Genomic DNA, 222,366 nt, shown 5'->3' on the forward strand with positions numbered 1-222,366 from the left:
GCGCGGCGGGGCGCGAGCGCGCCGGGTACGGCGATCGACGACATGGGAGCGGTCTCCAGCGGTCACGGGCGGGCGTGGAGACGTCGACGGCTGCCACGGGGACGATCACCGTACCGGCGGGGGTGCGTGGGGACTACACCGATTCGTCACGCGGATGCCGGGTGGCGGCGGAGGCGACACCGCCTGGTAGCTCCCGTATGCGGACGGCCGTTGCGCTCGTACGTGGGATGGCGCCGCCGGAGCCCGACTGCCGCCGGCGTGCCGGAGGCGTGCGTCAGCCCGCGTGCGTCGAGAACAGGCCGCCCGTCGGCCCCTGCTTGTCCCCGCCCTGGGCCTTCTTCAGGGCGTTGGCGAGGCCCTCGATGGTCAGCGACTGGAGGATCACCCGGCCGCTGCCCTCCAAGGTGGCCAGGGACAGGCCCTCGCCGCCGAACACGGCGTTCATCAGCCCCTGCCGGTTCAGGCCCCCGACGCGCTGGACGCCGTACCGGATGCCCTCCTCGAAGGCGACGACACAGCCCGTGTCGACCTCGATGCGCCCGCCGAAGTCGGCCGGGTCGAGGTCGATGAAGTTGCCCGCGCCCGCGATGATCACCGTGCCCTGTCCGGTGAACTTCTCCAGCACGAATCCCTCGCCGCCGCTGCGGCCGGTCCGGCCGCCCTGGAAGGCGATGCCGAACTCGACGCTCGACTCCGCGGCCACGAAGGCGTCCTTCTCCGCGAACCACGCGCGCGTGCCGTCGAGTTCCAGGGCGCGCATCTCACCGGGGAGCACGCCCGCGAAGCCGACGGTGCCCTCGCCGCCCGTGCAGGTGAAGTACTGGAAGGCCAGCGACTCGCCGGCGAGTGCGCGCTGGCCGACCTGCATGGCCGTGCCCATGGCCTGGCGGAGCATGCCGCCCATGCCCGAGCCGCCGTTGCCGGCCGGCGGGGCGCCCCCGCCTCCGGAGGGCCCGGAGAGGCGGGTCTCCATGGTCACGTTCGCCGTCTTGAAGAGGAATTTTCCAGCCTCGCAGTACACGGTCTGGCCGGGGCGCAGGTTGACGACCGCCATCTGCATGGCGTTGCCGACGATCTTTTGCTGAAGAGTCACGAGGGGAGAACGCAAAAAGCGGAGGAAAGAGTTCCGCTTCGAGCACGGTGTCCGTTCGCCGCCAGCACCCGGGCGCCGGGCCCGCTGGGATGGACGCATGACCACACGGGAAACGACTGATCTGGCAATGAACGGCAAGGTGGCCCTGGTGACCGGCGGCAGCCGTGGCATCGGCGCGGCGACGGCGGTACGGCTCGCCCGGGAGGGCGCGGACGTGGCCCTCACGTACGTCCAGGGCAAGGAAGCGGCGGCTGATGTCGTCCGGGTCGTCGAGGCGCTGGGGCGGCGCGGGATCGCCCTGCGGGCGGACTCGGCGGACCCCGCGGAGGCGGCCGGAGCGGTGGGCCGCGCCGCGGAGGCGCTCGGCGGTCTCGACGTCCTGGTGAACAACGTGGGCGTGGGGGTCCTCGGCCCGCTCGACTCGCTGTCCCCCGCGGACGTGGAACGCGTACTCGCCGTCAACGTCCGCGGAGTCTTCCTGGCCTCCCAGGCCGCGGCAGCGCGGATGGGCCGTGGCGGCCGGATCGTGACCGTCGGCACCTGCATGACCCAGCGAGTGCCGGGACCCGGCGGGACGCTCTACGCGACCGGCAAGTCGGCCCTGATCGGGCTCACCAAGGCACTGGCCCGGGAGCTGGGTGACCGCGGGATCACCGCGAACATCGTGCATCCCGGACCGATCGACACGGACATGAACCCCGCCGACGGCCCCTACGCGGCGGGCCAGGCCGCGATGACCGCGCTGGGCCGCTTCGGCACGGCCGACGAGGTGGCCTCGGCGATCGCTTATCTGGCCGGGCCGGAGGCGGCCTACGTCACGGGGGCCGAGTTCTCGGTGGACGGGGGCCACGCGGCGTAGCGGCTGCCGTCTTCCCCGCGCCGCGCATGCCGGCGGTCGAGTCCTGCGCCCACTTGCGCGGTGCGGGGGTCCGGGCCGGTGCCCGGCGACGAAGGAGCGCCCTGCCCGCAACAGGGCGGCCACCCCGCCGGCGCACGGGGACCGGAAGAGACGGAGGAGGGGCCGGAGTCAGCCGCCCAGCTCCTGGTGACGGGCGGCCAGCCGCGCCGCGCCCTCCGGCGTCAGTGACCCGAACAGCCGCAGCCGCGAGATCCCGCCGTCGGGGAAGATGTCCACGCGCGCGTGGGTGGCGACGGCGGGGGCGTCCAGGACGAACCGGTGGTTCGTGTCGGGCTGGAGGCGGGTCCGCGGCAGCACCTCCACCCACTTACCCTCGGCCCCGTCCCGTACGGACACCGACGCCCAGCCGGCGCTGTTGCCCTTCAGGTACGCCGTGTCGATCTCGATCGCCCGGATCTCGGACTGCCCGGTGAGCCGGTAGCTGATCCAGTCGTTCCCGTCGTCCCGGCGGCGCCGCGTCTCCCAGCCGTCGTCCATCTTGCGGGAGCGCCCCGGCTGGATGGTGTTGGTGGCGGGCGAGTAGAAGAGGTTCGAGGCGTCCTCGACCTGGCCGCCGTTCTCCAGCGCCACCACGTCGAAGGTGCCGAGGACCGACAGCCAGCGCGGATCGGGCACGACCTCGCCGTACACCCGCAGCCGGGCGATGCCGCCGTCGGGGTGCTGGTTGACCCGCAGGTGCGTGAAGCACTGCTCGGCCGAGACGGCGAAGCCGTTCGCCGCGTGACCGCCGACGGGGGTGCGTGTGACGAGGGCCGTCCACTTCACGTCGTCGGCGAGGAGCTCCGCCGGCGACGGGGAACCGGGCACGCACGCGCCCTCGACCGACACCGCCTGCGGGTAGTTGCCGCGGAAGTGGGCGGTGTCCACGACGATGCCGCGGACGACGCCGGGCGCGCCGAGTCGCACGAGCGCCCAGTCGTGGTCCTGCGCCGTCGGCCACGGGTGCTCGGCCGAGACGCCGCGGCGGCGCCGCGTCTCCCAGCCGTCCATGATCTTGCCCTTGTGGCCGAAGTGCTCGGGGTCGAACTCGGCGGCTGTGGGCACCAGAAGGTTCTCGCGCTGGGCGAAGAACTCGTCGTTGGCGGCGACCACACCCGCGCCGAGCTGCCGGTCGGCGAGGTTGGCGTACTGGGTGAAGGGGAAGTCGGCGGTGCGGTAGTCCGCGTACGGGTCGCCGCCTCCGTAGGGGTTCGCGTCGCCGGTGAAGTGAGGAATCGCCGTCACGATGATCAGGTCTGCCTTTCGGGATCGGCCGCTCGGGGTGCGGGGCTGGTGCGGGTCACGGCCGGCGGGAGAGCAGCCGGCCGGCCGGTGCGGTGAACTCGCCCCGGTCCACGATCCGCCGCCCGCGCAGCCAGGTGGACTTGACGACGCCGCTCAGGGTCCGGCCCGCGTAGGCGGTGACGCGGTTGCGGTGCTGGAGCGCGGCGGGGTCCACGGTGAAGGTCTCGTCGGGGGCGAGGACCGCGAAGTCGGCGTCGAGGCCGGGGGCGATGGCGCCCTTGCGGTCGTCGAGGCCGACCAGCCGGGCGGTGCTCGTGGACATCCAGCGGACCACGTCCTCCAGGGTGTGGCCGCGCCTTCGGGCCTCGGTCCACACCGCGGACAGGCTGAGCTGAAGACCGGAGATGCCGCCCCAGGCCGTCGCGAAGTCGTCGGTCTTCAGGTCGGCCGTGGAGGGCGAGTGGTCGGTGACGACGCAGTCGACGGTGCCGTCGGCGAGGGCCTGCCACAGCAGGTCCCGGTTGGCCGCCTCGCGGATGGGCGGACAGCACTTGAACTCGCTGGCGCCGTCCGGGACCTCCTCGGCGGTCAGCGTGAGGTAGTGCGGGCAGGTCTCGACGGTGAGCCGTACGCCGTCCGCCTTCGCGGCGGCGATCAGCGGCAGCGCGTCGCCGGACGACAGATGGAGCACGTGCACGCGCGCGTCCAGCCGCCGGGCCTGGGCGATGAGGTGCTCGATCGCGGTGTCCTCGGCGTCACGAGGGCGCGAGGCGAGGAAGTCGGTGTACTTGCGGCCGCCCTTCTGCGGGGCCGCGGCGAGGTGGTGCGGGTCCTCGGCGTGCACGATCAGGAGGCCGCCGAAACCGGCGATCTCGGCGAGCGACTGCGCGAGTTGTTCCTGGTCGAGCTCGGGGAACTCGTCGACGCCGGAGGGCGACAGGAACGCCTTGAAGCCGAAGACTCCCGCGTCGTGCAGGGGCCGCAGGTCCTTCACGTTGTCGGGCAGCGCCCCGCCCCAGAAGCCGACGTCGATGTGCGCCTTGGGGCGGGCGACGTCCTTCTTGGTGCGCAGGTTGTCCACCGTGGTGGTGGGCGGCAGGGAGTTGAGCGGCATGTCGACGAGAGTGGTGATGCCGCCCGCGGCCGCGGCGCGGGTCGCGGTCCAGAAGCCCTCCCACTCGGTGCGGCCGGGGTCGTTCACATGGACGTGGGTGTCGACGAGGCCGGGCAGCAGGACGTCGTCGCCGAAGTCCTCCAGCCGGGCGCCGTCCGGTACTTCCGCGTCGTGCGCGAGCACGGCCGTGATCGTGCCTCCGGCTACCGCGACCGTGGCGGCGCGCGTCCCTTCGGGAGTGATGACGCGCGTCGAGCGCAGCATCAGTTCGACCCCTCCGACACCAGACACCCGGACCCCTCTCTCTGCCGCTGCCGAACCGCCGCCGTCGTGGTGGCGCGGGTTTACTTCCACGTAACGGAATTCAACGATCTGTTGAAGGAGTCTTCCCCGCGGCCCATGTGCCGTCAAGAGCGCACACCTCCACTGTGCTCCCGGGGGCCCCACTCTGGATGTTTCCACAAAGCGGAAGTAGAATTCCAAAGAGCAGAACGTAGCTCTGCACGACGCGGGAGTCAATCAACCGCCGGGTAGGCTGCATCACTACCCTCCCGGCGCGCGCCGCCACCCTGCGAGAGGCCCGCCGCCGGGCCGACCCTGACGTTCCTGAGCCGTGAAAGGACCGCCGCCGTGCCGCCGTCCAGCGCCCGCACCACCGACGCCGCCAAATCGCCCGCTCCCAGTGGTGGCGTCCAGTCCCTCGAGCGCGCCTTCGACCTGCTGGAGCGCATGGCGGACGCCGGGGGCGAGGTCGGCCTGAGCGAGCTCTCCGCGAGCAGCGGACTGCCGCTGCCCACCATCCACCGGCTCATGCGCACGCTGGTGGTCTGCGGTTACGTGCGTCAGCAGCCGAACCGCCGGTACGCGCTCGGACCGCGCCTGATCCGCCTCGGCGAGTCCGCGTCCCGGCTCCTCGGCACCTGGGCCCGCCCCTACCTGGCGCGACTGGTCGAGGAGACCGGCGAGACCGCCAACATGGCCCTGCTCGACGGGGACGAGATCGTCTACGTCGCCCAGGTGCCGTCCAAGCACTCGATGCGCATGTTCACCGAGGTGGGGCGCCGCGTGCTGCCGCACTCCACGGGCGTGGGCAAGGCGCTGCTCGCGCACACCCCGGCCGGCGAGGTGCGCGCCCTGCTCGCCCGGACGGGCATGCCCGCCGCGACGGAGAAGACGATCACGACTCCGGACGGCTTCCTCGCCGCCCTGGAAGAGGTCCGGAGTCTCGGCTACGCGGTCGACGACAACGAGCAGGAGATCGGCGTCCGCTGCCTCGCGGTCTCCGTGCCCGACTCCCCGACCGCCGCCGCGATCTCCATCTCCGGGCCCGCGGGCCGTGTCACCGAGTCGGCCACCGAGAAGATCGTGCCCGTGCTCCAGCAGGTGGCGCAGGAGCTGTCGGAGGCCCTGGCCAGCTCGGGCCCGGCCGCCTGAGCCCCGGATCACGCTGCGGGGCACCCGCCCCGCGGCTCAGCGACGCGGCGGTTCCCCGAACAGTTCCACCGCGCTGCGCACGTCGGCCAGGCGGGTCGACAGGGCGCTGACCGAGCCGATCGCACCCGCGACCAGAAGCAGCGAGCGGCGCAGTCGAGGGGTCTCGGGGATGCCGCCGGCGGCCATCGCGGCGAGGGCCGCGAGCTCGTCCTCGGCGATGCCGCGGTCGGGGAACTCGGCCGGATGCGCGGCCAGTTCACGGCGCAGCCGGGAGACGGCGATGCGCAGTTCCGCCACCCTCGGGTCCTCGTCGCTGCCGGTCACTGCCCTCTGCCCCAAGCTCCGCAACACAGCTCTCCCCCTCACACGCCGTTGCGCGTCGATCGTCCTCACCAGGCCCCAGTTCCCCGTGGCGGTGGTCGGGCGCCGGGGGGACGCGGGTCAGTAAACGCCACCGCGTGCGCCGGGCGCCACTGCGCGGACCGAAATTCAGCCCTTGGGTATCGAACGGCCCGGCGGGGTTCCGGCGCGCGCTCCCGCCCCGCTCGGGTATGCAGGGAGCATGACGGACAACACGGACCAGGTCGTCGGACTGCTGCTCGCGGCCGGCGGCGGGCGCCGCCTCGGGGGGCGCCCCAAGGCGCTCCTGCGACACCGGGGACGGCCACTCGTCGAACACGCGGTCGAGGTCCTGCGGGCCGGCGGCTGCGCACGCGTCCATGTGGTGCTGGGCGCGCGGGCCGATGCCGTGCGGGCGCGGGCCGCGCTGCCCGGATGCGTCCTGGTGGACAACCCGGAGTGGGAGGAGGGCATGGGCTCCTCGCTGCGCGCGGGCCTCGGTTCGCTGGCGGACACGGGGGCGGGCGGCGCACTGGTGCTCCTGGTCGACCAGCCGGGGATCGGTTCGCAAGCGGTGGCCCGGGTCCTCGGCGCCTACACCTCCCCCCTCTCGCTCGCCGCCGCGTCCTACGACGGCGAACGCGGCCACCCCGTCCTCTTCGGAGCCGGGCACTGGGACGCCGTCGCGCGCAGCGCCACAGGCGACCGGGGCGCGCGCGCCTATCTCAAGGCCCATGAAGAGGCGATCACGCTGGTCGAGTGCGGGGACGTGGCCCAGGCGTACGACATCGACACCGCGGCCGACCTGGTCCACCTCGAGTGAACGGCGTGGCACCGAGCGCCACCTTGTGTCGACCCGGAGAATCTCGACATCAACAAACCATTGAACTTCCACCATGAGGAAACTAGTATCCACTGTTCAGAAGCGCCTGACCGCTCCGCGGGCACTCTTTGCCCCCTTCGCGCCGGTCGGCACCCAGTGCCACGGCCCGGTGGCGATGCACGTGGTTCGCTGAAACAGCTCCCCCGAAGGAAGTGACAGCTCATGTCCGCACCAGCGCCGTCCCCGCTGGCCATCGTCGACGCCGAGCCCCTGCCCCGGCAGGAGGAGGTCCTCACCGACGCGGCCCTCGCCTTCGTGGCCGAGCTGCACCGGCAGTTCACGCCCCGGCGTGACGAACTCCTCGCCCGCCGTGCGGAGCGCCGCGCCGAGATCGCCCGCACCTCCACCCTCGACTTCCTCCCGGAGACCGCCGCGATCCGCGCGGACGACTCCTGGCAGGTGGCCCCCGCCCCGGCGGCCCTGAACGACCGCCGCGTCGAGATCACCGGCCCCACCGACCGCAAGATGACGATCAACGCGCTCAACTCCGGTGCGCGCGTCTGGCTTGCGGACTTCGAGGACGCCTCCGCGCCGACCTGGGAGAACGTGGTCGTCGGCCAGCTCAATCTGATCGCCGCCTACACCCGCACCATCGACTTCACCGACCCGGCGTCGGGCAAGTCGTACGCCCTCAAGGCGAACGAGGACCTCGCCACCGTCGTCATGCGCCCGCGCGGCTGGCACCTGAGCGAACGCCACCTCGTGGACGCCGACGGCACACCCGTCCCGGGCGCCCTCGTCGACTTCGGCCTGTACTTCTTCCACAACGCCCAGCGCCTGCTGGACCTCGGCAAGGGTCCGTACTTCTACCTCCCGAAGACGGAGTCGCACCTGGAGGCCCGCCTCTGGAACGACGTGTTCGTCTTCGCGCAGGACTACCTCGGCATCCCGCAGGGGACCGTGCGCGCGACCGTCCTGATCGAGACGATCACCGCCGCGTACGAGATGGAGGAGATCCTCTACGAACTCCGCGACCACGCCTCGGGACTGAACGCGGGCCGCTGGGACTACCTCTTCTCCATCGTCAAGAACTTCCGTGACGGCGGCGCCAAGTTCGTCCTGCCGGACCGCAACGCGGTGACGATGACCGCCCCGTTCATGCGCGCGTACACCGAACTCCTCGTCCGTACCTGCCACAAGCGCGGCGCGCACGCGATCGGCGGCATGGCCGCGTTCATCCCCTCGCGCCGCGACGAGGAGGTCAACAAGGTCGCCTTCGAGAAGGTCAAGGCCGACAAGGACCGCGAGGCGGGCGACGGCTTCGACGGCTCCTGGGTCGCGCACCCCGACCTGGTCCCCATCGCGATGGCGTCGTTCGACGCGGTCCTCGGGGAGCGGCCCAACCAGAAGGACCGGCTGCGCGAGGACGTGTCCGTCGCCGCCGGTGACCTGATCGCCATCGACTCCCTCGACGCCAGGCCGACGTACGAGGGCCTGGTCAACGCGGTGCAGGTCGGCATCCGCTACATCGAGGCCTGGCTGCGCGGCCTCGGCGCGGTCGCCATCTTCAACCTCATGGAGGACGCGGCCACCGCCGAGATCTCCCGCTCCCAGATCTGGCAGTGGATCAACGCGGGCGTCGTCTTCGAGCACGACGGGAAGACCGTGGCGGCCACCCCGGAGCTGGCACGCCGGGTCGCCGCCGAGGAGCTCGCCCGCATCCGCGCCGAGATCGGCGAGGAGGCGTTCGCGGCGGGCAACTGGCAGCAGGCCCACGACCTGCTGCTCCAGGTGTCGCTGGACGAGGACTACGCGGACTTCCTGACGCTGCCGGCGTACGAGCAGCTCAGGGGCTGACGCTCACGCGGATCTGTCCGAGTGGCCCAGGGACCTTCCCGGGGCCACTCGGTCGCGTACGGCCTGCTTCACCGCGGTCGGCTCCGGGAAGCCCTGCTCGCGGCGGTCCCAGACCACCTCGCCGTTCACCCGGACCATGAAGACCCCGCCCGTGCCGGGCTTGAGGGCCAGCTCCGTCAGCTCGGTCTCGAAGGTCGTGAGGAGTTCCTGCGCCAGCCAGGCAGCCCGCGGCAGCCAGCGGCACTGGGTGCAGTACTCGATCTCCACGCGCTGGACACCGCTCATCCCAGGTGCACCGACCAATCCTGTTCCGCCGCCGGTTTGCCGTGCAGGTCGGGGACCCGCTTGAGCCAGTTGGGGCGGCCCTGCTGTGTCCTCGCCGCGCGCTGCGCCTCCTCGGCGGCGAGTTCCTCCCGGGTCGGGAAGTCGGTGGGCAGCCAGGCCGCGGACGCGGCCGCGCGCGCGTGGAGGTAGTCCACGTACGCCGTCCTGACCTCGTCGGGCGTCGCGAACCCCTCCTCGAGGGTCAGCCAGGCGTCCGGCACGGCCGCCGTGACGTCGCGGAGCAGCTCGCGCGTCACCCGTGGCGCCAGCTCGGCGTCGGCGGCCCGGGTGTCCGGCATGGAGTGGCCGAGGGCGTGGTGCCGGAAGTCGTAGGCCTTGGCGGGGTCGGAGGCGTCCCAGCGGTGGTGGAAGACGAGGGCCGCTCCGTGGTCGATCAGCCACAGCCGCGGGGGCGCGGTGCCGAACGTGGGCCAGACCATCAGGTTGGAGCTGTGGACCGTACGGTCCACGTTCACGGTCAGCGCGTCGAGCCAGACGATCCTGCCCGCCTCCAGGGCGTCGACCGGGAACCTCTTCGCGACCTCCGGCGTGAAGTCCTTCGCGCCCGGCAGGAAGTCCATGCCGAGGTTGAGGCCCGCGCTGGCGCCGTGCAGGTCCCGCACTTCCTGGTGCGGTTCGGAGTCGGCGATCGCGGGGTCGAAGTGGACGAGGACCAGTTCCGGGAAGCGCAGCCCGAGCGCACGGGCCAGCTCGCCGACGATCACCTCGGCGACCAGCGCCTTGCGGCCCTGCGCGGAGCCGGTGAACTTCACGACGTACGTCCCCAGGTCGTCGGCCTCGACGACCCCGGGCACGGAGCCGCCCGCCCTCAGCGGGGTCACGTATCGAACAGCGGTCACGTCGCGCAGCACACCCGCCAGGGTAAGTCAGCGCTCATCCGGCGAGCGGGTTGGGCAGCGGCACGTACCGGGCGTCCGCGCCGTCCGCGCCGGTCCACCGCAGGAGCAGGTTCGTCTTGCCGGGGACGGTGGGCGCCGCGAGCAGGCCGGCGATCTCGGGCAGGCCGTGCTCCGTGTCGTAGCGGATCAGCTCCTCCCGGACCGCGGGCCACGGGTCCAGGCCGGGGTGCCGCTCGGCGAGCAGCGCGGCCAGCTCGGCGAGGTGGTTGACGAGCAGGCAGTACACGAGCCTTTCCCAGCCCGCCTCGCGCGTCACGGCGGGCAGCAGCTTCACGCCCTCCGCGTCCCGGAAAAGCGCCTGCACGGGGGTCCCCGCCGCGTCCACGGCCACCAGCACGTTCTGCAGGTGGGCCTCGACGACGACGCCGTGGCGCGCGAACGCGTGCAGCACGGGCGGCACGACATGGCGCAGATACGCGGCCCACCAGGCAGACGGATCGGCGAGCCCGTCCAGGGGGCTGCCGCCGAAGCCCTCCACCAGGGCGGCGGCGAGCAGCGGGGTCGCGCCGGGCACGAGCCGGCCGCGCAGTCCGTCCCGGACGAGGACGGCGAGTTCCTCGAAGGCGAAGTCGGCGGTGCGGTAGCCGCGGTCGCTCAGCCAGGCGGCGGGGCCGGGTCCCGCGAACGCAGCGGCGGTGGCCGCGTCGGTGCCGCGCATCTTCAGCAGGTCGTGCCGCCACAGCCGGCGGATGTCGTTGGTGATGCGCACGTCGAGGCTGAACTTCACGAACAGGTCGTCCTCGGGCGCGTACAGCGTGCGGATCGCCGCCGTCGGCCGGAGCGGGCGCGGGGTGCGTCCGACGCGCAGCAGCCGGCCGTCCCGGAACGCGGCCCGGATCTCCGGGCGGGCGCCGACCAGGCCGAGCTGCCAGGGATGGGCGGGCAGCAGCCGGTAGCCGGGCGGGGCCTGGCCGAAGCCGTCGAGTGCCGTCGTGTCGCCGTCCTCGACGACGGCGTCCTCGCGCACGGCGAGGAGTTCGAGCGGGAAGCGGGCGTACGCCTCGGGCGCGTACGGCAGCCAGTCGGCGGCCGGACCGCCGCCGCGCGCCTTCGGTGCCGGATGGTGGGGATGCCCGGTGATCAGGGACTGCTCGGAGCGCAGGTACGGATCGCCGGGCGGTGTCGCGCGCCGCCGCGCGGTGAGCAGCGCGGCGACGGTGTCGCGGCTGTCGGCCATCTCCGCGGGCAGTTCCGAGTTGGACAGGCCGGTGGCGCGGCGCAGTTCCTCGGCGGTCAGTCTGACCAGTTCGGCATGGGTGAGCCGGTGCCAGGCACCGGCGGCGCGCACCTCCGGCCGCGCGGGCCGCCGCGCGCCGCGTACCCGCAGCAGCCTGCCGCCCGCCTTCAGGCGGTACACACCGGGGTCCTCCGCGGGCTCCGCCACCTCCCGCAGGAGACAATTCAGCAGGGGCGCCACGGCGTACGCGTCGGCGGCCTCCCCGACATCACTGCCGCCAGGTTCCTCCCCGGCGAGTGACGGGAGCGGGGGCGGCAGGGAGTCCACTCGGTCCATTCGCTTCATTCGTTCCATACGGTGCACTGGTGATCAGTATGTCTGCTGCCCTGGACGACCGCGACGCGGTCCCCGTACCCGAGGAGCCCGCCCGTGCACCGTCCCCTCACGCCCGAGGCCTCGCCCGCCGGCGGGCCGAGCGCCGTGCGCCCCGAGCTGTCGGCGCCGTACGCGCGGGCGCTCCCCGGCGCCAGGGCGGCGGTGCTGACCCGTCTGTGGCGTGCGCTGGCGTACGAGCCGCTGCCGTGGATCGCGGGCCGCGAGCCGGGGCGTGACGGTCTCACGGTCCGGCTGGCCGACGGCCGGCGGCTGCACGGCCCGCACCCGGACCCGTACGCCGTCACCGGGTACGTCGGCGAAGTGCGGCTCGACGGGCGGCCGTACGACCGGCCGGACCGGCTCGTCGAGGCGCTCCGCGTGCCGCACGGCCCCGCCTTCGCCGCCGAACTCGCCGACAGTGTCGCGTCCTTGGCGCTGTCCCGGGCAGGACAGACGGCGTTCGGCACGGCCGACGGGCCGGCGCCCGGTGACGCCGCCGGCCCGGGCCCCGCGGACGGCGGCGCGTGCGGACCCGCCGAGCACCCGGCGGCGGGCTGGAAGTGGGAGCAGCGGGTCGTCGACGGGCACCCGTACCACCCCAACTGCCGTTCCCGGCCCGGCTTCTCCGTGGCCGAGCAGCTCGCGTACGCGCCGGAGCACCGGCCGGTCGTGGAACTGGGTCTGATGGCCGCCGACGGCTGTCTGGTCACCGGCGAGTGGCCGAAGTGGCTGCGGGACGGCGAGCGCGTCCTGATCCCCGTCCACCCCTGGCAGGTGGCGCACGTGCTGGACGGGCCGGTCCAGGAGGGTTTCGCCGCACACCCGTTGATGTCCCTGCGTACGCTCGCCCTGCCGGACGGCCCGCACGTCAAGACCGCGCTGAGCGCCCGGCTGACGTCCTCGGTGCGCGACATCTCCGTGTACTCGGTGGAGACCGCCGCGACGGTCTCGGCGTTCATGGAGTCGGTGGCCCGCCGTCTGGACGCTCCGCTGCACATCACCCGGACGCTGGGCGCGGCCGGCGCGCACAGCCCCGATCTGGCGGCGGTGCTGCGGGAGTCGCCCGACCGGTACGCGTCCCCGGGCGAGCAGATCGTCCCGGTGGCCGCCCTCCCGCTGACGGGCCTGCCCGAACGGTCCTCCTGGCTGGCCGATTTCACCCGCCTCGTGCTCACGACCGGGCTGCGGCTGCTCGATCTGGGCGTGGCCCTGGAGGCGCACGGCCAGAACCTGCTCGTCGTCCTCGACGGCGCGGGCGCCCCGGTCCGGCTGGTCTACCGTGACCTCGCCGACATCCGGATCAGCCCGGCGCGCCTGGCCCGGCACGGCATCCCGGCGCCCGCGCTCTCCGGCCGCGTCGTCACGGACGACGAGACCGCCCTGCGACGCAAGCTGTTCGGCTCCCTCGTGGGTGGCGCGCTGGGCGCCACGGCGGGCTCGACGGACGCGCTGCGCGGAGCGCTGGAGGCGGTCGCCGGTGATCTGCCGCGCACCGCGGACCGCGCCGCCCTGCTGGGCGAACCGCTGCCCACCAAGGCGCTGACCCTGATGCGGCTCTCCCCGCGTACCTCCGGCGACCTGTGGACACAACTGCCCAATCCGCTCACCGGATCCGGCCCCGGCACCCCCTCGTTTTGAAGCGCGACACCTTTGATCAATAGGATCCGCCGATGATCACAAGACAACGGCTGGCGGCGGGCCTGTGCGCCCTGCTCGCCACCCTGACGGCGGGGGTCGCCTTCCCGGCCGGAGCGGTCGCCGACGAAACGGCCCAGGCCGCCCCCAAGGTCGAACTGGTGCTGGACGTCAGCGGTTCGATGCGGGCCCGGGACATCGACGGCGGCTCGCGGATGGCCGCGGCGAAGCAGGCGTTCAACGAGGTGCTCGACGCGACGCCACAGGAGGTGCAGCTCGGCATCCGTACGCTCGGCGCCAACTACCGCGGCGACGACCGGAAGACGGGCTGCAAGGACACGGCGCAGCTGTACCCGGTGGGCACACTGGACCGCACCGAGGCGAAGACGGCTGTCGCGACCCTCACGCCCACCGGCTGGACGCCGATCGGCCCCGCCCTGCTGAAGGCGGCCGACGACCTCGACGGCGGTGACGGCACCCGCCGTATCGTGCTGATCAGCGACGGCGAGGACACCTGCCAGCCGCTCGACCCGTGCGAGGTGGCGCGCGAGATCTCGTCCAAGGGCATAGGCCTGACCATCGACACCCTGGGACTGGTGCCCGACGCGAAGACGCGCGACCAGCTCAGCTGCATCGCCGACGCCACCGGCGGCACCTACACCTCCGTCCAGCACAAGGAGGAACTGGCCGACCGGGTCGGGCAGTTGGTGGACCGGGCCGCCGATCCGGTGGTGACGCCGGTCGCCGTGGAGGGTGCCGCCGAGTGCGCGCAGGCCCCGGCTCTCAAGTCGGGTCTCTACACCGACCGCGAGGAGTTCACCAAGCACCGCTGGTACCGCGTCGAGGTCGAGCCGGGCCAGGAGCTGCGGGCCTCGGTCAGCGTCGCCGCCGACCGCGCGGTCGCCCCTGACTACGGGGTGCTGCTGCGGGCCGTCACGGTGCACGGGCGGGAGATCGTCCGCGGCGAGGCCGCGGGCAACGGCCGTACCGACGCCATCTCGACCGGGCTGCGCTACCCGAAGGCCGAGAGCGACGACGAGGACGCCACCGCCGAGGTCGTGTGCCTCCAGGTGTCGAACTCCTTCTCGGCCGCAGCGGGTGTGAAGACCACTCCCGGACTGCCGCTGGAACTGACCGTCGACGTCGTCGACGGGCCCGACCAGGCGGGCGACGTCGCCTCGTTCGGTCTCGGGCGCGGCTGGTGGCTGCTCGGCGCCCTGGTGCTCACCGGCTTCCTCGCGGGTGTGCTGTGGGGCTGGATCTCGCGCTGGCGTGTCGCGGTCTGGAGGACCAACTGATGCGTATTCGACGTGTGCTGACCACGGCACTGTTCCTGCTCGGGGCCGCCGCTCCCGCCGCGCTCGCGGTGGCGGCACCCGCCGTCGCCGACTCCTCGCCCTCGCCGAGCGCGTCGGGCGACGACGGCGCGCCCACCGAGGCCGGTACGTCCTTCCGTACGGCGACGGAGATCGAGCAGGGGCAGCGGGCCACCGCCGGCGCCTCCACGGGCGACTACCTGTACTGGTCCTTCCCGGCGGACGCCGGACAGCGGCCCACCGTGAAGGCGACGGTGAAGCTGCCCGGGTCCGCCGCGCGCAGCGCCGCCGAGACGTGGCAGATCGACGTGTACGACGGGCTGCGGCGCCGGCAGGCCTGCCAGTACGGGGCGCAGACGCGGACGGCGGCGGCCGGCGCGGCCTCCGTGGAGCTGTCCTGCACGCTGCGTACGGTGCGTGCCTGGTCGGAGACCTGGGCCAACGACCCGCTGCCGGGCACGTACTACATCCGGCTCACCGCCACGGGTCTGCCGGCGTCCGGTCTCGGCCTGCCGGTGAACGCCGAGGTCGAGGTGGGCTCCAAGGACATCGGCGGCGCGGCGGCGGTCGACGGTTCGCTCGCCGAGCCGCTGGTGCCGGGCATCGCGGCCACGGGCGGGAAGTCCGACGAGGACTCCGACTCGCCGACGGCCGTGCTGTCCTCGATCGAGCCCGACGACGGCTGGGCCTCGGGCTGGTGGTCGGACCGCTGGGTGTGGACCGCGCTCGGCGGTGTTCTCGCGGCGCTCGCCGGCATCGGCGGTTACGCGCTGACCCGGGGCGCGGGGCGGCCGTCGCGGGTGCCGCCGGGCGCCTGACGCACCGTCGGAACCACCTGAGGGGCCCGCCGTACCTCACCGGTACGGCGGGCCCCGTTCGGTCTCGGGCGCCGGCCCGGCCTCCGGCTGTGCCCGGGACCGCGGGTGGTGACCGCCTCCGAACTCCCGCGACCGGGCCTCACGACCGCCGCCGAGGCCCCGCACCGCCCCGGCCCGCCCGGGTACGGACCGGCACCGCGGGCAGCCTCCCGCGGTGCCGGTCTCCGGCGGCGGTGGTGCGGCAGCGGCCCCGCCCGGAGGCCCGCGCGGCACGGGAGGCCCGTCAGTCCTCGCGGAGCGCCTTGGCCGTTGCGCCGTCTCCCGTCACCTCGATGCGCCCCCGCCGGACGGCTTCCCGCAGACCCAGCGCGCCACGGCTCACGGCCTCGCAGGTCTCACTGTCGAGTGTCAGGCGCGCGTCCGGCTCGCCGTGGGCGGGGCCCTCCCCGTAGACCGGCCCCTCGGCGGTGCCCAGCCACATGTGGAACACGCCTTCGTCCAGGCGCACTTCGACCAGGCCGTCCCCTTCCAGGGCGCGCAGCAGCGGCAGCGCGAACCAGTGCGCCCGCACCGCGTCGGTGGGTCGCCGCTCGTCCAGCACGGGCGCGCCCCACTCCCCCAGTGCCTGGAGCACGGGGAGCAGGTCACGGCCCCGGCGGGTGAGTTCGTAGACGTACGCCGCGCCCGGCGGGGGCAGGCGCCGTCGTGTGGTCAGCCCGTCGCGCTCCATGTCCTTGAGCCGGGAGGCGAGGACGTCCGTGCTCACGCCGGGCAGATCGGCGTGCAGGTCGGTGTAGCGGCGCGGTCCGCCGAGCAGCTCACGGACGATCAGGAGGGTCCACCGGTCACCGACGGCGTCGAGCGCACGGGCGGCGGAACAGTACTGGTCGTAGCTTCGACGAGGTGACATGCGGCGCAGTCTAGCCATCTTGTTGGACTTTCCAAGCGCACACTTGGTAAAACCAAGCAACACCACGAACCGGAGGGCGCACGCATGGAGTTCCGGCAGTCGAGCAAGCTCAGCGAAGTCTGTTACGAGATCCGCGGCCCGGTGATCGAGCACGCCGACGCACTGGAGGCGGCGGGCCACAGCGTGCTGCGCCTGAACACCGGCAACCCGGCGCTCTTCGGCTTCGAGGCGCCGGAGGAGATCCTCCAGGACATGATCCGGATGCTGCCCCGGGCGCACGGCTACACCGACTCGCGCGGCGTCCTGTCCGCGCGCCGCGCCGTCGCCCAGCGCTACCAGGACCGCGGTCTCGACGTCGGCGTGGACGACGTCTTCCTCGGCAACGGCGTCTCCGAACTGGTCTCCATGGCCGTGCAGGCGCTCGTCGAGGACGGCGACGAAGTCCTCATCCCCGCTCCGGACTTCCCGCTCTGGACCGCCGTCACCACACTCGCGGGCGGCAAGGCGGTGCACTACCTCTGCGACGAGCAGTCCGACTGGTACCCGGACCTGGCGGACATGGAGGCGAAGATCACCGACCGTACCCGGGCCGTCGTGATCATCAATCCCAACAATCCCACCGGCGCCGTGTACCCGAAGGAGATCGTCGAGGGCATCCTCGACCTGGCCCGCCGTCACGGGCTGATGGTGTTCGCCGACGAGATCTACGACCAGATCCTGTACGACGACGCCGTGCACCACTCGGCCGCCGCACTCGCCCCCGACCTGGTGGTCCTCACCTTCTGCGGGCTGTCCAAGACCTACCGGGTCGCCGGCTTCCGCTCCGGCTGGCTCGTCGTCACCGGCCCCAAACAGCACGCCCGCGACTATCTGGAGGGCCTGACCATGCTGGCCTCCATGCGGCTGTGCGCGAACGCCCCCGCCCAGTACGCCATCCAGGCCGCGCTCGGCGGCAGGCAGTCCATCCACGAGCTCACGGCGCCGGGCGGACGGCTGCGCGAACAGCGCGACCGGGCCTGGGAGAAGCTCAACGAGATCCCGGGCGTCTCGTGCGTCAAGCCGAAGGGCGCTCTCTACGCGTTCCCGCGGATCGACCCAGAGGTGCACAGGATCCACGACGACGAGAAGTTCGTCCTCGACCTGCTGCTGCGCGAGAAGATCCAGGTCGTGCAGGGCACCGGATTCAATTGGCCGCGCCCGGACCACTTCCGCATCCTGACCCTGCCGCACGCCGACGACCTGGAGGCGGCGATCAGCCGGATCGGACGCTTCCTGAGCGGGTACCGCCAGTAGGGCCGACCGGCGCAGCCGGTGCTGCGCCCGCCGCCGGCCGGTGACACCGTACGGAGGGACGGCGGGACAGAAAGGGTTCGGCGATGGGTGACCTCCTTCTCGTACGGCACGGTGAGACCGAGTGGTCCTTGTCCGGGCGGCACACCGGGTCCACCGACATCCCGCTGACCGACCGGGGCCGGGAGCAGGCGCGCAAGCTGGCCCCGCTGGTCGCCCGGCACCACATCGCCGCGGCCTTCGTCAGCCCGATGCAGCGGGCCCGCGAGACGGCCTCGCTGGCCGGGGTCGACGGCGCCGTGGTGGACGCCGACCTCTCCGAGTGGGACTACGGCGGCTACGAGGGGATCACCACCGTCGAGATCCACCGCAGCAGGCCCGACTGGTTCCTGTTCACGGACGGCGTCGCGGCCGGCCCGCCCGAGCACCCCGGGGAGAGCCCGGACGAGGTCGGGACGCGCGCCGAGCGCATGCTCGCCAGGATCGACGCGGCGCTCGCGGAGTCGGAGGGCAGCGTGGTCGTGTTCTCGCACGGGCACTTCCTGCGGGTGCTGACGGCGCGGCGGCTGGGGCTGCCCGCCCAGGCGGGGGCGCTGTTCCAGCTCGGCACCGGCACGATGAGCCGGCTCAGCACGGAGCACCGCCGCCATGTGGTGGCCGGCTGGAATGTCAGACCCGACGCGTACTGTTCCCATGGGCCTCTCTCCCCTGCCGGACAGGGGCCCACGGAGCACTGACCGGCGGTGGAGCACCGCCGACGACGCCGGAGGGAGCGCGCCGTGACCCGACCCCCCACCGCCGCGCAGCGGCGCGTGATCGACGCCGCCGATCCGGTGACCGGCCGGCTGAAGGGCACCCCGGCGCAGCTCGCCGCGCTGGTGCGGCGCGGGCTCGCCTTCCGGCATCCCCGGCCACCGCACGACCACTTCCTGACCCCCGCCGGCCATCGCATACGCGAGGCCCCGGAGCCTGCCGGGGCGCCGCCGCCGCAGACGTCCGCCCCGGCGGACGCCGGTGTGTTCGCCGCGCGGACCGGCGGCGAAGGGCCGTTCGACGCCGGGCCCGCGCGCGGGCGCGAGGTGCGCAGCGCCTGGCAGGGACTCCTGGAGCTGCGCCGCATGACCAATCCGGGCGGCGACACGGACCGCCCGTGCGGGTGGGAGCGCACACATCTGGTGCAGGCCGCCGCGCTCGCGCTGGAGGCGGCAGGGCACCGCCCCGCGGGCCCGGAGGGCGGCGGCTACCGGGTGCGGGCGACGCCGCAGCCGGAGGCCGTCGCCGTGCACCAGCCGGACCCCGAGGCGCTGCGTGCCTGCGCGGCGACCCTGGAGAAGGCGGGCTGGCAGGTCGGCGAGCACAGCGAACCTCGCACGGGCGCCCGGTACGTGCTGGCCTCGCCGCGCCGCGTGTGAGCGTCCGCCCCGCGCGGCGCGCCGGGCCACGGCCTTCCGGAATCCGCAAGTACCGCACGGGACGCCCGAAATGCCGTGCGGGGCAGGGGAACACGCCACCCGGCTGCGCGCGGCCGACGAGGCCGGGTGTCCCGCGCTTTCGTCCGGGGCGAGGAAGCGGGCTCGCACGGGCGGGGCTAGGGGGTTTCGTTTGGATCGGGTCGGATCAGGCCGCGGCGCCCGGTGCGGTGCGTCACAAGGCGGAGGATCACCCGCGTACCGGGCGTACTCGGGTGGTCCGACAACGCGGCGAGGTGCCGTGCCGGGCGTCGCGGACCCGGTCTGATCCAAACGAAGCCCCCTAGGCGGCCGGCAACTCCGGGCGGTGCTCGGCGTCGTAGGTCGCACGCGACTCGGCGATGGTCACACGGTGCCGCTCCGCCCAGTCGGTCAGGGACAGCAAGGTCGCATGCAACTCCCTTGCCACCGGTGTGAGTTCGTACTCGACCTTGGGCGGGACCGTCGGATGGACCGTGCGGATGACGAGTCCGTCGCGCTCCAGATTGCGCAGGGTCAGGGTCAGCATGCGGCGGCTGATCCCCTCCACGCTGCGCTCCAGTTCGGTGAAGCGGATCGGGCCGTGGGCCGCCGCCACGATGATCAGCACGCTCCATTTCCCGGCGACCCTGTCAAGAACTTCGCGGACCGGGCACGCCTGCGCGAGCACTGCCTGCGAGGTAACACCGGTGTTCCCCTGGGACATCGAAGTGCCTCCTTATGCCGGCCTCCATGGTCTTCCACGATGTACCCCGTTACAAGTCGTGCACCTTTGAAGAAGGCCGAGGTCATCGCCATGTCGTCGACGAGTGGGTCACCGACACCACGAACGTACTCCCGTTGGGCCGCGCTCGTCGTGCTGTGCGCGGGCACGCTGATGACGATCCTGGACGGGAACATCGTCACGGTCGCGATGCCCGCGATCCAGAGCGATCTGGGATTCTCCGGCCCGGGACTGGCCTGGGTCGTGAACGCGTACCTGATCCCCTTCGGCGGACTGCTGCTCCTCGCGGGGAGGCTCGGGGACCTGGTGGGCCGCAGACGGATGTTCGCCGCGGGGCTCGTGGTGTTCACCGTCGCGTCCGCGCTGTGCGGGATCGCGACGGACCGGGGCGTGCTCGTCGCGGCCCGCGCGCTCCAGGGCGTCGGCGGGGCGATGACCTCGGCCGTCGTGCTCGGCATGCTGGTCGCACTGTTCCCGGAACCCCGCGAACGGGCCCGTGCCATCGCCGTGTTCAGCGCGGTCGGCGCGGCGGGCGGCGCGCTCGGCACGTTCCTCGGAGGGGCCCTCACCCAGGGCCTCGGCTGGCACTGGATCTTCCTGATCAACCTGCCGATCGGAGTGGCGGCGTGGGTCGCCGCGCTGCGGATCCTCGCCCCGGACGACGGGCTGGGGCTGGGCAAGGGGGCCGACTACCCCGGGGCGGCCCTGGTCACGGGTGCGCTGATGCTGAGCGTGTACACGATCGTGAGCGCCGGGGACCACGGGCCCGGCACCACCCTGGCCCTCGCCGCGCTCTCGCCGGCTCTCCTCGCCGCCTTCGCCGTGCGGCAGGCGCGTGCCGCCCGCCCGCTGCTGAGGCTGAGGCTCTTCCGCTCCCGGGTCCTGGTGAGCGCCAACGGCGTGCAGATCCTGATGATCGCCGGCATGTACGGCTTCCAGTACATCGGGGCGCTGTATCTCCAACGGGTTCTCGGGTACGACGAGTTGCTCACCGGCACCGCCTTCCTGCCCGCGCCGGTGCTGATCGGGGTGCTGATGCTGAGCCTGTCGGCGCGCACCGTCGCCCGCTTCGGCACCCATCGAGTCCTGTGCGCCGGACTCGTCCTCATCACGGCTGGCATGGCGCTGCTGAGCCGGGTCCCGGCGGACGGCGGGTACGTCACCGACGTGCTGCCCGCGATGCTCCTGCTCGCCGCCGGTTTCGCGGCCGCGATGCCCGCGATGACGGGACTCGCGATGTCGGGTGCCCGCGAGGAGGACGCGGGCCTCGCCTCCGGACTCTTCAACACCACGCAGGTGGTGGGTGGTTCGCTGGGGCTCGCGGCCCTGACCACGCTGGCGGCGGCCCGCACGGAGCGCCTGAGCGCACGGGGCGAACAGGTCGTGGCGGCGACGGCGGACGGCTATCGGCTCGCCTTCACGGTGGCCACGGGGATCGCGGCACTGGCCCTGGTGCTGGCGGCGGTGTTCCTGCGTCCTAGGAGTGCCTCCTCGGACCGCGTGCCGGAGGAGGCTCCGGTGCCCGCCGGGGCCCCTTCGGTGTAGTCCTCGGACGGGCCGGCCCCGGTGAACCGGGCGCGGAGGGTCTCCGGTTCACCGGGGCCGGCTACTGCGACCAGTCGCGAAGGGCGGCCGACTTCCGCACGCCGGTGGGCGTCCCGCCGGCGCACTGCTTCACCGGGCGTCTCCCGGCAGCACGGCCCTGTCCGTCTCCCGGGTCGGTACGGGTACCTGGTTGAACCCGTAGTAGACCGCGAGCAGGCCGTGCGCGGCCAGGGTCAGCGGGGCGGAGACGTAGGCGAGGCCGACCGTGGCCGGGTAGGCGAGCGATCCGAGGGCGAAGCGGACCCGGGTGCGGCGGGCGGCGGCCACGTCGACCCGGCCGTCGAGAAGATGGCCGGTGCGGGTCAGGTGCCACCACAGGGCCTGGAAGGCGAGGGCCATCGCGACCATGACCATGCTGTAGACCGCGGCCGCGACATGGGAGGCCTCGTCCTCGCGGAGGTACTCCGCGAGCATCGCGGTCGGCCAGGGCACGGCGGCCACCACCATCAGCACGAGCAGGTTCAGGAACATCAGCGTGCGGTCGACCCTGACGACGTAGCCGAAGAGCTGGTGGTGGTTGATCCACATGATGCCGATGACCAGGAAACTGACCACATAGGCGGCGTACGAGGGCCATTGCGCGCCCAGCGCGTGCCACAGGCCGCCGTGCTCCCCCGCCTCTGGGACCTTGATCTCCAGGATCAGCAGTGTGATGGCGATGGCGAAGACGCCGTCGCTGAAGGCCTCCACACGGCCCGACTCGTTCATGACACGCACTCCCCCTCGTGACCCCGACCCCGGTGCGCGGTCCGACCGCGCGCTCCGACCGTAACGGAGCGACCGGCGCCCGTCTCGCCCCAACTCGCTCTGTCCGTACGGGTGTACGGCCCTCCCAATCTCTGGTAGGAAACTTTCCTAACAGTACGCGGAACCACACACCCCACTCCGGAGGTACCGTGCACACCCCCCACATACGTACGTCGCGCCGCACCCTGCTCGCCCTGATCGGAGCCTCGCTGGTGGCAGGTCCCCTCGTCGCCACACAGTCCGCGACCGCCGCGCCGGCCGGTCTGGACGACCCCGCGAAGAAGGAGATCGCGATGAAGCTGGTCTCCAGCGCGGAGAACTCCTCGCTGGACTGGAAGGCCCAGTACGAATACATCGAGGACATCGGCGACGGGCGCGGCTACACCGCCGGGATCATCGGCTTCTGCTCGGGCACCGGCGACATGCTCGACCTGGTGGAGCTCTACACCCGGCGCAAGCCCGGCAACGTACTGGCCAAGTACCTGCCCGCGCTGCGCGAGGTGAACGGCGGCGACTCGCACGACGGCCTCGACCCCGGTTTCCCGGGCGACTGGCGCAGGGCGGCGCAGGACACGGCCTTCCAGCAGGCGCAGAACGACGAGCGCGACCGCGTGTACTTCGACCCGGCCGTCCGGCAGGGCAAGGCCGACGGCATCGGCGCGCTCGGCCAGTTCACCTACTACGACGCCATCGTGATGCACGGTGACGGCGGCGACAGCACCAGTTTCAGCAGCATCAGGCGGCGCGCGCTGGCCGAGGCGAAGCCGCCGTCGCAGGGCGGCGACGAGGTGACCTGGCTCAACGCCTTCCTCGACGCGCGCGTGTGGGCCATGAAGCAGGAGGAGGCCCACTCCGACACCAGCCGGGTCGACACCGAGCAGCGGGTCTTCGTGCGCAAGCGGAATCTGAACCTCGATCCGCCGCTGGACTGGCAGGTCTACGGCGACAGTTACCACATCGGCTGACGGCTCCGGGAAGGCCGAGGGCGCGGCACGGTTCTCGTGCCGCGTCCTCGGCGGGCCCGCCGGGCGGATGCGCCCCGGTCAGTGCGCCGGGACCGCCTTGAGGTCCTCGCCCGCCTCCATCGGGTGCGTCACCTCGCCCGCGTCGTGGCATTCCCCCTTGCCGAGGCGGTTGAAGACCAGGTTGAGGACCACGGCCGTGACACAGCCCGTCGAGATCCCCGAGTCCAGCACGATCCGCGCGGTCTCGGGGAACGCGTGGTAGAACTCCGGGGCGGTGATCGGGATGATGCCGACGGCCAGTGAAACGGCCACGATCAGCACGTTGTTGTCCTTCTCCAGGCCGGCCCGGACCAGGGTCTGGATGCCGCTCGCGGCGACCGAGCCGAACAGCACGACGCCTGCTCCGCCGAGCACCGGGCGGGGCACCACGGCGATGAGCGACGCGGCCATCGGGCACAGGCCCATCAGCACCAGGAAGCCGCCGCCGGTGGCGACGACGAACCGGCTGCGGATCCTCGTCATCGCGACCAGACCGATGTTCTGCGCGAAGGCGCTGCACATGAAGCCGTTGAAGAGGGGGCTCAGCGCCGAGCCGAGGGTGTCGGCGCGCAGGCCGGCCGCGATGGTCTTCTCGTCGGCGGGCCGCTCGACGATCTCGCCCAGCGCCAGCATGTCCGCGGTCGACTCGGTCATGGACACCACCATCACCACGCACAGCGAGAGGATCGCGGCGAGCTGGAACTGCGGGGCGCCGAAGTGGAAGGGCGTCGGGAAGCCGACCACGTCCGCGTCGGCCACGGGGCCGAAGTCCGTGACGCCGAAGGGGATCGCGACGAGCGTGCCGAGCACCAGGCCGAGCAGCACCGCGATCTGTTTCACGAAGCCGCGGGTGAAGCGGCGCAGCAGCAGGACGACGACGAGCGTGGACGCGGCGAGGCCGAGGTAGGTCGTAGAGCCGTAGTCGTGGGCCGCGGGGGCGGGGCCCTGCGCCCAGCCGAAGGCGACCGGCAGGAGCGAGACACCTATCAGGGTGATCACGCTGCCGGTGACGACGGGCGGGAAGAAGCGGACGGCCTTGCTGAAGAAGGGGGCCGCGACGAACCCCAGGACTCCCGCGACGATGACCGCGCCGAAGATGATCGGCAGCGCGTCGCTCTTGTCCTCGGCGGACGCGACGACGGCGGTCATGGGGGCGACGCCGGCGAAGGTGACGCCGTTCACGAACGGCAACCGGGCGCCGATCTTCCAGAGACCGAGGGTCTGCAGGAAGGTGGCGAGGCCCGCGGTGAACAGGCAGGCGCCGGTGAGGAAGGTCAGTTCGGTGGCGGACAGACCGACGGCGGCGCCGACGATCAGCGGTGGGGCGACGACTCCCGCGTACATCGCGGCCACGTGCTGAAGGCCGCTGGTCGCCATCTTGAGGGCGGGCAGTTTCTCGTCGACTGGGTGCTTGGGCTGGCCAGTCGGTCGTGCATCGGTGCGGGGCGCGGGCTGAGCGGCCACAGCGGCTCCTCCGGTCGGGTACACGTCGCGTCGACGCGGGTTTCAGGGAGGTGATGCGCGGTCGTGCGGGACCGGGACGGATCCGTTCGGGGCGAACGGCACTCGTTCGTCGGGGACGGGGACCGTTCCGGGGCGTGCACGTCCATGCCCGCCCCGGCCACGGCCGCCATGGACCCCGCTCGGGTCCACGGCTACCGGCAGAGGGCCGTCCCCCACTGCCGGAGATCTCCGGTTGCCGGGCCCGCGCGCCGGTCGGCGTGCGGGCCGGCGCGTCAGTTCCGCCCGGCGATGCCCGCCAGGCGCTGCGCCTCTTCCCGCGTGGAGCGGGCGATGGCGTCCTCGTCGACGTGCAGCAGACGGCCGTCCTCGACCACCGGCCTGCCGTTCACGAGCGAGAGCGTGACCGGTGCGGCCGCGCCGAAGACCAGCGCGGTCACCGGGTCGGCGATCGAGGCGTGGGCCAGGGTGTCCAGCTTCCACAGGACCAGGTCGGCGAGCTTGCCCGGTTCCAGGGAGCCGATCTGGGAGGCGCGGCCGAGGACCTGGGCGCCGCCGTAGGTGCCCAGGCGCAGCGCCTGACGTGCGTTCAGGGCGGCCTCGCGGTGGGCGCCGAGCCGGTTGATGAGCAGGGCGTTGCGCAGTTCGGTGTGCAGTTCGCCGGACTCGTTGGAGGCGGTGCCGTCGACGCCGAGGCCGACCGGGACGCCGGCCGCGAGCATGTCGGGGACGCGGGCGATGCCGGCCGCCAGGCGGGCGTTGGAGGACGGGCAGTGGGCGACGCCCGTCCTCGTGCGGGCGAAGGCGGCGATGTCGGAGTCGTTCATGTGGACGCAGTGCGCCATCCACACGTCCTCGCCGAGCCAGCCGGTGGACTCGAAGTAGTCGGTCGGGCCCATGCCGAACAGGTCCTTGCAGAACTGCTCCTCCTCGACGGTCTCCGATCCGTGCGTGTGCAGCCGTACGCCCTTGCGCCGGGCGAGTTCGGCGCCCTGCCTGAGGAGTTCGGTGGAGACGGAGAACGGCGAACAGGGCGCGACCGCGATCTGCGTCATCGCGTCGAAGGAGGCGTCGTGGTGCTCGTCGATGGTCGCCTCGGTCGCGGCGAGCGCGCCGTCGAGGGTCTCGACGGCGAAGTCCGGGGGAAGGCCGCCGTCCGACTTGCCGCGGTCCATGGAGCCGCGGGCGAGGGTGAAGCGGACGCCCGTCTCGCGGGCGGCCCGGATGATGGCGCCGGACAGGTCGCCGGAGCCCCTCGGGTACACGTAGTGGTGGTCCATGGCGGTCGTCACACCGCCGCGGACCATCATGGCGAGGGAGCCCTGCGCGGCGGAGTACGCCATCTTCTCGTCGATGCGCGCCCAGGTCGGGTACAGCGCGACGAGCCAGTTGAAGAGGTTGTGGTCCGTGGCGAGGCCGCGGGTGATCCACTGGTAGAAGTGGTGGTGGGTGTTGACCAGGCCGGGCGTGGCCAGGTGCCCGGTGCCGTCGACGCGGCGTACCACGTTCTCCAGGTCGTCGGGAGCCCTGCCCGCGCCGACCGACTCGATCCTGTTGCCGGCGACGACGACGTGGCCCGAGGCGTACTCGGTGTCGCCTCCGTCCACGGTCGCGACGGCGCAGTTCTCGATGACGATGCGCTCGACTGCCACGGCGTTCCTCGTTCTTCCCATCGGTGGACGGATCCGGGGGTCGAGCGGGGTGACGACCGGATCCGTGGTGCTGTTGTTGCGCAGATGCCCCCGCTCTCCCCTGGGACTCGACGCCGGCGCACGCGTCGGGGAATCGGGCACGCGGTCCCGCGGAGCGGGCCTACAGGTTGGTGAGGTCCACCGGGATGCGCGGCTCGCAGCCGTCACGCAGGATGGTCGCCTCGATGAGGCCGTACGGGCGATCGGCCGCGAAGTAGACCTCGTTGTCGTTCTCCAGCCCGAACGGCTCCAGGTCGACGAGGAAGTGATGCTTGTTCGGGAGGGAGAAGCGCACCTCGTCGATCTCACTGCGGTTGTTGATGATGCGCGCGCCCATCTGGTACAGGGTCTGCTGCAGCGAGAGGGAGTACGTCTCGGCGAAGGCCTGGAGCATGTGCTTCTTCACCTGGTCGTAGGACTTCTCCCAGTTGGGCATCTTCTGCTCGTCGCCGCTCCAGTTGAAGCGCCAGCGGCCGGACACCTGGGTGGCCAGGATGCGGTCGTAGGCCTCCTCGAGCGTCGTGTACTTGTCCTTGACGTAGCCCCAGAACTCGGAGTTCGTGGAGTTCATCACGACGAGGTCCTTCAGGCCGGAGATGACCTCCCAGTTCTCACCGTCGAAGGTGATCTGGGTGACGCGGGTCTCCTGGCCCTTGCGGACGAAGGAGTGCTTGACCGCGTCCGCGCCGATGAACTTGGAGTTCGCGTCCGAGGCCTCGATGCGCTCCCAGGCGTACTCCTCGATGCGGATGCGCGCCTGCTTGATCGGCTCCTGGCTGGTGACGAAGTGCCGGGCGAGGTGGATGCCGAACTGCTCGGCGGACTCGATGCCGTACTCCTTGGCGAAGGCGTACACCGTGTTCTTGGTGGTGTCCGTCGGCAGGACGTTCGCGTTGGAGCCCGAGTAGTGGACCTCCTCCATGTCGCCGCTCAGCGCGACCGACACGTTCAGGTCCTTGATGTGGTGCGTGGCGCCGTCGCGGGTGATCCTGACGACTCGGTTCTCGGCCTTGCCGTACTGGTTCTGTCCCAGAATCGTGGGCATGTCTGCTAGCTCCCTCGGTAAACGGAGTAGCCGAACGGGTTGAGCAGCAGCGGTACGTGGTAGTGCTCGCCCGGCCGGACGGCGAAGGTGATGGCCACCTCCGGGAAGAACACTCCGGGCGCGCCGCTGTCCCGATTCGCGGGGGCGTCCTGCTGCGCATCGGCTTGCTTCTTTTCGAAGTACTGCTCGACGGCGAAGTCGAGCCGTACGTGGGTCGTCCCCTCCGGCAGTGCGGGAAGGTCCCTGCACCGGCCGTCCGCGTCGGTCGCGGAGCCGCCGAGCGCCACCCAGTCCGCCGCGCCGCCGGCGCGGGCGGCGAGTCGGACGGCGACGCCCTCGGCGGGGCGCCCCGCGCTGGTGTCGAGGATGTGGGTGGACACGGAGGCGGTGGTGTCGGTGCTCATGCCTCATCTCCCTCTACGAGACCGGCCAGACGGATGCGATTGATCTTGCCCAGTTCAAAGCGGACGATCTCCCGCTCCTGCTCGGGCGAGTTGCCGATCCGTTCCTTGACCGCGTCGCGCATCTGCTCCCCGGTCCGGCCGGTGGCGCAGATCAGGAAGACGTGGCCGAACTTCTCCTGGTAGTCCAGGTTCAGTTCGAGCATCTCCTCCTTGAGTTCCGCGGAGGCGCCGGCCATGCCGCGCTGCTCACGGGAGGAGGTGGGGTCCCCCGGCTTCGGGCGCCCGATCGGCGGGTGTCCCGCCATCGCCTCCGCCAGGTCCGCGGCGGTCAGCCCGGCCATGGCGGCGTCGCTCGCCAGGTGCAGATCGTCGGTGGTGGCGTACGGGCGCCGGGCGAGCAGGATGCGGGCCCACGCGGTGGAGGCGCACACCTCGTGGAGTGCGGCGAGGGCCGCGTGCTCCTCCAGGGCGTTGAACCGGGCGAGGCCGCCAGGTGTCGTACTCGAAGTCACGGGAAGCCTCCGTGGCCTTGTGCTGGACGGGCTGCGGATAGCTAACGCCCTCGGAAACACCGCGTCAACACTTTGTTGAAAACTTCGGGTAACAAAAACCGCCGCCCGGCAGTCCGGACGGCGGTGCCTCGCGCGCGAGCCGACCCTCGCCGCGTCGTGCCTGGTCAGGCCCCTTTTTCGCGGTTCAGATAGTTGTAGACGGTGAACCGGCTCACGCCGAGCGCGCTCGCCACGGTCTCCACGCCGTGCCGTACGGAGAATGCCCCGCGCGCTTCCAGTATGCGCACGACCTCCTGCTTCGCCTTGCGGTCGAGATCGGCCAGCGGCCGGCCCTGCTTGCGCTCCAGGGCGGCCAGGATGTGGTCCAGCGAGTCGGCGAGCTGGGGCAGGCGCACGGCGACGACGTCCGCGCCTTCCCAGGACAGCACGACGTCGTCGGCCCCGGCCTCGCCGGGCGGCAGCATCTCGCCCCCCATGGCGTCGACCAGCGGCTTGACCGCCGTGACGAAGGGGTCGTCCCCGATGCCGGTCACTTGTCGCCCTCCCCGACGACGTTCACCTGGAGCGAGACCCGGGTGGCGCCCGCCCCCAGGGCCTTGCGCAGCAGCGCGTCGACCGCGGTGAGCACCGCGTCCGCACCGCCCTCCGCGGTGTTGCCGAACGGGCCGACGTCCACGGCGTCCAGCTCGGCCGCCTCGATGACCTCGCGGGCGACCAGCGCGTGCGGGGGCGCCTCGTCGAGGTCGAAGGGCTCGGTCGTGAACTCCACTCTCAATCGCACGGGCTCAACCTACTGCGCGCCGCGCATCCCCCGGCAACCCCCTGCGCGGCGGGCCCCCGTACGAGCCGCATTCCCGCGGCACCCCCTTGACAAGCCGCGACGCCCGACGGCAATCTTCCATTAAGCAGAAACGAACTTCCGTAATACGGAATCTCGACAACGGAAGGGAGCGCCGACCCCCATGGGATTCGCAGACCAGCGCTTCAACGTCAACCTGTCGATCCTCTTCACGGAACTCCCGCTCCTGGAGCGCCCCGCGGCCGCCGCCGCGGCGGGCTTCACCGCGGTCGAGCTGTGGTGGCCCTGGGTCGACTCCCCCACCCCCGAGCAGTCCGAGCTCGGCGCGCTGAAGAAGGCGATCGAGGACGCGGGCGTCCAGCTGACGGGCCTGAACTTCTACGCCGGGCAGTTGCCGGGCCCCGACCGGGGCGCACTGTCGATCCCCGGGGCCGAGTCGGACAAGTTCCGCGCCAACATCGACGTGGCCGCGGCGTTCGCCCTGTCGCTCGGCTGCAAGGCGCTCAACGCGCTGTACGGCAACCGCGTCGAGGGCGTGGACCCCGCCGAGCAGGACGCCCTCGCGCTGGAGAACCTGGTCCTCGCGGCGCGCGCCGCGAGCCGGATCGGCGCGATCCTCCTCGTCGAGACGCTCAACCAGCCGGAGTCCCCGGACTACCCACTCGTCAGCGCACCGGCCGGCGTCGGCGTGGTCGACAAGGTCAACGAGGCGACGGGCCTCGGCAACGCCAAGTTCCTCATGGACCTGTACCACCTGTCCATGAACGGCGAGGACCTGCCGCAGGTGATCGCCGAGTACACCGGCCGGACCGGGCACGTGCAGATGGCTGACAACCCCGGCCGCGGCGCCCCGGGCACCGGCACCCTCCCGCTGGAGGACCTCCTCGACCAGCTGCGGAAGGCCGGTTACGAGGGCTGGGTCGGCCTGGAGTACAAGCCCGGCGACCGCCCGAGCGCGGAGGCCTTCGACTGGCTGCCCGCACAGGCCCGCGCCGCCCGCTGACAGACCCCGGCCCCACCGCACGGCACATACGGACACGGCCACCCGCCGCGCGGACCCCGCGGCGGCAGCCGCGCGGCACCCGTGACCGGCGCAGCCGCCCGCCCTGCGGAACCCCAGACGCAGCACAGACGCCAGAGAGGCACCCTCATGAGCAACAACCCCGCAGACTCCGCCCGCCCGACGGTGGCCTGGATCGGCCTCGGCATCATGGGCTCGCCCATGTCGGAGAACCTGATCAAGGCCGGCTACGAGGTCACGGGCTACACACTGGAGCGGGACAAACTGGAGCGCCTGGCCGCCGCCGGAGGCACCGCGGCCGGCTCGATCGCCGAGGCCGTGCGCGAGGCCGACGTCGTGATCACGATGGTGCCCGCCTCCCCGCAGGTCGAGGCCATCGCCTACGGCCCTGACGGCATCCTGGAGAACGCCAGGGCCGGCGCCCTGCTGATCGACATGTCGTCGATCACCCCGCAGACCTCCGTGGACCTCGCCGAGGCGGCCAAGGACAAGGGCATCCGCGTGCTGGACGCCCCGGTGTCCGGCGGCGAGGCCGGCGCGATCGAGGCCGTGCTCTCGATCATGGTCGGAGGTGAGCAGGCCGACTTCGACGAGGCCGAGCCGATCTTCGAGGCGCTGGGCAGGACCATCGTGCTGTGCGGTCCGCACGGCTCGGGCCAGACCGTGAAGGCGGCCAACCAGCTGATCGTCGCCGTGAACATCCAGGCGTGCGCCGAGGCCGTGGTCTTCCTGGAGAAGTCGGGCGTGGACCTGAGGGCCGCGCTCGACGTCCTCAACGGCGGTCTCGCCGGCTCCACCGTGCTGACGCGCAAGAAGGACAACTTCCTGAACCGCGACTTCAAGCCGGGCTTCCGCATCGACCTGCACCACAAGGACATGGGCATCGTCACGGACGCCGCCCGCAACGTCGGCGCCGCCCTGCCGGTCGGCGGCGTGGTCGCGCAGCTCGTCGCCAGCCTGCGCGCGCAGGGCGACGGCGGCCTGGACCACTCCGCGCTGCTGCGCTCGGTCGAGCGCCTCTCCGGCGCCCAGGTCTGAGCGTCCCGTACGTCCGGGCCGCGGCGGCGCCGACATCTGTCCTGTCGCGCCCAGGCGCCGCCGCGGCCCGGATCCCTCTTCAACAAACTGTTGACGCCCAGTTCACCCCGAACCTAGGCTCCGCCAAGCGGAAGGTCCATGAAGCGGAATCAGTTTTCCGCCGGCCCCGCTGCCCCCCTCGTACGGAAGGTCACGATGTCGAAGCGCGTGCTCACGACCGAGTCCGGCGCCCCGGTCGCCGACAACCAGAACTCCGCCACCGCCGGCGTCGGTGGCCCGCTCCTGCTCCAGGACCAGCACCTCCTGGAGAAGCTCGCCCGGTTCAACCGCGAGCGCATCCCGGAGCGCGTGGTGCACGCCCGCGGTTCCGGCGCCTACGGTCACTTCGAGGTCACCGACGACGTCACGGGCTTCACCCACGCCGACTTCCTGGACACCGTCGGCAAGCGCACCGAGGTCTTCCTGCGCTTCTCCACCGTGGCCGACAGCCTCGGCGGGGCGGACGCGGTCCGCGACCCGCGCGGCTTCGCGCTCAAGTTCTACACCGAAGAGGGCAACTACGACCTCGTCGGCAACAACACCCCGGTCTTCTTCATCAAGGACCCCATCAAGTTCCCCGACTTCATCCACTCCCAGAAGCGCGACCCGTTCACGGGCAAGCAGGAACCGGACAACGTCTGGGACTTCTGGGCGCACGCCCCCGAGGCGACGCACCAGATCACCTGGCTGATGGGCGACCGCGGCATCCCGGCCTCGTACCGCCACATGAACGGCTACGGCTCGCACACCTACCAGTGGACGAACGCCGAGGGCGAGGCCTTCTTCGTCAAGTACCACTTCAAGACGAACCAGGGCGTCCGCTCGCTGTCCACCGAACAGGCCCAGGAGATCGCGGGCAAGGACCCGAACTCGCACCAGACGGACCTGCTCCAGGCCATCGAGCGCGGCGTGAACCCGTCCTGGACGCTGTACGTCCAGATCATGCCCGCGGCCGAGGCGGCGGACTACCGCTTCAACCCGTTCGACCTCACCAAGGTGTGGCCGCACCACGACCACCCGCTCCAGCGCGTGGGCCGCCTGGTCCTGGACCGCAACCCGGACAACGTCTTCGCCGAGGTCGAGCAGGCCGCCTTCTCCCCGAACAACTTCGTTCCGGGCATCGGCCCCTCCCCCGACAAGATGCTCCAGGGCCGTCTGTTCGCCTACGCGGACGCGCACCGTTACCGCCTGGGCGTCAACCACACCCAGCTCGCGGTCAACGCCCCGAAGGCCGCGGCCGCCGCCAACTACGGCCGCGACGGTCTGATGGCCGCCAACGGCCAGGGCCGCCACGCCAAGAACTACGAGCCCAACTCGTACGACGGTCCGGCCGAGACCGGCCGCCCGCTGTCCGCACCGTTCGCGGTGTCGGGCCACACGGGCACCCACGAGGCCCCGCCGCACACCAAGGACGACCACTTCTTCCAGGCGGGTGAGCTGTACCGCCTGATGTCGGCCGAGGAGCGGTCCCGGCTGATCGCGAACATCGCCGGCGGCCTCTCCCAGGTCTCCCGCGACGACGTGATCGAGAAGAACCTCGCCCACTTCCACGCCGCCGACCCGGAGTACGGCCGGCGTGTGGAGGAGGCCGTCCGCGCCCTGCGCGAGGACTGAGCCTCGACACGAGCCGCCCGTGGCGGCGTCGGACCCGGATGAGGGGTGGTCCAGCGCCGTGCGGGCAGGACCGGGACCGCGGCGGCGTGCGAGCCAGTGCGGTGGTGACGGTTCACCGGCCCCCTTCTCGACCTGAGGGAAGGGGAACCGGGTTCCATCGCATCCGCCGCGGTCCTCTCCGTACCCCCGGTACGGCTCTCTCCGCACTCCGGTGCGGTCCTCCCCACACTCCCGTGTGGCTCCTCTCCGTACTCACGTGCGGACCCTGATGCCCCGTCCGGCGGCGCGAATGTCCTGTCGCGCCCGGCCTCGCGCCGTCGGACGGCGACAACCACACGGCTCACCGGCCCGAGGCGCCGGGTACGGACGGTCCCGTACCCGGCGCCTCGCCCTGTGCTCCGGGTGCGGATAGGGCCGCCGCGCAGCAGCCTGAGGACATGGACTTTCCCAGCATCGTTGTGCACGCTCCGGCACTGGACGGGTCGCGGCGGGTCACCGCCGGGGACGAGACGCTCGGTATCGCCTACCACCTCGACGACGTCGTCGAGATCCTGCGGCACGCCGACATCGACCTCGACGAGGTCGAGATCGAGGCGACCGACATCATCGACTGGCAGGGGGGCGGGCCTGACGACTGGCCCGGGCTCTCGGAGCACCCCGGGCACCCCACGCAGCCGTCCCACTGAGGGCGCGCAAGGGCCTCCGGCGTACGCAACCGGGCGTACCCGCCCTACGGAACCCTCAAATCAACCTCTGAACACCGTCCCGGGGGCTTCAACTCCCCCCGGATGAGGCACATGCTCGGCACACGGGGCCCGCCGGCACGGGGGCGGCGGGCTCCGGACGGGGGTACGGAAGTACGGGGTACGGGGGCCGGAAATACGGGGGTACGGGGGAAGCACCGAGAACAGCGGCGCGGCGGTCCGGGGGTGAGCCCCGGACCGCCGCGCCGCTGTGTGACGTTCGGCCACGGGACCGGCCCGTGCCTGCCGCCCTCGGGTTCTCCGCCCATCACCTCGCGGCAGAACCAGGTGAGGGCACGGGAAGCGGCCCGGTCCGCCGGGCGACCGCGGGCACGGGAAGCGGCCCGGTCCGCCGGGCGACCGCGGGCACGGGAAGCGGCCCGGGTCACTGTCCCGGGGCCGAGGGCACGGGAAGCAGCCCGGGCCGCCGGGACGACCGCGGGCACGGGAAGCAGCCCGCTCCGCCGGGACGTACCGCGGGCACGGTGTGTGGCGGGCCGCGCACGGTGCGCAGCCCGCCGCGCGCGAACGGGGCGGCCCACCCTCCGGTGAGCCTCCCCGTCCAGGAATCGGCGGTACCGCACCCTGCGGCGCTGCCCGTGTCGGCGCTGTGTCAGACCTTCAGGGGCTTGATCGAGGTGGGCGCGTGGCCCGGCTCGGTGGCGAGTTCCTCGAACTCGACGACGTTGCCGATGTCGTTCGTCGTGGACATCGCGATGTTGGTGACCCGCTCCAGGATCGCCTCGACGACCACGGGGACCTGATGTTCGGCGGCGAGCTTCTTGGCCTGCTCGAAGGCGGCGCCCAGCTCGGCCGGGTCGGTCACGCGGATCGCCTTGCAGCCCAGGCCCTCGGCGACCTTGACGTGGTCGACGCCGTAGACGCCCAGTTCGGGCGAGTTGATGTTCTCGAACTCCAGCTTGACCTGGAAGTCGATGTCGAACGCCCGCTGCGCCTGGCGGATCAGGCCGAGGTAGGAGTTGTTCACCAGCACGTGCACGTAGGGGATCCGGTGCTGTGCGCCGACGGCGAGCTCCTCGATCATGAACTGGAAGTCGTAGTCGCCGGAGAGCGCCACGACCTGCGCGTCGGGATCGGCCTTGGCCACGCCGAGCGCGGCCGGGATCGTCCAGCCGAGCGGACCCGCCTGGCCGCAGTTGATCCAGTGCCGCGGCCGGTAGACGTGCAGCATCTGCGCGCCGGCGATCTGTGAGAGGCCGATGGTGGAGACGTAACGCGTCTCCGGGCCGAAGGCCTTGTTCATCTCCTCGTAGACGCGCTGCGGCTTGATCGGAATGTCGTCGAAGTGCGTACGGCGCTGGAGCGTGGCCTTCTTCTCCTGCGCGGACGCGGCCCACGCGGAACGGTCGGGCAGCCTGCCCGCCGCCTTCAACTCCCGTGCCGCCTCGACGAACAGCTCCAGCGCGGCCTTGGCGTCGGAGGCGATGCCGTAGTGCGGGGCGAAGATCCTGCCGATCTGGGTGGGCTCGATGTCGACATGCACGAAGGTGCGGCCGGCCGTGTAGACGTCCAGCCTGCCGGTGTGGCGGTTGGCCCAGCGGTTGCCGATGCCGAGGACGAAGTCGGACTCCAGGAAGGTCGCGTTGCCGTAGCGGTGCGAGGTCTGCAGACCGACCATGCCGGCGTTGAGCTCGTGGTCGTCGGGGAGGATGCCCCAGCCCATCAGGGTCGGGACGACCGGAGTGCCCGTCAGTTCGGCGAACTCGACGAGGAGTTCGCAGGCGTCGGCGTTGATGACACCGCCGCCCGCGACGATCAGCGGCCGCTCGGACGCGTTCAGCAGCCCGATCGCCTTCTCGATCTGGGCGCGGGCGGCGGCCGGCTTGTACGCCTGGAGCGGCTCGTACGTCTCAGGGTCGAACTCGATCTCGGTCAGCTGGACGTCGATGGGCAGGTCGATCAGGACGGGGCCGGGGCGACCGGACCTCATCAGGTGGAAGGCCTGCTGGAAGACGCCGGGGACCTGCGCCGCCTCCAGGACGGTGACCGCCATCTTCGTCACCGGTTTGGCGATGGAGGCGATGTCGACGGCCTGGAAGTCCTCCTTGTGGATCACGGCGGTCGGGGCCTGGCCGGTGATGCACAGGATCGGGACGGAGTCGCCGATGGCGGAGTAGAGACCGGTGATCATGTCGGTTCCGGCGGGGCCGGAGGTGCCGATGCAGACGCCGATGTTGCCCGGGTGGGTCCGGGTGTAGCCCTCGGCCATGTGCGAGGCGCCCTCGACGTGCCGAGCGAGGGTGTGGTTGATCCCGCCGGAGGCCTGGAGAGCCGCGTAGAAGGGGTTGATCGCCGCACCCGGCACGCCGAAAGCGTTGCTGACGCCCTCGCGCTTGAGGATCTCGACTGCCGCGCGGGCAGCGGTCATACGAGCCATGGAGTACTCCTGCTTCGGCTGTCGGATTCGCGCTCCCGTCGCGCCCCGCGGAGAGCTGTTGATTCCTTTGCGGTTCCGCGGCGGACCCTCGGACCCCTCAGCCCTCAATTCCACATCGCGGAAAATAACTTCTACTATCTGGAAGTAATGTAGGCGGCGCGATGAGGGGCGTCAAGAGCGGGCCCGGGCAGGGACCTAGGCGGCGGACGTCGAACCGTTTCGCCCCCTTCGAACCTCCGTCAGGAGGACGATGGGAACCCTGTCCCGACGTGACGACCTGGAGTGGGCCATGGCCGAGAGCGTGCCGGTGAGGTGCCCGGCCTGCCGACGCGAGCACCTCTACGCGGCACCGCCCTATCCCTGTGTGTGCGGCGCGCCCGTCACGCCCGAGCTGGACCGCCTCGCGAACCCGACACCCATCACGCACCGCGTCTGGGACGAGGAGTGGGCCACGGTCCGGTGCCGCGCCTGCAACCACGTCGCCCAGTGGCCGCACCCTGAGCTGGGCTGCCCCTGCGGCACGGCACTCCGCATCCCGGTGGTCGCGCCGACCCGGCCGGACCCGGCGCCGGAGGGCAAGACACGAGAAGGCACCGCACCGCGGGACGACAGCGGCTCCGGCGACGGCAAGGGCGGGAGGGGCCGCCGCGGGGCGGACACGGCGCCCGCCCCCGACGTACCCGCGGCGGGAGGCCCGGACGCCGACGCGGCAGGGGGCCCGGACATCGGCGCGACGGGGAACCGGGGGTCGGGCGCGGTCGGGGCCCCGGACATCGGCGCGGTCGAGGGCCCGGGTTCCGACCCGGCGGGGGGCTCGGGTTCCGACCCGGCAGAGGGCCCGGGTTCCGGAGCGGTGGGGCGACCGGGTTCCGGGGGTGAACAGGGACCAGGCCCGGCGCGGGTCGCGAAGGGCGCGGGATGCCGGCCGGGCGGTTCCGCGGGGGCGCCCCGGCCGGGGTTCCAGCCGGTCACCATCCGGACCGCGCGGGACGCGGTCACGGCCGCGGCGCTGTACCTGCGCTGGCTCGGCTACCGCGACATCCGGCGCGCGGACCAGCGTCCGCCGTCCGGGATCGGGCTGGCCGCCCGCGGCATCCTGGCCCAGGTGGACCCCACCGTGCGCCCGGCCTCACTGCGCGACGTCGAGTGCCTGTGGCTGACGGCCATGACCGAGTCGGCGGGCTGCGTCTACTTCTCCCTGGCGGGCTACGACGACGAGGCCCGCGCCCGCGCTGACAGCCTCGGGATCCCCCTCTTCGTCCTCGACCTCACGGGCACCCCTCAACCCGCGAACACCCTCGCGGACGAACTCGCCGTCTCCGGCGCGTGACACACACCTGCCGCACCGGCCGGTCCGCCCCCGACGGTCGGCGGCCGGCACGGCACACGCCCGCGCCGCGTCACCGCTCCCGAGCGGCCTCCTCCCGCAGTTCGATCTTGCGGACCTTTCCGGAGACCGTCATCGGGAAGGCGTCCAGGACGCGCAGCCGGCTGGGGATCTTGTAGTGCGCGAGCTGTCCCTCGCAGAAGCCGCGCAGTTCGTCCAGGGTGAGCGGGTCGTCCGGGTCGCGGGGGATGACGCAGGCGAGCACCTCCTCGCCGTAGCGTTCGTGGGGTACCCCGACCACCTGGACGTCGGCGATCTTCGGGTGGGCGTACAGGAATTCCTCGATCTCGCGGGGATAGATGTTCTCACCGCCGCGGATGATCATGTCCTTGATGCGGCCGACGATCTCCACATAGCCGTCCTCGCGCATCACCGCGAGGTCGCCGGTGTGCATCCAGCGTCCGGGGTCGACGGCTTCGGCGGTCTTCTCGGGCTCGTCCCAGTAGCCGAGCATGACGCTGTAGCCGCGGGTGCACAGTTCGCCCGGTTCGCCGCGCGGCAGCGTGACGCCGCCGACCGGGTCGACCACCTTCACCTCGATGTGCGGCAGGACCCGTCCGACGGTGCCGGTGCGGTGTTCGAGGTCGTCGTCCATCCGGGTCTGCAGGGACACCGGGGAGGTCTCGGTCATGCCGTAGCAGATGGACACCTCCCGCATGTGCATCTCGGCGACGACCCGCTTCATCACCTCGACCGGGCAGGGCGAGCCCGCCATGATGCCGGTGCGCAGGGAGGACAGGTCGTACGCCGCGAAGCCGGGCAGGCTCAGCTCCGCGATGAACATGGTGGGGACGCCGTACAGGGACGTGCACCGCTCCTGCTGCACGGCCTCCAGCGTGGCCGCCGGGTCGAACGACGGGGCCGGGATGACGATGCACGCGCCGTGCGAGGTGGCCCCCAGATTCCCCATGACCATGCCGAAGCAGTGGTAGAAGGGCACGGGCAGACAGACCCGGTCCTGCTCGGTGTAACCGACGGTGCGGCCCACCCAGTAACCGTTGTTGAGGATGTTGTGGTGGGAGAGCGTCGCGCCCTTGGGGAAGCCGGTGGTGCCCGAGGTGTACTGGATGTTGACCGGGTCGTCGCAGCTCAACTCGGCTGCGGCGGCGGCCAGTCGCTCCGCGGGCACGGCGGCGGCACCCGCCGTCAGGGCGTCCCACGACGGGTCGCCGATGTACACCGTCTCCCGCAGTTCCGGGCACTTCTCGCGGACCTGGTTGACCAGCGCGCGGTAGTCGCTGCCCTTGTGCTCCTGCGAGGCGACGAGCACCGAGATCCCCGCCTGCTTCAGCACGTACTCCAACTCGTGCGCGCGATAGGCGGGGTTGATGTTCACCATGATCGCGCCGATCCGGGCGGTCGCGTACTGGACGAGCACCCACTCGGGGCAGTTGATCGCCCAGATGCCGACGCGGTCGCCCTTGAGCACGCCCTTGGCGAGGAGTCCGCGCGCCACCTCGTCGACCGCGGCGCCGAACTCGGCGTACGTCCAGCGGCGTGCGGAGGGCACGTCCACGAGGGCCTCGCGCTCCGGGTACGCGGCGATCGCCCGGTCCAGGTCGGCGCCGATCGTGTCGCCCAGCAGGGGTGTGGTGCTCGTGCCGTGGGCGTAGGACAGTTCTGTCACCGGAAGTCCTCCTCGCGGTACTCGGCGGCGGATCCCGCGGCCGTGGCCTCACGCAGTTCGATCCGGCGGATCTTGCCGGAGACGGTCTTGGGGAGCTCGCCGAACTCCAGGCGGCGGACGCGCTTGTACGGGGCGAGGACGGTACGGGAATGCTCGAAGAGCACCTTGGCCATGTCAGGACCGGGCTCGTACCCCGCCGCGAGGACGATGTACGCCTTCGGGACGGCCAGCCGCAGCTCGTCGGGGGCGGGGACCACGGCGGCCTCCGCGACCGCCTCGTGCTCCAGCAGGGCGCTCTCCAGCTCGAACGGCGAGATCTTGTAGTCGCTGGCCTTGAACACGTCGTCGGCGCGGCCCACGTACGTGATGTAGCCGTCCTCGTCCCGGGAGCCGATGTCCCCGGTGCGGTAGTAGCCGCCGGCCATCGCCTCCGCCGTGCGGTCGCCGTCCCCGTGGTAGCCGGTCATCAGGCCGACCGGACGGTCCGACAGATCGAGCGAGATCTCGCCCTCCGCCGCTCCCGGCGCACCGGTCACCGGGTCGAGCAGTTCGACGCGGAAGCCGGGGCAGGGCCGCCCCATGGAGCCCGTCTTGAGCTTCTGCCCGGGGCTGTTGGAGACCTGGACGGCCGTCTCGGTCTGCCCGAAGCCGTCCCGGACGGTGACACCCCAGGAGCGCCGGACCTGCTCGATGACCTCGGGGTTCAACGGTTCCCCCGCGGCGACGGCCTCGCGGGGCGGCGTCCGCAGCTGGGTCAGGTCGGCCTGGATGAGCATCCGCCACACCGTGGGCGGGGCGCAGAAGGTGGTGACGCCCGCCCGGTCCATCTCCGCCATCAGCCGGCCCGCGTCGAAGCGGGTGTAGTTGTGGATGAAGACGGTCGCCTCCGCGTTCCACGGCGCGAAGAGGTTCGACCAGGCGTGCTTGGCCCAGCCGGGCGAGGAGATGTTGAGGTGCACGTCGCCGGGCTTGAGCCCGATCCAGTACATGGTCGCGAGGTGTCCGACCGGGTAGGAGACGTGGGTGTGCTCGACCAGCTTGGGGCGTGCGGTGGTGCCCGAGGTGAAGTAGAGCATCAGCGGGTCGTCCGCGAGAGTGGGGCCGTCGGGTTCGAAGGCCGCGTCCGCCGTGTACGCCTCCTCGTACGCGAGCCAGCCGGGGCGGGCACCGCCGACCGCGATCGGGGTGTAGTGGCCCGGCACGTCGGCGAACTTCTCCGCGTCGCCGGAGCGGACGACGACGTGCCGCACCCGTCCCCGCTCGACCCGGTCGCGCAGGTCGGCGGCGCCGAGCAGCGGGGTGGCCGGGATGACCACGGCCCTCAGCTTCATCGCGGCGAGCGCCGTCTCCCACAGTTCGACCTGGTTGCCGAGCATGACGAGGACACGGTCATCGGCGCCCACGCCCTGCGCGCGCAGCCAGTTGGCGACCCGGTTCGAACGCTCGGACATCGCGGCGAAGGAGACCTCGGTGCGGTCGCCGTCCTCCTCCACGATGTGCAGGGCGGTCCGGTCGTTGCCTCGTGCGACGACGTCGAACCAGTCGAGCGCCCAGTTGAAGTACTCCGGGCGGGGCCAGCAAAAACCCTCGTAGGCCGTGAGGTAGTCCTCGCGGTGCTCCAGCAGGAAGTCCCGCGCGGCGCGGAACTCGTCCGTCGCGCCGGTCGTCGCCGTCATGTGTCCTCCTCGTTGCCGGACCGCCGCCTAACATCGTGTATTCCGTGATGCAGGTCTCACCACCCCCGAACGGGGGTGCGCCGCGAAGAGGGGGCGAACAGGTGGCAGCAGACGCAGCCGAGGCAGGGGAGATGCGTGGTGCGCTGGTGCGGCTGCGCCGCGCGACGGGGCTGCCCGTCGCCTTCGGCGGCCTGGTCGATCCCGGGCGCCGGCACGTGCGCATCAGCGAACTCAGCGGCACCGCGACGGCCGCGCTCAGCGCGCTCGCCGTCTCCTCGGGGAACGGTCTGGGCGGCAAGGCGGTGGCCCTGGCCCGGCCCTGCGCGGTGACCGACTACTCGACCTCGCGGCAGATCAGCCACGAGTACGACGTGGCGGTCGCCACCGAGGGGCTGTGCTCCGTCCTCGCGGTGCCCGTCGTCGTACGCCGGCGGGTGCGCGCTGTGCTGTACGGCGCCCTGCGGACGGCGCAGCCCCTGGGCGACCGCACGCTCGGCGCGGCGGTCGCGGCGGCCCGGGACGTGGAGCAGGCGCTGGTCGTGCGGGACGAGGCGCGGGACCTGCTCGCCGTCGCGCGCAAGCAGGAGCCGTCGGTGACGGACGGTGCGTGGGAAGAGGTGCGGGAGGCCCACGGGGCGCTGCGCGCGATGGCTCCGCGGATCGCCGACCCGGCACTGCGCGACGAACTTCTCGCCGTCTGCGGGCGGCTGGCCGACGCGGCGGCGCCGTCCGCTCCGGAGCGCGAGGCCGGCCTCGCGGCGCGCAAGGTGGGTCTCGCGCCCCGCGAGCTGGACGTCCTCGCCTGTGTCGCGACGGGGGCCACCAACGCGGTCGCCGCACAGCGCCTCGGGCTGCGTCCGGAGACGGTGAAGGGGTATCTGCGCGCGGTGATGCGGAAGCTGGGCGCGCACACCCGTCTGGAGGCCGTGGTCGCGGCGCGGCGGGCGGGGTTGCTGCCCTAAGGGCTGTCCTGCGGGGTCCTCCCTGACGGGGCGGCCGGGGGCATCTTCCCTGCGCGGCGGGCGGAAGGCCTCGCTCGGGTGGTGCTCCTGTGCGCGAGGGGCACTTCTGCGGCGCACGATGCGCGGCGCTCCGTCCAGGCCCGACGGACGGGACTCTCCCCCACGCCGTACCGCCGCCGGCGAGGGGCAACTGTCGCGCGAGCCGCGGGGCTCCGCCCCTGCGCGCCAGGATGGTGCCCCTGTGCGCGAACGGACTTCGTGCCGTGTGCACCCCGCGGTGCCCCGCCCGTGGACGTGCGGACGGGCGTCTCCTCGCCCCTCGCTCACGGGGGTACCGCGTGCGACCGCCGCGCGTGAGCCGCGGTGCTCCGCACGTACGGAGGAGGTGCGGAGCTCCTGTGCGCGAGTCGCGGGCGCGAGTCGCGGGCAACCCACGGAGCTGCGCCCGTGCGCGAGGTTCGGTGGTCCTCCAGTGCGCGATCCTGGTGCGCGCGGCGGGGTTTCGTGCGCGGGCGCAAGAGGGCGGACGTCCGCCCGTGCGGGGACGGGTGCGGCCGCCCCGCAGCGTGGGACCGCTCCCGTGACGCAGACGGGGCCCGTCCGGGCCCGGGAGAGCCTCCGGCGGCACCGGACGGAAGGGGCCCGCGAGGCGGAAACGGTCCCGGACGGCGCGCGGGAGCGCTCCCCTTCTGCGGCTGTCCATTCAATCCGCGCGGCACTGAAATCACTTATGCGGCGGGCTTGTTATTTCCCTCACCATGTCGGCAGTCCGAAATTCAAAGAGTCGTTGCCTAATATTGGCCCGGACACGACACACGAGGGGAGCGGTGACCGTGCGAGGGGACATCAACGAACCTGCCAGACCCCGCCCCGACCTGGTCATCGGCCGGGAGGAACTCTTCACCGAGGCGCGTGCGCAACTCTCCGGCGGTGGCAGTGTGCTGGTACACGGCCCCGCGGGAATAGGAAAGTCGACCGTCCTGCGGTCATTGGCCGCGGAATGCGCCGAAACGGCACGGACCGTGTTGAGGTGCTCCGCCACCGAGTCCGAATCCCATCTCCCGTTCCTCGCGCTCGCCGACCTCTTCGGTCTGGTCGTCGACGAGGTCTCGGACGGGCTCCCCGCCCCGCAGCGCACGGCTCTGGAGTCCGCCCTCACCGGCCGCGGCGAGTCCACCCTCCAGCGCGACGGTCTGGCGCTGCGGCTCGCCGTGCTGTCCGTGCTCCGTGCCCTGGCCGCCCTGGGCCCCGTACTGATCGTCGCCGACGACCTCCAGTGGCTCGACCCGGCCAGTGCCGAACTGCTCGGCTTCGCCGCCCGCCGCCTCGGCGGTGTGCCCGTACGGATGCTGTGCGCCGTACGCACCGAGAGCGAGTCGCAGGAACTGCGGACGGACCGCTATCTACGCGCGTCTCCTCCGGACACCCTCGCCCTGCGGATCGACCCGCTCACCCGGGCCCACGTGGCCCGGCTCCTCGACCGGCGCGGCCACACCGGCCTGTCCCGCTCGACCGTGCGGGACATCCACCGCACCAGTGGCGGAAATCCCCTCTTCGCGCTCGAACTGGGCCGCGCCCTCGCCGAGTCCCGTACCCCGCCGAGTCCGGGCGAGCCCCTCCCCGTGCCGACGTCCCTGCGGGCCCTCGTCCTCAGCCGGCTGGACATGCTGTCCGCGGAGGCCCGTCGCACCCTGCTCGTGGCGAGCGCGGGGGCCCGGCCGACCCTGGCGCTGCTGCACGCGGCGGGCCGCGCGAACGCCGAGGCGGACACCGCGTCGGCGGCGGCGCTCGGACTGCTCGCCACGGAACGCGAGACACCTGGCATCCGGTTCGCGCACCCTCTGGTGTCCGCCGCGCTGTACGCGGAGGCGAGCGCCCAGGAGCGGCGGGCCGCGCACGCCGCCCTGTCCACGGCCGCCTCCGACCCCATCGAACGCGCCCGGCACCTCGCCCTGGCGACCACCGGGACGGACCCGGGCGTCGCCGCCCGGCTCGGTGACGCCGCGGCCGCCGCCCGGGACCGGGGCGCGCCCTCCGTCGCCGCGGGCCTCGGACTGCTGGCCGCCCGGCACACCCCGCCCGACGCCGCGCCCGGCCCCGACCAGCGCCGCCTCCAGGCCGCGGAGGACGCGCTGACGGCCGGAGAGACGGACCTCGCGCGGGACATCGCGCGTCAGGTGCTGTCCCACGCCACCGGCCCCGCGGACCGGGTACGGGCCTGGATCGTCGTCATCGACGCGGCCGGGCAGGCCATGGCGGAGGTCGACGCGGTCTTCCCGCAGGCGCTCGCGGACGCGGGCGAGGACCCCGGACTGCTCGCCCTGGTCCGCTACCAACTGGCCTGGCGGGCCCTGCTCGTGGAGGGCGAGATGGCCAAGGGCCGCGAGGAGGCGGCGAGTGCGGCGCGGCTCGCGGCGCGCGCCGGTGACCGGCGCACCGAGCTCCTGGCACTGGGCTTCCAGGCGCAGATGGAGACCCTGATGGGCCACCCCGGCGCCCCGGGAACCATCCAGCTGGCGATGCGCGAGCCGCAGGACCCGCGCGTGGCCTGCGACCACAACGGCGCGGGTGCCGCCCGCTTCCGCTGGCTGATCATGGGCGACCGGCTGGCCGAGGCCCGTACGACGATCACCGCGCTGCTGCGCGAGGCGCAGCGCCGCGGAATGGTCGAGAGCGAGGTGCATTTCCTGCGCGGGCTCGCGGAGACCGAACTGCGCGCCGGGCACTGCGGCCGGGCGCTGGACCTGGCCAGGGAGAGTCTGCGGCTCGCCCGTGACACCGGGATCGGGGAGGCGGCCACCGCCATGTTCACCTCGCTCGCCGAGGCGGCCGGCGGCGACGTGGACCGGGCGCTCGCACTCGCCCGGGAGGCCGTGGACCGCGCCGAGGAGGACGGCGACCTGGTGTACCTCTCGCGCGCCCTGGGTGCCCTCGGGCACGCCCGGCTGGTCGCCGGTGACGCGGCCGGGGCCGTGCAGTCCCTGCGCCGCGTAAGGGAGCTGGAGGGCAATCTCGGCGTCGTCGATCCCGCGCGCGGACGCTGGCACGGCGACCTCGCCGAGGCACTCGTGCGCGTCGGGGAGGCCGTGGAGGCACAGGACGTCATCGACGTGACCCGCGAGCGGGCACTGCGGCTGGAACGCGAGAGCGTGCTGGCGGTCCTGGACCGCGCCGAAGCCCTCGTCCGCGCCGCTCGTGGCGAACAGGAGTCCGCCGAACGACAGTTGGCCTCCGCGCAGGACCGTCTCGCCAAACTGGGCTACGGCCTGGAGGAGGCCCGCGCCGCCTACGCCCTCGCCGCCCTGCGTACGTTCCCCCAAGCCCTCGGCTTCGCTCGGGCAGGAGGGACCACTGCGCCCGGCCCCACCTCGTACGACGAGGCGGCCCGGCTCTTCCGTCGCTGCCGGGCCCTCCCCTGGCTCCGCCAGGTCGAGGCGGCGACCGCCGCGAGTGCTCCCGCGCCGCCGCTCGCGCCCGTGGCCCTGGACGCCCTCGCGGCGACCGAGCGGCAGGTCGCCGCGCTCGTCATGGAGGGCGCCACCAACCGCGAGATCGCCGGGAGGCTCTTCATCAGCGTCAAGACGGTCGAGGCGACCCTCACCCGGGTGTACCGCAAGCTGGGGATCCGTTCCCGGGTGGACATCGTGCGTCTGGCGGCGGAGCGCAGGCCGGGCTGACGCGCCGCCCGACCGAACGGGACCCGGCCGGCCGCCCGGCACACCAGGCGCGCCCGGCCGGAAAGACTCGGGCAACGCCCGGCCGGGCGGACACCCCGCTCGACGAGCACCCCACCAGACGGACACCCGGCACGGCGGGGCCCGGCACAACGGGCGACCCTCACGACGGACACCCGGCACGGCGGGGCCCAGCACAACGGGCGACCCTCACGACGGACACCCGGCACAGAGGAGTACCGGCGAGCGGTGCGCCAGTTGACCGTAGGCCCCTGCCGCACAGAGCGCCTGGCGAGTGGGCGCCAGGCCGGACGACCGGTCTCGACGAGCCCCGGACCCACGACGCCGCCCAGCTCCGGACGGCCGGGCCGCGTCGAGCCCCGGGCGGGCGGCCGAGCCGACACCCCGCCGGCCGGACGGCCGGTCGGGCGGCTCACCCGCCGGACGCAGGACCCGGACGGACGGAGCGCCCGGGGTCGGGTCGGGAACCCTCGGAAGCGGAGGGCCGGCCGGCTCGGGAGCGGGTGGCGGTACACGGCGGCCGGTCCCGCACGCACCCGTCCGGCCGAACCCAGCCCCGCGCACGACCCGTTCGGCCGAGCGGGGCCGAGGAGCCGGTCCGTTCGGCCGAACGGACGTACCGGGAGCAGCCCTTGCATCCGAACGGAGCAGCGCGGGCGCCCCGTTCGGCGCAACGGCGCGGGCCGGCGGGGCGTTCGGCCGAACGGCCGAACGGCGGCCGAGCCCCGTTACAGGACCAAACGGGCGGCGCAGCACACCAAACCCCGCCCCGCCCACCCAAGGGTTTTCCCTCCCCCGATCCCCCTAGGGGGTTCCCTCATTGGGCAGCGGCGGCAACCGCTTCTAGCGTGATCCACGTGCCGCTCGCTCGGGCACACGGCTCCCCAGCCAGGGGCGTCGTGCACCACCCCCCACCCGCGCGTCCCCCCACCGGCAAACCTCCGAGGAGACCCATGTTCGGGCTCAACCGCGCCAAGAAGACAGCCGCCGTCTGCGCGGCGACCGCTGCCGCCGCCACGACCGCCCTGCTCGGCGCCCCCTCCGCCGTGGCCCTCCCGCAGCCGATCGTCGGCGGCACGACGACCACGACGACCGCGTACCCGTTCATGATGCAGATCACGGACGCCTCCCAGAGCCAGTTCTGCGGGGGCACCCTGGTCGCTGCCGACAAGGTCGTCACCGCCGCCCACTGCATGGTCGGCGCGACCACGGACAACGTCCGCGTCGTCGGCGGCAGAACCTATCTGAACGGCACGAACGGCACCGTCAGCAAGGTCAGCAAGATCTGGATCAACCCCGGCTACACCGACGCCTCCAACGGCGACGACGTGGCCGTACTGACCCTGTCCACGTCGATGCCGTACGCCACCGCGAAGTACGTCTCCTCCTCGGACAGCGGCATGTACGCGACCGGCGCCACCGCCCGCATCATCGGCTGGGGCACCACCTCCGAGAACGGCACCTCCTCCAACCAGCTGCGCACGGCGACCGTCCCGATCGTGTCCGACTCCAGCTGCGCGAGCTCGTACGGCTCGGACTTCGTGGCCTCGGACATGGTCTGCGCCGGGTACGCCTCGGGCGGTGTCGACACCTGCCAGGGCGACAGCGGCGGCCCGCTGCTCATCGACGGCGTCCTGGCGGGCATCACCTCGTGGGGCCAGGGATGCGCGGAGGCCGGCTACCCGGGCGTCTACACCCGTCTGACCACGTTCTCCGGCCTGGTGAGCGCACAGGTCAACTCCTAGCCGGCGCCCGCCCCGGCCGTCGGGCGGGCCATGAATTCCTGAGGTACTCCTCAGGTGAGAGCCAGGGGGCGCTGCGAGCCTCCACGAGCGGTCCGCAGCGCCCCCTGTCCAACCCCTCTGCTTGTCGGCGGTCAGCTTCCCCGCGGTACCCCAACTGTCCGCCGGCACCTCGTGGATCCACACCTGCGCCGACTCGGCCGGGATCCTGTACGCGTCGACGAAGGCGAGCGCGTCCAGACGCCCGTCCGCGACCTGCGCGAGCCGCTCCCGCGCGTGTGCGGAGACCAGTTCGAACGGCACTCCGGGGGCGAACCGGGCGAACTCGGCCGGTACCAGGTCCAGATGCTCACCGAGGCCGGTGCTCGTCCCGATCCGCAGGCCGTGGCGCGGGGTGACGGCCGCACGGGCCCGGTCGGCCGCGGCGCTGCCGCGGTTCCATGCCCGGGACTGCATGCCTCGCCGAGCACCGGCTGTTTGAATGGGGCCCGTTGGGGGTGATGGGCATGGTGTCCACGGACCGTTTCCTGGCCTTCGCCGCGATGTCGCTGCTGGTGATCGTGATTCCCGGGCCCAGTGTGCTGTTCGTCATCGGGCGGGCGCTCGCGCACGGCCGGCGCACCGCGGTGGCGACGGCGCTCGGCAACGTGCTCGGCTCGTACCTGCTGGTCGTGGCCGTAGCCTTCGGCATCGGCTCGCTGGTGGAGCGTTCGGTGACGGTGTACCTCGCCGTGAAGCTGGCCGGCGCGGCCTACCTCGTGTTCCTGGGGGTGCAGGCGTTCCGGCACCGCAAGGAGATGAAGGCCTCCACGATCCGGACGGACGTCGCGGCTGCGCCCCGTGGCGACCTCCGCACCCTGCTGGACGGCGCGCTCGTGGGGCTCACCAATCCCAAGGGCATCGTCTTCTTCGCCGCGGTGCTCCCCCAGTTCGTCGACCACGCGGCGGGGCACGTGCCGTTGCAGATGCTGCTGCTCGGCCTGGTCCCCATCTCGATCGGCCTGGTCACGGACACGCTGTGGGGTCTGACCGCGTCGGCGGCCCGCGCCTGGTTCGCCCGCTCCGACCGCCGTCTCTCCCTCATCGGCGGCGCGGGCGGCTTCACGATGATCGGGCTCGGCGTGACGGTGGCGGTGACGGGCCGGGCGGACTGACTCCCGAGAGGGCCCGAGGACTTCAGGATCGTACGACGGTCCCGAACCGGATGTCGTACGTCTTCCCCGGCTCCCCCTGGTGCAGGACGCCGAGCATCCGCTGCCCCTCCTCGGTCACCTCGGCGCTCTGCGACCTCGTCAGGGTGCCGAACGGCTCGATGACGAGGGCGTCCTCCGTCAGCTTCCACACCCCTGCCAGGAAGCCGTCGACGAGCAGGGTGCAGTACGCCTGGTTGCCCTGCCAGGAGCGCCCCTTGAGGTCGGCGGGCACCACCCGGGAGCGGTCGGCGTGCGACAGCAGCAGATTGTCGAACTCGGGCAGGAACCGCGGCCGGGCCGGGGTGTCCGCGTCGGGTCGGGGCGCGTCGGGGAGGTCGAAGAGTTCGACGCCGTGTTCGTCGCGGAAGACGAGCAGCCGGGGCCGGAGCCGTTCGAAGGCCTCGCGCAGGCGGGTCAGGCCCGCCCAGGTCTGCATGTCCTTGACGGAGGCGGGGCCGAAGGCGCGGAGATAGCGCAGGACTGTCTCGTCGGGAGCCGGGGCCGGTTCGGCGGGGCGGCCCAGCCAGTGTTCGGCCGTGGTGAGCGCGACCTGCCCGCTCTGCCCCCACAGGCCGCGCGGGGTGACCTGGACGAGCGGCAGCCGGCAGCGGGCGGCGACCGAGAGCGCGAAGGGATCGGCGTCCGGCCAGTCGGTCAGCAGCGCCTCACGCAGCTGCTTCATGGTGCGCGGCTCCGCCTCCACCAGTTCACGGGCGACCGCGGCGAGCCGGTCCAGGTCGACGCCGGTCAGCCCCTTGCGGAAGGTGACGAGCTCGCGGTCGCGGGCGGCCTGCACGAGGGGGCGCAGGGTGAGGGCGTCGTCGGCGGTGTGGGTGTGGATGGTGGAGCGCAGGGTGACGATGCGGACGACCTCCCGGTCGGCCATGAGCCGGGACAGCGCCTGCGGTGCGAATCCGTCGAGGCGGGCGGCGAGCGCGTAGTACGGCGGCTTCACGTTCTGCGCCTGGAGACCGAGCAGGTGCTCGACGGCGGCCTTCGCGGACAGCGGGGACCGGCGCAGCAGCAGTTGGCGGTCGAGGGTGGCGCGGTTGAGCGCGCGGGTGCCGAGCACGGGGGCCGTCGTGGTCGTCTTCGTCATGCTCCGCACGCTAGCCTCACTTGCGGACAGCCTCTGTCCTCGATTCTCACCGGATCCCCGAGGGAGCGGGCACCCCAGGCCCTTTGCCCCCTATATCCTGCTCCGTGATCACACAGACACGCGTTCGACGGAGGAGGCAGCCGCGATGTCCGACCGACGCGCCCGCCCGACCTCGAAGAACGGCCGCGACGCGGGCGAAGCCGCGGACGCCCGGGGCGGGAAGGACACTCGGATGTCCGCCTGGCGACGCGCTCTGAACCCGCCCGCCGCCGCGCCCCCGTCGTCCTCCGCGCCCCGCTCCGAACCGCCCGCGCCGGAACCCACCGACATGGGCAGCGTCGTGCAGGCGGCGCTGTACCGCGACGGCGTCCGCGTCTCGGCGCCCGCGTCGCTGGCCGACACCTTCCGTGAGCTGCGCGAGCAGCCGGCCGGGATGGCGTGGATCGGCCTGGCCCGTCCCACCGAGTCGGAACTCCTGTCGCTGGCGGCGGAGTTCGACCTGCATCCGCTCGCCGTCGAGGACGCGATGGAGGCCCATCAGCGTCCGAAGCTGGAGCGCTACGGCGAGACCCTCTTCGTCGTGCTGCGCGCGGCGCGGTATCTGGACGCACCGGAGGAGGTCGACTTCGGCGAGCTGCACGTGTTCGTGGGCCCCGACTTCGTGATCACGGTCCGGCACGAGGCGGCGCCGGACCTCTCCGCGGTGCGCCGCCGCATGGAGGACTCCCCGGAGCTGCTGAAACTCGGCCCGGAGGCCGTGCTGTACGCGATCCTCGACTCCGTCGTGGACGGGTACGTGCCGGTCGTCGCCGGCGTCCAGAACGACATCGACGAGATCGAGACCGAGGTCTTCCGCGGCGACCCGGAGGTCTCCCGCCGCATCTACGAACTCTCCCGTGAAATGGTGGAGTTCCAGCGCGCCACCCGCCCGCTGGTCGGCATGCTGCACGGCCTGATGGCGGGCTTCGCCAAGTACGGCACCGACGAGGAGCTCCAGCGCTACCTCCGTGACGTCGCCGACCACGTCACCCACACCAGCGAGCGGGTCGACGGCTTCCGCCAGGCCCTGACCGACATCCTCACCGTCAACGCCACCCTGGTGACGCAGCAGCAGAACGCCGAGATGCGCGCGCTGGCGGAGGCGGGCTTCGAGCAGAACGAGGAGATCAAGAAGATCTCGGCCTGGGCGGCCATCCTCTTCGCGCCGACCCTCGTGGGCACGATCTACGGCATGAACTTCCAGAGCATGCCGGAACTGCACTGGGGTTTCGGATACCCGTTCGCGATCGGCCTGATGGGCGTGGTGTGCGTGAGCCTGTACGTCATCTTCAAGCGGCGCGACTGGCTCTAGGCCGGCCCGGGACCGGCCCCGCGGGAGAGCCGGGGCGTCCGTACGGTGCCCGGAACCGGGTGCGTAAGCTCGCCGCCGTGTCCGCACGACCAGGAGGAGCACGGTGTTCGAGTACGAGAAGGACGGCGCGGCGATCTACCGCGAGTCCTTTGCCACCATCCGCGCCGAGGCGGACCTCGCGGGACTGCCCGCCGACGTCTCCCAGGTCGCGGTGCGGATGATCCACGCCTGCGGGATGGTCGACCTCGTCGGTGACATCGCGTACTCGGCCGGTGTGGTGGCCCGCGCCCGTGAGGCCCTGCGCTCGGGCGCGCCCGTGCTCTGCGATGTGTCCATGGTCGCCAGCGGTGTGACCCGCAAGCGGCTGCCCGCCGGCAACGACGTGATCTGCACCCTCTCCGACCCTGCCGTGCCGGGCCTGGCCGCGAAACTGGGCACCACGCGCAGCGCCGCGGCACTGGAGCTGTGGCGGGACCGGCTGGAGGGTGCCGTCGTCGCGGTCGGCAACGCGCCCACCGCGCTGTTCCGGCTGCTGGAGATGATCGAGGAGGGCGCGCCCCGTCCGGCCGCCGTCATCGGCGTGCCGGTGGGCTTCGTCGGCGCCGCCGAGTCGAAGGACGCGCTCGCCGCGCACCCGTCCGCCCTGGAGCACCTGGTCGTCCGGGGCCGCCGCGGCGGCAGCGCCATCGCGGCCGCCGCCCTCAACGCGATCGCGAGCGAGCAGGAGTAGCGGGCCGACCGGCACCGTACGACTTCGGTCGGTGCCGCGTGCGCGGAGCTCCTCGGCACAGGTCGGTGCCCGCGTACGAGCAGCCCCTCGGGCCGAGTCGGCACGGCGTACGAGCAGCCCGTCGACCCGAGTCGGCGCCCGTGCGCGCGGAGCCGGCGCGGGTCAGCGTCCGTGCGTGAGGAGCCACTGGGCGGCCTCGTCCGGGCCCGCGGCGCAGCGGACGCCCTCCGGCAGCGGCGGGCGCCGCACGACGACCACCGGCAGGCCCGCCTCGCGTGCCGCGCGCAGCTTCGCGGCCGTGGCCGCGCCACCGCTGTCCTTGGTGACCAGGACGTCGATCCGGTGTCGGCGCAGCAGCTCGCGCTCCCCGTCGAGCGTGAACGGGCCGCGGTCCAGGACGACTTCCATGTGCCGGGGGTGTGGGGCCTCGGGCGCGTCCACCGAGCGGACGAGGAACCGGATCGCGTCGAGGTGGGCGAAGGCGGCCAGCCCCGTCCGGCCCGTGGTGAGGAACACCCGCCGCCCCAGCGCGGGCAGCAGCGCCGCCGCGTCGGCGAGCGATCCCGCCTCGTGCCAGTCGTCGCCCTCTCCGGGGACCCAGCCGGGCCGGCGCACGGCGAGCAGCGGAACGCCGGTGCCGGCCGCGGCCTCGGCCGCGTGAGCGCTGATCGTCCGGGCGAAGGGGTGGGTGGCGTCGACGAGCGCGTCCACCCGGTGCGCGCGCAGCCACACGGCCAGTCCCCCGGCCCCGCCGAAACCGCCCACGCGCACCTCGCCCGGTGGCAGCCGGGGCGCGGTCACCCGCCCGGCCAGAGAGGTGGTCACCCGCAGCGCCGAAGCCCGGCCCTTCAGGGTCTCGGCCAGGCGACGGGCCTCGGTCGTCCCACCGAGAATCAGTACGTGCACGGTGCTCCAGTTCCCTTTCCCCTCTGCCCGATTCTCCGCGTCCCGCCCGGCCACGGTCCGCGGACGGGCCCCGAGGCGGCGGCTCCGGCTCCCACCCCGCCCACGAGCGGCACGAGCAGCAGGAGTCCCAGGACACCGACCGTCGGCGGGGCGGGTGTTCGGCCGGGATGTCGGCGCACGGTCGGCGGTCCTTCGCCTCGGGCCGCCGGGCACCGAGCAGGAGTCGGCCCGGACGGCACAGGCCGCCGCGCGGTCCCCTCGCGCAGTCCACGGCGAGCAGTCAACGGGTCGCGCCACCCTCGGGCGATCGGGCTCGCGCGGCGGACAGTCCGGTCCGCGCGCACACCGTTGCGGGTCAGCGCCGGATTCTCACCGGACTTCCCCCGCGGGAGGCCGGGGGAGCCTAACAGAGGACATCGGCGGGCCTGGTGCGTTCCCGTCCGGGCCACCCCGGCCGCGCGGGACCGGGCCGGGGTGTCAGAGCCGTACGACGACCAGGGCGATGTCGTCGCGGGCGCCGCCGATGACGCCGAGGCGGCCGAGCAGTGCGTCGGCGAGCCGCTCCGGGCCGAGCTGGCTGCAGGCCGCGAGGGAGTCGGTCAGCCGGCCGAGGCCGACGTCGATGTCCTCGCCGCGGCGCTCGATGAGCCCGTCGGTGTACAGGACCAGGGTGTCGCCCGGGGCGTACAGGAGGCCGACCTGGGCGCGGGCCACGTGTACGGGGCGGGCCCCCAGGGGTGGGTCGGTGGCGCCGTCCAGCAATTGGAAGGTGCCGTCGCTGTGCAGCAGGACGGGCGGTGGGTGGCCGGCGCTGCTGTACAGGATCCGCCGTCTGCGGGTGTCGATGAGCACCGACACCGCAGTGGTGACCAGCGCCCCCTCGACGGAGCGCGAGTACAGGCCCAGCACCTCCAGGGCCTTCGCGGGGCCGTCCACGGTGCGAGTGGCGGCACTCAGGGCGCTGCGGAGCATGCCCATGACGGTCGCGGCCTCGAGGCCGTGGCCGACGACGTCGCCGACCGCGACGGAGAAGCGCCCGCCGGGCAGGTCCACGACGTCGTACCAGTCGCCGCACACGTTCAGGGAGCCCACGGCGGGCAGGTACCGCACGGCGATGTCGGTGTGCCGTTCGAGGTCCGGGGAGTGCAGCATGGCCTCCTGGAGGGTGACGGCCACCTGGCGTTCGCGGGCGTGGGCCTGGCGCAGTTCCTCGTTGAGGTGCTGGAGCTCCCGGGCGCGGGCGTACAGCTCCGCCTCGATCTGCTCGCCGGGCGAGCCCACGCTCTCCTCCTCTCCGCGCCGGTCCGCGTCCTGGCCCCGTTGCCGTTCGTGTGAACGGCGTTCCTGGACGAAGGCGGTGACGTCCTCCACCCGGTGGATGATCCAGGCCACCTTGCCGTCCGGGCCCAGGACGGGGGTGTTGATCGGGGACCACCAGCGTTCCTCGAACTGGCCGGGCCGGAGAATGATCGGGATGTCGTACTTCTGCAGCGCCATGGTGTCCGGCTTGCCGGATTCCAGGACCCGGCGCAGGGAGGCGCCCAGATTGCGCACGCCGTCCGCGTCCGGGTCGGACGGATTGTCGGGGAAGGCGTCGAAGATGTACTGGCCGAGCAGGTTCTCCCGGGTGCGGGAGGTCGCCTCCAGGTAAGCCCCGTTCACGTCGACGATCACCAAGTCGGGTCCCAGTACGAGATAGGGACTCGGCGTGGCCGCGAAAAGTGCCGCGTAGTCGATCTCAGGTGACGTCACGTGATTCCCACCGGTCCTAGTGACCCGCCTCCTCCTAATCTAGGAGCCCTCCGCCGGTCGCGCCCGGTCACGGCGGCGGGGCCGCGCCGGGGGGCCGGTGCTTTCCCGCGGGGCGGGCCCCAGCCGCCCGGACCGGCGGGCGGCCCCTCCGTGTCCCCCCGCGCCTCTCGGTGAACCCTGTGGGGGCCCGCGCCTCCCGGCGGCCCGCGCCCCTGCCCGGCAGCCCGCCAGGCTTGCCTCCCGGAGTCCCGCATCGCTCGCCCCACGGCGTCCCGGAGTCCACGCCTCACGGCACACCCGGGCACCCACGGCTCCCCGGCGCACCAGGGCACCCCTCCCCGCGTCCCGGGGCCCGTACCCCACCGCCTGCCGCCGCCCGCACCTCATTCCGCCGCCCTCGCCTCGCGGCCCTCCGGGGTCCGCGCCCCCGATGCCCGGCGCGGGTCGCGGCGGCCGAGGTCGAAACCTGTCGAAAGCGTTGACGTGCCCTTGCCGTAAATCGATCTCTGGTCGACATTTCGCACGGCATACGGTATTTCGAACTTCAGGTGGTGGGCACGGCGCGGAACGCCTCTTACGCGCGGGAAGCCTGACCAGGGCTCCGCGCACGCCCTCCGGGTCCGCCGAGACTCCGCGTGGGCCCTCCCCACGCCGCCGGGCCGTTGTGAACGTCCCGCCTCGCGCGCCGGGGCGCCGCCGGAGCCCCGCGGGCTACCAGGCCCGCAGGGGTTCGCCCGCAACCAGCCGGGAGGTGAAGCCGTCCGGGCCCACCGCGGGTTCGCCGAGGAGCGTGACGCGGTGCATCACGCGGTCCGCGCCCAGCCGCGCGAGGTCGGTGGGCGCGAGGTGGCAGGTGGTGCGGTTGTCCCAGAAGGCGATGCTGCCGGGCTCCCAGCGGAAGCGGACCGTGTACTCGGCGCTGGTCAGGTGCTCGAAGAGCAGGTCGAGCAGGCGGCGGCTCTCCAGTTCGGAGAAGCCGACGACGCGAGTGGTGGAGCCGGGGCTCACGAACAGCGCCCGCTCCCCCGTCTCGGGGTGGACGCGGACGACGGGATGGACGGCGACCTGCGGGTCGTCGCAGTACAGCTTGAGGATCTCGCGGTCGCGCGCGTCGGAGTGGCGCAGGTGCACGCCGGTGAAGAAGGCGTGCTCGGCCTGGAGCGAGTCGACGAGGTCCCGCAGCGGCCGGGACAGACCCTCGTAGGCCGCCACCGTGTTGGTCCACTGCGTGTCACCGCCGAATCGGGGTGTCCGCTCGGCGCGCAGGATGGAGGCGGCCGGCGGATTGACGGCCTGGGTGAGGTCGCTGTGCCAGCCGGCCAGCGGGGAGACCCACTTGCGGCGGTAGTGCTCCTCGAAGTCGCTGCCGTAGCGCTCGGTGTCCGCCTTCGGGTCCACGGTGAGGATCTCCGGGAAGCCGTCGGGGGCGACGCCGTGCTTCTTCCCGGGCCGTCGTGTCGGTTCGCCGAAGAGCCGTCCGAAGGAGACGTGCCGGGCGTGCCCGATGTCGGGGCCGCGGAAGAAGACGACGCGGTGGGTGAGCACGGCCTGCCGGATCTCGGCGACCGTCGCGTGGTCCAGGTCGTCGCGCAGGTCGATCCCCGAGATCTCGGCGCCGATGTGGCCGGCGACCCGGCGCACGTCGATGCGGGTGGCGGGCGCGCCCGCCGTCGTGGACACGGTCATGATGCTGCCTTCCGTACGAGGGGTGGAGGACCGCTCAGCCGACGTGGACCGCCCACTGCATCCACAGCGGGAGCAGGAACAGGGCCGCGACCGAGCTCTTGATCACGAGGGCGGCCGACATGTCGACGCCGATGTCGTAGCGCTGGGCGAAGAGGAACAGGTTCTGCGGGGCGGGCATCGCGGCGATCAGCACCAGGTAGCGCAGCCAGTCGCCGCCGACCCCGAAGACGGCGCCGCAGACCGCCCACGCCATCAGGGGGAAGACGACGCACTTGAAGCCGATCAGCGCGATCTCCTCCCGGGTGGTGCCCCGGATGCCGATGCCGATGCCGCCCAGGTGCAGTCCGAGGGCGAACAGCGCCACCGGGGAGGCGCTGGCGCCGACGAACGAGAAGGCGTCCAGCGCCGCCTTCGGGACGTGCACCGCGAGCAGGTTGAGCAGGATCCCGGCGTTGCAGGCGAGGACGACGGGCGTGACGAGGGAGGCCCCGACGGCCCGCAGCGGCGTCCGCCCTCCCGGTCCCGCGGCCCGGCCGCCCGCCGGCCCGCCGAGTTCCATGACGCAGACGACGACGAGGGTCAGGACGCACACCTGGAACAGCAGGACCGGGAAGACGGGCGCCGCGTCGCCGAAGAGCGTGATGAACACGGGTACGGCGAAATAGGCGGTGTTCACCTGCACCCCGGCCATGATCCGCAGCGCCACGCCCCGCGGGTCGCGGACACCGCGCAGGCCCGCGAGGGCACCGACGGCGAGGACCGCGAGGGCGGCCGTGGTCGCGTAGGCGAGGATGGCCCGCCAGTCGAACAGGGCGCCCAGATCGCTGCTGTAGATGTTGCCGAAGAGGTAGCAGGGGACCGCGAAGAGGAACGCGTAGTCGGCGAAGGCCCGCGAACTGTCCGCGGACACGGTCTTGCGGCGCGCGAGCAGCGCTCCGCAGCCGAAGGCCAGCACCACCGGTACGAGTTTCTCCAGCGCCGTCAGCGACCCCATGCGCGGGCGGCCTCCCCCGCGGTCGTGAGGGCGCGGTAGCCGGTGACCATCCGCCGGACCAGGTCGTTGCGCCGCGGTTCGTAGGTGTGGTCGTCGATCCGTGACACGGGCAGCACCTCGCAGGCCGTGCCGCAGACGAAGGCGCCGTCCGCCTCACGTACGAAGTCGGGACTCAGGTCCTCCACCGTGCAGGGGATGTTGGCGCGGCGCGCCAGCTCCAGGATCTGGGCGCGGGTGATGCCGTCGATCGTGCACCGGGTGGTCGGGGTGTGCAGGACGCCCGCGCGGGTGAAGAAGAGGTGCGCGCCGGTGGCCTCGGCGATCAGTCCGGCGTCGTCCAGCAGCAGCGCGTCGTCGTAGCCGGCGCGCAGCGCCTGGTTCTTGCTGACCGTACCGATCATGTAGTTCCCGGCGGCCTTGCTCTTGACCGGCGCGAACTGCGGAGAGGGTCTGCGGTACTCGGCGGTCCGCAGGGCGATGCCCTGGTCCAGGGCGTCGGCCGCCGCGTAGTAGCCGGCCGGGATCTCCCATGCGGCGACCGATGTGTGCACGGACGTGTGCAGTGCCGCGGTCTGGATGACCTCCGAGCCGCGCCAGGCGTTCATCCTGACGTACCCGTCGCGGACGCCCGCGCGGGCGACGACGTCGAGGGTCGCCGCGTGCAGGACGTCGTCGTCGTGCTCCAGGTCGAAGTCGAGCAGCCGTGCCGAGGCGCGCAGCCGCGCGACGTGCTCGCGCAGCATGAACGGGGCGCCGCCGTACACGCGCACGCCCTCGAACACGCTGCTGGCGTAGTGGAGTCCGTGGCTGAGCACGTGCAGGCGGGCCTGCGCCCAGGGGACGTGCGTACCGTCGAGCCAGATCTCGCCGGTGCGCCGGTCGAAGGGAATCAACGGGTCTCCTCAGAGCGCCAGGTCGAAGAGCGGGTGCTGGAGGTCGCCGACGAGGGCGACGAAGCGGCGCTCGTGCGGGGTGACGCTGCGCACCGAGACCCCGTGCAGGGCGAGCGGGTTGACCGGATACATCACCAGGACATTGCTGTCGTAGGTGATGGTGCCGACCTCCTCGACGTACTGCGGGTCGATGTCGAAGCGGTTGTCGCCGTACTCGGACGGGCTCGTGGTGAACCGGTGGGAGCCGTCGCGGTACTTGTAGAGCTCCAGGTGGCCGCCGGTGGCGTCGTCGTCGGGCCGCTTCATGTAGAAGAGGCCGCCGAAGAGCTTGTACGGCTTGTCGACGTGCGGGCCGCGGTAGGAGGAGGGGCGTCCGGTGACCGCCGAGTTGATGACGGCGGTGCAGTCCATGAGGATGTCGTGGGTGTCGAACGTGTCGTGGTTGCGGCGGCCGACGCGCAGCGAGCGCAGCGGGCCGCACCGGTTCTCGGTGTCGGGCAGTGCGGCGATCAGGTCGTCGCGGAACAGGTCGAGGAACTCCCGGTAGAACGCGGGCGAGGCGTGGTACGTCACGAAGTCCTTCCACACCTGCGGCATGTCGTCGTCGCGCAGGATGTGCTCGGACATGTAGTTGTAGCGCTCGTTCGAGGTGATCGGCTTGCCGATGCGGGTGCCGATGTACTCGGCGGTCGGCATGCTCGTGGCGAGGGCCTCGTAGAGGGCGGGGCTCAGCGGGTCGCGCAGGACGACGTGCGGGAACGGGTCGCGGCGGATGTCGGCCTTCGTCGCCTTGCCGAGGAGTGACTCGACGGCGAGCGTGGTCGTCGGGGTGTGTGGCATCTGCGGTGCTCCTTCGGGTCAGGGGTGGAGGTTTCTGGTGGCGAACCAGGTTTCGAGGACGAGCAGCGACCACAGGACCCCGGCCGTGTGCGCGTCGGGCCGCTCGGTCTGCATCCGGAACAGTTCGCGCACGGTGTCGCGGCGGACGTAGGCCGCGCAGCGCGTGCGGGGGCCGAGCAGGGTGTCGCCCACGAGGTCGTACAGCGCCTCGCCGGGCTTGATCATCGCCGTGACGGGCAGGGTGAAGGGCTGTTTGGGCCGGTCGAGGACGCTGCGGGGGATCCAGCGGCGTGCGGCCTCGGCGACCGGTGCCTTGACGGTCTCGCCGACGACCTTGTGCGCGGTCGGCACGGCGTGCGCGAGCCGTGTCACGGACGGCTGGAGGAACGGGATCCGCGCCTCGACGGCGTGGGCCATGCTGAGATGGTCGACGCGCCGCAGGATGTAGGAGGGGAAGCGCCGCTCCTGGTCGTGGCGGAGCAGGGTCTCCAGTTTCCCGTGCGGGCCGGTGCGCACCCGGCGGTCGAGGGCGTCGCCGTTGCGGTCCGCGAAGTGGCCGCCTCCGGCGCGGATCCGGTGCAGGTAGTCGGGGGTGAAGAGGCGGGCCAGGGTGGCGGTGCCGGCCGCGGCCATCGTGTCCTGGTAGGCGCGCTGCCAGTTGGCACCGTCGTCGCGGGCCGCCTTCACGAAGCGGGCGTAGCCGCAGAACAGTTCGTCGGCTCCGTCGCCGGTGAGGGCGACCTTGAATCCGGCGTCGTGCACCGCTTCGAACAGGGCGAAGGTGCTCAGGCCGTGGGGGGCGTTGTTGGGCTGGTCGAGGTGGCGGACGAACCGGTCGACCAGGTCGGGGAAGTTTGCGGGGTCGAGTTCGACCTCGTGGTGGCGGGTGCCACAGTGCGCGGCGACCTCGCGGGCGAAGTGCCGTTCGTCGCCGGGCCAGTCACCGCGGTAGGCGATGGTGAAGGAGTGCGTCTCGGGTACGGCGTCGGCGGCCAGCGCGGTGAGATAGCTGGAGTCGAGTCCGCCGCTGGTGATGACGCAGACGGGCACGTCGGCCCGGATCATCCGGCCGAGTTCATGGCGCAGGGTGACGTCGAGGAGTTCGGCGGCGGAGCCGTCGCGGTCGGCGGGTGTCGGCGGCTCCGGCTGCCACTGTGTGACCTCCGGCGGCCGGGTGCCGTCGAAGCGCAGGACGCCGCCCGGCGGCAGGGTGCGGACGCCGGTGTACACGGTGTCCGGGCCCCAGATGGCCCTGCCGCCGAAGTAGCGGTCGACGGTCAGCGGGTCGACCGTGCCGGGGAAGTCGGGGAAACGGGACAGGGCCCCGAGTTCGGAGGCGAAGCTGAGCCGGCGGCCGTCGGCGGACAGGTGGTAGTAGAGGGACTTCATCCCGGCGTGGTCGGTGAAGAGCTTGAGGCAGGGTTCGGCCCTGCGGTCCACGACGGCGACGGCGAACATGCCCTCCAGCCGCCGTACGAAGGCGTCGCCGTGCCGCTCGTACAGCGGAAGGAGTACGTCGCCGTCGCAGTCTCCGCGGAACTCGTGTCCCAGGGCGGCGAGTTCGGTGCGCAGTTCGCGGTGGTTGTAGATCTCGCCGTTGAAGACGCAGGTGAGGTCGCCGAGTTCGTAGGGCTGCCGGCCGTCGGCGACACCCTGGACGGCGAGACGGTTGTTGCCGAGCGCCCAGCCGTCGCCGGAGTGCAGGGTGGTCGCGTCGGGGCCGCCGTGGCGCTGGGCGCGGGCGACCGCGTGCAGGATCTCGGGGGCGAGGGGCTCGCCCCCGAAGCAGCCGTGGATGCGGCACATGTGTGGTTCCCCCGGTCACCCGGCGACGGGTGCGTGACGGCGCCCGGCCGGTGTCTGGCGGGCCGTCGGCAGATGACGGTCCAGGAACTCGGTGACGATCTCGATCTGCCGCAGGATGTCCTCCAGCTGGCAGGGCGTGGGGGTGACGCCGTGGCCCTCCAGCGCGCTGTTGCCGGTCTTGAGGTGGACGGGCGCGGCGGCGCGTACGAACTCGGGTGCCTCGTAGGTGCGGACGAAGCCGCCGGACAGGCGCGGATTGTCGACGTGGCAGTCCAGCGGGATCGACACGGCCGCGCGGATCGCGGCGATCATCGGCAGCGGAAGGTCGCGCACCGGGTTGAAGCTGTTGGCGCCGAGCATCTCCAGCATCTGCGCGGAGCTGGGGTTGCCGTGTCCGCAGTGCGCGGAGACCTTCAGATGGATCCCGGCCGGCAGTTCGCCCGCGGTGCGCAGCCGGTGCAGCACCCACAGCAGGCCCTCGTCGTAGACGACGAAGCCACGGATCCCGGCCTCGATGCCCCGTTTCACGTCCTCGACGGCACGCACGACCTGCTCCTGGCCGCGCAGCCGGTATCCGATGCGGGCGCCCTCGGGCGTCTGGACGCCCGCTCCGATGTCGTACGGGGCCCGGGGGCCGACCGACATCAGGATCTGGGCGCCGTACTCCTCCCCCAGCTGTGCGTAGGCGCGCAGTTCGCCGGCGGTGTGCCGGTACATGCCGCGGGTCTCGGTGACGCGGTTGACGGTCAGTCCCCGGCGGCGGCTCTCCGCGAGGAGGGTCTCGGCCGCCTGCGCGGAGTTGACGGTGGGGACCTCGATCCGGAAGTGGCACCCGTCCTCGAAGGTGCGGGCGGACTCCTCGGCGGGCGCGGCGTCGCGGTCGGGCAGGCCGAGCCGGTCGAGCTGGGCGCGGGTCTGGGCGAACAGGACGTTCGTGGCGTTCATCGCGTCACCTCGATGCCGAGCTGGGCCGCTGCCCTGGCGACGATCTCCTCGGCGACCCCGATGGAGGTCGCGTGGTCGGGGTGCACGACCTGCACCTCGCCGAAGTTGCCGAGGTTGCCCCGGCAGGGGGCGAGGACCTCGGTGTCCGGGAGGTTCACGGTCAGCGCGTGCAGGGCGTCGCCGTACTCGGCGGCCCAGTCGAGGGCCGGCGGGCCGGCGGGCCTGGGCACGGTGTCGGCGGCGCCGAACCAGCGGACCGTCGCGTAGCGGTCGAAGGCGATGTCGCCGGTCTCCACCTCCTCGTCGAGGTGGACGCGCACCAGGAGCTCGAACGGGTCGCCGCCGCCCGCCAGCTGGAACAGGTTCGGCAGGCAGGAGCCCATCAGGCGGGGGTTGAGTTCGATGAGCCGCGGCCGCCCGTCGTCCGCCAGCATGATCTCCACGTGGAAGATGCCGAGGCGCAGCCCCACGGCCAGGACCACGGACTCCGCGAAGGCCATGACCCGCTCGTACGTGTCGGCGTCGATGGCGGCGGGGATCGTGGTGCCGACCTCCAGCGCCTCGTGCCGGTGCCAGGTCTTGCGCTCGCTGACGGCGAGCCGCAGGAAACGTCCGTGGGACAGGCCGAGTTCGGCGGACAGGAACCGTCCGGTGAGGTACTGCTCGACGAGCACGCCGTCCTGGTAGGGCGCCCGGCCGGGCCGTACGGTCCGCCACAGCTCCCGCATGCGGTCCGCGTCGGGGACGATGTGCGCGCCTTCGCTGGCCGAGCCCCTCGCCGGTTTGAGGACGACGGGATAGCCGGTCCCGGCGGCGAACGCGGCGGCCGCGGCGTGGTCGGTGACGACGGCGTGCCGGGTGTCGTCGACGCCGGCCGCGGCGAGGACCTCGCGGCAGCGGTGCTTGAGTTTGGCCGTGGCGGCGCCGTCCGCGCTGGTGAACGGGACGCCCAGCTCCTCGGCGATGCGGGCCACCGGCACGACGAGGGCGTCGACCGTGGCCACGAAGGCGTCGATCGGCCGCTCACGGTGGATGCCGTGGAGGCAGGCCCGCAGCGACGCCTCGTCGGTCGCGTCGTCGAGGACGTGCACCGTGTCGACGTCCTGCCGGTAGGGCGAGGTGGTGAAGTCGATGTGCTGGGCGCGTTCCATGCGCAGCGACCGGACGAGCGTGACCTCGTGGCCGAGCCGCCCGGCCGCCCGGAAGGCGGGGGCGTTGCCGGTCTTCCAGGTCACGAACACCACGTGTCGGGCTCCGCGCGCGGTGCGCGCACCGGTGGGGTGCGCGACGGCCGGGTGCCCACTGGCTGGGTCTGTCATCTGACCTTCCTTGTGAATCGCTGGCCTATGCGTACGTAGCCCGGGGTGTCCGTTCCGGGCGTGGGGACGAAGGAGATGGAGCCGGCGAGGATGTTCCGCTCGGACATGGAGGTGAAGCCGCCGGCTCCGGAGGACACGAGGTCGCCCTCGTCGAGGAGTTGCCAGTCGCCGTCGCGCCGGCGCTCGGAGTAGGCGTAGCGGAGGCGTTCGGGGCCGGGCAGGACGTCGAGCCGGTAGCCGTCGGAGGCGTAGACGCCGACGCAGTCGTCGAGGGGCGTTGCGAAGGTGCGTCCGGTGCGGACGAGCCCCTCGCCGGTGAAAGCGCGCAGGAGGTCCTCGTAGAGCCCGAAGGCGGGGTAGGCGTTGGTGAGGAGCAGGAGGAAGGACTGGTCCTCGGGGAAGATCTGGATGAAGTTGTGGTGGCCGCTGCCGTTGGAGTTGAAGCCGAAGGCGCTGGGCCCGAACATCAGCCAGCCGAGGCCCCATGCGTGCATGAAGTGGTGGCCGGGCACGTCGATCTGCGGGGTGCGCATCTGGGTGGCGAGTTCGGCGGACAGCAGGCGCTCGCCGCTCTCGGTGACGCCGTCGCGCAGCGCGAGCAGGGCGATGCGTGCGAGTTCGGGCAGGGTGAGGCAGATCGAGAAGGATCCGGCGGCGTCGTCGGCGATGGTCTGCGGCCCCGGTTCGTGTCGTACGTAGCGCCGGTCCGTCTCGTTCCACAGGTATCCGGTCGCCACGGCGCCGTAGTGGGATTCGGCCGTCCCGCTCTCCGGGACCGGTGTGATGCCGAGGGGGGTGAGCAGGAGGTCGTTGAGGGCGCGTCGCCAGGGGATGTCGAGAAGGTTCTCGACGAGACCGGCGACGATGGAGGTGCCGCATGCGGAGTACGCGAAGACGCTGCCGGGTTCGAAGAGCTGCCCGTAGGAGCGGAAGCCGGCCAGGTAGGTGTCGAGGTCCGGCAGCCGGGTGTCGTGCCAGACCTCGTAGGAGTCGTCGATCCCGCTGGTGTGGGACAGCAGATGACGGAGTGTCAGTGGCATGGTGCGGCCGTCGCGGCGGGCACATGCGCGGGGCAGCCGCCCGTCGAGCGGTTCGTCGAGGCCGACGAGTCCCCGGTCGACGAGGCGGAGTGCGACGAAGGCGAGGAGTGCCTTGGTGACGCAGGTGACGCGCTGCCGGGAGGCCGCCGTGCGGGCGGGTCCGCTCTCGGTGTCGTCCGTGCCGTGGTAGGTGAACTGAAGTGCCCCGTCCGCGTAGACGGCCGCCGCGGCGGCGGGGATGCCGTGTCCCCGGGCGGATTCGTGCAGGGTGTGGGCGACGGCGCGCAGGCGCTCGGCGGTGCCGGTGGCGGTATGCGCCTCGGGGGTGCGTACCCGGGCCCGGCGCAGCAGTTCGGCCTGGGCCCCGAGGGTGCGGTTCTCGTGGATGTCGGCGACCCGGATCACGGCCGTGCTCTCGTCGCTCAGGCGGGCGGCGAGGAGCGTGGCGAGCAGGGAGTGCCCGCCGACGGTGAAGAAGTCGAGGTCCGGGGAGAGCGTGGAGAGGCCGAGCAGGTCGCCCCACACCCGGGCGACGGCGGCCTCCTCGGGATCGCGGGCCGTGCCGCCGTCGTCCGTGTGCGCGGTGTCGCGTGCGGGACCCCAGTCGACGGTGCGGGCGGCGAGGGCCTTGCGGTCGACCTTGCCGTTGGGCAGCCGGGGCAGCCGGTCCTCGACCACGATCTTCGCGGGCTGCATGTAGTGCGGCAGCTTCCGGCGCAGCAGGGCGGACATGTCGTCGGCGGTGACGGGATCGCCCTCGAGGCCGGCGTAGCAGACGAGGAGGGTGTCGTCGCCGCGGCGGACCGCGAGGGCGGCCACGTCGCGCAGGCCGACGGCCTCGCGCAGTACGGCTTCGATCTCGCCGAGCTCGATGCGGAAGCCGCGCACCTTGACCTGGGTGTCCGCGCGGCCCATGAAGCGCAGTTCGCCGGTCTCGGTCCAGCGGACCAGGTCGCCGGTGCGGTACAGGGTGCGGACGGGCGCTCCGGCCAGGTGGGCGGGGGTGGGCACGAAGGCCGCCGCGGTGCGTTCCGGGTCGTCGAGGTACCCGGAGGACAACCCGGCTCCGCCCAGGTGGAGTTCGCCGATGGCGCCGCGGGGAACGAGGCGGCCCTGCGGGTCGAGCACGTACGCGACGGTGTTGGGCAGCGGCACACCGATGGTGGGCTGTTCGCGGACCGGGCCGGTGAAGGACTTCCACGTCGAGTACGTGGTGTCCTCGGAGGGTCCGTACAGGTTGAGCAGCCGTCGCACGGTGGTGTTTTCGAAGGCCGCGTCGACGAGTTCCCTGGAGAGCGGTTCGCCCGCGACGTTGAGGACGGCGGTGCACGGCGGGACGGCGGCCCGCTGGAGCAGCACGTTGAGGGCGCTGGGCACGGTGTTGACGAGGGTGGGCCGCAGGGTGTCGTCCTCGGTCAGCGCGAGCACGTTGTCGGCGACCACGACACAGCCGCCCATGGTGAGCGGGCACCACAGTTCGAACACCGACAGGTCGAAGTTGAGCGAGGTCGCGAAGAGCACGCGGTCGACGTCCTGCCGTGTGTACGTGTCCCACGCCCAGGCCAGCAGGGCCATCACGTTGCGGTGGCTGATGACCACGCCCTTGGGCCGGCCGGTGGATCCGGAGGTGTGGATCAGGTGGGTCGCGGCCGCGGCGCTCACGGCGACGTCCGGGGGGTCGGGGCGCTCGCCCCTGGACTTCTCCCACAGCTCGTCCCACGGCAGGGCGGTGGCGACGACCGCGCCGATCCGCTCCCCGGCCTCGGGGTCGTCGTGGACCACGGCGGCCATCCCGGCGGTGGCGGCGATGGCGGCGAGCCGGTCCGCGGGATACGCGGGGTCGAGCGGCACGTACGCGCAGCCCGCCTTGTGCAGGGCCAGCAGCAGACACACGGTGTGGTGGGAACGGGCGGTCGAGACGCCGACGCGCGCGCCGGGGGCGACGCCGTGGGCGAGCAGGGCGCGGGCGATCCGGTTGGCCGTGGTGTCGAGTTCGCGGTACGTGAGGACGGCGCCGCGCCACTCCACGGCGGGCGCGTCGGGAGTGCGCGCCGCCTGCGCCTCGACGTGGGTGTGCAGCGGGCTGTCGTCCGGGAAGGGGCGTGCGGTGGCGTTGACCTCGTCCAGCAGGAAGCGGGTCTCCCGCTCGCACAGGCGCAGTGCGTGGACCGGTGTACGGGGGCGGCGGACGCCGTCCAGCAGCAGGGCCTCGTGGTTGGCGGCGATGCGCGCCGCGACCTCGGGCGTGAAGAGTGCGGTGTCGTAGTGCAGGGTGCGGCGGCCGTCCGCGCCGAGTTCGAGCAGCAGGTCGAAGTCGGCCTCGGGCACCCCGTGTTGTCGACGGTCACCCGTGTCGTCCGCCGTGCCGTCGAGGATTCCGGCGCGCAGCCCGCCGCCGAGGCTGTCGGCGCGGTGCGGAGCCGGTCGCCCCGCGGCGGGCCTGGGCGGACCGGCGTCGGGTTCGCGAGCGCCGTGCGCCGTCGGGGGCGTCGTGTGGCACTGCTTCACGAGCGACGCCGCCAGGTCCGCGAGGCCGGTGTCCGCCCCGGCCCTCGACCGCAGCGCCACGACACGGCCGGGTGCCCCCGCCAGGCCGAGTGCGAGGTCGCCCTGCCCGCTGTAGCGGTGCAGCAGGGCCGCGAACGCGGCCAGGGGCAGTGCGGCGGCGCCCGTGCCGGCGTCCGAGGGCGTACGGGCGTCCGAGGACCAGGTGTGCGCGGCTCGGGGGGCGCCGGTGCCCCGGTCGCCGCGGGCGACGGGCAGCCGGAGGGCGGGCGGTGCGGCGGCGGACTCCGGCCGCCGAGCCGGGCGCCCGGTTGCGGCGGGCATGTCATCCACGGGCTGAACTCCTCGTTTTGTCAGGGGACTTGTGAGGTGGAGGCGACTTCCGTGAGCGGTCGGCACGCACGCCTACGACGCCGGGGCCGCGTATCGCACCGCCCCGCTGCGCTCGCGCGTACCGCCGCCGGGGCAGGACTCTGCGCGCCCCGGCACGGGATCACGTACCGGCACGGAGCGGGCGGTGACCGGCTCGGACGGGCTTCCAGGGAGGGGACTTCAGTGAAGGGGAGCCCGGCGTGGTGCGCCGCACGGCCCAGGGCTCCGGGCGCCCGTCGGGGCGTACGACGGGGAGTCGTTCACACCATGGCCGGGGTGGAGCGCTCCTTGCTGCGCCGTCGGGCCAGCGCCACCACCGCCGGCATGACGGAGCCGAGCGCGGCGAAGCCGGCCGCCATCACCACCCAGCCCACCGTGCCGTGCTCGACGGCGAGCCAGGTCAGCAGGGCGGGCGCGGCCATCTTGCCGATGTCGGCGCCCATCGCGTAGGTGCCCTGGTACTGCCCCTGGGCGTCGTCCGGCGCGAGCCCGAAGGAGATGCCCCAGCTGCCCGCCGACTGCCTGACCTCGCCGAGGACATGGACGAGCGCGCCGAGGACCAGCAGGGCCGAGGCGAGGAGTGCGGGTGCGCCCTCGGTCAGCGCGAAGACCAGGCAGGCGGCGCCCAGGCACCAGGACCCGGCGCGCGAGGCACGTGCGGCACCCACCGGGTCGTCGGTGCCGCGGGCGGCTCTGACCTGGAGCAGCACCACGGAGACCGTGTTGGTGAGCAGGATGACCGCGATCATCCAGCGCGGCGCGTGGGTGTGGCGCAGGACCCAGAGCGGGAGGACAACGTCCAGGAGGAGGTTGTGCATGGAGAGCAGCCCGTCGAGGACGACGAACGCCAGGTAGGGGCGGTCGCGCAGGACGACGAGTGCGGGTCCCGGCCGCGCGGGCTGCGGCGGCACGGCCGGCAGGAGCAGGGTGAGCAGGCCGGTGCCGAGGTACGTGAGGGCGTTGAGGACGACCGCTCCGCGGTACGCCGTCGGGGTGCCGACGGCGAGCAGGGCACCCGCGATTCCCGCGCCGACGGAGACGCTGACATTGGCGGCGGCGCGCAGTCGGGCGCGAAGGGTGACCCGCTCCGCGGCCGGCACCAGTCCGGCGATCATGGCCATGCGGGCGCTCCGGCTGGCGCTGTAGGCCACCGCCTGCACGGACATCACGATCACATAGGCGCCGAACCCGTCGACGAACAGAAGGACTGCGGTCAGCGGCCCGAGGGCCAGGAAGGACCAGATCTGCACGGGACGCGGTCCGACCCGGTCGGCGAGATGTCCGGTGGGAGTGCTCAGCGCCAGGGCCACCGCGGCGGCGGCCCCGGCACCGAGCCCGAACTGGCCCGGGGACAGCCCGAGTACGGCTGTCGCGTAGACGGCGTTGAGCGCCATCCACAGACCCTGGCCCATGGTGTGCACCAGGGTGATTCCGGTGAGGGTGCGGGCGGGGCCGCGCGGCGGGAGGATCCGGCCCGTCACGGTCGCACCGTCCCGCGCCGTCCACGCCACGTCAGGATCTCCGACATCACCGCGCACCTCTCGTTCAGCGCCATTGCCAACGATGGGTTCCGGAACGGGTTCCCTGTGGGGCACACCAATTCCGTACGCATTGAATTCTACACACGTTGACTTAGACGGCAAACCCTCGTGTCCCCAACGAACCTTGACGACACGTCAGCAGCAGTGCGGCAGTCAGAACAGCTTGCTCCCCTTCAGCCTCGCCTTGACGGCCTCGCGGCCGTTCTCCATGACCAGGCGGCGGACGACGGGGTCGGCGTCGGTGGCCGCCCAGCGCAGCATCTTCAGCAGGGTCTTGGGCCGCGGGTTCAGGAAGCGCACCTCGCGCTCGGCGTACCCGAAGTGCTTGGGCACGAAGTCGGCGGCAAGCAGCCGCTCGTACAGGAGGTCGGCGGCGTCCCCTGCGGTCACGGAACCGGCCTCGACGGCCTCGCACTGCTTCACCATCGTCTCGTACAACTCGGCGAAGCCGTCGTGGTCGGGCCAGTACAGACCGGGGTACGGGACGTCCTCGAGGTCCACGAAGTGCCGGTCCCGGCCGTCCTTGCGGAACTTGGTGAGTGCGCTCTGCATCCGGTACACGCCCGCGTTGGCTCCCCACGCCCAGATCCTGAAGACCGCGCTCCACAGGTCGTAGTCGCACCAGGAGATGAAGGCCGAGTTGACGAGCGAGTCGTTGTAGTCGAACAGCGACTGCTGGAGCCGGTCGACCGGGGCGAACCGCTCGCCGGAGAGGTCGTCGTCCTGGACGGCCTGCAGCAGCCGCCAGGCCAGCACGTTCAGGGCCTCGGTCGTGTTGGACAGACCGCGCGAGAAGAGCGGGTCGAGGAAACCGGCGGCGTGCGAGAGCAGGAACCAGCGGTCGCCCGCGGTCTGCTTCGAGGAGTACTGCAGGCGCCCCGTGGAGGTCCATTCCCGCACCGCCTTCATGCCCTCGAACTGCCGGACGATGTCCGGGAAGGGCGCGGCGAGCCGGGCGAAGTCCTCCTCGGGGCTCACCCCGTCGGGCTTGGGGAAGCGCCGCGGGTCGACGGTCATGCCGACGCTGCACAGCGGGTTCTTGGACCACTTGTTGTTGTTGAAACCGATCACCCAGGCCCAGCCGCGGTCGAACATGTGGTGCACGGTGCCCTCGTACCAGGGCACCGGCGGCCGCTGGCCGTCCGGGAGGTGGTCGAAGAGCCGGTCGGTGGGGGTCAGGTCGACGACGTGGTTCCAGATCGAGCGGGAGTGGTGCTGGAACCGGCAGGGGTCCTCGCGCAGCCCGAACTTGTCGGCGACCGGGGAACGGAAGCCGCTCGCGTCCACCAGGTAGCGCGCCCGGTACTCGCCGTCGCGCCCGGCCAGCGTGACGCCCGAGCCGTCGAAGTCGATGTCGGTGACGAAGAAGTTCTGGCGCGCCTTGCACCCGTACTTGACCGCCACCTGGAAGAGGTAGGAGTCGGTGTCCTGGCGGAACAAGTGGGCCGCCTCGTGCAGCAGTTGGGGCGGAGTGTTGAACTCGTTGACCTCGCGCGGGTTCTGCGGCGCGCCTTCGTGGTGCAGCAGGAACCCGAAGTGCCGTTTGACGCCGAAACGCGGCCCGATCGTGCGGGTGGTGTCGGTGAACGAGGCGAGCGCGGCGATCTCCGGCACGTCGTAGCGCTCCGCGAGGGTGCGCAGCGACACCAGGGTGAACGGGATCGTCGACTCGCCGATGGCGAACCGGGGGTGCGAACCGGCGTCCAGCAGAAGGACCTTGGTCCCGTGCCGGGCCAGGATCGCGCCGAGGAGGGAGCCGGCGACGCCCGATCCGAGGATCGCCACGTCGTACGTCTCCCTCTCCAGCTCAGATGTGCCCGTTGCGTTCACGTACGGTCTCCTTGTCGTCGGGTGGGACAGGACAGCGGCCGGTCCGCGTCGACGGCGCGGCTCCGGCCCGGTCCGCCGGAGCGGCCCGGGAGGTGCCTTCCGGTCGTGACCCGGAAGGCACCCGCCGGGTCACCCGGGACGGCGCACGCCGCGCAGCCGCTCCCGGATCAGCCCTCCCATGGCGCCCTTGAGCAACGCGCCGACCTCGTCGGGCGCATCCGTGCACACCCAGCGGGCGGCACGCGCGATACGCGCCGGGGTGTTGTGGAAGAACCGGTCGGCCGGGTCCGCCAGGCCGAGGGACGGCGGGAGGTAGTCGGCCCGCCCGATGGCGTCGAAGATCCCGTCCGCCGCCGCCTTCGGCGTGCGTGTGCCGGCCTCGACCTCCTCGCACAGGGTGCGGGTCAAGGAACCGAGGGAGTTGTAGTGCGCGCTGCCGGGAAGCGGGGATCCGGGGTGCCGGGTCTGCTCCAGGTCGCGGAAGACGGCGTCGTCGCCGCTCCTGCCGTACGCGGCGCAGGCGTTCTCCACGGCGAGCGCGCCGAGCACGGTGCTCACCGTCCAGGTCCGGACGACGGCGTTGAAGAGCTCGAAGTCGCGGAAGGAGACGAACGACGCGTACACCAGGTCGTCGTGCGCGTCGAACAGGGCCTGCTGGAGGTCCTCGACGTACTGGAACCGCCCGGTGGACCAGTCGCCCTCGTGCGCCGCGTCGATCAGGCGACGGCCCAGGGCGTTGACGACCTCCAGACTGTGGGCGAGACCGCGCGAGTAGAGGGGGTCGACGAAACCCGCGGTGTGGGACGCCAGGCAGTAGCGGTCGCCGACGACGCGCTTCGAGGAGTACTGCAGCCGGCCCGTCGCGGTCCACGGCCGGACGGGGGCGGCGTGCCGGAACTGCTCGGCCAGGTCGGGGAACCGGGCCAGCAGCCGGTCGAACTCCTCCTGCGGCGCGAGGCCGCGGGCCGGGTGCCTGCGGGCGTCGAGGGTGAGCCCGACGCTGCACACGCTGTTCGTGGAGCGCGGCTGGTTGTCGAAGGGGATCACCCACAACCAGCCTCCGTCGAAGACGTGATGCAGGGTGCCCTGGTGCCAGGGGCTCGGCTGGTCGTGCAGCCGCCCGGCGTCGGTCGCGTCGTACGGGGTCACGCCCGTCATATGGGTGAAGAGCGTGCGGGAGTGATGACGTGCCCGGGCCGGCTCCTCCCGCAACCCCAGTTCCCGCGCCACGGGTCCGTGCCGGCCTCCCGCGTCGACCACGTACTCCGCGGTGAACTCCTCGCCGGCCGCGGTCCGCAGGCTCACCCCCGTGTCCGCGTCGATCCGGAGCCCCTCGACGCGTGCGCCGGGGCCGGTGCGCACGTCCGCGCCGCGACGCCGCGCGACGGCCAGCAGATGGGCGTCGACGTCCTCGCGGAAGAGATGCGGCACGGGCGGTACGACGGAGGGGTTCACCACCTGGTAGATCTCGCCCGGATGCTGGCGCAGGTGCGGGCGGTGGTGGACGAACCCCATGTTGCGCAGCACCCCGCAGCGGGACGAGACCTCGCGCCGCACGCCGTCGAGGCTGGTGAGGTGTTCGACCTCGGGCACGCCGTAGCGCCGGGCCACCACGCGGGCGAGTGCCGCCGTGTACGGGACCATCGACTCCCCCACCGCGAAGCGCGGGGATTCCTCGCCCTCGACGAGGAGCGTCCGCACCCCGTTGCGCGCCAGGACCGCGGCGAGCAGGGGCCCCGCGAAGCCGCCGCCGATCACGGCGACCTCGTACCTCGTGCGCGCACTGTCCTTGCCGGTCACGTTCACGTGCCTCACCGCCGCTCGGCGTGCAGGAATTCTCGGTGGGAAGAATTCTACAGAGAATGACTTATTCGTAAAGAGCGCGTCGGACGGAGCCGCCCACCAGCGCCGAGCGGCACGCGCACGAGGCATGAGGGACGACACGCGAAGGGGCGAGGGTTCGCGTCCGAGCGGGAACGGCCGGGCGCACGACGACGGCGGCGAACGGCACGGCGCCGCGCGGCGAGCGCACCCTCACCGACGCCCCGCCGCACCCCTGCGGCAGCACTCTCACGGCGCCGCACAACGGCGGCCCGGAGCCCGCATCGGCGCAGCGCGCAGGGCTATACATCGAGTGTATACACCACATGTATAGTCGCGGGCATGCCTTCTCTGCCCAGGAAGATGAAAAGACCGGGGACCAGGTTCCGTACGGCCGCGGCGATCTCCGCCGCCGTCGCGCTGGCCCTTCCGCTGACGGGGTGCACGACCGTGCGCACCACCGCGCCGAGCACCGCCCGCGCGGGAGCCGCGACCGACGTGCAGGCACGCTTCGGAACCGTCGACTGCCGCGAGGCCAAGTGCATCGCACTGACCTTCGACGCCGGACCGAGCGAGCACTCGGCGCGGCTGCTCGACATCCTCAAGGAGAAGCAGGTCCCGGCGACCTTCTTCCTGCTCGGCAAGCGGCACATCGAGAAGTACCCCGAGCTGGTGAAACGCATGGCTGACGAGGGCCACGAGGTGGCCAGCCACACCTGGGACCACAAGATCCTTACGCGCATCTCGTCGCAGCAGATACGCGAGGAGCTGGAACGGCCCAACGACGCGATAGAGCGGCTCACCGGCCGCAAGCCGACGCTGATGCGTCCGCCGCAGGGACGGACGAACGACACGGTGCACCGGATCAGCCGCGAACTCGGGCTCGCCGAAGTCCTGTGGAGCGTGACCGCCAAGGACTACCAGACGAGCGATTCGGCGCTGATAGAGAAGCGCGTCCTCCAGCAGTCGTCCCGGGACGGGATCATCCTGCTGCACGACCTCTACCCGGGCACCGTGCCCGCGGTGCCCGGCATCATCGACGCGCTCAAGAAGCGGGGGTACGTCTTCGTGACGGTGCCGCAACTACTGGCCCCGGGGAAGGCCGAGCCCGGCACCGTGTACCGGCCCTGAGGAACGCGCACGGGCCGATCAGCGGGTACGCGGCGCGGGGCTGGCACGCGCCGATGAGCTCGCACCGCGCCGCGGAGCTCGTACGTGCCGTTGGGCTCACACGCGCCGATGGGCTCGCACCCGCAAGGCGCAGGTACGAGTGCTGACGAACACGTGCGGGCTCCGGCGGACGCCCGCGTACTCGCCCGCCCCCGACAGTCAGCCGAGGCGCACCGGCAGCACCCGGTGGCCGTGATGACCTCGCTCCAGGAGATCTCCGCGGCGAGCACGCGGGCGAGCCGGTCGGGGTGGGAGAACAGTGCGTGCGGCAGGGGTGATGGCGCCCCATTTCGGGTGGTTGCGCGAGGATTCATCTCCCGTTCGGGGCCTACGATCACACCGTGGTTCTCTTCGTGTTCGAACGCTCGGCCCCGCACTCCGTCGAGGAGAGCTGGCGCCGTCTGACCGACTGGACGCGGCACGCGGCCGTCGTGCCGCTGACCCGCGTCACCGTGCGCACGCCGCCGCCGACCCGGGCGGGCACGGTGTTCGTGGCACGGTCGGGCATGGGGCCCTTGGCATTCGACGATCCGATGGAGGTCGTCACCTGGCAGCCGCCCGCGGAGGGGCGGCCGGGACGGTGCCGGCTCGTGAAGCTCGGCACCTTCGTGACCGGATGGGCGGAGATCGAGGTGCATCCAGCCTCCCCGGAGCGGCCAGGGGCGCCCGGCCCGGTGGGGGCACCGGACCACCCCGCCGCCGGCTCCTGGGTGGTGTGGCGGGAGGACCTGAGCGTGCGATGGCTGCCCGGGGCGGCCGACCGCCCGCTGCGCGGGGCGGCTCGCTGGATGTTCGGGCGGGCCGTCGACGGGCTGCTGCGGACCGATTGAGGCGCCCGGGCCCCTGGGGACGGACTGACCGGACGGAGGACCGGACGGCCTGAGCCGTACGCCCTGGGCGGCCAGGACGAGGGTCCACGCCCGTGGCTCAACTCCGCGGCAGGACCGGTGGGTTGGCGAACCGCACCAGTTCCAGGGCCTGTTCGGGGAACCAGTCGCCCGCCTCGGGGTCGACCGTCCCGCGCTCCGGATCCTCCGGCCCCGGCGTACCGCGCAGGCACAGCCCGTCCGACTCGCCCGGCGTCTTGATCCACAGCCGGGCGTCCTGCAACGGGTCTCCGGTGCGCAGGGTGGGCCGGGCGCCCAGGCCGCGGTCCGGCGGATTGCACCAGTCCTGCGGGTCGGGATAGGTGCCGGCCGGGGGTGTCCAGGGGCCCTGCCCGTTGCGGCTGGAGTCGGTGACGAAGTGCGTCATCCTGGACGGGGGCGTGTGCACGTTCGCGTCGAGCCAGGACTGCGCGTCCGCCCGCGGCCACCACTGGTTCGGACAGGCGGCGACGTCGCCGCCCGCGCCCACGTAGGCGATGCACGAGGAGATCAGCTTGCCGTACCAGGAGTTGGCGTCGTCGGTGTTGTAGTTCGAGGCGTTCGTGTAGAAGCCGGACGCGTGCCCGACACCGCCCTTGATCAGGCGCGGCACGATGGAGTCGACGGTGTGCCAGCCGGGATGTCCGGTGTCGAGGTAGACGCGGGTTCCGCGCAGCGGCTCCAGGTGGTCCACCGCGTACTCGACCTCCAGGTACCGCGCGGCGGTCTTCGTGCCCTGCGCGTCGTCCTGACCGCAGTCCGACGGCAGCAGCGCGAGGGCGTCGGGCTCCAGGATGACCATGGCCTCGCGGCTGCCGATCCCCCGTGCCACGGCGTCGATCCATTCCTTGTACTCGGCGGTGTCGGCGGCCCCGCCCGCGGAGTAGTTGGAGCAGTCGCGGCCGGGGATGTCGTAGAGCGCGAGCACGGGGACGGCGTCGTCCTCGTCGGCGTCCCGGACGACCTGGCGGACCATGCGCTCCACCTGGGCGGGCGTCTGGTCGCCGAACCAGACGGCCTGGGGCGTGTCGACCATGGCCAGAATGCCCGCCGCGTCCAGGAACTTGCCCTCGCGGGCGAGTTCGTAGGCCTGCCGGTACGCCTGCGGGTTGGCGTCGGGGACGTACAGGGAGGGGCCGCGGCCGGCCGGCCCGGCGGTGTCGGCGGCCTGCGCGGACGGGGCGGCCAGCAGGGCCGTCAGTCCGAGCGAGAGGGCGGCGAGCCAGATGGGGGCACGTCTCATAAGGGGTTCACTCCTGATGCGCAACGGTCACGAGGGACTTGCGGGAGCGCTCCCACGAGCGTCATCGAAGGCCATGCTCGCGTCAATACGCCTGCACGAGAAAGGCCCGTCGCACCGGGCCGGGGCCACCTGCCCGTGACGCCCGGCAGGTACGACTCACGCACCGTGCGAGTGGGGTTCGCCGTCTTGCGCCACGGCCAGTTTGTCCCGACGATCACGGTCACCGTCGCTGGTCGTGCTCAGGACCGTGTCGCAGATCTCCCGGAGCTTGTCCGTCGCCTGCTTGGAGAACAGACCGCACAGTCCCGCGATGCCGGAGAAGCCGTACGGATTGGTCGCCCCCGCCCCCGAACTCCCGGCGAAGAGACCGCCGCGCAGCAGGAAGTAGACCAGCAGGGCCAGTGCCACCCCGATGCCGGCCCTGAGCAGGTACCACCACAACCAGCTCGCATACAGCCGTCTGTTGCCCACGTAGGTCGCGAAGGACGTGGCCGCATGGACGAAGCTGCCCAGGGCACTGCAGAGAATCACCGCGACCAGCATCGCCGTGTCAGGGGTGAGCGACCACTGTGCCAGGCCGAAGGGCGACCACGGCTGCCCGGCGCCGACATCGGCGCCGGGCTGGACGAGTCCGAGCACCACCGGCCACAGACTCACCAGGGTTCCGCACACGAACACGACGTCGGCCAGGAGGAAGACTCCCAGTACCGCGGTCGCGGCCGGCGACAGGCGGCGGCCTTCCTGCGCCTGTCGCCCTCCGATACGGCCCTGTCCGGTTGCCGACCCACTCACCTTGCGCTCCCCCGCTGTGCCGTTGACCCGACGGCGCCCCGCACCCCCGGGGCCCGATGCCACCGGCCACCGTACAAGTTCGGTCGTCGACCGCGGGCGCATGAGCCGCCTTGGAATCGTGGGATTCGGGGACTATGTGCGGGAGTTGATTCTGTGGCAACCGACGGGGTGATGACCGGCGATCAGGACGACCTGATCACCCGTCTGCTCTGACCCGAGGGAACAGGGTCAGGCCCCCGACCCGATCCGCCCCGCGGGCACCGACGCCGCATCGTGGTGGATCGGCGTGTGCGCGCCGGTCAGCGAAATGCCGCTGCCGCCACGCCGGTTGGCGACGATCTCCGAGGCGATGGACAGGGCCGTCTCCTCCGGCGTGCGGGCGCCGAGATCCAGGCCGATCGGCGACCTGAGCCGCGCCAGCTCCAGTTCGGTGACGCCGACTTCGCGCAGCCTGTCGTTGCGCTCCAGATGAGTGCGGCGCGACCCCATCGCGCCGACGTACGCCACCGGGAGCCGCAGGGCGAGCCGGAGCAGCGGTACGTCGAACTTGGCGTCGTGGGTCAGCACGCACAGCACCGTCCTGGAGTCGGTCTCGGTGCCCTCCAGGTACGTGTGGGGCCATTCGACGACGATCTCGTCCGCCTCGGGGAAGCGGGTGGCCGTCGCGAAGACCGGGCGGGCGTCGCACACCGTCACCCGGTAGCCCAGGAACTTGCCGATGCGGACGAGGGCCGAGGCGAAGTCGATCGCCCCGAAGACGATCATGCGGGGCGGGGGCACCGAGGACTCGACGAGCACGGTGAGCGGTGCTCCGCAGCGGGAGCCCTGCTCTCCGATCTCCAGGGTGCCGGTGCGCCCCGCGTCCAGGAGGGCGGCGGCCTCCCCCACCACGGTGCGGTCGAGTTCGGGGTGGGCCCCGAGGCCGCCCTCGTAGGAACCGTCGGGGTGTACGAGGAGGGCGCGGCCCATCAGTTCCGCGGGCCCGGAGACGACGCGTGCCACCGCCGCCGCCCGTCCTCCCGCGGCGGCGGCCAGCGCGTCCGCCAGCACCGGCCGGGCGGCGTCGCCGGCGCGGACCGGGGTGACCAGGATGTCGATGATGCCGCCGCAGGTCAGGCCGACCGCGAAGGCGTCTTCGTCGCTGTAGCCGAAGCGTTCGAGGACGGTCCCGCCGTCCTCCAGGGCCTGTCGGCACAGTTCGTAGACCGCGCCCTCCACGCAACCGCCGGAGACCGAGCCGATCGCCGTGCCGTCGGAGTCGACCGCGAGTGCGGCGCCGGGCCGGCGGGGTGCGCTGCCGCCGACGGCCACGACGGTGGCGACGGCGAAATCGCGTCCCTGCTCGACCCACCGGTGCAGCTCTTCGGCGATGTCCAGCATCTCTCGGTCTCCTTGACAGCGGTTGCGTGGTGGGTGGCCGGGCGTCAGTGGACGCCCATCCAGCTTTCGATCGGGTCGAGGGCGAAGTAGACGAAGAAGATCACCGTCAGGCCCCACATGAACGCCCCGATCTCCCGGGCCTTGCCCTGGGCGATCCTGATGGCGACGTACGAGATCACGCCGGCCGCGACTCCCGCGGTGATCGAGTACGTGAAGGGCATGATCACGACGGTCAGGAAGACCGGGATCGCGGTGGCGCGGTCGGCCCAGTCCACGTGGCGGGCGTTCATCATCATCATGGCGCCGATGACGACCAGGGCCGCCGCGGCGACCTCGCCCGGGACGATCGCCGTGAGCGGGGTGAAGAACAGGCAGGCCGCGAAGAACAGGCCGGTGACGACCGAGGAGAGTCCCGTGCGGGCGCCCTCGCCCACGCCGGTCGCCGATTCGACGAAGACCGTCTGGCCGGAGGCGCCGGCGACACCGCCGACCGCGCCGCCCGCGCCGTCGATGAACAGGGCCTTGGACAGGCCCGGCATCCGGCCCTGCGCGTCGGTGAGCTCGGCCTCGGTGCCGACCCCGATGATGGTGGCCATCGCGTCGAAGAACCCGGCGAGCACGAGCGTGAAGACGATCATGCCGACCGTCATCGCGCCCACTTCGCCCCAGCCGCCGAACTCGACCTTGCCGAAGAGCGAGAAGTCCGGCATCGAGACGGCGCTTCCGTGCAGTTCTGGGGCGCCGCCGGCCCACTGCTCGGGGTCGATGACACCGGCCGCGTTGAGGACGACGGCGACCACGGTGCCGCCGACGATGCCGATCAGGATCGCGCCGGGGATGCCGCGCGCCTGGAGCATGAAGATCGCGAGCAGGGTCGCCGCGAAGAGCAGGACCGGCCAGCCGGCGAGTTCACCGGTCGGGCCGAGGGTCACCGGGGTCGACTTGCCCTGGTGCACGAAGCCCGCCTTCACCAGGCCGATGAGGGCGACGAAGAGGCCGATGCCCATGGTGATCGCGTGCTTCAGCGCCAACGGGATGGCGTTCATGATCATCTCGCGCAGGCCGGTGACGACCAGGAGCATGATCACGACGCCGTACATCACACACATGCCCATGGCCTGCGGCCAGGTCATCTGCGGGGCGACCTGCGAGGAGAGCACACCGGAGACGGACAGTCCGGCGGCGAGGGCGAGCGGCACCTTGCCGACGAACCCCATCAGGAGCGTGGTGAAGGCCGCCGCGAACGCGGTCGCGGTGATCAGGGCCTTCTGGCCGAGCGTGTCCCCCGCCGCGTCCTTGCCGGACAGGACGAGGGGGTTGAGCAACAGGATGTACGCCATCGCCATGAAGGTGGTGACGCCGCCGCGCACCTCACGCGCGATCGAGCTCTCCCGCTGGGATATGTGGAAGTACCGGTCGAGCCAGGACCGTCCGGCCGGGACGCGGCTACCCGCGCCCGCGTCCTCCGCGACGGTCTTCGGCTCCAGAGACTGCTGGGTCATGTGGGCCTACTCCCAAGGTTCAAAGGGGCACCCGAGACAGCCGCCCTGACGGCTGATCAACCGCATGGCGGCTGTGGGATTTGGGATGGTGCTTCGGCCGCACGACCCGGGGGACGGCCCGAGACGAACGATCAGGATCTGCTGCTGGTACTGACGGTGATCACTTTTCGACGGTTCAAGTTCCGTGAGCGGTGCGGCGCTTGAGTACTCCGGGCGGCGCGACGAAGTGTGACGTTCCCTGCGCCGCCCGGAGAGTCTGCCCGGTGCCTACGCGGTGCCCGTGAGGTGCTCGGGCCGTACCGGTGTCCGGTTGAGCTCCAGACCCGTCGCGTTCCGGATCGCCGCGAGAACGGCCGGGGTGGACGACAGGGTCGGGGCCTCGCCGATGCCACGGAGCCCGTACGGAGCGTGGTCGTCGGCGAGTTCGAGCACGTCGACGGGGATGGTCGGCGTGTCGAGGATCGTGGGGATCAGGTAGTCCGTGAAGGAGGGGTTGCGCACCTTCGCGGTCTTCGGGTCGACGATGATCTCCTCCATGACCGCCACGCCGAGGCCCTGGGTGGTGCCACCCTGGATCTGGCCGACGACGGACAGCGGGTTGAGGGCCTTGCCGACGTCCTGGGCGCAGGCCAGTTCGACGACCTTGACCAGGCCGAGCTCGGTGTCCACCTCGACGACGGCGCGGTGCGCGGCGAACGAGTACTGGACGTGCCCGAATCCCTGACCGGTGCGCAGGTCGAACGCCTCCGTCGGACGGTGCCGCCACTCGGCCTCGACCTCGACGGCCTCGCCTTCGAGCACGTCGGCGAGATCGGCGAGGACCTCGCCGCCGTCGGTGACGACCTTGCCGCCCTCCAGGAGGAGTTCGGCCGTCGCCCACGCGGGGTGGTAGGTGCCGAACTTGCGCCGGCCGAGCTCCAGGACCTTCTCGCGCACCAGCTCGCAGGAGTTCTTGACGGCGCCGCCGGTGACGTACGTCTGGCGCGACGCGGAGGTCGAACCGGCGCTGCCCACCTGTGTGTCGGCGGGGTGGATGGTCACCTGGGTGACGCCCAGCTCGGTGCGGGCGATCTGCGCGTGGACCGTGACGCCGCCCTGGCCGACCTCGGCCATCGCGGTGTGGACCGTGGCGACGGGCTCGCCGCCCACGACCTCCATGCGGACCTTCGCGGTCGAGTAGTCGTCGAAGCCCTCGGAGAAGCCGACGTTCTTGATGCCGACCGCGTAGCCGATGCCGCGGACGACGCCCTCGCCGTGCGTGGTGTTGGACAGGCCGCCGGGCAGCTGCCGTACGTCGGCGCCCTCGGAGCTCTCCCACTGGCGCTCGGGCGGCAGCGGCATCGCCTTGACGCGGCGCAGCAGTTCGGCGACGGGGGCCGGGGAGTCGACCGGCTGCCCGGTCGGCATGACCGTGCCCTGTTCCATGGCGTTGAGCTGCCGGAACTCGACGCGGTCCATGCCCACCGCGTCGGCGAGCTTGTCCATCTGGGCCTCGTAGGCGAAGCACGCCTGCACCGCGCCGAAGCCGCGCATGGCGCCGCAGGGCGGGTTGTTGGTGTAGAGCGCGATGGCCTCGATGTCGACGTCGTCGATCACGTACGGGCCGACGCTCAGCGAGGACGCGTTGCCGACGACCGCCGGGGAGGCCGACGCGTAGGCACCGCCGTCCAGGACGATCCTGCACTTCATGTGCGTGAGCTTGCCGTCCTTGGTGGCGCCGTGCTCGTAGTACAGCTTCGCCGGGTGCCGGTGGACGTGTCCGAAGAAGGACTCGAACCGGTTGTAGACGATCTTGACGGGCTTGCCGGTCCGCAGCGCCAGCAGGCAGGCGTGGATCTGCATCGACAGGTCCTCGCGGCCGCCGAAGGCGCCGCCGACGCCGGAGAGCGTCATCCGGACCTTGTCCTCCGGCAGGCCGAGGACCGGGGCGATCTGGCGCAGGTCGGAGTGGAGCCACTGGGTGGCGATGTAGAGGTCGACGCCGCCGTCCTCGCCCGGCACCGCGAGGCCGGACTCCGGGCCGAGGAAGGCCTGGTCCTGCATGCCGAAGGTGTACTCGCCCTTGACGACGAAGTCGGCCTTCTCGGCGGCCTTCCCGACGTCGCCGCGGACGATCGGCTGACGGTGCACGATGTTCGGGTGCGGCACGTGGCCGATGTGGTGGTCGTCGCGGTTCTCGTGGATGAGGATCGCGTCGGGCGCGGTCGCGGACGCCTCGTCCGTGATGACGGGCAGTTCGCGGTACTCGACCTTGATCTTCGCGGCGGCGCGGCGCGCGGTCTCCGGGTGGTCGGCGGCGACGATCGCGACGGGCTCGCCGTGGTGACGGACCCTGCCGTGCGCGAGGACCGGGGTGTCCTGGATCTCCAGGCCGTAGTTCTTCACGGCGGTCGGCAGGTCGTCGTACGTCATGACGGCGTGGACGCCGGGCTGTGCGAGGGCCTCGGAGGTGTCGATCGACACGATCTCGGCGTGGGCGACCGTGGAGCGCAGGATCTGCCCCCACAGCATGTCCTCGTGCCACATGTCGGACGAGTAGGCGAACTCGCCGGTGACCTTGAGGGTGCCGTCCGGGCGGAGGGTGGACTCCCCAATGCCGCCCTTCGTCTTCGACCCCTGGGTCACCTTGGACGGGATGCCGGTGGTGCGTGTGTCGGCCATGGCGTCAGACCCCCTCGGGCTCGGACTGGCGCGCGGCGGCGAGCCGGACGGCGTCCATGATCTTCTCGTAGCCCGTGCAGCGGCACAGGTTGCCCGACAGCGCCTCGCGGATGTCCGCGTCGCTCGGGTTCGGGTTGCGCTCCAGCATCTCGTCGGCGGCGACCAGCAGGCCCGGGGTGCAGAAACCGCACTGGACGGCACCGGCGTCGATGAACGCCTGCTGGACGGGCGAGAGTTCGACGCCCTCACCGGTCTGCGAGTCGTGGCCCTTGGCCGCCCACTGCTTGGCGGCGTCGAGCGACGTCCCGGCCTTCTCGGCGGATCCGCAGGCGCCGCTCGCGCAACCACCGTGTTCCGCACGCTGCTTGGCGAAGTCGGCGAGCCCCTCGACCGTGACGACCTCGCGGCCCTCGACCTGGCCGGCGGCGACCAGACACGAACACACCGGCACACCGTCGAGGCGGACCGTGCAGGAACCGCACTCGCCCTGCTCACAGGCGTTCTTCGAGCCGGGCAGTCCCAGGCGCTCGCGCAGGACGTAGAGGAGCGACTCGCCCTCCCAGACGTCGTCGGCCTCCTGTGGACGGCCGTTGACCGTGAAATTGACGCGCATTACGCGACTCCCTCCGTGGTGGCGGCGGTGCCGCGGTACGACTCCCAGGTCCAGGTCAGGGTGCGGCGGGCCATGATGCCGACCGCGTGGCGGCGGTAGCTCGCCGTGCCCCGGACGTCGTCGATCGGGTTGCAGGCGGCGGAGCACAGGTCCGCGAACTGCTTGGCGACCGACGGGGTGATGATCTTTCCGTTGTCCCAGAAGCCCCCCTCTTCGAGCGCCGCGTTCAGGAACTCCTCGGCGGTCTTCGCGCGGACCGGCGTCGGTGCCGCGGAGCCGATGCCGGTGCGGACCGTGCGGGTCTGCGGGTGCAGGGCGAGGCCGAAGGCGCACACCGCGATGACCATGGCGTTGCGGGTGCCGACCTTCGAGTACTGCTGGGGGCCGTCGGCCTTTTTGACGTGGACGGCGCGGATCAGTTCGTCGGCGGCGAGCGCGTTGCGCTTCACGCCGGTGTAGAACTCGTCGATCGGGATGAGGCGGGAGCCGCGTACCGACTCGACCTCGACCTCGGCGCCAGCCGCGAGGAGGGCGGGGTGGGCGTCGCCGGCCGGGGAGGCGGTGCCGAGGTTTCCGCCGACGCCGCCGCGGTTGCGGATCTGCGGGGAGGCCACCGTGTGGGAGGCCAGCGCCAGGCCGGGAAGCTCGCCGCGCAGGTTCTCCATGATCTGGGTGTACGGAACGGAGGCGCCAAGGCGCACGCTGTCCTCGCCGACCTCCCACTCGCTCAGCTCGCCGATGCGGTTGAGATCCAGGAGGTACTCGGGCCGGCGGTGGTCGAAGTTGATCTCGACCATCACATCGGTGCCACCCGCAATCGGCACAGCGGTGGGGTGCTCAGCCTTGGCGGCGAGCGCCTCCTCCCAGCTGGCGGGGCGAAGGAAGTCCATGAGTGGCTCTCTTCTTCGTATCGTGGGTCGTTCTGTTCAAGCCAGATCGTGTGCGGCGGGCCCGGCTCGTTCATGAGTTGTTGACGCGGAGTGGGGCCAGTACACAGCTCCGTCGCACACCGGGGTCAGTCACCGAAACCATGAAGGAGTTGGCTGGCCAGGGAGCTCATCTTGTAGATTCGTATGAACGGAGGTCATCAGTAACCTCTTCGCTTTCCTCTGGAAACATCCGGCACGGACTGGGAATCAAGGAGCACCGCTCACGAAAGCCCAGGACACGGCCACACGGGGGCCACGGCCACCGTTCTGAGGACCCGTGCCCCGCTCCCGACGGGGGACGACCCACCAGGGGTCCTCGCCACAGAACCATCGTAGATTTCGAGACACAGAACGGCGGCGACGAGAATGCGGCTGCGCGCACTGCTGGACACCGACGCGCTGGGCCTGCGGCTGCTCGGCGGCGAGGACGAGCTGGACCGCGCGGTGCGCGGCGTGATGACCACGGACCTCAAGGACCCCAGCCGATACCTCTCGGGCGGCGAGCTGGTCCTCACCGGCCTCGCCTGGCGGCACGGTGCCGCCGACTCCGAGTCCTTCGTACGCATCCTCGCCGGTGCCGGAGTCGCCGCCCTCGCCGCCGGTGAGGCGGAGCTGGGCGACGTGCCGGACGACCTGATCCTGGCCTGCGCCCGGCACCGGCTGCCGCTGTTCGCGGTGAACGAGTCGGTGGCCTTCGCGACGATCACCGAGCACGTCGTACGCCAGGTCTCGGGCGAGCGGGCCGGGGACCTGGCGGCCGTGGTGGACCGGCATCGGCGGATGATGACGTCCGGGCCGGCCGGCGGCGGCCCCGACGTGGTCCTCGACCTGCTCGGCAGCGACCTGGATCTGCGGGCCTGGGTCCTGTCGCCCACCGGGCGGCCCATCGCCGGATCGAAGGTCGCGGGGGCGGCCCTGGCGGCCGACGTGTGCGCCGAGCTGGCCGCCGAGCACCTGGCCGCGGCCCGCACCGGCCGCCCCGGCCCGCACCGGGTGACGATCGGCACGGCCACGTACTCGCTGTTCCCGATCCGCGCGTCCCAACGGTCCTCCGGTGCGTCGCGGGACGTCCGCGAGACCGTGCTCTCCGACTGGCTGCTCGCCGTCGAGGCGGACGCCGGGGACTGGCCCGAGGAGCGGCTCGACCTGCTCCAGGGCGTCACCCAGCTGATCGCGGTGGAGCGGGACCGGCGCGACGCGGCACGCACGGTACGGCGGCGGCTCGCGCAGGAGGTGCTGGAGCTGGTGCAGACGGGGGCGGCGCCGGCCGAGATCGCGGCGCGGCTGCGGGTCGCGGCACCGGTCCTGCTGCCCGGCCTCGGCGCCGCCCCGCACTGGCAGGTGGTCGTGGCGCGCGTCGAGTGGGAGGGCGGCGAGATCGAAGGCGGCCCGGTCGCCCAGTCGCTGCTGGAGGAGATCCTCGTCGACCCGCTGTCCGCCGGTCCCGAGCACTCCGACCGGATAGCCGTCGCCCATACGGGCGATGAGGCGATCGCGCTCGTCCCGCTCCCGGCGGTGTCCGCGGAGCACGACGGCTCCGAGGAGGGGCTGCTCGCCGACTCGCTCCTGGAGGCGGTACGGGACCCGCTGTCCGCCGGACTCGACGACGACGGGCGGCTCACCCTCGGCGTCAGCGCCGCCGTGCACTCGGCGGAGGGTCTGCGCGGGGCGCTGGAGGAGGCCCGGCACGCCCGCAGGGTCGCCGCCGCGCGCCCCGGCCGGGTCTGCGCAGCCGGACACCAGGAGCTGGCCTCGCACGTGCTCCTGCTGCCCTTCGTGCCGGACGACGTGCGCCGCGCCTTCACGGCCCGGCTCCTGGACCCGCTGCGGGACTACGACCTCAGGCACCGCGCCGAGCTGATCCCCACCCTGGAGGCGTTCCTGGACTGCGACGGTTCCTGGACGCGTTGCGCCACCCGTCTGCACCTGCACGTCAACACGCTGCGCTACCGCGTCGGCCGGATCGAACAGTTGACGAGTCGTGATCTGTCACGCCTGGAGGACAAGTTGGACTTCTTCCTGGCACTGCGCATGAGCTGACGCGCGACGCCCGCGAGCGGCGGCCGAACACCTATGACTTTGTGAAATCCTTCACCCACCCTCTTGGCCGGGCGCCGCGATCCGTGCTGAGATGCCACCACTCAACAGCTCAATGGTGTGCTCGGGGAGGGCAACGTGGCGCATACCGCCATGTCTGGTCACGGAACGACTGCAGGGGACGATCCACTCCAGACCGCGGTATGGCGGCTGCGCTCGCGAGCCTGCTGGGCCGACGCGGCCGCGCTGCTGCGGCCGCACACAGCGGAGGCGGCGCTCCAGCGGGCGTCGCTGCTCGTCGAGCGGTGCCTGTACACCGAACAGGGCTGGGCCGAGGCGGAGGACGCGCTGCGGACCGCGGAGGCTGTCGCGCAGAGCGACGACGAGCGCGGTGCGGCGGCCTGCGAACGGGGGCAGCTCGCGTACGCGGCGACTCTGCTCGGCGTGCGCGACCGGGCGGACGAGGCGCGGGCCGCGCTCGGCCGGGCCGCCGCGCTGCTCGCGCCCGGCGCCCGGGGGCGGGCCCTGTTGGACTTCCGGCGCGGACTGCTCGCCGAGAACCTCGCGCGCTCCCCGCAGGCCGCCCGCGCCGCCTACCGGCGCGCGCACGCGGGCGCGGTGGCGCACGACGATCCGCTGCTGCTCTCCTTCACCTGGCGGCATCTGGCCGGACTCGCCCTGCGGGAGGGCGAGTTGGCCGAGGCGCGACACGGGTTCGCCGAATCACTGCGGATCCGCGAGGAGTTGGGCTACCTCGTGGGCACGGCTCCCGCGCTGGCGTCACTTGCGGACGCCGAGGCCGAACCGGAGGCGTCCCGCCTGCGCGCGGAGGCGGGCCGCCTGTTCCGTCTGCTCGGCGGCGTCCCGACCTGGCTGGCCCGCCAACTGGCCCCACCGGCTGCCACGGCCTGAGCACCGGCGTCCTGGGCAGCGGGTTCGCCCGCTCCGGGCGGCCGGGACGAGAGACGGCCGCCCCGCCCACCGGCGAGCTCGCCCGATTCGGGGCGGCCCGGCGCACAGGGTCACCGGGTGCGCACGTCCGCGGGCCGGCCCGCTCCGGACGCGGACCGGCCAACAGGCGGTCGGACGCGCCCGACGGTGAACTCGCTCCGCCCGGGGCGCGGACCCGGCGAGAAGGCAGCCGTACGCGTCCGCCCCTGGGTCAGCCGCTCTGGGCGCGGGCCAGCAGGGTGCGGGCGAACTCCTGGACCGTGGTGCGCAGTTCGGGGTCGCGGGCCACGTAGACGATCACGCCCACGATCACCAGGAGGGCGAGGAGGCCGCGCAGTCCTCCGCTCCGGCCGCCGCCGTACGGCGCCGGACGGTGCAGATGGGGCGAGCCGGAGTGGCGGGCGTGGCCGCGGGCCATGTCGTGCATCTCGCGGTGGCCGCGTACGTGGTTCTGGTGGATCTGCTGCGCCTGCTGCGCGGCCTGCTGGGCTTGCTGCTGGGCCGTCCAGGACGGGTCGGGCATCGGAATCTCCCCCGGTGTCGGTCCGGCTCTCGCCGTGTACCGGGGGCCACGCCCCCGCCGCGCGCCGGGTTCCCGGCGTCACGGTGTGTTGCGCGGCGGATACCGCTCCGTGACGCGCAGGAGGGGAAGGGCGCCTGCCGACGGGGTCAGGACGCCCCGGCGAAGTGCTCGCGCACCAGCGACTGCACGACCGGCAGATCCTCGGCGATCAACGCGTCGAGGAGCGCGGTGTGTTCGGCCGCGTCGGCGACCAGGTCGGCCCGGCCCCGGGAGACGGGACCGCCGACGAGCGGCCACTGGGCGCGCCGGTGCAGGTCGTCCGCGATCTGCACCAGCTGGCTGTTCCCGGACAGCGCCAGCACCGCACGGTGGAAGGCCCGGTCGGACTCGGCGTAGGTGGCGCGGCACCCGGAGGACGCGGCGCGCGCGGTGGCCTCGGCGAGGGGGCGCAGCTCAGCCCAGCGCCCGGCGGGCACGGTGCGCGCCAGGCGCAGCATCACCGGCACCTCGATCAGGGCGCGGACCTCGGCGAGTTCACCCAGTTCCCGGGTGCCGCGTTCGACGACCCGGAAGCCGCGGTTGGGGACGACCTCGACCGCGCCCTCCAGCGCGAGCTGCTGCATCGCCTCCCGTACGGGCGTCGCGGACACCCCGAACCGTTCGCCGAGCAGGGGCGCCGAGTACACCTCTCCCGGGGCGAGCTCGCCCGCGACGAGCGCGGTGCGCAGGGCGTCCAGGATCTGCCCGCGTACGGAGGAACGCTGCACGACGGGGCGGACGCCCTCGACCCGGGGGCGCGGGAGGGGCGGCTCGCTGTGCGTGTGCTCGCCGCGGGCGCGGGCCAGGCCCCCGGCCTCGGGTCCGGTCGCACCGCGAGCGGCCCCGGCGCCGACACCGGGCACGGCACCGTCGGGGACACCGCCCCGCGTCCGCTCCCTGCCGGTGCCCCGGTCCATGTCCGCGGCCCGCGGCTGTGCGGGCACCCGGACGGCCCCCGTACGGATGTCCGGGGTCCCCGCGCCTGCGGAGCCGTGCGCACTGCGCGGACCGGACTGCTCCACGGGCCCTCCTCCGGGCTTGGTCGTACTTGGGGGTCATTGCGGCGGTTGTTACCCGTCCGTCAAGCACCATAGGCGTACATGGGCTCAGTTCAAACACCCGAAGTGACGGGTAAGGTAAGGCTTACCTGCTAACGATCGTGAAGCGGATGGTCCCGCATGCCCTCTACCGCCCTGTCCGACGGACCGGCCACGGACACCCCGGCCGCCGACGGGCGGCAGTCGCCCGTCGGCGACGCCTACGCCCGGCTGACCGAGGTCTTCTCCGGGCTGAGCGTCCGCGAGCTGAGCGCCGGCGAGGCCGCGCCGTCGGGCGAGGGGTGGGTCTGCGCAGCGGGGTTGGCGGCCGGCGGGACCGACCTCGACGCCTTCCTCGCACGGGACGAGGAGCAGGTGATCCGGGACTACGGACAGCGGGCGCGCCCCGACGTCGTGGCCGGATTCGGTCTGCACCGGTACGCCTGGCCGGCCTGCCTGCTGATCACCGTGCCGTGGTTCCTGCGACGCCGCGTCCCCCGCTTCGCTGTGGAGGACGTCACATACGAGCGCACGCTCGGCAGCATGGCCGTCCGCGTCTCGACGTTCGCCTGCCTGCCCGGCGACCCCGCGGCCGGACTGCCGGGCGCCCGGGTCGTCCCCGACGAGGCGGCGCTGCGCACGGAGGTGCGGGCCGCGGTGGCCGAGCACCTGGAGCCGGTCCTCGGCGGCTTCGGCCCCCGCATGCGGCGGCGCGGCCGGGCGCTGTGGGGCATGGCGACCGACGAGGTCGTCGAGGGACTCTGGTACATCGCCCACCTGCTCGGCGAGGAGCGGCGGGCGATGCGTGAGCTGGAGCTGCTGCTGCCGGGGTCGACGCAGCCGTACGCCGGCTCCGCCGCGTTCCGCGAGCTGACCGGTCCGAACGGCGAGTCCCTGCCCACCCGCGACCGGGTGACCTGCTGCTTCTTCTACACGCTGCGCCCGGAGGACACCTGCACCACCTGCCCGCGCACCTGCGACGCCGACCGGGTGGCCAAGTTGGCGGCGGCCGCGGCCGGTTGAACCGTCCCGGACGAGGGCGGCCCACGAGTGCCCTAAGATCAACTCCGGCGACCCCCCCGCACGGTGAGGCTCCGCGGATCGCAGTCGATTCACGACTTCCTCACTTGCCGCAGGAACTTTCCGTCGAACCATCCGTACGGGTAATCTTATTCGCACTCAACTCCCGTCCCTCGCGCGGCAGTTCGAGCAGAACGCCGCCCTGCGCATCCCCTTGCACTCCCTTGGCGGCCTCTTGCCCCGAAACCCCCTGAGGGCTGACGGGATTGGGCCACTATGGCGGGCGTTACGCCCTATCCCAATGCAAGGGACCCCAGATGAGACTGACCGACATATCGCTGAACTGGCTGCTTCCGGGCGGCGTCTTGCTCCTGGGACTGCTGGCGGCGGTGGCGGTGCTCGCGCGCGGAAAACGGTCCGGGGAGAGCGCGAGCAGCGACGACTCGTGGGAGCGCAGCGAGGAGCGTCGCAGGCGCAAGGAGGCCATCTACGGCACGGCCTCCTACGTGCTGTTGTTCTGCTGCGCCGCGGTCGCCGCGGCGCTGTCCTTCCACGGCCTGGTCGGCTTCGGCGAGCAGAACCTCGGCCTCTCCGACGGCTGGGAGTACCTCGTCCCGTTCGGCCTGGACGGCGCGGCCATGTTCTGCTCCGTGCTCGCGGTGCGCGAGGCCAGCCACGGTGACGCGGCGCTCGGATCCCGGATACTCGTGTGGACGTTCGCGGGTGCCGCGGCCTGGTTCAACTGGGTGCACGCTCCCCGGGGCATCGACCACGCGGGCGCCCCGCAGTTCTTCGCGGGCATGTCCCTGTCGGCCGCGGTGCTGTTCGACCGCGCGCTGAAGCAGACCCGGCGTGCCGCGCTGCGCGAGCAGGGCCTGGTCCCGCGTCCGCTGCCGCAGATCCGTATCGTCCGCTGGCTGCGCGCGCCCCGGGAGACGTACGGTGCCTGGTCGCTGATGCTCCTGGAGAACGTCCGCAGCCTGGACGAGGCCGTCGAGGAGGTCCGCGAGGACCGGCGCCAGAAGGAGCAGAACCGGCTGCGCCGCCGGGAGCAGGAGCGAGTCGAGCGTGCTCACCTCAAGGCGCTCAGCCGGGGCCACCGAGGGCTGGCCGGCCGCGGCGGCGGCCGGGAGCTGGAGACCGCGACGGTGGAGCGGGCCTCGGGCCAGGCATCCGCGGAGCCTGCCATATCCACCGCGGAGCAGCTGCCCGTGCGCTCACGGCCGTCCCTCACTCCCGTCCGCAAGAGCACTGAGCCGATCACCGTCGACCTCACCGCGGAGGACGACACGATGGCCCTGCCGCGACTCGACTCGCTGGAGCGCAAGCTGAAGGACCTCGAGCAGCAGTTCGGCTGAGGCACCTGGTCCGCACGAGCCGGACGGCCCGGCCGGATCCCGGCCGGGCCCGGACATCACCACGGCGGCGCGGTGTCTACGACACCGCGCCGCCGTCCAGTTCGAACCACACCGCCTTGCCCACACCGTGCGCCCGGACCCCCCAGGCGTCGGCCAGGGACTGGACGAGGACCAGGCCTCTGCCGTGCGTACCGTCGCCGGCGTCCGGTAACCGCAGCCTGGGCCTGCGTCCCACGAAGTCCCGGACCTCTACGCGGAGTCCGTGGGGACCGACGGTGGCCGTCAGGACCGCGTCGCGGTCGGTGTGGATGAGGGCGTTGGTGACGAGCTCGCTCGTCAGCAGCTCGGCTGTCTCGGAGCATCCCGGCCCGCCCCAGTGCCGTAACAGCTCCCGCAGAGCCCTGCGCACCTCGGGCACCGCCCGCAGGTCCGCCCTGCCCAGCCGGCGCCTGAGCTGTGCGCCGTCCTCCCCGTCGCCCGCCCCGTCGGCCGCTTCCTCCACTGCCTTGGCGGAGGAGGCCCCCATGGCCATGGGACCACCTCCTCGTGCCTGCCTCTTCATGACCCCCGCCTGCGTGCCGATGTCGGTTCCCCTCCAGCTCGAACACGTTCACGGGGATCCATGCCCAGGCGGGAACGCGGCAGTCATGTCGAATCGTCAACCACCCGCCGGGGCGACGCGGGTGCGCGGTGTTCACGCGGGGAAGGGACACTCGGGACAGAGCCGTCCGAGCGCAGAGGAGCCGCCGTGCACGACGACCGTTCGCTGGTGGAGGCGCGCCTGGAGCGCGCGCTGCGGCAGTTCCTGCGCCCCGCGCAGTACACCGACCGGGTCCCGCTCGCCCTGTCCGTGTGGCACGTGCCCGGCGAGCCGGTCCCCGTCGACCAGGCGCTCCAGGCCGCCTACGTGCCCTTCACCACCGGCACGCTCTGGGGAAAGCCCTGGTCGACGAGCTGGTTCCGCATCGAGGGCCGGGTGCCCGAGGAGTGGGCGGGCCGGCACGTCGAGGTGGTCGTCGACCCCGGGTTCACGGGTGACGGCCCCGGCTTCCAGGCGGAGGGGCTCCTGCACGACGCCGCCGGCATCCCCCTGAAGGGGATCCACCCCCGCAACCGGCACCTGACGGTCGGTGCGCCCGCAAGGGGAGGCGAGGCCGTGCACCTGTTGCTGGAGGCGGCGGCCAACCCGGCGGTCCTGCACGGCTTCGAGCCTACGCACCTCGGGGACGTGCTGACCGCAGGCGATGGGCCCGTCTACCGATTCGCGGCTGCCGATCTCGCCGTACTCGACCCCGACGTGTGGCGGCTCGTCCTCGACATCGAGGTGCTCTCGGAACTGATGCACGAACTGGACACGGGCCGGCCGCGACGGCACGAGATCCTGCGGGCGCTGGAGGACATGCTGGACGCTCTGGACCTGCACGACGTGCCCGGCACGGCGCCCGCGGCCCGCGCCGCGCTCACGGAGGTGCTGTCCCGGCCCGCGTCGGCGAGCGCGCACCGGATCTCGGCGACCGGGCACGCCCACATCGACTCGGCGTGGCTGTGGCCGTTGCGCGAGACGGTCCGCAAGGCGTCCCGCACCTTCGCCAACGTCACCGCACTGGCCGGTGACTACCCCGAGCTGGTGTTCGCGTGCTCGCAGGCCCAGCAGTACGCCTGGGTGAAGGAGCACCAGCCGCACATCTGGGAACGCGTCAAGAAGGCCGTCACGGAGGGGAACTGGGCCCCGGTCGGCTCCATGTGGGTGGAGTCGGACGCCAACATGCCCGGCGGAGAGGCCCTGGCCCGGCAGATCGTGCACGGCAAGCGGTTCTTCCTGGAGGAGCTCGGAGTCGAGACCGAGGAGATCTGGTTGCCGGACTCCTTCGGCTACACGGCCGCCTTCCCGCAGCTGGCGAAGCTCGCGGGCGTCCGCTGGTTCCTCACCCAGAAGCTGAGCTGGAACCAGTCCAACCGGATGCCCCACCACACGTTCTGGTGGGAGGGCATCGACGGGACCCGTGTCTTCACCCACTTCCCGCCCGTCGACACCTACAACTCGCAGTTCCACGGCCGTGAACTCGCCCACGCCGAACGCAACTTCGCGGAGAAGGGCCGGGCCACCCGGTCGCTCGTGCCGTTCGGGTGGGGCGACGGCGGCGGCGGTCCGACCCGCGAGATGCTGGAGAAGGCGCGGCGGCTGCGCTCCCTGGAGGGCTCGCCGCGCGTCGAGATCGAAAAGCCCTCGGCGTTCTTCTCGGCGGCCGAGGAGGAGTACGGGACTCACGCGCCCGTGTGGTCGGGCGAGCTGTACCTGGAACTCCACCGGGCCACCTACACCACGCAGGCGAAGACCAAGCAGGGCAACCGGCGCTCCGAACACGCCCTGCGCGAGGCCGAGTTGTGGTGCGCGGCCGCGGCGGTGCGCGAACCGTCGTACGCGTATCCGTACGACGCGCTGGACCGGCTGTGGAAGACCGTGCTGCTGCACCAGTTCCACGACATCCTGCCCGGGTCGTCGATCGCCTGGGTGCACCGCGAGGCTCGGGAGACGTACGCACGGGTGCTGGCCGAGGTGGACGAGCTGACCGCCCGCGCCGTGCGGGCGCTGGGCCCCGGCGCACCCGCCGTGCTGAACGCCTCGCCCTATGAGCGGACGGAAGTGGTCGGGGACGCGCTGGTGACCGTGCCCGGACTGGGGAGCGCCGCGGCGCCGGACACGGCGGACCCGGTGGGCGCCCGGGTCCGGGCCGAGCGGTCGGACGACACGATCCTGCTGGAGAACGAGTGGCTGCGGGTGCGGATCGACCGCGACGGGCTGCTCACCTCCGTACGGGACCTCGCGCGCGGCCGGGAGGTCCTGTGCGGCCCCGGCAATCTGCTGCAGCTGCACCCCGATCACCCCAACGCCTGGGACGCCTGGGACATCGACCGGCACTACCGGCGCACCCGCACGGACCTGACCGACGCCGAGTCGGTGGAACTCGTGGAGAGCGGACCGCTGCGGGCCGTCGTGCGGGTCACCCGCGCCTTCGGCAGCTCCCGGATCGTCCAGGACATCCGGCTGACGGCGGCGGCCCGCAGGCTGGACGTGGTGACCGAGGTCGACTGGCGGGAGTCGGAGAAGGTCCTCAAGGCCGCCTTCCCCCTCGATGTGCACGCCGAACGCTCCGCCGCCGAGATCCAGTTCGGCCATGTCCACCGTCCCACCCACGCCAACACGGGGTGGGACGCGGCCCGGTTCGAGATCTGCGCCCACCGGTGGCTGCGGGTCGCGGAGGACGGGTACGGCGTGGCGGTCCTCAACGACTCGACGTACGGCCATGACGTGACCCGCTGCGCGCACGAGGGCGGTCTCGGCACGACCGTGCGGCTGACGCTGCTGCGTGCCCCGCACAGCCCGGACCCCGAGACCGATCTCGGCACCCACCGGTTCACGTACGCGCTGCTGCCCGGTGCGGAGGTGGGTGACGCCGTCGCGGAGGGACTCGCGCTCAACCTGCCGTTGCGCGTGGCCGGGGCGCCGGTACTCGCTCCCCTGTGAGCGTCGACAACCCGGCCGTCACCGTCGAGTCGGTCAAGCTCGCCGAGGACCGCAGCGGCGATGTGGTGGTGCGGCTGTACGAGTCCCGGGGTGGCCGGGCCCGCTGCGAGCTGACCGCCGGCTTCCCCGTGACCCGTACCGAGGTGACGGACCTGCTGGAACGGCCGCTCCACGAGACGGCGGGACCCTTCACGCTGCGGCCGTTCCAGATCCTGACGCTGCGGCTGCGCCCGGCGTAGCCGCGCCGGCACTCGTTCCGTGCCGTCGCTGCCCTGCTCGTCGGCGGTCCCCTCAGTCGTCGAGGGACCCGCCGGCGCGGGCAACCGCGGCGGAGCCTACGGCCGTCGCACGTTGCGCAGGTTCGAGCGGGCCATCTGCACCATCCGTCCGACGCCTCCGTCGAGCACCATCTTCGACGCCGACAGCGCGAAGCCCGTCACCATCTCCGCGCTGATCTTCGGCGGGATGGAGAGGGCGTTGGGGTCGGTGACGATGTCGACCAGAGCCGGACCCTTGTGGCTGAAGGCGTCCTTCAGGGCACCGGCGAGCTGCTTCGGCTTCTCGACGCGGACGCCGTACGCCCCGCAGGCGCGGGCCACCGCGGCGAAGTCGGGGTTCTTGTTCGAGGTGCCGTACGAGGGCAGCCCGGCGACCAGCATCTCCAGCTCGACCATGCTCAGCGAGGAGTTGTTGAAGACGACGACCTTCACCGGCAGGTCGTACTGGACGAGGGTGAGGAAGTCTCCCATCAGCATGGTGAATCCGCCGTCGCCTGACATCGACACGACCTGCCGCTTGCGGTCGGTGAACTGCGCGCCGATCGCCATCGGCAGCGCGTTGGCCATCGAGCCGTGCGAGAACGAACCGATGACACGGCGGCTGCCGTTGGGCGAGATGTAGCGGGCGGCCCAGACGTTGCACATGCCGGTGTCGACGGTGAACACGGCGTCCTCGTCGGCGAGTTCGTCGAGGACCGAGGCGACGTACTCGGGGTGGATCGGCACGTGCTTCTCGACCTTGCGGGTGTACGCCTTGACGACTCCTTCGAGAGCGTCCGCGTGCTTCTTCAGCATCTTGTCCAGGAAGCGCCGGTTCCCCTTGGGCTTCACGCGCGGGATCAGGCAGCGCAGGGTCTCCTTCACGTCGCCCCAGACCGCGAGGTCCAGCCTGGAGCGACGGCCCAGGTGCTCGGGCCGCACGTCGACCTGGGCGATCCTGACGTCGTCGGGCAGGAAGGCGTTGTACGGGAAATCGGTGCCGAGCAGGATCAGCAGATCGCACTCGTGGGTCGCCTCGTAGGCGGCGCCGTAGCCGAGCAGTCCGCTCATGCCGACGTCGTACGGGTTGTCGTACTGGATCCATTCCTTGCCGCGCAGGGCGTGCCCGACCGGGGACTTGATCCTCCCGGCGAACTCCATGACCTCGGCGTGCGCGCCGGCCGTGCCGCTGCCGCAGAACAGGGTGACCTTCTCCGCCTCGTCGATCATCGCGACGAGCTTGTCGATCTCCGTGTCGCCGGGACGGACGCTGGGCCGAGAGGTGACGAGCGCGGTCTCGACGGGCTTGTCCGGGGCCGGTTCGTCGGCGATGTCACCGGGCAGCGTGACGACGCTGACGCCGGACCGGCCGACGGCGTGCTGGATGGCGGTCTGCAGGACCCGGGGCATCTGCTTCGGGCTGGAGATCAGCTCGCTGTAGTGGCTGCACTCCTGGAAGAGCCGGTCGGGGTGGGTCTCCTGGAAGTAGCCGAGACCGATCTCGCCGGAGGGGATGTGCGAGGCGAGGGCCAGGACGGGGGCCATGGAGCGGTGCGCGTCGTACAGGCCGTTGATGAGGTGCAGGTTGCCGGGGCCGCAGGAGCCGGCGCAGGCCGTGAGCTTCCCGGTGATCTGGGCCTCGGCGCCCGCGGCGAACGCCGCCGTCTCCTCGTGCCGGACGTGGATCCAGTCGATGGCGGAGTTGCGCCTGATCGCGTCGACGACCGGGTTCAGGCTGTCGCCGACCACCCCGTACAGACGCTCGACGCCCGCGCGGACGAGGATGTCGACGAACTGTTCGGCGACGTTCTGCTTGGCCATGCTTCACGCACCCCTTTGTGATCCTCGGATCCCCCCTGGGTCCATGAATTCACACGGCGCACTGTTACGCCTCCCAAACGGCCGCTGCCGTACGGTCATCGGCGTAGCCCTTGACCCGTACCAGTGTGTCGGCGAGGAACGCGGCGAGACCGGGCGGCCGTGCTGCCGACCACCGCGACGTCAGGTGCTCGGCGAGTCCGGGTTCGCCGCGCAGCGGGTCCGCGAGGCCCGCGCTGCACAGCAGCAGGGTGTCACCCGGGCGGGCGACCGAAGCACGGAAGCGGAACGGGGCGCGCGACGGCTCGGGGGCCGGTTCGTAGGGGCTCGGGGGTGTGGTGATGCCCAGGTCCATGGTGAGCCGGTCGCCCTCGGGCGTCTCGTGGGGCAGCGATCCGAAGCCGACGACGGGCTCGCCGGTGGCCTCCGCGACGCGCGGCTCGATGTCCTGCCACTCGCCGTCCCGCAGCCGGAACAGTCCGCCCGCGCCGACGCCGAAGAACACCCGGGTGCGGCACTGCGGGTCGGCGGGCAGCAGCAGACAGCGCAGACCGGCGGTGTACTCCTCCGGTTCGATGCCCTGCTCGGCCGCGCTCGCCCGGAGCTTGCCGAGGCTGCGGTCGGTGAGCCGGTGCAGTCCGGACTTCAGGTCGCCGCGCCGGGCGGCCCGGATGTCCTCGGACAGCCGGGCGTGGCTGCGGCCCACGGCCTGTCCGATCCACTGGCACACCTCGGCGGCCGCCCGGTGGGCGCCGGGGGTGGCGCGTGCCCCGGTCGCCATCGCCACCAGGACCAGCGCCTGTTCGCCCGTCCCGAAGCGGGCCGTGAGGAGGGAGTCCCGGCGTGGCTCGCCGCGGTAGCGGGCGGAGTCGCCGCGCGCGGACATGGCCCGCAGGGTGCTGGTCCCGTAGCGGGCGCCGTCCAGGACCGTGTCGGCGACGAGGTCGCCGAGGTCGTCCGGATCGGCGGGCGGGAGCGCGGTGGGTTCGGCGGCGTAGGTGGGCGGGCCGGAGCCGACGTGCCCGACGGAGGGCGGCGCGGGGGGTGGGTCGAGGGCGGTCTCCCGGGCGGGAGCCTCCTCCGCCGCGGCGGACGGCGCCGGGGCGGGGGGCGAGGCGCCCTCCGGGACCGCGGCCGGTGCGGGCGGCGGGGACGAGGGCGGGGGCGGTGGGGACGACGGCGGGGGCGGTGGGTCGGCGGGCGTTCTCGACGCGGATACCTGCGCGAGCGGCGCGGGGCCGGGCCCGAGGTCGCCCGCCTCCGGTCGGGCGTCGCTCGGGGGCTCCTGCGGGCGAAACCCCGGCGGTGTGGGCCCGGGCGGGAAGGCGGCAGGTGCGGGCGGTCCGGTCGGCGGGGGCTCCCAGGGGGCGGGCTCCCGGGTGAGGCCGCCGCGCCGGAGCGGGGGCTCGGCCTCCGGGGGTGCCGCGGGCGGGTCGTGGCGCTCCCACCGGCCGGGGTGGGAGCGGCCGTCCACGCGCTGCCCGGGCACCGCGGGGGGCCGCTCCGGCGGGGACGGGACATCGGCCACGGGCGCGTCCTGTCCCGCGCCGGAACGCAGCTCGACCGTCCCGGCGGCCGAGGCGAACCGGTCGTCCAGGGAATCGGCCGCGGTGGCGGGTCCCGTGTCCTCGGTGGAGTCGTCGTACAACTGCCTCCACCAGTCGTCCTCATGACCGGTGGGCTTCTCCCCCTGCTGGCTCATGCTCCTGATTGTCCACCGCGGGGGCCGGATGAAAACGGGGCATCCGGAAAAACCGGCCAAGGGACTGGCTGTCGAACGGCATGTCGGACGACACCTCGAACGACGTTGCGACCGGGGCGCGGTCGTGCGCACAGCGGGCCGCCGGACGGCCCCACCCCCCACGGGAGGACCGCCCGGCGGCGTACTTGGCGACCGGGGCCTAGCGCACGTCGTAGGCCCGGGTCACGGTCTGGACGACCGAGTTGCCGTTGCTGTCGGTCAGTTCGGTCCTGAGGGTGACCTGCTCGCCCTGGGCTCCGCCGTGATCGACGGTCGCGGTCCACTTGCCGCCGTCACGGGTGGTGGCGGCCTGCTTCCAGGTCTCTCCGCCGTCGTACGAGTACGACAGCTTCACCGAGGTGAGCGTGCCCGGCCGGTAGCCCGCGTGACCGGTGGCGGTGAGCGTGATGCGCTGACCGTCCTCGGCCGGCAGGGTCTTCAGGCCGTCCTCCGGCAGGCCGTAGCGCGGGAAGAGCAGCGGGATGCCCTGCGAGTAGGCGTTCTCGTCGAGGTGCGAGCGGAACGACCAGGTGGTGACGGTCTGCGGGGAGCGGTGCCAGACGCGCGAGCCGATCTTCATCGTGTGGAGGGTGAGGGCGTACGCGGAGTCGTCGGCCGGGACCTCGAACACCCCGTAGGGGACGGAGCTTTCGCCGATCGTCTCGCCGTCGCGCTGCAGCCGCATGGAGCCGATGTCACCGAACCCGCCCTGGATTCCCAGGTGCTGGGTGTCGCCCCAGAATCCGGGAGCGACACCGATCAGGTTGCCCTGCCGTTCGGCGGCGAGCGCCTGCTCTCCGGACGAGTCCAGGGGGGCCGCCGGCGAGAGGACTCCGCCGTACCACTCCTCGGTCCGCCGTTCGCCCTTCGTGTGGCTGCGCACCGGGTCGATCATGAACTCGCCCCAGGGGAAGCTGCTGGAGACCTGGTGTCCCCAGCCGGTGGTGCCCGCCGAGTAGTACTCGGTACGGCTGAAGGGCGCGGGCACCGTCTCCAGGTCGCCGAAGAAGCCGCTGAGTCCGTTCGGGCGGGTGACGGAGGGCAGGTCGATGTAGTCGGCGACGGTGCCCACCGCGCGGTAGGTGGCGCTGGTGGCGGCCAGTTCGCGGTCGTGGACCCGGTAGGTGCGGGCGTCGCGGATCTGACCCGTCTCCGGGAAGGCCAGGTTGTAGACGTACGGGCTCTTCGCGGTGGCCTTCCAGCGCAGGGTCACGTCACCGGCGGCGAGCAGCGCCTCGGCCTCCTCGGCGGGTACGGCGAGGACGGGCAGCGGACCGCCGGTGAAGCCGGTGTCGGGGTACCAGCGGCCGGGCGCCTCACGGTAGGCGAGGACCGCGAGCGCGCCCGCCGCCTTCGCCGCCGACGCGACGGCCGTGGCGCTCCCGCCGTCCGGCAGCTCGACGAGGGCGATCTTCCCCTTGGCGCCGGCGAGGTCCTGTGGCGTACCGGACTTGGCGTCCACGAGGGGGGCCTGTCCGGTGCCGTCGAGGTTGACGGAGTTGGTGGAACCGGTCACGGGGTGCAGCGTCGGGCCGCCCACGACGGCGAGTTCGGAGATCTGCGGGGCCGCGGCGCGCCAGAAGCTGTCGAACTCGAAGGTGCCGTCGCTCGCCCGGCCCTCGACAAAGGCGTAGTAGCCGCGCACCGAGCGTCCGCCCGCGGCCGTCCCGGCATGCAGCCAGGTGTCGTCCCAGGAGCGGGCGAACCCGAGGGTGGCGCCGCGGAGTTCGGACTTCTTGTCCGTGCGGATGCTCAGCCGGTGGGCGGTGCGGGCGTCGAGGACGACGGTGGTGTCCTTGCGTATCTCCAGCTGCGGGCGGGCCAGGTAGGACAGGGAGTCGATCAGGGTTCCCTCGGTCGCCGGGGTGGCGATGAAGCTGGAGAGGAAGTAGCTGCCGGGGCGTACGCGGTACGTCTGGTCGTTCGCGCCCTCGTTGAAGCGCCGTTCGCCGCTCGCGTCGTCGGTGCCGATGAGGTCGACGGACGAGCCGGACGTGGCGGGACGGCCGAGCCGGTCGACGAGCTCGACCCGCAGGGTGACGGTCTCCGGTTCGACGTAGAGGGAGAAGGGGGTGGAGACCGAGACGCCGTCGGCGGTGGCGAGGACACGGCCCGTGACATCGCCGTACTGGGCGCGGCTCAGGGACGCGTTCGGGTCGAGCTCGAGCGGTACCTCGACGGTGGCGCCGGCGGGGACGGTCACCGAGCGGCTGCCGAGCCGGGCGAGCGACGTGCGGACGGGGGAACCGTCGTTGCCGGTGACCCGGCCGACGGAGAGCTTCAGCTCGACCGGTTCGTGGCCGGTGTTGGTGTAGGGAACCGTGACGGTCCTGCGGTCGCCGGCGTGCTGCGGCCAGGCGAAGCTGCCGCCCTGCACGGCGGGCGCGCCCAGCACGGTCTGGTCGATCGCGGCCTTGACGTCGAGCCGGCCGCCGCCGGTCTCGCGGACGTCGCCGGGGATACCGGTGTCCGCGGAGGAGACGAGGGCGGCCTTGATCTGCTGCGCGTCCCAGTCGGGGTGGCGCTGCTTGACGATCGCGGCGGCGCCCGCCACGTGCGGGGTGGCCATCGACGTGCCGCTCATGGACCGGTAGGCGTAGACGCCGCGGCCGCCCGCGTTGGCGGCGGAGATGCCCACACCGGGTGCGGTGATCTCCGGCTTCAGCGTGTGCGAGCCGTAGGCCGGGCCACGGCTGGAGAAGGACGCCGTGGAGTCGTCGCGGTCGACGGCGCCGACGGTGAGGACGCCGGGCGCGCAGCCGGGCGAGGAGACCGAGTCGAGGGACGGTCCGGTGTTGCCGGCCGCGATGACGAAGAGCGTGTCGCGGCTGGACTCGGCGAGTTGCTGCGTGGCCGCGCTCATCGGGTCGGTGCAGTCGGTGCGAGCCGGGTTGCCGAGGCTCATCGAGACGACGTCGGCACCCTGGTCGACAGCCCACTGCATGCCGGCGATGATCCACGACTCCGCGCCGGAGCCCGAGTCGTTGAGGACCTTGCCGTTCAGCAGGTCGGCGCCGGGGGCGACCCCCCTTTTCTTGCCGTCGCTCGCCGCGCCCGTGCCGCCGACGGTGGACGTGGTGTGCGTGCCGTGCCCCTGGCGATCGCTCGTGTCCGGCGAGTCCGTGAAGTTCTCCGAGGCGGTGATCCGGCCCTTGAGATCGGGGTGTTCGGCATCGACACCGGTGTCCAGGACGGCGACCTTGGTGCCCTTGCCGTCGTAGCCCGCGGCCCACGCCTCGGGGGCGTGCACCTGCCGGGTCGAGCGGTCCAGGGTGGCCCGGACCTTCGCGTCGAGCCACAGCTTCTTCAGCCCGCCCGCCGCGCGGGAGCGGGAGTTCGTCATGTCCGCCCAGAAGTCCGCGGCCTTCTTCTTGTCGGCCTTGAGCGCGACGCCGTCGATCGGTTCGAGGGCGACACCGCGTTCGGCGCCGCGCGGCGTGGCCGGGACCGCGCGGGCGGCCGACGCCCGGTACGTGGCGATCAGCGGCAGGGTCGCGCTGTGGGCGTCGTCGTAGCCCTGCCGGACCAGGCCGGTGACGTTGAAGAGTTCCTCGTCCACGCGGCCGGCGGCGATGGCGGCGACCGCTCCCGCGGGATAGACGTACAGGTCCTCGCCGGACCGGCGGGTCTGCGTGAAGGGAGCGGTGCCGTCGTCGCCGGGAAGGGCGGTCGCCCCGTCCTTCGTCACCAGGACGCGGTCTCCGGTGACGAGCGTGACGACGGCACCCGAGGCCGCGGCCCCCCTTCCGGTCAGCGGGCTCTTTGTGTCGTGTGCGGCCCCTGCGGGCACGGCTGCCGTGACGGCGAGGACGGCGGCGGTCGCCACGCCCAGTGCCCTGCGGACGGTCGTCTTCCCCAAAATCCCACTCCCCAAGATCGCTCCACCCGTGTCTGCCGGCGCCCGGACGGACCGGTGAGGCCGTGTCCGCGCAGGCCAAGGAGGCCCAAGGAGGGCATTACGGGCGGTGGTTGATGCTGCGGTGGCGTGAGCTTGGCAGAGAGGCGGGTGGTGCGGCGATGATGTGCCCAGGCGGGTTTGCGCCGTGGCTGTTTCCCGCCATGGACGCCGCCGACCGGCCGGAACGCATCCTCGGGGAGGGACTTCGCCGCATGCTGGGAGCGATAGGTCTGGACGAGACGCACGAGTCGGCCTACCGGGCGCTCGTGTCCGTGGGCGCCGCCGACGTGCCCGATCTCGCGCGACGGCTCACACTCGGCGAGTACGACACGGAGCGCGCCCTGCGCCGGCTGGAGCGGCACGGTCTGGCGGCGCAGTCGTCGGCCCGGCCCGGTCGCTGGGTCGCCGCGCCGCCGGGTGTCGCGCTCGGCGCCCTGCTCACCCAGCGGCGGCACGAACTGGAGAAGGCGGAGCTGGCGGCCGCGCTGCTCGCCGAGGAGTACCGCGCGCAGGCCGCGGAGCCTGCCGTGCACGACCTGGTCGAAGTGGTGATCGGCGCGGCAGCCGTCTCCCAGCGCTTCCTCCAGCTCCAGCTGGGGGCGAGCGAGGAGGTGTGCGCGCTGGTCACCGGGAACCCCGTGGCCGTCTCCGGCATGGACAACGACGCCGAGGAGCAGGCCGCCGGGCGGGGCGTCGGTTACCGGGTGGTCGTCGAGCGCGCGGTCCTCGACGAACCGACCGGGATCACCGAGCTGTCCGCCGCGCTCGGCCGGGACGAACAGGTACGGGTCGTGGACCAGGTCCCCACCAAGCTCGTCATCGCCGACCGGGCGCTGGCGATGGTCCCCCTCACCTCGAACACGGCGGAGCCCTCCGCGCTGGTCGTGCACGCCAGCGGCTTGCTGGAGCTGCTGTCCGGGCTCTTCGACTCGGTGTGGCGGGACGCGCTGCCCCTGCGGATCGGCAGCCGGGGCGTGCTGGAGCAGGAACCCGACGGGCCGGACGGCACGGACCTGGAGATCCTGTCGCTGCTGCTCGCCGGGCTCACCGACGCGAGCGTCGCCAAGCAGCTGGATCTGGGGCTGAGGACCGTGCAGCGCCGGGTGAAGCGGCTGATGGAGCTGACGGGGGTGACGACGCGGCTCCAGCTCGGCTGGCACGCGTACGAGCGGGGCTGGGTGGCGCGGGACTGACCTGCGGCTTCCCGTTCGCTCCGGCACCCTGGGCAGATGGGAGCGTGGGAACTCCTGCCGGTCGGTGTGGTGATGCTGCTCGGTCTGGCCGGAGTACTGGTGCCCGGCGTGCCGGGCTCGTGGCTGGTCTGGGCCGCGGTCGCGTGGTGGGCGCTGGAGGACCCGCGTGCCCTGTCGTGGGGGGTGCTGGTCGGTGCGACCGGGGTCCTGCTGCTGTCCCGGGCGATCCGCTGGGCACTCCCGCCGCGGCGGCTGCGTGCGAGCGGAGCCACCACCCGGACGGCGGTGTACGCCGGTCTCGGGGCGTTGCTCGGCTTCTTCCTGGTTCCGGTGGTCGGCGCGATACCCGGTTACCTCGGTGGCCTCTACCTGTGCGAACGGCGTCGGCTGGGCGGGCACGGACAGGCGGGCACGGCGGTACGGACCTTGATGCGGGCGGGCGGCTGGAGCGTCCTGACGGAGCTCTTCGCCTGCCTGCTGATCCTGGGGGCGTGGCTGGGGGCGGTGATCTGCGGCTGAGCCCGGCGCCGCGCCGGCGGACCGCCGGGAGGGCCCGGTCCCACGCAGGCGGACCACCGGGACGTAGGGGGCCGGCGTCGGGCCCGGGGCGCCGAGCCCCTGACGGGGCCGTGGACGCCCCTCACAGGCGACGGGACCGGGACGGCGGAGCCGGGGCCGGGCCAAGAGGGGCCGTCGGGGCCAGACGACGGGAGCGGGGCGGCGGAGCCGGGCCTGGGGCCAGGAGCGGGCCGCCGGAGCGCGGGGTCGGCGTCGACGCAGGCGTCGGCCGAGACCGAGGCCCTGACGGGGGTGTCGACGGCCCCCATGGAGGCGGGAACCGGGGAGTCGGAGACCTGGCGGCAGGGCCGGGAAGCCGAGGCCGAATCCAAGAGGCGGGACCGGGGCCGGGAAGGTGACGCCGAGGTCGACAAGCGGGGGCGCCGAGAAGCCGAGGCCGCGTCGAGGAGCCAGGACCGGAGGCGGCAGGCGGCAGACGGCAGACGGCAGACGGCAGACGGCAGACGGCAGACGGCAGACGGCAGACGGCAGGCGGCAGGCGGCAGGCGGCAGGCCAGGATCACCGCCGACGCGGGGGACGGCGCGATACGCGTCGCCCTGCGCAAGGGCGAGTCGGCGCTGATCACCGCGCGGGGCGACCGACCGGGCTCACCGTCGCACCTGTTGGGCCTGCCGATGCCGCACCTCGATGGGGCAGCCCGCGTAGCGAGCGGTTCAGGGCGCGAGCGCCGTGAGGTCGACGGTGCGGGCCAGCGCCTTCATGCCCGCGTCGTTGAAGTGGAGATGGTCACCGGGGTCGTAGGCGGGGCGGATGCGGCTCGGGTGGGCCGGGTCGCGGACGGTGGCGTCGAAGTCCGCGACCGCGTCGAAGAGGCCGCGTGTGCGGATGGCGGCGTTGACCGCCTGCCGCGCGGCCTCACGGGCCCGCGTGTACGCGCCGTGACCGCCGTACGGGGTGATCGTCCCGCCGACGACGCGGATGCCGTGGGCGTGGGCACGGCGCACGATCAGACGGTAGGCGTCCTCGATGACGCGCGGATCCGTCTGCTCCGGTGGGCCCTTGATGTCGTTGATGCCCTGCAGCACGATCAGCGAGCGGACGCCGGTGCGGGAGAAGACGTCGGCGTCGAGCCGGGACAGGGCCCTCGGGCCACGGCCGTCGAGCAGGATCCGGTTCCCGGCGATGCCCGCGTTGAGGACGCCGAGCCGGCGGTGCGCGGGCAGGGTGCTCAGCCGGTCGGCGAGCCGGTCGGGCCAGCGGTGGTTGGCACCGGAAGTCGAGCCGGTGCCGTCGGTGAGGGAGTCGCCGAGCGCGACCACACTGCCCGCGGCGGAGGAACCCAGCACGTCGACACCGGTGACGTAGTACCAGTTGCTGAGGGTGGTGGTGTACGCGGCGCCGCTCTCGTCGGCCGTGCGGTCGCCCCGGACCGCCACGAAGTTGGGCTGGAGCGCGGAGCGGTGGTACGTCGCGGGGCCGGAGTCGACGGGCGTGTGCACCGAGATCAGCAGGTCGGCGTCGGCGGGGACCGTGAGGTCGACACGGTCGCTGACCACGTCCCTGCCCGCGGGGATCGTCACCGATCCGGCACCGGAGAAGGTGACCTTGCGCATCGAACCCGCGACGGCCCACGGGCCGGCCTTCGCGCCGGGGCGCTGCAACGCGAGGGTCACGGAGCCGAGTTGCAGGGGTGCCGTGCCGAACCGGTTGGACAGGCGGACGCGGGCCGCACGTCCGCCGACACTGGTGTGCACGACGTTGCGGATCGAGGCACCGGGCAGCGCGCCGGCGGTGCCGGAGGCGGCCGCCTCCCACGTGCCGGTCCACGCCGGCCCGCGCGCCCCGGCGCCCGCCCGCTCCGGGGACCGCCCCGTGTCCGCGTTCGCGTGCGGCGGCGCGAGAACCACGGTGGTCACCAGAGCGGCCAGGAGATGCCGAACCTTGATCGCGCGGGTCATGAGGGCATCGCTTCCCTGGCCGTCGGCCAGCTCAACACGCTGTCACACCATTGGGCGCACCACGCGGGAACCGGCGGGCCGGTTCGGGAGGTCGGACGGGCGGGCTTTGCCGAGGCCGGGTGGCACGGCACGCAGAGGTCGTCGCGAGGGCAGCGAACGGTCCGGAGGGCAGGTGCCGCGCGGGCGGTCCTCCGGCGCAGGACCTGGGCCGAAGGTCCGATGCGCCGCGGGGACGCGCATGTTTGGCTGCCGCCATGACCGGATTCAGCGCGGCCGAGCGCGCATACCTGACGTCACAGCGACTGGGACGACTGGCCACCGTCGACCCGCACGGGCAGCCGCAGGCGAATCCCGTCGGCTTCTTCCCGCAGGAGGACGGGACGATCCTGGTCGGCGGATACGCGATGGGCACGACGAAGAAGTGGCGCAATCTGCAGAAGAACCCGAAGGTCGCTTTGGTCGTCGACGACATCGTGAGCCTCCGGCCGTGGAAGGTGCGCGGCGTCGATATTCGCGGGGAGGCCGAACTGCTCTCCGGGCCACACGAGTTGGGCCCTCACTTCAGTGAGGAACTGATCCGCATCCACCCGAAGCGGATCCACAGCTGGGGACTTGAGGACTGACCGGTCCGGCCGGTCCTCCCGTCGAAGATCGCCCGGCGGCACGCCCTTGGTAGGGTCGCGAGTCATGACCGCTTCGGAGCCCATCATTCTGGCCACTTCGGGTGGTCATCGTCCCGGAGACCGCACACGGGTGACCTTCGACGCCCTCGTCCACCACGCCGTGGAACTGGCGGAGGTGCGGGGGCGCCGCCCCCGTGTCATGTACGTCGGGACGGCGATCGGCGACGCCGAGCACTTCACCACCCGGATGACCGAGGCGGCCCGTGTGGCGGGCTTCGACCTGACTCCCCTCCATCTCTTCCCCATGCCGAACCTCAAGGACATCGAGGCGTCGGTGCTCGAACAGGACGTCGTGTGGGTCATGGGCGGTTCGGCGGCGAACCTGCTCGCCGTGTGGCGCGTCCACGGCCTCGACGCGATCTTCCGGCGCGCCTGGCAGGCCGGGGTCGTGCTCAGCGGTGTGAGCGCCGGTTCCCTCTGCTGGTTCCAGGGCGGCACGACGGACTCCTTCGGCCCCGAACTGCGCCCGCTCACCGACGGGCTCGGCTACCTGCCGTACGGCAACGGCGTGCACTACGACAGCGACGCGGGCCGCCGCCCGCTGGTGCACCGGCTCGTCGCCGACGGGACGCTCCCCGACACCCACTGCACCGACGACGGGGTGGGCCTGGTCTACCGCGGCACCGAACTCACCGAGGCGGTCACCGAGATACCGGGCAAGGGCGCGTACCTGGTCAGACGCGAGGGCGACGCGGCGGTGGAGGAACGCATCGAACCGCGTCTGCTGCCGTCGCCGGTGGACTGAGCCGTCGCGAGGGCCTCGCGACGGCTCCTCGGCTTCGTCCAGTCGGCTTCGTCCTGTCAGCTGTGTCCTGCCGGCTCCCTCGCGCCGTCACGACGGTTCGTCCCGACGGATTCACCACGCCGTCCCGACGGTTTCGTCCTGCCGCCCCGACGGTTTCACCACGCCGTCCCGACGGGCTTCCCGATCAGACCGTGCGGTCCCGGCCCGGCTCCTCCTCCGGCTGCCGCGCCACGCACAGGTGCCGCGCGGCGTAGGACCGCCAGGGCCGCCAGCCGTCCGGCACGTCCTGCCCGGGCGGGGCCACGTCCGGATCGCCGAGCGCGCGAGTGCGGATGACGGCCGCGGTGCCCTCGTCCATGCCCGCGAGCGCGAGCAGCGCCTCGTGGGCGTCGTCACGGTCGGCGCCCGGGTCGAGCCTCAGTGCGCCGTCGGCGAGGGCGGCGGCCAGGGCGCCCAGGGCACCGTCCGGCTCGGCCTGCGCCAGCACGGCCGGTTCCGGGAAGAGATGCGTGAGCGTGCCGCACGGTGCGTCCAGCGCCTTCCCGTACCGCCGCACCAGCTCCTCGGCCGCGGTCCGCCCCACCAGCGCGCGCACCGCGACCTCGTCCGGGTCGGCGGCGCCCGGTGACCGCAGGCCCGGCCGCGAGACGACCAGCGGGCCCAGCAGCGGATCGGCGCCCAGCCGCTCGTCGACGGCGTACGGGTCGGCGTCCAGGTCGAACAGCCTGCGCAGCCGCTGCACGGCGGTGGTCAGATCGCGCAGGTCGGTGAGGTGGAGCCGGGCGTCGAGCCAGCCGCCGGGGTGCGCCGCGTCCGCGGGACCGGGGCGTCGCCGGGCACCGCTCGGGCGTTCGTCGACCGCGGCGATGCCACTGCCGTAGGGCAGCCGGAGCGTGCGCCGGTAGGTCCGCCTGCCGTGCGGGCCGCCGACGTCCTCGATGCCCGGGACCGCCTCCGCGGCGAGCAGGTCGAAGACGTCGGTGGACTGATAGGGCCCCCGGAAGGCGAGCCGGAGCGGGACCCCGGCGGTGGGGGTGGCCCCGCGCGGGACGTCGGAACCGGTGCGCGGCGCCGCGGCCCGCAGCTCGCTCGGCGTCGACGCGTACACCGCACGGATCGTGTCGTTGAACTGCCGCACGCTGGCGAACCCGGCCGCGAACGCGATGTGTGTGACCGGGAGCCCGGTCGTCTGGAGCAGCACGCGCGCGGTGTGGGCGCGCTGCGCACGGGCCAGTGCGACGGGGCCGGCGCCGACCTCCGCGGTGAGCTGCCGCTGCACCTGCCGTGAGCTGTAGCCGAGGCGTACGGCGAGGCCGCCGACCCCCTCGCGGTCGACGACGCCGTCGCCGATCAGGCGCATGGCCCGGCCGACGACGTCGGCCCGTATGTTCCACTCCGCGGAGCCGGGCACGGCGTCCGGGCGGCACCTTCGGCACGCTCGGAAGCCGGAGCCCTGCGCCGCGGCGGCAGTCGGGTAGAACCGCACGTTCTGTCGCTTCGGCGTCACGGCGGGGCAGCTCGGCCGGCAGTAGATCCCGGTCGTCTCCACCGCGAAGAAGAACTCCCCGTCGAACCGGGCGTCCCTGCTCCGTACGGCCTCGTACCTGGTGTCTTCGTCGATCACCCTCCCAGTGTGCGCCGTCGCCCGGCACGGGTCCGGCGGATTTCGGACATGACCCTGGGTGCGGGCCTATGGGCGAAGGGGGGCGGTGGGGCTCGGCGCGGCGTGGGGAACCCTCGCCGCGCCGAGCCGGACCCGCCTCGGCCCCGAACGGACCGCCACGCCCCCGGCGCCACGCGGGGCCTTGCCGGTCCCTGTCGGTCCCCGCTGGCCCCCGCTCGGTCCCGGCCCCGGTCCCTGCCGGAGCAGGCGGCGCGGGCCGGCCGGGGTGGCCGGGGTGGAGCGCGATGGGCCGGCCGGGCTAGAAGCGTCCTCGCTTCGCCTCCATGGCGGCCCGGCCCTCCGCCCCCTTGCGCTTCCAGTCGCGGCGGATCTCGGCGCGCAGCCGTGCGTCCGTCTTGGCCACGATCCGCTGGTTCTCGCGCAGCAGCTTCCGGTAGCTGTCGAGGCGGCGTTCGTGGAGCGCACCCGAGTCGAGGGCCGCGAGCACCGCGCAACCGGGTTCGGAGACGTGGGCGCAGTCCGTGAAACGGCAGTCCTCCGCGAACTCCTCGATCTCGGCGAAGACCTGTCCGACGCCGGTCTCGGCGTCCCAGAGGCCGACGCCACGCAGCCCCGGGGTGTCGATGAGGACGCCGCCGCCGGGCAGGGCGAGGAGGTTGCGGGTCGTGGTGGTGTGCCGGCCCTTGCCGTCGACGTCCCGCGTGGCCTGGACGTCCATGACGTCCTCGCCGAGCAGGGCGTTCGCGAGCGTGGACTTGCCCGCCCCGGACTGGCCGAGGAGGACCGACGTGCCGCCGGCGAGGACGGCCGCGAGGACGTCGACGCCCTCGCCGGTCGCGGAGCTGACCGTCAGCACCGGGACGCCCGGTGCGGTCGTCTCCACGTCCTGCACGAGGTGTCCGAGCGTCGCCGGCTCCGGCACCAGGTCGGTCTTGGTGAGCACGACCACCGGCTGCGCCCCGGACTCCCAGGCCAGGGCCAGGAAGCGTTCGATGCGGCCGAGGTCGAGTTCCACGGCGAGGGACACCGCCACCACGGCGTGGTCGACGTTGGCGGCGAGGATCTGTCCCTCGGAACGCTTGGAGGAGGTGGAGCGCACGAAGGCGGTACGGCGCGGCAGACAGGTGCGTACGTAGCGCGGGCTGCCGGAGCGTTCGACGGCGACCCAGTCGCCGGTGCACACGACCCGCATCGGGTCGTGCGGCGTCACGAACGCGGTGTCCGCGCGCATGAGCCCGTCGGCGGTGACCACGTCGCACTGACCGCGGTCGACCCTGACCACCCGCCCGGCGACGAGCCCTTCGGCGGCGTACGGGGCGAATTCGTCCGCCCATGCGTCGTCCCAGCCGTAGGGAGCGAGGGCGGCGGAGGGGGTGGAGGAGGCAGGAGAAGCGGAGAAGGCGGAGCTGGAAGTCAAGGGAGACCCTTCACAAGGGCGGCCCCGGCACGCGCACTCGGGCGCGAAGGAAAGAGGAAGGTCAGCCGGCGGCCACGGAGGTGGACTTGATGAACTTCTGGATGCGGGCAGCGCCCATCGCAACGACAGCCATCGGTCACACCTCCTCGAGAACACTCGCCGGGAGCGAAGGCGAACGGCCTTCGCTCGAACACGCACACCGTAGCCGGACCCCCCTGAGGTCCGTCAACCGATTAAATCTGCAGTCCGCGGCTCAGGTCGTGGCGGCGCAACGTCCGCCGTTCAGCGTGAAGTTGTCCGGGACCGCGTTGCTGTCGCCCCAGGAGCCGATGAAGCCGACGGCGAAGGTGCCACCGGCCGAGACGGACTTGTTGTAGGAGGCGGCGGAGGCGGTGACGCGGGAGCCGTGCTGGGTGAAGGTGCCGTCCCACATCTGGGTGACGCGCTGGCCTTCGGGGAAGGTCCAGGCGATCTGCCAGTCGTCGAGGGCCTGCGCGGAGGTGACGGCGACGGTGGCCTGGAAGCCGTCCGGCCACTCGGTGACGATCTCGTACTTCACCTTGCAGGACGCGCTCCGGATGGGGTGCGCGGACGGGGTGGCGGAACCGGCCGGGGAGGACGACGTGCCCTGGGGTTCCGGGTCCGGTCTCGTGCGCGTGGCGGTGGCCGACGCCCGCTTCTTCGGCTCCGGCGGCACCGGCGGGTCGGCCGGGCGGGTGGTGGCGGACGGGGAGGGGATGTTCCGGTCCGCGACGGGCTGCCGGTCGGTGGAGTCGCCGCGCGCGGAGGCGTCGCGGCCGCTCCCGTCGCCGAACGGCATCAGGGAGACCGTGAGGGCGAGGCCCGACACCAGGACGGCCGCGGCGAGGAGCCCGGTCCGTCCGAGTCGCGGCCGGGCCACCGTGCCCACGGCGATGCCCGTGTCCGAGGCCGCGTCGGCGCGTCCGCCGGCCAGGCCCGCCTCCGCGGCCCGGCGCCGGCGCTCCAGATAGGCGAGGCCGCCCCAGCCGATGACTCCGCCGGCGAGCGCCGCGGGCAGCCCGCCGCCGTGCAGCCGCAGACAGGTGGCGGCCTCCGCGCACTCGACACATCGGGCGAGGTGGCGGGAGAGGTCCTCGGGTGTCTCGGCTCCGGGCGATCGGGTGACGGCGTCGAGGAGCCGGGCGTAGCTGCGGCAGCCGGCGTCCATGGGGGTGTCGAGGTGGTTGCGGTGGCAGCGGTCTCTGAACAGCGCCCGCACATGGCCGAGTTCCTCGGCCGCGGCTGTCGGGTCGAGGCCGAGCCGCCGGGCCACGGCGGGCAGCGGTAGCGCTTCGGCCTCGGCGAGCCACAGGAGTGCCGCGTCGGCCTCCTGCATGTCCTTGAGGCCGCGCAGCGCGAGCGGGCGGTGCAGCGGAGGTCCCGTGTACCGGGCGGCCTTCTCGGAGTTGAGCCACAGCCTGAGATCGGGGTCGAGACGGTGGCCCTGTCCATGGGCCTCCCAGGCGGCGGCGGTGGTGCGGACGGAGGTGAGCAGCAGGGGGATGCGGGGCAGGCGGGGCGTCCTGCGGCCGTTGCCCTTCGTCGCGTCGGTGAGCGTGCGCGCCTCGCGGATGCCGTGGGTGAACGCCTCGGTGGCCAGCTGGGTGGCCGCCGCGGAGCCGGACGCGCACAGGTCGGCGTACGACAGGACGGCGTCCCAGCACTCCGAGAACAGGGCGGCCTCGGCGGCGTTCTGAGGGGTCGGCAGGTCGGGCATGGGGGCTCCTGCATCCGCTGCTTCCGTGTGCCAGGTCATGCAATGCCCAACTCAACTTCTCTCAAGGGGGAGTTGGGGCCTGTCTCTCGCGACGGGGCCCGAGCTTTTCACGGTTCCCGCACAACTGACAAGCGGCGTATTCAAATGCCGTATTCAAACTCCGTACGCACATGTGTGGCACGCGGTGGCAGCGGTCCGGTCCGTCGAACCGGCCGGGCACGGCGTCCCCCGCGTGATACGCAAGGAACGCCGGAACGTATCAATCCGCGTCCGACGCGATGGGCCTGTCCCCGTTCGACGGGTGTTCGGCCGCGCGTCGTCGGCACTCCTGAAGCGCGCGCTCGACCTCGTGCCTTTCCTCGCCGCCGGTCTGGAGCAGCAGGTCACCGGCGGCGGACAGGGCCGCCCAGTACTCCGCGGGTCTGGCCCGCTCGCGCCGGGGGGACGTCCGTGCCAGCGACAGGAACATCCCGGTCAGCTCGCCCCTGACGCGTCTGCGGGAAAGGGTGAGCGCGTGACCGCTGGGCATGCCGCCCAGTGCCCCGGCGGCGGTCGCCAGCAGACGTGCGATCTCGGTGCCCCGCTCGTCGAACGGCCGGGGGACGTCGAACAGACCGGCGGTCTCCAAAACCTCACCGCACAGTTCCTCTTCGCCCGGGTGGAATTCCGTGGCGATGTCTCCCATGCCGCGGGCGAATCGCCCCGCCACGTCCGCGGCCGGGATTCCCAGTGCCAGGCAGACGGCCCATGCCGACAGGTGCGGGTCGCCGGTCCGTGCCGCGAGTTCCGAGAACACGGCGACCGGTGCGCATCCGGCCCCCAGCCTGTCGTGCGCGAGCGTCAGCGAAGCGCTGTCGACGCCGGCCGCACCGTCCCACACGTCCATGGCCCCCACCCTCACGGCTCGGACAGATCCACTCCCCCGCACGGCCGCGACCGCCACCGGTCACGGCCGCCGGTCTGCACGACTCCGCCGGACGACCGCTCCCGGCCGCCCACACCCCTTGATTCCCGGAAGCCGTCACCTGGGCCCGGCGGGCCGACGGGTCACACCTGGGTCGGTTCCTGCGCTTCCTCCCGGGCCGGGAGGCTGTCCATGAAGGAGCTGACGGAGAAGACGGCGCGGCCCGGTCCGGGCGGGCCGTATCCGGGCGGCGAGGAGAGCCCGAAGTCCTCCATCGTCGAGCGGTAGGCGTCCAGGAGACGAATGTGGTACTCGAGCGGCGCGCCCTGCGGGTTGGCCTTGCCGAGCGGGGTCGTCGGCTCCGGGCACCAGGTGGTGAAGCGCGGGGTGATGCCGTGCGACATGAAGAAGCGCAGACCCTCGGTCGTCGACGCGATGGCCTCGTCGACGGTGGTGAAGCCGAAGGGCTCGGCCATCTCCACGCCCGCCACGAAGTTGGGGATGACATTGCGCGCGCCGAAGATCTCCGCCGAGTCCAGGATGCGCTTGTGCCATTCGTCGCGACCGACGTACCGCTCCTTGCCGGGGCAGTACAGCTCGAACAGGCGGCGGTCCCACACCTCGTAGTTGGGGTGGTAGATCTGCACGCCGTAGTCCTTGAAGCGCTGCACGTCGTCGCGCGGCAGCGCCTGCGCCACGACCTTGCCGATCCACCGTCCGGGGAAGCGCTCCTCGATGGCCTTGGCGTAGTGGCCGTAGAAGTCGGCCTCGTCCCGTCCGGCGACCGTCTTGGTGATCGCACCGCCGGTGAGGGTGTACGCGGTGGACGCCTTCGCCGTGTCGTACCGGTCGATGATCTCCAGCGCTTCGAGGACCTCCTCGACGTCCTTCACGCCGGTGTAGGGGCGGCCGGCCGCCTTGTGCTGGCGCCAGTTGTGGTTGATGTCGCAGTACTGGCACTCCTCCTTGGCGCCGAAGTACTGGCAGACGCGGAAGACCGTGAGGTAGATCAGGTACCCCCACTGGATGGTGGGCGCCACCTCCATCACGGACTTCCCGTTGGAGAGCTTGTGCCGGTAGTACTCGGGCATGGGCGGCACCCCGACGTCGGAGACCCGCTTCCCGTCCAGGTACAGCCCGAGCATGCCGTCCGCGTCGGCGGCGACACGGTACGGCGAGGACGGGTTGACCCGCACGGACACCACGGTGCGCCGCAGGTCGTACGGCCCTCCGGTGAGGATGATCTCCTCCGGCGGGCGCCGCAGGGCGGCCTCGCCCAGTTCGGGCAGGGTGCCGTGGTCGAAGGAGAAGATGAAGTAGGACTTCGGCTTGACCTCGCCGCTCTCGTTGTCGCTGAGGGCCGACGCGTCGAAGGCGACGCCCCCGCGGAGCAGGTCCTCCTTGAAGACGGCCTCCCGTGGCACGTGCGGGAACCGCTCCATCAGATCCTCGACCAGCGCGGTGCGGCTGCCCATCCCGTTCTCCTCGCTCCCGACCAGTTCAGTCTGCGTTGCTCGACTCCTCACGGTATGCCCCTGCCCGCACTTCAGCCGTGCCGGGTCCCCCCGCGTCGCGCGATGTGCGCCGGAGGGGCCAGATCCGCGGGCAGCAGCGGGTCGGGCTCGGGCGCGCCCCAGGTGGGAACGAGCGGCAGGGTGCCCGCCCACAGACCGAGCGCCGCGTCGGGGCCGTCGCCGTCGTCCGGGGCTCCGGTACGGATCTTCACGGAAGCCTCCTCCAGGGAGAGCGCGAGCAGGGTCGTCGCGGCCAGTTCCTTGCGGCTGGGCCGGCGGGCGTAGTCCCACTGGCCGGGCGCCGCGTGCTCGGTGAGCAGCCGCAGCCCCTCGGTCTTCTCCCGCGGGTCGGTGACCCTGCGGGGTGTCCCGTGGATCATCGCGCTGCGGTAGTTGACGCCGTGCTCGAACACCGATCGGGCGAGGACGAGTCCGTCGACGTGCGTGACGGTCACGCACACGGGGTCCTCGGCGGCGAGGCTCCGGCTCGCCACGGAACCGTGCACGTACAGGTGCCGCTCGTCGCGCCCGTACACGGTCGGCACCACGAGCGGCCGCCCTTCGACGATCACGCCGAGATGGCAGACGAACCCCGCGTCGAGGATCGCGTCCAGGTGGGCCCGATCGAGGCTGCCCCGCTCACGGAGCCTGCGGTGGCGGGTGAGGGCGGTTTCGGGGAGAGGGCCGTAGGTCATGGCCAGCACGCTACCGATATCGCACCGCAACCACCATGCGTTGACGGAATCAGTTCCCCGAGCCACCCTCAGCGACGAATTCCGCAAATCTCTCGGTCTGCCGTGTCCTGCCCATCGGAACCCACCCGTACACGGGACCCCCGGAGGCGGGACGGAATCGGGTTGCTCCGTTCGGACCGCCGCTGGCACAGTCGCGGGCCGCGCCCACCTTCTTCCCGCCCGACGGGACCGCGCCGGCCCCCGCCCGGGCAGCGCACGAGTCGGCCGCGCTCCACGGCGGCGGGGGAGCCTACGACCCGGCGGCCACCCGTGCCGCGCCCGCCCCTCACCGCCCCCGTGCTCGTGCCGGCCGGAGAGGCCGACCTGAACCCCCGTCGCCCGCGCCGGCCCGGCCCCGGGGCGCGCGGGACTCCTCAGGCCGCGTGCTCCAGCCCGGCCGCGTCGACCCGGCACGCCAACTCCTGCCCCGACAGCAGCCGTTCGAGTTCCTCCAGCACCGTGCGGCCCAGCCGGGCGACCTCGTTGCCCTGCGACCCCGCGAGATGGGGGGTGATGAAGGCGTTCGGCAGGTCGTACAGCGGGGAGTCGGCCGGCAGCGGCTCGGGGTCGGTGACGTCGAGGATCGCGCCGATCCGGTCGGCGCGCAGCTCGGCGGCCAGGGCGTCGTGCTCGACGAGGGAGCCGCGGGCGGTGTTGATCAGGACGGATCCGGTGGGCATCAGGGCGAGTTCGCGACGGCCGATCATGTGCCGGGTCTCGGGCGTCTGCGGGGCGTGGACGGTCACGATGTCGCTGCCGGTGAGCAGGTCGTCCAGCGGCAGCAGCCGGACGCCGAGCGCCGCCGCCCCCGCCTCGTCGAGGTACGGGTCGGCGAGGCTCACCTCCAGGTCGAAGGGGCGCAGCAGTTCGACGAGACGGCGGCCGACCCGCGAGGCTCCGACGATGCCGACACGGCGCCCGAAGTTGCCGGTGCCGGGGAGGATCCGCCCGTGAGGGAAGGCGCGTTCGGTACGCAGGCGGTACCTTTGGGCGAACACATCTTTGCCCGCGAGCAGGATCATCGCGAGCGTGTACTCGGCGACGGGCAGCGCGTTGGCGTCGGCCGCCGACGACACGAGGAGCCCGCGCTCCCAGACGGCGGGCGTGGTGAAGCCCTTGACGGAGCCGGCGCAGTGCAGCACGGCACACAGTTTCGGAGCCGCGTCCAGGGTGGCCGTGTCGAGCACGGGGCAGCCCCAGCCGGTGACGAGGATCTCGGTCTCCGCGAGGACGGCGCGGACGCGGGGATCGGTGAAGTCGTGCGCCACCAGGGCGGGGTCCACGTCGACCAGCCCGCGCAGCCGGGCCATCGGCCCGGGCGGGAAGATCAGCGGCACGTTCTGGGCTGTCATGGCGAACATCGCCAGGGGACGCTCGGGCAACGAGGTGACCTTCCGGCTCGGCGGCTTCGTGATCGGTGTCGCACTCGACGCCGCGATCGGCTTCCACGACAGCAAGCGGTCTCTACGGTAGGTGTGGCTTCGTGAGAGGGTCAACGAAGGGGCCGATCACCGCGCCGGACCGGCGGGACAGGTTCCACACGTGGCCGTCCCACCCGGCCGCGGACGGCGACTTTCCGTGGAGGACGACAGGGATGACAGGCACGACAGGCACCCTGACCAACTGGGCCGGCAACATCACGTACACGGCCGGGGAGCTCCACCTGCCCCGCTCGCTCGACGCGCTGCGCACGCTCGTCGCCGACAGCGGGCGGGTGCGGGTGCTGGGCAGCGGTCACTCCTTCAACGAGATCGCGGAGCCGGGCGACGGCGGCGTACTGCTGTCGCTGACCGGGCTGCCGCCCGCGGTGGACGTCGACACGACGGCCCGCACGGTACGGGTCTCGGGCGGCGTGCGGTACGCCGAACTCGCCCGCAGGGTGCACGAGCACGGGCTGGCGCTGCACAACATGGCGTCCCTCCCGCACATCTCGGTGGCGGGGTCGGTGGCGACCGGCACCCACGGCTCGGGTGTCACCAACGGTTCGCTCGCCTCCGCCGTGCGCGAGGTGGAACTGGTCACCGCCGACGGTGCGACCGTGACGATCGGCCGGGACGACACCCGCTTCGACGGCGCCGTGACGGCGCTCGGCGCGCTCGGCGTGGTCACCGCGCTCACCCTCGACCTGGAGCCGGCCTTCGAGGTGAGCCAGCACGTCTTCACCGGACTTCCGCTGGCGGGCCTGGACTTCGAGGCGGTCGCTTCGGCGGCGTACAGCGTCAGCCTGTTCACCGACTGGCGGCAGCCGGGCTTCGGGCAGGTGTGGCTGAAGCGGCGCACCGACCGTCCGGCGGTGGACTTCCCGTGGGCGGCGCCCGCCACCGAGGCGATGCACCCGGTGCCCGGCATGCCCGCGCGGAACTGCACCGAGCAGCTCGGCGTCCCCGGCCCCTGGCACGACCGGCTCCCCCACTTCCGGGCCGAGTTCACCCCGAGCAGCGGCGCCGAGCTCCAGTCGGAGTACCTGCTGCCGCGCTCGGACGCCCTGGCCGCGCTGGACGCTCTCGACGCGATCCGCCAGGTGATCGCGCCGCTGCTGCAGATCTGCGAGGTGCGGACGGTGGCCGCCGACCGCCAGTGGCTGAGCCCGGCGTACGGCCGGGACTCGGTGGCGCTGCACTTCACCTGGGTGGCGGACACGCAGGCGGTGCTGCCGGTGGTGGCCCGGGTCGAGGAGGCGCTGGCGCCGTTCGACGCGCGGCCGCACTGGGGCAAGGTGTTCACGGTGCCCTCCGAGGTGGTGCGTGCGCGGAGTCCGCGGCTCACCGACTTCGGGGCGCTGGCCGGTGCGCTCGACCCGGCGGGAACCTTCGCCAACGCGTTTGTGCGGGACTTCCTCCAGCCCCTTTCCTAACCCCTTGTCGAAAGCCCTTCCCGAGCCATAGCCTTGCGGCGCGCCGGGGCCGCTGGGCCCGGCCGTGACGGGGAGGGACCGGGGGATCGAGGTGGCAGGTCCGGTGAAGCGCACATCACGCGACATCCGTACGGCGAACCGCTATGAGGTGCTGCGTCAGATCATCGCCGAATCACCCACCTCCCGGCAGGAACTGGCGGCGGCGACCGGACTGAGTCTGGCCACGGTGGCCACGCTCGTCGGCGAGCTGCTCGACCTGCGCATGCTGACCGAGGTCGGTTTCGAGGACTCCGCGGGTGGCCGCCCGCGGGGCCTCGTGGCCGTCAACGCCTCGGGGGGAGCGCTGATCGGCGTCGACATCGCGGAGACGTATGTGCGGGTCGAGCTCTTCGACCTGGCGCTGAACGTGCTGGCGCGCGCCGACGAGGACATGCGCCCCGGCGAGAGCCGTCCGGAGCAGGTCGTCGGACACGTCGCCACGGCCGTCGGCTCGGTGGTCGCGCAGGCCGGCGTGGAGGCGGCCCGGGTCCTGGGCGTCGGGGTGAGCGTGCCCGGCCAGGTCGACCGGGAGGGCGGCGTCTGCGAGTACGCACCCAACTGGGACTGGCACGACGTGCCGTTGCTCGACCTGCTCGCCGAGCACATCGCCTACCCGCTGCATCTCGACAATCCGCTGCGCGCCTGCGCGGTCGCGGAGCTCTGGTTCGGCGCGGCCCGGGGGCGCGGCGACGCAGTGGTCGTCAATCTGGGCACGGGCGTCGGCGCGGGGCTCGCCCTGGGCGGCGGCCTGCACCGGGGGGTCAGCAACAGCGCGGGCGAATGGGGCCACACGACGCTGGTCCTGGACGGCCGGCTGTGCCACTGCGGCAATCACGGCTGCGTGGAGACCTATGTCGGGGCGCCGGGCATCATGCTGAATCTGCGGGAGCTGAGCCCTGGGAGCGCGCTGCTGCACCCGGAGGACCAGACCGCCACCATCGACGCGCTCGCGCGGGGTGTCGCCGCACAGGACCCCGTGGCGCTCAAGGTCGTGCGGGACACCGCCCGTTATCTCGGCGCCGGAATCTCCGACCTGGTGAATCTGCTGAACCCCGAAGTGGTCGTGCTCAGCAGCTGGGTCGCGGCCACGCTCGGGGAGCCGCTGCTGCACGAGGTGCGCGACGCGGTGGCCCGGCACGCGTTGAAGCGGCCGCTGGCCGCCACCGAGATCGTCCTCTCCCCCATTCCGACCGACCCTGTCTGCCTGGGCGCCGCGACGTTCGCCCTGGAAGGGGCCCTTCAGCCGGTCGGGCAGCGGGGCACGGCCACGACACGGGTGCGGGCGCGCGGCGGCTCGAAGGGCTGACCACGGCCGGGGATCCGACGCCGACGCCCCTCGAAGCGGAGGCGCTCGGCCACGGCTCCCGGCGGCGACGGCGCCGTCCACCGTCCCCGTGACGACGGATCGCACCCCGGCCTGCCCATGCCGCGCTGATCGCACGGGACCGACGGCGCCCGCGCGGCCGTCCTGACCGTCCGCCGACTCGTCCTGTCCGGTGCTCCGAACCCGCCACAACTCGTCGAACGGGCTTCGTCCAACCCCTTGCCGAAGTATTAGCCGAAGGTTAACGTCCCGCACCGCAACGTTCTTTGAGCCTTGGCGCGTGAGCGACCGAGCCGCAGCCGTATTCGAGACAAGGACGTCAAGCATGTCGGCAATGAGCAGCAGCAACTGGGACCGCCGATCCGTACTGCGTGCCGCCGCGGGCCTCGCCGCACTCGGCCCGCTGGCCGCGTGCGGGGGCAACAACGGCCGTGGAGGGGGCAGCGGTTCGGGCAAGAACCTCGTCCAGTACTTCCACGCGTACGGCGAAGCCGGCACCGAACAGGCCGTCAAGCGGTACGCGAAGGACTACGACAAGGCGAACGTGACCACGCAGTGGATCACCGGCTCCGACTTCGAGAGCAAGCTCTTCGCCTCCCTGCTCACCAAGAACGCGCCCGACCTGTTCGAGTTCCATCCACAGATCCAGCTCGTCAGGAGCGGCCAGGTCGCCGACCTGAGCGACATCGTCGAGCCGGTCAAGGACGACTTCAATCCGGCCGACATCGCCTCGCACACGGTCGACGGGAAGATCTACGGCGTCCGGATGATCGACGACCCGCAGTTCTTCTTCTACCGCCCGTCGCTGCTGGAGAAGGCGGGTGTCGAGGTGCCGGCCACGCTCGACGAGCTGATCGAGGCCGCCGCCAGGCTCACCACCGACAAGGTCAAGGGCCTCTTCCTCGGCAACGACCTGCACGCGGTCATCAACCCGATGATCTGGTCCGCCGGCGCCGACACCCTCGACGACCAGAACCGCATCGCATACCACACGGAGGGGGTCAGGGAAGGCCTCAAGAAGATGCGCAAGCTCTTCACCGGCGGACACCTCCTCCTCGACGCCCCGGCCGACTACTGGGACCCCTCCGCGATCGACCAGGGCCTGTGCGCGATCCAGTTCTGCGGCATGTGGGCCATGCCGCAGATGCAGAAGGCACTCGGCGACGACATCGGCGTCTTCCCCTTCCCCAAGGTCACCGACGGCGGCCGACCCTCCGTCTACAACGGCGGCTGGTCCATGTTCGTCAACGCCAAGGGCGAGAACGTCGACCTGGCCAAGGAGTACGTGAAGTGGCTGTGGATCGACCAGAAGAAGTACCAGGAGGACTGGTCGCTCTCCTACGGCTTCCACATACCGCCCCGCTCCTCGCTCGCCGCGGGCGCCACCAAGCTCAAGTCCGGCCTGCCCGCCGAGGGCGTCAACCTCTTCAACGAGTACGGGCACTTCGACAACATCGGCTGGACCCAGAGCATGATCACCGCGCTGGAGGACGTCTTCGCCGACTGCGTCCGCAAGGACGGCGACCCGGAGGCCGCTCTCGACAAGGCCGACAAGACCGTGAACCGCGAGCTCAAGAAGCTCTTCGGATAGGCCGGCGGGCGGGTTACGACATGCCGACCACCACGACGCGCGGTGCCGCGCGCCCCGCCCGGGCCGCGGTCTCCCCGGCCCGGCCGAGGCGTGGGCCGCGGGGCAGCAGCACCCTCGCCTTCTGGGTCTTCACCGGCCCGTTCCTCGTCGGCCTGCTGGTCTTCGTCTACATCCCGATCGGCTGGAGTCTCTGGCTGAGCTTCTTCGAGGCACGCTTCACGGTCACCCCCGACAAGTTCGTCGGTCTCGACAACTACCGGCAGATGCTGGAGAACAGCGACTTCACCGGCGCCCTCGTCACCTTCACCGTCTTCGCCGCACTCATCGTGCCCCTGACCTGGGCCGTCTCGCTGGGGCTCGCGCTGATGGTCAACCGGCTGCGGTTCATGCGGGCGTTCTTCCGCTCCGTGTTCTTCCTGCCCACCGCGTGCAGCTACGTCGCCGCCTCGCTGATCTGGAAGATGTCCCTCTTCAGCGGGGTCCGCTTCGGCCTGATGAACACGGTCCTCGGCTGGTTCGGCATCGACAACATCGCCTGGCTGGCGAACCCCGACCCGCCCTGGTACTGGCTCGTCATCGTCACCGCGCGCCTGTGGCTCCAGTCCGGCTTCTACATGATCCTGTTCCTGGCAGCGCTCCAGAACATCCCGCCGGAACTCTACGAGGCCGCCGCCATCGACGGTGCCAGGCCCGGCTGGCAGACCTTCCGCCACATCACCCTGCCGCAGCTGCGCGCGACGTCGACCGCTGTGATCCTGTTGCTGCTCGTGGCCGCCTACCAGGCCTTCGACGAGTTCTTCAACCTGCTGTCGAAGACCACGTGGGGCCGTCCGCCCCTCGTCGAGCTGTACTACACGGCACTCGGCCAGGCCCAGGACTACGGCGCGGGCAGCGCGGGCGCCGTCGTCCTCACCCTGCTGATCTGCCTCGTCACCCTGCTCCAGGGCAGGTTCATGGGATTCGGAAGGAGGGACGAGGCCAAGTGAGCACCGTCATCAAGAACCACGCGGCCCCCGTCGCCCCGCCGAACGGGCGCGGACGCCGACGCGACCGGCGCGGTGTCCTCGGCAACACCGGCCTGTACGTCGCCACCGGCATCGCGACCCTGCTCTTCCTGGTTCCCTTCTACGTGCTCGTCCGCAACGCCCTGTCCACGGACGTCGAGATCACCGGCGAGAACTGGACGTTCTTCCCCACCCATCTCCAATGGGGCAACATCGGCGAACTGTTCGACGACACCACGGTCCCCTTCGCCCGGTCCCTGTGGAACTCCGCGGTCGTCGGCGTCCTGCACACCCTGGGCACCCTGCTGGTCTGCTCCCTCGCCGGTTACGGCCTCGCCCGCATCCCCTACCGGCACGCCGACAAGATCTTCTACGCCGTCCTGGTGACCCTGATGGTGCCCGCCGCCGTCACCTTCGTGCCGAGCTTCGTGCTCGTCTCCTCGCTCGGCTGGGTGGACAGCCTGCGCGGGCTCGTCGTCCCGGGGCTGTTCAGCGGTTTCACCTGCTTCCTGTTCCGGCAGTACTTCCTGGGGTTCCCCAGGGAGCTGGAGGAGGCGGCGCGGGTGGACGGGCTCGGGTACTGGGGCGCGTACTGGCGCGTCGTCGTGCCCAACTCGCTGAACTTCTTCGCCGCGATCGCGACCATCACCTTCATCAGCGGCTGGAACGCCTTCCTGTGGCCGCTGGTCATCGGCCAGGACCCGCAGGCGTGGACGGTCCAGGTCGCGCTCTCGTCGTACATGACCAACCAGACCGTCAACTTCCATCTGATCTTCATGGCCACGGCCGTTTCCATCCTGCCCCTGGTGTTCGTCTTCCTCTTCCTCCAGCGCTGGCTGGTGCAGGGGATCGCACAGACCGGCATCAAGGGCTGACACGTCCCTTCCACGACCTGGAGACCGATGTCTTTGCGAACCACCGCCACCGACTACGTCGAGGACGTCTCGCCGGGCGGCGGCACCCTCCCGCCACGCGCCCGCCACCCTTCCTCGAACGCCAGGACCCTGTCACTGAACGGCAGTTGGCGTTTCCGCCTGTCGCCCACCGCCGACGCGCACGACGACTCCTTCGCGGCGGCGGGCCACGACGCCGGGGACTGGGCCGAGATCACCGTCCCCGGCCACTGGGTGCTCCAGGGTCACGGCAAGCCGATCTACACCAATCACCTCTACCCGTTCCCGGTCGATCCGCCGAGGGTGCCGACCGAGAACCCGACCGGCGACCATCTGCGTCACTTCGACCTGCCCGGCGACTGGCCCGCCGAGGGCGGCTCCGTGCTGCGCTTCGACGGTGTGGAGTCCTGCGCCCGGGTGTGGCTCAACGGCACGGACATCGGCGAGTTCAAGGGGTCCCGGCTGCCGCACGAGTTCGCCGTCGGGCACCTGCTGAAGCCGACCGGCAACGTGCTGGCGGTGCGCGTCCACCAGTGGTCGTCGGGCTCCTATCTGGAGGACCAGGACCAGTGGTGGCTGCCGGGCATCTTCCGGGACGTCACGCTCCTGCACCGTCCGCCGGGCAGCGTCCTCGACTACTTCGTGCACGCCTCCTACGACCACGTCGAGGGCCTCGGGACGCTGCGGGTCGACTCCGACGTCGACGGGCGGGTCGTCGTCCCCGGCCTGGACATCGACGTCGCGACCGGTGAGCCGGTGACCGTGCCGGTGCGGCCGTGGACCGCGGAGACGCCACGGCTGTACGACGGCACCCTGGTCACCGAGGGCGAACGTGTCCCGCTGTGCATCGGCTTCCGCACGGTCGCGCTCGACGACGGCCTGATCAAGGTCAACGGCCGGGCGATCCTCTTCAAGGGTGTCAACCGGCACGAGTGGCACCCGGAGCGGGGCCGCGCACTCGATCTGGAGACCATGCGCGAGGACGTGCTGCTGATGAAGCGGCACAACATCAACGCCGTGCGCACCTCGCACTACCCGCCGCACCCCGCCTTCCTCGACCTGTGCGACGAGTACGGGCTGTGGGTGATCGACGAGTGCGACCTGGAGACCCACGGCTTCACCGAGCAGGCATGGCGCGACAATCCCGTCGACGACGAGCGCTGGACCCCGGCGCTGCTCGACCGAGCGGCCCGGATGGTCGAGCGCGACAAGAACCACCCGTCCGTCGTCGTCTGGTCGCTCGGCAACGAGGCCGGCACGGGCCGCGGCCTCACCGCGATGGCCGAGTGGATCCGCGGCCGGGACGGTTCACGGCTGATCCACTACGAGGGAGACCCCGACTGCCGGGACACGGACATGTACGCGCGGATGTACACCGGGCACGCGGAGGTCGAACGGATCGGCAGGGGCCTGGACGGCGGCACCCACAAGCGGCGCGGACTCCCCTTCATCCTGTGCGAGTACGCGCACGCCATGGGCAACGGCCCCGGCGGGATCGCCGACTACCAGCGTCTGTTCGAGTCCTACGACCGCGTCCAGGGCGGCTTCGTCTGGGAGTGGATCGACCACGGGATCAAGGACGGACGGTACGGGTTCGCGTACGGCGGCGACTTCGGCGAGGAGCTGCACGACGGGAACTTCGTGTGCGACGGGCTGCTCTTCCCCGACCGCACGCCGTCGCCGGGACTGGTCGAGTACAAGAAGGTGATCGAACCGGTCCGCATCGAAGGCGACGGTCCGGCCGGGACGGTGCGCGTCACCAACGCCTACGACTTCGCGGACCTGTCCGGGCTGGCCTTCGAGTGGTCGTTCCAGGTCGACGGGGTGAGTGTCGAGTCGGGTGTGCTGCCGGTGCCCGCGCTCGGCCCGGGCGATTCGGCGGACGTCAAGCTGCCACCGCCGTCCGCGGACGGGCGCGGGGCCGAGACGCGGTGGACGGTGCGGGCCGTGCTGGCCGACGGGACCGCCTGGGGCCCGCGGGGTCATGTCGTGGCGTGGACCCAACTGCCGGTCACCGCACGCCCGTTGCCCCGAGTCGAGCAGACCGGCGGTCCGGTGCTCGGCCTGCGGGACATCACTCTGGGGCCGGCCGCCTTCGACGCCCGCACGGGTGCGCTGCGGACGATCGGCGGAATCGAAGTCACCGGTCTGCGCCTGGACGTGTGGCGTGCGCCGACCGACAACGACAACGGCGCGCACTGGCAGCCGGACGCGCGCCTCGGCCCGCTCTGGCGCAAGCTGGGCCTGCACCGGATGCGTCACCGGCTGGACGCCGTGGAGCTGGGCGACGACGCGCTGACCGTACGCACCCGGGTGGCGCCCGCCGGCCGGGAGACCGGCCTGCGCACGGTGTACCGGTGGACGTCCGACGGGACGCGGCTGCGGCTCACCGTGTCCGTGGCACCCGAGGGCGCGTGGACGCTTCCCCTGCCCCGCCTGGGGATCCGGCTGGGGCTCACGGGTCCGGCGGACCGTGCGGTCTGGTTCGGCGGTGGCCCGGGTGAGGCCTATCCGGACACCGGGTCGGCCTCGATGCTGGGGCGCTGGGAGTCCTCGGTGGAGGACCTCCAGACGCCGTACGTACGTCCGCAGGAGAACGGCGCCCGGGCCGACGTGCGCCGGGCGGAGATCGGCGGCCTGCGCGTCGAGGGCGAGCCGGCCTTCTGGTTCACCGCGCGCCGCTGGACGACGGAACAGCTCGACGCCGCCGACCACCTGACGGACCTGGTGCCCGGCGGCACGGTCTGGGTCAACCTCGATCACGGGCAGCAGGGCATCGGTTCGCAGTCGTGCGGGCCGGGGGCCCTGCCCCAGTACCAACTGCACGCCGGCCCGGCCGAGTTCTCGTTCGTCTTCTCAAAGATCCATGACTGACACCCTCACGCCCGTCGCGGCCGGCCGGCTCTTCAGCCGTCCGGCCGCGGTCGCGTCCCGCGTCGCGTTCGTCCTCATCGGCATGCTCCAGGCGCTCTACGGCCCCGCCGTGCCGGGGCTGCGCGAGCAGTGCGGGCTGTCCCCGTCCGGCGCGGGTCTCGGTCCGAGCCCGCACTTCGCCGGCGGCGTGGCCGGCGTCCTCGCCTTCAACGCGGTCGCGGCGTCCTGCCCGGCTCACGTCTCCCCGGCCCACCCCTACCGTGGCTTCGTGGACTAGGATGTTTCCTAGAAGGAATAGGAAACGCGCCGGGACAATACGCCGGTGGCACGGAGGGGCGGTCAGTCATGGTGCGCGCAGGGCTCACCACCGAGCGGGTCGTGGAAGCCGCGGCCGACCTCGCGGACGAGGTCGGGTTCGAGAACGTCACCGTGTCCGCGCTCGCCCGCAGCTTCGGGGTGAAGGACGCGAGCATGTACTCGCACGTCAAGAGCGTGCAGGACCTGCGGTCCCGGATCGCGCTGCTCGCGGCCGGGGAGATGATCGACCGGATCGCCACCGCCGTGGCGGGACGGGCCGGCAAGGACGCGCTGGTCGCGTTCGCCGACGCCTATCGCGCCTACGCGCTGGAACGCCCGGGGCGCTACCGGGCCACGCACATGCAGCTGGATCCTGGTCTGGTACCGGAGTCCACCGCCCGGCGCACCGCCGAGGTGACCTACGGGATGCTCCGGTGGTACGGACTGTCCGAGCCCGATCTGACCGACGCCGTACGCCTGCTGCGCAGCACCTTCCACGGCTACTGCCACCTCGAAGCCATCGGCGGCTTCGGTGCGCCCCGTGACGTCCAGGCGTCCTGGGAGCGCGCGCTGGACGCCCTGCACATCGCCCTGGAGCACTGGCCGCGCGCAGAGGAGGACGACCGTGCCTGAGTTCCACCACTCCGTGTGCGGCAGTGGTCCGGTGCTGCTGCTCGTCCCCGGCGGGGCCGGGCATCCGATGGGCCTGGAGGGCGTCACGGCGCGCCTCGCGGAGCGGTTCACCGTGGTGACGTACGACCCGCTCGGGCTGTCGCGTGGGCCCGTCGACGGGCCGGTCGGGGACCAGCGGGCCGGGGCGTGGAGCGAGAACGCCCGCCGGCTCCTCGACACGGTCCTGCCGGCCGGCGACTCCGCTCATGTCTTCGGCACCAGTTCCGGCGGCATCGTCGCCCTGGACCTGCTGGCCCGTTTCCCCGAGCGCGTCAGGCGGGTGGTGGCGCACGAGCCGCCGACGGTCGAGGTGCTCCCCGACCGGGAGGCGCAGCGCGCGATGGTCCACGAGGTGGACGCGATCTGCCGTACCGAGGGCGTGGCGCGGGCCGTCGAGCGCCTGGGCGCCGGGCTGGAAGGACGCCCCTGGCCGCCCGGGTCCCGGCAGGTGGTGACGGCGGACGGCACCGGCGCCTCGCCGTCGCAGCACTCCGGCGAGGGAGGAGGCGCCCCCGGCCCGGACTCCCCGCTGGGCCTGTTCCTCGCCCATGTCCTGCGCCCGTTCGCCACGCACACGCCGGACCTGGACGCCCTGAAGCGGCTCTCCTCGCGTCTCTCATTCGGCGTGGGGCGGGACTCGCGGGGTCGACTGCCGCGCCGCACGGCGGAGTCGCTCGCCGGGCTCACCGGCGCGGAACTCGTGGAGTTCCCCGGCGGTCACCTGGGCTGCCTGGAGCACCCCGTGGAGTTCGCGGACCTGCTGGCCCGCACGCTCATCGGCCCGCGGGACCGCTCCGGGGGCTGAGCGCCTGCACCTCGTCGTAGGTCGGCGCGTCCCCCCTGGGCCTGCGTCCGGCCCGGATGTCCCCCACCATGTCCAGGACGGCGCCCAGCGCCCGCCGGTACAGGAGAGATCCGAGACTGACCCGGCTGACGCCCAGCTCGCCGAGGTGCGCGACGGTCGGCCCGGCGGGCGAGAAGAGGACGTTGAGCGGGACGTCCAGCATCCTCAGCAGGCCGCGGATGCGCACCGGGTCGGTCAGGCCGGGCACGAACACGCCGTCGGCGCCCGCCTGTCGGTAGGCGTCGAGGCGGCGTTCCGTCTCCCGCGGGTCGCCGTCGGCGAGCCAGTGCGTGTCGGTGCGGGCGTTCACGAAGAGGTCCGGCACGGCGGCCTTCACCGCGGCGATCTTCTCGGCGTGCAGTCCGACGGGACCCAGACCGTCCTCCAGGTTGATCCCGGCCGCCCCGGCGGCGGCGAGTTCCCGCGCCAGCTCCGCCACCTCGCCGGGATCCCGGCTGAACCCGTCCTCGGCGTCGACCGACAGGAGGCAGGGGACCGTGCCGAGACTCCGCGCCAGGGCCGCCGTCAGGTCCCTGGTGGCCGCCGCGCCGTCAGGCAGCCCCGCGGCGGCCGCCACGCCGAGGCTCGTGGTGCCGATCGCCGCGAATCCCTGGCCCGCGAGGAGCGCCGCGGAGGCGTGGTCCCAGGCGTTGGGCAGGAGCAGGGGCGCGTCGGCGTGGTGCAGCGCCGCGAACGGGGTGCCGAGGGAGGTCATACGGGCCACGCTAGCCGCGGAACACTTCGGCGGCCGCCGAACCTTACCCTGCGCCACGGGCCCGGCAGCGGCGCGGTCTCACACGGGCGTCACCGTCCACGCCGACGGCTCGGACCGCTCGTCCGGCGTCCCGAACCGGAACCGCGCCGACGGGCCCCCGGCCCAGCCGACGGACAGCTCGCGGTCCTGCGACACCTCCACGGACACCAGGTCCCCGAGGGGCCGGGGGTGCGCGTCGCCGGTGAGCCGGGCCACGGCGACGAACAGAGTGGGCCCGTCACCCGTGACGCCCGTGACGCCTTCCGAGGCGGACTTGCCCGACAGGCCGTGGGCGGGCAGGAGTTCGGCCCGCAGCCCCTCCGCCGCCGTCCAGCCCGTGACCCGTACGCCGCTGCCGGGAGCCGCACCGATCACCAGATGGGCGCGCACCTCCACCGCCCCGTGCGCGACCACGAGACTGACGACGCGGGTGTCCGCGGCGACCGCGTGCCGGGAGGCGGCCCAGCCCTCCCCGACGCCCAGCGGCTCGATGTCCGTGCGACCAGGGTCGCCGTCGACGACGACGCTGTTGTCGTACGAGGGCGCAGGCGCGGGCCGTGTCGCCGTCGAGTAGGCGAGCCGCGTGTAGAACGGGTCGTAACGGGCGTCCTCGCTGCCGTGGTTGTGCAGGCGGACGACCCCGTCCGAACCAGTGCTCTGGAGCAGCCAGTTGGGCGGCCCGACCGGGGTGACGGCGTCGGCCCGCTCCGCCGGGCCCGGCTCCTCGCGCGCCGTCCAGGCCTCGTGATCGGGGGGCAGCAGCAGCCCGACGAAGGCCTTGCTCGCCCAGTACGGGGACGCCGGGCCCGAATAGCCCTGCAGGAACGCCTCGTCGGGGCCGTGCCAGCCGAGCGTGAGCAGACCGCGGTCGTCGACGGCGCCGTGGTCGAGGAAGTGACGCAGGGCGCCGGAGGCCAGCCGCCGGGTCTCGCCCGGGGACAGGGGGGTGCGGCCGGTGAGCGCGCCGAGCCACAGGGGGGCCACGGCCGCGAAGCGGTAGGTCAGGGAGCGGCCCTGCAGCATGGGGGCGCCGTCGCCGCCAAACAGGCGGGCGTAGTCGGCGAGATGGGCCTTGAGTCTTGTGCCGTACAGGTCGAGGAGGCGGCTGTCGTCGGCCAGCCAGGCGTGCAGCACCGGATACAGGTGCATGGCCCAGCCGTTGTAGTAGTCGAAGGCGCGGCCGGGGCCGTCGCTGTACCAGCCGTCGCCGAGGTACCACTGCTCGATGCGTGCGAGTCCGCGGTCGACGGCGGTGCGCGCCGCCTCGGGTTCGTGGCCGACCTCCTGGAGGAAGCCGCCGACGGTCACCGGGAACAACTCCCAGTTGTTGGGCCAGGGTTCGGCGGTCAGCGCGTCACCGAGCCAGTGGGCCGCCCGCTGCCGGACACCGTCGTCCAGCCGGTCCCACAGCAGCGGCCGGGTCAGGCGCAGCGCGAGGGCGATCGACGCGGCCTCCACCAGGGGCTGGCTGCAATCCTCGATACGCGGCCAGACGCCCGCGGTTCCGGCCGCGAGACCGTCCGCGTACCTTTCGAGGGTCTTCTCGTCCTGGCGGAAGGCGGCGATCAACAGGGTGCGGGCGTAGCCCTCCAGGCCGTCGGAGAGCCGGCCCGACCAGCTCTCGTGATCACCGGGGAGGTGGTACAGGGCGCGGTCCTCGGTGGCGTACGGCCCCACCGCGGCCAGCAGCGCGTCCGCGGCGGCCTCCCAGTGGGCGCGGGTGTATCCGGTGCGGGGGCTGAGTGCGGTGTCGGGCGGCGGCAGGTGCATCAGTGGTTCCAGTCCTTCCTGCGGGCCTGGGGCGCTCCGGTTCCGGTCGGGGCGCCCCCAGGAGTCCATCCCTCCCGCGCCAGGCCCTCGGACACCGGCCGGTGGGTGACGAGTCCGGCGCGGACGAACGTCGCCGGCACGGTGCCGCCGCGCACGGAGCCGCGGGTGGCGAGCACGGGCCGCCCGCCGTGATCACAAAAGACCTGGCCGCTGGACCGTATCGCCTGGAACAAGCGCTTTCTAGTGGTCGGCCGCTTCTTGCGGGGCCGTCGCCACGACAGGTCGTCCCTTCGACGGCGACGGGTCATCCGGTGCGGTGACCGCGAGTCACTCGGTACGGCGGCCACGAGCCGCCCGGCAGGGCGCCACGGATCCTCCGGTGCGGTGACCCGACGCCGTGCGGGTCGCCTCGGCGTATGCCCGCACCAGCGGCCGCCGGTCCCCGACTCCCCTGCGGCTGCCGCTCGGCGGCGACGGTGTCGACGCCGTGGTCGCCCATCTCGACGCGCGGCGCACGGAGATCGCCACCTGGGAGAAGGTGGCGCGGGACACCGCGTTCGACGCGTGACAGCGCCCGCGTGACATCGCGGCGGCCGCCCCGGCCCGGATCGGCGCCGGGGCGACCGCGTCTCCGCCCCGACCGGGGAGCCCCCGCTCGCGGCAGGACGCCCGTACTCCGGTGCCCCCGGCCGCGGGAACCGAGTGCTCCGGGCCACGGCTCCGGAATGCTCCACGCCACAGGTCCGGACCCAGCCGGCCACAGACACCGAGCCCTCACACCACAGCCCCGGACCCACCCGGCCACAGGCCCGGCGTCGCGGGCTGGTCGCCGCGTCCCGCATCGTGGGCCGGGCGTTCAGCAGATGGACGGGACCGGATGCCGCCCACCGCATCGACTAGCGTCGTGGCATGACCAGCGACACCCCCCGCACCCTCGCCGAGGCGCTCTCCCGTGGCAGCGTCGTCCTCGACGGCGGCATGTCCAACCAGCTCGAATCGGCCGGGCACGACCTGAGCGACGAGCTGTGGTCGGCACGGCTGCTCGCGGAGCGGCCCGAGGCCGTCGTGGAGGCGCACCTCGCCTACTTCGAGGCGGGCGCGGACGTGGCGATCACCGCCGGCTACCAGGCGACCTTCGAAGGGTTCGCCCAGCGCGGCATCCCGCGGGACGAGGCTGCCGAGCTCATCGGCCTGAGCGTCGCGCTCGCCCGGGAGGCGGCCGGACGCACCCGGGCGAAGGGGGTCGCACGGCCGCTGTGGGTGGCCGCTTCGGTCGGGCCGTACGGAGCGATGCTCGCGGACGGTTCGGAGTACCGGGGGCGGTACGGCTTGAGCGTCGAGGAGCTGGAACGGTTCCACCGGCCGCGTCTGGAGGTGCTGGCCGCCGCCGGACCCGACGTACTGGCCCTGGAGACCGTGCCCGACACGGACGAGGCGCGGGCACTGCTCAGGGGGGTGCGCGGTCTCGGCGTGCCCGCGTGGCTGTCGTACAGCGTCTCCGGGGACCGGACGCGCGCCGGACAGCCTCTGGAGGAGGCGTTCGCCCTGGCCGCCGACGCGGACGAGGTGATCGCCGTCGGCGTGAACTGCTGCGCGCCCGAGGACGTGGACGGCGCCGTGGCCACCGCCGCGCGCGTGACCGGGAAGCCGGTCGTGGTCTACCCGAACAGCGGTGAGGCGTGGGACGCCCGGGCACGGTCGTGGACCGGCCGCTCCACGTTCACCGCCGAGCAGGTGACGGGGTGGCAGCGGGCCGGGGCCCGCCTCATCGGCGGCTGCTGCCGTGTGGGCCCCGAGGCGATCGCCCGGATCACCCGGACGCTGAAGCCCGCCTGACCCACCGGCCCGCGCTCGGCTCAGGGAGCCGGTCCGGGCTCCGGCCGGGCCGGGCGCACCGACGCCCGGCCGGTAGTCCGGCTCCCCTGCACCACGGGCAGCTTCCTCGCCGGCGGACACGCCGGGCGGGGCCGGCGGCGGACGCGGCCTCAGGACCGCCGGGCGCGGCCCGAGTTCCGCAGTCGCCGTACCGCCGACAGTGGTGCCGCTCCCCACATGGGCAGTCCGCCGGACGCGCGCGGCATCGGGGCGGACTCCGCGGCGCCGGTCAGGCCGGCGGGCGGCGCGGGCCGGCCCGACTCGGCGTCCCACAGGGCGAGTTCGCGGTCGCGCGGCCCGTGGACGGTGTGCGGTTCGCCGCTGCCGAACACCCGCACGGGATGCGTGTCGTCCCAGGTCTGCCACCCGGGTTCACCGTCGACGGCGAACCGCACCCACGCGGAGTGCATCGCGTCGGCGAGTTCCTGCGGGGCGCCCTCGCCCGCGAGTCTCTCCGACTCGGGCACGTCGGAGGTGTCGAAGACGAAGCCGAGTTCCAGGGCGTGACAGGCACCGAGGTCCGGCACGTTCGAGGGCCACGCGAACTCGTAGACGTACGTACGGGACGAGCCGCTGCGGGCGTCCGCGAGCCGGTGCAGCGGGACGCGCAGCAGGTGGTCGGTGACCATCTGGCCCACCAGATCCGCGGTGCTCACGGCCGGGTGGAGGGCGCGATAGCCGCGGGGCACCTCGTGGCCGCAGCGGCAGCGGGCCATGGCTCCGGCCAGCGCGACGGGCCCGAGCCGGTCGACGCTCTCCAGGAGCCCGCCGGGCACCAGCCACAGCCGGTACTCCTCGCTGGTCCAGCCCATCAGGAGGTCCACGTCGGGTGAGGCACCGCCGACGAGGGCCTCCAGCGGGTCGTGCGGGACCAGGTCGCCGTCGACGACGATGCCGAACGCGGGCCCGCCGAGGACGGGGCTGCTGAGTCTGCCCACCTCGGCCTGGGTGCGCAGCAGCAGTTCGCGGTCGACGGCGGCGAACGCCTCCGCGGTGGCCGGGACCTTCAGCCGGGCGGCCATCCTGCGGACCATCCGGCGCACCTTGTCGCGATCGCCCGCCTCGGGCGGCCCGCTCTGCAGGACGGCCCGGTGGAACAGGCCCCGGGCCCGTGGGGCGGCGAGCAGCGCGCCGATGCTGATGGCTCCGGCCGACTCGCCGAAGACGGTGACGCGGTCCGGGTCGCCGCCGAACTCGGCGACGGATGCCCGCACCCACTCCAGCGCGGCCAGCTGGTCGCGCAGGCCGGGGTTGGCGGGCGCGTCGGGAAAGAGGCCGTAACCCTCCACTCCGAGACGGTAGTTGAGGGAGACGAGGACCACGCCGTCGCGGGCGAAGGAGTGGCCGTCGTAGACGGGTACGGCCGAGGAACCGCGGGTCAGGGCCCCGCCGTGGATCCACACCATGACGGGCAGCCGGGCGCCGCGCCCCGGTTCCGGGGTCCACACGTTGAGGTTGAGGCAGTCGTCGCCGGGCACGACGGGGTCGGCGAGCAGGCGTGCGAAGGCCTCGGAGTACGGCGGCTTGGGCGGGGTGGGCCCGAAGGCACCCGCGTCGCGGACGCCGGCCCAGGCCTCGGGCGGAACCGGTGGCAGGAACCGGCGGGGGCCGAACGGCGGGGCCGCGTAGGGGATGCCACGGAAGACCGCGACGCCCTTCTCGTACCGGCCGCGCACCGCTCCGTACGGGGTGGCGACGACCGGGTCGTGCGCCGGGAGATCCGCGTCCGCCGCCATCCGACCACCAACTCCTCACGCTCCGAACCGTTCACCTCAGAGCACCACATCGCCCCCCGGTATTCCTGCCGACCTCTCCATTCGGCGGACAGGCCGCGAGGTCGGGCGCGAGGTGTCCGCAGTGGCTCGGGCAGGTGTCGCGGCCGCTCGGGCCGGGTCGCGTCCGGGATGCCGAGAGTTTCGGCGGGACCTCATTCCATGAACTGTGGACCGAACGCCTGCCGCTTCACGCCGTGTCCGGCCGGGCTGGGCGCGGCGAATGATGGCGGGCGATCGTCCGGAGGGCACGCGTACGGAGCTGTCGACCCGTCCGGTGGAGCGGTCGAGCACGGGCCCGGTGCCGGCTGCCTCCCCGTCGCCCAGGTGATGCCGCCGAGCAGGTGGGCCCGGAAGTCCGGGTCCTCGTACGCCTGCGGAGCGTGCCCGAAGGCGGTGTAGAACACCCGCCCGGCGCCTCGCTCGTGGCACCACGCCAGCGGGTGGTCCGCGCCCATGCCGCCGCCCTCGTACGAGGACTCGTCGGCGGAGACGAGCACCCGCACCGCACCGCGCGGACTGGTCCGGAAGTCGTACCACTCGTCGGTGAACTCCCAGACGGGCGGCAGGTGCCGGGTCGCCGGGTGCGTCCGGTCCTCCACCACCGCCCGGCCGGGCTGGTGGTCCGGGTGCCGGGCGAAGCGGGCCCCGAGCAGATCGCCGTAGTAGGGCCAGTCGTACTCGGTGCAGGCGGCGGCGTGCACGCCGACGAAGCCGGCGCCCGCGTCGAGGCGGGCGGCGAGGCGGGCGCGGCCCGCGGGCGTCAGCACCTCCCCGCTGGTGGAGAGGAAGACGACGGCGTCGTAGGCGTCAAGGGGGGCCTCGAACACGGCGGGATCCTCGGTCGCGTCGACGCCGAAGGCGTGGGCGTCGCCGAGGGACCGCACGGCGGCGACGGCGGCAGGAATCGACTCGTGCCGGTAGTCGGTGGTGCGGGAGTACACGAGGACACGCGGGGTCATGGCCCCGACCCTATGCCCGGCCGGGCAGGTCCTCAGGGGGGCGGCGAAACCGAAAATTGCGGAGCGCGGACACCGGCCGGGGCCGGCCTCCGACCAGTCCTGGGGCGCCGGGACGGACGCGCTGTGGAGGTGCCGCGCGGCGTGTCCGATTCGTTCAAGACCCGGTGGACGGGCCCCGCCTACGGTGGGCGCATGACTCCACGATTCGATGTGATCGGCCTCGTCGTCTCCGACATGGCCGCCTCCCTCGCCTTCTACCGGCGCCTCGGGCTCGTCTTCCCGGAGGGGTCCGAGACCGAGCCGCACGTCGAGGCGGAACTGCCCGGCGGGCTGCGGCTGGCGCTCGACACGGAGGAGACGATCCGCTCTTTCCACGCCGGCTGGCGCCCACCGAGCGGCGGCGGCCGGACGTCCCTGGCCTTCCTCTGCGACAACCCGGCGGAGGTGGACTCCGTGTACGAGGGGCTGGTCGGCGCGGGTCACCACGGCGAGCTGAAGCCGTGGGACGCCTTCTGGGGCATGCGGTACGCCGTCGTGCACGACCCGGACGGCAACGGCGTCGACCTGTTCGCCCGGCTGCCCGGGCAGTAGCTCCGCCCGCTACGGCCGGCCGACCAGTTCACCGAGGGTCGTGTCCGCCAACTGCCTCACGTCGCGGGCCAGATGGGCCTGGTCCGCGTACCCGGCCCGCGCGGCGGTCTGCGCGAAGGGAACCCCGTCGCGAGCCAGGGCGAGCGCCCGCTGGAGCCGCAGCACGCGGGCCAGCGTCTTGGGCCCGTAGCCGAACGCGGCGAGCGAGCGGCGATGCAACTGCCGTGCGCCCAGGCCCAGCCCGTCGGCGGTCTCGGCGACCGGGCGCCCCGCTTCGAGGGCCGTCACGAGCCGGGCGAGCAGTGGGTCGGGCGGTGCCACCTCCTCCGCCCGGCGCAGCGCGAGCTCTTCGAGCGCGCCGAGCGGGTCGGCCGCGGCGTCGACGCGCCGCGCGAGGCGGCGCACCTGCGCGGCGGGCCACAGATCCGCCAAGTCGACGCGCAGGTCGCGTAGTTCGTGTGCGGGTACGCCGAGGAGCGCGGGAGCCGTGCCGGGGAAGAACCGGATGCCGGCCCAGCGGCCCGGTGCGCCCTGTGGGCGGTACGCGCGTGTGTCGGGCCCGGCGACCATGAGCCGTCCCTCGTGCCACAGCAGGTCCATGCACCCATCGGGCAGGACGGACCGCACCGGCCCGCCCGCGGGCGCGCGCGTCCACACCACGGCGCCCGCCAGCCGGGAGGGGCGCTCGGCGTACCCGGACGCGCCGGCGAGGGGTTCGGCGGCCACGTGGGACACGCTACGCCGCCCGGGTCCGGTGCTCCTGCGGGCTGACGCCGTACACCCGCTTGAAGGCGCCGGACAGTGCGAACGCGCTGCCGTAACCGACCTGGCGGGCGATGGACTCGAGGGTGTCGTCCGAGTCCCGCAGGCGGTCGGCGGCCAGCGCCAGCCGCCAGCCGGTCAGATAGGTCATCGGGGGTTCACCCACGAGTTCGCTGAAGCGACGGGCCAGCGCGGCCCGGGACACCCCGGCCTCGGCGGCGAGGACGGCCACCGTCCAGGGGTGGGCCGGGTCGTCCTGCACGAGCCGCAGCACCCGGCCCACGACGGGGTCGGCGAGAGCCCGGTACCAGGCCGGCGCCTCGGCCTCGGGGCGCGAGAACCAGGCCCGCAGCGCGGCGATCATCAGCAGGTCGAGCAGCCGGTCCAGGACGATCTCCTGGCCCGGCTCGTCGCGCACCATCTCCTCGGCGAGGATCGGCGTCAGCGGGCACTCCCACACCTCGGAGGTGAGCGAGAGCAGCGGCGGCAGGGCGTCGAGCAGTCTGCCGCCGATCTCGCCCCGCATCATGTACGTCCCGATCAGCAGCACCGTGGAGCCGTCGAGCCGGTCGCCCCAGCTGCGCACCCCGAGGTCCCAGCGGCCCTTCAGCGAACGTCCGTCGGGGTAGCTGCACTCGCCGCCCGGGAGGATCACCGCCTGCGGGGCGGTCCCGGGATCGTCGGCGCACAGGTACGGGTCGGGCCCGCGGGCGATGGCGAGGTCGCCGGCTCGCAGCCGCACCGCCTCTCCCCCGTCCGGCACGACGCAGGCGTCGCCGCGGACCACCAGCATGATCGTCAGGGGCGCCCGGTCCTCGACGCGCAGGGACCAGGGCGGGTCGAAACACGCACGGATCATGAAGGCCCCACGCGCGCGTGGGCCCTCCAGCAGGCCTGCGAGTGCGTCCATGGCGTCAGCGTAGAGCAGGCCGCAACGCGCACTGGACGTCCGCTTATGGGAATGAGGCGTTCAGTGACGGCCGCCCGGGGCGGGCGCCCGTTGACTGAGGGACATGGCGGAGAACACGCGGAACACGACGGTATGGGTGAGCGGGGCCACCGGGCGGTACCTGGAAGGTGTGATCACTCCGCGGGAGGGTGCTGTTCGCCGTTCTTGTGGCTGGGGTGGGTGCTCTTCGCGTGGGTCCGCAGACGGGAGGTCACGTCCTCCGGGGGCAGGAAGCGGGACCAGCGCTCCGGGAACTCGGAGGGCATGTCCGGGTCGTCGGGATCGGCGTCGTACGACCGGTGGGCGGCGACGCGGGCGACGTACTCGGCGGCCTGCACCTCGCGCAGCCGTTCGTTGGCGGCGCGGGCCGCGGCGGTGGCGGCGGCCGGCCAGATCCGGTCGATGGCGGCGTTGACGGCGGCGCCGACCAGGACCGCGAAGGCGGACACACCGATCCACAGCAGGACGGCCACGGGGGCGGCGAGCGAACCGTAGATGGTGGGGCCCTCGACGGTGTTGGTCAGGTAGATGCGGAGCAGGAAGCTGCCCAGCACCCACATGGCGAGGGCCACCAACGCGCCCGGCACGTCCTCGACCCAGGGTGAGCGCACGGGCACGGAGACGTGGTAGAGCGTCGTGAGGAAGACGACCGAGAGGACGATGACGACGGGCCAGTACAGGACCTGCACGACGGTCGTCGACCAGGGCACGACGTTCACCACCGCGTCCGGGCCCGCCACCATCAGCGGCAGCGCGATCGAACCGATCAGCAGCGCGACGATGAACAGCAGGAACGACATCACCCGGGTCTTCACGATCCCGCGGGTGCCGTCGAGGCCGTACATCACGGTGATGGTGTCGATGAAGACGTTCACCGCGCGCGAGCCGGACCACAGTGCGAACAGGAAACCGAGGGAGATGATGTCCGGGCGCCCGCCCTTCATCACGTCGTGCAGGATCGGCTCGGCGATCTGGTGGACGCCCTTCTCGGTCAGGACCGTGCGGGACGCCTCCAGGAGGTTGGACTCCAGGCTGGCGATCGTGTCGGCGCCGGTCCAGTCGTCCACGTAGCCGAGCATGCCGATCAAGCTCAGCAGCAGCGGCGGCACGGACAGGAGCGTGAAGAAGGCGGCCTCGGCCGCCAGACCCAGGATCCGGTACTCCATGCACGAGTTGACGGTGTCCTTGAGCAGCAGCCAGGCGGTCCGTCGCTTCGACACGTTCCGGTACAGCGCGCGAGCGCGGTGGAAGCGGCCCGCGGGAGGCCCTTCGGGTGTTTCTTTTGCCTGGTGCACCTCCTTACCGTATCCGTATGGCAGCCAGCACCCACACCGTGACCAACCAGGCTCCGCCCCTGGTCGGATATGACGTGTTCGCGGCCGACCGGGCCCTCGTGGAGGCGGTCGGCCGGCACCTCGCTCCGGAGCTCCTCGACGAGGTCCGTGAGGAGCTGTCGGCCCTCGGCCGCACGGCGGGCTCGGCGCAGGCCCAGAAATGGGGGGTGCTGGCCGACGAGAACCCGCCCGAGCTGCGCACCCATGACCGGTACGGCAATCGGATCGACGAGGTCGAGTTCCATCCGTCCTGGCACCGGCTGCTCGGCAAGGGCGTGTCCGCGGGGCTGACCGCGGCCTGGAACCGGCCCGGCGGACACCTGCGGCGCGCGGCCGGTTTCGTGGTGTGGTCGCAGGTCGAGGCGGGCCACGGCTGCCCGCTGTCGATGACCCACGCTGCGGTGCCCGCGCTGCGCACGGACCCGGCGCTCGCCGCCGAGTGGGAGCCGCGGCTGACGTCCACCATGTACGACCCGGAGCTGCGGCCGGCCGCCCAAAAGCCCGGGGTGCTCTTCGGGATGGGCATGACGGAGAAGCAGGGCGGCAGCGACGTACGCGCCAACACGACGGTGGCGCGACCGCTCGCCGAGGACGGGACGTACGAACTGACCGGGCACAAGTGGTTCTGTTCGGCGCCCATGTCCGACGGGTTCCTGGTGCTGGCGCAGGCGCCGGACGGGCTGACCTGCTTCCTGCTCCCGCGTGTCCTGGAGGACGGCGCCCGCAACGTCTTCCGCATCCAGCGGCTCAAGAACAAGCTCGGCAACCGGTCGAACGCGTCCGCCGAGGTCGAGTTCGACGGGACCTGGGCGCGCCGGGTGGGGTACGAGGGGCGCGGGGTGCGCACCATCATCGAGATGGTCGCGGCGACCCGTCTGGACTGTGTGCTCGGCGCCACGGCGCTGATGCGGCAGGCGGTCGCGCAGGCCGTCCACCACTGCACCCACCGTGAGGCGTTCGGGAGCAAGCTGATCGACAAGCCGCTGATGCGCAATGTGCTGGCGGACCTGGCGCTGGAGTCCGAGGCCGCGACGGCCCTCGCGATGCGGCTCGCCGCCGCCTGCGACGACGGTGGCGAGCAGGAGCGGGCCTTTCTGCGGCTCGCGGTGCCGGCCGCGAAGTACTGGGTGACCAAGCGGTGCACCCCGGTGGTGACGGAGGCACTGGAGTGCCTCGGCGGGAACGGCTACGTCGAGGAATCGGGCATGCCCCGGCTGCTGCGCGAGTCACCGCTCAACTCCATCTGGGAGGGCGCGGGGAACGTCCAGGCCCTGGACATGCTGCGCGCGCTGCAACGGGAGCCGGCCGCTCTCGACGCGTACCTGCGAGAAGTGGGGCAGGCCCGCGGCGCCGACCACCGGCTCGACGCGGCGATCAAGAACCTGCTGACCGAACTCGCCGACCTGGACGGCATCGAGGGCCGGGCCCGCCGGCTCGTCGAGCGGTTCGCGCTGGTGCTCCAGGGGGCGCTGCTCGTGCGGTACGCGCCGGCGGAGGTCGCCGACGCGTTCTGCGCCTCACGTCTGGGCGGCGACTGGGGAACGGCGTTCGGCACGCTGCCGCACAGTCTGGATCTGGCCACCGTCGTGGAGCGGGCACGACCGGTGGTGTGAGGAGCTGATGCGGGGGTGGTGCTGCGCCGACACGGCACCACCCCCGCCTCTGGCCCCGTTCAAGGAGCTCGGACGCCGCCTGAGCGGCCTCGCTGTCAGTTTCAAGGAACCTTGTGACCGTTGGCGAGAGTTGCAGACCGTTGCATTCCTTGGTGCTCCTTGTGCGAAGTCCCGGCGTCCCCCACCCAGAGCAGGCACGATGTGCAGTGACGTCGGCGTCACTGCCCGTGCGCGGTCCTGGTTCCGGGAGTGCCTTGTGAAGACCACATCGATCAACCCCGCCCGTTTCGCTCCGCCGGATGCGTCGGAAACGGTTCGGCACCTCCAGGCGACGTGGGCCGCGGCACTCCGGGGCGAACCCTCCCCGATCGCTCCTCGCCCGGTCATCGGGCAGTCATGGCAAAGAGTGAAACGATTCGGAGTGGATCCCGAACAGAGCACGGACAGTGTGCTGTTGCAGACGGACGAACTCGAACACCGCCGGACCTCCACGGCTCTGGCCGACGTGATGCCCGTCCTCAGCGGCGGACTGGCCGCCGTCGCCGACGCGTCGCTGCAGATCATGGTGGTCACCGATCCGGAGGGACGGGTCCTGTGGCGTGCGGGCAACACGGGCGTGCTGCGCCGGGCCGACACCATTTGCCTTGAGGAAGGCGCGGCCTGGAGCGAGGACACGACGGGCACCAACGCGATCGGTACGGCGCTCAACGCGGGCGCGCCCGTCCAGGTGCACTCGGCCGAGCACTTCGTCCGTACGTTGCACGACTGGACCTGCGCCGCGGCTCCCGTGCACGACCCGCGCGACGGGCGTCTGCTCGGCATCGTCGATGTCAGCGGGCCCGATCACACGTTTCACCCGGCCACACTCGCGCTGGTCGACTCGGTGTCGCGGCTGGCCGAAAGTGAACTGCGCGGCAGGCATCTCGCGGCCGTCGAGCGGCTGCGCGCGGTGGCCGCGCCGCTGCTGTCCCGGCTGGGCGGCAAGGCGCTGGTGGTGGACACCAACGGCTGGCTCGCCGCCGTCACGGGGATGCCGCCCGTCGACCGGGTCCCGCTGCCGAGTTCCTTCGGCACGGGCCGGGTCTGGCTGCCCTCCCTCGGGGCGTGCTTCGTGGAGCCGATGCCCGGTGGCTGGCTGCTGCGGGTCACCGAGACCGACGTACCGGACTGCGCGAGCCGGGTGGTGCTCGACCTCGCCGAGCCCCGGCGGCCCCGGATCACCGTCTCGGGCGCGGCGGGCAGTTGGGCGCAGGACCTGAGCCCCCGCCACGCCGAACTGCTGTACGTGCTCGCCGTGCACCGCGAGGGGCGCAGCGCGGCCCAGCTCGCGGTCGACATCTTCGGCGACCCGACCCGCACGGTGACGGTCCGCGCCGAACTGTCACGGGTTCGGCGCCGCCTCACGGGCCTGCTCGACCACCGGCCGTACCGCTTCCGCGACGAAGTCGTGGTCGAGGTCCTGTTCCCGGACACCCCGCTGGACCTGCTGCCGCACTCGGCGGCACCGGCGGTGCTGGACACGCGGGTGCGGCCACCTCTGTGAGAGCGCCGGGGCCGGCCTCACCGGGCGCCCGGCGCACGCGCCGCTCCGCCTGCGGGCGGAGGCCTGGATGAATGAGTCCGATGTCTGCGCTGGTCGCAACCATGGCGAAGGGCGCCCGTCGGCTTGGCCGTGACTCCTGGCCTGGACGCCCTTCTGGCGGCACTGTGCGTGCTCATCGACGACCACGTGGCCCCTCGTCGCCGGATCGGGCGGCCTCCGAACCTGACGAACGCCGAACTCCTGCGCCTGGCCATGGCCCAGGTCCTGCTGGCGTTCTGCGCCTTGCCGCGCGCCGAGTTCACCGGCATGTCGATCCTTCTCACCGAGTTCGAAGACCGCTACCCGCCCGGTGTGGTCACGGTCGACATCAACTCTCCCGGCATGCTCGGTTTCCACTAGCTTCGGCCGGCTACTCGCTGTGGCGAGACCGCCACCGTCTACCTCGATGCACCGCGCCGCACGGACTGTGCAACTGGTGCGAGCCCTGGCGCCCCTGGGCTCTGCAGGTTCCGCAGCGCCGCCTGGTAGGTGGACGTGATCGCGCGCCGGCACGCCTCTCGAACCCACCCCGGCGGAGATCCCTGGGCGGACATCCCTCGACGAACACACCCCGGCAGGCGCGCCCCCGGTGCCGGCCCGCTGCGGACACATGTCGTCGTCAGCGTATTTCGTGCGCGTATTTCGTGGGGGTCTTCCGGGGTCTTCGACCTGGCCCGCAGGTATCTGCCGTAGCATCCCCTCACAGGCCACCCCACCCGTCTCTCCGTCAACGGCCGAGATGCGAGAGGCAGTTGGCCTTCCTCGGGAGGACGCATGAAGCACCGCGGCAGGCACCGTCGTCGCAGGAGAGGACAGGCGCTGCGCGCCACCCTGGCCGGAACCGCCCTCGCCCTCACCGCGGCCGCCACCCTGATCAGCACCTCCCAGGCCACGGGCAGCGGCAGTCCCGGCGGCCTCACCGCGCTCGGCACCGCGTCCCGGACCGCACCGCTGCGCCTTCACGAGAAGCCGGTGGACCTGGACACGCTGGACCGGCTCACCAAGAACATGGGCGGGAACGTGGGCGTCGACGGCGTCCTCGGGAGCGCCGACCGCACGATGCGCGACGAGGCCGGCTGCTCCAGCGCCGAGCGGGCCGCGCTGCCGGTCGAGCCGACGGCCACGCGCGCGTACTGCTGGGACGAGGGCGACGAACGGACCCGGCAGTGGCAGCCCCGGTCCGTGACCACCTCAGGTGACGCCGACGACGACGGCCACTGGGGCGAGCACCGGGTGATCCTGGCCGGCTGGACGCACCGGGATCGCCAGGCCGCCGCACCGACACGGGACCGGGGACTGGCACGGGTCGCCTTCGTCGACGCGACCGACCCGCGCGCGCTCAGGTACAGCTGGGTCCTGCTGGTCGCCCCGCGCGACGGCGGCCGGGACTTCGAGCCGGTCCGCTCCGCACTGGACGGCATGGTCTGGTACCAGGACAAGCTGATCGTCACCGGGGCGCACGGATCGGGCCTGCTCGTCTTCGACATGCACCGCATCCTGCGGGCGGGTGTCGACAGCGGCGCGGTCGGCCGGGTGAGCGGCGGCTACTCCGCGGGCGGCTACCGGTACGTACTCCCGGCCGTCGACGCGTACGAGCCGGCCGGCGGCACGTGCACCCGCCGCGGCGGCCGCACCCCCTGCTTCGCCTCGCTGTCCCTGGACCGCAGCTCGGCACCCGACAGCCTGGTCGCCGCCGAGCGCCCCGCGGCCGGCTCCGAACGGACCCGGGTGTGGCGCTACGCCTACAGCACCGCCGCCTACCGCACCGGTCTGCTCGCCGATTCCCGCGGCCGGGTCGACGCCGTCGAAGCCTACGAGAGCAAGGCCGCAGGGGTGTCCGGCGTCCTCGCGCACACGCCGCGTGGCGCGCGCGGGGCGCAGTGGTACCTCGGGCAGGCGCCGGAGGTCCCCACCCGGCACGGCAGCATCTGGCGGCAGACCGAGGACGGCGCCGAGGCGGCCACCTGCACCGCGGACCGGTCGCACGCCTGCTGGGGCCTGCGCACCGGGTCCCTGTCCTACTGGCAGGAGACCGGCGAGGTGTGGACGCTGACCCGCGCGGCCGGACGGCGGGCGCTCTACGCGGTGCCGCTGTCCGCTGTGGCCGGCTCGCTGGAGTAGCGGCTGCCCGCCCGCGCCGGTGTCCGCTCCGGACGGATGTCCGTTGATCGGCCGCTTTTGGATGCGCCCCCGCCCCCGTGGTTCCCTGACTCGCATGAGCAACGTCACTGTGACCACCTGGTCCCTGGAGCAGACGGCCCCGGCCGACCTGCTCCCCGCGATCGCGCCCGACGGCGACGTCAGGATCGTGCGTGCCGAGGTTCCCTCGCCCGAGTTCAGCCGCTTCCTGTACGCGTCGGTCGGCGGCGACATCCGCTGGACGGACCGGCTCGGCTGGACGTACGCACAGTGGCAGGAGGCCCTGGACCGGCCCGGTGTCGAGACCTGGGTCGCATACGACAGGGGGACGCCCGCGGGCTACGTCGAGCTGGACGCGCAGGACGACGGCGTCGTCGAGATCATGTACTTCGGACTGATCCCCGCGTTCCGTGGCCGCCGCATCGGCGGACACCTCCTCTCCTACGGCGCCGCCCGCGCCTGGGACCTGGCCGACCGCTGGCCGGGCCGCGCCGAGACCAAGCGCGTCTGGCTGCACACCTGCAGCAAGGACGGCGAACACGCGATGGACAACTACCTCCGGCGCGGCTTCAAGCTCTTCGACACGAAGGTCGAGGAGGAGCAGGAGGCCGCCACGCCGGGACCGTGGCCAGGAGCGCGAGCCGTCTGAGCCGTTCCGGCCCAGTTCAGGGCCCTGTGTGACCGACGACACCCTTGTCCCAGCATCCGGGACAAGGGTGTCCACATGACGGACGATGGTGGACTGTGCGGAGATCCCCGTGACAGGCTTCCGTCATGTCTGGAACTGGAATTGCCTTGGTGAGTCGGCGGCACGTCGACCTCGGCCGCATGTCCAGCGCCATCTGTCCGGCGAGCTGACGAACCCTTCAGTGGCCTTCGGCCACGGGCTCAGCACCGCCGACCTCTTCTCTTCCGCACCCCTGCGCAAGGACGCGCCCATACTTCCGTATGCGCCCGTATGCGCAGGTCAGAGTCGCTGACATACCTGTCCCGCAGTCTCGAAGGACGTAGCAACCATGGCCGCCACCCCGCAGGACCCCGCCACGCCCCGCCGCAAGGTGAGCCGTCACCGTGGCGAGGGGCAGTGGGCCGTGGGTCACTTCACCCCGCTCAACGGCAACGAGCAGTTCAAGAAGGACGACGACGGTCTCAATGTGCGGACACGCATTGAGACGATCTACTCCAAGCGGGGTTTCGACTCGATCGACCCCAACGACCTGCGCGGCCGGATGCGCTGGTGGGGGCTGTACACCCAGCGCAAGCCCGGGATCGACGGCGGCAAGACCGCCATCCTGGAACCGGAAGAGCTGGACGACAAGTACTTCATGCTGCGGGTCCGCATCGACGGCGGCCGGCTGACCACCGCGCAGCTGCGGGTCATCGGCGAGATCTCGCAGGAGTTCGCGCGCGGCACCGCCGACCTCACCGACCGGCAGAACGTCCAGTACCACTGGATCCGCATCGAGGACGTACCGGAGATCTGGAACCGGCTGGAGGCCGTCGGCCTGTCCACGACCGAGGCCTGCGGTGACACGCCCCGCGTCATCCTCGGTTCGCCCGTCGCCGGCATCGCCGAGGACGAGATCATCGACGGCACGCCCGCGATCGACGAGATCCACCGTCGCGTCATCGGCAACAAGGCGTTCTCGAACCTGCCCCGCAAGTTCAAGACCGCGATCTCCGGCTCACCCCTGCTCGACGTCGCCCACGAGATCAACGACGTCGCCTTCGTCGGCGTGAACCACCCGGAGCACGGGCCCGGCTTCGACCTCTGGGTCGGCGGCGGCCTGTCCACCAACCCGAAGATCGGTCAGCGCCTGGGCGCCTGGGTCCCCCTCGACGAGGTCCCGGACGTCTTCGAGGGCGTCATCTCGATCTTCCGCGACTACGGCTACCGGCGGCTGCGCACCCGCGCCCGCCTGAAGTTCCTGGTCGCCGACTGGGGTGTCGAGAAGTTCCGCCAGGTCCTGGAGGACGAGTACCTGAAGCGGAAGCTCGTCGACGGTCCGGCCCCCGACCAGCCGGTCGCCCGCTGGCGCGACCACGTCGGCGTGCACCGGCAGAAGGACGGCCGGTACTACGTCGGTTTCGCACCGCGTGTGGGACGCGTCGACGGCGCCACCCTCACCAAGATCGCCGAACTGGCCGAGGCGCACGGCTCCGGCAGGCTGAGCACCACCGTCGAGCAGAAGATGATCGTGCTCGACGTGGACGAGTCGCGGATCGACTCCCTCGTCGAGGGCCTGGAGGCGCTCGACCTGACGGTCGACCCCTCGCCCTTCCGGCGCGGCACGATGGCCTGCACCGGCATCGAGTACTGCAAGCTCGCCATCGTCGAGACCAAGGCGCGCGGCGCTTCGCTCATCGACGAACTCGAACGCCGCATCCCGGAGTTCGACGAGCCGATCACCATCAACATCAACGGCTGCCCGAACGCCTGCGCCCGTATCCAGGTGGCGGACATCGGTCTCAAGGGCCAGCTGGTCCTCGACGACCGCGGCGAGCAGGTCGAGGGCTTCCAGGTGCACCTCGGCGGAGCGCTCGGCCTGGAGGCCGGCTTCGGCCGCAAGGTCCGTGGCCTGAAGGTCACTTCGGAGGAGCTGCCCGACTACATCGAGCGGGTCCTCAAGCGCTTCCAGGAGGAGCGCGAGGACGGCGAGCGCTTCGCCGCCTGGGCTGCGCGGGCTTCAGAGGAGGCCCTGTCGTGAGCCGGGCGAGTGAGCCGAAGGGGCGCGCCTGCGTCGTAAGGCCGAGCACGCGCAGGCCGCGCAGCGGTCGAGCACGGTCGGCCGTCGACGGAGGCTGGAGCGCCCCGGAGGCGAACCGAGCCACAAGAGAAGGGGAGTCGCTGTCATGAGCGAGCGGGCCGCCCCCTTCTATTGCCCCTACTGCGGTGACGAAGACCTTCGTCCGAGCGAGCAGGGTCACGGCGCATGGGAATGCGCGGCGTGCAATCGAGCCTTCCAGCTGAAGTTCCTCGGGCTGCTCGCCCGGGGGCTCCAGCAGGGTGACGACGGAGGGGGACTGACATGACGACCATTCAGGAAGAGCGTACGGGCGAGGACTTGAAGCGCCTCGCCGAGCAGGCCGGGCGCGACCTGGAGGACGCCTCCGCCCTGGAGATCCTCCAGTGGGCCGCCGACACCTTCGGCAAGAAGTTCTGCGTGACCTCCTCCATGGAGGACGCCGTGGTCGCCCACCTCGCGTCCCGCGCCTTCCCCGGTGTCGACGTGGTGTTCCTCGACACCGGCTACCACTTCCCGGAGACCATCGGCACCCGCGACGCGGTGGAGGCCGTGATGGACGTCAACGTCATCACGCTGACCCCGCGCCGGACGGTCGCCGAGCAGGACGCCGAGTACGGCCCCGAACTGCACGATCGCGACCCGGACCTGTGCTGCGCGCTGCGCAAGGTGAAGCCCCTGGAGGAGGGGCTGACCAAGTACGACGCGTGGGCGACCGGGCTGCGCCGCGACGAGTCCCCGACCCGGGCGAACACCGCGGTCGTCGGCTGGGACGAGAAGCGGCAGAAGGTCAAGATCTCGCCGATCGCCCGCTGGACGCAGGACGACGTGGACGCGTACGTCGCGGAGCACGGCGTCCTCACCAACCCGCTGCTGATGGACGGTTACGCCTCCGTCGGATGCGCGCCCTGCACCCGCCGGGTCCTGGAGGGCGAGGACGCGCGCGCCGGCCGCTGGGCGGGCCGCGCCAAGACCGAGTGCGGGCTGCACGGATGACCACGACCACTCAGATTTCTCAGGAGCAGCAAGTGACGACCGGAGCCACCGTCTGGCTCACGGGTCTGCCGAGTGCCGGCAAGACCACCATCGCGTACGAGCTGGCCGGCCGGCTGCACGAGGAGGGACATCGCGTCGAGGTGCTCGACGGCGACGAGATCCGCGAGTTCCTCTCGTCGGGTCTCGGCTTCTCGCGGGCGGACCGTTTCACGAACGTGCAGCGCATCGGTTTCCTCGCCGAACTGCTCGCGCGCAACGGCGTCAAGGCACTCGTCCCGGTGATCGCGCCGTACGCGGACAGCCGTGCGGCGGTGCGCGAGCGCCACAGCACGGGAGGGACGCCGTACGTGGAGGTCCATGTGGCCACGCCGGTCGAGGTGTGCTCCGTGCGCGACGTGAAGGGCCTGTACGCCAAGCAGGCGGCGGGCGAGATCTCGGGGCTGACCGGTGTCGACGACCCGTACGAGGAGCCCGAGTCACCCGATCTGCGCATCGAGTCGCACACCCAGACCGTGCAGGAGTCCGCCGCCGCGCTGCATGCGCTGCTCACCGAGAGGGGTCTCGCATGACGACCGCAGCCACTGTCTCCGAGGCAGCCGGTGATTCCGAGGAGTCCAGCCCGTACGCGCTGTCGCATCTGGACGCGTTGGAGTCCGAGGCCGTCCACATCTTCCGCGAGGTCGCGGGCGAGTTCGAGCGGCCGGTGATCCTCTTCTCCGGCGGCAAGGACTCCATCGTCATGCTGCACCTGGCGCTGAAGGCGTTCGCCCCCGCCGCGGTCCCCTTCTCCCTCCTGCACGTGGACACCGGACACAACTTCCCCGAGGTCCTGGAATACCGCGACCGCACCGTCCACAAGCACGGTCTGCGCCTGCACGTCGCCTCCGTCCAGGACTACATCGACCGCGGTGTCCTGCGTGAACGTCCCGACGGCACCCGCAACCCCCTGCAGACCGTACCGCTCACCGAGAAGATCCAGTCCGAGCGTTTCGACGCCGTCTTCGGCGGCGGCCGCCGCGACGAGGAGAAGGCCCGCGCCAAGGAACGCGTCTTCTCCCTGCGCGACGAGTTCTCCCAGTGGGACCCCCGCCGCCAGCGCCCCGAACTCTGGCAGCTCTACAACGGCCGCCACGCCCCCGGCGAACACGTCCGCGTCTTCCCCCTGTCCAACTGGACCGAACTCGACGTCTGGCAGTACATCGCCCGCGAACACATCGAACTCCCCGAGATCTACTTCGCGCACGACCGTGAGGTCTTCAAGCGCTCCGGCATGTGGCTGACCGCCGGCGAGTGGGGCGGCCCGAAGGACGGCGAGAGTGTCGAGAAGCGGCTCGTCCGCTACCGGACCGTCGGGGACATGTCCTGCACCGGCGCCGTCGACTCCGACGCGACCACCCTGGACGCGGTCATCGCCGAGATCGCCGCCTCCCGGCTCACCGAACGCGGCGCCACCCGCGCCGACGACAAGATGTCCGAGGCCGCGATGGAAGACCGCAAGCGCGAGGGGTACTTCTAGACATGACCAGCACCACCGAACCCACCGAGCCCTTGTCGGTCGAGCAGTTGTCGGCGACCACCCTGCTGCGCTTCGCGACCGCCGGTTCCGTCGACGACGGCAAGTCCACCCTCGTCGGCCGACTCCTGCACGACTCCAAGTCCGTCCTCACCGACCAGCTCGAAGCCGTCGAGCGCGTGTCCGCCAGCCGTGGCCAGGACACACCCGACCTCGCTCTCCTCACCGACGGCCTGCGCGCCGAACGCGAACAGGGCATCACGATCGACGTCGCGTACCGCTACTTCGCCACCGCGCGCCGCCGCTTCATCCTCGCCGACACCCCCGGTCACGTGCAGTACACCCGCAACATGGTCACCGGCGCCTCCACCGCCGACCTCGCCGTCGTCCTCGTCGACGCCCGCAACGGCGTCATCGAACAGACCCGACGCCACGCCGCCGTCGCCGCCCTCCTCCGCGTCCCCCACGTCGTCCTCGCCGTCAACAAGATGGACCTCGTCGACTACCAGGAGTCGGTCTTCGCGGCGATCGCCGAGGAGTTCACGGCGTACGCGTCCGAGCTCGGCGTCCCCGAGATCACCGCGATCCCGATCTCCGCGCTCGCCGGTGACAACGTGGTGGAGGCGTCCGCCACCATGGACTGGTACGGCGGGCCGACGGTCCTGGAGCACCTGGAGACCGTGCCGGTCAGCCACGACCTGGGGCACTGCCACGCCCGGCTCCCCGTGCAGTACGTGATCCGCCCGCAGACCGCCGAGCACCCCGACTACCGGGGCTACGCCGGCCAGATCGCGGCCGGTGCCTTCCGTGTCGGCGAGAGCGTGACGGTGCTGCCCTCCGGGCGCACCTCCAAGGTCACCGGGATCGACGTGCTGGGCGAGCCTGCCGAGGTCGCGTGGACGCCGCAGTCGGTGACTCTCCTGCTGGAGGACGACATCGACATCTCGCGCGGCGACCTGATCGTGCCGAGCAAGGACGCGCCCCCGACCACGCAGGACATCGAGGCGACCGTGTGCCACGTCGCCGACCAGCCGCTCACCGTGGGACACCGGGTGCTGCTCAAGCACGGCACCCGCACGGTCAAGGCGATCGTCAAGGACATCCCGTCCCGGCTGACCCTCGACGACCTGTCGCTGCACCCGCACCCCGGTCAGCTCGCCGCCAACGACATCGGCCGCGTCAAGATCCGTACCGCGGAGCCGCTGCCCGTCGACTCGTACGCCGACTCCCGGCGCACCGGCGCGTTCATCCTGATCGACCCCGCCGACGGCACCACCCTGACCGCGGGCATGGTCGGCGAGTCCTTCGCCGCTCCGCAGCCGGTCAAGGACGACGCCGACGACGACGGTTGGGACTTCTGACATGACGTCCACCGACTTCTACTCCACGTTCGCGAAGGAGGGCGGCCGCGTCGGCAGCGGCGCCCTCGGCAGCGGGCAGGGCGGGGTGGCGCGATGTGCGCGATGACGTACGCGCACTGCCTGCGCGCCCGCACCCTCCACCGCCTGCACCGACGAAGACCTGCCGACCTCCCGGCCACGACCTGAGACACCGTGACCGCCGGGCCAACGAGAGGAACACCTCCCGTGCCTGCCAACCGCTACGCCTTGCTCCGCCGCGGCGTCGCCGTCGCCGCCGCACTCCCCCTTCTCGCTCTCGCCGCATGCGGCTACGGCTCCGAGGCCAAGGACGACACCTCCGAGAAGGAGAAGGTCGCCGCCGGGTCCGAGAAGATCGACGGTCTCGACTCCGTGAAGATCGGGTACTTCGGCAACCTCACCCACGCGACCGCGCTCGTCGGCCGCCACGAGGGCCTCTTCCAGAAGGAACTCGGCGCCACCAAGGCCGAGTACACCACCTTCAACGCCGGCCCCTCCGAGATCGAGGCGCTGAACTCGGGCTCGATCGACATCGGCTGGATCGGCCCCTCACCGGCCATCAACGGCTACACCAAGTCGAACGGCAAGAGCCTGCGCATCATCGGCGGTTCGGCGTCCGGCGGCGTGAAGCTCGTGGTCGACCCGAAGAAGATCAAGTCCCTGAAGGACGTCAAGGGCAAGAAGATCGCGACCCCGCAGCTCGGCAACACGCAGGACGTCGCGTTCCTCAACTGGATCGCGGAGCAGGGCTGGAAGGTCGACGCGGACAGCGGCAAGGGCGACGTCTCGGTCATCCGCACGGACAACAAGATCACCCCGGACGCCTACAAGTCGGGCTCCATCGACGGTGCCTGGGTGCCGGAGCCGACCGCGTCCAAGCTGGTCGCCGAGGGCGGCCAGGTGCTCCTCGACGAGTCGACGCTGTGGCCCGACAAGAAGTTCGTGATCACGAACATCATCGTGTCGCAGAGCTTCCTCGAGGAGCACCCGAAGGTCGTCGAGGCAGTCCTCAAGGGCTCCGTGGCGACCAACAAGTGGATCGGCGCCAACCCGGACGAGGCGAAGACCGCGGCGAACGCGCAGCTCAAGGTCGACTCCGGCAAGGAGCTCCCGGCCGAGGTCCTGGACCCCGCCTGGAAGTCGATCCAGACCACCGACGACCCGCTGGCCGCCACCCTCGGCACCGAGGCGGCGCACGCGGTGAAGGCCGGTCTGCTGGAGAAGCCGAACCTGAACGGCATCTACGACCTGACGCTGCTCAACAAGGTCCTGTCGGCTGCGGGCGAGAGCTCGGTCGACGACGCCGGTCTCGGCGCCAAGTAAGCCCGGACACCGATGAGTTCCCAGGAGGTGACGACCATGGCAACTGCTCTCGCCAAGGCCGCCGACGTCACGACGTCGGTGGAGCACGCCGCGCGGATCGAGAACGTCTCGAAGTCGTTCGCCGGACCCGCCGGGCAGCAGCTCGCCCTCGACGACATCACGCTGGATGTCGCGCCGGGTGAGTTCGTCACCCTCCTGGGGGCCTCGGGGTGCGGCAAGTCGACGCTGCTCAACCTGGTCGCGGGGCTCGACGAGCCGACCGCGGGCAGCATCACGACCAACGGGCGCCCGGCCCTGATGTTCCAGGAGCACGCCCTGTTCCCGTGGCTGACCGCGGGCAAGAACATCGAACTCGCGCTGAAGCTGCGGGGGGTGGCCAAGGCCGACCGCCGCGACAAGGCCGAGGAACTGCTCGAACTCGTACGGCTGAAGGGTGCGTACGGGAAGCGGGTGCACGAGCTGTCCGGCGGTATGCGCCAGCGGGTGGCGATGGCGCGGGCGCTCGCCCAGGACAGCCAGCTGCTGCTGATGGACGAGCCGTTCGCGGCGCTGGACGCCATCACCCGGGACGTCCTGCACGACGAGCTGACCCGGATCTGGCGCGAGACCCGGCTGTCCGTCCTGTTCGTCACGCACAACGTGCGCGAGGCGGTGCGGCTCGCCCAGCGCGTCGTGCTGCTGTCCTCGCGCCCTGGGCGGGTCGCGCACCAGTGGACCGTGGACATACCGCAGCCGCGCCGCATCGAGGACACCGCCGTGGCGGAGCTGTCCGTCGAGATCACCGAACAACTGCGTGGGGAGATCCGCCGACATGGCCAGCACTGAGACCAAGTCCGCCGCGGCCGTCGACGACAGCCACGACCTGGCGGGTCTGGAGGCGGGCCTGGACGCCCTGGAGACGGTCCACACGGGCCGGCCCCCGTTGCGGCAGACCCTCGTCCAGAAGGTCCTGCCGCCCGTCGTCGCCGTCGTGCTCGTCCTCGTCGTGTGGCAGGCGCTGATCACGTTCAAGGTCGTCGACGACCCGACCAAGCTGCCCTCCCCCGGCGACGTGTGGGGCGAGGTCGAGGACGCCTGGCTCCAGGGCAAGCTCTTCGGCTACATCTGGACGAGCGTCTCGCGCGGCCTGCTCGGCTTCCTTCTGGCGCTGGTCATCGGCACACCGCTGGGGCTGCTGGTGGCACGGGTGAAGTTCGTGCGCGCCGCCATCGGCCCGGTCCTGTCCGGCCTCCAGTCGCTGCCGTCGGTGGCCTGGGTGCCGCCGGCCGTGATCTGGCTGGGTCTGAACAGCTCGATGATGTACGCCGTGATCCTGCTCGGCGCGGTCCCCTCCATCGCCAACGGCCTGGTGTCCGGCGTGGACCAGGTGCCGCCGCTGTTCCTGCGGGCCGGCCGCACGATGGGCGCCACCGGGCTGCGCGGCACCTGGCACATCGTCATGCCGGCGGCACTGCCCGGCTACCTGGCGGGCCTGAAGCAGGGCTGGGCCTTCTCCTGGCGCTCCCTGATGGCCGCGGAGATCATCGCCTCCTCCCCCGACCTGGGTGTGGGCCTCGGCCAGCTGCTGGAGAACGGCCGCACCGCCAGCTCCATGTCCATGGTCTTCCTCGCCATCCTGCTCATCCTGATCGTCGGTATCGCCATCGACCTGCTGATCTTCAGCCCGCTGGAGCGGTGGGTGCTGCGCAGCCGCGGTCTGCTGGTCAAGAGCTGAGTCCGACATGCGCCGATCCGTCAGCCCCGTCCTCGTCGTCATCGCCCACGGCAGCCGCGACCCGCGCCATGCCGCGACGGTGCACGCCCTCGTACGACAGGTGCGGGCCCGGCGTCCGGGGCTGCGCGTGGAGACCGGCTTCCTGGACTTCAACGTCCCGTCCGTACAGGGCGTGCTGGAGTCCCTCGCCGCCGAGGGCGTGCGGGACGTGGTGGCGCTGCCGCTGCTGCTGACGCGGGCCTTCCACGCCAAGGCGGACATCCCGGCGGTGCTGCGGGAGGCCCCCTCCCGGCTGCGCATCCGCCAGGCCGACGTGCTCGGTCCGTCCCCGCTGCTGACTGCGGCGCTGGAGCGACGCTTGTACGAGGCGGGGCTGAGCCCCGCCGACAAGTCCTCGACCGGGGTCGTGCTGGCCTCGGCGGGGTCCACGGACCCGGAGGCGATCGCAGTGATCGCTGAAATCGCGCGGGAGTGGCGGCACACCGGTTGGTGCGCCGTGCGGCCTGCGTTCGCCTCCGCATCTCTTCCGCGCACCGAGGACGCGGTGCGCGAGCTGCGCGCCGCCGGCTGCGCCCGGGTGGCGATCGCCCCGTACGTGCTGGCGCCGGGCTTCCTGCCGGACCGCATCGCCCGGGGCGCCGCCGACGCGGACGTCCTGGCCGACGTCCTCGGTCCCGCCCCCGAGGTGGCCCAGGTCCTGCTGGAGCGCTACGACGCGGTCCGCACGCCGGTCCTGACGGCGCTCGGCGCGTAGGTGGGCGAAGCGCCGGGGCGGGGGGTCAGTCGAAGCTGAGTCCGCCGGTCCTGGTCCTCTTGAGTTCGAAGAAGTCCGGGTGCGTGGCGAGGACCCGGAAGCTGTCGAAGAGTTCGGCCGCCTTCTCGCCCCTCGGGACGGCACGCAGCACCGGGCCGAACCACACGGTCCCGTCGACATGGATCGTGGGCGTGCCCACATAGGTGCCGGAGTCCGGCTCCCTGCCCGCGTCATGGCTGCGGGTCACCGCCTCGTCGTACGCGGGATCGTGCGCCGCGTGCGCCAGTTCGGCCGGGAGTCCGAGCTCGGCGAGGGACTCGGTGACAACCGCGTCGAAGTCCTCGATGCGGCGTTCGTGGATACGGGTGCCGAAGGCGGTGTAGAGGTCGCGCAGCACCTTGTCGCCGTGCTGCTCGGCGGCGGCCACCGCGACCCTGACCGGGCCGATCGACCTGTCGACCAGTTCCCGGTACCAGTCCGGGAGTTCATTGCCGAGATTGTGCAGGTAGAGGCTCATCACGCGGAAGCGGAGGTCGAGCGGGCGCTCGCGCTCGACCTCCAGCATCCATCGGGAGGAGATCCAGGCGAAGGGGCAGGCCGGGTCGAACCAGAAGTCGACGCGAGTGGGCGCGGTGGTCGTCATGGCGCCGAGGCTAGTCCGCGGATGGCCCAGGATCACGGTCCAATTCGGCGCGGATTCCCTGGTCCAATCGGGCTGGTCCCATCAGACCCGGCCCCGCAGACCTGCCCCTCCTGGCCTCCCTCGGGCCTGACCCCATCAGACCTGGCCCCCTTCAGGCCTGGGACAGCCGCGGGTCCCGGCCGCTGTGGGCGAGGGCGCGGTCGAAGACGGAGACGTCGTCGGGCACGTCCACCGGGTCGGCGAAGCCGTCGTACTGCCGGTAGAGGTCGCCGTGCGTGTCGACCACGTCCAGGACCAGCCGGGCCGCGCCGTCCGAGATCCGGAACCGCTGTCCGGTGACTGTCGCGACGTCCCAGCCGTGCACCGCCATCTCCTTGACGATCATCGGGGCGAGTTCGGCGGCCGCCATCTTCGCCATGCCGAGATCGACCTCGCCCTCCCAGACGGCGGGGTCGTCCCAGGCGGCCACGGCTCGGTCGAGCTGGTCGGCGTACGCCTGCGCCCAGTCGGAGTCGGCCGTGAAGTCCCGAGCGGTCAGCTCCTCGGGGAGCTGCCTGCGCAGTGCCCGGTGCTCCAGGCCGTGCGAGGTGTAGAGGACCCAGTGGTTCACCAGGGCGCGGACGTCCCACGGCGGGCAGTGGGTGGGCCCGGACAGCTGCGCCGCCGTGACACCGCGGGCGACGCGGGCGGCCTCGGTGGCGCACTCGACCATGTACGGATGCACGTTCTTGTACGGCTCGTTCATGCGTCCCACGCTAGGGACTCCGCGTCGGGCCCTCTTGAAGAAACGCGACAGGTTCCCGGGCAAGGCCCCGCGCCGAAAGCCTCACACGGATGGGTGCACTCCCCACCGATCCGTGCCACGCTGTCCGCCGTGCGCAAATGGGTGCCCCTCCTCCTGGGCCTGTCCTTCCTGGCCCTCACCGCCTTCACGGTGTACTCCGCGACCGTCCAGTGGCAGCAGGGCAGGCTCATCGACGCCACCGGGGTGCAGGTCACCGGTACCGTCACCCGGCTCCTCCACGTGGGCAAGGGCTACACGAGGGAGATCGCCTACACGGTCGGCGGGCGGCACCACACCCTCCAGAAGGGCTACGACCCCACTCTTTACCATCCGCGGCGCGGGGACCGGGTGTGTCTGGAGGCGGCCCGCGAGCACCCCGAGATCGTCCGCATGTGCGAGGACCACTACCCGGAGGGCGACGACGCCTTTCCGGTCTACATACTGGGGGCGGTCTTCGGCACGTCAGGACTGCTGTTCGTCATCGGCCACCAGGTCACCGGCGCACGGCGCACACGCGAGATCGGAACGACAGCATGAGCACATCCACCGGCGACGCCGAGACCGAACGCAGCCCTGAGCACGGCACGAGCACCTTCCTCGTCGGCGGCGAACTGCCCGTGCGCCGCCTCGGGTACGGCACCGCGCAGCTCACCGGTCCCGGGTACTGGGGTCCGCGCGGCGACGCCCGGGACGCGGTGGCCGTGCTGCGGCGGGCCGTCGAGCGCGGCGTCACCCTCGTCGACACCGCCGACAACTACGGTCCGTCGGTCGCCGAGGAGCTGGTCGCCGAAGCCCTGCACCCGTACGCCGAGGAACTGCTGATCGCCACCAAGGGCGGCGTCGTGCGCACCGGCGACAGCGTCTGGCACATCGCCGGACGGCCCGAGCAGTTGCGCGCGATGTGCGAGGCGAGTCTGCGCCGACTGCGTCTCGACACCATCGGCCTGTACCAGCTGCACCGCCTCGACCCGGACGTGCCGATGGCCGAACAGCTGGGCACGCTGGACGAGTTGCGTACCGAGGGCAAGATCAGGCACATCGGGCTCGACACCGTCACGGACGGACAGCTGGCGGCCGCACTGGAGCTGACCGACATCGCCTCCGTCCAGAACCGCTACAACCTGCTCGACCGTGCCTCCCAGCCGCTGCTGGAGCTGTTCGAGGCCCGCGGGATCGCGTTCCTCCCATGGTTCCCACTGGGCAACGGCTCGCTGACCTCCGACCCGGTGTGTGCGGGGATCGCCGCCGCGCACGGGGCGACGCCGGGGCAGGTCGCGCTGGCCTGGCTGCTGCGCCGCTCCCCCGTGCTCTGCCCGACGCCGGGCACCGGAAGCCTCGTCCACCTGGAGGAGAACCTGGACGCGGGCGCGGTCCGGCTCACCGACGAGGACATGGACCGCCTCGACGCCCTCGCGGACACCCCGCCCGGCTCTCCCGGTTGACCTTGCCCCTGGGGCAGACCTCACAGTCCGGCGCATGGACATCCACCGCAGACAGAGTGTGTTCAGCGACCCCGGCGACCTGGACGTCGCCGGGCTCCCCCGGGACCCCGGCAGCCTCGCCCGCATCGTCAGGGACGTGATCATCCACCGGGGCGAGGGAGAACGCTTCGGCGTGACCCTCCCCGAGGCGCGGCTGCACGAGGACGCAGAGTCGCGCTACGTGACGGAGATCCTGCGCCTGCTCGGCGAGCGCTCGGACCGTCCGCTGACCGAGCGGCGAGAGCCGGCCGAGCGGTTCGTCGGGACCTGCCGGGACTTCTCCCTGCTGTTGTGCTCGCTGCTCCGCGCGACGGGCACGCCTGCCCGGCTGCGCTGCGGGTTCGCCACGTACTTCGTCGAGGGCTTCCACGAAGACCACTGGGTCACCGAGTACCGCCTCCCCGACGGCGACCGGCGGCTCGTGGACGCGCAGATCGCCCACGGGCCCTACGACGTGGACTTCGATCCGCTGGACGTCCCCCGGGACCGCTTCGTGGTGGCGGGGCAGGCCTGGCGGGAGTGCCGGGCCGGGCGCGCGGACCCGGCCGGATTCGGCGTCAGCTGGCTGAAGGAGCTCAGGGGCCTGTGGTACGTCCGCGGCAACGTCCTGCACGATCTCGCCGCGCTCAACGGCGTCGAGGTGCTGCCCTGGGACGGCTGGGGCCCCGAGATCCTCGACGACGCGTCGCTGACCGCCGAGGATCTCGCGTTGACCGACGCGGTCGCCGCCGCCGGATCGGAGGAGGAACTGCGCCGGCTGTACCGGGACCCCCGGCTCGGTGTGCCGGACGAGATCGTCTCGTACACCGCCTACCAGGGCGTACGGAAGGTCACTCTGCGCCCACGCTGAACGGGGTGCCCTGGTGGAAGTACAGCAGCCAGCCTTCCACCGACTGCCGCCAGAGCGAACTGCGGTGCGCGCGGAGGCCGTTGTGCCCCTCCGTGTCGAAGGTGAGGTGGACCAGGTCCGGTGCGAGCTGTACGCCCCGCATGCGCGACGCGGTGATCGGGCGGGTCCCCGCCCCGGGCACCGAGGTCAGCTCGGCGATGATCGAGGCGCGGTCCCACAGCCGTCCGGAGGAGCCGAACTCGTGGAACTCGGGGTGCAGCAGCGCCCCCAGCCGCTCGGGCGACCGACGGATCGCGGGGTCCAGCAGACGCAGCTCGCCCTCGATGGCCGCCTCGACGGCGGCGTTGCGCTCAAGCACCGGTCAGCTCCTCCAGTTTGACGACGGTGTTCCAGTTGCGGGTGGTGGCGAGGATCCCCTTGAGGAGCTTCGGCCGGGCCAGTGCCTCGGCCAGCTTGGAGCGGCCGAGCCCGTCGGGGGCGTACAGGTACAGGACGCGGTCGCCGAGGCGGTACTCCTCGGGGAGGAACGCGTCCGGGGCGACGCCGTCGAAACGCAGCGCGTCGACGGGGCCGGAGAAGTAGGTGGCGTGCAGTTGCTTCGCCTCCAGCTCGGCCGCCGGGAAGGGGCACGCCTCGCGTACGGCCTTCAGGTAGGCGTGATCGCGCACCAGCACGCCGACGGTGAAGCCGAAGTGCTTCTCGACGGCTTCGGCGAGCTGTGCCGCGAGAGACTCCTCGTCGCCGCCGTCGCTGCTGAACACGGCGTTGCCGCTCTGCAGATACGTGCGCACGTCGCCGTGCCCGAGCCCTTCCATCAGGGTGCGCAGTTCGGCCATCGGCACCTTCTTGGCGCCGCCCACGTTGATCCCGCGCAGGAGTGCCGCGTACCTCGTCGTCATCCGCACACCATACGGCGCCGCGGTGCGCCGGCCGGACGTGACGGCGAGCGGGCCCGAAGCGGCCCGCCCCTGATCCACATCCCCGAGAAGTCGGTTTACATGTAGGGGGCTTCCATCCTCCCCAGTGCGGAGATGCCGGGGTCCGCGGGTAGGACTCGCGGACACCGGGGTTCACCGGGCAGCACGACGAGACGCGCTTATCCGGCCCATACCTTCGTATCGAAAGGTGACGGCAGGGGGCCGTCGCCGCACACGAGGGGGCTTGCCCGTCATGGGGAACGGAGACACACGGGTGCGGGGCTTCGCCGCCCGGGCCGGCGGCTGGAGCGCCCGGCACCGATGGGCGGCCGTCGGGATATGGGTGCTGTTCGTCGTCCTGGCGATGGGGCTGGGCTCGGCCGCCGGCCGCGTCGACGTCAGCGAGAGCGATCAGCTCAAGGGCGAGACGCACACCGCCGCCAAGATCATCGAGGATGCGGGGATCGAGGAACCGGCGAGCGAGACGGTCCTGGTCCAGTCGAAGGACGGCGGCCCGAAGGCCACGGACGCCGCGTTCAGGGCCGCCGTCGGCGCGGTCGTCGACGCCGTGGACGCGACCGGCAAGGTCACCGACGTGCAGTCGCCGTACGACACGCAGACGATCTCCGAGGACGGGCGCAGCGCGCTGGTCCAGTTCGACATGCGCGGCGACTCGGACACCGCGGGCGACCGCGTCGAGCCCGTCCTGAACGCTGTCGAGCGCGTGCAGAAGGACCACTCGGAGCTGCGGATCGAGGAGATCGGCGGCGCCAGCATGATGAAGACGTTCGACGACGCGTTCGGGGACGACTTCCAGAAGGCCGAGTACTCCGCCGTTCCGGTGGCCCTCGGCATTCTGCTCATCGCCTTCGGCGCGCTGGTGGCCGCGCTGTTGCCGGTGGCGCTGGCCGTCACCGCGATCATGGCGACGATGGGCCTGATGGGCATCGTCAGCCACCTCCAGCCGATGAGCGACACCGCCAACTCCGTGATGCTGCTGGTCGGTCTGGCCGTCGGTGTCGACTACTGCCTCTTCTACCTGCGCCGGGAACGCGAGGAGCGCGCGGCGGGCCGCGACGCCGGTGCCGCCCTGCGGATCGCCGCCGCCACCAGTGGCCGCGCGATCGTCGTCTCCGGTGTCACGGTGTGCGTGGCGATGGCGGGCATGCTGTTCACCGGGCTCGCCGAGTTCGAGGCGATGGGCCTGGCCTCGCTGATGGTCGTGGCGGTCGCCATGGTCGGGTCGGTGACGGTGCTGCCGGCGCTGCTCTCGCTGCTGGGCGAGCGGGTCGAGAAGGGCCGCATCCCCTTCCTGCACAAGGCCATGCAGCGCCGCTCGGCGCGCACCGGCGGCGAGAGCCGCTTCTGGACCGCCGTCCTGCGCGGCGTGCTCGCCAAGCCGGTGGTCTCCGTGGTGGTGGCGGCCGGCACGCTGCTGGCGATCGCGGCTCCCGCGGTCGGCATGAAGACGCAGAACCTCACGCTGGACCAGGAGTTCGGCGACTCGCTGCCGATCGTGCAGACGTACAACCGGGTCAACGACGCCTTCCCGGGCGGCTCCGAGCCGGCCGAGGTCGTCGTCAAGGCCGCCGACATCAACGCCCCCGAGGTGAAGGGCGCTCTCGCCGACTTCAAGGACCGGGCGATCAGTTCGGGCGCCTCGCGCGGCCCGGTCGAGATCAAGCTGCACGAGGCGCAGAACATCGCCTACGTGTACGTCCCGCTGGTCGGCGGCTCCGACCTCGACAAGGCGGGCGCCAGCCTGGAGAAGCTGCGCGACGAGGTACGGCCCGCCACGCTCGGCAAGGTGGACGGCGTCCAGGCACCGATCACCGGACAGGTCGCGGGCTCGCACGACTTCAACGACCAGCTCGGCGGCGCGGTCCTCCCGGTCTTCGCGTTCGTGGTGGTCTTCGCCTTCCTGCTGATGCTGCTGTCGTTCCGCTCGCTGACGATCGCGGTCACCTCGATCCTGCTCAACCTGCTGTCGGTGGGTGCCGCCTACGGCATCCTCGTCGCCGTCTTCCAGCACGGCTGGGGGGCGGCCCTGGCGGGGGCGGAAGGTGTCGGCGCCATCGTCACCTGGCTGCCGCTGTTCCTCTTCGTGATCCTGTTCGGGCTGTCGATGGACTACCACGTCTTCGTGGTCTCGCGGATCCGCGAGGCACGGCTGCGAGGCCGCACCACCAGGGACGCGATCCGGCACGGCGTGGTCACCACGGCGGGTGTGGTCACCAGCGCCGCGGTCATCATGGTCGCCGTCTTCGCGATCTTCGGCACGCTGTCCATGCAGTCCATGAAGCAGATGGGTGTGGGCCTGGCCGCGGCGGTGCTCATCGACGCGACGGTCATCCGCGGTGTGCTGCTGCCCGCCGTGATGGCCCTGCTCGGCGAGCGCAACTGGTACCTGCCGAAGTGGATGCACCGGCTGCCGGACCTCACGCACGACGAGGCGCCGGAGGCCGTGTTGCCGCCTCCGCCGGCGGTGGAAGGAGAGAAGGTCGGCGTCTGACCGCTCGCCGAAGGACGTGTACGTGGCCGGGGCGTCCGCCCCGGTCACTTCGCTGTCCGCCAGGGACTCACGCCGCCTTGGCGACCGCGTCGTGTTCGAAGGAGGCGATGGTGCGGGTGAAATCGCGCGTCGACAGCAACAGCTTGTAGATGATGGCGAGTTCGAAGACCAGGAGCAGCACGCCGGAGACGAGCGTCGCCTCGATCACCGAGTCGAGGAGCGGGCCGACGATGAACACACCCATCTGGAACTCGATGCCGCTGATCAGGTGGGGGCGGATACGGTGGCGCAGCAAGAAGGACCGTACGCGCAGATAGAGGGGGAAGCGGCGGCGGAACTCCTGCTGGAGATCGACGACCTGGGGCTGCGGCAGCCCCGCCGTGCCCTCGGGGGCCGCGGCGCGTAGGTCCTGGTCGATGTCCGCCTCGGGGTTGGTGCGCAGCAGGTCCTCCATGAAGGCGACGCCGGCCTCGTTCTCGGCGCGGCGGGCCTCCCGCAGGCGGGCCTTGATCTGCTTGCGCATGGTGTGGCGGGTCTTGAAGATCTCGAGAGAGTTGAGATAGCGCAGGCTGTCGAGGAAGACGACCGCGGCGGCCAGCCAGATGTAACGGGTGTCGTCGGTGCGGTGGTACTGCCCGGCCATCAGCGCGACCGCACAGAACATCACCCGCACCCGGTCGAAGATGTAGTCCAGCCAGGCGCCGAACACCGAGCCCTGCCCGGTGAGCCGGGCGACCTTGCCGTCCATGCAGTCCAACGTGAAGCTCAGGTGGTACACCAACGCCCCGGCGATCAGCCAGCGCCAGTCGCCCATCGCGAAGCAAGCCGCGGAGACCAGCCCCAGCAGCAGCGCCCCCCAGGTGATCTGGTTCGGTGTGATCCTGGTCCGTCGTGCGACCAGCCGCACCAGGGGTGTCGCGACCGGGTCGACGAGCAGCACGGTCCACCACGCGTCGCGTTTCTTCTGCGTGATGCGGCGCACCTCGGAGAGGGGCGGAATGTCTCGGCGTATGGATCGCATAGGTCAGCTTCCTGGCGTTCGACTGAAGTTCACCCAACGCTAGGAATTCACTTACCAAAAGAACAAGATCCAGCCCGTGCAACCTTCCTGAGGGGGTAAGGGTCCAACCCATCAGCCCAGTCGATGGATTTTCCCGGTGGTCTGCGCGTTATCCGAGCGTTATGCAATGACCCGACCGTTACCCAAGGTGCGCCATGGCTTCACCGTTCCCGTGCAACCGTGACGCATGGGGAACCGGAGGCTCGCGGACGGTCACGGAATGGCGTCTTTTGATGAGGTCCGCCGCTGTCCGTGTGCCGCCCTCCCGGGCCATCTCGTGCTGAATCTCTTTGAGTCCCCGCGCCACTTCGGGGTCGTCCACGGGTGTGACCACCACCTCCCGCAGGGTCTCGGCCGTCGCCTCCTTCATGAGCCTGCCGGGGTGCCCTGCGCGGCACGGTCGCCCTGGCAGGCGCCGACGAAGGTGTACACCGTCTCGTCAACCGCTCCGCGTGCGGCTGGAGCGCCCGGGGGATCAGTGCGAGCGAACGGGCCGGGCGCCCGGCGAACCGATCCGGGGGCTCACTGATCCCGTTCGCCGCCAGCCAGGCCTCGAAGCGCGCGTAGTACGCCTGGCCGCGGGCGGTCCTCGCGGCTCCGCCCAAAAGGGCTCGGCGACCTCCTCCTGTATCCCTCCCAGGCGACGAGGTTCGGCGAGAGCGAGACGGCCGGAACGCCCCAGCGGTGGGCGAGGATGCGGGCCGGGTAGGAGGCGATGTCGTGCAACGTAATGAGCGACCGCCGCCCTGCGGAAGCGCGTTCCGGCCGGCGCCCTGGGCACCGGGCATCGGGCGGGACCACGCCCGCGCGCTGCGCGCCGCTCAGCGCTGATAGCGCGCCAGCACCAGGTTTCCGTCCCGCTCCAGCCGCCGGCGCAGCTCCGCGAGGCCTATCGCCCCGCTGTAATACTCCTGGAAAGCCGGGGTGGCCACCTTGTCCTTCCACTCGGGGTACCCGCGGACCGACTGGGCGGGGGCCGAGCGGAGGTGAGCCGCCAGGGCCGAACCGGTCGACCAGTCGTCCTTGGCGGTGTGCAGGGCGGGGTCCTTCAGGGCCTGTGTCCCAGTCGGCAGCATCCAGTCACCGAGGGCCAGCCGAGCCATGTTCTTCGGCTGAAGCAGGAAGTCGATGAACTCGGCGGCCTCCTTCTTGTGCGGGCTGCTCTCGGCTATGGACAGAGTCTGGGGACTGACACCCTGGCTCAATCCGTCCGCGCCGGCCGGGGCGGGCAGCACCTGCCACTCGAACCCCTTCGGCGCCTGCTGCGCGATCTGCTGGCGATAGGAGAAGCCGAGCGGAACCATCGCGTACTTGCCGCCGAAGAACCCGGGCAGCGTGTCGGAGCCGCCCATGCCGAGCGTCGCGCTCGACGCGCTCCTGTCCGTGTTCACCTCGTCGTGCACGGTCCGCGGAACCACCGCGTCTGCCGCGTCGAAACGGACGGTCACCTTGCCGTCCGCGTCCCGGTGGAACATCTGTCCGCCCGTGGAGAGGGAGAAGTTGAGCGTCGCCGAGACCGGTTCCTTGAGCGGCCAGGCGACGCCGTACTTACCCTTGCCGCTCAGCTGCTTCGCGATCGCGCGGAACTCGTCCCAGCTCCAGGGCTTCTCGGGAGTCGGGACGCGGACGCCCGACTCCTTCAGCCACTTGGCGTTGGCGATCAGAACCCGCGGCTCCTGGAGGAACGGCACACCATAGACGCCTCCCCCAAAGCTCGCTGTCTCCCAACTGTGCTGCGGAATGTCGCTCTTGAGCCGCTCGGGCAGCAGCTCGCGCAGCTCCGCGAGATAGCCGCCGTAGGCGAAGTCCGCGAGGTCGTCCGAGGCGTCATGGATGATGTCGGGTGCTTCACCGCCCTCGAAGGAGGTGAGCAGCTGGTCGTGGACGCTGTCCCAACTGCCCTGGACATACTCGACCTTGACGTCCGGATGCGCCGCGTTCCACTCCTGCACCAGCTCCTTGTTGGCGGCCACGGACTCCTGCTGCCAAGCGAGGGACTGGAAGTGGAGGGTGATCACCCCACCCGATCCACCGCCGCTGTCCGTGCACGCGGTGAGCAACAGGCCGAGGACGGCCAGGACCGCCGGCAGTCTCGTCCGCATCAGCTCTTCACCGCCCCGGCGAGCATGCCGCCCGTGATCCGCTTCTGGATGATCGCGAAGATGACCAGCGACGGCAGGGTCGCCACAAACGCCGCCGCGGCCAGCGGCCCGAGGTCCGCTACGCCCTCCGCCCCGATGAAATGCGTGAGCACGACCGGCAGCGTCTGTTTCTCCGGGGTCTTGAGCAGCACGAGCGCGAAGAAGAACTCGTTCCACGCGCTGATGAAGGCGAACAGCGCCGTCGCCACGATGCCCGGCGCGAGCAGCGGCGCCGTGATGGAGACCAGTGTCCGGACCCGGCCCGCGCCGTCCACCGCGGCGGCCTCCTCCAACTCGGTGGGCACCGCCCGCACATAGCCCACCAGCATCCACAGTGCGAACGGCAGCGCCCACACCACGTACACCATGGTCAGTCCGGGCAGTGAGTTGATCAGCCGGAGGTTCTTGAGGACCAGGAACAGCGGAATGATCACCAGCACGAAGGGGAACGCCTGGCTGACCACGACCCACCCGCTGGCGGCCCTGGCCAGTAGCGTCCGGTGGCGCGCCATGACGAACGCCATCGGGGTCGCAATCAGTGCGGCGATGAGCGCCGCGCAGAGCGCCGCCAGCAGGGAGTTGAGTGCGGCGCGCAGCAGCGGCTGCTCGTCGAAGGCCTGCCGGAAGTTGGCGAGGGTGGGGTCCCTGGGGATCCAGGTGGGATGCAGGCTCGCGAGCTCACGCGCCGGTTTGAAGGCGGTGGAGATCAGCCAGAGGAAGGGAAAGGCAAGGAAGACGAGATAGGCGAGGAGTGCGAGGTACTGGCCCGTGCGGGTCCCTTTGCCGGTCTTCACGCGTTCTCATCTCCCCTCAGACGGCCCACGAGATACACCGCGAGGATCACCGAGATCACCGCGACCATCACACAGCCCATCGCGGCCGCGTAACCGAACTGCCCGTAGCGGAAGGCCTCTTCGTACGCGAAGAGCATGGGGAGCCGGGTACGGCCGCCCGGTCCTCCGTTGGTCAGCACGTAGACCAATGCGAAGGAGTTGAAGTTCCAGATGAAGCTGAGCGCCGTGATGGCGAGCGCGACCGGTCTCAGGGCCGGCCAGGTGACGGTCAGGAAGCGGCGCCACGCGCCCGCTCCGTCCATCGCGGCCGCCTCGTGCAGTTCGCGCGGGGTGTTCTGCAGACCGGCGAGCAGCGCGACCGTGGTCTGCGGCATGCCCGCCCAGACGCCGACCACGATCACGGCGGGCAGCGCGGTGCCGAGGCCGCTCAGCCAGTCGCGGCCATCGCCGAGGCCGAGGTCGCGCAGGGTCTCATTGAGGATGCCCGCGTCCGGGTTGTAGACGAGCCGCCACATGATGCCGACAACGACCTCGGGCATGGCCCAGGGAATGATCGCGAGAGCCCGCGCCAGCCAGCGGAACCGGAGCTCCTGGTCGAGCAGCAGGGCGAGCCCGAGCGCGAGCAGGAACTGCGGCACGGTCACCCCGGCGGCCCACAGCAGACCGATCCGGAAGGAGTCCCAGAACAGCGTGTCGTGCAGCAGGTCCTGGAAGTTGAGGACCCCGGTCCACTGCGTAGCCGTGGTCCGCCCCGACTGCGAGTCCGTGAACGCCAGCGCGATCCCGTACAGCAGGGGTCCGACGCTGAGCACCAGGATCGGGATGAGCGCGGGCAGCACCAGGAACCAGGTCCCGTGGTCGGCGGGGCGCCGGTCCCTGCCGCTGCCGCTGCCGGGCACCTGCTTCACCGACCGCCTCGTCGCGGTCGCCAATGTCATGGAATCGGCTCCTTTGGGCGGCTCGTGACGGTCTGGCCGCCCGAGCGGCCCCCGTCATGGTCGTGAAGGTGGTCTACGGCGTCAAGGCACTGCACATGCCCTCCGACCTGTGAGAATGCGACACTGGCCGACGGATGGCGTGAACACGACGCTGCCGGCGAGGACGGCACGGGCACCGCACGAGAACACGGAGGCGAAGGATGGACGAGGCACGGGCGCGGGACGTACTGGCCGCGGCGGGTGTGCTGTCGGGGCCGGTGCGGGACGCCACGCTCCTCGCCCTCGGCGAGAACGCGGTGTTCGCCGCCGGTGACCTGGTGGTCAAGGTGGGACGCGACGCCGAACTCCTGGACCGCGCGCGGCGGGAACTGGACATCGCCGTCTGGCTCGCCGAGGCGGACGTCCCCGCGGTGCGGGCAGCCGACGCAGAGGCACTGCTGGTGGAGGGGCACCCGGTGACGGTGTGGCACCGGCTGCCCGATCCCGTACGCCCCGCGGAACCGCAAGATTTGGCCGAACTCCTACGGGTGGTGCACGCACTCCCCTCCCCTTCCTTCCCCTTGCCGCCCCGCGAGCTGCTGGGCGGTGTGGAGCGCTGGCTGCGGCTGGCCGGCGACGCGATCGACCCCGCGGACGCGGCGTATCTGCGGGCACGGCGCGACGGTTTCGCGCATGCCGCGGCCACGCTCACCCCGCATCTGCCGCCGGGCCCCATCCATGGCGACGCGCTGCCCCGCAACGTCCACATCGGCCCCGGCGGCCCGGTCCTGGTCGACCTGGAGACCTTCTCCGCCGACCTGCGCGAGCACGACCTGGTGGTCATGGCGCTCTCCCGTGACCGCTACGGGCTCCCGGTCGAGGCGTACGACTCGTTCACCGAGGCATACGGCTGGGACGTCCGCCAGTGGGAGGGCTGCTCCGTCCTGCGCGGAGCGCGCGAGACCGCCAGCTGCGCCTGGGTCGCCCAGCATGCGCCGACGAACCCCAAGGCCCTGGCCGAGTTCGAGCGCCGTGTGGCGTCACTGCGGGACGGGGACGAGACGGTGCGCTGGTACCCCTTCTGACCGTGCGCCGGCCTCTTCCGGCCCTGCGCCCGGCCCCGTTCCTCTGAACCGGAGGCCCGGTCAGACCTTCTCGTCCGCCAGGTCCCGCAGCGGCCACGTCCCGTCCACCACCGCGTCCGCCTCCCCCTTGCGACGCAGGAAGCTCTGGAAGTCGGCCGCCCACTGCGCGTACCACTCGATCTGGCGACGGTGCAGCTCCGCGGGGCCGAGGGCCGCGACCTTCGGATGGCGGCCGGCTATCGCACAGGCGAGCCGGGCCGCGGCGAGCGCGTCGGCCGAGGCGTCATGGGCCGAGTCCAGCGCCACCCCGTACTCCGTGCACACCGCTTCGAGGTTGCGCTTGCCGCGGCGGTAGCGGTCCACGGAGCGGTCGATCGTGTACGGATCGATGACCGGAGCGGGGTCGATGCCGCCGAGGCGCTCGCGCAGCGACGACAGTCCGTACCTGCGCAGTTCGGCGGAGAGCAAGGTCAGGTCGAAGGCCGCGTTGTACGCGACGACGGGGATGCCCGTCTTCCAGTACGCGACGAGGACGCCGGCGATCGCGTCGGCGACCTGGTCGGCGGGGTGGCCCTCGGCCGCCGCCCGTTCGTTGCTGATCCCGTGCACCGCCACGGCGTCCGCCGGGATCTCCACGCCCGGGTCGGCCATCCACTCGCGGCGCCCTATCGGCTCTCCGTCCCTGACCTCGATCACCGCGCCCGTGACGATGCGCGCCTCGCGCGGGTCGGTCCCGGTCGTCTCCAGGTCGAAGCCGATCAGCAGCTCCCGGTGCCAGCCCATGGGCGGCCCCCCTTCTTCATGGTGCTTTCCCCCAGTGGTCTCCACGATCCCATGAGCCACTGACAATCAGAGGACCGCGTTCCGCTTCCCGGGAGGGGCGGCATTTCAGGACACCGGCCGCGAATCCGCCCAGGCCACCTCGAACTCCTCGCGATAGGTCGGGAAAAGCCCTTCCTCGCCGGTGTCGCCCGGTTTGACCACCCGTCCCCCGCCGCGCAGGACGAGGACCGGCGCCTCCATGCCCCGGGTGCGGCGCAGATACGACTGGACGACGGCGACGCCGTCCGAGCCGTCGCCGTCCACCAGATAGGCGGTGAAGCGGGGCGTCTCGTCGAAGACCTGGATCTCGAAGGCGCCCGGATCGCGCAGCTTGGAGCGCACTCGGCGCATGTGCAGGATGTTCATCTCCACACTGCGGCTCAGCTCCCCCCGCTTGATGCCCAGTTCGCGCTCGCGTCGCTTGACCGCGCTGGACGCGGGGTTGAGGAACAGCAGCCGCACCCGGCAGCCGGACTCGGCCAGCCGCACCAGGCGCCGGCCGGAGAAGTTCTGCACCAGCAGGTTGAGGCCGATGCCGATGGCGTCGAGGCGCCGGGCGCCGCCGAAGAGGTCCTCGGCGGGAAACTGGCGCAGCAGCCGCACCCGGTCCGGGTGCACCCCGACCACGTCCGCGTACCGGTCGCCGACCAGGTCCTCCACGGCGTCCACGGGGAGCCGGCGCGCCGAGGGCACGTCACCGCCGGCGCCGAGCATCTCCAGTAGCCTGGCCGCGGCCCGCTCGGCCTGGTTGAGGACGGCCTCCGACAGGGCACGGTTGCGGGAGACGACGTTCCGGGTCACTTCCAGCTCGTCCAGGGCGAGTTCGACGTCCCGGCGCTCGTCGAAGTAGGGCTCGAAGCACGGCCAGTGCTGCACCATCAGCTCGCGCAGTTGCGGCAGCGTCAGGAAACTGAGCACATTGTCGTCCGCGGGGTCGAGCAGGTACCCCTTGCGGCGGCTGACCTCGCGTACGGCGACCGCGCGCTGCACCCATTCCTGCCCCGCGGGACCGGCGGCGGCGACGACCCAGTCGTCCCCGTGGACGGGTTCGTAGATGGGACGCAGAACAGCGGCCACGACCGCGCGCAGCCGCTGTTCCACGAGGTTCAGCCAGATGTAGGCGCGTCCGGCGCGCTGGGCACGCGTCCGCACCTCGCGCCAGGCGTCGGCCCCCCAGTCCAGTTCCGGACCGATGGATCCCATCTCCATCGGCCGTGCCAGGGACACCGCGCCGGGTGGGACATCTGTGGAGTTTCCCTCGTGACCCTCGTCACCAGGAGGCAACTCCAGCCCTCCCGAGCCCACCCGCGCACCGCCTTCCGCTCCCCCGAGCTCTCCCTAGTCAACGATCAAGGAAGGGTACTCCGGGAGCGGTGGGCGGTGCAGCCCGATGCGCAGGTCGTTTCTCAACGACCTTGTTCCACATGGCCGTTCTGGTCCGCGAGCTCCGGCGGAGTGAGCGGATTCATAGCGGTGACGTCGCGCGGCGCTATGGAGAAGCCCTGCCAGTGGACCGGCATGGGCTGCTGGTCCTCGTCCCGCGCGATGTGGTGGAATCCCACGTTGACCCAGACGACGGGGTGGGTGAGGGTCTGCCCGTCCACCCACTTGTCGACGGACTTGCCGTGCCCGGCACCGCAGTTGCGCAGGTTGTCGCTGGCGAACTGCTCGCACTTGTTGTACTCGGTGAAGTAGACGTCGTGCTTGGTGAAGTTACGCCCGAGGTACTTGGTGGTCGGGCCCGGCACGAGTTCGTACGACCGCGCGTGGTTGTCCTTGTTCTTGCCGCTGTTGCTGACGATGCGCCACCAGCGCGAGTTCTTCGCGTCGCCCGCGAGTTCCTTGGTGACCTTCGTGAGCGTGGTCTTCTTGCTCGGGGCCTCGGCGCCCTGCGCGGGCGCGCTGACCGCGGAGTCGTACTGCTCGACCCTGGTCTTGGAGGAGCCGTCGAGGCCGAAGTTCAGCCGCCAGAAGACGTTGTGGCTGTGACTGGTGGCGTAGTCCTTGGCGTTCTTGCCCAGCGGCCAGCCACGGCCGTCGCCCGCGTCGTAGTCACCGGGCGAGAGGCTGCCGGTGGCGCCGACGTTCATGTTGAGGGTGCCGTCGTCCTGGAAGCGCCACTCGGTGATGTACTCGTACCAGCCGACCTTGTTGACCGTGTAGACCAGCAGGTCCTTGCCCTGCTTCTGGAAGACCTTGTTCCCCGTGTCGGCCTGCATGCGGTAGGCGTGGCCGCGCGAGCGGGTCGTGGTGCACAGGCCCTTGACGTTGGCGTGCTGCGGATCCCAGGCCTCGGGAACCTTGACCGTCTTGATGGTGCCGCCGGGGCACTCGGCGGGCGCCATGTCGACCAGGCCCTGCCCGAACCCGGCACCGGTGAGGTCGCTGTACTCGACCGAGCCGTCGTCGTACGGGACGTCGATCTGGGCGAGCTTCGCCGTGTTGAGGACCTTGATCGGCTGGGCCTCGCCGGGGGGCTGGTACGAGATGTTCTCCAGGACGAGCCCGGCCTCGCTCTCGTAGTGCCAGCACATCCGCCACGTGGTGCCGGTGGAGAGCTTCTGTTCGATCCGGTAGGCCGCGCTGCAGTCGGCGGCCGCCGCGGCGGCCCTCCCGGGCTGGGCCACGGCCGGACCCGCCGCCGTCGTCGCGCCGGCGGCCAGGGCCAGTGCCGTCAGGCCCACCGCCGTCCGGCTGCGAGCACGGCTGTTTCTGTTGACGCGCATGAAGAAGTGACTCCTTGCGGAAAGCAGTAAGAGTGGGAAGTCTGAGAAGGCCGCGGTCAGCCGAGCTTGCCGACCTTGCGGGCGCTCAGGTCGATCACCAGGTCACGGCTGTCGATCCAGGGCCCGTTCTTGACCTTCGGGAAGAGCCGCACGCACCGGTGCTCGCCACAGGTGCCCAGGACGGCCGGCTGGGCGCCGGGCGTCGCGCGGTAGACCATACTGTTCAGCACCAGCTGACCGGGCGAGGTCAGTTCCTTGCCGGTGGCGTCCTTGAAGTCGGCCTTCAGGCCGGCGCCGAGCGGGTCGGCGATCAGCAGTTCGGCGGCCTCGGTCATCTCGTCGCGGCTGATCGGCGGCTGGACGTCGTGCTGGGAGCCCGTCTTCTCGACCTTCCCCGTGTCCAGGTTGACCGTCCGGGTGACGAGCGTGTCGTTCTTGTAGTCGTAGAACGAGACATCGGCGCGCCGGGGCGCGTTCGGGTCGTCCAGTTCGTCCGCCTCGGGCTCGGCCAGGTTCACGCCGAGCCGCTGCGGGCCCCGCTTCCCCTCGACGTTCTCCCCGGCGGTGAGCATCTGGCGGCTGAGCGCGATCCGCGTCACCCGCTCGGTCTCGTCGTCGGTCAGCGGGTCGCGGCCCTTGCCCTTCTCGCCCTCGTCCGGGGCCTGCTCGACCACGCCCGGCTGCACCGCTCCCTGTCCCTGCTGAGCCGCCTGCCGCGAGGTCCCGCCGCTTCCCTCGGCGCCTCCCGATTCCTCGGCCCCCGCCGAGCCCGGAAGGGTGATTCCGACCATCACGGCCGTCCCCGCCACCGCGATGGCCGCACCCGCCACCACCTTGCCCAGATGGCGGTGCACTATCTTGCGCACATTTCCCCCTACTCCCCCCATGTCATCAGGAGTCGCTTGAGCCCCACTGGTTCGGCATACGCCGTATGCCTGGTCACTGGGTAAGAGGGACGTAAGTCACAGGAGGTTCCATCACTTTCAGGGAGACTCGGCCCGGACTCGCCCCCAGGGGCTCGGCACTACTGGAAGAGTCGTATCCATGCAGGTCTGGCCTGGAGAGGCATATCCACTCGGCGCCACGTACGACGGCGCCGGCACCAACTTCGCGGTCTTCTCGGAGGCCGCCGACCGGATCGAGCTGTGTCTGCTGCACGACGACGGCTCGGAGACAGCGGTGGAGCTGCGCGAGACCGACGCCTTCGTCCGGCACGCGTACCTGCCGGGGATCATGCCCGGGCAGCGGTACGGCTTCCGGGTGCACGGGCGGTACGCGCCCGAACGGGGGCGGCGGACCAACTCGGCGAAGCTGCTCCTCGATCCGTACGCGCGCGCCATCAGCGGTTCGATCAAGTGGGGCGAGGAGGTGTACGGCTACCCCTTCGGCTCGCCCGACAAGCGCAACGACCTGGACTCCGCGCCCCACACGATGTCCTCGGTCGTGGTCAATCCCTACTTCGACTGGGGCGACGACCGGCGACCACGCACGGAGTACCACCACACGGTGATCTACGAGGCCCATGTGAAGGGCCTGACCATGCAGCACCCCGAGCTGCCCGACGAACTGCGCGGGACCTACGCGGCGCTGGCCCACCCCGCCATCATCGAACATCTGACCGAACTCGGCGTCACCGCACTGGAACTGATGCCCGTTCACCAGTTCGTGAACGACCACCGGCTGGTGGAGATGGGCCTCAACAACTACTGGGGCTACAACACCATCGGCTTCTTCGCCCCGCACAACGCGTACGCCTCCTGGGGCGACCGGGGCCAGCAGGTCCTGGAGTTCAAGTCGGCGGTCCGGGCCCTGCACGAGGCCGGGATCGAGGTCATCCTCGACGTGGTCTACAACCACACGGCCGAGGGCAACCACCTGGGCCCGACGCTGTCCTTCCGGGGCCTGGACAACGCGTCCTACTACCGCCTGACGGACGACCCCCGCTACTACATGGACACCACGGGGACCGGCAACTCGCTCCTCATGCGCTCCCCGCACGTGCTCCAGCTGATCATGGACTCGCTGCGCTACTGGGTCACGGACATGCACGTCGACGGGTTTCGCTTCGACCTGGCGGCCACGCTGGCCCGCCAGTTCCACGAGGTGGACCGGCTGTCGTCGTTCTTCGACCTGGTCCAGCAGGACCCCGTGGTCTCCCAGGTGAAGCTGATCGCCGAACCGTGGGACGTCGGCGAGGGCGGCTACCAGGTGGGTAACTTCCCGCCCCTGTGGACCGAGTGGAACGGCAAGTACCGCGACACCGTGCGCGACCTGTGGCGCGGCGAGCCACGCACCCTGGCGGAGTTCGCGTCCCGCCTGACGGGCTCCTCGGACCTCTACCAGGACGACGGCCGCCGTCCGCTCGCCTCCATCAACTTCGTGACCTGCCACGACGGCTTCACGATGCACGACCTGGTCTCGTACAACAACAAACGCAACCAGGCCAACGGAGAGGACAACCGCGACGGCGAGAGCCACAACCGGTCCTGGAACTGCGGAGCCGAGGGCGACACCGACGACGAGGACGTGCTGGCACTCCGAGGACGTCAGATCCGCAATTTCATCGCCACGCTCATGCTCTCCCAGGGCGTGCCCATGATCAGTCACGGCGACGAGTTCGCCCGCACCCAGGGCGGCAACAACAACGCCTACTGCCAGGACAACGAACTGTCCTGGGTGCGGTGGCCGGAGGACGGCAGCGAGCTGCTGGACTTCACCCGGGCGATGGTGTGGCTGCGGCGGGACCACCCCGTCTTCCGGCGGCGCCGGTTCTTCCACGGCCGGCCCGTCCAGGGCACGCACGACGAGCTCTCCGACATCGCCTGGTTCACTCCGGAGGGCAAGGAGATGACACAGCGCGACTGGGATTCCGCCCAGGCCCAGGCCCTGTCGGTGTTCCTCAACGGCAACGCGATCTCGGAGCCCGGCCCGCGCGGGGAGCGCATCTGCGACGACTCCTTCCTGCTGATGTTCAACGCCTCGCCGCGGCCACTGGAGTTCGTGGTGCCCCTCGACCACGGACGGCAGTGGCAGGTCGTCGTCGACACGGCCGCCCCCGAGGGGGTGGCTCCGGGCACGGGCACCAAGGTGGAGGCCGGTGACCGGCTGACGCTGGTCGACCGGAGCATGACGGTGCTCCAGCGGCCCGCCTAGTGCCGCGGCAGGCAACGTTCGCCCGTCAAGGAGCGGCGTCCGGTGCGTGCTCTCGTCGTGCCGGACGGAAGTCCTCGTACTGGCCGTACTTGGGCTTTCGGCCGGTGCGGCGAGTGGGGGTGCCTCCCACGCCCTTGAGGCAGTGGGGGAGCGCGCCGGGCGTCGCGACAGGGCGAACGCCGCCTGTTGCGGTACTAGCCGCCCCCGGGCCGCCGAGGCACGGCACACGCGCGTGCGCACCGTTCCCGGAGCGCACGCGCGTGATGGACCCGGGTACGGGTGCCCGGAGTCCGGATGCGCGCGCCGATGACACGAAAGGCGACAAGAAGGGTACGTAGGTTCGCATGACACCTGAGCGTCCCGACCCGGAGATTTCGGACCCGACGGCCCCCGGCCCGGTGATTCCGGCCGTGCCGACGGCCACGTACCGGCTCCAGCTGCAGCCGGAGTTCCCGTTCGCCGGCGCCGAGGCGGCCGTGCCCTACCTGGCCTCGCTCGGCGTCTCGCATCTGCACCTGTCGCCCGTCCTGGAGGCCGTTCCCGGCTCGACGCACGGATACGACGTGGTGGACCACTCACGCGTGCGGGCCGAACTGGGCGGCGAGGAGGGACTGCGCGCTCTCTCCCGCACCGCGCGGGAGCACGGCCTGGGCCTCGTCGTGGACATCGTGCCGAACCACATGGCCATGGACCCGCGCCACAACCGCGCCCTGTGGGACGTGCTGCGCGAGGGGCCCGAGTCGCCGTACGCGCGCTGGTTCGACATCGACTGGGAGGCGGGGGGTCAGCTGCTGCTGCCGGTACTGGCCCGCAGGCTCGGGGCCGAGATCGACCACCTGAAGGTCGACGGCGACGTCCTGCGCTACTACGACCACGCCTTTCCGTTGCGCGCCGGCACCGAAGGACTGCCCCTGCTCCAGCTCCTCGACTCCCAGTGGTACCGCCCCGCCTGGTGGCGGCAGGCCCGCACCGAGCTCAACTACCGTCGGTTCTTCAGCATTTCGGAACTCATCGGCGTACGCGTCGAGGATCCGGACGTCTTCGACGCCACCCACGCGAAGATCCTGGAGCTGCTCCACGAGGGCGTCGTGCACGGCCTGCGGGTCGACCACCCGGACGGCCTGGCCGACCCGGACGCCTATCTGCGCCGGCTGCACGAGGCGTCCGGGGGCCGCTGGACGGTGGTCGAGAAGATCCTCGCGGACGGCGAGCCCCTCCCGGCCGCGTGGCCCGTGGCGGGCACGACCGGCTACGACGCGCTGCGCCACGTGGACGGCCTCTTCACCGACCCGGCGGGCACGGGCGAACTCCTCGGCCAGTACCGGAGGTTCGCGGCACCGCCCGCCGACCGCGGCGGCCACTGGGAGGCGACCGTGCGCCGGGCCGCGTACAAGGTGGTCACGCACGAACTGGCCACCGAGGTCGACCGCCTCACCCGGGTGGTGAGCGGTCTGTGCGCCGCGTCCCCCGATCCGGCGCTGCGCGACCACGCACCCTGGGCCCTGGGCACCGCGCTGCGAGAGCTCCTCGTACGCCTCGACGTGTACCGCCCCTACCCGTCCACGGACGCCTCCCTGGTGGTGACCGAGCAGGCCGCCGACGAGGCGCGGGCCGCGTTCACGGTGCCCGACGAGGCACACGCCGTCGACGTCGTGCGCGACCTGGTGCTCGGGCGGGCCGGGGACGGGCCCGTGCACCGGGAGTTCCGCGTCCGCTTCGCGCAGACCGCGTCGGCGCTGCGCGCCAAGTCCGTCGAGGACACCGCGTTCTACCGCTATGTGCCCCTCCTGTCGGCCAACGAGGTGGGCGGCAGTCCGGGCAGCCCGGCCCTGTCGCCGGAGGCGTTCCACGCCTACTGCGCGCGCGTGCAGCGCGACTGGCCCGCGACCGGCACGGTCCTGTCGACGCACGACACCAAGCGCAGCGCCGACGTGCGCGCGGCCCTCGCCGTGCTCAGCGAGTGCCCGGACCGCTGGGCGGGACTGCTCGCGGAGGTGACCCGCGACGGCACGGGCGTACCCGACCCGCAGCTGGCGTGGGCCGCGTGGCAGACCGCGCTCGGGCTGGGGCCCGACGCCGAGGCACGGCTGCGCGACGCGCTGCTCAAGCACGTCCGCGAGGCCGGGCTGCACACCGCCTGGACGGAGCGGAACCCCGCCTACGAGGACAGGGTGGCGGCGTTCGTCGCCGAGGGACCGTGCGGAGCCCCGGGGCGGCACGTGGCCGCCTTCCGGGCGTCCCTGGCCCCCCATGTGCGGGCCAACGTCCTGGGCGCCGCTCTGGTCCATCTGACGATGCCGGGGGTGCCCGATCTCTACCAGGGCACCGAGGACGAGTACCTGGCTCTGGTGGACCCGGACAACCGGCGGCCCTTCGCGCCGCCGAAGAGCCCGTCGGAGAAGACGGAACTGACCCGGGCCGCGCTGGGGCTGCGCGCACGGCGCCCCGCCGCCTTCGGCGAGTCGGCGACGTACGAGCGGCTGCCGGCGGAGGGTTCCGGGGCCGCGCACTGCGTGGCGTTCGTGCGCTCCGGCGAAGTGGTCACGGCCGTCACCCGGCTCTCGCTGAGGCTGGCCGAGTCCGGGGGCTGGGGCGACACCCTGCTGGCTCTCCCCGAGGGGCGGTGGGCCGACGTGCTGTCCCCGGGGCGGGAGTTCAGCGGGCACGCGCGCGTGGCGGACCTGTTCGAGCACTCGCCTGCCGCCCTCCTCGAACGGCTCGGCACGCCTCAGTGAAGCAGCACCCGCAGGGCCAGCGGCGAGGGGCTGACGGGCCCCTCCGGGACGGGACGGAAACCGGGCACCCAGCGCAGGCCCGGAGCCACGCTCAGCAGGGCGTGCAGACCGTGTTCCGCCGTGAGCGCGGCCAGCAGGGGGCCGGGACAGAAGTACCGCCCGGAGCCGTACGCGAGGTCCCCCGGATCGGCACGGAACGCGTCGTAGCGATCCGGGTCGGCGAACCGCGCCGGGTCACGGCCCGCGGAGCCCAGCAGACAGGCCACGGTGGCGCCCTCGGGGATCACACCGACCGGTGCGACGGCCCGCCGCTCCACGACGTGCAGCGGCGGGTCCCGGCGCAGCGTCTCGGCCCAGGCGCCCTGGGTCAGCGTCGGGCGGGTCCGGATCACCGCCAGCTGGCCGGGGTGGTCGAGGAGGTTGGCGAGGAACGAGCCGAGTGCCCGCGCGGTGGTCTCGCCGCCCGCGCCGAGCAGCGTGCCGGCCAGGCCCGCCACGGCCTCGTCCGACAGCCGGCGCCCGTCGCTCCTGGCCGTGCACAGGGCGGACAGCAGATCGGCCCCGGGCTGGGCGCGGCGGCGCGCGATGTACGGGCGCAGGAACGCTTCGAGTTCGGGGTGGTGACCGCCGAGGTGGTCCAGGCCCGAGCGGCACCAGGCGTGCACACGGGCGGTCTCCTCGTACGGCAGCCCGAGCGCGCCGACGACGGCCGCGGTGGGCAGCCAGTGGCAGAACTCGGCGACGAGGTCGGCCTCTTCTCGGGCGGCGAGGCGCCGTGCCAGCACGTAGGCCGTGCGTTCGACGCCGGCCGTCAGCGCGGCCAGTGCGGCACCGCGGAAGGCCGGTGAGACGAGGGCGCGGTGCGCACTGTGCGTGCCGCCCTCCCTGTGGACCAGAGTGCGTCCGGACGGCGGCACGGCCAGTCGAGGGTCCGCGAGCGCGGCGCGCACGTCGGCGTACCTGCTGATCAGCCACGCGCCGAACGGCTCGTCGTACACGAGCGGGAAGCGGGTCCGCAGGGTGCGGTAGAGCGCGTGGGGATCGTGCTCGGTCCCGGCGCCGAGCAGACTCGGCGGCCGGCCCTGACCCCCGCCGCCCCGCCCGGGCGCGACGGGGTCCTCCGCCCGCGGTCCGGAGGACACCATCGAGACGGTCCACCCGACCAGCGGGCCGGAGGACGCGGCCGGGGCGGGAGGCATCACCGCGCCGGGCGACACCACCGGGCCGGCAGATGCCGACGGGACGGGCCACGCCACCGGACCGGAGGACGACACCGGGGCGGAAGGCGTCACCGCCGCGGGCGACACCACCGGACCGGAGGACATCGCCGGACCCGAGGGCGCCGAAGGGGCGGCCGACGCCGACGGGCCGTCAACCGCCGCTGGACACGCCGACGGACCTGAAGGAGCCGAAGGGGCGGGCGACACCACCGGACCGGAGGACATCGCCGGACCAGAGGGCGCCGAAGGGGCGGTCGGCGCCGACGGGCCGTGAGCTCCCACCGGACCGGGCGACACCGACAGGCCGAGCGGTGCCGACGGGGCGGCAGCGGACGCGGATCGGCCGGGCGACACCGCGGAGCCGTGAGACGGCGACGCGATCGTGCGCGAGGGGGTGGCCGGGCCGGGCGGCCCTCCGTGGCCGGGCCGTGCTCCGCCCTCGGGCAGGTCCTCGTAGGACGGGTGTTCGCCGGGCTGGACCGGTGCCGTGGCCGGGCTGTCGTGGCGCACGGCCGGCCGTGCGGACCGCGGTCCCGCGTGCAGGGGCGTGGGCGCGCCTTCGCCGGGAAGGCCGTGAGAACACAGCACCGGGGCCTCCCGCCTCGGGTCTGCGCGCCGGACCCGCGCGCGGTTGGTATCAGCCGACCACCGCCGCCGCCGGACCGCAGTCCCCGTGCGCCCGTACGGGTGAATCGGCCGCCTCGCGGCGGGGCGCCGGAGCCTGCGGCCAGGACGCGCGCAGGAGGTTCACGAAGGCCTCCGCGGCGCCCGTCGGCGGCACACGCGTGAAGACGGTCAGAGGACGCTTCCAGGGCGGGTCGGCGGAGAGCACCACGCAGTCCTCGCCGACGGCGCCGCGCACGATGTGCGAGGGCGCGACGGCGACGCCGACCCCCGCCGCGGCCATCCGTACCGCCGTCGACGTGTGCTCGGTGAACACGGCCGTACGCGGCCGGAATCCCGCCTGCCCGCACACCCGGTCGAGGAAGCGCTCCCCGTCGATCACGGGCTCCATGGCGCAGCGGATCCAGGGACGGTCGGACAGCTCCGCCGGTGTCACCGTCGTACGGCCCGCCAGCCGGTCGTCGAAGGGCACCACGAGGACGGCCTCCTCCTCGCCGACCGGCAGGACGCTGCCGGGCCAGTCGACGGGCGCGGGCCCGACGGCGAGGTCGGCGACGCCTCGCTCGACCTGCTCCTCCAGCGCCTGCGAGGTGGCGTACTCGTGAAGGTGCAGCAGGACGCCGGGGTGGGCCGCCCGCCAGCGCGCGAAGACGTCGGGCAGGACGCCGACGGCCACCGAGTGCACGGCGGCGACGTGCAGTTCGCCGCCCTCCGCGCCGGCGGCGGCGCGAGCGGCCCGGCGGGCCTGGGCCGCGCTGCGGACGGCGAGCTCGGCGTGCGGGCGGAAGGCCCGGCCCATGGGCGTCAGCCGCACACCGCGCGGCATGCGCTCCAGGAGCGGTCCGCCGACTGTCTTCTCCAGGGCCTTGATCTGGTGGGACAGCGCGGGCTGGGTGACGTGGAGGGTCTCGGCGGCGCGGGTGAACGACGCCTCTTCGACGACGGTCAGGAAGTACTCCATCTGACGCAGGCTCATCCCCGGCACGTCCGTCCGACGAAGGACCCATAAGCGTTCTGCATGAGTTCCACACAAACATTGCCTTGGACTCATGACAAGGAGCGGACGGAGGCTGAGGACATGGACACCTCCAGCGCATCCGGCACCACCAGCGCATCCGCCGCCTCCGGCACATCCGGCCCCTCCGGCGCCGCAGCCGACGTCGTCGTCATCGGTGGCGGCACCGGCGGGTACAGCACGGCGCTGCGCGCCGCGGCCCTCGGCCTCGACGTCGTGCTCGCCGAGCGCGACAAGGTCGGCGGCACCTGCCTGCACCGCGGCTGCATCCCGAGCAAGGCGATGCTGCACGCCGCCGAACTCGTCGACGGCATCGCCGAGGCGCGCGAGCGCTGGGGCGTCAAGGCCACGCTGGACGAGGTCGACTGGGCCGCGCTGGTCGCCACCCGCGACGACATCGTGCGGCGCAACCACCGTGGCGTGGAGGGACACCTCGCCGAGGCGGGCGTGCGGGTGGTGCGGGGCAGCGCCCGGCTGACGGGCGTGCGCGACGTGCAGGTCGAGGGCGTGGGCGCCTTCACCGCGCGCCGTGGCATCGTCCTCGCGACCGGATCACGCCCGCGCATGCTCCCCGGGCTCGTGGCGGACGGGCGGCGCGTGGTGACGAGCGACGACGCCCTGTTCGCCCCCGGCCTCCCCCGGTCCGTCCTGGTCCTCGGAGGCGGCGCCATCGGCCTCGAGTACGCCTCGTTCCACCGTTCCATGGGCGCCGAGGTGACGGTCGTCGAGGCCGCCGAACGACTGGTTCCGCTGGAGGACGCCGACGTGAGCCGGCACTTGACACGCGGTCTGAAGAAGCGCGGCATCGACGTGCTGACGGGGGCGCGGCTGCTCGACGCGGAGGTCGTGGACGACGGCGTACGGGCCCGGGTGCGCACCGAGCGGGGCGGGACCCGCACGGTCGCGGCCGAACGGCTCCTGGTGGCCGTGGGACGGGCTCCGGTGACCGAGGGACTGGACCTGGCCGCGGCAGGTCTCGCGGCGGACGGGCGCGGCTTCCTCGAACCCGCGGACTGGGACCGGCTGGAGACCGCCGTACCGCGCATCCACGTGGTCGGGGATCTGCTGCCGCCGCCGTCGCCCGGACTCGCGCACGCCTCGTTCGCGGAGGGGTTGCTGGTGGCCGAGACGCTGGCAGGCGTGGAGTCCGCGCCGGTCGACTACGCGGCCGTACCACGGGTCACCTACTCGTCTCCGCAGACGGCGGCCGTGGGGCTGAGCGAGGCCGAGGCACGCGCGCGTGGGCACCGGGTCGACGTCGGCACGATGCCGCTCACCGCCGTCGCGAAGGGCATGGTGCACGGCCGGGGCGGCATGGTGAAGGTGGTGGCCGAGGCGGACGGCGGACGGGTGCTCGGCGTCCATCTGGTGGGCCCGAACGTGTCCGAGATGATCGCGGAGAGCCAGTTGATCGTGGGCTGGGACGCCGAACCCTCGGACGTGGCACGGCACATCCACGCGCACCCCACGCTCTCCGAGGCGGTCGGGGAGGCGTTCCTGACGCTCGCGGGGCGCGCTCTGCACCAGCGGTGACCGGCCGAGCGCTCCCCCTTGCCGGCGGAACGTGCCACCTGGCGCCCCCTGGAGCCGCCCGGCCCGATCCTTGACAGTTCATCCAGACCGTGGACTACTGCCAAAAGCGACGCAGGGCGGACAAGTCGGGGGTGAGTCTCCTGCCGGAGTTGCGCTACCCCAGTGTGACCGAGATCGTCTCCTCCGCACAGGCATTGGCCGCTCATCGCCCCGGCCTGTGCACCCTGAGGCAAGTGGGTTCCTCACGCGCGGGACGGCCCCTGCACCTGCTCTCCGTGGGTCACGCCCCGCGCGCGGTTCTCGTCGTGGCGGGGGCCCACGCGAACGAGCCGACGGGCGGTTCGACCCTGCTGGCCCTGGCCGGACGGGCCCTCCAGGAGCGGGAGCTGCGGGCGGGCACCTCCTGGCACTTCCTGCTGTGCGCGGACCCGGACGGCGCGAACCTCCATGTCACGCCCGCGCCGCGCACCCTGTTCGACTACCACCGGGGCTTCTTCCGTCCGGCGGGTCCCGAGCAGCCGGAGTGGTCCCCCTCCGTGCTGCCTCCCGACCGGCTGCCGCCGGAGACCCGCGCCCTGACCGGGGTCATCGACGAGCTGCGGCCCTACCTCCAGGTGACGTTGCACGGGACCGATCTGGGCGGCAGCTGGGTACAGCTGACGAAGGACATCCCCGGACTCGCCGAGCCGTTCGCCAAGTCGGCGGCGGAGCTGCACATCCCGGTGGAGACGGCCGCGTCGGACGCCGCGGGCTGGCCCGCCTCGGGGCCCGGGGTGCACGTGATGCCGGCGCCGGGCTCGGACACGGCGTACCCGAGCATGCCGGACGACGCACGGCACAGCACCTGGTACCACGCCCACCGGTACGGCGGGCTCACCGCTGTCGTGGAGGTGCCGATGTGGGCCAGCGACCTGGTGGACGATCCGGCGCCGCACCCGGCGCCGGTGGCGGCGATGCGCCGGCTGGCGCGTCGGCTGCTGCGCGACGCGCTCCAGGTGGAGGTGGTGCTCGCGGAGGCGCTGCCGCGGCTGCCCGGGCCCGACGGGCCGCTCCTGCGCGCCGCGAAGTGGGCGCTGGAGCTGGTGCCGGGCCTTGCCGACGACTGGGCCCGCACGCCGCCCCCGGACACGACGATGGCGTACGTCGGCAGTGTCGACGCGTTCGGCCGCCGGCTCCCGCTGCGGGCCGCCTCGATGCTGCTGCGGGTGCTCCGGGAGGCCGACGACCGTGCGGCGCCGCACCTCGAACGTCTGGTCGCCTCCTGGAGCGACGCCTTCGCCGCCCGCTTCCGCGCCCGCTGGGTTCCGCTGGAGAACCAGGTCGAGCACCAGGCCCGCACGGTGGTCGCGGCGGCCCGGCACGCGCGCGACGGGGCTGCCTGACGCCGGCCGCGACGTCCGCGCGCGTGCGGTCGCTCGGGTCCGCGGCCGGCCGGGACGACGGCGCCGGGCGCTCGCGCGGTGTTGTCGTCCGGCTCAGTCCGTCAGGGCGAACACCGCTCCGGTCCCGGCCTCCATCACGCAGGAGTTGGAGAAGGTGTGCGTGTAGTCGATCCGGCGGCCGTCCCACACGCCCCGCGCCGAGGCGGTCACCGGGGCGTAGATCAGTGAGCACACGGCGTCGGGGGCGGGCGGGATGCGGGAGATGTCGCCGTGGGCGGCGTCGAGTTCCTCGCAGGCCCGGACCGCGTGCGGGTGTCCTCCCCGCAGGCCGCAGAGCAGCAGGGCGCCGCGGGTGCCGCCGGTGGCCACGTCCCCGTGGGTGACGGTGAGGTGGAGCCAGTCGCCGGCGTGGGACGTCCGGGGCACCGCGTCGGCCGGAACGGTGCCCGCGGTCAGGAGAGCGGCCCCGGCCAGCACCAGGGCCCGGATCGCTCGCGTGCTTGTCGTCATTCCAGGTGCATCGGCACGGCGGTGGGCGAACCCCACCCGGAGTCACTCGAACGGGAGCGCGCGGGGGCCCGCCGCGTGGCGAGGTGGAACGCGGAGAGCACGACACGCGCCTGGTACTCGACCTGGCGGGCGACCGGGATCCAGCGCGCTCCGCAGCCGTCGCGGTAGTCGGCGCACCACGCGTCGATGAGCCGGTCGAGTTCCGGCAGCGCCCCGGCGGGGTCGTGGCCGGACGCGGTCACGAGCTGGTGCAGCAGCCCCGCCGTCCGTAGCGCGACACGCCGGCCCGCGAGGCGCAGGGCCGTCAGGCGGGCGGTGTCGAGCGGTGGCAGCGAGCGTGCGGCGGGCTGATCCAGGTCGGGGTCCCAGGAGTCGGCGAGTCCGGGTCCGACCAGTAAATAGTCGTCGACGGGCGCGAGCAGGCGGGCCGTGTCCGGGGAGGTGCCGAGGCCCGGTCTGACGCGCGCGAGGATGCCTTCCAGGAGCCGTGTGTCATCGCGCAGTTTGCGGCTGACGGAGCGCAGTGCGGCCTCGGCGTCGGCGGGCCGGCCGGCGTCCTCCACGGCGGCGACGCCCCACATGGGGGCCTCGACGACCGCGGTCACCGTGCCGTACGGGTGCGGGTGGAACCAGGTCGACTCGACCGCGGCCTCCGTGATGGCGGCGGCCAGGTCACCCCGGCGCGGCGGTGGGATGCGGTAGACGGCGGGCCCGAGGGCCGGCCAGTACAGGGTGTCGTACGGGCCGAGTTCCCGCGGGATGCCGAGGCGCGCGGCGGTGTGCGCCACGCGTTGGGCGAGGCCGGGCAGATCGTGGGTGAGCTCGACGAAGGCGCCGCCCACGTCGACGCCGTGCAGGGAGCACTGGAGGAAGGGCCGCAGTTCGTCCTGGAGGTCGAGGAGGGTCCGGGTCTCCGGCAGTACGGCGCTGTCCGCGCCGTCCGGCAGCCATTCGGGCTGTTCCAGGAAGCCGGGCCGGAAGAAGTGCCGGAAGTAGCGGCCGAGGGTGTACGGGCCGGACAGCCAGGCCTCGTTGCGGCGGGAACCGTCGGGGTCGAGGCACAGCAGCAGGTTCCAGGTGGCGTCCGCTCCCTCGCACAACCGGGGGTCGGCGAGGGCTCGTTCGGCGAGGCGCAGGACGGTCGCGCCGCCGACGGGTTCGTTGGCGTGCGGTCCGGCGACGACGAGGGCCTGGCGGCTGCCGTGTCCGACGGACAGGAGCCAGAGCGGCGCGCCGGCCCGCGAGGTGCCCACGCGGCGCAGTCGGGCGTCCCGGGGGCGGCGGGCGGCGAGCGCGGCCGCCCGGGTGCCGAGCTCGTCCACGGTCGGGTAGCGGAGGAGTGGCGGCAGGACACACCTCCACTCATGTGGTGCCGTCGGTTCACCTGATGTGCATGGTGTACGCACAGTCAGTCACGACGGTAAGGGTTCGTCAACACCACGGAACACCGGGGATGTTGGGGAAATCGGTTACTTCCGAAGCGGACCCGGTCAGTCCGAGGCGAGCCGGAACGCCATCCGCCCGAAGGCGACCTGGTCGCCGTCCTTGACGACGGTGGAGCCGACGACACGCCGGCCGTTGACGGTCGTCCCGTTGGTCGAGCCGAGGTCGCGCAGCACCCACAGCCCGCCCTGCCGGCTCAGTTCGGCGTGTACCCGGGACACCGTCTCGTGGTTGAGCCGCAGCCCGCTGGCGGGGTCGCGGCCGATACGCAGCGGGTACGGGTTCCCGGGGTGGGGCAGCTGGAGCTTGGGGAGCCGCTCGGCCTGCCAGGCCCTGCGCACGCGTACGGTGAAGCCGGAGATCGCTTCCACGGTGCCGAACACGAGCTTCGCCCAGCGGCCCTCGGTGGGCAGGTCGGCGGTGAGCACGGCGAGTTCGTCGGACCTGCGGGCGGCGAGCGCAAGCTCCATGCGGCGGATGAAGGTGTCGTGGGAGAGGCGACCGAGGGCGACGCCGTCGCGGAGCGCCTTCAGCGCCCGGTCGCGCTCCGCGTCGGACAGCCGCGCGGGGTACGTGTGGAACTCGAAAGACGACGTCACGCTGGTGATTGTCGGACAGGGCGGGCGGGGTGTCCAGAAAACGGGGAAAGGGACGCCTCGGCCGACCGGAACGATTCGGCGGCCCGGCTGTGACACAAGCGCGGCGGACACGCGGCAAAAGGGTGGATTCGAAAGCGAATTGATCTCAGGTGAAGCACCATGGACGGATTACGTCACGGTGAGCTGACAAGGGGGAACCGTCTGTGCGGTTCGAGGTGTGGGCACCACAGGCCGACCGGGTGACACTGCGTTGCGCGGACACCACGAGCGCGTTGGAGCGCGACCCGGAACGGGCCGGCTGGTGGACGGGCGAGGCGGACGCGCAGCACGGGACGCGTTACGGCTTCGCGGTGGACGACGGCCCCGTGCTGCCCGATCCCCGCTCGCGGCGCCAGCCCGACGGCCCGGACGGGCTGAGCGCGGTGGTCGAGCACGACCGGTACGCATGGCGTGCGCCGTGGGCGGGGCGCCCGCTGCCCGGTGCGGTGCTGTACGAGCTCCACGTGGGGACGTACACGCCGCAGGGCACCCTGGACGCGGCCGCCGAGCGGCTGGGTCATCTGGTGGAACTGGGCGTGACACACGTCGAGTTGATGCCCCTGTGCCCGTTCCCCGGCCGGCACGGCTGGGGGTACGAGGGGGTCTCGCTGTGGGCCGTGCACGAGCCGTACGGCGGCCCGGAGGCGCTCAAGCGCTTTGTCGACACGGCGCACGGGCTGGGACTGGGCGTGGTCCTCGACGTCGTGCACAACCATCTCGGGCCGTCCGGCAACTACCTGCCCGCGTTCGGGCCGTACTTCACGGACACCCATCACACGCCCTGGGGCTCCGCGGTGAACCTGGACGCGCCCGGTTCGGACGAGGTGCGCGCGTTCCTCGTCGGCAGCGCACTCGCCTGGCTGCGCGACTACCGGTTCGACGGGCTGCGACTGGACGCGGTGCACGCGCTGCGGGACACGCGCGCGCTGCACTTCCTGGAGGAGCTGTCGACGGCGGTGGACGCGCTCTCCGGGGACCTCGGCAGGCCGCTCTTCCTGATCGGGGAATCGGACCTCAACGACCCGCGGCTCGTCACCTCCCGCGAGGAGGGCGGTCTCGGGCTGCACGCCCAGTGGAACGACGACTTCCACCACGCGCTGCACACCGCGCTGACCGGTGAGGCGCAGGGCTATTACGCGGACTTCGCACGGGACCCGTTCGCGGCGCTCGCGAAGACGCTGACCTCCGGCTTCTTCCACGACGGCACGTACTCCAGCTTCCGCGAACGGCACCACGGCCGTCTGCTGGACCGCACCCGCGTCTCGGCGCACCGACTGCTCGGCTACTCCCAGACCCACGACCAGATCGGCAACCGCGCCCAGGGGGACCGGCTGTCGGCGTCCCTCTCCCCCGGGCTGCTGGCCTGCGCGGCCGCGCTGACGCTCACCGCGCCCTTCACCCCGATGCTCTTCATGGGCGAGGAGTGGGCCGCCGGCACACCCTGGCAGTTCTTCACCGACCACACCGACCCGGAACTGGCGGAGGCCGTGCGCAGGGGCAGGCGCCGCGAGTTCGCCGCGCACGGCTGGGCCGAGGAGGAGGTTCCGGACCCGCAGGACCCGGCGACCCGGGACCGCTCCTGCCTCGACTGGTCGGAGCCCGAGAAGGCCCTCCACGCGCGCGTGCTGGCCTGGTACCGGGAGCTGATCGCGCTGCGCCGCCGGCAGCACGACCTCTCGGACCCGGACCTCGCTGCGGTCAGGGTGGCCCAGGACCCCCGGGCCCGCTGGCTCGCCCTCAGACGCGGGGACGTCCGGGTGGCGGTGAACCTCGGCAAGGAGCCCGCGGCGATCCCGCTCGGCCTGCGCCACGCGCGCGTGCTGGCGGCGTGGGAACCGGTGGAAGCGCCGGACACGGACGGGGTGTTGACCGTGCCCGGCGAATCGTGCGTGGTGCTGACCCAGGCGTGACCCTGGGGGGTTTCGTTTGGATCAGCCCGGGTCCGCGACGCCCGGCACGGCACCTCGCCGCGTTGTCGGACCACCCGAGTACGCCCGGTACGCGGATGATCCTCCGCCTTGCGACGCACCGCACCGGACGCCGCGGCCTGATCCGACCCGATCCGAACGAAACCCCTTAGGGCGACTCGTCGGGGCCGTCCCGCAGGTCGGTGACCCGTTCCAGCATGATCGCCTCCCAGGCGCGGCCCAGTCGGGTCCGCAGGAGCGGGACGGGGCTGCCGTCGCCGCCCCGCAGACGGTCGGCGAGACGGATCACCGTGTCGCAGCGCGACAGCCACAGGCCGCGCAGACAGGGGCGGGCGCCGTACCCGGCCAGGGTGGCGGCGCGGACGGCCGCCCCGGCGCCGACGGCGATCGCCAGCCCGCCGATGTCCTCGGCCGGGTCGCCGATCACCGCGTCGGTCCAGTCGAGGACGCCGCGCACCCGCCCGTCGGCGCTGACCACGAGGTGTTCGCCCTTGAGGGCGTGGTGCACGAGGAACGCGGCTCCGGGCTGCGCGGCGAGCTGGGCGGCAGCCGGTGCGGTGAGCTGGGCGAGCCGGGCCGGGTCGAACTCCTCGGCGGCGGCGAGCTGCTCGGCGGCGCCGGCGGCGGCCTCGCGCAGCGCCTCCAGGGAGCGCGGGGCGACGCGCGGCACGCCGAGCGCCTCGGCCTGCCGTACGGGCACCTCGCGCAGACCCGTGAGCAGGCCCGCCAGGTCGGCCTCGCCGACGGCCGAGACGTCCTGGACCCCGCCCGAACCGCCGGCGAGCCGGGTGTCCAGGGTGCAGCCGAGTCCGCTCGCCCATTCGCCGTGGGCGACGCTCACCGGGACCGGGACGCCGAGGTACGGCCGGATCAGGTCGCGCAGCCGCAGTTCGCGGCGCTGGCGCGCGGCTGCGTCACGGTCCCGGGCGAGCCGCAGCACGTGGCGCCGGCCCACCCACCAGCTGGAGTGTTCACCGCCCTCGGCGACCGGGCGCACGTCGGGACCGGCTCCCTCCGCCGTGCCGTAGGCGAGCAGCGAACGGACCAGTCTGCGGACGGTGTCCTCGGTCGGTGTCGGTGCCTGGGTCATGGTCGCGCCCTTGTCGTTCGGGGGCGTGGGCGGGGCCTCTGCCGCACGGCCGGGGGTGCAGGTCAGTCGACGATCACCATCTCGCGGGAGGTGGTGTTCAGGCGCCGCCCGCCGTCCTCCGTGACCGTGACGATGTCCTCGATGCGGACGCCGAAACGGCCCGGCAGATAGACGCCGGGCTCCACGGAGAAGCACATGCCGGGAACGAGGGGCTGCTCCTCGCCCTCGATCATGTACGGCGGTTCGTGGGTGGTCACGCCGATGCCGTGTCCGGTGCGGTGGATGAACCGGTCGCCGTATCCCGCCTCGACGATGACGGCCCGGGCCGCACGGTCGACGTCCTGGCAGGCGGCGCCCGGCCGCACCGCGCGAAAGCCCGCCTCCTGGGCCGCGCGCACGACGTCGTGCACGGTGCGCTCCTCGGCGTCGGGCTCGCCGACGTGGACGGTGCGGGAGGTGTCGGAGCCGTAGCCGTGCCTGAGGCCGCCGAAGTCGAGGACGACCATGTCGCCCTGCTCGATGACACGGTCGTCGGCCTCGTGGTGCGGATTCGCTCCGTTCGGGCCGGAGGCGACGATGGTGAAGTCGACCTGGGAGTGCCCGAACCGGCGCAGCAGATCGGCGAGGTCGGCGGCCACGTCGGTCTCCCGGCGGCCGGAGAAGCGGACCTTGCGGATCTCCTCGAAGGCCTCGTCCGCCGCGGCGGCCGCCGCGGCCAGCCGCTCCAGTTCGGCGGCGTCCTTGACGGCGCGCAGCATCGGCAGGGCCTTGGTGAGGGCCTGGTAGCGGGTGCCGGGCAGGCGCTGCTGGAGTCCGAGCAGGTGCAGGGCCCAGCCGTTGTCGCTGACTCCGAAGCGGCCCTCGTGGCCGAGGAGCGGCGCGGTCGCCTCGTAGGGGTCCTTGCCGTCGGTCCAGTCGCGGAGCGTCAGGACGGGCGCGCCGGGTGCCTTGGCGGCGTCGGGCGCCTCCAGGGTGGGCACGACCAGGACCGGGTCCTGTCCGGGCCGCAGCACGAGGAGGGTGAGCCGCTCGGTCTCCACCGGCCGGTACCCGGTCAGCCACACCAGGTCGGGACCCGGCGCGACCAGCACGCCGTCGAGCCCGGCGTCCGCGGCGGCCTCGGCCGCACGCCGCATCCGGGCCTCGTAGTCACCGGCCGCGAAGGGCGCGGGTGTGGCGGTCATGCATGCCTCCAACCGTCCGGAGTCCCCCAGGGGGCTACGGGCAGCATCCTGCCCCTCCGGTGGGGCGTGCGCGAGCCGATTGCGGTGCCTTCGTGTCAGCTCTCCAGGGCGAGGCGCGCACCCAGGAGGAGCAGGACGCCGCCCGAGACCTGTTCCAGACGCCGCCGCACTCCGGTCCTGGACAGCACGGTCTTCATCCGCCCGACGAACCACACGTACAGGCCGTAGTAGCCGACCTCGTAGACCGCCCAGAGCGCGGCGAGGCCGATCATGGCGGGCAGGTGGGGGGCTCCCTCGGGCACGAACTGCGGCAGGAAGGACATCGCGAAGACGGCCGCCTTGGGGTTGGCGAGGTTGAGCAGCAGTCCGCCCCGGTAGGAGGCCCGGCCGCTCTGCTCCGTGCCCTCCCAGCCGGCGCCGTCCGCGGCGTCCTTGGACCGGCGCGCCTGCCGCAGCGTCTGGATGCCGAAGCCGACGAGGACGACGGCGCCGACGACGCGCATGACGCCGTAGGCCACCTCGGAGGCGGCGAGGAGCGCGGAGAGGCCGAAGGCGGCGACGACGCCCCAGACGAACACCCCCGTCTCGTTGCCGAGGACGGTCAGGAAACCGGACCGCCGGCTGCGCAACGACTGCTTGATGATCAGCACGGTGCTGGGTCCGGGGGACGCGGCGATCAGCGTGCAGGCGCCGAGGAAGGCGAGAAGGGTGCTCAGCATGCGGCCATGGTGACGCAGCGCCCGCGGGGCGGCCAGCACTTTTCCGTACGGACCCCGCCCGGCCTTCATCTAACGGCCGGGCATTGCCTTGCCATTAGCAGTAATGCTTAGATGTCGTTGTTCCATTAGATGAACTTGGGGCCTCGAGGTCTCAACGACGGGGACGGGGGGACGGCATGCTCGTGCTGGCGCACATCAGCGACCTTCACTTGGACGGGACCGAGCGGGCGACGGAGCGGGCCGAGCGGGTGCGCGACCGGCTGTGGGGGCTCGCGGGGCGGGTGGACGCGCTCCTGGTGACGGGAGACATCGCGGACCACGGCGCGGAGGCGGAGTACGAGGAGGCGGCCCGTCTGCTGGGACTGCGCGACCCGGACACGGCCCCGTTCCCGGTCCTCACCTGCCCGGGCAATCACGACAGCCGCGCACCCTACCGCAAGGCCCTGCTCGGCGGGCCCGCCGGCGACGGCCCGGTCAACAGCCTCCACGTCTTCGACGACGCGGCCGTGCTCATGTGCGACTCCAGCATCCCGGGCCTGGACGAGGGAGAGTTCGACGAGGAGACGTACGCCTGGATCGAGGCGACGCTCGACGACCTGGACGGCGGCCTGCCCGCGCTCCTGGCCTTCCACCACCCGCCGGCCGCCCTGCACCACCCGCTCCCGGACGCCTACCGGCTGCGCGAGCCGGGCGCCCTCGCCGGACTGCTGGAGCGCAGGCCGGAGATCGCCGGACTGATCACCGGACACGCGCACACGCCGGCGGCCACCGCTTTCGCGGGACGGCCGCTCGTCGTCGGCCCCGGTGTGACCTGGACGCTGCGGCTGCCCTGGGAGGGCGAGGGCGCCGCGGACCGGGACGCCCCGCCCGGGTTCGCCTTCCATGTGCTCGACGACGAAGGGCGGTTGACGAGCCACTTCAGGGTCGCGTGAGCCGGGGCCGGACTCAGGTCACGACGCCCGGGACCGTGGACAGTTGGCGTCGGGAACCGTTCGCGTGACGGACGGAGAGGGTGACGGACTCACCCGGGCGTGCGGCGGCGACCGCGTGCGCGAGGTCCGCCGCCGAACCGATCCGGCTCTCCCCGAGGGCGAGCAGGACGTCACCGCGCACCAGGCCCGCGGTGTACCCGGGCCCGGGGACGTGGACGGCGACGACGAGCGCGCCCCCGCCCTTCGGGACGTCGACGGCCTCGACACCCAGCGTGGCCCGCGCGGACTCCGTCACCGGAGCCGTCCCGCCGCCCGCCGACGCCGACTTGGAACCGCCGGGGGCGGCCGGACCGGAGACGCGCCCGGAGGCACCCGGCGGCACGGACGGCCCGGGGCCCGCCGCCCCGCCCGCCTTCTGCTGGAGGGCCGCCAGTTTGCTCATGCCGATCACCGTGGCACCCACGGTGCCGAGCCCGACCCCCGACAGGACCAGCACCACGCCGACGAACAGGCTGAACAGCAGCGTCATCAGACGCCTGCCGCGGCGTCGAGCGGCATGCGGTCGCCGGCCACCGCCGGACGGGCGGCCGGCGCCCGGCTCCTGACCGGGCATCGGCTTGGGACGCAACACGGCCTGTTCCATGGATCGCCTCCGGCAGCTGCTCTACGGACCGCCTCCGGCTCTTGCTCTACCCGGCGCTGCGGCGCGCGACGATTCACTAACGAGTGAGACTTTCAGGACCGTTCGAGAAGTTTGTCCACCATCGCGGCCGCCGCGCCCCGCGGCGATCCGGCGTGCACCGCTCCGTACGGTGCACGAGCCGGGGAGCCACCAGCGGCACGGCCGCCGTGCCGGGCACGCCGACGGCGGCCGAGCGCGGCAGCAGGACCAGGCCGTGCCCCGCGGCGGCCAGAGCGGTGAGGGCAAGCAGGTCGGTGCCCTCGAAGCGCAGGGCCGGGCGGAAGCCCGCACCGCCGTGCGCGGTGCGCAGGTGGGCCAGCGGCAGACCCGCGCCGGGGGCGTCCAGCCAGCGGGCGTCGACCAGGTCACCCAGCCGCAGCCCCGTGCGCCGGGCCAGTGGATGCGACGCGGGCAACAGGACGCAGACCGGCTCCTCGCCCGCCCCGTGGGTCGTCAGCGGCGCCACGTCCGGCAGCCGCAGGGGGTCGCTGGGCGCACGCCGAGAACGACCCCGACGCGGACGACTTCCTGATCGAGCCGCTCGCGTGCTCGCTCGTGGGGCACGAGGCCGCCGTCACCGTCGAGCCGGGCTCGCTGGCGCAGTCGCTGATCGGGGCGGAGGGGACGATCGAACGGTACTTCTGCTCGTACGGCCCCTCGCGCCATCTCGACACCCTGCGCGCGCGGGGCCTGCGCTTCAGCGGGCACGACCAGGACGGCCAGGTCCGGATCGCCGAACTGCCGGGCCATCCCTTCTTCCTGGCCACCCTGTTCCAGCCCGAGCTGTCCGGGGACGGTTCTCGCCCGCACCCGCTGATCAGGGCGCTCGCGCGGGCCGCGGTGGAGCACGCCGCGCGGGTACGTGCCGCGTGACGGTGCCCGGCAGGCACGCGGCGGGGCTTGCCGTTGCCGCACACCGGTCAAGTCCCTGTGTCAGTGGCGGCTGTTACTTTCTGTGACATGACCGACGACGCCCTGCGCCTGCTCCGGCGGGACCCGCACCTGGCCGGCCTGGCCGCGTTCCCCTTCGGCTTCGACCTGAGCCGCGCGGCCCACGGTCATGTCGAGCCGGTCCGTCTCGCCTCGGGCGGACCGCTGGAGGTGGTGGCCGGGGACGACACCGGTGGCACCTACTTCCTGTGCGCGGACGGCTCGATGCTGTACGCGGACTCGGAAGGCGGCTCGGGCCTCGTGGGGTCGAGCGCCGACGAGGCACTGGAGATATTCGTCGGCCTGCCCGGCTGGCACGACTACCTCGGGCTGTCGCCGCAGGACGGCGCGGAAAAAATCCTGGCCGCAGTGGCGGAGACCGAGGACGAGCTCCGCGACTGCTACGGCTTCGACGACGAGCGGACCGAACTGCGCACCGCCCTGGGCTTCCCCGAGCGCTCCCCGGTCGAGCTCGTCGGCATGCTGCACGCGGCGCTGCGGCGCACCGAGCCCGACTTCGTGCTGATCCACGGAGAGGAACTCCTCGCCTACCGCCTCCTGGACGAGTTGCCCGGCCCACCCCTGTGGGAAGCCGTTCTGGCCCGCGGACACGCCGACCTGGCCAGGCTGCGGGCGGGCGAGCTAACGGTCGAGGACGCGCTGGCCGAGGATCCGGTACGTCGTCGGGTCGCGCTGCGCGCCGCGCAGTTCGATCGTGCGGACGGTGACACCGGCCTGCTCCGCCGACTGCTCCGGCACGAGGCGCGGTCCTCGATGACGGACGAACTGCGGCTGGCCGCGGTGCTGGTGGGTCTGCGCGGGGACCCCGCCGACCTGCCCATGCTCCACGAGGTCCGCGACACCGACTTCGACACCTGGTGCGGGCTCGGCGGAATTCCCGAACCGGACGCGGACGGCGCCGGCCTGCGCTCCTGGGCGCGGGACCTCGACGAGTCCCTGTTCGGCACGGACCCGGCCGACGAACCACTGCTCACCTGGACCGAACTGGCCCTGGACCAGGGCCTGACGGAGCTCGCCCGGGTGGCGCTGATCCGGTGGCTGGACGGAATCATGATGAACCAGAGCATGCTGCGGCGGCCGGACGCCCCGACGCTCCTCGACCCGTCCCCGCTCGGCTCGCTCGCCCGGGGGTTCGAGCGGCTCGGCGACCTCCCCCAGGCGCTGCGCGCCCAGCGCCTGTACGCGCAGCTCCAGGAGCGGGCGTGGGACCAGGTCTCGGCCCTGCTGACCCAGGCCCGGTTCGAGCGGGAGGCGGCGCGACTCGACGGAGCCGTGAGCACCCTGGGGGTTCTCCGGAGGGTCCTGGCGGCGCCGGGCGACGACTCGCTGCGGCACTGGCAGGGCGTCAACCTCGGCCGGTTCGTCGCCGAGGAGCACTACGCCCTCGCCCAGGCCCTGGCCGACGCGGATCTTCCGGAGGAGGCCCGCGCGGTTCTCGCGGCCGGCGACGCGATACGCGACGAGCTCTCGCCCGCCGGCGCATCGGCCGTGCGGCAGCCCGCCGAGGAGGCGGCACGCAGGACGACCGGCCGGCCCTGACCCGGCCCGCACGCGTGAGCGCGCCCCGAGCCCGCCGCCCCAGGGGGCGCGGGGAACCGCGCATCCGACAGCACCCGGCCCGCACGGGTGGGCGCAGGTCGAGACCGCCCGGCCAGGTGAGGGCGGCGGATACGGGGCGACCGCGCCGCTGGGGGCCGGGTGCGCGGTTCCCCGCGCCCCTTGGTCGGGTGGTCCCGGTCCGTGCCCGCCCCCGCGGGCCGGGTCAGGGCGGCCCCCCGTCCCGCCCGATCCGACCCGGCGGACACCGGCACGGCCCGCGAGACGACCACCGAAGCGCCCGCCGGGCCGGGCGGACGGGCCCGCCTCAGCCGACGGGGAGTGCCGGAGCGGGCGGCCGGTCCGGGAGGAAGCCGTGGGCACGGCGCGCCAGGTACTCGGCCCTGTAGCGGTCGACGTTCCGGTGCCAGTTCAGGATGCCCGCCATCCAGTTCTGCAGGTCGGCCACATAGCCCGCCATGATCTCGCGCGCCTCCTCCGACAGGTCGAAGTCCTCGTACAGGACGGGCAGTTCGTGCGCGGCGACGTGCTCGAACTGCCGCATGCGCTGGTTCAGCAGATCGCCCACCACGCCGAGCGCGGTCGGATAGTCGCAGCCGAAGAAGTTCTGCACGACGAGAACGGCGTTGTGGATCTCGCCCTCGTACTCGATCTCCTTCTGGTACGAGAAGACGTCGTTCACCAGGCAGGCGTAGTCGACGGCCGAGTTCTCCAGGGAGCGGACCGGTCCACTGCGGTACACCTCCGGCGGGACGGCGGGCCCGTGACCCGTCCGGCACAGGCTCAGGGTGAGGTCGGAGCCGAAAGTGGCGCGCCGCATCTCCAGGTAGTCGACCGGGTCCGGGACGCGGTGCTGGATCTGGTTGGACAGCTCCCACAGCCAGCTCGCCGTCATGACCTCCACCGCGTCCTTCAGGGTCCGCCGCTCTTCGGGGGTCATCTCGCCCGTGGTGCGTGCCCACAGGTCGATGAGGCCGTGCTCCATGCCGTTGACCGGGACGGGCACCTCCTCACCGGCCAGCGGCATGCAGGCGGACAGGCGCTCGGTGGTCGTGCGCGCGGCGGCCAGGTCGCGGCGGTGCCCGAAGACGAGCGGGTAGTAGTCGTCGCCGTACGTGCCCCAGGCGAGCCACTGGGAGCTGAGGTCGAGGGCCTCGGCGGTCGCGTCCGGGTCCAGCCCCGCAGCGCACAGGGGGAGGTCGGCGGCCGCGAGCCGGTCCTCGTCCCAGACGCCCTCGTCGAGCATGCCCATGCGGTGCATCCACGGGGTCAGCCGGCCGCGGGCGGCGTCGAGATGCGGGCTCAGCTCCACCTCGAACGGCATGGCGAAGTCGGGCAGCAGCGACGGGCCCACACGCTGGTGCGGCAGGTGGGAGTAGGCGCGCAGGCGTTCCGCGGCGACGGCGGCCAGCAGCGCGCCCATGTCCGCGGCGGAGGTGCCGGGGCCGGTCGGCGCCTGCCAGGGCGCTGCGGACGTCGCGCCCTCGTTCATGTAGCGGCTGGAGCGCATGTGCCATTCGTGGCCGCCGGACTGCCAGTCCTGCAGGCCCTTGGTGTACGCGGCCACCGCCGCGACCTCGCCCGGGGTGAGCCCCTTCTCCAGGGCGAGCGCGGGCACTTCGGTGAAGGCGGTGTGCTCGAACTGGTGGAGCCGGGAGGTCAGGATGTCGTTGACGGTCTCGGCGGCCTCCTGGGTGGTGCAGCCGAAGAACGTCTCCAGGACGAGCACGCCGTTGCTGAGTTCGCCTTCGTCCTCGACCTCCCGCTGGTAGGAGAAGAGGTCGTTGCGCAGGTGCACGGCGTCGGAGAACGTCTCCATCAGCACCCGGAGCGGCCGCGTCCCTGCGACGGACGCCGGGACCTCGGCGGTGGCGTACTCCACGAGCCCCGCCGACCAGGGCGCGCCGCCCACCTTGCGGCGCATCTCGATGTACTCGACGGGGTTGGAGACACGCCCTTCGTTGATGTTGGACAGCTCCCACATCGACTCGTTCAGCAGGTGCTCGGTGGCGACGGCGAAGCGGCGGCGCCAGTCGGCCGACATCGACGGCACCGTGCGCGCCCACAGGTCGGCGAGCCCGGCCTCGACCGGGTTCCGCGGTTCCGGCACGGGCGTCGACAGGTCCAGGGGCATGAACAGCGGCAGCCGGTCCAGGTGGGCCTTGCCCGCCGCACGGTCCTGGGTGCGCTTGAACATGTCCAGGAAGTGGTCGTCGAAGAAGAACACCCACACGTACCAGTCGGTGATCAGGGACAGCGCGGGCCCGTCGCAGTCGGGGTGCGTGTACGCGCACAGCAGCCCGTAGTCGTGGGCGTCGAGGTCGGACTGCTCCCAGATGCCGGAGCCCTCCAGCATGCCCATGTCCCGCGCCCACCCGACCGAGTGGGCGCGTGCCTCGTCGAGGTGCGGGTTGAGCCGCGCGGGATACGGCATGTAGAAGTGCGGGAGTCGGAACGGCTGCGTCATGGCCGGGCCCTACCCACGGCCTCCGGGCGACACCCGCGGGCCTGGACATGATCACACCATCGCGTGAATCCCCTGAGGGGTGGCCCCTCCGCCTCCCGGATCTGCACCGCGGCATGTCGAGCGAGCCCCTTGCCGCCGCCGGACCGGGCCGGTCACCGTGGTCGTATGACGTCCACACCATGGGCCCCGCGGGACACGGCGGAGGCATCGGATGCGCCTGTGACGCCCCATCTGCCCGACCCACCCGATGTCTTCGACCCCCGGCAGTACGCCGACGGGGTCCCCCACGCCGCGTACCGTGCGCTGCGCGATCACGTTCCCGTCGCCTGGCAGGAGGAGCGCGAGGTGCTCGGCTGGCCCGCGGGACCCGGGTTCTGGGCGGTCACCCGGCACGCGGACGTGGTGCGGGTGCTCAAGGACTCGGCGACGTACTCCTCGTGTCTCGGGGCGACCCAGATCCGCGATCCGGCCCCTGGCGACCTGCCGTTCATCCGGCGCATGATGCTCAATCAGGACCCGCCGGACCACGGCCGGCTGAGGCGGCTGGTGAGCCGGGCGTTCACCCCGCGCCGTGTCGGGCAGTTCGAGGCGGTGGCCCGCGAGCGGGCCCGTGCGCTGCTCGGGCGGGCGGTCGAGGAGGCCCGGGCGGGCGACGGCACGTGCGATCTCGTCGGCGCGGTCACCGACGACTACGCCCTGCTGAATCTGGCGGACCTGCTCGGCGTGCCGGTGCGGGACCGGGGTCTGCTGCTGGACTGGACGCGGCGGGTCATCGGCTACCAGGACCCGGACGAGGCGGGCCCGACGACGGCCGGCGCGGACGGGAAGCCGGTCGATCCGCGTTCCCCGGCGATGCTGCGGGACATGTTCGAGTACGCCCACCAGCTGGCCGTGCTCAAGAAGAACCACCCCGCCGACGATGTGATGACCACGCTCGCGGCCGACCCCGAACTCGCCCCCGAAGAGCTGGAGATGTTCTTCTTCCTGCTCACCGTCGCGGGCAACGACACCGTGCGGGGCGCGGCACCGGGGGGCCTGCTGGCCCTGGCGGAACACCCGGACGCGTACGCGGCACTGCGCGCGGGGCGGGTCGGACTGGACACGGCCGTCGACGAGTTGCTGCGCTGGCATCCGCCGGTGCTCACCTTCCGCCGCACGGCGGCCGTGGACACCGAGCTGGCCGGGCGGCGCCTGCGGGCCGGCGACAAGGTCGTCGTCTTCCACGCCTCGGCGAACCGTGACGAGCGCGTCTTCACCGATCCGCACCGGCTGGACCTCGGCCGGGCGCCGAACCCGCACGTCTCCTTCGGCGACGGCCCGCACGTCTGCCTGGGCGCACACTTCGCCCGGCTGCAACTGCGGGTGCTGTACGAGGAGACGCTCCGCGCGGCGCCCGCGCTGGGCACCGCGGGACCTCCCCGGCGTCTCGTCTCGAACTTCATCAACGGGCTCAAGTCACTTCCCCTGCACCTGACCTGACGCAGCGTCCGAGGAAGGTCACGGAGTGTCCCCGCTCAGTGCCTGACCTGGATCAGCGCGTGCGTGCCGCCGGTGCGCCAGCGCTGCTCCTCGGCGGCGACGAGCGCGGCCTCGGTGCCGGCGTCGAGCCCGACGACCACGTCGGACTTGAGGGTGCGCAGTGCGGCCACCGCGCCGGGGAAATGAGCCGTCGCCACCGCGAAGGGTGTGGTCGCGGGGTGGAGCCGGTCACCGATGAGGCGGCGGTAGTTGAGGTCGCCCTTCAGGACGGTCAGGTCGGCCGCGGCGAACTCCCGGCGGAGGTCGTCGGGCAGGTCGGCGTAGGACAGCGGCGCGCAGAAGAAGGGGTGGGCCCGGACCGTGAGGCGGCCGTCGGCCGCCGCCGCCCAGAGGCGTCGGCCGGCCTCGCCGGCCGCTCCCTTCGCGTCGACGAGGCGGCGCAGCGCGTCGACGGTGTCCGCGGTCGTGGCGTCGGAGACGTAGTAGGGGTACGGCTTGACGTGCAGGACGGCCCGTGTGATGCGGCCGTGGTGCAGGAGGTGGTCGACGAGGAGCAGGTCGGGAATGAGCTCGCGGCCCGAGTTGTCCGCGACCAGGCACAGGGTGCCGCCGTCGAGCAGGGAGCGCAGCTCGTCGCCGTCGTCCGCGACGAGCCGGGACGCCGTCGGCGTGTCTCCCGAGGCGGCGCCCAGGCGGAAGCCGAGGTCGGCCCGGTTGCCCCACAGCGAGCCGTGCAGCAGGGCCACCTCCTGTTCCTCGGCCGGCCGCTGGGCGAGTTCGTCGAGCGCGGCGAGTTCCTCGTCGGCCTCCGCGGTGTCGAGCTCCGCGAGCTTGAAGGGCCGGAACGGGTCGATGCCCTGCCACGGGCCCGGCACGAAGTATCCGACGGCTTCCAGGAGCCGGCGGTAGAAGTAGCTCTCGGACCACAGGAACGGCACGTCGAACCAGGACCGGCCGATCCGGTCCCGGCCCCACTCCAGCCACTGGTCCCGGTCCGCGGCCTCGAGGCCGAGCGGTTCGACGACGCCCTCGGTGCATTCGGCGAGCAGGGCGTCGAGGGCACGGTGCTGGTCGGGACCGTAGGGGAAGGCGCCCCGCACCTGGCGGATCAGCGCGGGGTGCCGCTCGGCCAGCACGCTCCAGGGGAACGAACCCACGACGTTGCTGACGACCACGGGCGGGGCGGACTCGGCAGGCTTGCCCGAGGGTGCGGGCTCGGCGGGTGCGGGCATGCCGCTCACCGTACCGGCCGGACCGAAGGGGCCGGCCGGCACGCGAGCGCGTCGGCCGGCCCCTCCCCCCGTGGAGATCAGCAGCGTGACCCGGGTCAGAAGGTCGGCTTCCAGCTGTTGATCGTGCCGGTGTCCTGGGCGGCCACGTCCTGGACGCGGGGTTTCCAGGTGCCGTCGGCGGCCTCGCCGGAGGCGTCGACGGTGTACGTCGCGCTGACGTCGTCCGCGGAGTCCGAGCCGCTGGAGGACTTCGGCGGTACGGCGAGCCGTCCGGGGCGACGAGGTCGATCACCAGGTCGCGCGAGCGACCCGGCGAGCTGTGGGGCGGCTGTGCTCGACGATAGGCATGCGGAAGGTGAGGGGGATACAGGGGAAACCCTCGATGTGACCGGTGATCGACCCTCGATCCACGGGCGTCGGCCGGGAAGGCACGTTTCGCGCCCCTCGTACCGCTGAACGCACGGCTCCGCGGTCCCGTACTTCACGGTGCCCCGGGTGAGGAGTGCCCTCCGCACGCCCCGCACGGTGGCCGGACCGCTTCGCCGACGTACCGAGGAGACCCCCGGATGACCGCCCACCGCACCGCCGTCGCGGCCGCTGTCGCCGTGACGGCTCCGTTGCTCCTCGCCACCTGGGCCGCGGGGCCCGCCCAGGCGCACGGCGCGCCGACGTCCCCGGTCAGCCGGGTGGTCGCCTGCTCCCCCGAGGGCGGGAGCATGACGCGGACCTCGGCCTGCAAGGCGGCGATCGCCGCGAACGGGGCGCCCTTCACCGCCTGGGACAACCTCCGGGTGGCCGGTGTCGGCGGCCGGGACCGGCAGGTGATCCCCGACGGCAAGCTGTGCAGCGGCGGCCTGCCCGCCTACAAGGGCCTGGACCTCGCCCGCACGGACTGGCCGTCGACCCGTCTGACCCCCGGCGCGAACCTCACCCTCAGCTACAGCTCGACGATCCCGCACACCGGGACGTTCAAGCTGTACCTCTCGAAGCCGGGCTACGACCCGTCCCGGCCGCTGAAGTGGTCCGATCTGCCCGAGAAGCCGTTCGCCACCGCCACCGACCCGGCTCTGGTCGACGGCGCCTACCGCATCAGGGCGAAGCTGCCGTCCGACCGGACCGGGCGGCACATGCTGTACACGATCTGGCAGAACTCCAGCACGACGGACACCTATTACTCGTGCTCGGACGTGGTGCTGTCCGGCGGCCGCACGACACCGGAGCCCACAGAGAAGCCCGCCGCCGGCGCGGGCGGCACGAGCACGCCCGGGAGCGGGCGGACCGGCGCGCCGGCGAAGCGGCCCGCTCCGTCGGGGACGGCCGCCTCACCGGCGCCGGCGTCCGGTTCGCCGACCCCGGTGACCACGTCACCGGCCGGCGCGGCCGGTCCGGATCACCTCCAGCCCGCCGCCGACAGCACGTCGGACCACAGTGCCGCGCTCCCCCTGGCCGCCGGGGGAGCCGCGGCGCTGCTGCTCACCGCGGGCGTCGCCGTCACGCTGCGGCGACGCCGCTGAGCGCTCGGCGGGCCGTCAGTTGACGTGGACCGTCGGGCCGCCCGACTGGCTGGTGTCCGACACGGGTGCGTACTTGGCGGTGAAGTAGCCGCTGGCGAAGCACAGGGACGAGCCGGAGAACTTGGTGAACTGCTGGTTGGTGAAGGCGATGCTGTTGTCGGTGTTGCTCGCCGTACCGGACAGGCCCGCCGCCCGGTAGACGCAGGTCACGGTGCCGAGCAGGGTGCGCAGCTTGACCGTGGTCTGGATGCTGGAACCGGCGGCGGGCGCCACGGCGACGGTGCCGTCCGAGGAGACGGTGGTGCTGTAGGGCAGGTTGTCGACCGTGATGCCGGTGACGCCGAGCACCCCGACGACGTTGCTGGTGCAGCTCGCGCTGTCGAAGGTGTGCCCGGTGAGCGACTCGGTCGCGGTGCCGGGGGCCGCCGGGTTGTCGGTGACGGTGGCGGTGAAGGTCGACGAGGAGCAGGAGACCCCGCTCGTGCCGGTGCTGCTGGAGTAGAGCGTGGCCGCGGTGCCGCTCGCCAGGGACGCGTTGAGGACGTCACCGGCGGCGACCGGGGCTCCGCCCGTGCCACCGGTGGTGAGCACCGGCGTGTCGGCCGCGGACGAGGGGACGGTCGCCGACACCGAGAGGGCGGCGACGACGACGGCGACGGCGAGGAGGGATCGAGTGCGCATGGGGGGTGCCTCTTCTCCTGATAGGGGTGTGGGTGGTGCCTGACCGCGCGCGGGGCGCGGGGGTGCGGGGGTGCGGGGTGCGGCGTCGAGCCCACGCGCCCGCGGCACGGCGGCGCGTGGCGACACGGGGTGGCGCGAGCGTGCGGACGACGCGCAGGTACGGGGCGACGCGGACGTGCGGGACGACGCGAGCGGTTGGAGCGAGCGGGTGCACGAGCGACGCGAACGTACGGGACGACGCGAGCGGTTGGAGCGAGCGGGTGCACGAGCGACGTGGACGTGCTCGTCGCCTGCGCGCCGGGAATCCTCCGCCGGTCCGTGACGCCTTCTCCGTACGTCACGGACCGGCAGCGGCAGCCGGGCGCCGGCACGGCTCAGGGGAAGGCGACCGTGCCGGTGCCGGGGATGGGGGGGTGGAGTGGACGAGGAGGCGCGGCGCGTCCGGAGGTGTCACCACCACCCGTGGAAGGGCGGCGTCCGGGAGGCGACCCACGCGTCACGCGGCGGACCCGGCGCCACGGGTCCGTGGGAATCAAGGCAGAGTTGTAGACCTGGTGAATGCTCAACGTCAAGGCACAGCACGGAAGTTGAGCTTGGAAGCGACCTTTTGGCCGATCTCCGTTCACAGCCACGGCACAACCACCACGCTTTTCCCACAGGCGCCTTGACCCCTGGATGTAACCCCCGGTAACTTCCTCGGCGGCCACTGCTGCGCGACGAGAAAGCCCTTGCGCCCGCCGGGAGACGCGAGGGGCGTACGCCGCAGCCGCTGTCCGCGCCAGGACAACGTGCCGTTGAACCCGTACCCGCATCGAACGTGCACAGGGAGCAGACATGGCCTCGTCCTCGGACGCCTCGGCGTCCCACGGTTCCACCCCCGAGAGCCCGGTAAGCGGTTCCGCGACCGACGGCCCGGACAGACGCGGGCGGGTCCGCCTGCGCCGCGCCGCGGTGATGGCGGTGCCTGCCACCGCGGTCGCCGCAGGACTGATGATCCTCACCGCGCAGGGCGCCCTCGGCGTCCAGTTCGCCATCTCCGGCATGCCGTTCACGGTCACCGCCACCGAGCTGAACGGCACCGGTTTCGAGCAGTTCGGCAACCTCGACAACATGGCGGAGGACAGTCCCAACGCCGGCGACACCGGCGGCCAGGTCCTCGTCGTGACCTCCGCCATCAAGAACGCGACGCTCACCAAACTGTGCCAGAGCGTCGACCTGGGCGGCACGAACCTCCTCATCACCGCGGGCAGCGGTGCGGACAAGGTGCAGGCGAGCAACCTCACCACCGACTCCACGGAGCTGTCGGGAGACGCGGCCTTCGACAACATCGAGATCGGCAACGACGCCAGCACGCTCAGCAAGGCCGGTGTCCAGGGCAACAAGGGCGTCTTCAGCCAGCAGGCCGACACCGTGCACATCGCGAACCTGCGGCAGACCAACTACGCGACCACCGCAGCCGTGTTCAAGCTTCCCGGCCTCAAGCTCCGCTTCAGCGACCAGGGTTGCTGATGACGCCCCGGCGAGACCCGCGGGCGGCATTCCGCCGGTGGCGAGCGCACCGCCCCTTCTGGGGCGGTCTGCTGCTCACCCTGGCCGGAACGGAGATCCTGCTCACCGAGAAGGCCTCCCTGAAGGTCGTCCTGCACATCGGCATGCAGGGTTTGGCGGGTTACCTGCTGCCCACCCTGATGGTGCTGTGCGGACTGCTGATCCTCTTCAACCCGGCCCAGCGCCTCTTCTACTCGCTGGTCGGCATCCTGCTCTCACTCGGCACCTGGCTCACCTCCAACCTCGGCGGTTTCCTCGTCGGCCTCCTCCTCGGAGCCGTCGGCAGCTGTCTCGCCTTCGGCTGGCTCCCGGACCAGGAGCCCCGCCGTCGCCGCCTGCTGCGACGCAGGCACGCGTGATTCCCAGCCCGTGTGAGCTCCGGACCCGCCGCGGTCCGGCACGGCCCGGGTGACCCGACAAGTCGACCCGGCACCGGGTCGACTTGTCGGTACGCGCACGGAAATTGCCCGCGTACGCACCGGGCGACGGGCGCTCTCGCTGCGGAACCGTACCCCCGCGTAGCGTGACCTGCCGTCATGACGTTCGAATACCAGGGAGGCTCCCCGTGGGAAATCCAAGCCCCTTAGTGATAGACGCGACCGGCCGCGACATTCACTCGGAAGCCGCCCGTGTCCGGGACGGCGGACCGGTGACCCTGGTGGCGCTCCCCGGGGGTGTCGAGGCCTGGGCGGTGAGCAGCCCGGATCTGCTGAAGCGGCTGCTCACCGACCCGCGGGTGTCCAAGGACGCCCGGCAGCACTGGCCCCTGTTCGCCCGCGGGGAGATCACCCCGGACTGGCCTCTGTTCACCTGGGTCGCCGTGCAGAACATGTTCACCGCGTACGGCGGCGAGCACAAACGTCTGCGCCTCCTCGTCTCCAAGGCGTTCACCGCGCGCCGTACGGCCGCGCTCCAGCCGCGCATCGAGGAGATCACCGCAGGGCTGCTGGACAGGATCGCGGAGGCCGGCCGCGACTCCCAGGTCGTCGACCTGCGTGAGGAGTTCTGTTATCCGCTTCCCATCCAGGTGATCAGCGAGCTGTTCGGGCTGCCCGAGGAGCGCGGGCCCGAGCTGCGGCACCTGGTGGACCGCATCTTCGACACCTCCGCCGACCCGGGCGAGATGACCGCCGCCTACGAGCGGTTGTACGTCGTCCTGGCCGAACTCGTCGCGTCCAAGAGGGAGTCACCGGGCGACGATCTGACCACCGGTCTGATCGCGGCACGCGACGAGGACGACGGCACCCGGCTCAGCGAGCAGGAACTGCTCGACACCTTGGTGCTGATGATCAGTGCGGGCCACGAGACGACGGTGAACCTCATCGACAACGCCGTGCACGCCCTGCTCACCCACCCCGGTGAACTCGCCGCCGTGCGTGAGGGGCGGGCCTCCTGGGACGACGTGGTCGAGGAGACGCTGCGCGTGGACGCGCCGGTCGCCAGTCTGCCGCTGCGCTACGCGGTGGACGACCTGCCGATGAGTGAGTTCGGCGGCCCGGACGGTCTGGTGATCGGCAAGGGCGAGGCCATCCTCGCCGCGTACGCCGCCGCCGGGCGCGACCCCGAGCGCCACGGCAAGGACGCCGACCGCTTCGACGTCACCCGCGCCGACAAGGAACACCTCGCCTTCGGCTACGGGGTACACCACTGCCTCGGTGCCCCGCTCGGCCGCATGGAGGCCCGGGTCGCGCTCCCGGCGCTCTTCGCCCGCTTCCCGGACCTGTGCCTCGCTGTTCCCGGGGAGGAACTGCGGCCGGTGGAGTCCTTCATCTCCAACGGCCACCGGTCCCTCCCCGTACGGATCTCCTGATCACTCCCCGCGCCACCACGCCAGCAGGCGTGCCCAGCCGCTCTTCGGCGGCTCGGGCACGACGGCGGGCGGCGGGGCCACCGGCAGCGGAAGGGCGCCGGGGTGCGGCTGCGGCTCGGCGTCCGGCGCCGCGGCCGCCGCCGTGGGCGGGAAGCGGACGGGCAGTGCGGCGAGAGCGCGGTGGAAGGGACCGGGTCGCCAGACCAGCTCCTCGGCCGGGACGGTGAGTTCGACGTCGGGGAGACGGTCGAGGAGCTTCTCGACGCCGACCGCCGCGATCAGCCGCGCCGGACTCTGTGCCGGGCAGTTGTGCGGGCCCGCGCTCCACGCTAGGTGGGCGCGGTTGCCCGCCCGCTGATCGCTCGTCAGCGCCGGGTCCGTGTTGGCCGCGGCGAAACTGACCACCAGCGGATCACCCGCGCGCAGCGACGCACCCTCGTGGACGACGTCGTGCACGGGATAGTGGACGGCGTAGTTGGCCATCGGCGGGTCGGACCAGAGCACCTCGTCGAGGGCGTCCTCCACCGGGAGGCTGCCGCCGGACAGGTCGCCCGCGAACCGGTCGTCGGACAGCAGCAGGCGCAGGCTGTTCGCGATGAGGTTCTGCTGCGGCTCGGTGCCGGCGCCCATCAGGACGACGAGGGTGTGGATCATCTCCTCGTCGGTGAGCGCGGCCGGGTGCGCCATCAGCCACGACGTCATGTCCTGCCCGGGCTTCGCCCGCTTCAGCGTGACGAGGTCGAGCAGGGTGGTGGTCAGCAGTTCGTTCGCCTTCTCGGCGTCCACCCCGTCGAAGATCCCGGACATGCCCTCGACCAGCCGGATCCCGTAGTCGGCGGGGCAGCCGAAGAGGTGGTTGAACACCAGCAGCGGCAGGACCTGGGCGTACTCGCCGAGCAGATCCGCCGTGCCGAGCGGAGCGAACCGGTCGATGAGCGTGTCGGCGCTGCGCTCCACGTATCCGCGGAGCGTGTTCGGCTCCACCAGGGCCAGGCTGTCCGTGATCGCTCCGCGCAGCCGGCGGTGCTCCTCACCGTCGGTGAACAGCGCGTTCGGCCGGTACATCATCATCGGCACGACGGGGCTGTCCATCGGGACGGTGCCGTCTGCCAGGTCGCGCCAGCGGCGTGGGTCCTTGGAGAAGGTCTCCGGACTGCGCAGGACGTGCAGGGCGGCTTCGTACCCGGTGACGAGGGTGGCCCGGACACCGGGGGCCAGTTCGACGGGGGCGGTCGGTCCGTTCTCCCGGAGCCTGCGGTACACGGCTCCCGGATCGGCCGCGAACTCCGGTCCGTACATGGGTTCGTGGGCCGGGCAGCCGGGAGGCGGCACGGACTGCGACGGTGCGGGCCGCGGCGCCGGGGCGTCCTTCGGCGCGGTCTGCGGTGGTACGGACTCCGGTGGTACGGGGGTCACGCGTGCTCCAGTTCGCCGGTGCGGGTGAGCAGGTATTCGACGAGGGCGATCAGCGCCTCGGTGGAGGAGACCCGGTCGCGGGCGTCGCAGCGCACGAGCGGGGTCGAGGGCAGCAGGTCGAGGGCCTCGCGCACCTCGTCCAGGCCGTGTTCGGTCGCGTCGTCGAACTCGTTCAGGGCCACCGCGTAGGGCAGTCCCAACTCCTCCAGCACGCCCATGACTTCGAAGGACTGCTCCAGGCGCCGGGTGTCGGCGAGGACGAGTGCGCCGAGCGCACCGCGCGTCATGTCCTGCCACAGCTCGGTGAAGCGCTGCTGCCCGGGTGTGCCGAACAGGTAGAGGACCAGGGCGTCGTTGAGGGTGAGGCGGCCGAAGTCGAGGGCGACCGTGGTGGTCGTCTTGTCGCGCGTCCCGGCCAGGTCGTCCACGAGCGCGCCGGCCTGGGTCATGACCTCCTCGGTGCGCAGCGGCCGTATCTCGGACAGGGCGCCGACGAAGGTGGTCTTGCCGACGGCGAAGTGGCCCACGATCAGCAGCTTGACCGCGGTCTGCACGGTCGGCGGCAGATGCATGCCGCCCGATCGGGGGCGGACGTCGTCAGAGGCGGGCGCGGAGCCCATCGAGCACCTCCTGGAGGATGCGGGTGTCGGAGGGGCGGGCCGACGGGATCGGCGCGCGGGTGACGATGTGACCGCTGTCGATCAGGTCGGCGATCAGCACCTTGGTGACGCTGACCGGCAGCTCCAGATGCCCGGCCACCTCGGCGACCGACAGCGCTCCGGGCCGGCACAGCTCCATCAGCCGCCGCTTCTCGGGACTCTGTCCCGCCAGGGGCAGATCGTCGGCGGCGATCAGCAGCGTGACGAGGTCGAGGGTGTTGCGCGACGGGTGGGAGCGGCCGTCCGTGACGACGTAGGACCGCACGAGCCGCTCCCCGGGACGGCGGCGGGGTGTCATGCCGGACTGCCGGTGTCCTGCCGGGCCGGGCTGGTCAGCTCCTTGCCGAGCCGGTCGACCAGCTTGTGCATGCGGTAGGTGACCGCTTCCATGTCGACGTTCTCGGTGGTGGACACCGCGAGATAGGCTCCCTCCCCCGCGGCGACGAGGAAGACGTAGCCGTGGGCGAACTCGATCAGGGTCTGCCGCCACGGGGTGTGCGGGCTGCCGCAGAACTCGGCCGTGCTGCGGCTGATCGACTGCACCCCCGACAGGCCGGCGGCCAGCCGTTCGGCGTCGTCCCGGCCGATGTCCGCGGAGTGCGCCCGGAGCATGCCGTCGGCGGACAGCAGGATCGCGTGACGCGCCTCGGGCACCTTGAGGACCTCGTCGAGCATCCACCCCAGCTCGTTGGTCATGGGGGCGATCATCCCTGTGTGTTCCCTTCGCTCTCGTGGGGGGCTTGATGGGAGGCCTCGGCGGCGGACGCGTCGTGGGCGGACCGGCCGAAGCGGGTGCCGCGGGCGAAGGCGCCCATGCGCCGCGCGTTCTCCTCGGCGGTCCGGCCGCCGACCTCCTCGGCCGGGGCCGCGGGCGGCTCCCCGGCGGTCGCGGTCACCGGCGCCTGAGGGGTGCGGCGGCGCCGCTTGGGCAGTCCTCCGGCCGTGGCGGCCTCCGCGGTCTCGGCCGTACGGGCTGTCGTACGGGCAGTGGGGGCGGCGGACGCCGCCTCGGTCGGGGTGACGGGTCCGGCCTGCGCGGGGGCCGGGGCGGCCGGGGCGGGTTCCGGCGACGCGACGGTTCCGGCGGGCCGGGACGCCCGGCGGGTCGGGGCGGCCGGCGGTGCCGCAACCGTCGCGGGGTCCATGTGGGTCAGCAGCGCCGCGGGCACGAACAGCACGGCGCGGACACCGCCGTACGGCGACCGGGTGTCCACCGAGACGCTGAATCCGTACCGGGCGGCGAGCACCCCGATGACGGCGAAGCCGAACTGGGGCGGGTCGTCGAGGCGAGTGACGTCCACGGCGTGCCGGCCGGTCAGCAGCGCGGCGGCGTGCTCGGTGGCCTGCCCGTCCATGCCGACGCCGGCGTCGTCGATGACCACGCAGGCACCGTTGTGCACCGTCTGGACGTTGACCTCGACCGTCGTGTTGGGCTGCGAGTGGCGTGCCGCGTTGTCGAGCAGTTCGGCGACCGCGAGGACGACGGGCTCCACCGCGCGGCTCTCGACGGCGATGTCCGCCTGCCCGTTGATCCGCACGCGCCGGTAGTCGCGGATGCGGGAGGTCGCCCCGCGGACGACCTCGATCAGCGGGGAGGTGGAGCGCTGCCGCCCGGGCCAGGAACCGCACAGGACGGCGATGGCCTGCGCGCGGCGGCCGAACTGGGCGTTGGTGTGGTCGATCTCGAGCAGGTCGCGCAGCACGTCGGGGTGGTCGTGCCGGTCCTGCATCTCCGAGATGGACACCTGCTGCTCGTTGGCGAGGGCCTGGATCGAGCGCATCGACGCCTTGAGCGCGGCCTTGGCGGACTGGTCGGCGCGGGACTGCGCGTGCTCCACGGCGCCGGAGAACCGCTCGACGACGCTGTCGAGGCTCTTGGCGAAGTCCGTGTCGGCCAGCCGGGCGTCCAGCAGTCCGGCGGCGGGGCCCGCCTGGTGCGGGGCGTCCTCCAGGGCCGGGAGGCGGACCGCGGCCAGATGACGCAGTTCCTCTTCGCGGGCCCTCAGTCCGTCCGCGAGTTCGGTGGTCCGCCTGCGCTGCCGGGCGGTGATGCCGCGCTGGCGGAGCAGCAGGACGGTGACGGCGAGCAGGCCGACGGCCAGGCACCAGAACGCTGCCTCCGGTAGGCGTTCGGTCATGGATCCTCAAGTCTCCGCATGCATAGCTGAGTTGAACGGGTGGCAGTCATAGGAGTTGGAAGGGTGATGGGTGGGGCGCGAGTTGACGCGGCGCACGACGGTAGCCGCGCGACGGCGCCCGCGCTTGCCCCGGCGCGCAAGGAAGTTGCTGTCATGCGCACGGGGCGTGTGCAGTAGGCTGACGCCGAGTAACTACCGCCAATTGCACGGGAGTTGAGGTGCCGTTGCCAGCGGGGAGCTACCTCGTGGAATCGCAGTCGACCCACGAGGTGACGCCGCGTGAGCGGGCCGAATTCTGGAGCGAGCACATCGGGTCGTACCAGTCCCGGATGGGCTTCGCGTACGCCCGCCCGGACGACTTCGGCGGCGAGACCGTCCGGCAGCGGACCGAGAAGTACCAGCTCGTCAGGTTCCGGTCCGACGAGATCGAGTACAGCAGGACCGCACGCCAGGTCCGCGAGGACCCCGACGGGGACTACCGGTTACTCCTCCCGCTCACCGGCGGGATCGTCCTGCGGCAGGACGGCCAGGAGGCACGGCTCACCCCGGGGACCGGCACACTCGTCTCCTTCGACTCGCCCTTCGACTGCCTCCAGGACGCGACCACCCAGGCGTACATCCTCACCATCCCCGCCCGCGAGGTGGACAGCCCCCTCAACCGCAAGTCACCGCTGGCCACGGGCCTAGACCTGACCAGGGGGCTCGGCCGGGTCGTCGGCTCCATGCTGAACGACCTGTACGCCGAGCGCGACGCCCTCACCGACGCCCAGTTCGACGCCGTCTCCGACCGCGTCGTCGAGCTGCTGTGCATGCTCGCCACGGGCGACGACCGCCCCGACACAACCGGGCAGCTGTCCGACGTGGAGACCATGGTCCGCCGCTACGTCCGCGACCACGCCGCCGACCCGGCCCTCACGGGTACGTCCATGGCCCGCGCGCTCGGCTGGTCACTGCGCCAGATCCAGCTGGCCCTGCAAAGGGCGGGCACCACTCCCCGCGACCTGATCCGCGAGGAGCGGCTCCGGCTCGTCCGCGAGCGCCTCCAGTGCGGCGACTGCGAACACCTGACGATCACCGACCTCGCGTACGCCTCCGGCTTCTCCTCGGCGAGCGCCCTGAGCACCGCGTTCCGGCAGCGCTACGGGCTGAGCCCCCGGGAGATGCGCAACGGCGGCCGGCGGTCCTGAGCCCCCGCCGGAACCCGCCCGGACGGTGATCCGGCGAGCGGTCCTCCGGTCCGGCGACCGGCCCGCGGACGACTCGTAGGCGGCCGGTGGACGGCCGGCAGGTGATCACGGCCTGCGACAATCGATGTGCAAGCCCATCTCCGAGGGAGATGGGGTGCGGCTTCGGAACCGGGAGCGGAGCGTACACATGGACCTGCGGCAGATGGAGGTCGCCGTCGCGGTGGCCGAGGAGGGCGGCTTCACCGCGGCGGCGCAGCGCCTGCACGTGGTGCAGTCCGCCGTGTCCAGCACGGTGCGGGCGCTGGAGCGTGAACTCGGTACCCAGCTGTTCGACCGCACCACGCACCGGGTGTCGCCGACCGCGGCGGGCGAGGCCTTCGTCCCCGCCGCACGCGCCGCGCTGCGCGCCGCCGAGCAGGCACGGGCGGCGGTCGACGCGGTCCAGGGACATCTGCGGGGCAGGATCACCGTCGGCACCATGCAGGGCGTTTGGGCCGAACTGCACCGCCCGCTGGCCGCACTGCGCGCGGAACATCCGGGCGTGGTGGTCCGGCTGCGACAGGCCGCCGTCACCGACATCCGGCAGGCACTGCGCGAGGGCTCGGTGGACCTGGCCGTCGTCGCGCTCGACCGGCAGCAGCAGCGCGGTCTGGTGACACGGCTGCTCTCGCGCGAGGAGATGGTCCTGGTGTCGGCACCCGGGCGGGCGCTCGCCGGAAAGGGCCCGGACGGCACGGTGACGCTCTCCGAAGCCGCCCGGCTGCCGCTCGTGGACTTCACTCCCGGCTGGGCGATCCGGCTCTGCGTGGACCGGGCGTTCCGTGCCGCCGGTGTCGAGCGCGAGACGACCTTCGAGGTCAACGACATCGTCGCCGCGTCCGAACTCGTCCGCAACGACCTGGGCGTCTGCATCATGCCGGCGTCGATCGCGGCACGGTTCCCGGACCTCACCACACACCGCTTCGACCGGCACCCGCCCAGCTGGAAGGTCATGGTGGTGCGCCCGCGCGGGGAGGCACCCCCGGCCGTCGCCGCGTTGCTGCACCACATGTCCTGAGGGCGGGCCCGCCGAATGTCCTGAGGGCGGTCCCGCCGAGCGACCCTGCGCGGCGGGACCGGAGCACGACGTCCTGAGGACAGCCGCCTGCCGGGAGCGACAAGCCCTGGAGGCGGTCACCCCCGGAGCGAGACGCCCCCGGGCCGCTCGGCCCGTGGGACGGCCGCCCGCCCGGGCGCCCTGCGAGGACGACGCCCCGGTCCGCCGAGCACCGCATCATCTGCATCGGAGATAACCGATATCTCTGATCATCGCCACGCCAGGGGAAGGGACACGTGCCGTCCGGTGCTGAGGAGACCGTACGGGCGACAAGGAGGCCGCCCGTCCAGCAGACAGCGTTCCCGCCGAACCGTCCCCGTCGGTTCTCTTCCCGAGAAGGTGCCGTGTCCGCATCCTCCGAATCCTCCGAGCTCCGGTCGCAGACCCCGTCCACCGCCGCGTCCCAGCACGGCGTACCGGGCCGGCTGGTCGTCCTCCTCGCCGTCGCCTCCGGCATGACGGTCGCCAACCTCTACTACGCGCAGCCGCTGCTGTCGTCCCTGCGTGACGTCTTCCACGTCAGCACCGCGGCGGCCGGCGGCCTGATCACCCTCACCCAGGTCGGCTACGTCATCGGCATGCTCTTCCTGGTCCCGCTCGGCGACCGGCTGGAGAAGCGCGGACTGATCACCGTGCTGCTGGGCGTCACCACGCTGGCCCTGGCCGCGGCGGGCCTCGCGACGAGCTTCCCCCTCCTGCTGGCCGCGTCCCTCGTCGCCGGGGCCACCTCGGTCGTCGCCCAGATCGTGGTCCCGTTCGCCGCGAGCCTCGCCCCCGATCACGCACGCGGCCGCATCGTCGGCCGGGTGATGAGCGGTCTGCTCACCGGCATCCTGCTGTCCCGCACGCTCAGCAGCCTGGTCTCCGACGCGGCCGGCTGGCGCGTGGTCTACCTCGGATCCGCCGTCCTGATGGCCGTGCTGGCCGTGGCGCTGCGCGCCGCCCTGCCCCCGCACGCACCGACCACGACGATCCCGTACACCCATGTCCTGCGCTCCACGCTGCGACTGATGCGCACCCACCCCGCCCTGCTGCGGCGCGGGCTCTACCAGGCGGCGATGTTCGGCGCGTTCAGCGCCTTCTGGACGACCGTCTCGTACGTCCTGACCGGACCGCCCTTCCACTACTCCCCCGTCGGCGTCGGCCTCTTCGCGCTGGTCGGGGCGGCCGGCGCGGTGGTGGCGCCGGTCGCGGGACACTGGGCCGACCGGGGGCTGACCCGGCCGATGACCGGCGTCGCCTTCGCCGTGGCCGCCGTCGCGTTCGCCGTCGCGGGGCTGGGCGGGCACCACATCGTCCTGCTCGCCCTGGCCGCCGTGCTGCTCGACATGGCCGTCCAGAGCACCCTGATCCTCGGCCAGCACACCATCTACCAGCTCGACGCCGACGCCCGGGCCCGCCTCAACAGCGCGTTCATCGCCACCTTCTTCGTCGGCGGGGCGCTCGGCTCCCAACTCGCCTCCATCGCCTACCACGCGGCGGGCTGGCCCGCGGTGGCCGCCTTCGGCACGGCCCTTCCCGTACTGGCGCTGCTGTACTGGACGACGGAACGCGCGGCGGGCCGACGGGCCGCCTGACCGGACGTCAGCCGAGGCGGGGGGCATGCGCCGCGACCACTCGCGGTCGTCGTAGCGGGTCATCGCGAAGCCCAGGAGCAGGGCATCTGCGCCTGGGCCTGCGCACGGGTGAGCCGACGCCAGCCGGCCTGCCCCCAACCGGTTGTACGGACGGGCGGGCCCAGTACCCGACCGGCCCGGTTGAGGGGACTGCCCGATCACATCATGCTTGTACATATGGTGACATTGCCGAGGCCCGCGGGGTCTGCGGCCACGGCCGGTGACGCCATGGCGGTGGTGGATGCCGACGGAGTCGTCACGGGCTGGAGCGACGGTGCCCGGATGCTGACGGGCCACACCGCCCAGGAGGTCCACGGGAGGCGGTTGGCGGAGCTGATCGACGGTGACGCCGATGCGGCCTGGCAGAAGCTGCGGACGAGCGGCACGAGCGTGGTGGCCGTGCGCTGCCGGGACGGGCGGCGCACGGACCTGGCGCTGCGGGCGTCGGCGCTGCTCGGCGAGCGGGGCGACGCCTCGGGATACGTAGTCACCGCGACACCGGACGACCGGGGCCGGGCCCTGGGCGACCTGGCGTTCCGGCAGTCGTCGGTGTCGATGTCGGTCTTCGACACCGAGCAGCGGTACCTGCTGATGAACGACACGGCGTGCCGGCTCATGGGCCGGACCGAGGCCGAGTTCGTCGGCCGGTTCTTCCCGGACACCGTGGAGAACGAGGAGCACAGCCGCGGCTTCGTGCGCCATCTTCAGGAGGTCGTGGAGACCGATCGGCCGGTGCACTACGAGAGCTGGACGCGGGCGCCCTCCGGGACGCGCACGCACGCCTGGAACACCGAGATGTGGCCGCTGCGCGGCCCTTCGGGGGATCTGCTCGGGGTGGCGGCGGCCGCGTTCGACAGCAGCGAGCAGTACTGGGCCAGACAGCGCCTCGCGCTGCTGAACAAGGCGGCCACCAGCATCGGCACGAAGCTCGACGTGATCCACACCGCGCAGGAGCTGTCCGAACTGGCGGTCCCGCGGATGGCGGACTTCGCCAGCGTCGACCTGCTGGACTCCGTACTGCGGGGGGAGGAACCCTCCGTCGGCGCGGTGGGCACCGATGTGGAGCTGCGCCGCGTCGCCCACCACTCGCGTACCGCCGGGGTCCCGGAGGCGGCGATCGCGCTGGGCTCCGCGGACGTGTATCCGCCGGCCTCGCCGCCCGCCCGCGCGCTGGCGACCGGCGAGGTGGTGGTCACCAGGAGCGGCGAGCCGGGCCTCGACATCTGGCTGGCCCGCCACGACAGCCGGGCCACCCGGCTGCGGGAGTCGGGGAACTGTGACTTCTCCCTGATGGCCGTACCCCTGGTGGCGCGCGGCACGGCACTCGGGGTGGCCGTACTCGTACGGCAGCTCACGACAGGCAGCCCCGACCCCTTCGACGAGGACGACGTGTCACTGGTGCGGGAGCTGGCCAGCCGAGCCGCCGTCTGCGTCGACAACGCGCGCCGGTACACCCGGGAACACACCACCGCGCTGGCGCTGCAACGCAGTCTGCTGCCGCAGGCCATGGCGGGTCAGGCGGCGGTGGAGTTCGCCTCCCGCTACCTTCCGGCACTGTCCCGGGCGGGTGTCGGCGGCGACTGGTTCGACATCATCCCGCTGTCCGGGACCCGGGTGGCGCTGGTCGTCGGGGACGTGGTGGGGCACGGCATCCACGCCTCCGTCACGATGGGCCGGCTGCGCACCGCGGTCTGGACGCTCGCCGACGTCGACCTGCCCCCGGACGAACTGCTCACCCACCTCGACGACCTGGTCGGCCATCTCACGGCCGAGGACAGCCAGACGGGCGGCCAGATCGGCGCGACCTGCCTGTACGCGGTCTACGACCCGGTGGCGCGGCACTGCACGATCGCCTCCGCCGGGCACCCGCCGCCCGCCGTGCTCTACCCGGAGGGAGGGGTCGAGGTCGTCGAGGTGAGCGCCGGTCCCGTGCTCGGCATCGGCGGGCTGCCCTTCGAGTCCACGGAGCTGGACCTCCCCGAAGGGTCCGTGCTGGCCCTGTACACGGACGGGCTCGTGGAGGCCCGCCACCTGGAGGTGGACGCGGGCACGGCCACTCTGTGCGGCGCGCTCGCGGCCCCGGCCGGGAATCTGGACGACGCCTGCGACAACGTGCTCAAGGCGCTGCTCCCGGAGCGCCCCGCCGACGACGTGGCCCTGCTGCTGGCGCGCACCCGTGCCCTGGACGCCGACCAGGTGGCGGTGTGGGACCTGCCGTCCGATCCGGCGGTGGTGGCCACGGCCCGGCAGCGCGTCGGGGAACGGCTCGCCGAGTGGGGGCTCGACGAGGCCGTGTTCGTGACCGAGCTCGTGGTCAGCGAACTGGTCACCAACGCCATCCGCTACGGCGGGCCCCCGATTCAGCTGCGGCTCATCCGCGACCGGGCGCTGATCTGCGAGGTGTCCGACGCCAGCAGCACCTCGCCGCACCTGCGCCGGGCCCGCACCTTCGACGAGGGCGGGCGCGGGCTCCTGCTGGTCGCCCAGCTCACCGACCGCTGGGGCACGCGTCAGACCGGCTCCGGCAAGACCATCTGGGCCGAACAGACGCTCCCCGCCGACTAGCGCGCCGTACCGGCACGGACCCGCCCGGCCGGTGCCGGGCGGGTCCGTGTCCGGCCCTGCCGGCCTGTGCCGTGCTCAGCTCTCGTCCGGTGCCAGCCGCAGCGAGATGCTGTTGATGCAGTACCGCTGGTCGGTCGGGGTGGGGTAGCCCTCCCCCTCGAAGACGTGCCCCAGGTGGGAACCACAGCGGGCGCAGCGCACCTCGGTCCGCACCATCCCGTGCGAGCGGTCCTCGATCAGCTCGACCGCGTCACTGTTCTTCGGGTCGTAGAACGAGGGCCAGCCGCAGTGCGACTCGAACTTCTCCGTCGAGGTGAAGAGCTCGGCCCCGCACGCGCGACAGGAATACACGCCCTCGGTCCTGGTGTCGGTGTACTCACCGGTGAAGGCGGGCTCGGTGCCCGCCTTGCGCAGTACGGCGTACTCGGCCGGAGTCAGCTCCGCACGCCACTGCTCGTCCGGCTTTTCGACGTCGTACGACATGAAGCTCAACCCCTCACGAACGCTGTGGCTACTTCGACAGGCGGGCCAGGATCTTGGGACCGAGGTCCGTGACGTCGCCCGCGCCCATGGTGAGAACGAGATCACCGGGCTTCGCCATTCCCGCGACCGTCTCGGGCACGTCGCCCTTGTCGTGGACGGCCGTGACGTCCGCGCCCGCGGCCCGTGCCGCCTGGATGATCAGGTCGCTCGTGACGCCCGGGATCGGGTCCTCGCGGGCCGGGTAGATGTCCAGGACGACCGAGGCGTCCGCAAGGGCCAGGGCCTCACCCATCTCCTTGCCCAGCTCCTGGGTGCGGGAGAACAGGTGCGGCTGGAAGACCACCAGGATGCGGCCGGAGGCACCGGCGCGCATGGCCTCCAGGTCGGCCGTCATCTCCGTCGGGTGGTGCGCGTAGGAGTCGACGACCTGGACGCCGGCCTCCTCGCCCTTGAGCTGGAGGCGGCGCTTGACACCCGTGTACGACGCCAGGGCCCGGGCCAGGTCGGACGCCGGGACGCCCAGTGCGGCGCCGGCGGCCAGGGCCGCGACCGCATTGTGCGCGTAGTGGCGGCCGGGCACGGAGACGGTGAAGATGAGCTCGGCGCCGTCCAGAAGGACGGTCACCTCGCTCTTGAGGCCCTGCGGGACCACGGAGAGCACCCGCACGTCGGCGTCGGCGAAGTCGCCGTACGTGACGACCCGGACGTCGCGGGCCCTGACCCGGCGCGTGAGCTCCCGCGCCCCTTCGTGGTCCGCCGAGATCACCAGCGTACCGCCCTCGGCGATCCGGTCCACGAAGGTCTCGAAGGACTCGTAGATCTCGTCCATGGAGGCGTAGTTGGCGTGGTGGTCGAGCTCGACGTTGAGGACGATCGCGACCTCGGGCGCGTACTTGTGGAAGCTGCGGTCCGACTCGTCGGCCTCGGCGACGAAGATCTCGCCGTCGCCGTGCAGGGCGTTCGAGCCGGGCGCGTCGAGGTCGCCGCCGATCGCGTACGACGGGGACAGGCCGAGCGAGGACAGCGACACGGCGAGCATCGACGTCGTGGTGGTCTTGCCGTGCGTGCCCGCGACGGCGATCGGGCGCAGGCCGTCCATCAGGCGGGCCAGGGCGTCCGAGCGGTGCACCACGGGGATGCCGAGCTCGGCCGCGCGGGCCAGCTCCGGGTTGTCGGCGCGGATCGCGGAGGAGACGACGACACAGGTGGCGTCGGTGGCGAGGTGGTCGGCCGCGTGGCCGATGTGCACCGTCGCGCCCAGCGCGCGCAGGGCCTCGGCGGTCGCGGAATCCTTGGCGTCGCTGCCGGCGACCGCGGCGCCGCGCTGCGCGAGGATCTTCGCGATGCCCGACATCCCGGCTCCGCCGATGCCGATGAAGTGCGGTCGGTCCATGGCGGTAGGAAGGCCGGGTGCCATGCGTGTGTCTCCCCAGGAAGCGTCGAGCGGGTCGAGAGGTGTTGCGGATCGGACGGCGCCGAAGCGCGCGGGGGCAAGCCTATGCCTTGCTGTGCGAGAACAGTTTCAGCACCGGCACGCCCACCTTGTGGCGGGCCCGCGAGGCCCAGTCCCGGTGGAAGAACTCTTCCACGTAGTGGGGGTCGGTCAGCACGATCACCTCGTCGGCGTCGATCTCGTCGACCAGGGCCTTCAGGGCGTCCAGCGGGTGGTCCTCGACGAGCCGGCCCTCGGCCGCGCTGCCGGTGGCACGCAGCGCCACCAGTGACACGTCCAGGGCCTGCTGCCCCTGGTCGGCGGCGGCCTCGCCCTCGGGCGTCTCGCCCTCGCGGGCGGCCTCGTCCAGTTCGCCGAGCGCGACGTCGTCGATGGCCCGCAGCAGCCGGTCCGCCTGGTCCCCGCGGGGCTGGAGCAGCACATGGAAGGCGACCGACTCGTCACCGTGCAAGGTGGTGACGAACTCCACGTCGGCGGACGTCAGGGCCTTCTCGATCATCAATACGCTTGTGAACACGGCAGGCGCCCTTCTCCTCCGAGGGCCGTCCCGGCCCCTGCTGAAACCATCCTGCCCCGTGATCTCGCGGGGACTGCGAGTTTTAGTGAGCCCAGCGGAAGATAAACGGAACGGTGCATTCCGCCGACTCGTCAGGACCGACGGTATCGGCTGTACAGGAAGCCGGCCTCCTCCAGCAGGGACACGAGTTCGAACCGCTCCGGGACCGCCACCGAGGGCCCTCCGGCGATCCGCTGGGCACCCCCCGCCGTGAGCATGGGCGACACCGTCAGGCAGAGCTCGTCGAGCACCCCGGCCGCGATCAGCTGCCCCAGCAGGCGAGGACCGCCCTCCGTCAGGAGCCGGGTGAGTCCGAGGTCGCCCAGGGCCCGCACGGCGCGGGCCGGGTCCACGCCCGCCCCGTCCCCGGCGATCACCACCCGGGCACCCGCCGCGCGCGCCGCCCCGATCCTGTCCGGGTCCGCCGCAGCGCCGGTCAGCACCAGTGTGGGCACCAGGGGCGAGGTGAACAGCGGAAGCGAGAAGTCCAGGTCGAGACCGGCGGAGACGACCGCGATCGCGGGCGCGGGACCCTGTCCGGCGGCGTCCCGCAGGGCCGCGAAGGCCTCACGCGCGCGTGCCGGCCTGTAACCCTCCTGGCGTACCGTTTCCGCACCGACCACGACGGCGTCCGCGAGGCCCCTCAGCACCCCGAAGACCCGCATGTCGGTGTCGCTGGAGATGGGCTGCGAACGCCCGTCGTGCTGGGCGGCGCCGTCGAGCGTGGAGACCATGTTGGCCCGCAGCCAGGGCCCTCGGACGTCCGGGTAGGCGTAGGCCTCGGCCAGCTCCGCGAACCCCCATTCCCGGTCCGTCGCACCCGTCACAGGTGCCTCACCCGAGACCTGGGCTGCTGTTTCATGGGTCACAGGGAACAGGCGTCGCATGACGTGCAGTGTGGCACGGCGCTTAGAGTGGGTGACCGTGTCGTCCTCCACCACCGCCTCCGGGATCGACCCGATACCCGAAGCGGCTCCGCTGTCACTGTGCGCCCGCGAGCCCCACGTCCCCGCCGACCGGCTCGTCGCCGAGATGGTGCCGCCGCCGCGCTTCGACTCGGTCCGCTTCGCCACCTACCTCCCGGACCCGAACCAGCCCAGCCAGACCGAGGCCGTAGGCGTCCTCGAAGGCTTCGCCGGCGGACTCGGCGGGGCGCACGCCGTCGGCACCCCCAAGCGCAGGCTCTTCGGCTTCGGCAAGGCCGCGAAAAAGTCCCCCGCGGGCCCCCGGGGCGTCTACCTCGACGGCGGATACGGCGTCGGCAAGACCCACCTCCTCGCCTCCCTGTGGCACGCGACCCCCGCGGAGCCCTCGCTCAAGGCCTTCGGAACCTTCGTGGAGCTGACCAACCTGGTCGGCGCGCTCGGCTTCCAGAAGACCGTGCAGACTCTCTCCGCGCACCGTCTCCTGTGCATCGACGAGTTCGAGCTCGACGACCCGGGCGACACCGTCCTGGTCTCCACGCTGCTCGGCAGGCTCGTCGACGCGGGCGTGGCCCTCGCGGCCACCTCGAACACGCTGCCGGGCAAGCTCGGCGAGGGCCGGTTCGCCGCCGCCGACTTCCTGCGCGAGATCCAGGGCCTGTCGGCGCACTTCCGGCCCCTGCGCATCGACGGCGAGGACTACCGCCACCGCGGGCTGCCCGAGGCCCCGGCACCGTTCTCCGACGAGCAGGTCACCAAGACCGCGTACGCCACCGAAGGCGCCTCCCTGGACGACTTCCCGCACCTGCTGGACCACCTCGCACGCGTCCACCCCAGCCGGTACGGCGCCCTGACGGACGGCGTCCGGGCCGTCTGCCTCACCGACGTGCAGCCGGTCCCGGACCAGTCCACGGCGCTGCGGCTGGTCGTGCTCGCCGACCGCCTGTACGACCGGGAGGTGCCGGTCCTCGCCTCCGGGCAGCCCTTCGACCAGCTGTTCAGCGAGGAGATGCTGAACGGCGGCTACCGCAAGAAGTACTTCCGCGCCATCTCCCGGCTCACCGCGCTGGCCCGGGACGCCAAGGGCATCGTCCACAGCTAGAGGTCTCACCGGGAGCGCCCCTGCGGCGCCCCCGAGGCCGGACCCCGGCCCGTCGACGACACGCTCGGGGTCACGGCTCCCGAGCACCGGATCACGCCAACTGCACGACCCCTTTCGGGCGCACTTCGCGGGTGAAACGTGGAGTTAACCGCGCAAACGACTCGGCGGGCTAACGTACTTGTACGCGCCGGCTCCCGGCGTGCGCGAACCGCCGGAGGGGGGCGCATGTTACGAGGCAGGACGGCCCGGACCCTGTTCACGGCGCTCGCCGCCATGCTGATCCTCCTGCAGGTCGTCGGCCCCGCCGAGACGTTCGCGTCCGCGCACAGAGGCGAGACCGTCGCCTGCGCCGGGACCGAGCATCCGCACAAGGCCGCTCCGGCCCCCGGGGCCCGTCGGCACGCCCGCGACGAGGACCTCGTACCCGAACCGCCGTCGCACCCCCTGTCGGTGGACGGCCCCGCGGCCACGCGCTCCCCCGCCCCCGGCGCCGCCTCGCACCCCCGCACGCCGAGATCACCGGCCGCGCACTCCCCGGAGGGGCTTCAGGTCTTCCGATGCTGAACGGAGCGATTCCCCCCACGCTCCGTTGTGCAAGCCGACGCGCCCACAGGGCGCGCCAGGAGGACCCGACATGCAACCCCTCATCGACCACGCCCGCCCCTTCGGCCGGCGGCCCGAGGACTTCGCCCCGCTCGCCCACGGCCAGTCCCCGCGGGTCCCGTTCGTCACCTGCTCCGACTCCAGGGCCGACCTGGCCCTGATCACCGGCGACCGTCCCGGGCAGCTCCTCGAGCCGCGCACCGCGGGCGACATCGTCCCTCCCCCCACCCTGGACCGGCCGACCGCCGAGGCGGCCACCGTCGAGTACGCGGTGGACGTGCTCGGTGTCCGCGACGTCGTGGTCTGCGACCACTCGCACTGCGGCGCCGTCGCGGCACTGGCGCGCGACGACGACCTGGACGCGGTGCCCGCCGTCCGCGACCGGCTCGCCCAGGCCGAACCCCTGGCGGACGCGCCGGCCGGCGACCCCGCCGTCGCCGGCGCGGTGCAGAACCACGTCCTCGCGCGACCGCTCCGGCTCCGCGCCCACTCCAGCGTGCGGCGGGCCACGGCATCGGGCCGGCTGCGCCTGCACGGCTGGTACTACGAGGTCCGCACCGCTGCCGTACGCGCTCACCGGCCGGAAACCGACACCTTCGAGGCGCTGTGAGGCGCACGATGACCTTCCCCCACCTGCGGCAGGACTTCGCCGCGTCGGTCGTCGTGTTCCTGGTCGCCCTGCCCCTGTGCGTGGGCGTCGCCGTCGCCTCCGGCGTACCCGCCGAACTCGGACTCGTCACCGGCATCGTGGGCGGCATCGTCACCGGGACGATGCGCGGCAGCAGCCTTCAGGTGTCGGGGCCGGCCGCCGGGCTGACCGTCCTGGTCTTCGAGGCCGTACGGGAGTACGGCCTCCCCGTCCTCGGGGTCGTCGTGCTCGCGACGGGCCTGCTCCAGCTGCTCATGGGCGCCCTGCGGCTGGGGCGCTGGTTCCGGGCGATCTCGGTCTCCGTCGTCGAAGGCATGCTGGCCGGGATCGGGCTCGTGCTGATCGCCGGCCAGCTCTACTCGATGGCGGGCCTGAAGGCTCCGGCGTCCGGGCTCGACAAGATCACCGGGCTGCCGGGAGCACTGGCGGACGCCGTGCGGAGCACCGAGACGCTGGCCTCGCTCGGGCTCGGCGCCGGCACCGTGGTCGTCCTGGTGCTGTGGCCCAGGCTGCCGCGGCGCGTCCGCGCGGTCCCGGCGGCGCTCGGCGCGGTCGCCCTCGCCACCCTTGCCGTGTCCGTGTCCGGGCTTCCCGTCGCGAGGGTGGAGGTGCACGGACTGCTGGAGTCGGTCCAGCCGCCGCCGCTCGACGCGTTCGGCGAGCTCGGGCGTGTCGGTGTCCTCGGCACGGTCCTCGCCTTCACGCTGATCGCGTCCGCCGAGTCCCTGTTCAGCGCGGCGGCCGTGGACCGGCTGCACGACGGGCCGCGGACCCGGTACGACCAGGAGCTGATGGCCCAGGGCGCGGGCAACACGGTCTGCGGGATCCTCGGTGCCCTGCCGATGACCGCGGTGATCGTCCGCAGCTCGGCGAACGTCCGGGCGGGCGCGCGGACCAAGGCCTCCCGCGTCCTGCACGGCGTGTGGCTGCTGCTGTTCGCGGCGCTGCTGCCCGCCGCGCTCGGCGTCATCCCGCTGCCCGCCCTCGCGGGCGTCCTGGTGCACGCGGGCTGGCGGCTGATCCCGCTGCGCGAGATCGCGTCGCTGTGGCGCGAGCACCGGGGCGAGGCGCTGGTCCTCGTGGTCACCGCGGTGTCGATCGTCGCCGTCAGCATGTTCGAGGGGGTCCTGATCGGGATGGCGCTCGCCGTGGGCAAGACGGCCTGGGATGCCTCCCAGGTCCGTCTCGACGTCATAGACAAGGGGGCGGGCCCCGTCCAGGTGTACCTCTCGGGCAACGCGACGTTCCTGCGGCTGCCGAAAATCCTCGACAGCCTGGAGGCGCTGCCGCAGGACCGGCCGGTCGAGCTGGACCTGTCCGGACTGCACCATCTGGACCACGCGTGCCGGACGGCGCTGGAGATCTGGTCGGAGCGGCACAGCGCGGCGGGGGTCGAGCCGGTGAAGATCACGCCGGGGCGCTGAACCGCACGCGGGAGCCCGCCCCGCGCGGGCTCCCGCACCGGGCCGGGCCGCCGCACGGCGGCCCGGCCCTACGACGTAGAGTGGACATGTCGGACATAGCGACGGGTATGCCGGGCGGTTCGGAAGGGGGTCGTCATGGTCGAAGAACTCGTCGTCGCGTGCGTGGCCACGGCCTCGGCCGGCCTGGTCTACCTCGCCGCGGCGGCCCGGGTCGTCAAACAGTACGAGCGCGGTGTGGTCTTCCGGCTGGGCAGGCTCGCGGGGAACGTGCGCCCGCCGGGGTTCACCATGATCGTTCCGGTCGTGGACCGGATCCGCAAGGTCAACATGCAGATCGTGACGATGCCCGTGCCGGCACAGGAGGGCATCACCAGGGACAACGTGACCGTGCGGGTGGACGCGGTCGTCTACTTCAAGGTGGTCGACGCGGCGAACGCGGTCATCCAGGTCGAGGACTACCGGTTCGCGGTCTCGCAGATGGCGCAGACCTCGCTGCGGTCCATCATCGGCAAGAGCGACCTGGACGACCTCCTGTCCAACCGCGAGAAGCTCAACCAGGGCCTGGAGCTGATGATCGACAGCCCCGCGATCGGCTGGGGCGTGCAGATCGACCGCGTGGAGATCAAGGACGTGTCGCTGCCGGAGACGATGAAGCGGTCCATGGCCCGGCAGGCCGAGGCCGACCGCGAGCGCCGCGCCCGGATCATCAACGCGGACGCGGAACTCCAGGCCTCCAAGAAGCTGGCGGAGGCCGCCGGAGTCATGTCCGAGCAGCCCGCGGCGCTCCAGCTGCGGCTGCTGCAGACGGTGGTGGCCGTCGCGGCCGAGAAGAACTCGACGCTCGTGCTCCCCTTC

At 72.3% G+C, this 222,366-nt stretch carries 183 protein-coding genes, 7 pseudogenes and 1 riboswitch (1 of these 191 running past the window's edge); of the genes and pseudogenes, 90 read left to right on the forward strand and 100 right to left on the reverse strand.

What is annotated here, in order from left to right:
- Positions 1-44: the 5' portion of a DMT family transporter gene (locus H305_RS0111975; RefSeq protein WP_028800587.1), read on the reverse strand. It extends 862 nt beyond the left edge of the window; 44 of the gene's 906 nt are visible here — the first part of the coding sequence; its start codon is at positions 42-44; its stop codon lies beyond the left edge, outside the window.
- 230 nt (positions 45-274) lie between these two features.
- Positions 275-1,093, reverse strand: coding sequence for an AIM24 family protein (locus H305_RS0111980; RefSeq protein ID WP_028800588.1), 819 nt, complete (start codon positions 1,091-1,093; stop codon positions 275-277).
- A 97-nt stretch (positions 1,094-1,190) separates the two neighbouring features.
- On the opposite strand from H305_RS0111980, the gene H305_RS0111985 reads away from it, so the two are divergent.
- Positions 1,191-1,952: an SDR family oxidoreductase gene (locus H305_RS0111985; RefSeq protein WP_028800589.1), complete on the forward strand. Its 762-nt coding sequence runs from the start codon at positions 1,191-1,193 to the stop codon at positions 1,950-1,952.
- Between the two features lie 168 nt (positions 1,953-2,120).
- Here H305_RS0111985 and alc read toward each other — a convergent pair whose 3' ends face one another.
- Entirely contained in the window at positions 2,121-3,236 is a 1,116-nt protein-coding gene (alc, locus tag H305_RS0111990) for an allantoicase (protein WP_028800590.1), read from the reverse strand.
- Between the two features lie 55 nt (positions 3,237-3,291).
- Positions 3,292-4,614, reverse strand: a complete 1,323-nt coding sequence (allB, locus tag H305_RS0111995; protein WP_037763567.1) for an allantoinase AllB — start codon at positions 4,612-4,614, stop codon at positions 3,292-3,294.
- Positions 4,615-4,980: 366 nt separating this feature from the next.
- On the opposite strand from allB, the gene H305_RS0112000 reads away from it, so the two are divergent.
- On the forward strand, positions 4,981-5,784 hold the full coding sequence (locus H305_RS0112000) for an IclR family transcriptional regulator (protein WP_028800592.1): 804 nt from the start codon (positions 4,981-4,983) through the stop codon (positions 5,782-5,784).
- Positions 5,785-5,820: 36 nt separating this feature from the next.
- Here the strand turns inward: H305_RS0112000 and H305_RS0112005 are convergent, their stop codons facing one another.
- Positions 5,821-6,135 (reverse strand): DUF5955 family protein, encoded by a 315-nt coding sequence (locus tag H305_RS0112005; protein WP_078629005.1) that lies wholly within the window; start codon positions 6,133-6,135, stop codon positions 5,821-5,823.
- A gap of 211 nt (positions 6,136-6,346) precedes the next feature.
- Between H305_RS0112005 and H305_RS0112010 the strand changes: the two genes are divergently transcribed.
- Positions 6,347-6,946, forward strand: coding sequence for a nucleotidyltransferase family protein (locus H305_RS0112010; protein ID WP_028800594.1), 600 nt, complete (start codon positions 6,347-6,349; stop codon positions 6,944-6,946).
- Between the two features lie 222 nt (positions 6,947-7,168).
- Complete coding sequence (gene aceB, locus H305_RS0112015) at positions 7,169-8,803, forward strand: malate synthase A (protein ID WP_028800595.1); 1,635 nt, start codon at positions 7,169-7,171, stop codon at positions 8,801-8,803.
- Positions 8,804-8,806: 3 nt separating this feature from the next.
- Here the strand turns inward: aceB and H305_RS0112020 are convergent, their stop codons facing one another.
- The 3 genes from H305_RS0112020 to H305_RS0112030 are packed head-to-tail and all read right to left on the reverse strand — an operon-like array spanning position 8,807 to position 11,560.
- Entirely contained in the window at positions 8,807-9,088 is a 282-nt protein-coding gene (locus tag H305_RS0112020; protein WP_037763571.1) for a SelT/SelW/SelH family protein, read from the reverse strand.
- Positions 9,085-9,999, reverse strand: coding sequence for a HipA family kinase (locus H305_RS0112025; RefSeq protein ID WP_028800597.1), 915 nt, complete (start codon positions 9,997-9,999; stop codon positions 9,085-9,087). The genes H305_RS0112020 and H305_RS0112025 overlap by 4 nt, the downstream gene beginning before the upstream one ends.
- Positions 10,000-10,021: 22 nt before the next feature.
- Complete coding sequence (locus H305_RS0112030) at positions 10,022-11,560, reverse strand: IucA/IucC family protein (RefSeq protein ID WP_028800598.1); 1,539 nt, start codon at positions 11,558-11,560, stop codon at positions 10,022-10,024.
- Positions 11,561-11,653: 93 nt separating this feature from the next.
- Between H305_RS0112030 and H305_RS0112035 the strand changes: the two genes are divergently transcribed.
- The 3 genes from H305_RS0112035 to H305_RS0112045 are packed head-to-tail and all read left to right on the forward strand — an operon-like array spanning position 11,654 to position 15,368.
- Positions 11,654-13,237, forward strand: coding sequence for an IucA/IucC family protein (locus H305_RS0112035; RefSeq protein WP_028800599.1), 1,584 nt, complete (start codon positions 11,654-11,656; stop codon positions 13,235-13,237).
- 32 nt (positions 13,238-13,269) lie between these two features.
- Positions 13,270-14,532 (forward strand): VWA domain-containing protein, encoded by a 1,263-nt coding sequence (locus tag H305_RS0112040; RefSeq protein ID WP_028800600.1) that lies wholly within the window; start codon positions 13,270-13,272, stop codon positions 14,530-14,532.
- Positions 14,532-15,368, forward strand: a complete 837-nt coding sequence (locus tag H305_RS0112045; RefSeq protein WP_028800601.1) for a hypothetical protein — start codon at positions 14,532-14,534, stop codon at positions 15,366-15,368. The genes H305_RS0112040 and H305_RS0112045 overlap by 1 nt, the downstream gene beginning before the upstream one ends.
- Positions 15,369-15,651: 283 nt before the next feature.
- Here the strand turns inward: H305_RS0112045 and H305_RS0112050 are convergent, their stop codons facing one another.
- A complete protein-coding gene (locus H305_RS0112050; RefSeq protein WP_028800602.1) occupies positions 15,652-16,278 on the reverse strand; it encodes a winged helix-turn-helix transcriptional regulator in 627 nt (208 codons plus the stop codon).
- Positions 16,279-16,362: 84 nt separating this feature from the next.
- Here H305_RS0112050 and H305_RS0112055 point away from each other — a divergent pair, with 84 nt between their 5' ends.
- From H305_RS0112055 to H305_RS0112065, 3 genes are all read left to right on the forward strand, one after another.
- Complete coding sequence (locus H305_RS0112055; protein ID WP_028800603.1) at positions 16,363-17,571, forward strand: pyridoxal phosphate-dependent aminotransferase; 1,209 nt, start codon at positions 16,363-16,365, stop codon at positions 17,569-17,571.
- Between the two features lie 83 nt (positions 17,572-17,654).
- On the forward strand, positions 17,655-18,305 hold the full coding sequence (locus tag H305_RS45575; RefSeq protein WP_051370536.1) for a histidine phosphatase family protein: 651 nt from the start codon (positions 17,655-17,657) through the stop codon (positions 18,303-18,305).
- Between the two features lie 42 nt (positions 18,306-18,347).
- Entirely contained in the window at positions 18,348-18,980 is a 633-nt protein-coding gene (locus H305_RS0112065; protein ID WP_028800604.1) for a hypothetical protein, read from the forward strand.
- 340 nt (positions 18,981-19,320) lie between these two features.
- Here H305_RS0112065 and H305_RS0112070 read toward each other — a convergent pair whose 3' ends face one another.
- Positions 19,321-19,722: a winged helix-turn-helix transcriptional regulator gene (locus tag H305_RS0112070; RefSeq protein WP_028800605.1), complete on the reverse strand. Its 402-nt coding sequence runs from the start codon at positions 19,720-19,722 to the stop codon at positions 19,321-19,323.
- A 90-nt stretch (positions 19,723-19,812) separates the two neighbouring features.
- Between H305_RS0112070 and H305_RS0112075 the strand changes: the two genes are divergently transcribed.
- The gene (locus H305_RS0112075) at positions 19,813-21,285 is read left to right on the forward strand and encodes an MFS transporter (RefSeq protein ID WP_028800606.1); all 1,473 of its coding nucleotides are present in this window, start codon (positions 19,813-19,815) and stop codon (positions 21,283-21,285) included.
- A gap of 129 nt (positions 21,286-21,414) precedes the next feature.
- Here the strand turns inward: H305_RS0112075 and H305_RS0112080 are convergent, their stop codons facing one another.
- Positions 21,415-22,053, reverse strand: a complete 639-nt coding sequence (locus H305_RS0112080; RefSeq protein ID WP_063611321.1) for a TMEM175 family protein — start codon at positions 22,051-22,053, stop codon at positions 21,415-21,417.
- Between the two features lie 188 nt (positions 22,054-22,241).
- Here H305_RS0112080 and H305_RS0112085 point away from each other — a divergent pair, with 188 nt between their 5' ends.
- Positions 22,242-23,057, forward strand: coding sequence for a chitosanase (locus H305_RS0112085; RefSeq protein WP_028800608.1), 816 nt, complete (start codon positions 22,242-22,244; stop codon positions 23,055-23,057).
- A gap of 78 nt (positions 23,058-23,135) precedes the next feature.
- Here H305_RS0112085 and H305_RS0112090 read toward each other — a convergent pair whose 3' ends face one another.
- From H305_RS0112090 to H305_RS0112120, 7 genes are all read right to left on the reverse strand, one after another.
- A complete protein-coding gene (locus tag H305_RS0112090; protein WP_051370537.1) occupies positions 23,136-24,473 on the reverse strand; it encodes a nucleobase:cation symporter-2 family protein in 1,338 nt (445 codons plus the stop codon).
- Positions 24,474-24,832: 359 nt separating this feature from the next.
- Positions 24,833-26,209 (reverse strand): 8-oxoguanine deaminase, encoded by a 1,377-nt coding sequence (locus tag H305_RS0112095; protein WP_234020761.1) that lies wholly within the window; start codon positions 26,207-26,209, stop codon positions 24,833-24,835.
- A 160-nt stretch (positions 26,210-26,369) separates the two neighbouring features.
- Positions 26,370-27,293, reverse strand: a complete 924-nt coding sequence (gene pucL, locus H305_RS0112100) for a factor-independent urate hydroxylase (RefSeq protein WP_028800611.1) — start codon at positions 27,291-27,293, stop codon at positions 26,370-26,372.
- Positions 27,294-27,298: 5 nt separating this feature from the next.
- Positions 27,299-27,697 carry a hydroxyisourate hydrolase gene (gene uraH / locus H305_RS0112105; RefSeq protein ID WP_028800612.1) on the reverse strand — a complete coding sequence of 133 codons (399 nt, stop codon included), beginning with the start codon at positions 27,695-27,697 and terminating at the stop codon, positions 27,299-27,301.
- Positions 27,694-28,209 (reverse strand): 2-oxo-4-hydroxy-4-carboxy-5-ureidoimidazoline decarboxylase, encoded by a 516-nt coding sequence (uraD, locus tag H305_RS0112110; protein ID WP_028800613.1) that lies wholly within the window; start codon positions 28,207-28,209, stop codon positions 27,694-27,696. Before uraD ends, uraH begins: the two co-directional genes overlap by 4 nt.
- A 164-nt stretch (positions 28,210-28,373) precedes the next feature.
- Positions 28,374-28,742 carry a helix-turn-helix domain-containing protein gene (locus H305_RS0112115; RefSeq protein ID WP_028800614.1) on the reverse strand — a complete coding sequence of 123 codons (369 nt, stop codon included), beginning with the start codon at positions 28,740-28,742 and terminating at the stop codon, positions 28,374-28,376.
- A complete protein-coding gene (locus H305_RS0112120; protein WP_037763576.1) occupies positions 28,739-28,990 on the reverse strand; it encodes a hypothetical protein in 252 nt (83 codons plus the stop codon). The genes H305_RS0112115 and H305_RS0112120 overlap by 4 nt, the downstream gene beginning before the upstream one ends.
- 181 nt (positions 28,991-29,171) lie before the next feature.
- Here H305_RS0112120 and H305_RS0112125 point away from each other — a divergent pair, with 181 nt between their 5' ends.
- The 4 genes from H305_RS0112125 to H305_RS0112140 all read left to right on the forward strand — a co-directional run bounded on the left by H305_RS0112125 (position 29,172) and on the right by H305_RS0112140 (position 33,406).
- The gene (locus H305_RS0112125) at positions 29,172-30,011 is read left to right on the forward strand and encodes a TIM barrel protein (protein WP_028800616.1); all 840 of its coding nucleotides are present in this window, start codon (positions 29,172-29,174) and stop codon (positions 30,009-30,011) included.
- Between the two features lie 147 nt (positions 30,012-30,158).
- Positions 30,159-31,067 carry a 2-hydroxy-3-oxopropionate reductase gene (locus tag H305_RS0112130; RefSeq protein ID WP_028800617.1) on the forward strand — a complete coding sequence of 303 codons (909 nt, stop codon included), beginning with the start codon at positions 30,159-30,161 and terminating at the stop codon, positions 31,065-31,067.
- Between the two features lie 195 nt (positions 31,068-31,262).
- Complete coding sequence (locus H305_RS0112135) at positions 31,263-32,720, forward strand: catalase (protein ID WP_028800618.1); 1,458 nt, start codon at positions 31,263-31,265, stop codon at positions 32,718-32,720.
- Positions 32,721-33,157: 437 nt separating this feature from the next.
- Positions 33,158-33,406 carry a hypothetical protein gene (locus H305_RS0112140; protein ID WP_028800619.1) on the forward strand — a complete coding sequence of 83 codons (249 nt, stop codon included), beginning with the start codon at positions 33,158-33,160 and terminating at the stop codon, positions 33,404-33,406.
- 670 nt (positions 33,407-34,076) lie between these two features.
- On the opposite strand, the gene gcl is transcribed toward H305_RS0112140, so the two are convergent.
- On the reverse strand, positions 34,077-35,861 hold the full coding sequence (gene gcl, locus H305_RS0112145; RefSeq protein ID WP_028800620.1) for a glyoxylate carboligase: 1,785 nt from the start codon (positions 35,859-35,861) through the stop codon (positions 34,077-34,079).
- A gap of 502 nt (positions 35,862-36,363) precedes the next feature.
- On the opposite strand from gcl, the gene H305_RS0112150 reads away from it, so the two are divergent.
- Positions 36,364-37,191, forward strand: a complete 828-nt coding sequence (locus H305_RS0112150) for a hypothetical protein (protein WP_234020768.1) — start codon at positions 36,364-36,366, stop codon at positions 37,189-37,191.
- Positions 37,192-37,261: 70 nt separating this feature from the next.
- Here the strand turns inward: H305_RS0112150 and H305_RS0112155 are convergent, their stop codons facing one another.
- Together H305_RS0112155 and H305_RS0112160 are read right to left on the reverse strand one after the other, a co-directional pair.
- On the reverse strand, positions 37,262-38,908 hold the full coding sequence (locus H305_RS0112155) for an AMP-binding protein (protein ID WP_420708052.1): 1,647 nt from the start codon (positions 38,906-38,908) through the stop codon (positions 37,262-37,264).
- On the reverse strand, positions 38,872-40,551 hold the full coding sequence (locus tag H305_RS0112160) for an AMP-binding protein (RefSeq protein WP_028800623.1): 1,680 nt from the start codon (positions 40,549-40,551) through the stop codon (positions 38,872-38,874). Before H305_RS0112160 ends, H305_RS0112155 begins: the two co-directional genes overlap by 37 nt.
- A 101-nt stretch (positions 40,552-40,652) precedes the next feature.
- Here H305_RS0112160 and H305_RS0112165 point away from each other — a divergent pair, with 101 nt between their 5' ends.
- The 4 genes from H305_RS0112165 to H305_RS0112180 all read left to right on the forward strand — a co-directional run bounded on the left by H305_RS0112165 (position 40,653) and on the right by H305_RS0112180 (position 48,104).
- Positions 40,653-41,513 carry a helix-turn-helix transcriptional regulator gene (locus H305_RS0112165; RefSeq protein WP_028800624.1) on the forward strand — a complete coding sequence of 287 codons (861 nt, stop codon included), beginning with the start codon at positions 40,653-40,655 and terminating at the stop codon, positions 41,511-41,513.
- An 827-nt stretch (positions 41,514-42,340) separates the two neighbouring features.
- Entirely contained in the window at positions 42,341-45,190 is a 2,850-nt protein-coding gene (locus tag H305_RS0112170; RefSeq protein ID WP_028800625.1) for an AAA family ATPase, read from the forward strand.
- A 971-nt stretch (positions 45,191-46,161) separates the two neighbouring features.
- Entirely contained in the window at positions 46,162-46,953 is a 792-nt protein-coding gene (locus tag H305_RS0112175; RefSeq protein WP_028800626.1) for a S1 family peptidase, read from the forward strand.
- 503 nt (positions 46,954-47,456) lie between these two features.
- Positions 47,457-48,104, forward strand: a complete 648-nt coding sequence (locus H305_RS0112180; RefSeq protein WP_028800627.1) for a LysE family translocator — start codon at positions 47,457-47,459, stop codon at positions 48,102-48,104.
- Between the two features lie 22 nt (positions 48,105-48,126).
- Here the strand turns inward: H305_RS0112180 and H305_RS0112185 are convergent, their stop codons facing one another.
- The gene (locus H305_RS0112185; protein WP_028800628.1) at positions 48,127-49,242 is read right to left on the reverse strand and encodes a winged helix DNA-binding domain-containing protein; all 1,116 of its coding nucleotides are present in this window, start codon (positions 49,240-49,242) and stop codon (positions 48,127-48,129) included.
- Between the two features lie 145 nt (positions 49,243-49,387).
- Between H305_RS0112185 and H305_RS0112190 the strand changes: the two genes are divergently transcribed.
- Positions 49,388-50,593, forward strand: a complete 1,206-nt coding sequence (locus tag H305_RS0112190) for a magnesium and cobalt transport protein CorA (RefSeq protein WP_028800629.1) — start codon at positions 49,388-49,390, stop codon at positions 50,591-50,593.
- 103 nt (positions 50,594-50,696) lie between these two features.
- On the forward strand, positions 50,697-51,323 hold the full coding sequence (locus H305_RS0112195) for a precorrin-8X methylmutase (RefSeq protein WP_028800630.1): 627 nt from the start codon (positions 50,697-50,699) through the stop codon (positions 51,321-51,323).
- A gap of 162 nt (positions 51,324-51,485) precedes the next feature.
- Here the strand turns inward: H305_RS0112195 and H305_RS0112200 are convergent, their stop codons facing one another.
- From H305_RS0112200 to H305_RS0112260, 13 genes are all read right to left on the reverse strand, one after another.
- On the reverse strand, positions 51,486-52,229 hold the full coding sequence (locus tag H305_RS0112200; protein ID WP_028800631.1) for a cobalt-precorrin-6A reductase: 744 nt from the start codon (positions 52,227-52,229) through the stop codon (positions 51,486-51,488).
- Between the two features lie 301 nt (positions 52,230-52,530).
- A riboswitch (cobalamin riboswitch) is annotated at positions 52,531-52,613 on the reverse strand.
- Positions 52,614-52,706: 93 nt separating this feature from the next.
- Positions 52,707-53,981: a PP2C family protein-serine/threonine phosphatase gene (locus H305_RS0112205; protein WP_028800632.1), complete on the reverse strand. Its 1,275-nt coding sequence runs from the start codon at positions 53,979-53,981 to the stop codon at positions 52,707-52,709.
- 711 nt (positions 53,982-54,692) lie between these two features.
- Positions 54,693-55,667 (reverse strand): TauD/TfdA dioxygenase family protein, encoded by a 975-nt coding sequence (locus H305_RS0112210; RefSeq protein ID WP_051370538.1) that lies wholly within the window; start codon positions 55,665-55,667, stop codon positions 54,693-54,695.
- A 34-nt stretch (positions 55,668-55,701) separates the two neighbouring features.
- Complete coding sequence (locus tag H305_RS0112215; RefSeq protein WP_028800634.1) at positions 55,702-56,661, reverse strand: AEC family transporter; 960 nt, start codon at positions 56,659-56,661, stop codon at positions 55,702-55,704.
- Positions 56,649-57,554: an aminotransferase class IV gene (locus H305_RS0112220; protein ID WP_028800635.1), complete on the reverse strand. Its 906-nt coding sequence runs from the start codon at positions 57,552-57,554 to the stop codon at positions 56,649-56,651. The genes H305_RS0112215 and H305_RS0112220 overlap by 13 nt, the downstream gene beginning before the upstream one ends.
- 9 nt (positions 57,555-57,563) lie before the next feature.
- Entirely contained in the window at positions 57,564-58,394 is an 831-nt protein-coding gene (locus H305_RS0112225) for a hypothetical protein (RefSeq protein ID WP_028800636.1), read from the reverse strand.
- An 18-nt stretch (positions 58,395-58,412) separates the two neighbouring features.
- Positions 58,413-60,200, reverse strand: a complete 1,788-nt coding sequence (gene asnB, locus H305_RS0112230; RefSeq protein WP_028800637.1) for an asparagine synthase (glutamine-hydrolyzing) — start codon at positions 60,198-60,200, stop codon at positions 58,413-58,415.
- Between the two features lie 15 nt (positions 60,201-60,215).
- Entirely contained in the window at positions 60,216-61,145 is a 930-nt protein-coding gene (locus H305_RS0112235; protein WP_028800638.1) for a peptidase, read from the reverse strand.
- On the reverse strand, positions 61,142-62,464 hold the full coding sequence (locus H305_RS0112240; protein WP_028800639.1) for an ATP-grasp domain-containing protein: 1,323 nt from the start codon (positions 62,462-62,464) through the stop codon (positions 61,142-61,144). Before H305_RS0112240 ends, H305_RS0112235 begins: the two co-directional genes overlap by 4 nt.
- Positions 62,461-66,333 carry a non-ribosomal peptide synthetase gene (locus H305_RS49345; RefSeq protein ID WP_051370554.1) on the reverse strand — a complete coding sequence of 1,291 codons (3,873 nt, stop codon included), beginning with the start codon at positions 66,331-66,333 and terminating at the stop codon, positions 62,461-62,463. The genes H305_RS0112240 and H305_RS49345 overlap by 4 nt, the downstream gene beginning before the upstream one ends.
- Before the next feature lie 308 nt (positions 66,334-66,641).
- The gene (locus H305_RS45585) at positions 66,642-67,862 is read right to left on the reverse strand and encodes an MFS transporter (RefSeq protein WP_051370555.1); all 1,221 of its coding nucleotides are present in this window, start codon (positions 67,860-67,862) and stop codon (positions 66,642-66,644) included.
- Positions 67,863-68,075: 213 nt separating this feature from the next.
- Complete coding sequence (locus tag H305_RS0112255) at positions 68,076-69,752, reverse strand: NAD(P)/FAD-dependent oxidoreductase (RefSeq protein ID WP_037763582.1); 1,677 nt, start codon at positions 69,750-69,752, stop codon at positions 68,076-68,078.
- 129 nt (positions 69,753-69,881) lie between these two features.
- The gene (locus H305_RS0112260; RefSeq protein ID WP_199791387.1) at positions 69,882-71,558 is read right to left on the reverse strand and encodes an NAD(P)/FAD-dependent oxidoreductase; all 1,677 of its coding nucleotides are present in this window, start codon (positions 71,556-71,558) and stop codon (positions 69,882-69,884) included.
- 378 nt (positions 71,559-71,936) lie between these two features.
- Between H305_RS0112260 and H305_RS0112265 the strand changes: the two genes are divergently transcribed.
- Together H305_RS0112265 and H305_RS0112270 are read left to right on the forward strand one after the other, a co-directional pair.
- Entirely contained in the window at positions 71,937-72,704 is a 768-nt protein-coding gene (locus H305_RS0112265; RefSeq protein ID WP_028800642.1) for a polysaccharide deacetylase family protein, read from the forward strand.
- Between the two features lie 380 nt (positions 72,705-73,084).
- Positions 73,085-73,573 (forward strand): hypothetical protein, encoded by a 489-nt coding sequence (locus tag H305_RS0112270; RefSeq protein ID WP_028800643.1) that lies wholly within the window; start codon positions 73,085-73,087, stop codon positions 73,571-73,573.
- A 97-nt stretch (positions 73,574-73,670) separates the two neighbouring features.
- On the opposite strand, the gene H305_RS0112275 is transcribed toward H305_RS0112270, so the two are convergent.
- The 7 genes from H305_RS0112275 to H305_RS0112305 all read right to left on the reverse strand — a co-directional run bounded on the left by H305_RS0112275 (position 73,671) and on the right by H305_RS0112305 (position 82,690).
- The gene (locus H305_RS0112275) at positions 73,671-74,852 is read right to left on the reverse strand and encodes a glycoside hydrolase family 6 protein (protein ID WP_028800644.1); all 1,182 of its coding nucleotides are present in this window, start codon (positions 74,850-74,852) and stop codon (positions 73,671-73,673) included.
- Positions 74,853-75,008: 156 nt separating this feature from the next.
- Complete coding sequence (locus H305_RS45590) at positions 75,009-75,644, reverse strand: hypothetical protein (RefSeq protein WP_234020762.1); 636 nt, start codon at positions 75,642-75,644, stop codon at positions 75,009-75,011.
- A gap of 228 nt (positions 75,645-75,872) precedes the next feature.
- The gene (locus tag H305_RS0112285; protein WP_028800645.1) at positions 75,873-77,024 is read right to left on the reverse strand and encodes an XdhC family protein; all 1,152 of its coding nucleotides are present in this window, start codon (positions 77,022-77,024) and stop codon (positions 75,873-75,875) included.
- Between the two features lie 44 nt (positions 77,025-77,068).
- Positions 77,069-78,526 carry an NCS2 family permease gene (locus H305_RS0112290; protein ID WP_028800646.1) on the reverse strand — a complete coding sequence of 486 codons (1,458 nt, stop codon included), beginning with the start codon at positions 78,524-78,526 and terminating at the stop codon, positions 77,069-77,071.
- Positions 78,527-78,793: 267 nt separating this feature from the next.
- On the reverse strand, positions 78,794-81,187 hold the full coding sequence (locus H305_RS0112295) for a xanthine dehydrogenase family protein molybdopterin-binding subunit (RefSeq protein WP_028800647.1): 2,394 nt from the start codon (positions 81,185-81,187) through the stop codon (positions 78,794-78,796).
- Between the two features lie 4 nt (positions 81,188-81,191).
- A complete protein-coding gene (locus H305_RS0112300) occupies positions 81,192-81,800 on the reverse strand; it encodes a (2Fe-2S)-binding protein (RefSeq protein ID WP_028800648.1) in 609 nt (202 codons plus the stop codon).
- Entirely contained in the window at positions 81,800-82,690 is an 891-nt protein-coding gene (locus H305_RS0112305; protein ID WP_028800649.1) for an FAD binding domain-containing protein, read from the reverse strand. The genes H305_RS0112300 and H305_RS0112305 overlap by 1 nt, the downstream gene beginning before the upstream one ends.
- Positions 82,691-83,095: 405 nt before the next feature.
- Between H305_RS0112305 and H305_RS0112310 the strand changes: the two genes are divergently transcribed.
- Together H305_RS0112310 and H305_RS0112315 are read left to right on the forward strand one after the other, a co-directional pair.
- Positions 83,096-84,769 (forward strand): PucR family transcriptional regulator, encoded by a 1,674-nt coding sequence (locus tag H305_RS0112310; RefSeq protein ID WP_028800650.1) that lies wholly within the window; start codon positions 83,096-83,098, stop codon positions 84,767-84,769.
- A 135-nt stretch (positions 84,770-84,904) separates the two neighbouring features.
- Positions 84,905-85,678: a hypothetical protein gene (locus H305_RS0112315; RefSeq protein ID WP_028800651.1), complete on the forward strand. Its 774-nt coding sequence runs from the start codon at positions 84,905-84,907 to the stop codon at positions 85,676-85,678.
- A gap of 250 nt (positions 85,679-85,928) precedes the next feature.
- Here H305_RS0112315 and H305_RS0112320 read toward each other — a convergent pair whose 3' ends face one another.
- Positions 85,929-86,240 carry a hypothetical protein gene (locus tag H305_RS0112320; RefSeq protein WP_028800652.1) on the reverse strand — a complete coding sequence of 104 codons (312 nt, stop codon included), beginning with the start codon at positions 86,238-86,240 and terminating at the stop codon, positions 85,929-85,931.
- A gap of 146 nt (positions 86,241-86,386) precedes the next feature.
- Positions 86,387-87,301: a GntR family transcriptional regulator gene (locus H305_RS0112325; RefSeq protein ID WP_028800653.1), complete on the reverse strand. Its 915-nt coding sequence runs from the start codon at positions 87,299-87,301 to the stop codon at positions 86,387-86,389.
- A gap of 156 nt (positions 87,302-87,457) precedes the next feature.
- Here H305_RS0112325 and H305_RS0112330 point away from each other — a divergent pair, with 156 nt between their 5' ends.
- Positions 87,458-88,339 (forward strand): (2Fe-2S)-binding protein, encoded by an 882-nt coding sequence (locus H305_RS0112330; RefSeq protein ID WP_028800654.1) that lies wholly within the window; start codon positions 87,458-87,460, stop codon positions 88,337-88,339.
- Between the two features lie 314 nt (positions 88,340-88,653).
- Positions 88,654-89,694 carry a DUF2637 domain-containing protein gene (locus tag H305_RS0112335; RefSeq protein WP_028800655.1) on the forward strand — a complete coding sequence of 347 codons (1,041 nt, stop codon included), beginning with the start codon at positions 88,654-88,656 and terminating at the stop codon, positions 89,692-89,694.
- Between the two features lie 76 nt (positions 89,695-89,770).
- Here H305_RS0112335 and H305_RS0112340 read toward each other — a convergent pair whose 3' ends face one another.
- Complete coding sequence (locus tag H305_RS0112340; protein ID WP_037763586.1) at positions 89,771-90,226, reverse strand: ATP-binding protein; 456 nt, start codon at positions 90,224-90,226, stop codon at positions 89,771-89,773.
- Between the two features lie 216 nt (positions 90,227-90,442).
- Here H305_RS0112340 and H305_RS45595 point away from each other — a divergent pair.
- A pseudogene (locus H305_RS45595) lies at positions 90,443-93,459 on the forward strand (alpha-mannosidase).
- Positions 93,460-93,555: 96 nt separating this feature from the next.
- Here the strand turns inward: H305_RS45595 and H305_RS0112350 are convergent.
- The 3 genes from H305_RS0112350 to H305_RS0112360 form a co-directional block, all read right to left on the reverse strand.
- Positions 93,556-95,298 carry a pyruvate dehydrogenase gene (locus H305_RS0112350; RefSeq protein ID WP_028800657.1) on the reverse strand — a complete coding sequence of 581 codons (1,743 nt, stop codon included), beginning with the start codon at positions 95,296-95,298 and terminating at the stop codon, positions 93,556-93,558.
- A gap of 64 nt (positions 95,299-95,362) precedes the next feature.
- Positions 95,363-96,997 carry a protein phosphatase 2C domain-containing protein gene (locus H305_RS0112355; RefSeq protein WP_028800658.1) on the reverse strand — a complete coding sequence of 545 codons (1,635 nt, stop codon included), beginning with the start codon at positions 96,995-96,997 and terminating at the stop codon, positions 95,363-95,365.
- Positions 96,998-97,196: 199 nt separating this feature from the next.
- Positions 97,197-100,895 carry a S8 family peptidase gene (locus H305_RS0112360; RefSeq protein ID WP_051370539.1) on the reverse strand — a complete coding sequence of 1,233 codons (3,699 nt, stop codon included), beginning with the start codon at positions 100,893-100,895 and terminating at the stop codon, positions 97,197-97,199.
- 251 nt (positions 100,896-101,146) lie between these two features.
- On the opposite strand from H305_RS0112360, the gene H305_RS0112365 reads away from it, so the two are divergent.
- Entirely contained in the window at positions 101,147-102,127 is a 981-nt protein-coding gene (locus tag H305_RS0112365; protein WP_028800660.1) for a helix-turn-helix transcriptional regulator, read from the forward strand.
- 36 nt (positions 102,128-102,163) lie between these two features.
- Entirely contained in the window at positions 102,164-102,646 is a 483-nt protein-coding gene (locus tag H305_RS0112370; RefSeq protein ID WP_028800661.1) for a DUF456 domain-containing protein, read from the forward strand.
- A 714-nt stretch (positions 102,647-103,360) separates the two neighbouring features.
- On the opposite strand, the gene H305_RS45600 is transcribed toward H305_RS0112370, so the two are convergent.
- On the reverse strand, positions 103,361-104,605 hold the full coding sequence (locus H305_RS45600) for an SGNH/GDSL hydrolase family protein (protein ID WP_037763589.1): 1,245 nt from the start codon (positions 104,603-104,605) through the stop codon (positions 103,361-103,363).
- A gap of 254 nt (positions 104,606-104,859) precedes the next feature.
- On the opposite strand from H305_RS45600, the gene H305_RS0112380 reads away from it, so the two are divergent.
- Both H305_RS0112380 and H305_RS0112385 read left to right on the forward strand, forming a co-directional pair.
- Positions 104,860-105,228, forward strand: coding sequence for a PPOX class F420-dependent oxidoreductase (locus H305_RS0112380; protein WP_028800662.1), 369 nt, complete (start codon positions 104,860-104,862; stop codon positions 105,226-105,228).
- 64 nt (positions 105,229-105,292) lie between these two features.
- Positions 105,293-106,033 (forward strand): peptidase E, encoded by a 741-nt coding sequence (locus H305_RS0112385; protein ID WP_028800663.1) that lies wholly within the window; start codon positions 105,293-105,295, stop codon positions 106,031-106,033.
- 184 nt (positions 106,034-106,217) lie between these two features.
- On the opposite strand, the gene H305_RS0112390 is transcribed toward H305_RS0112385, so the two are convergent.
- The 7 genes from H305_RS0112390 to H305_RS0112420 form a co-directional block, all read right to left on the reverse strand.
- Positions 106,218-107,654, reverse strand: coding sequence for a DNA-3-methyladenine glycosylase 2 family protein (locus H305_RS0112390; protein WP_037763697.1), 1,437 nt, complete (start codon positions 107,652-107,654; stop codon positions 106,218-106,220).
- Positions 107,655-107,955: 301 nt separating this feature from the next.
- A complete protein-coding gene (rsgA, locus tag H305_RS0112395) occupies positions 107,956-109,074 on the reverse strand; it encodes a ribosome small subunit-dependent GTPase A (RefSeq protein ID WP_028800665.1) in 1,119 nt (372 codons plus the stop codon).
- Positions 109,075-109,327: 253 nt separating this feature from the next.
- The gene (locus H305_RS0112400; RefSeq protein WP_028800666.1) at positions 109,328-110,812 is read right to left on the reverse strand and encodes a cellulose-binding domain-containing protein; all 1,485 of its coding nucleotides are present in this window, start codon (positions 110,810-110,812) and stop codon (positions 109,328-109,330) included.
- A 259-nt stretch (positions 110,813-111,071) separates the two neighbouring features.
- Positions 111,072-111,698 carry a hypothetical protein gene (locus tag H305_RS45605; RefSeq protein ID WP_051370540.1) on the reverse strand — a complete coding sequence of 209 codons (627 nt, stop codon included), beginning with the start codon at positions 111,696-111,698 and terminating at the stop codon, positions 111,072-111,074.
- A gap of 161 nt (positions 111,699-111,859) precedes the next feature.
- Positions 111,860-113,191, reverse strand: a complete 1,332-nt coding sequence (locus H305_RS0112410) for a radical SAM protein (RefSeq protein WP_028800667.1) — start codon at positions 113,189-113,191, stop codon at positions 111,860-111,862.
- 71 nt (positions 113,192-113,262) lie between these two features.
- On the reverse strand, positions 113,263-113,925 hold the full coding sequence (locus H305_RS0112415) for a pyridoxamine 5'-phosphate oxidase family protein (RefSeq protein ID WP_028800668.1): 663 nt from the start codon (positions 113,923-113,925) through the stop codon (positions 113,263-113,265).
- 413 nt (positions 113,926-114,338) lie between these two features.
- Positions 114,339-115,346, reverse strand: coding sequence for a hydroxyacid dehydrogenase (locus H305_RS0112420; protein ID WP_028800669.1), 1,008 nt, complete (start codon positions 115,344-115,346; stop codon positions 114,339-114,341).
- On the opposite strand from H305_RS0112420, the gene H305_RS55750 reads away from it, so the two are divergent.
- From H305_RS55750 to H305_RS0112470, 10 genes are all read left to right on the forward strand, one after another.
- Positions 115,315-115,437: a hypothetical protein gene (locus H305_RS55750; RefSeq protein ID WP_267880792.1), complete on the forward strand. Its 123-nt coding sequence runs from the start codon at positions 115,315-115,317 to the stop codon at positions 115,435-115,437. The genes H305_RS0112420 and H305_RS55750 overlap by 32 nt on opposite strands.
- A 121-nt stretch (positions 115,438-115,558) precedes the next feature.
- Complete coding sequence (locus H305_RS0112430; RefSeq protein ID WP_028800670.1) at positions 115,559-116,818, forward strand: FAD-binding protein; 1,260 nt, start codon at positions 115,559-115,561, stop codon at positions 116,816-116,818.
- Between the two features lie 103 nt (positions 116,819-116,921).
- Positions 116,922-118,163, forward strand: a complete 1,242-nt coding sequence (locus H305_RS0112435; protein WP_028800671.1) for an ROK family transcriptional regulator — start codon at positions 116,922-116,924, stop codon at positions 118,161-118,163.
- A gap of 343 nt (positions 118,164-118,506) precedes the next feature.
- Positions 118,507-119,772, forward strand: a complete 1,266-nt coding sequence (locus H305_RS0112440; RefSeq protein ID WP_028800672.1) for an ABC transporter substrate-binding protein — start codon at positions 118,507-118,509, stop codon at positions 119,770-119,772.
- A 20-nt stretch (positions 119,773-119,792) separates the two neighbouring features.
- On the forward strand, positions 119,793-120,758 hold the full coding sequence (locus tag H305_RS0112445; protein WP_028800673.1) for a carbohydrate ABC transporter permease: 966 nt from the start codon (positions 119,793-119,795) through the stop codon (positions 120,756-120,758).
- On the forward strand, positions 120,755-121,651 hold the full coding sequence (locus H305_RS0112450) for a carbohydrate ABC transporter permease (protein ID WP_199791388.1): 897 nt from the start codon (positions 120,755-120,757) through the stop codon (positions 121,649-121,651). The genes H305_RS0112445 and H305_RS0112450 overlap by 4 nt, the downstream gene beginning before the upstream one ends.
- A gap of 27 nt (positions 121,652-121,678) precedes the next feature.
- Entirely contained in the window at positions 121,679-124,543 is a 2,865-nt protein-coding gene (locus H305_RS0112455) for a glycoside hydrolase family 2 TIM barrel-domain containing protein (protein ID WP_028800675.1), read from the forward strand.
- Entirely contained in the window at positions 124,536-124,820 is a 285-nt protein-coding gene (locus H305_RS0112460; protein WP_028800676.1) for a hypothetical protein, read from the forward strand. The genes H305_RS0112455 and H305_RS0112460 overlap by 8 nt, the downstream gene beginning before the upstream one ends.
- Positions 124,821-124,888: 68 nt before the next feature.
- Complete coding sequence (locus H305_RS0112465; protein WP_028800677.1) at positions 124,889-125,473, forward strand: TetR/AcrR family transcriptional regulator; 585 nt, start codon at positions 124,889-124,891, stop codon at positions 125,471-125,473.
- Positions 125,466-126,317, forward strand: coding sequence for an alpha/beta fold hydrolase (locus H305_RS0112470; RefSeq protein ID WP_028800678.1), 852 nt, complete (start codon positions 125,466-125,468; stop codon positions 126,315-126,317). Before H305_RS0112465 ends, H305_RS0112470 begins: the two co-directional genes overlap by 8 nt.
- Here the strand turns inward: H305_RS0112470 and H305_RS0112475 are convergent.
- From H305_RS0112475 to H305_RS53365, 3 genes are all read right to left on the reverse strand, one after another.
- A complete protein-coding gene (locus tag H305_RS0112475) occupies positions 126,286-127,071 on the reverse strand; it encodes an isocitrate lyase/PEP mutase family protein (RefSeq protein WP_028800679.1) in 786 nt (261 codons plus the stop codon). The genes H305_RS0112470 and H305_RS0112475 overlap by 32 nt on opposite strands.
- A gap of 78 nt (positions 127,072-127,149) precedes the next feature.
- Positions 127,150-128,880: a DUF2264 domain-containing protein gene (locus H305_RS0112480; RefSeq protein ID WP_028800680.1), complete on the reverse strand. Its 1,731-nt coding sequence runs from the start codon at positions 128,878-128,880 to the stop codon at positions 127,150-127,152.
- Positions 128,880-129,056, reverse strand: coding sequence for a hypothetical protein (locus tag H305_RS53365; RefSeq protein WP_158690519.1), 177 nt, complete (start codon positions 129,054-129,056; stop codon positions 128,880-128,882). Before H305_RS53365 ends, H305_RS0112480 begins: the two co-directional genes overlap by 1 nt.
- A 221-nt stretch (positions 129,057-129,277) precedes the next feature.
- Between H305_RS53365 and H305_RS52315 the strand changes: the two genes are divergently transcribed.
- Positions 129,278-129,448: a hypothetical protein gene (locus H305_RS52315; protein WP_420708051.1), complete on the forward strand. Its 171-nt coding sequence runs from the start codon at positions 129,278-129,280 to the stop codon at positions 129,446-129,448.
- A gap of 341 nt (positions 129,449-129,789) precedes the next feature.
- A complete protein-coding gene (mmuM, locus tag H305_RS0112495; RefSeq protein WP_028800681.1) occupies positions 129,790-130,716 on the forward strand; it encodes a homocysteine S-methyltransferase in 927 nt (308 codons plus the stop codon).
- Positions 130,717-130,865: 149 nt separating this feature from the next.
- On the opposite strand, the gene H305_RS0112500 is transcribed toward mmuM, so the two are convergent.
- Together H305_RS0112500 and H305_RS45610 are read right to left on the reverse strand one after the other, a co-directional pair.
- Positions 130,866-132,491 (reverse strand): carboxylesterase/lipase family protein, encoded by a 1,626-nt coding sequence (locus H305_RS0112500; RefSeq protein WP_028800682.1) that lies wholly within the window; start codon positions 132,489-132,491, stop codon positions 130,866-130,868.
- A 350-nt stretch (positions 132,492-132,841) separates the two neighbouring features.
- Positions 132,842-133,489, reverse strand: a pseudogene (locus tag H305_RS45610) (ThuA domain-containing protein); the annotation flags it as partial.
- A 192-nt stretch (positions 133,490-133,681) separates the two neighbouring features.
- Between H305_RS45610 and H305_RS0112510 the strand changes: the two are divergent.
- Positions 133,682-134,080, forward strand: a complete 399-nt coding sequence (locus H305_RS0112510) for a VOC family protein (protein ID WP_028800683.1) — start codon at positions 133,682-133,684, stop codon at positions 134,078-134,080.
- 9 nt (positions 134,081-134,089) lie between these two features.
- Here the strand turns inward: H305_RS0112510 and H305_RS0112515 are convergent, their stop codons facing one another.
- The 3 genes from H305_RS0112515 to H305_RS0112525 all read right to left on the reverse strand — a co-directional run bounded on the left by H305_RS0112515 (position 134,090) and on the right by H305_RS0112525 (position 137,086).
- Positions 134,090-134,806, reverse strand: a complete 717-nt coding sequence (locus H305_RS0112515; protein WP_028800684.1) for a helix-turn-helix domain-containing protein — start codon at positions 134,804-134,806, stop codon at positions 134,090-134,092.
- A 10-nt stretch (positions 134,807-134,816) separates the two neighbouring features.
- Positions 134,817-135,752, reverse strand: a complete 936-nt coding sequence (locus tag H305_RS0112520) for an AraC family transcriptional regulator (protein WP_028800685.1) — start codon at positions 135,750-135,752, stop codon at positions 134,817-134,819.
- Between the two features lie 173 nt (positions 135,753-135,925).
- Entirely contained in the window at positions 135,926-137,086 is a 1,161-nt protein-coding gene (locus tag H305_RS0112525; RefSeq protein ID WP_078629008.1) for a YihY/virulence factor BrkB family protein, read from the reverse strand.
- A gap of 17 nt (positions 137,087-137,103) precedes the next feature.
- Between H305_RS0112525 and H305_RS0112530 the strand changes: the two genes are divergently transcribed.
- From H305_RS0112530 to H305_RS0112600, 16 genes and pseudogenes are all read left to right on the forward strand, one after another.
- The gene (locus H305_RS0112530; RefSeq protein WP_028800687.1) at positions 137,104-138,738 is read left to right on the forward strand and encodes an acyl-CoA dehydrogenase family protein; all 1,635 of its coding nucleotides are present in this window, start codon (positions 137,104-137,106) and stop codon (positions 138,736-138,738) included.
- 256 nt (positions 138,739-138,994) lie between these two features.
- Entirely contained in the window at positions 138,995-140,281 is a 1,287-nt protein-coding gene (locus H305_RS0112535) for a GAF domain-containing protein (protein ID WP_028800688.1), read from the forward strand.
- Between the two features lie 129 nt (positions 140,282-140,410).
- Positions 140,411-140,557: pseudogene (locus H305_RS56350) on the forward strand (IS982 family transposase); the annotation flags it as partial.
- Positions 140,558-141,094: 537 nt separating this feature from the next.
- Positions 141,095-142,441 (forward strand): hypothetical protein, encoded by a 1,347-nt coding sequence (locus tag H305_RS0112545; RefSeq protein WP_028800689.1) that lies wholly within the window; start codon positions 141,095-141,097, stop codon positions 142,439-142,441.
- Between the two features lie 94 nt (positions 142,442-142,535).
- The gene (locus H305_RS0112550) at positions 142,536-143,108 is read left to right on the forward strand and encodes a GNAT family N-acetyltransferase (RefSeq protein WP_028800690.1); all 573 of its coding nucleotides are present in this window, start codon (positions 142,536-142,538) and stop codon (positions 143,106-143,108) included.
- A 125-nt stretch (positions 143,109-143,233) separates the two neighbouring features.
- Positions 143,234-143,317: a putative leader peptide gene (locus H305_RS56010; RefSeq protein WP_309486338.1), complete on the forward strand. Its 84-nt coding sequence runs from the start codon at positions 143,234-143,236 to the stop codon at positions 143,315-143,317.
- A 158-nt stretch (positions 143,318-143,475) separates the two neighbouring features.
- Entirely contained in the window at positions 143,476-145,167 is a 1,692-nt protein-coding gene (locus tag H305_RS0112555; RefSeq protein ID WP_028800691.1) for a nitrite/sulfite reductase, read from the forward strand.
- Between the two features lie 145 nt (positions 145,168-145,312).
- Positions 145,313-145,492, forward strand: coding sequence for a hypothetical protein (locus H305_RS54675; protein ID WP_078629010.1), 180 nt, complete (start codon positions 145,313-145,315; stop codon positions 145,490-145,492).
- Positions 145,489-146,199 (forward strand): phosphoadenylyl-sulfate reductase, encoded by a 711-nt coding sequence (locus H305_RS0112560; RefSeq protein ID WP_028800692.1) that lies wholly within the window; start codon positions 145,489-145,491, stop codon positions 146,197-146,199. The genes H305_RS54675 and H305_RS0112560 overlap by 4 nt, the downstream gene beginning before the upstream one ends.
- Positions 146,196-146,768, forward strand: coding sequence for an adenylyl-sulfate kinase (cysC, locus tag H305_RS0112565; RefSeq protein ID WP_078629011.1), 573 nt, complete (start codon positions 146,196-146,198; stop codon positions 146,766-146,768). Before H305_RS0112560 ends, cysC begins: the two co-directional genes overlap by 4 nt.
- The gene (gene cysD / locus H305_RS0112570) at positions 146,765-147,715 is read left to right on the forward strand and encodes a sulfate adenylyltransferase subunit CysD (protein ID WP_028800694.1); all 951 of its coding nucleotides are present in this window, start codon (positions 146,765-146,767) and stop codon (positions 147,713-147,715) included. Before cysC ends, cysD begins: the two co-directional genes overlap by 4 nt.
- 2 nt (positions 147,716-147,717) lie before the next feature.
- On the forward strand, positions 147,718-149,073 hold the full coding sequence (locus H305_RS0112575; RefSeq protein WP_028800695.1) for a sulfate adenylyltransferase subunit 1: 1,356 nt from the start codon (positions 147,718-147,720) through the stop codon (positions 149,071-149,073).
- Between the two features lie 225 nt (positions 149,074-149,298).
- On the forward strand, positions 149,299-150,414 hold the full coding sequence (locus H305_RS0112585; protein WP_028800697.1) for an aliphatic sulfonate ABC transporter substrate-binding protein: 1,116 nt from the start codon (positions 149,299-149,301) through the stop codon (positions 150,412-150,414).
- Positions 150,415-150,450: 36 nt separating this feature from the next.
- Complete coding sequence (locus H305_RS0112590) at positions 150,451-151,239, forward strand: ABC transporter ATP-binding protein (protein ID WP_028800698.1); 789 nt, start codon at positions 150,451-150,453, stop codon at positions 151,237-151,239.
- The gene (locus H305_RS0112595; RefSeq protein ID WP_028800699.1) at positions 151,226-152,128 is read left to right on the forward strand and encodes an ABC transporter permease; all 903 of its coding nucleotides are present in this window, start codon (positions 151,226-151,228) and stop codon (positions 152,126-152,128) included. Before H305_RS0112590 ends, H305_RS0112595 begins: the two co-directional genes overlap by 14 nt.
- 7 nt (positions 152,129-152,135) lie before the next feature.
- Entirely contained in the window at positions 152,136-152,882 is a 747-nt protein-coding gene (locus H305_RS0112600; RefSeq protein WP_028800700.1) for a sirohydrochlorin chelatase, read from the forward strand.
- Positions 152,883-152,907: 25 nt separating this feature from the next.
- Here H305_RS0112600 and H305_RS0112605 read toward each other — a convergent pair whose 3' ends face one another.
- Both H305_RS0112605 and H305_RS0112610 read right to left on the reverse strand, forming a co-directional pair.
- A complete protein-coding gene (locus tag H305_RS0112605; protein WP_028800701.1) occupies positions 152,908-153,525 on the reverse strand; it encodes a DsbA family protein in 618 nt (205 codons plus the stop codon).
- A gap of 151 nt (positions 153,526-153,676) precedes the next feature.
- The gene (locus H305_RS0112610; protein WP_037763602.1) at positions 153,677-154,270 is read right to left on the reverse strand and encodes a TIGR03086 family metal-binding protein; all 594 of its coding nucleotides are present in this window, start codon (positions 154,268-154,270) and stop codon (positions 153,677-153,679) included.
- 129 nt (positions 154,271-154,399) lie between these two features.
- On the opposite strand from H305_RS0112610, the gene H305_RS0112615 reads away from it, so the two are divergent.
- The 3 genes from H305_RS0112615 to H305_RS0112625 are packed head-to-tail and all read left to right on the forward strand — an operon-like array spanning position 154,400 to position 156,640.
- On the forward strand, positions 154,400-154,846 hold the full coding sequence (locus tag H305_RS0112615; protein ID WP_158690520.1) for a hypothetical protein: 447 nt from the start codon (positions 154,400-154,402) through the stop codon (positions 154,844-154,846).
- A complete protein-coding gene (locus H305_RS0112620; protein ID WP_028800704.1) occupies positions 154,843-155,751 on the forward strand; it encodes an aldo/keto reductase in 909 nt (302 codons plus the stop codon). Before H305_RS0112615 ends, H305_RS0112620 begins: the two co-directional genes overlap by 4 nt.
- A gap of 34 nt (positions 155,752-155,785) precedes the next feature.
- The gene (locus H305_RS0112625; protein ID WP_028800705.1) at positions 155,786-156,640 is read left to right on the forward strand and encodes a transglutaminase-like domain-containing protein; all 855 of its coding nucleotides are present in this window, start codon (positions 155,786-155,788) and stop codon (positions 156,638-156,640) included.
- On the opposite strand, the gene H305_RS0112630 is transcribed toward H305_RS0112625, so the two are convergent.
- Together H305_RS0112630 and H305_RS0112635 are read right to left on the reverse strand one after the other, a co-directional pair.
- A complete protein-coding gene (locus H305_RS0112630) occupies positions 156,621-156,998 on the reverse strand; it encodes a DUF4440 domain-containing protein (protein ID WP_028800706.1) in 378 nt (125 codons plus the stop codon). The two genes, H305_RS0112625 and H305_RS0112630, sit on opposite strands and share 20 nt — an antisense overlap.
- Entirely contained in the window at positions 156,991-157,539 is a 549-nt protein-coding gene (locus tag H305_RS0112635; RefSeq protein WP_028800707.1) for a DUF1697 domain-containing protein, read from the reverse strand. The genes H305_RS0112630 and H305_RS0112635 overlap by 8 nt, the downstream gene beginning before the upstream one ends.
- Before the next feature lie 271 nt (positions 157,540-157,810).
- Between H305_RS0112635 and H305_RS0112640 the strand changes: the two genes are divergently transcribed.
- Positions 157,811-160,069 (forward strand): MMPL family transporter, encoded by a 2,259-nt coding sequence (locus tag H305_RS0112640; protein ID WP_028800708.1) that lies wholly within the window; start codon positions 157,811-157,813, stop codon positions 160,067-160,069.
- Between the two features lie 67 nt (positions 160,070-160,136).
- On the opposite strand, the gene H305_RS0112645 is transcribed toward H305_RS0112640, so the two are convergent.
- From H305_RS0112645 to H305_RS0112665, 5 genes and pseudogenes are all read right to left on the reverse strand, one after another.
- Positions 160,137-161,090, reverse strand: coding sequence for a CDP-alcohol phosphatidyltransferase family protein (locus tag H305_RS0112645; RefSeq protein ID WP_199791389.1), 954 nt, complete (start codon positions 161,088-161,090; stop codon positions 160,137-160,139).
- Between the two features lie 423 nt (positions 161,091-161,513).
- Positions 161,514-161,858: pseudogene (locus H305_RS56355) on the reverse strand (glycosyl transferase); the annotation flags it as partial.
- Between the two features lie 92 nt (positions 161,859-161,950).
- Positions 161,951-163,231: an ABC transporter substrate-binding protein gene (locus tag H305_RS0112655; RefSeq protein WP_028800711.1), complete on the reverse strand. Its 1,281-nt coding sequence runs from the start codon at positions 163,229-163,231 to the stop codon at positions 161,951-161,953.
- Complete coding sequence (locus H305_RS0112660) at positions 163,231-164,064, reverse strand: carbohydrate ABC transporter permease (protein WP_028800712.1); 834 nt, start codon at positions 164,062-164,064, stop codon at positions 163,231-163,233. The genes H305_RS0112655 and H305_RS0112660 overlap by 1 nt, the downstream gene beginning before the upstream one ends.
- The gene (locus H305_RS0112665; protein WP_028800713.1) at positions 164,061-165,002 is read right to left on the reverse strand and encodes a carbohydrate ABC transporter permease; all 942 of its coding nucleotides are present in this window, start codon (positions 165,000-165,002) and stop codon (positions 164,061-164,063) included. Before H305_RS0112665 ends, H305_RS0112660 begins: the two co-directional genes overlap by 4 nt.
- Positions 165,003-165,202: 200 nt before the next feature.
- On the opposite strand from H305_RS0112665, the gene H305_RS0112670 reads away from it, so the two are divergent.
- The gene (locus H305_RS0112670; protein WP_028800714.1) at positions 165,203-166,066 is read left to right on the forward strand and encodes a phosphotransferase enzyme family protein; all 864 of its coding nucleotides are present in this window, start codon (positions 165,203-165,205) and stop codon (positions 166,064-166,066) included.
- A gap of 60 nt (positions 166,067-166,126) precedes the next feature.
- Here H305_RS0112670 and H305_RS0112675 read toward each other — a convergent pair whose 3' ends face one another.
- From H305_RS0112675 to H305_RS0112690, 4 genes are all read right to left on the reverse strand, one after another.
- Entirely contained in the window at positions 166,127-166,849 is a 723-nt protein-coding gene (locus H305_RS0112675) for a 3'-5' exonuclease (protein ID WP_028800715.1), read from the reverse strand.
- Between the two features lie 105 nt (positions 166,850-166,954).
- A complete protein-coding gene (locus H305_RS0112680; RefSeq protein WP_028800716.1) occupies positions 166,955-168,193 on the reverse strand; it encodes an SAV2148 family HEPN domain-containing protein in 1,239 nt (412 codons plus the stop codon).
- A gap of 101 nt (positions 168,194-168,294) precedes the next feature.
- Positions 168,295-169,614 (reverse strand): copper amine oxidase, encoded by a 1,320-nt coding sequence (locus tag H305_RS0112685; protein ID WP_028800717.1) that lies wholly within the window; start codon positions 169,612-169,614, stop codon positions 168,295-168,297.
- A gap of 56 nt (positions 169,615-169,670) precedes the next feature.
- Complete coding sequence (locus H305_RS0112690) at positions 169,671-170,480, reverse strand: hypothetical protein (RefSeq protein ID WP_028800718.1); 810 nt, start codon at positions 170,478-170,480, stop codon at positions 169,671-169,673.
- A 178-nt stretch (positions 170,481-170,658) separates the two neighbouring features.
- On the opposite strand from H305_RS0112690, the gene glgX reads away from it, so the two are divergent.
- Positions 170,659-172,767, forward strand: a complete 2,109-nt coding sequence (gene glgX / locus H305_RS0112695) for a glycogen debranching protein GlgX (protein WP_028800719.1) — start codon at positions 170,659-170,661, stop codon at positions 172,765-172,767.
- Between the two features lie 344 nt (positions 172,768-173,111).
- Entirely contained in the window at positions 173,112-175,502 is a 2,391-nt protein-coding gene (gene treY, locus H305_RS0112700; RefSeq protein ID WP_028800720.1) for a malto-oligosyltrehalose synthase, read from the forward strand.
- Here the strand turns inward: treY and H305_RS45625 are convergent.
- Both H305_RS45625 and H305_RS0112710 read right to left on the reverse strand, forming a co-directional pair.
- Entirely contained in the window at positions 175,496-176,827 is a 1,332-nt protein-coding gene (locus tag H305_RS45625; RefSeq protein ID WP_234020765.1) for a cytochrome P450, read from the reverse strand. The two genes, treY and H305_RS45625, sit on opposite strands and share 7 nt — an antisense overlap.
- Before the next feature lie 532 nt (positions 176,828-177,359).
- Complete coding sequence (locus tag H305_RS0112710; protein ID WP_028800721.1) at positions 177,360-178,322, reverse strand: LysR family transcriptional regulator; 963 nt, start codon at positions 178,320-178,322, stop codon at positions 177,360-177,362.
- 102 nt (positions 178,323-178,424) lie between these two features.
- On the opposite strand from H305_RS0112710, the gene lpdA reads away from it, so the two are divergent.
- Complete coding sequence (gene lpdA / locus H305_RS0112715; protein ID WP_078629012.1) at positions 178,425-179,894, forward strand: dihydrolipoyl dehydrogenase; 1,470 nt, start codon at positions 178,425-178,427, stop codon at positions 179,892-179,894.
- Between the two features lie 131 nt (positions 179,895-180,025).
- A complete protein-coding gene (locus tag H305_RS0112720; protein ID WP_028800723.1) occupies positions 180,026-181,276 on the forward strand; it encodes a M14 family zinc carboxypeptidase in 1,251 nt (416 codons plus the stop codon).
- A 93-nt stretch (positions 181,277-181,369) separates the two neighbouring features.
- On the opposite strand, the gene H305_RS0112725 is transcribed toward H305_RS0112720, so the two are convergent.
- From H305_RS0112725 to H305_RS0112735, 3 genes are all read right to left on the reverse strand, one after another.
- Positions 181,370-181,786 (reverse strand): SSI family serine proteinase inhibitor, encoded by a 417-nt coding sequence (locus H305_RS0112725; RefSeq protein ID WP_028800724.1) that lies wholly within the window; start codon positions 181,784-181,786, stop codon positions 181,370-181,372.
- Positions 181,783-183,108, reverse strand: coding sequence for a M14 family zinc carboxypeptidase (locus H305_RS0112730; RefSeq protein ID WP_078629013.1), 1,326 nt, complete (start codon positions 183,106-183,108; stop codon positions 181,783-181,785). Before H305_RS0112730 ends, H305_RS0112725 begins: the two co-directional genes overlap by 4 nt.
- Before the next feature lie 168 nt (positions 183,109-183,276).
- Positions 183,277-183,828, reverse strand: coding sequence for a DUF1707 and FHA domain-containing protein (locus H305_RS0112735; RefSeq protein ID WP_028800726.1), 552 nt, complete (start codon positions 183,826-183,828; stop codon positions 183,277-183,279).
- 203 nt (positions 183,829-184,031) lie between these two features.
- Here H305_RS0112735 and treZ point away from each other — a divergent pair, with 203 nt between their 5' ends.
- Complete coding sequence (treZ, locus tag H305_RS0112740) at positions 184,032-185,777, forward strand: malto-oligosyltrehalose trehalohydrolase (RefSeq protein WP_028800727.1); 1,746 nt, start codon at positions 184,032-184,034, stop codon at positions 185,775-185,777.
- A 166-nt stretch (positions 185,778-185,943) separates the two neighbouring features.
- On the opposite strand, the gene H305_RS0112745 is transcribed toward treZ, so the two are convergent.
- The 3 genes from H305_RS0112745 to H305_RS0112755 all read right to left on the reverse strand — a co-directional run bounded on the left by H305_RS0112745 (position 185,944) and on the right by H305_RS0112755 (position 188,788).
- Positions 185,944-186,885 (reverse strand): aminoglycoside phosphotransferase family protein, encoded by a 942-nt coding sequence (locus tag H305_RS0112745; protein WP_028800728.1) that lies wholly within the window; start codon positions 186,883-186,885, stop codon positions 185,944-185,946.
- Between the two features lie 62 nt (positions 186,886-186,947).
- Positions 186,948-188,069, reverse strand: a complete 1,122-nt coding sequence (locus H305_RS0112750) for an aminopeptidase P family protein (protein ID WP_028800729.1) — start codon at positions 188,067-188,069, stop codon at positions 186,948-186,950.
- A gap of 95 nt (positions 188,070-188,164) precedes the next feature.
- The gene (locus H305_RS0112755; protein ID WP_028800730.1) at positions 188,165-188,788 is read right to left on the reverse strand and encodes a LysE family translocator; all 624 of its coding nucleotides are present in this window, start codon (positions 188,786-188,788) and stop codon (positions 188,165-188,167) included.
- A gap of 176 nt (positions 188,789-188,964) precedes the next feature.
- Here H305_RS0112755 and H305_RS0112760 point away from each other — a divergent pair, with 176 nt between their 5' ends.
- A complete protein-coding gene (locus tag H305_RS0112760; RefSeq protein WP_028800731.1) occupies positions 188,965-189,720 on the forward strand; it encodes a metallophosphoesterase in 756 nt (251 codons plus the stop codon).
- 13 nt (positions 189,721-189,733) lie between these two features.
- Here the strand turns inward: H305_RS0112760 and H305_RS0112765 are convergent, their stop codons facing one another.
- Together H305_RS0112765 and H305_RS45630 are read right to left on the reverse strand one after the other, a co-directional pair.
- A complete protein-coding gene (locus H305_RS0112765; RefSeq protein WP_028800732.1) occupies positions 189,734-190,363 on the reverse strand; it encodes a PDZ domain-containing protein in 630 nt (209 codons plus the stop codon).
- 92 nt (positions 190,364-190,455) lie between these two features.
- Positions 190,456-190,898, reverse strand: a pseudogene (locus tag H305_RS45630) (LysR substrate-binding domain-containing protein); the annotation flags it as partial.
- Between H305_RS45630 and H305_RS45635 the strand changes: the two are divergent.
- Together H305_RS45635 and H305_RS0112780 are read left to right on the forward strand one after the other, a co-directional pair.
- Positions 190,889-191,275 (forward strand): annotated as a pseudogene (locus H305_RS45635) (hypothetical protein); the annotation flags it as partial. The pseudogenes H305_RS45630 and H305_RS45635 sit on opposite strands and share 10 nt — an antisense overlap.
- A gap of 87 nt (positions 191,276-191,362) precedes the next feature.
- The gene (locus H305_RS0112780; protein ID WP_028800733.1) at positions 191,363-192,892 is read left to right on the forward strand and encodes a hypothetical protein; all 1,530 of its coding nucleotides are present in this window, start codon (positions 191,363-191,365) and stop codon (positions 192,890-192,892) included.
- Positions 192,893-193,217: 325 nt separating this feature from the next.
- Here H305_RS0112780 and cyc2 read toward each other — a convergent pair whose 3' ends face one another.
- Positions 193,218-195,377 (reverse strand): germacradienol/geosmin synthase Cyc2, encoded by a 2,160-nt coding sequence (gene cyc2 / locus H305_RS0112785; protein ID WP_028800734.1) that lies wholly within the window; start codon positions 195,375-195,377, stop codon positions 193,218-193,220.
- A gap of 165 nt (positions 195,378-195,542) precedes the next feature.
- Between cyc2 and H305_RS0112790 the strand changes: the two genes are divergently transcribed.
- Positions 195,543-196,856 carry a cytochrome P450 gene (locus tag H305_RS0112790; RefSeq protein WP_078629014.1) on the forward strand — a complete coding sequence of 438 codons (1,314 nt, stop codon included), beginning with the start codon at positions 195,543-195,545 and terminating at the stop codon, positions 196,854-196,856.
- A gap of 35 nt (positions 196,857-196,891) precedes the next feature.
- On the opposite strand, the gene H305_RS0112795 is transcribed toward H305_RS0112790, so the two are convergent.
- Together H305_RS0112795 and H305_RS50510 are read right to left on the reverse strand one after the other, a co-directional pair.
- Complete coding sequence (locus tag H305_RS0112795) at positions 196,892-198,088, reverse strand: damage-control phosphatase ARMT1 family protein (RefSeq protein ID WP_051370556.1); 1,197 nt, start codon at positions 198,086-198,088, stop codon at positions 196,892-196,894.
- A 95-nt stretch (positions 198,089-198,183) separates the two neighbouring features.
- Positions 198,184-198,386 (reverse strand): annotated as a pseudogene (locus H305_RS50510) (proprotein convertase P-domain-containing protein); the annotation flags it as partial.
- Between the two features lie 268 nt (positions 198,387-198,654).
- Here H305_RS50510 and H305_RS0112800 point away from each other — a divergent pair.
- Complete coding sequence (locus H305_RS0112800; protein ID WP_028800737.1) at positions 198,655-199,602, forward strand: lytic polysaccharide monooxygenase auxiliary activity family 9 protein; 948 nt, start codon at positions 198,655-198,657, stop codon at positions 199,600-199,602.
- 15 nt (positions 199,603-199,617) lie between these two features.
- Here H305_RS0112800 and H305_RS0112805 read toward each other — a convergent pair whose 3' ends face one another.
- Entirely contained in the window at positions 199,618-200,283 is a 666-nt protein-coding gene (locus tag H305_RS0112805; RefSeq protein ID WP_028800738.1) for a hypothetical protein, read from the reverse strand.
- An 834-nt stretch (positions 200,284-201,117) separates the two neighbouring features.
- Between H305_RS0112805 and H305_RS0112810 the strand changes: the two genes are divergently transcribed.
- From H305_RS0112810 to H305_RS0112820, 3 genes are all read left to right on the forward strand, one after another.
- The gene (locus H305_RS0112810; protein ID WP_028800739.1) at positions 201,118-201,792 is read left to right on the forward strand and encodes a DUF6230 family protein; all 675 of its coding nucleotides are present in this window, start codon (positions 201,118-201,120) and stop codon (positions 201,790-201,792) included.
- Positions 201,792-202,190 carry a DUF6114 domain-containing protein gene (locus H305_RS0112815; RefSeq protein ID WP_199791390.1) on the forward strand — a complete coding sequence of 133 codons (399 nt, stop codon included), beginning with the start codon at positions 201,792-201,794 and terminating at the stop codon, positions 202,188-202,190. Before H305_RS0112810 ends, H305_RS0112815 begins: the two co-directional genes overlap by 1 nt.
- A gap of 206 nt (positions 202,191-202,396) precedes the next feature.
- Entirely contained in the window at positions 202,397-203,641 is a 1,245-nt protein-coding gene (locus tag H305_RS0112820) for a cytochrome P450 family protein (protein ID WP_028800741.1), read from the forward strand.
- Here H305_RS0112820 and H305_RS0112825 read toward each other — a convergent pair whose 3' ends face one another.
- The 5 genes from H305_RS0112825 to H305_RS0112845 form a co-directional block, all read right to left on the reverse strand.
- Positions 203,642-204,940: a cytochrome P450 gene (locus tag H305_RS0112825; RefSeq protein ID WP_051370544.1), complete on the reverse strand. Its 1,299-nt coding sequence runs from the start codon at positions 204,938-204,940 to the stop codon at positions 203,642-203,644.
- 113 nt (positions 204,941-205,053) lie between these two features.
- On the reverse strand, positions 205,054-205,677 hold the full coding sequence (locus H305_RS0112830; protein WP_028800743.1) for a GTP-binding protein: 624 nt from the start codon (positions 205,675-205,677) through the stop codon (positions 205,054-205,056).
- On the reverse strand, positions 205,655-206,014 hold the full coding sequence (locus H305_RS0112835; RefSeq protein WP_028800744.1) for a DUF742 domain-containing protein: 360 nt from the start codon (positions 206,012-206,014) through the stop codon (positions 205,655-205,657). Before H305_RS0112835 ends, H305_RS0112830 begins: the two co-directional genes overlap by 23 nt.
- Positions 206,011-206,424, reverse strand: a complete 414-nt coding sequence (locus H305_RS0112840; protein WP_028800745.1) for a roadblock/LC7 domain-containing protein — start codon at positions 206,422-206,424, stop codon at positions 206,011-206,013. The genes H305_RS0112835 and H305_RS0112840 overlap by 4 nt, the downstream gene beginning before the upstream one ends.
- Positions 206,421-207,854 (reverse strand): ATP-binding protein, encoded by a 1,434-nt coding sequence (locus tag H305_RS0112845; protein WP_028800746.1) that lies wholly within the window; start codon positions 207,852-207,854, stop codon positions 206,421-206,423. The genes H305_RS0112840 and H305_RS0112845 overlap by 4 nt, the downstream gene beginning before the upstream one ends.
- Before the next feature lie 245 nt (positions 207,855-208,099).
- Here H305_RS0112845 and H305_RS0112850 point away from each other — a divergent pair, with 245 nt between their 5' ends.
- The 4 genes from H305_RS0112850 to H305_RS0112865 all read left to right on the forward strand — a co-directional run bounded on the left by H305_RS0112850 (position 208,100) and on the right by H305_RS0112865 (position 214,318).
- A complete protein-coding gene (locus H305_RS0112850; RefSeq protein ID WP_037763611.1) occupies positions 208,100-209,041 on the forward strand; it encodes an AraC family transcriptional regulator in 942 nt (313 codons plus the stop codon).
- 187 nt (positions 209,042-209,228) lie between these two features.
- Positions 209,229-210,098, forward strand: coding sequence for a LysR family transcriptional regulator (locus H305_RS0112855; RefSeq protein ID WP_028800748.1), 870 nt, complete (start codon positions 209,229-209,231; stop codon positions 210,096-210,098).
- 494 nt (positions 210,099-210,592) lie between these two features.
- Entirely contained in the window at positions 210,593-211,714 is a 1,122-nt protein-coding gene (locus H305_RS0112860) for an MFS transporter (RefSeq protein WP_420708053.1), read from the forward strand.
- A gap of 216 nt (positions 211,715-211,930) precedes the next feature.
- Positions 211,931-214,318 (forward strand): SpoIIE family protein phosphatase, encoded by a 2,388-nt coding sequence (locus H305_RS0112865; protein ID WP_028800750.1) that lies wholly within the window; start codon positions 211,931-211,933, stop codon positions 214,316-214,318.
- Between the two features lie 75 nt (positions 214,319-214,393).
- On the opposite strand, the gene msrB is transcribed toward H305_RS0112865, so the two are convergent.
- The 4 genes from msrB to H305_RS0112885 all read right to left on the reverse strand — a co-directional run bounded on the left by msrB (position 214,394) and on the right by H305_RS0112885 (position 217,697).
- Positions 214,394-214,801 carry a peptide-methionine (R)-S-oxide reductase MsrB gene (gene msrB, locus H305_RS0112870; protein WP_028800751.1) on the reverse strand — a complete coding sequence of 136 codons (408 nt, stop codon included), beginning with the start codon at positions 214,799-214,801 and terminating at the stop codon, positions 214,394-214,396.
- A 28-nt stretch (positions 214,802-214,829) separates the two neighbouring features.
- Positions 214,830-216,218, reverse strand: a complete 1,389-nt coding sequence (gene murC / locus H305_RS0112875) for a UDP-N-acetylmuramate--L-alanine ligase (protein WP_028800752.1) — start codon at positions 216,216-216,218, stop codon at positions 214,830-214,832.
- 79 nt (positions 216,219-216,297) lie between these two features.
- A complete protein-coding gene (locus H305_RS0112880) occupies positions 216,298-216,771 on the reverse strand; it encodes a hypothetical protein (RefSeq protein WP_028800753.1) in 474 nt (157 codons plus the stop codon).
- Positions 216,772-216,902: 131 nt separating this feature from the next.
- Entirely contained in the window at positions 216,903-217,697 is a 795-nt protein-coding gene (locus H305_RS0112885; protein WP_028800754.1) for a pyrimidine reductase family protein, read from the reverse strand.
- 37 nt (positions 217,698-217,734) lie between these two features.
- Here H305_RS0112885 and zapE point away from each other — a divergent pair, with 37 nt between their 5' ends.
- The 5 genes from zapE to H305_RS0112910 form a co-directional block, all read left to right on the forward strand.
- Positions 217,735-218,835, forward strand: a complete 1,101-nt coding sequence (zapE, locus tag H305_RS0112890) for a cell division protein ZapE (protein WP_028800755.1) — start codon at positions 217,735-217,737, stop codon at positions 218,833-218,835.
- Positions 218,836-219,060: 225 nt separating this feature from the next.
- On the forward strand, positions 219,061-219,399 hold the full coding sequence (locus H305_RS0112895) for a hypothetical protein (RefSeq protein WP_028800756.1): 339 nt from the start codon (positions 219,061-219,063) through the stop codon (positions 219,397-219,399).
- 70 nt (positions 219,400-219,469) lie between these two features.
- Positions 219,470-220,048: a carbonic anhydrase gene (locus tag H305_RS0112900; RefSeq protein ID WP_028800757.1), complete on the forward strand. Its 579-nt coding sequence runs from the start codon at positions 219,470-219,472 to the stop codon at positions 220,046-220,048.
- 8 nt (positions 220,049-220,056) lie between these two features.
- Positions 220,057-221,511, forward strand: a complete 1,455-nt coding sequence (locus tag H305_RS0112905) for a SulP family inorganic anion transporter (protein ID WP_037763617.1) — start codon at positions 220,057-220,059, stop codon at positions 221,509-221,511.
- 135 nt (positions 221,512-221,646) lie between these two features.
- On the forward strand, positions 221,647-222,366 hold a 720-nt coding region (locus H305_RS0112910), incomplete at its 3' end, for a slipin family protein (protein ID WP_028800759.1).

Origin of the sequence: Streptomyces sp. 142MFCol3.1, from assembly GCF_000424945.1 — a bacterium.
GTDB classification, from domain to species: Bacteria; Actinomycetota; Actinomycetes; order Streptomycetales; family Streptomycetaceae; genus Streptomyces; species Streptomyces siamensis.

Bases quoted from the DNA above. Each gene is read 5' to 3' on its own strand.
- H305_RS0112905 (WP_037763617.1), top strand. From the start codon at position 220,057: ATGACCTTCCCCCACCTGCGGCAGGACTTCGCCGCGTCGGTCGTCGTG.
- H305_RS0112385 (WP_028800663.1), top strand. From the start codon at position 105,293: ATGACCGCTTCGGAGCCCATCATTCTGGCCACTTCGGGTGGTCATCGT.
- H305_RS0112440 (WP_028800672.1), top strand. From the start codon at position 118,507: ATGTCGGCAATGAGCAGCAGCAACTGGGACCGCCGATCCGTACTGCGT.
- H305_RS0112365 (WP_028800660.1), top strand. From the start codon at position 101,147: ATGCTGGGAGCGATAGGTCTGGACGAGACGCACGAGTCGGCCTACCGG.
- H305_RS0112330 (WP_028800654.1), top strand. From the start codon at position 87,458: ATGCCCTCTACCGCCCTGTCCGACGGACCGGCCACGGACACCCCGGCC.
- murC (WP_028800752.1), bottom strand. From the start codon at position 216,218: ATGGCACCCGGCCTTCCTACCGCCATGGACCGACCGCACTTCATCGGC.
- H305_RS0112350 (WP_028800657.1), bottom strand. From the start codon at position 95,298: ATGGCCAAGCAGAACGTCGCCGAACAGTTCGTCGACATCCTCGTCCGC.
- H305_RS54675 (WP_078629010.1), top strand. From the start codon at position 145,313: ATGAGCGAGCGGGCCGCCCCCTTCTATTGCCCCTACTGCGGTGACGAA.
- H305_RS0112410 (WP_028800667.1), bottom strand. From the start codon at position 113,191: ATGGGCAGCCGCACCGCGCTGGTCGAGGATCTGATGGAGCGGTTCCCG.
- H305_RS0112800 (WP_028800737.1), top strand. From the start codon at position 198,655: ATGACCGCCCACCGCACCGCCGTCGCGGCCGCTGTCGCCGTGACGGCT.
- H305_RS0112760 (WP_028800731.1), top strand. From the start codon at position 188,965: ATGCTCGTGCTGGCGCACATCAGCGACCTTCACTTGGACGGGACCGAG.
- H305_RS0112830 (WP_028800743.1), bottom strand. From the start codon at position 205,677: ATGGGCTCCGCGCCCGCCTCTGACGACGTCCGCCCCCGATCGGGCGGC.
- cysC (WP_078629011.1), top strand. From the start codon at position 146,196: ATGACCACGACCACTCAGATTTCTCAGGAGCAGCAAGTGACGACCGGA.
- H305_RS0112080 (WP_063611321.1), bottom strand. From the start codon at position 22,053: ATGAACGAGTCGGGCCGTGTGGAGGCCTTCAGCGACGGCGTCTTCGCC.
- H305_RS0112710 (WP_028800721.1), bottom strand. From the start codon at position 178,322: ATGAGCCTGCGTCAGATGGAGTACTTCCTGACCGTCGTCGAAGAGGCG.
- H305_RS0112235 (WP_028800638.1), bottom strand. From the start codon at position 61,145: ATGAACGCCACGAACGTCCTGTTCGCCCAGACCCGCGCCCAGCTCGAC.
- H305_RS0112340 (WP_037763586.1), bottom strand. From the start codon at position 90,226: ATGGCCATGGGGGCCTCCTCCGCCAAGGCAGTGGAGGAAGCGGCCGAC.
- H305_RS0112130 (WP_028800617.1), top strand. From the start codon at position 30,159: ATGAGCAACAACCCCGCAGACTCCGCCCGCCCGACGGTGGCCTGGATC.
- H305_RS55750 (WP_267880792.1), top strand. From the start codon at position 115,315: ATGGCGAACATCGCCAGGGGACGCTCGGGCAACGAGGTGACCTTCCGG.
- allB (WP_037763567.1), bottom strand. From the start codon at position 4,614: ATGCTGCGCTCGACGCGCGTCATCACTCCCGAAGGGACGCGCGCCGCC.
- mmuM (WP_028800681.1), top strand. From the start codon at position 129,790: ATGACCAGCGACACCCCCCGCACCCTCGCCGAGGCGCTCTCCCGTGGC.
- H305_RS0112335 (WP_028800655.1), top strand. From the start codon at position 88,654: ATGAGACTGACCGACATATCGCTGAACTGGCTGCTTCCGGGCGGCGTC.
- H305_RS45575 (WP_051370536.1), top strand. From the start codon at position 17,655: ATGGGTGACCTCCTTCTCGTACGGCACGGTGAGACCGAGTGGTCCTTG.
- H305_RS0112605 (WP_028800701.1), bottom strand. From the start codon at position 153,525: ATGACGACCACCGCGCCCACTCGCGTCGACTTCTGGTTCGACCCGGCC.
- H305_RS0112125 (WP_028800616.1), top strand. From the start codon at position 29,172: ATGGGATTCGCAGACCAGCGCTTCAACGTCAACCTGTCGATCCTCTTC.
- H305_RS0112310 (WP_028800650.1), top strand. From the start codon at position 83,096: ATGCGGCTGCGCGCACTGCTGGACACCGACGCGCTGGGCCTGCGGCTG.
- H305_RS0112010 (WP_028800594.1), top strand. From the start codon at position 6,347: ATGACGGACAACACGGACCAGGTCGTCGGACTGCTGCTCGCGGCCGGC.
- H305_RS0112610 (WP_037763602.1), bottom strand. From the start codon at position 154,270: ATGAACGAGCCGTACAAGAACGTGCATCCGTACATGGTCGAGTGCGCC.
- H305_RS0112600 (WP_028800700.1), top strand. From the start codon at position 152,136: ATGCGCCGATCCGTCAGCCCCGTCCTCGTCGTCATCGCCCACGGCAGC.
- H305_RS0112685 (WP_028800717.1), bottom strand. From the start codon at position 169,614: ATGCGCGTCAACAGAAACAGCCGTGCTCGCAGCCGGACGGCGGTGGGC.
- H305_RS0112865 (WP_028800750.1), top strand. From the start codon at position 211,931: ATGGTGACATTGCCGAGGCCCGCGGGGTCTGCGGCCACGGCCGGTGAC.
- H305_RS0112225 (WP_028800636.1), bottom strand. From the start codon at position 58,394: ATGCCACACACCCCGACGACCACGCTCGCCGTCGAGTCACTCCTCGGC.
- H305_RS0112075 (WP_028800606.1), top strand. From the start codon at position 19,813: ATGTCGTCGACGAGTGGGTCACCGACACCACGAACGTACTCCCGTTGG.
- H305_RS0112370 (WP_028800661.1), top strand. From the start codon at position 102,164: ATGGGAGCGTGGGAACTCCTGCCGGTCGGTGTGGTGATGCTGCTCGGT.
- H305_RS0112755 (WP_028800730.1), bottom strand. From the start codon at position 188,788: ATGCTGAGCACCCTTCTCGCCTTCCTCGGCGCCTGCACGCTGATCGCC.
- H305_RS0112290 (WP_028800646.1), bottom strand. From the start codon at position 78,526: ATGACCCAGCAGTCTCTGGAGCCGAAGACCGTCGCGGAGGACGCGGGC.
- H305_RS0112810 (WP_028800739.1), top strand. From the start codon at position 201,118: ATGGCCTCGTCCTCGGACGCCTCGGCGTCCCACGGTTCCACCCCCGAG.
- H305_RS0112415 (WP_028800668.1), bottom strand. From the start codon at position 113,925: ATGACCTACGGCCCTCTCCCCGAAACCGCCCTCACCCGCCACCGCAGG.
- H305_RS0112635 (WP_028800707.1), bottom strand. From the start codon at position 157,539: ATGACGACGAGGTACGCGGCACTCCTGCGCGGGATCAACGTGGGCGGC.
- H305_RS0112320 (WP_028800652.1), bottom strand. From the start codon at position 86,240: ATGCCCGACCCGTCCTGGACGGCCCAGCAGCAAGCCCAGCAGGCCGCG.
- H305_RS0112780 (WP_028800733.1), top strand. From the start codon at position 191,363: ATGACCGACGACGCCCTGCGCCTGCTCCGGCGGGACCCGCACCTGGCC.
- cysD (WP_028800694.1), top strand. From the start codon at position 146,765: ATGACGACCGCAGCCACTGTCTCCGAGGCAGCCGGTGATTCCGAGGAG.
- H305_RS0112040 (WP_028800600.1), top strand. From the start codon at position 13,270: ATGATCACAAGACAACGGCTGGCGGCGGGCCTGTGCGCCCTGCTCGCC.
- H305_RS0112185 (WP_028800628.1), bottom strand. From the start codon at position 49,242: ATGACGAAGACGACCACGACGGCCCCCGTGCTCGGCACCCGCGCGCTC.
- H305_RS0112460 (WP_028800676.1), top strand. From the start codon at position 124,536: ATGACTGACACCCTCACGCCCGTCGCGGCCGGCCGGCTCTTCAGCCGT.
- H305_RS0111985 (WP_028800589.1), top strand. From the start codon at position 1,191: ATGACCACACGGGAAACGACTGATCTGGCAATGAACGGCAAGGTGGCC.
- msrB (WP_028800751.1), bottom strand. From the start codon at position 214,801: ATGTCGTACGACGTCGAAAAGCCGGACGAGCAGTGGCGTGCGGAGCTG.
- H305_RS0112855 (WP_028800748.1), top strand. From the start codon at position 209,229: ATGGACCTGCGGCAGATGGAGGTCGCCGTCGCGGTGGCCGAGGAGGGC.
- H305_RS45600 (WP_037763589.1), bottom strand. From the start codon at position 104,605: ATGACCCGCGCGATCAAGGTTCGGCATCTCCTGGCCGCTCTGGTGACC.
- gcl (WP_028800620.1), bottom strand. From the start codon at position 35,861: ATGGCTCGTATGACCGCTGCCCGCGCGGCAGTCGAGATCCTCAAGCGC.
- H305_RS0112160 (WP_028800623.1), bottom strand. From the start codon at position 40,551: ATGACGGCGACGACCGGCGCGACGGACGAGTTCCGCGCCGCGCGGGAC.
- H305_RS0112480 (WP_028800680.1), bottom strand. From the start codon at position 128,880: ATGCACCTGCCGCCGCCCGACACCGCACTCAGCCCCCGCACCGGATAC.
- H305_RS45625 (WP_234020765.1), bottom strand. From the start codon at position 176,827: ATGTCCTCCGGTCCGGTGGTGTCGCCCGCGGCGGTGACGCCTTCCGCC.
- H305_RS0112265 (WP_028800642.1), top strand. From the start codon at position 71,937: ATGAAAAGACCGGGGACCAGGTTCCGTACGGCCGCGGCGATCTCCGCC.
- H305_RS0112805 (WP_028800738.1), bottom strand. From the start codon at position 200,283: ATGCGCACTCGATCCCTCCTCGCCGTCGCCGTCGTCGTCGCCGCCCTC.
- H305_RS0112725 (WP_028800724.1), bottom strand. From the start codon at position 181,786: ATGACGACAAGCACGCGAGCGATCCGGGCCCTGGTGCTGGCCGGGGCC.
- H305_RS0112555 (WP_028800691.1), top strand. From the start codon at position 143,476: ATGGCCGCCACCCCGCAGGACCCCGCCACGCCCCGCCGCAAGGTGAGC.
- H305_RS0112840 (WP_028800745.1), bottom strand. From the start codon at position 206,424: ATGATCGCCCCCATGACCAACGAGCTGGGGTGGATGCTCGACGAGGTC.
- H305_RS0112430 (WP_028800670.1), top strand. From the start codon at position 115,559: ATGACAGGCACGACAGGCACCCTGACCAACTGGGCCGGCAACATCACG.
- uraH (WP_028800612.1), bottom strand. From the start codon at position 27,697: ATGAGCACCGACACCACCGCCTCCGTGTCCACCCACATCCTCGACACC.
- H305_RS0112665 (WP_028800713.1), bottom strand. From the start codon at position 165,002: ATGACATTGGCGACCGCGACGAGGCGGTCGGTGAAGCAGGTGCCCGGC.
- H305_RS0112520 (WP_028800685.1), bottom strand. From the start codon at position 135,752: ATGGACGCACTCGCAGGCCTGCTGGAGGGCCCACGCGCGCGTGGGGCC.
- H305_RS0112790 (WP_078629014.1), top strand. From the start codon at position 195,543: ATGACGTCCACACCATGGGCCCCGCGGGACACGGCGGAGGCATCGGAT.
- H305_RS45605 (WP_051370540.1), bottom strand. From the start codon at position 111,698: ATGGACGTGTGGGACGGTGCGGCCGGCGTCGACAGCGCTTCGCTGACG.
- H305_RS0112640 (WP_028800708.1), top strand. From the start codon at position 157,811: ATGGGGAACGGAGACACACGGGTGCGGGGCTTCGCCGCCCGGGCCGGC.
- H305_RS0112070 (WP_028800605.1), bottom strand. From the start codon at position 19,722: ATGTCCCAGGGGAACACCGGTGTTACCTCGCAGGCAGTGCTCGCGCAG.
- H305_RS0112300 (WP_028800648.1), bottom strand. From the start codon at position 81,800: ATGCGCGTCAATTTCACGGTCAACGGCCGTCCACAGGAGGCCGACGAC.
- H305_RS0112400 (WP_028800666.1), bottom strand. From the start codon at position 110,812: ATGCCCGACCTGCCGACCCCTCAGAACGCCGCCGAGGCCGCCCTGTTC.
- H305_RS0112140 (WP_028800619.1), top strand. From the start codon at position 33,158: ATGGACTTTCCCAGCATCGTTGTGCACGCTCCGGCACTGGACGGGTCG.
- H305_RS0112445 (WP_028800673.1), top strand. From the start codon at position 119,793: ATGCCGACCACCACGACGCGCGGTGCCGCGCGCCCCGCCCGGGCCGCG.
- H305_RS0112575 (WP_028800695.1), top strand. From the start codon at position 147,718: ATGACCAGCACCACCGAACCCACCGAGCCCTTGTCGGTCGAGCAGTTG.
- H305_RS0112135 (WP_028800618.1), top strand. From the start codon at position 31,263: ATGTCGAAGCGCGTGCTCACGACCGAGTCCGGCGCCCCGGTCGCCGAC.
- H305_RS49345 (WP_051370554.1), bottom strand. From the start codon at position 66,333: ATGCCCGCCGCAACCGGGCGCCCGGCTCGGCGGCCGGAGTCCGCCGCC.
- H305_RS0112795 (WP_051370556.1), bottom strand. From the start codon at position 198,088: ATGCCCGCACCCGCCGAGCCCGCACCCTCGGGCAAGCCTGCCGAGTCC.
- glgX (WP_028800719.1), top strand. From the start codon at position 170,659: ATGCAGGTCTGGCCTGGAGAGGCATATCCACTCGGCGCCACGTACGAC.
- H305_RS0112020 (WP_037763571.1), bottom strand. From the start codon at position 9,088: ATGAGCGGTGTCCAGCGCGTGGAGATCGAGTACTGCACCCAGTGCCGC.
- treY (WP_028800720.1), top strand. From the start codon at position 173,112: ATGACACCTGAGCGTCCCGACCCGGAGATTTCGGACCCGACGGCCCCC.
- H305_RS0112180 (WP_028800627.1), top strand. From the start codon at position 47,457: ATGGTGTCCACGGACCGTTTCCTGGCCTTCGCCGCGATGTCGCTGCTG.
- H305_RS0112050 (WP_028800602.1), bottom strand. From the start codon at position 16,278: ATGTCACCTCGTCGAAGCTACGACCAGTACTGTTCCGCCGCCCGTGCG.
- H305_RS0112475 (WP_028800679.1), bottom strand. From the start codon at position 127,071: ATGACCTCCCTCGGCACCCCGTTCGCGGCGCTGCACCACGCCGACGCG.
- H305_RS0112545 (WP_028800689.1), top strand. From the start codon at position 141,095: ATGAAGCACCGCGGCAGGCACCGTCGTCGCAGGAGAGGACAGGCGCTG.
- H305_RS56010 (WP_309486338.1), top strand. From the start codon at position 143,234: ATGTCTGGAACTGGAATTGCCTTGGTGAGTCGGCGGCACGTCGACCTC.
- H305_RS0112675 (WP_028800715.1), bottom strand. From the start codon at position 166,849: ATGGGCTGGCACCGGGAGCTGCTGATCGGCTTCGACCTGGAGACGACC.
- H305_RS0112305 (WP_028800649.1), bottom strand. From the start codon at position 82,690: ATGGACTTCCTTCGCCCCGCCAGCTGGGAGGAGGCGCTCGCCGCCAAG.
- H305_RS0112625 (WP_028800705.1), top strand. From the start codon at position 155,786: ATGGACATCCACCGCAGACAGAGTGTGTTCAGCGACCCCGGCGACCTG.
- H305_RS0112055 (WP_028800603.1), top strand. From the start codon at position 16,363: ATGGAGTTCCGGCAGTCGAGCAAGCTCAGCGAAGTCTGTTACGAGATC.
- H305_RS0112825 (WP_051370544.1), bottom strand. From the start codon at position 204,940: ATGTACGGACCGGAGTTCGCGGCCGATCCGGGAGCCGTGTACCGCAGG.
- H305_RS0112030 (WP_028800598.1), bottom strand. From the start codon at position 11,560: ATGGACCGAGTGGACTCCCTGCCGCCCCCGCTCCCGTCACTCGCCGGG.
- H305_RS0112895 (WP_028800756.1), top strand. From the start codon at position 219,061: ATGTTACGAGGCAGGACGGCCCGGACCCTGTTCACGGCGCTCGCCGCC.
- H305_RS0112835 (WP_028800744.1), bottom strand. From the start codon at position 206,014: ATGACACCCCGCCGCCGTCCCGGGGAGCGGCTCGTGCGGTCCTACGTC.
- H305_RS0112550 (WP_028800690.1), top strand. From the start codon at position 142,536: ATGAGCAACGTCACTGTGACCACCTGGTCCCTGGAGCAGACGGCCCCG.
- H305_RS0112765 (WP_028800732.1), bottom strand. From the start codon at position 190,363: ATGGAACAGGCCGTGTTGCGTCCCAAGCCGATGCCCGGTCAGGAGCCG.
- H305_RS0112595 (WP_028800699.1), top strand. From the start codon at position 151,226: ATGGCCAGCACTGAGACCAAGTCCGCCGCGGCCGTCGACGACAGCCAC.
- H305_RS0112500 (WP_028800682.1), bottom strand. From the start codon at position 132,491: ATGGCGGCGGACGCGGATCTCCCGGCGCACGACCCGGTCGTCGCCACC.
- H305_RS0112215 (WP_028800634.1), bottom strand. From the start codon at position 56,661: ATGGGGTCGCTGACGGCGCTGGAGAAACTCGTACCGGTGGTGCTGGCC.
- H305_RS0112620 (WP_028800704.1), top strand. From the start codon at position 154,843: ATGAGCACATCCACCGGCGACGCCGAGACCGAACGCAGCCCTGAGCAC.
- H305_RS0112900 (WP_028800757.1), top strand. From the start codon at position 219,470: ATGCAACCCCTCATCGACCACGCCCGCCCCTTCGGCCGGCGGCCCGAG.
- aceB (WP_028800595.1), top strand. From the start codon at position 7,169: ATGTCCGCACCAGCGCCGTCCCCGCTGGCCATCGTCGACGCCGAGCCC.
- H305_RS0112670 (WP_028800714.1), top strand. From the start codon at position 165,203: ATGGACGAGGCACGGGCGCGGGACGTACTGGCCGCGGCGGGTGTGCTG.
- H305_RS0112465 (WP_028800677.1), top strand. From the start codon at position 124,889: ATGGTGCGCGCAGGGCTCACCACCGAGCGGGTCGTGGAAGCCGCGGCC.
- H305_RS0112860 (WP_420708053.1), top strand. From the start codon at position 210,593: ATGACGGTCGCCAACCTCTACTACGCGCAGCCGCTGCTGTCGTCCCTG.
- H305_RS0112240 (WP_028800639.1), bottom strand. From the start codon at position 62,464: ATGACAGACCCAGCCAGTGGGCACCCGGCCGTCGCGCACCCCACCGGT.
- H305_RS0112845 (WP_028800746.1), bottom strand. From the start codon at position 207,854: ATGACCGAACGCCTACCGGAGGCAGCGTTCTGGTGCCTGGCCGTCGGC.
- H305_RS0112560 (WP_028800692.1), top strand. From the start codon at position 145,489: ATGACGACCATTCAGGAAGAGCGTACGGGCGAGGACTTGAAGCGCCTC.
- H305_RS0112510 (WP_028800683.1), top strand. From the start codon at position 133,682: ATGACTCCACGATTCGATGTGATCGGCCTCGTCGTCTCCGACATGGCC.
- H305_RS0112885 (WP_028800754.1), bottom strand. From the start codon at position 217,697: ATGCGACGCCTGTTCCCTGTGACCCATGAAACAGCAGCCCAGGTCTCG.
- H305_RS0112530 (WP_028800687.1), top strand. From the start codon at position 137,104: ATGGCAGCCAGCACCCACACCGTGACCAACCAGGCTCCGCCCCTGGTC.
- H305_RS0112275 (WP_028800644.1), bottom strand. From the start codon at position 74,852: ATGAGACGTGCCCCCATCTGGCTCGCCGCCCTCTCGCTCGGACTGACG.
- H305_RS0112090 (WP_051370537.1), bottom strand. From the start codon at position 24,473: ATGGCGACCAGCGGCCTTCAGCACGTGGCCGCGATGTACGCGGGAGTC.
- H305_RS0112175 (WP_028800626.1), top strand. From the start codon at position 46,162: ATGTTCGGGCTCAACCGCGCCAAGAAGACAGCCGCCGTCTGCGCGGCG.
- H305_RS0112355 (WP_028800658.1), bottom strand. From the start codon at position 96,997: ATGAGCCAGCAGGGGGAGAAGCCCACCGGTCATGAGGACGACTGGTGG.
- H305_RS0112815 (WP_199791390.1), top strand. From the start codon at position 201,792: ATGACGCCCCGGCGAGACCCGCGGGCGGCATTCCGCCGGTGGCGAGCG.
- asnB (WP_028800637.1), bottom strand. From the start codon at position 60,200: ATGTGCCGCATCCACGGCTGCTTCGGGGGCGAGCCCCTCGCCCCCGAG.
- H305_RS0112210 (WP_051370538.1), bottom strand. From the start codon at position 55,667: ATGACCGTGTCCACGACGGCGGGCGCGCCCGCCACCCGCATCGACGTG.
- H305_RS0112455 (WP_028800675.1), top strand. From the start codon at position 121,679: ATGTCTTTGCGAACCACCGCCACCGACTACGTCGAGGACGTCTCGCCG.
- lpdA (WP_078629012.1), top strand. From the start codon at position 178,425: ATGGACACCTCCAGCGCATCCGGCACCACCAGCGCATCCGCCGCCTCC.
- H305_RS0112750 (WP_028800729.1), bottom strand. From the start codon at position 188,069: ATGACCGCCACACCCGCGCCCTTCGCGGCCGGTGACTACGAGGCCCGG.
- H305_RS0112295 (WP_028800647.1), bottom strand. From the start codon at position 81,187: ATGGCCGACACACGCACCACCGGCATCCCGTCCAAGGTGACCCAGGGG.
- H305_RS0112745 (WP_028800728.1), bottom strand. From the start codon at position 186,885: ATGACCCAGGCACCGACACCGACCGAGGACACCGTCCGCAGACTGGTC.
- H305_RS0112645 (WP_199791389.1), bottom strand. From the start codon at position 161,090: ATGCGATCCATACGCCGAGACATTCCGCCCCTCTCCGAGGTGCGCCGC.
- H305_RS0112655 (WP_028800711.1), bottom strand. From the start codon at position 163,231: ATGCGGACGAGACTGCCGGCGGTCCTGGCCGTCCTCGGCCTGTTGCTC.
- H305_RS0112045 (WP_028800601.1), top strand. From the start codon at position 14,532: ATGCGTATTCGACGTGTGCTGACCACGGCACTGTTCCTGCTCGGGGCC.
- H305_RS0112590 (WP_028800698.1), top strand. From the start codon at position 150,451: ATGGCAACTGCTCTCGCCAAGGCCGCCGACGTCACGACGTCGGTGGAG.
- pucL (WP_028800611.1), bottom strand. From the start codon at position 27,293: ATGCCCACGATTCTGGGACAGAACCAGTACGGCAAGGCCGAGAACCGA.
- H305_RS0112285 (WP_028800645.1), bottom strand. From the start codon at position 77,024: ATGCTGGACATCGCCGAAGAGCTGCACCGGTGGGTCGAGCAGGGACGC.
- H305_RS0112190 (WP_028800629.1), top strand. From the start codon at position 49,388: ATGTCCGACCGACGCGCCCGCCCGACCTCGAAGAACGGCCGCGACGCG.
- H305_RS0112380 (WP_028800662.1), top strand. From the start codon at position 104,860: ATGACCGGATTCAGCGCGGCCGAGCGCGCATACCTGACGTCACAGCGA.
- cyc2 (WP_028800734.1), bottom strand. From the start codon at position 195,377: ATGACGCAGCCGTTCCGACTCCCGCACTTCTACATGCCGTATCCCGCG.